Below are 229,408 nucleotides of genomic sequence, written 5' to 3' on the forward strand. Positions count from 1 at the left end.
TGCGCCCGGCACCGCCATGTACGTCGCGCGCAACACCAGCACCGCACACGACCTGCCGGTCGTACTGATCGACTCGTACGGTGCCGGCCGGCCCGAGCGGGAGTACCTCGACGCCACCACCATGATCTTCGAGCCGGGCGGCGGGAGCACCTCGCTGGCAGCCGCACCCACCGTGGCCACCCGGTCCGGGTTCCGGCTGCGTGGCCAGTCGTCGGCGATGTTCGCCAAGACGCCGTTCCGCCTCGAATTCTGGGACAACGCCGACGACGACGCCGACTACCCGGTGCTCGGCATGCCGGCCGACTCCGACTGGGTGCTGCGCGGGCCGTTCAGCGACAAGTCCCTGATCCGGGAGGCGTTCGTCTACGACCTCGGCCGGCAGCTGGGCCTACCCGCCCCCCGGTACGCCTTCGCGGAGTTCTACCTGAACACCGACGCCGGCCCGGTCGGTTCCGACGACTACATGGGTGTCTACATGATCGTCGAGACGATCAAGAACTCCAAGGACCGTCTCGACCTCAAGCAGCTCCGCGAGGACGACCGGACCCTGCCGCGGATCACCGGCGGCTACATCTGGAAGTTCGAGTGGATGGCCGCCGAGGAGCCGACCCTGCCCTGCACCGGGCCGGCGGCGAGCTGCTGGAACTACCTTGAGGTCGCCGACCCGTCACCGCTGCAACCCGAGCAACGAGACTGGTTGCGCAACCACATCCAGGAGTTCCACAACGTGCTGCGGGCGCCCAACTTCGCCGATCCGACGACCGGCTACCGGGCGTACATCGACGTGGATTCCTTCATCGACCAGCTCATCATCAACGAACTGAGCCGGGAGATGGACTCGTACATCCGCAGCGCCTACTTCTACAGGGACCGCGACACCAAGATCCTCGCCGGGCCGCTCTGGGACTACGACCTCAGTTTCGGGGTGGGTGGCTTCTTCCAGAACGACCAGACCGCCGGCTGGCAGTACCAGCAGGTCCGCCAGCCGCTGGCCAACGACTGGTACACGCAGTTGATGCGCGATCCGGCGTTCGTCAACGAGGTGCGGCTGCGCTGGCAGACACTGCGCCGGGGCCCGCTCTCCGACGCGTCGTTGCAGTCGCGGATCAACGCCCTCACCGGGCCGCTGACCAACGGGGCACAGCGCAACTTCCAGCGCTGGCCCAACCTCAGCACCCGAATGGTCGGGCCCTTCATCACGCCGACCGCGCCGACCTGGCAGGGGCAGGTCCAGTTCATGCGGGACTGGATGCTGCGCCGCGCCGCGTGGCTGGACTCGACCGCCGGCTGGGGCGGGTCCACGACTCCCCCGCCCACCACCCCGCCGCCGACCACGCCGCCACCCACCACGCCACCACCCACCACGCCGCCGCCGACGACCACGCCGCCCGGCGGAGGCGGCTGCACCGCGACGTACACGGTGACCAACCAGTGGTCCGGCGGTTTCCAGGGCGAGGTACGGGTCACCGCAGGCGGCGCGGCGATCAGTGGCTGGACCGTGACCTGGACGTACCCGGCCGGGCAGACGGTGACCCAGGCATGGAACGCGACAGTCACCAGCCAGGGATCGGCGGTGACCGCCCGCAACGTCAGCTACAACGGCAGTCTCGCCGCTGGCGCCAGCACCTCGTTCGGTTTCCTCGGCTCCACCACCGGCACACCGAGCACACCCACACCGACCTGCACGGCTAGCTGATCGGCGTAACCGCCCGGCACCGGTCCGTCCGACGGACCGGTGCCGGGCGTCCGGGTACCGGGACGAGGATCCGTCGGGTTCCGGGACAGCCGTCGACACCCGATTCCGCTACGCTGCCCTAATATTGTGTCGATCGATACAGAAATAAGGGGCAGGCATGACGGAACTCGCCGGCAAGGTCGCGCTGGTCACCGGGGGTAGTCGAGGCATCGGCGCGGCGATCGCCGCCCGCCTCGCCCGGGACGGCGCGGACGTGGCCATCACCTACCGCGCCGCGGCCGACCGGGCGCAGAAGGTGGTCGCCGAGGTGCAGGCGGTGGGCCGCCGAGCGGTGGCGATCGCGGCGGACAGCGCCGATCCCGACGCGGTCACCGCCGCGGTACGGCGTACGGCGACCGAGTTGGGGCGGCTGGACATTCTCGTCAACAACGCCGGCATTTTTCCGTACGGGCCGATCGAGCAGGTCAGTCTGGCGGAACTGGACCAGGCCCTCGCGGTGCACGTACGCGGAGTCTTCCTCGCCACCCAGGCGGCGATCCCGTACCTGGGACCGGGCGGAAGGATCATCAGCATCGGCAGCTGCTTCGCCGAGCGGGTGCCGTACGCCGGGGTCAGCCTCTACTCGATGACCAAGAGTGCCCTGCTCGGTCTGACCCGTGGGCTGGCCCGCGACCTCGGTCCTCGTGGGATCACCGCGACCGTGGTGCATCCCGGCTCGACGGACACCGAGATGAACCCGGCCGACGGCGAGGGCGCCGACCACGAACGCAGCTTCATCGCCCTCGGGCGGTACGCGGCCGCCGCCGACGTCGCGGCGACGGTCAGCCACCTCGCCGGTTCGGCCGGCCGCTACATCACCGGCACCGCCATCGCCGTCGACGGCGGCTTCGCCGCCTGAGGAGGGTACGCATGGCCTGGTTCGTGCTCGTCGTGGCCGGACTGCTCGAGGTCGTCTGGGCGACCGCGCTGAAACACACCGACGGATTCACCCGGCTCTGGCCGTCACTGCTGGCGGTCGCCAGCGCCGCGCTCAGCTTCTTCATGCTGGCCTGGGCGATGAAGGCGCTACCGGTCGGTGCCGCGTACGCGGTCTGGGTCGGCATCGGAGCGGTCGGTGTCGTGATCGCCGGGATAGTCACGATGCAGGAGGATGCCGGTCCGGCACGTCTGTTGTTCCTGGCCCTGATCGTGGTCGGGATCATCGGGCTGCGTCTGGTGGAACACTGACCGCTGAAGCGGGTGCAAGGGAGGACGCGACGCATGACGGCCAAGCGAGGTCGACCCCGCACGTTCGACCGCCAGGTCGCGCTGCGGCGTGCGATGGAGGTCTTCTGGCGTCGCGGTTACCAGGGTGCCTCGATGACCGACCTGACCGCCGCCATGGGCATCGGCTCGCCCAGCCTCTACGCCGCGTTCGGCAGCAAGGAAGCGCTGTTCCGGGAGGCCGTCGATCTCTACAACCTCACCGAGGGCGCCGGTCCCCGAGCGGCGCTCGACGGTGGGGACACCGCCCGCGCGGCAATCGAGGCGATGTTGCGTCACCACGCGTACGCCTATGTCGATCCGGCGAATCCGAGCGGATGCCTGGTCGTGCTCGCCGGCGCCGGCACCGTGCCCGAGTCGGACGCGGTCGGCCAGTTCCTCAGCGCGTGCCGGGAGCGTGACATCGCCGAGTTGCGGCGGCGGATCAGCCGCGGGGTGGACGAGGGTGATCTACCCGCGTCGATCGTGCCTGACTCGCTCGCCCGGTTCGTCGGCGCGGTCGTACAGGGCATGGCGGTCCAGGCACGCGACGGCGCCGCCGCCGAGGATCTCCTCGGCATCGTCGACTGCGCCATGGCCGCCTGGGACGGCCTGACCCGGCAGGTGTAGCGCCGGTACACCGCAGACCCCTGACCGCAGCACACCATCACTGCGCCGCCGCCGAACCGGATGCCGACCGGGACGGGCGGTGTGCCGCCGGTCACCGCCGAGCCGGTGGGCGCGCTGCCGGGGGGTGCGGCACGATCGGCGGCATGGTCTTCCCCGGGCTCGCGTACACCGCCGCACCGCACGACCGGGCCGCGAGCCTGCGCGCCGACCCGGCCCGGGTCGCCGACCTGCTCGGCCGCGACGACAGCGAGGTGCTGCCGCTGTGGCGCGACCGGCCACTGCTCACGGCCGACGGCAGGCCGGTGCGGCTCACCGGATCGTCCGCGCGCACGTTGCTGGCGAGGGCCGGGCAGACAGCGCTGCTCGGCCTCGACGGCACCACGGCGAGCTTCGCCGCCGACCTCAGCGAGGTCGAGGAGATCGAGGCGCTGCGCCTGGCTACCGCACACGCCAGCGCCGATCTGCGTGGACTGGCCACGACCCTGCCCGAGCCACTTGCCGCGACCCTGGCGTACGCGCGCGGCCTGCTCTACTGGAATCGGCACGCCAGACACTGCGGCACCTGCGGCGCTGCCACGGCCAGTGCCGAAGCCGGTCACCTGCGGGTCTGCCAGGGGCCCGACTGCGGCCGGCAACTGTTTCCCCGGATCGAACCCGCCGTCATCGTGCTGGTGGAAGGCCCCGGTCCGCAGCCACGCTGCCTGCTCGCCCGGCATCACGGTGCCGGCCCGGACGGCTTCTCGCTGCTCGCCGGCTTCGTCGAGATCGGCGAGAGCCTGGAGGGCGCGGTCCGCCGCGAGGTCGGCGAGGAGGCCGGGGTGACGGTCGGTGTGGTCACCTATCAGGGTTCCCAGGGCTGGCCCTTCCCCGCCGGCCTCATGGTCGGCTTCGTCGCCCAGGCTGTCGATGACACGATCGCCGTGGACGGACGGGAGCTGACGGAGGCCCGGTGGTTCACCCGCGCCGAGATCGTCGAGCGGGTCCGCAACGGTCCCGGCTCGGGGCCGGCCGACTCCATCGGCGGTCGGCTGCTGCGCTCCTGGGCCGGGTTCGACCGGCCGCCGCTTCCGCACGCCGAGGTCTGAGACCTGGGCAGCACGGTGTACCCGCGAATGGCGATCAGCGAGGACAGCAGGTTAGCCTGCCCTAACTCATCGAACGTGAGGCGGGGGCATGACACAGACCACGGGGCGACTGATCCGCCTGATGTTCTGGCGGCAGCGTCGCGACACCGCCCTGTGCGCCGCCTTCTGGTCACTGCACCAGCTGTGTGAGGCTCTGGTCCCGGTGGCCATCGGCCTGGTCATCGACCAGGCCGTCGGAACCGGATCGACCTCGGCGATGCTCTGGTCCGTGCTGGGCATCTTCGCACTGTTCACCGCCCTCACCATGGGCTGGCGGTCAGGCTTCTGGTTCCTGTCCCGGGCGGTCACCGAGGAGTCCCACGAGCTGCGGATGCGGGTGGTCCGGCGCGTGGTCGGTGGTCAGGGGATCCGGACCAGCCGCCAGAGCGGCGAGCTGCTCTCGATCGCCACCTCCGACACCCAGTCCGCCGCCGAGCTGCTCGAACTGGGCACCCGGGGGGTGAGCGCGCTGGTCGGGCTGACGGTGTCGACGGTCGTGCTGCTGCGGATCGACTGGTCGCTCGGGCTCGGCCTGGTCGTGGGCGTGCCGATCCTGGTGCTCGGGCTCAATGCGCTGGGCCCGGTCGTGGGACGCCGCACATCCGCGCAGCAGCAGGCGGTCGGTCGGGCCGCCGCCGTCGCGTCGGACCTGCTGCGCGGGCTGCGACCGCTGCGCGGGTTCGGTGGCGTCGACGAGGCCGTCCATCGCTACCGCACGGCCAGCCGGACGTCGCTGCGCGCCGGCATCGGCACGGTCAAGGCCGGTGCCACCTTCATCGGCGCGTCCACCTTCACCACCGGCCTGCTGATCACCGTCGTCGCCGCTCTGGCGGGCTGGTACGCCCTGGCGGGGCGGATCACCGTCGGCCAGCTCATCACGATCGTCGGGCTGGCCACCTTCCTCACCGATCCGGTGCTCAACCTCGCCGACTGCGTCTTCCGGCTGGCCACGGCGCGGGCCAGCGCGGCCCGCGTGGCCGAGGTGCTCGCCGCACCGGAGCGGATGCCGTCCGGGACGCTCCCGGCCCGGCCGGGAGCGTTGTGCCTCGACCGGGTGCACGCGCCGGGCCTGGACGGCGTCGACCTCGCCGTGGCCCCCGGAGAGCTGCTCGGCATCGTCACCGCGGAGACCGGCACCGCCGACGACCTCACCGACCTGCTCGCGGGGGCACGGTCGCCGGACCGGGGCGAGGTGCGGCTGGCCGGCACGCCGATGCGGGAGCTGGACCTCGCCTCGGTGCGCCGGACCGTGCTCGTCGAACCGCACGGGGTCGACCTGTTCGGCGCCACCCTGCGGGAGGTGCTCCAGACCGGCGACGACCGGGACGACGCCGCCCTGCGCACCGCGCTGGCCGCGGCCTCCGTCGGTGACCTGATCACCGACGACGCCGGATTCGACCGGGAACTCGTCGATCACGGCCTGAACCTCTCCGGCGGTCAGCGGCAGCGGCTCGCCCTCACCCGAGCGCTGTTGGCCGATCGACCGGTCACCGTCTTCCGGGACCCGACCACGGCGATCGACGCGGTCACCGAGCACGCCATCGCCGACGGCATCCGCGCGTACCGGAGCGGCGACGGCCGGGCGACCGTACTGGTCACCACCAGCGCGCCGCTGCTCGACCGGTGCGACCGGGTCGTGTTCCTCCGCGCCGGTCAGGTGGCGGCGGTCGGGCGGCACCGCGACCTGCTCGCCGACTCGTCGTACGCGGAGGTGGTGCTGCGATGACCTCCGGTGTCACGATCCTGCCGGTGGCCACCGGCCGGGTCACGCTCGCCGCCTTCTGGCGTGCCCTGCGGCGCTACCCGACGCTCGCCTGGACGTCGGTGGCGGCGGCCACGGCGGCAAGTGTCGCGGCCGTCGTCGTGCCGATCCTGCTCGGCCGGCTGGTCGACCTGGTGGTGGCCGGCGGCACCGTCGGCTCGCTGCTGCTCACCTCCTCGTTCATCCTCGGCGCGGGCCTGGCCGCCGCGGTCCTCACCGGCACCGCCAACTGGCTGGTCACCGAGTGGGGCATGCGGGCCTGCACCGATCTCCGCGAGGAGGTGCTGGACCGGGCGCTGCGGATGGACGCGACCCGGCTGGAGAGCGCCGGCTCCGGTGACGTGGCGTCCCGGGTCACCGAGGACGTGGAACGGGTGACCGACTCGGTGCGGCTGGCGGCCGGCATCTTCACCGCACTGGTCACCGTCGTCATCACCTTCGCCGGGTTCGCGACGCTCGACTGGCGCATCGCCGCCGCGTTCCTGGTCGTCTTCCCGGTGTACGTGCTGAGCCTGCGCCGTTTCGTGCCGCAGGCGAAACGGCTGTACGCCGCCGAGCGGGAAGCCGCGGCGGTGCGTACCCAGAGTCTGCTGACCACCTTCACCGGTGCCCGGACGGTGCACGCGTACGGCATGCAGGACCGCCAGAGCCGACGGGTCGAGCAGACCTCCCGGCACGCGGTGGTGGCGCGCCTGCGAGCGGTGCGCGGTTTCCTCTGGTTCGCGAACACGATGAACTACGCGGAGGCGCTCGGACTGACCGCCGTGCTGCTCACCGGCTTCCTGCTGGTGCGGGCGGGCGACAGCACGGTCGGCGACGTGACCGCCGCGGCGCTGCTGTTCCATCGCCTCTTCGGCCCGCTCGGCCTGTTGTTGATGTCGTTCAACGACGTCCAGTCGGCCGGCGCGGCGCTCGCCCGGCTCGTCGGCATCTCCGGGCTCGACGTACCCGCGAGCCGGCCGGCCGGACCGGTCTCGGGATGGCTGCCGACACGCGTCACCGCCAAGTCGGTGTGGCACCGCTACCCCGGCGGCCCCGCTGTGGTGCGGGACGTATCGATCGAGATCGCCCCGGGCGAGTCGTTGGCGATCGTCGGCGAGAGCGGAGCCGGCAAGACGACTCTCGCGGCCATCCTCGGTGGCGTCTTCCCCGCCGCCGAGGGTGAGGTGTGGCTGGGCGACCGTCGGATCGGCGAGTTGGATCCGGTCGAGCTACGCCGGACCGTCGGCGTGGTCACCCAGGAGGTTCACGTCTTCGCCGGCACCCTCGCCGACGACCTGCGGCTGGCCGCTCCGGACGCCGCCGACGAGGACCTGCACGCCGCGTTGCGACTGGTCGGCGCCGACGGCTGGGTCACCGCCCTGCCCGACGGGTTGGCGACCCGGGTCGGCGACGGCGAACACCCGCTCACCGCCGGCCAGGCGCAACAGCTGGCACTGGCCCGGATCGCCCTGCTCGACCCGCCGATCGTCGTCCTCGACGAGGCCAGCGCCGAGGCCGGCAGCGCGGGAGCCCGGCAGCTCGAACAGGCCAGCACCGCCCTGATCCGGGGCCGCACGGCGGTGGTCGTCGCCCATCGGCTCAGCCAGGCGCACGCCTGCGACCGGATCGCCGTGATGGCGCACGGCCGGATCGTCGAACTCGGCACTCCGGACGAGTTGGTCGCAGCCGGCGGCCGGTACGCCGAACTCTGGTCGGCCTGGCGGCACTGACCCGGCACCCGCACCCCGACGGCCGGGCCGCCGGGCCCACCCGGACGCACGCCCGGCGCGCGGCGGCCGGGGCCGGCTGGCCGATTCCGGCCGGTCCGGGCCGGCCGGATCGAGCCGGCCGGCGGCGGCGGTCAGTCGCGCAGCAGCGGCAGCACCCGCCGACCGATCAGGTCGATTCCGCGCTGCGGGGTCAGCCCGTGCGGGGTGCCGAACTCCACCCGGCTCGCCCCGGCGTCGAAGACCGCCGCGGCCTGCGCGGCCACCTGCTCGGGTGTACCGGAGAACGCGAACAGGTCGAGCAGGTCGTCGCCGATCAGCGCGCCGGCCAGGTCGTCCTCGCGGCGGGTGACGTGCCGCTGGATGCGGGCCAGCAGCTCCGGGTCGACCTCGACGGTGGGATCGAGGGCGGCGACCACCGCGAGGTACATGGCGACCTCGGTACGGGCCATCCGCCGAGCCAGCGCCCCGTCGGTGTCGACCACGGTGACCGCGCCGAGCACCACACCGGTGTCCCGACCCGAGGCCGCCTCGTCCAGCCACGCCCGCATCGTCTTGGCCATCGCCGGGTTCGCCGACCCGCCGACCTTCACCTCGTCGGCGAACGCGGCGGCGGACCGGGCGGTCTGCTGGCCCCAGGTGCCCACCAGCACCGGCACGTCCGGCCGGGCCGGGACGTACCGCAGCGCGGTACCCGGGGCCACGGTGAACTCCCGGCCGACGAATCCACCGTCGTCACCGGCGAGCAGCCGCCGGACGATCTGCACCGTCTCCGCGATGCGGCGCAGCGGCCGGGTCTGCGCCACTCCGACCTGCTGCAACCAGGTGCCCCGGGCCAGGCCGAGGTACGCGCGGCCGTGCGAGGCCAGGTCGAGGGCGGCCACCTGGCCGGCCACCTCCACCGGGTGCAGGGTGAACGGGTTGAGGCAGGCCGCGCCGAGCCGGATCCGGCGGGTGTGCCGGGCGGCCACCAGCAGCGGGAACAGCGGGGGCTGGTACATCAGGTCACCGAAGACGGACAGCACGTCGAAGCCGTGCCGTTCGGCCATCTCGGCCAGCACGGCGTACTCGTCGGCGGACTTGTCCGACTGGAGGCCGATGCCCACCAGGCGGGTCACGTCAGCTCCTCGGTGGGGATCTGCCGCCGGCCGGTGCGTTCGATACGCATGATGAGCCGTTCCTCCGGGTCGGGGCAGGCGACGTGGCTGTCCCGGGCCATCCAGTCCCCGTCGTCCAGGGCCCGCTGCTTGGCCGGCAGCAGCGGCAGACAGGCGGCGAGCGCGTACAGGCAGAAGTGCTGGCCCTCGGGGATGCGCAACCGGCACGACTCGGTCAGCTCCACGTGGTCGCCCGGCTTCATGCCGCACACCGAGCGTCCCTCGATGCGCTCCACCACGACCCGCAGGTCGTAGACGTCGGTGGTGGGCTGCTCGTCGCTCATCGCACGGCCTCCGCGTGGTGGTGCACGATCCGCCAGCCCGCGTCGTCGCGCCGCAGCACGTCGGTGACCCGGAAGCAGGTGTCCGGTCGGTCGTCGGCGTGCCGGGCCCGCAGCACGTACCGGACCAGACCGGTGCCGTCCCACGACTCGGCGTGCACCTGTTCCGGGGCGACCGTGACCGGTGCCGGTCCGGTGGCCTCGGCGGCTCGCCGGTCGCGCAGCGTGTCCAGTGCGGCCAGCCCGGTGAGCAGCCGATCGGCGTCGGATTCCCAGATCGTCAGGTCGGGGTGCAGGTGGGCGTCGAAGGCGGATCGATCCCCCAGTGATCGGTACATGTCGGTGATCGTGGCGGTGAGTTCGTCGATGCTCATCGGGGTCACTTCCGGTCGAGGGAGTCGGCAGCGGGTCGGAACGTCTCGGCGAGGCGGTCACGTAGCGGGTCCAGGCCCATCGGCCCGAGCGCCAGCGCGGTGTGGTGGAACCGTTTGCGGTCGAAGGCGGCGCCGGCGCGGCGTTCGGCGTCCTGGCGGGTCTGCTGCCACATCCGCGCGCCGACCTTGAACGCGAGCGCCTGCGCCGGCCAGCCGAGGTAGCGGTCGACCTCGAACCGGGCGGTCGCGGCGTCCAGCCCGGCGACCCGGGTGAGCAGGTCCACGGCCATCGGGTGGCTCCAGCGGGACGCGTCGGTGAACCCGTTGCCCGCCGGGATCGGCAGGTCGAGATGCAGGCCGAGGTCGATGACCACGCGGGCGGCCCGCCACATCTGCCCGTCCAGCATGCCGAGCCGTTCCGCCGGTCCGGCGTAGAGGCCGAGTTCGTCGGCGAGCCGCTCGGCGTAGTGCGCCCAGCCTTCGGCGTACCCGTGCACCTGGCAGAGTGTGCGCTGCCACGGGTGCAGGTCGGCGGTGGTGAGCGTGATCGCGTGCTGCAGGTGGTGGCCGGGCAGCCCCTCGTGGCAGAGCGTGCCGACGTGCCGCCACACCGGCACCGTCGACTCCCCCGGCGGCACCGACCACCAGATGCCGGCGGGGCGGGTCAGCCGCGCGTCGGGTGGGGTGTAGTACATGACCCCGGAGGTGGTCGGACTGATCCGGCACACCACCCGGCGGGTGGCGGCGGGGATGTCGAAGTGCGTCCCGTCGAGCAGGTCCGTCGTCAGCGCGGTCCGCCTGGTCAGCCACTCCTCAAGGGCGGGACCGACCGGCACCCGCCCGTCCGGGTCGGCGTCCAGCGCCGTCCGGGCGGCGGCCACGTCCGGATGGCCGCAGTCGGCCGCCGCCGCCCGCAGTTCGGCGGCGGTGCGGGACAGTTCCGCCCAGCCGTACGCGTACAACTCGTCCAGGTCGACGGTGGCGCCGAGGAAGGCGCGGGCGGTGACCTGGTAGAGGTCGCGGCCCACGCCGTCGACCTCGGTGGCGGCGGGGGCCAGGTCGGTACGCAGGAACGTGGCGAACTTCGCCGTGGCGGCGGTGGCCCGCCGGGCCCCCTCGGCCAGCCGCCCGGCCAGCGGCCCGCTCCGGTGACCGGCGACGAGATCGCCGAAGAAGTCGGCGTCGACCCAGGCGGCGCACTGATCGGCGACGGTCAGCACCTGCCGGCGGGCGACCAACTGGCCACGCCCGGCGGAGCGCCGCAGCGTGGCGGCGTACTGGTCGAGGGTGGTGGGCAGCCGGTGGAGGTGCTCGGCGACCACGGCCCAGTCGTCGACGGTGGTCCGGGGCAGGTTGTCGAAGACCTGCCGGGCCAGGTGCACCGGGGTGGCCAGCGGGGCGAGCAGCCGGGTGGTGAAGCCGGCCTCGTGCAGCGCCACCTCGCTGGCCAGCCGGTCGGCCAGGGCACCGGCGAGGGCACGTTCGGCCGGGACTGTCACCGTGGCGGCGGCCACCGCGGTCGCGGTCGCGCGGGCCAGCTCGGCGCGGGCGTCGAAGCCGTCCGGCGACAGGTCGGCCAGCCGCCACTGCGGCGTACGTCCGGCCGCCTCGGCGGCCTCCGGGTCGAGCGTGGCGAGGGCGCGCAGGTACCCGTCGGCGACCGCGGTGATGTCGGTCATCGGGGCACCCGGACGCGGTGGTGGTCGTCGCGGTAGACGACGCCGCCCTTGATGACCGCGTGCAGGGTGCGCAACGCGGAGACGGAACGGGTCGGGTCGTCGCGCAACACCAGCAGGTCGGCGTGCTTGCCGGCCTCGACGCTGCCGAGCGTGTCGGCCTGGTCGAGCCATTCGGCGGGCCGGATGGTGGCGGCCTTCAGCGCCTCGGCGACCGGCATCCCGGCGTCCACCATGAACTCCAGCTCACGCACGGTCGCGCTGGTCTCGTCGTAGCCGGCGTGCGGCGGCATGTCGCTGCCCAGGGCGATCGGCACCCCGTTGCGGATGGCGTGCTGGAGGCTCTCCCAGTGCCGGGGGCCGGCGGCCAGGGCCCGGTCCATCAACCAGCCCGGTACCCCGGAGTCGCGGAAGAACTGTTCACAGCGGCTCACCACGATGGTGGGCACGTACCAGACGCCTCGGTCGGCCATCAGGCGGGTGACCTCGTCGGTCAGCTCGTAGCCGTGTTCGACACAGTCCAGGCCGAGTTCGACGGCCCGGCGTACGGTGTCGGCCGGCCCGGCGTGCGCGGTGACCTTGCGCCCCCAGTCGTGGGCGACCCGGATGACGGCGGCCATCTCGTCGTCGAGCAGCTGCGGTGTGTCGATCGCCTCGAACTGACCGGCGATCCCGCCGGAGACACAGACTTTGATCAGGTCGGCGCCGGCCCGGATCTGGGCCCGGGTGAGCCGGCGGAAGCCGTCGGCACCGTCGGCCTCCAGGGCGTCGGCTTCCCAGCCGTGGCCGCCGGTGCAGCACAACGCGTGCCCGGCGGTGAAGATCCGGGGGCCGTCCACCGCGCCGGCCTCGATGCCCCGGCGCAGCGCGAAGTCGGCGTAGCGTCCCTCGCCGACCAGTCGGGCGGTGGTGACGCCGGCGTGCAGGGTACGCCGGGCCGAGTCGGCCATCAGCAGCACCAGTTCGGCCAGGTTGGACCGGTGCACCGTGTCGGCGAGATGGCCGGGCAGCCCGAGGGAGAGGTGCACGTGCATGTTGGTCAGGCCGGGCATCACCACGTCCCCGCCGAGGTCGACCACACGGGCGTCGCCGGCCTCGGCGAGCACGTCGTCGACGGCCCCCACCGCCTTGATCATCCCGTCGGCGCCGACCCAGACTCCCCGGTCGGGCTGGAGGTGGTCGGCGACGCCGTCGTAGAGGGCGAGGTTGACCAGGACCTGTTCGGTGGCGGTGTGCATGACGACGTCCTCAGTTCGCGGGCACGGTGGCCGGGGCCATCGTGGGGTCGTTGAGCCAGCAGGCGGCGCTGCGTCCGCCGAGGTCGAGGGTTGGTGGCTGGTCGCCGCAGGGAGCGAAGGCGTGCGGGCAGCGCGGCCGGAACCGGCAGCCGGTAGGGGCGTTGGCGGGGTCGGGCACCTCACCGGCCAGGGTGGCGGGCAGCCGTGGGGTGGGGCCGATGCGGGGCACCGCGTCGATCAGCGCCCGGGTGTAGGGGTGTCGCGGACTGCGCCACAGCTCGCGGGTGGGCGCGCTCTCCACGATGCGGCCCAGGTACATCACGGCGGTCACGTCGGCGATCTCGTGGACCAGGGCGAGGTCGTGGGAGATGAACAGCATGCCCATGTCGAGATCGCGGACCAGCCCGACGAGCAGGTTGACCACCTGGGCCTGGGAGGAGGCGTCGAGCGCGGTGACCGGTTCGTCGGCGATGATCATGCGGGGTTGCGGGGCGAGCGCCCGGGCGATGGCGAGGCGTTGCCGCTGACCGCCGGAGAACTGGTGCGGGTACCGCTCGGCGGCCGTGCTCGGCATGCCGACCCGGTCCAGCAACTCACGCACCCGGTTTCGGCGGGCCGTCGCGCCGGTCACCGTCGCCGGGACGCCGTCGAGCAGTTGCGCGCCGATGGTGCGCCGGGGATTCAGCGACGCGTACGGGTTCTGGAAGACCATCTGCAGGCCGATCTCGGTGGCCGGTCGGTGTCGCCAGCCCAGCGGGGTGACCGGCTGCCCGGCGAAGCGGACCACCCCGGCGCTCGGCGGGGTCAGTCCCACGGCGACCCGGGCCAGCGACGACTTGCCGCAGCCGGACTCACCGACCAGGCCGACGATCTGCCCGGCCGCCACGTCCAGGCTGACCCCGGCGACCGCGAGCACCCGGCCGCGTCCCCGCGAGCGGTACTCGACCTCGACGTCGCTGATGTCCAGCAGGCCGGTCATCGGGCGGTCACCTCCAGGTGCGGGCGGACCACGCAGGCCACCGACCGGTCGGCCGCCACCGGAGCCAGGGGCGGCGGTGCCGTGCCGCAGGTCGGCTCGGCGTGCCGGCAGCGGGGTTGGAACGGGCAGCCCGGCGGCGCCTCGCCCGGGGCCGGTGGGGCGCCGGGGATGGGCCGCAGCGTGCCGACGGCCTGGGTGCCGTGCGGCCGGGCGCCCAGCAGCGCCGCCGTGTACGGGTGGGTGGGTGCGGTGAGCAGCGCCCCGGTGGGGCCGGTCTCCACCACGCGACCGGCGTAGAAGACGTAGCCACGGGTGGTCAACGCGCTGAGCACCCCGAGGTCGTGGGTGATGAAGGCGACGGCCAGCCCGGTCTCGGCGCGCAGCCGGTCGAGCAGGGCGAGGATGCCGGCCTGCACGGTGACGTCGAGGGCGGTGGTCGGTTCGTCGGCGATCAGCAGTCGGGGCCGCGCGGCCAGGGCGATGGCGATGGCCGCCCGTTGCCGCATGCCGCCGGAGAACTGGTGCGGATAGGCGCGCAGGGCGCGCTCCGGGTCGGGGATCCTGACCTGATCGAGCAGTTCCACCGCCCGGCGGGTCGCGGACCGCCGGTCCATTCGCAGGTGTACCCGCATGTGTTCGGTGAGCTGACGGCCGACGGTGAGCATCGGGTGCAGGGCGGCGGACGGGTCCTGGAAGACCATGGCGATGCCCGCGCCCCGGATCCGCTGCCAGCCCCGGTTGTCCAGGCCGAGCAGGTCGGTGCCGGCGAACCGTGCCGTCCCGGTGACGGTGGCGCCGGCCGGGAGCAGGCCGAGCAGGGTCTGTGCGGTGAGGCTCTTGCCGCAGCCGCTCTCGCCGGCGATGCCGACGAGTTCACCCTCGTCGACGCTGAGCGACACGTCGTGCAGGATCGGCAGCGGCCCGCGCGGACCGGGCAGGGTCACCGCGAGGGAGTCGACGTCGAGCAGCGGCGCCATCTCAGCGTCCCTTCGCGTAGCGGGGGTCGAGCCGGTCGCGCAGCGCGTCGCCGAGCACGTTGAAGGCCATCACCACGGTGAGGATGGCCAGGCCCGGGAAGACGCTGACCCACCACATCGACAGGTCCTGGGAGCCGAGCGCGACCATCGAGCCCCACTCGGCGGCCGGTGGGCGCGGCCCGAGCCCCAGGAAGGAGAGCGCGGCGAGCAGCAGCACCGCGTTGCCGAGTTCCAGGGTGGCCAGCACGATCGCCGGACCGATGCTGTTGGGCAGCACGTCGCGGCGCAGTGCCCGGACCGGTCCGACACCGAGCAGTCGGGCGGCGTTGAGGTAGTCGTCGCCGCGCATGCTGAGTACGGCGCTGCGGATGACCCGGGCGTAGACCGGCCAGGAGACGATGACCAGCGCCAGCACCGCGTTGCGGGTGTTCGGGCCGAAGGCGGCGGTGACCGCCATGGCGAGGATGATCTGCGGGAAGGCGAAGACCAGGTCGGTCAGCCGCATCAACGCCTCGTCGGCGAGCCGGCCCAGATATCCGGCGACCAGCCCGAGCAGGCCGCCCACGAGCAGGGCCAGTGAGACGATGGCCAGCGCCAGCGGGATCGACAACCGGGCGCCGTACACGACCCGGCTGAAGATGTCCCGGCCGAGGGAGTCGGTGCCGAACCAGTGGGCCGCCGAGGGTGCCGCGTAGGTGTCCGCGCTCTGAGCGAGCGGGTCGTACGGGGCCACGAGCGGGGCGAGGATCGCCACCAGCAGCCAGCCGCCGAGGATGGTGAGCGCGACCACGGCGATCGGCTGTCGCCAGACCGGCCGGCCGGTCGAGCCGCCGCGTAGTCGACCGAGCCAGCGACGGCGGGTCAGCGCCCGGTCCACCTTCGGGTCGGGAGCCACCGGATCGGGTGCGATCATCGTCATGACAGGCGGATCCTCGGGTCGATGAGCCCGTACAGCAGGTCGACGGTGAGGTTGACGAGCGTGTAGACAAGCGCCACGAACAGGCTGACCCCGAGGATCGCGGGCAGGTCGAGGGCGGTGGCGCTGCGGTAGGCGTACTGACCGACGCCGGGCCAGCCGAAGATGCTCTCCACCAGCACCGTCCCGGACAGCAGTGAGGCGAAGGCCAGGCCGGACACGGTGACCACCGGGACCAGGCCGGCGCGCAGCAGGTGCCGGCGCAGCACCACCCGGGCCGGCAGGCCCTTGGCGTACGCGGCCCGGATGTAGTCCTGCTGGAGCACCTCCAGCATGGCGGAGCGGACGAAGCGGACCAGCAGCGCCACGGTCAGCGAGGTCAGCACCAGCACCGGCAGGGTCAGGTGCTGTGCCGCGTCCCAGGCCACGTCCCACTGACCGGCCAGCGCCGCATCCACGGTGTACATGCCGGTGACCGTCGGCGGCGGGCTGAAGCCGGTGGAGAGCCGTCCACCGCTGGGGGCCAGCCCGAGCTGGTAGAAGAAGACGTAGAGCACCACGAGCGAGAGCCAGAACGGTGGCGTGGAGAGCCCGAGCAGGGCGCCGACCCGGACGAACTGGTCGGTGAGCCGGCCGTTGCGGACCGCGGCGAGCATGCCGATCCCGGTGCCGATCAGCAGCGCCAGCACCATGGTGGGGATGGCCAGTTCCATCGTCGCCGGCACGTACCGGACCAGGTCGTCCAGGACCGCCCGGCCGGTCTGCTGGGAGATGCCCAGGTCGCCGCGGACCAGATTGCCCAGGTAGTGCAGGTACTGCTGCCACAGCGGCTGGTCCAGCCCCCACTTCTCGCGGAAGGCGGCCACCGTGGCCGGGTCGTTGAGCGCCTGGTCGGACAGGTTGGCGGTGACCGGGTCGCCGGGTACCACGTTGACCAGCCCGAACGTCACCACGGTAACGCCCAGCAGCAGTCCGGCGGTGATCGCCAGCCGCTTGGCCAGGAAGACCAGCAGCGGGTGGGCGCGGCGGGGCCGGGGCGCGGTCGTGGTGACCGCGCCCGGCTCCCCGTCGTGGACCGTCGTCATGGTGCTCCGACTACCGGAGACCGACCGCGGCCACGTCGACCTGCCAGCCGGCGGCGGAGTAGTCCGCGCCGGTCAGGTCGGCGGTCGCCACCACCGTGGAGGAGTTGCTGGCCAGCACGATGTACGGGGAGGACTGGTTCATCAGCCGCTGCCACTCCTGCATGGCGGTGGCCCGGGCCGCGAGGTCGAGGGTCTCGGTGACCTTCTCGCCGGCGGCCACGATCGCCGGGTCGGCCCGCTCGACGGTCCAGCCCGAGCGCAGCGCGGTGGCCTGACCGGGTGCCATGTTGTTGATCAGCGAGTCGGCGACCGGGTAGTTCAGGCTCTGCGGGGTGAAGCCCAGCGGCGACTTGCCGCTGCGCATCTCGTCGAGGAAGGTGGTCAGTGGCTGCGGGTTCAACTCCAGCGTGATGCCGGCCTCGGCGGCGTCGCCCTGCACCTTGGTCGCCACGGTGCCCAGGTCCACGCCCTTGTAGGTGATGGCCGGGTAGTTGAACTTCACTGTCGGGTCGGTCAGCCCGGCCTCGGCGAGCAGCGCCTTGGCCTTCGCCACGTCCCGGGTCGATGCCTCGCTCGCCGGCAGGGTGCCGGGGAAGGCCGGTGCGACCAGACCGGCGCCGGGCGCGGCACCCTCGCCGTACAGGGCGGCGATGCCCTGGTAGTCGATGGCGGCCCGCAGTGCCTGGTTGAACTTCGGGTTCGCGGTCACCGCCGACACCGCCGGATCGGCGTTGAGGAAGAGGAAGTAGACGGTGTCCTGCACGCCGGAGGTCTGCAGGCTCTCCGGCAGTCCGTCGAGCAGCTTGCCGGAGATGTCCAGCGAGATCTCGGCGGTCTCGGCCCGTTGCATGGTCAGCTTCTGGGTCTGCACGTCCATGTTGCGCAGCACCACCCGCTCGAACTGCGGCTTGTCGCCCCAGTAGTTCGGGTTGGCCTCCAGCACCACCTGCGACTCCGGCTCGTACGACTTGAGCACGTACGGGCCGCTGCCGATCGAGTTGGTGTCGAGGTACTGCTGGGCGGTGTCGCCCTGCGCGGCGTCCGCGCCGTCCTTGGCGCCGTTGTCCCGGGCGACCTCGGCGTTGAGCACACCGGTGGAGGGCATCGCCAGCACCACCGGCACGTTCGGGTTGGGCGTGGCCGAGGTGACCACGACGGTGCTGTCGTCGGTCTTGCTGACGCTCAACTCGCTCACGGTGACCGCCGGGCTGCCCTTGATGTTCTTCAGCCGGTTGAGGGAGAACACCACGTCGTCGGCGGTGAGCGGGCTGCCGTCGGCGAAGGTCACCCCGGAGCGCAGCTTGAAGGTGAAGGTCTTCGCGTCCGGGGACGCGTCGTACGACTCGGCCAGCGCCGGTACGGGTTTGCCGACATCGGAGCCCTCGAAGGTGAGCAGGGTGTCGTAGAGGGCGTGCACGGCGGTCAGACCGGTGGCCTCGTAGACGCGGCCGGGGTCGAGGGTCTTGAGCACGAACGACGTGTTGACGGTGAGGGTCTTGGCCTCGCCGCTGTTCGCGTTGCCACCGCTGCCGCCGGCCGTGCAGGCGGTGGTGGAGATGACGGCCAGCGTCGCCAGAGCGAGCGCTCCGGTGCGGAGCCGGCGGGGGGACACCGACATGCTGTTCCTACCTTCGTATGGCGCGGCCCGCTGCGCGGGATCCGCGGGGCATCGACGTCCGGCGGCACCCCCACCGGCCGGGCCCAGACGGCCGGTGACGGTGTTCCGGGTTCTCAGGGGTGCGTCGGGTTCTCGGGGTGCGTCGTCGCAGGGTTGGATGTAGGCCGGACTCGCATTCGTCCGGTTCGTGTCTGGACGCGGCTTGTCCATCAGTACCAAACAACGCCGGCCCTTGTTTGACCACCCTAAACAGGGCCGTGTAGCTTGGTCAAACATTTTTAGCCACACTGTTATCGGATCGAGGTTCACATGCTCGGTGACCGGCTCCGCGTCCTGCGCCAGCAGCACTCCCTCACGCTGCGGCAGCTCGCCACAGCCGCCGACGTGTCACCCGCCCTGCTGAGTCAGATCGAGAACGGGGCGACCGACCCGAGCCTGGCCACCCTGCGCAAGCTCGCGCAGGTGTTCGACACCTCGATCGCCGAACTGTTCTCCGAACCGGAGGCGCCGGCGGTGCACATCAGCCGGGCCGGCAGCCGCAGCCTGCTCACCGCTCCCCCGGGCCAGATCACCTACGAGCGCCTGACCCCGGGGCGCGGCGATCTGGAGGTGCTCCAGGCCCATCTCGCCCCGGGCGACGCCAGCTCGGCCGAGCCGTGGGCACACCCCTCGACCGAGTGCGCCATCGTCATCAGCGGCGAGGTCGTCGCCGACATCGGCGGCGAGGCGTACACCCTCACCGACGGTGAGGCCGTCACCTTCGACTCACGCCTGGCCCACCTCTACCGCAACGCCAGTGACCAGCCGGCCCACCTGATCATCGCGGTCACCCCGCCCAACCCCTGACCAGGACTCGGGGCAGCGCGGGCGGGGCCTGTTGCGGCGGCCGCACGGTCGCTACTGTCGTCCGCGTGGATCTGGACGACATCGCCACCCGGCTCGGCGTACCCGTCGGGGACATCGACCGCGTGCACCGGCTCGCCGGCGACCGCCCGTCGGCGCCGGTGCCCGCCCGAGCCGACGCACCCGCGCTGCTCGACCGGCTCGCGGTGCGACCGGACGACGCCGCCGAGATCCTGGCGGGCTGGCCCGACCCCGACTCCACCCAGTGGACCCCCGAGCTGCGCTGGCTGCTCGACCGCTCGATCGCCCTGGTACGCGCCGATCTCGGGGGCCACGAGTGGCTGCCGCCCGGTCCGGCGCTGCCCCGCGAGCGCGGCCCCGCCTGGCGGCACCTCTACGTCTACACGTACCTGGCCCTGGTCGAGGTGGCCCGGGAGTACCACCGTGACCACGGTGTCCCCGACACCGTCTCCTGGCTGACCCTCGCGGACCTGGGTCGTAACCTCGCGATCGACCGGCGGATGCAGGGCGAGGGCTGGTCGGTGATGCAGAGTTGGCTGACGCTGCACGCGCGCGGCAGCGTCTACGAACTCGGCCGGCTCCAGCACCATCGCGGCGGCACCGCCATCGAACTGCACATCCCCGACTCGGGGCCGCTGACCCCGGCGGCGGTCGAGGCGTCACTCGACGAGGCCCGCGCGTTCTTCCCACGCCACTTCCCCGACGAGCACTACACGGCCTTCGCCTGCGGCTCCTGGCTGCTCGACCCGCAGCTGCGCGAATACCTGCCAGCGGACTCCAACATCGTCCGCTTCCAGCGACGATTCGAGCTGGAGCCCTATCAGGAGCCGGACGGGCTCGACGCCGACGTCGAAGTGGTGCGGTTCGTGTTCCGTACCCTGACCACTCCGCTGGACCAGCTGCCGCGCGACACCGTGCTGCAACGCGCCGTCATCGACCACCTGACGGCCGGCCGCCACTGGCGGTGGTGCCGCGGCCGCTTCCCGATCCAGCCGGATCGCTGACGCGGCGGCAGTTCGACGCAGCACCTGCATGCGGTGCGTGCGACGATCCGGCGTCGGCTCCCGGCCGCCCGTGACCCGCACCGGGTCGCCGGGACCGGATCCGGACTGCGATGGCGCCGGCCACCAGAGCCAGACCAGCGACGTGCAGCGACCGGACAATCGTCGCGGCGAGGGCGCTGGCGCCGGGCAGCAGCGGTACGAGCGCCAGGCCGGCGGCGGACACCAGCGCGGCGACACTCCAGAACAGCGCCGGACGGCGAGGCGACGGTGCGACCCGACAGACGCCGACCTTCGCCGCTTCCCGCCGGCCGAGGCGCGCGGCGAGCACGACGGCGAGCAACGCACCGACGAGGGTGCTCGCCAGATCCGAGACGGTCCACCAGGCGACGTCCGTGACGCTCGACCACTGGAGACCGAACACCCACGGAAGCCAGCCGTCGGTGTGGGTGAGCCAGTCCCAGCCGAGGTGGCTCGCGGCACCGAGGAGCGCCGAGCTGATCGTGATCCACCAGCGGTACGGCCACCGGGTCAGGGAGCCGTGCCCACCCCAGCCGAACCAGGAATCGCCGGGCAGGTGAGCCAGGATGGCGTCGGCGCAGGACCGGAAGACCGCGGCGTACGCCAGCGCCACCGGCAGACACCACCAGAGCAGCGCCGGCCAGGAATGGGTGTCGGCGAAACTCCGGCCGGTCGGGCCGGTGGTCAGATAGACGACGTCCGGCGACATCGCGCCGGTGCTCAGCGTCACGCCGTCGAACCACCGGGGCCGCCACAGCTTCAGCGCCAGCACCGGCGCGAGGTGCGAAGGGAAGGTCAGCGGCACGTGCGGAGCATAGAACTCGTCGTCCTCGTCGGCGGCCCGGAACCGGATCGGCGGCCGGGTCCGGGCGCGGACAGGGGTGGGATCCGCGCCCGGACCCGGCCGTACCGGTCAGCCCACGGTGCAGGCCGCGCCGTTGAGGGTGAACGAACCCGGTTCGGCGGTGTTGCCGGTGTGGGTGGCCTGGAAGCCGATGCCGACCGACGCGTTCGGGGCGATGGTGCCGTTGTACGACACGTTGCGGGCGGTCACCTGCCCGGAGGTCGGTGAGTAGCTGGCGTTCCAGCCGCCGGTGATGGTCTGCCCGCCGGGCAGCGTGAAGACCAGCGACCAACCGTTGATGGTGGAGCTGCCGGTGTTGGTGATGGTGATCTGCTCGGCCAGCCCGGTGTTCCAGGCGTTGACGTCGGCGGTGACCCGGCACGCCCCGCCACCCGGCGGCGGCGTGGTCGGGCTCGGGGGCGGCGTGGTCGGGCTCGGCGGCGGCGTGGTGCCGCCGAACTGGGTGAAGAAGCGCCAGGTCTCGCCCGGCAGCCAGGTACGGGAGCCGCTGTCGCCGGGTGCGCCGTCCTGCGGGGCGGCGATGTGTCCCTCGTCGAACGCCGCCCAGACCACCGGGTAGCCGGACGCGCAGCCGGAGTACGTGGTGCTGCGGTGGGTGAGGCTGCCCTGCGACGGCTCCGGCGGGCTCTGCGCGGTGCAGCCGTTGTTACGGACGAACCGGTCCCGCAGCGACCGCCCGTTGGAGATGTTGAGAACGCTGTCGCGGATGCCGTGCGCCCCGAAGTAGGCGACCGGCTGGCTGCCGCCACTGCATCCACTCAGCTGCGCGCCGCCGTAGACGGCTACGGCGCGGAAGACGTTCGGCCGGGCGCAGGCGAGGGCGTAGCTCATGGCACCGCCGTAGCTGAACCCGAGCGCGAAGCGCTGCGTGGTCTCGACGCAGAGGTCACCCTCGATCTGCCGGAGCATGTCGTCGACGAAGGTGACGTCCTCGCCGCCGGAGTTGGCCCAGCCGCTGTTGAGGCCCTGTGGCGCGACGAAGATGGTGCTGTTGTTCGACAGGGGCAACAGGCCGTAGTAGGCCCAGGTGTCGCGCTGGACGGTCTGGCCGGTGGCGACGTCGGTCGCCGAGCCGTTGAGCCAGTGGAACCCGAACACCAGTCGGTACGGGTGGTTGTTGTTGTAGTTGTCCGGCACCCGCAGGATGTAGCTGCGGTTCTTGCCGCTGCTCTGGATGGTGTGCGTACCGCTGCGCAGGGTGGGTGCCTTGCCGCAGCCGGCGGTCGCGGCAAGGATGCCCGACTGCGCGGCCGGGACGCTGCCGGGGTTCGCGCTCAGCGCCGTGCCGGCGGCAGCCAGCACCATGAGCGCCGCGAGCGCGACCGGTCCGAAGATCGATTTACGCCTGGACATCGTGACTCCATTCCGCGCCCGCTGTGGACGCGCGGCGGTGCGGCGTAGCGCGGTGGTGGCTGCCGGGGACGGCCGGCGTACCGCGGGACACGCCTGGGTACGGTGCGACGCCGGTCCGGGTGGTCAGGCCGGGTGGGCGCACCCGGGCGGCGGTCGTTCGACGTGTGCCACGGCTCCCGCGACGTGCTGTCAGCCGTCCTGGACCGGCGGCGTGACCCGTCCCGCACGGGGCCCGCAGTGCCCGTCAGCCGGCGCAACGCGCCTCGGCTCGCCTGGTCAGCGACCGGGCGGGGGACGTCGGAGCGTGCCCTTCGCTCCTGCCTCCGCAAGGTATCCTGTGAGCGATAACATCGCAAGATGTAAATGTCTTGATCGCATCCCGGGTCAGTACGACATAGCATGTGATCGATGTTCGCCATCCCCCTGGCGGACACCGGCCACCGAAGGGAGACGCCCGTGCGTCGCTCCCCCCACCTGCTGGCACTACTCTGCGTCGGTCTGTCCGGCGCGCTGACGCTGAACACGGCTCCGGCGGTGGCGCGGCCGACACCCACCACACCCGGCATCGTGGTCGTCGACGGCATGACCCAACCGGTGTTCTCGCTCGCCGACGCGATCGAGGAACGGGTGTACGTTCAGACCGCTGTGGACACCGACCACGACGGCCGCCTCGACCGCGTGGCGATCGACATCTCCCGGCCCCGGGAGACCGCCACCGAGGGTTTCAAGGTGCCGGTCATCTTCGAGCACAGCCCGTACCGCAAGGGCGTCTGGTACGACGTACCGTACCCCAGCGTGCTGGTGGACGAGTTGCCGCAGAACGACGTCGGCCGCCGGTCCGGCCAACGGACGTCCGACGCGACGGTCCAGCGGGCGACGGCGAAGGCCAACCTGCCCGGCTCACTTGACGACTACTACGTGCCCCGGGGCTACGCGGTCGTGCTCGGACAGAGCGTCGGCACCGGCGATTCCGACGGCTGCCCGACAAGTGGTGACCAGGCCGAGACGCTCGGCACCCGGGCGGTGATCGACTGGCTGAACGGGCGGGCGAAGGGATTCGACGCGGCCGGCGCTCCGGTCGCCGCCGACTGGACCACCGGGGCCGTGGGCATGACCGGCGTCTCCTACAACGGCACCCTGCCCAACCAGGTCGCCGCCACCGGCGTCCCAGGGCTGCGGACCATCGTGCCGGTGGCCGCGATCAGCAGCTGGTACGACTACTACCGGGCCAACGGCCTGGTGGTGGCGCCCGGGACGTACCAGGGTGAGGACACCGACGTCCTGGCCGGGTTCACCGCCGGCCAGGCCCGGGCCGAGGGGCGCTGCGCTGACGAGATCGCCGAGCTGACCGCCCGACAGGACCGGGTCACCGGCGACTACTCGGCGTTCTGGCGGGACCGGGACCACCTCGACGCCCGGAAGGTACGGGCCAGCGTGCTCGTCGTTCACGGCCTCAACGACTGGAACGTGAAGACCGAGCACTTCGCCGGCTGGTGGGACGAGTTGACCCGCCACCACGTCCCACGCCGGATCTGGCTGCACCAGGGCGGGCACGGCGGCCCGGGCAACACGGCCTCGGTGACCCTGCCCGACGGCCGCACCTGGACCTGGAAGCAGACCGAGAACCGCTGGTTCGACCACTGGCTGTGGCAGGTGCCCAACGGGATCATGGACGAGCCGACCGCCGTGGTGCAACGCGAGGACCGTTCCTACGCGACGTACGCCAACTGGCCCGACCCGGCCAGCCGGGAGGTCGCGCTGCGGCTGGCCGCCACCGACGCCACCCCGGTCGGCACGCTCACCACCGCCCGGGCGTCGAAGCGCGCCGTCGAGCACCGCTTCGTCGACGAGGGTCGCACCATCCACCCGGACACCCTGGTCGCCGATCCGGGCACACCCAGTCCCCACCGGTTGGCCTATCTCTCCCCCACCCTGACCCGGGACGTCCGCGTATCCGGCCGTCCGGAGCTGCGGCTGCGGCTGGCGATCGACAACAAGCCGGACGCCAACCTCTCCGCGTACCTGGTCGACTACGGGCCCACCGGCTCCACCGCGGCACCGACTGTGGTGACCCGGGGCTGGATGGACCCACAGAACCGCCGCAGTGCGTCACGCACCGATCCGCTGCGCCAGGGCAGCCGGTACGACCTGCGGTGGACCCTGGAGCCGAAGGACCACGTCTTCCCGGCCGGTCACCGGATCGGTCTGGTGATCTTCTCCACCGACCAGGAGTACACCCTGCTGCCGTTGGGCGGCACGCGGCTGCGGGTCGCACCGCACCGCAGCGAGCTGCGCCTGCCGGTGGTCGGCGGGAGGTCGGCCCTCGGCTTCTGACCCCTGATGCGCGGGCCCGGGGTCAGCGCTTCCCCGGGTCGCGCCTCGTACTGGCGGCGGGAGGGTTGGCGCCACGGCCGGCACCGAAGCCGCGTTCGTAGCCGACGAGCACGACGAGGAAGGCGGCGAGCAGGCCGAGGGCGACCAGGCCGGGCAGGTACCGCCCGGCTGGCAGCAGCGCCAAGGCCACCGCGGGCGCGAGCAGCTGCGCCGGGGTCACCGATCGGACGCTGAGCCCACGGAACAGCACCTCGCCCGCGAGATACAGGGCGACCCCACCGTACATCGCGGCGGCCGAGGTCCAGGGCAGGCGCGACCCGGCAGCAGCCCAGGGCTCGTGATGCGCCAGGGGGGCGATGACCGCGTGGACCCCGAGCGCCAGGTAGATCGTCCCGGCGATCAACGCGAAATGGCCGCCGCTGTAGGCGTTGGCGGCGAGCCGGTCCCGTCGCGGCCCCTGCTCGGTCATCAGCGCCTCGCCCGCCGCCACCGAGTTCAGCATGTACAGCCGGAACAGGCTGACCGTGACGACGAGGGTGAGCACCGTGGCCAGCAGGGCCGGCCCGTTGATCATCTCGGAGCCGATACCGGTGCCGACCGAGATCAGCGTCTCGCCGAGCGCGATGATCACCACGAGGGCGTGCCGTTCGGTGAAGTGCTCCGAACTGCGCAACGGCCACCCGCTCAGCGTGGAGGCGATCAGTCCGCCGGCGAAGTCGACCACGACCGCCGCCGTCCAGAGCGGCAACTGCGCGTCACCGCCGAGCACGGCACCGAGGACGAGCGGGATCCAGGACAGCGCGGTGATCGCGGTATAGATGCGCAACGTGCGGTGCAGCCGCCGATCGCCCTCGGCCGCCCGGCGGTAGAGCGCCAAATGGACCACCCGCACCACGAGGTACGACAGCACCAGGATCAGGCGCGGGCCCGGACTCGGTTCCCAGACGTTCGGGATGACCACGGCGATGAGGAAGATGGGGCCCATGACGGCGGTGGTGCCGGCCCGGATCAGCCCGATGTCGGCGCGGGCCTGGTTGCCCAGCCAGGCGTAGATCAGCCAGGAGATCCAGAGCAGCAGCAGGACGACCAGGCCCTTGAGCAGAGTCAACGGCGAGGCGTGAGCAGCCATGTAGGCGGTGATCCGGGTGAGGGCGAAGACGAACACCAGATCGAAGAAGATCTCGTACCGCGTCGTCCGGTGCATCTCCTTGGTCGTCTCCACGCGCCCTCGGAGGAACCGCCCCATGGGCCCATCTTCATCGCTGCCGCCACCGCAGGCGCGACGATCGGCCAAGCTCGACCTACGGTGTGACCCGTTGCAGGTAGTGCTCGAGGGTGACCCGCCCGTCGGGGACGAACGGCCAGGCCGGGTCGGCGAGCCGGGCGACCAGCTCGGTCAGGTCGAGCCACCAGCCGTCGGCGACCTCGCTGGGCTGATGTACCACCGGGCCGCAACGGTCCCGCTCGTAGCGGGCCTCGAAGACGTACGCGAGGTAGTTGGTGCGCGCGTCGGCGTACCAGTAACGCAGGCAGGGCCGGATCTCGCAGTTCGTGACGCCGAGTTCCTCGGTGAGTTCCCGGGCCGCCGCCTCGGCCGGATCCTCGCCGGCCAGCACGACACCGCCGGCGAAGGCGTCGTGCATGCCCGGATAGACGTCCTTCGTGTCGGTACGGCGGTGGACGTAGACGCGGTCCCGTTCGTCGCGCAGCAACACCGCCGTCGCGGCGTGCGGCAGGTTCGCGGCCCGTACGGCGCTGCGTGGCGCGGTGCCGGTGACGGTCCCCGAGGTGTCACCCTCCAGGTAGAGCGCCACGAGTTCGTCCATCCGCCCACCGTAGCGCCGCCCGCCCGCCGAACGTCGACCTCTCACCGGGGCGGTAGACCGGCCAGCCACTGTTCGAGCGCCTCCGGGGAGTCGAGCAGCAGCACCGGCGGTCCGCTCGGGTCGCCGTGCCAGGCTCGCAGCCGTCGCCGTTCCCGACCGAACTCGGTGAGATGCCACATCAGGACCGAGTCGCTGGACAGCACGCTGCCCAGCGACTCACGGTTGCCGTTGCAGATCTCCTCCCCGGTCGACAGCCGGCGCAGCGTGCGCCGCAGCAACCAGCGGAAGGACAACCCACGCGGATAGTCCAGGCCGACGACCAGGTCCGCGCGGGCCAGCGGCACGTCCCGCCAACCGTGGTACGCCCCGTCGAGGATCCAGCGGTCCCGGCGGCAGATCGTCTCGATCCGGCTGCGTTGCCGCGCCACCGGCACCTCGACCCAGTTGGGTTCCCAGAGCAGGTCGTCGACCGGGTACCAGGGCAGCCCGAGCCGCTCGGACAGGCGCTGCGCGAGGGTGGACTTGCCGGAGCCGTGGACCCCGTAGACCAGGATGCGAGACAACCTCTTGCTCATCGCGCGGCAGCCTAACCGGCCGGTGCCAGCAACCCGCCGGAGGCGGCCGGGCGGCCGGTGACCGACCGCCCGGACCAGGTTCAGCGGTTGCCGACCAGGTCGCCGCAGTCGGTCTCGTCGGGCAGCAGCGGTCGCAGGGCCACCGTCCACCGCTTGCCGTCTGAGACCCACGGGGTGGCCGCGTTCGCCGCCGCCGCGGCGGTGAGCACCTGCTTCGCCTCGTCACCGGTCGCCGTGACACAACCCAGACCCAGGCCCTCGCCGAGTTCGGCACCCGGCAGCGCCGGCCCGGGCCAGGCCACCTCGGGCTGCTCGCCGGCTTCGGCGTTGGCGACCCACGGCTCGGCCACGGCGGCGACGGCAGTCGGCGCGTACGGCTGCGTGTCCGTCTGCGCGTCGCCGAGCGGACCGGACTCGACGCTCAGCGAGTCGGCGAACTCCCGCAGCGTCTCCCGCTTCGCCCGCTGCTCGGCGGTGAGCCCGGTCTGCGCCCCGCCCGACTCGGCCAGGGCGTACACCTCCAGTTCCTCGACCCCGTTGTCACCCAGCACCGTGAACCGGGTCGTGGGGGCGTCGGCGACCGGCGGGGTGCCGAGGTCCGCCGGGCCGCCCACCCCGGCGGCCCGGGCCGCCTTGAGCAGTTCCTCCACCTCGGTGGCGCTGATCGTGCCCACCTGGAGGTTGGGCAGCGCCGGGCCCGGATAGATCAACGGCACCGGCCCCTGGGTGATCACCCGGCCGTCACCGTAGACGCTCACCGTGGGCACGCGGGTGGCCAGCATGGCCGGGGTGACGAACCCCCCGGTGTGCTCCATCCGGAACACCACCGTGTCGGCGGAGTAGGACCGCTCGGGTGAGTCCGCCTCTCCCGACCCGGTGCCACCGGCCTGCTGGCCGCAGGCCGCGGAGGTCAGCAACAGCAGGGGGACGACCGCCAGTCGCCCGCTTCGACGAATGCTCATGCCGATCGGACGTCGGCGGGCACCGGCCGGTTCCGTGCGACCGGCACCGGCGCGGTCCGCCGCAGCCCTCGGGTGAACAGCAGCGTGGTGAGCAGCGACAACCCGGCCATCACGGCCACCGCGCGGTGGGTCGGCAGCAGGTCGGCGACCGTACCGGCCAGGGCCGCGAAGACCGCCTGACCGGCGAGCATCCCGTTCTGTTGCAGGCCGAGCACCTGGCCCCGGTTCTGCGGCGGGGAGCAGGCGATCAGCCGCTCCTGCAACGGCAACGAGACCGCGAAGCCGACCGAGGCGACCAGGGCGAGCAGCATCGCCACCGGCAGCTCCGGACGGATCAGGAATACCAGGTACGGCACGGGCAGCAGCAGCCGCAACGGCAGCACGCACCGCTGCCGCGCGGTGGCCGGCAGGAACCGCCCCACCAGCACGTCACCGGCGAGCATGCCGACGGCACCGGCGGCGAAGAGAAACCCGGCCCGGTCGCCCGCGTACGGCAGGAACAGCGCCTCGCAGCCGACCACCAGTCCGTTGGGCAGCCACAGGTTCAGGTACAACGATCGGCGTCCCGGGTCCGCCCAGAGTTCCCGGTTGATCCGCATCGTGCGGGTGGTCGAGGTCCGCGCGCCGGCCCGTGCCGGCCGCTCCCGCAATCCGAACCAGGTCACCGCCACGGCCAGGGCACGCAACGCGGCGGCGACCAGGAACACCTGGTACGGGCTCAGCCAGACCAGTAGCAGACCGCCCGCCCCGAAACCGGCGATCTGCATCACGCCGACGCTGACGTTCATCGTGGACCGACCCAGCACGTACGCGTCGGCCGGCAGGATGTCGTTGATCAACGCCCAGCGGGCACCGCCGGTGACCGACCCGACGTACGCCACGAGCAGGATCACCGCGAAGCGTACCGACAGCGGCAGACCGGGAACGGCCTGCAGCACCGCACCGGCCAGGCCGACCAGCGCGGCCAGGGTCAACGCCCGACGCGGCGGCAGGCTGTCGGCCGCGGAGAGCAGCGTCAGGCTGCCGAGCACGCTGGCCAGCGGCGCGCCGAACATGCTCAGTGCGGTGAGCAGCGCCGAACCGGTAACGGCGTAGGTCAGCGAACCGAGGGCCAGCGCCGACGTGGTGTGCGCCGCGATGCCGGCGCAGTTGGCCACGAACAGGTTGCGGAATTCGGTCACGGCGAACAGTTCCGAGTATGTCCTCACGCCGACGATCGTCGGGGCGTCGACGGCCGGCGGCGTAGAGTTACGGCTGGGGGCGAAACATGTCGCGGTGGCGGGTGCCGGTGGATCTGCTGGCGGGCAGTCGTTTCGTCATCTCGCCGATGACCGACACGGTGGCCGCGCTGAAGGCACTGCACCTCCCCCGCCACCCGTGGCAACGCTCCTGGCAGCGATCGCACCTGGCGGCGTACCAGCGGATGCTGGCGCGGCGGCCGGTGCTTCCGGCGCTGCTGGCGGCGGCGTTCGCGCCCCGGTGGATCGCTGACTTCCTCACCCTGCCGCCCGCGACGGCGACGCCGACCTTCGCCGAGGAACTGGCCGTCGTCGCCGCCCGTTCCGACGAGCGGATCCGCGCCGACCTGCGGGCGACCCGGCCGGGGCCACTGGCCGAGGTGCTGTGCCACGACGGGCTGACCGAGCAGGTGCGGTACCTGCTCGACTGGGTCTGGACCCACACGGTGCGCCCGGAGTGGCCCGAGCGGGAGCGCCGGCTGCGGGCCGACGTGGTGGCTCGTACCGCACGATTGAGCGCCCACGGATGGGCGGGTCTGTTCGCGGACCTCAACCCCGGGATGCGGTGGCTGGGCGACGGCTGGCTCCAGGTCAACGACCATCCCGCCGCGCCGCTGCCACTCGACCGGGCCGAACAACTGGTGTTCGTCCCGGCGCACTGCGCCAAGGGCTGGGTGGTGTGGGACCAGGACCGGTTCGGCATGGTCTACCCGGCCAGCGGCATCCTCGCCGAGGTGTCCCCGCCCACGCCGGACGGGTTGGACCGGCTCATCGGTCCGAACCGCGCCGCCATCCTGGTCCGGTTGGGCACACCGCTGAGCACCTCGCACCTGGCCGCGCTCACCGGGCTGTCCCTGGGCGCGGTCGGTGACCACCTGCGGGTGCTGCTCGACGCGGGCATGGTGACCAAGCGCCGCTCGGGGCGGGAGGTGCTCTACTGGCGGACCGCCCGTGGTGCCGCCCTGGCGGCCGATGATCCGGTGCCGGCGGATGTCCGGGTCGACGAGGACGTCAGGCCAGATTGATCGTGAACGCCGCGGTGTGCACCTTCCCGTCCACCTGGAAGTCGAAGAACGCCCGGTAACGGCCGGTGCTCGACGCGGTCAGCCAGAACTTCACCGCACCGTCGACCAGCTCCGGCTCCGGGTGGACGTGCAGGAACCCCAGGTCGCCCTCCCGGACCACGACCAGATGCCCGTACGCGCCGAGGTAACGCTCCATCCGCACCGGCCCGGTCGTCCCGGCGCGGTCGACGCGGAAGGTCAGCGGGACGGTCATCCCGATGGTGGGCGTGCCGGCCATGGACACCGCGTACGGCCCGGTGGTCGTCTGCGGCTGCGGCGGGGGCAGTCCGGCCGGCCGGTAACTGCCCGGCACCTCGTGGTCGACGCCGAGCACCAGCGGCAACCCCCGGCCGTCAGCGGTGGTGACGGTGAAGTCCGCGTAGATGCGGTAACCGCCGGGTCGGGTGAGCTCCAGTGGCACGCTCCAGGTGCCGTCCGCCGCCATCGTCGGATGCAGATGCTGGTATCCACCGAGGTCACGGCCGACCACGATCATGTGCAGCGGCTTGTCGTGCACCACCGCGAAGCGGGTCACCGGCTGCCCGTCGACCCCCACCACCCGGAACCGGTAGTCGGTCGTCGCGCCGGCCGGCTGGGAGCGCAGCACCGGCTTGAGTGTGTATCCGGCCGCGCTCACGGTCGTACCGGTGGCCTCGTCCTGGCCGTCACCCGGATGCGTGTGCGGGCCGGTTCCCGGCCCGTGCTGGTGCCCGTCGCCGGCCGACACCGCCTGCGCCGCGTCCCGGCTGCCACCACCCGCTGCCGCGCCCGCCGGTTGCGCCACGGAGGTGGGTTCGTCGGAGGTGTTGATCCGGCCGAGCGCGAAACCGGCCACCAACGTCAGCACGAGTCCACCGACAAGCAACGCGAGCCGGGTATCGCCCCGGTGCCACCAGCGGGTCGACGCGGAGCGATCCGCTGGCGTCCCGGGCGCGGCGAGGGCGGCGGCTTCCGCAGGTTCGGCGGGTGCCACCGGGGTGGTCACCGCCCGCTGGGCCGGGGCCGCCGCCGATACCGTGGCAGCCTTGCGGCCTCGCCGGGCGGCCGGGCCTGCCGCGGTGCCGCCGCGACCCGTGGCGGCTGCCGTGGTACGGCCTCCCTTGCCGCGTGTGGTGGGTCTGGCGCGAGGTCGGGTGGCACCGGACCGGCGCGCCGCCGTGCGACTCCGGTCGACGCGAGCCGGACGGCGCTGCCAGGCGAAGAAGCCGGCGACCGCGACCACGGCCACTACCAGTGCGGCCCAGCCCAGCGCGCCGATGCCGCCCGAGTCGTCGGAGGCGGGTGGCGCGGCGGCGACCGACGGGACCGGCGCCGTCGGCGCGACGGGGGTGGCATCGCCGGACGCCGGCTGCGATCCGGTGTCGCCGTGCTGCTCGGTGGCGGCGATCAGCGACGGATCCGGCTGGCCGGTGGGCGGTTGCCAGTCCGGCGGCGCGGCCGTCGGCTTACCGGTGTACCGGAAGGTGACCGTGCCGCGTACCGGGTCACCGTCGGAGGCCACCGACAGGTAGCTCACCGAGTACTGACCGGCGGCGGGCAGGTGCGCGAGGGCCACCACCGCGGGAAAACCGGTGGTGTACTCGCGCGGCTCGAACACCCCGTCGACCAGGAAGTACTCCCGCACCGGGCGGTCGAGTTCGCGGGGTTCGCCATGCGTCCAGCCGTTGTCGACCCGGGCACCGCCCGGCGCGGTGACGGTGAAGTACGCGTCCTCGCGGACCCGCTCGGTGAAGTAGAGCTGCACGGCCGTCACGGCCTCGTCGACGGTGGCGCCCTCGGCCGGGGTGGACGTCGCCAGGGTGCCGTGCGCCGAGGCTGGCGTGGCCGGTCCGAGGAGGACGACGCCGGCGGCGAGGACCAGTGCGAGCAGACCGGCGGCGACGCGGCCGTGAGCCCGAGGGAGATGACGCATCGAATCATCCTCGCGATGACGCCGCTTTCCGCAATAGGTCGTCATCTTTTTGTTCAGATGGGAAAAGTTCTGGCCGCGCTGGCCGATTGTTGGGTGACGGTCCACTTGTCGGTTCCCGGATCAGTCGGCGGCGAGCACGGACTCGCGGCCCTCGGCACGGGCCTGGTCCAGCATCCGGGCGAGCCGCCGGCGACGCCGCCGGGCGATGGCCAGCCAGCCCAGCAGCAGGATGCCGACAAGTACCCCGAAGACCAGCTGTGGCCATGGCACCGTCCACCCGGTGACCGTGACGGTGGTCGGCCGGACCTGGGCGTCGGCCGGGTCACCGGTGACGACCGCCGGGGTCACCTCGACGGTGGTGGAGTAACGACCCAGCCCCCAGACCCCGCCGACGTGAGCCTCGACCTGTCTGCTGTCGCCCGGTAGCAGTTCCGGCACGGCGGTGGACACGGTCCGGCCGGTCAGGCCGAACAGCTCGCCCACCCGCACGGTGCCGGCACCGGTCACCGCGACGTTGCCGCTGTTGCGCGCGGTGTACGTCAGGTGGACGCCGCCGGAGGCGAACGGATTCCACGACCCCTCGTGCCGGACGGTGAGATCCTCGACCGTGACCGCGGCGGTGACCGTGCCGCTGGCCCGCAGCATCACCCGGAACCCGACCCGGCTCTGCACCGCCACAGTGCCACCGGCGCTGGTCACCGTGGCCGCGACACCGGCCGGATGATCTCCCGGCGTCGCGTCCGGCGGCACGGTGATGGTGAACGGCACCACGGTCGTCTGTCTCGCTTCGACGGTCACCGTCTCGGGCAGCGTGATCCACGTTCCACCGTCCACCGACTCCTGGCCGGCGGTCAGCATGTTGAACCGCCCCTTGTCGGTCAGGTAACCGTCGGCGGCCTGCAACGCGAACACCACCGGCGCGTCGCCGAAATTGCGCACCGCCAGGTGCTCGGTCAGCACCGTACCCGGATCCAGTGTGTGCTCGATCCACCGACGGCCGTCCGGGCCCCGCGCGTCCGCCGGCTGCACCGCCCAGGTCACCGTCGCACCGGTCGGCTCCGCCGACGCGGCCACCGGTGCGGGCAGCATCATGGCCGCCATCGCGACCAGCACCGCTGCCCAGCGCGGCAGGAATCGGATCATCACAGTCCTTCGTGGTCGGGACGGGAATGACCCGGGGGCCGCCGAGCGACGACCCCCGGGAGGTGCGATGGCCCGGCCACCGCGGCGGCCCTCACTCGAACAGGGACAACGTCACCGTCGAGGTGTAGGAACCGGCCGCCACGTCCGCCGGAGTGCGCAGGAAGAGTTCCGCGTCCACGGAGTACGCGTCCCCGGTCACCGCGCCCGAGTCGAACGTCGAGACCAGCAGTTCCTGGTCGACCAGACCCACGTTGTTCCCCGGCTGGGTCGGCTCGTCCAGCACCGTGACGACCTCCTCGCCGGCGCTGACCAGGCCGGTGTCACCGCCGTCGAGCAACCGTGGCCGCCAGCCCAGATGCTCGGCACCGATCGGCGCCTGACCGGCGCTGCCGACGAAGTCGGTCGCGTTGCCCAGCACCGCCCACGCCGCGCCCTCGGGCAGCTCGTCGGCCGTACGCGTGTCGGTGACGGTCACCGTCGGCAGCCCGCCTACGAACTGGCGTACCAGCAGCGTCGACCCGTCCTCGGTCAACGCCACCGAGTCACCGGCGATCGACATCGCCAGCACTCCCGGCTCCTGGATCTCCTCGATGTCGACGGTGACCTCCACCTCGCCACTGTCACCCGGCTCGGCCTGTGCCGGCGACGGCAGCGCCGCCGACCCGACCAGGAGGACGCCCGCAGCCCCCGCCGCGACCAACCGCTTGCGATTCCATGTGCTCATCCGGTGCTCCGTTGTCGTTGGTGAATGGACGGCAGGTCAGGCGCCGCATTCCGCGGCGGGGTACTCGACGGTGCGTACGGTCGTGCCCTCGACACCCTCGGCGGTGACCCGAACGGTCGCCACTCCGGCGGAGACGGCCGGGGTGCGCGTATTGAACTGCTGGTATGCGTTGGCGCCGGGTGCCACGCCGGTCACCGACCGCTGCCCGTACGCCGTCTCCAGCACCACGTCCACCGGCGCGTCGTGGTCGTTGCGCGCCCGCACCGCCACGTACGCGTTACCACCCACGCACCGTGCCTGTGCGCTGACCGTCACCGGCACCTCGGCTCCGGCTCCGGTCTCGAAGTCCCAGGTGTCCAGTTCGAAGAGGTCGGCGCCCTGCGGTCCGGCGTAGGTGAAGTACACGTCGTGCACCCCTGCGACGCCGTCGAGTTCGGCGGTCAGCTCGGTCCACTCGCCGAGGGGCGCGTCGACCGGGAGGGTCGCGACCACCGGCGCGGTGACCCCGCCCAGGCGGATCTGGATCGAACCGCCGCTGGCCAGCGGCCGCACCTTCGCGGTCACGCTGCGGGCACCGTCGCCGAAGTCCACCGACGACAACGCCGTCCAGTCCCCGTTGTCGATGTCACGCACGACCAGGTTCGGTGCCGCGTCGCCGAACTGGGCGGACCCGCCGGCGACCTTGGTGGTCGCGATGCCCTTGCTCCAGCCGAAGGTCTCCGCCTCGAGAACCCGGTACGGGTCGAGGTCGCGGACCTGGTCGACACCGGCGTACGTGCCGACCACCTGCTGGATGGTGCCGTCCGGGTTGAAGGTCAACTCCTGGATGTGTGGGCTGCGGTACCCCTGGGTGGTGGTGCCGTTGATCCGCTTGTTCAACGTCGGGGCGTGGTACGTGAAGTAGTACCTGCCCTCGAACTCGAAGACCGACTGGTGGTTGTTGCCGCCGGTGCCGGCACCGAAGAACTGTGACTGGTTCGGGAAGAGCACGCCCGCGTAGGTCTCCTTCGGCCAGTCCATCGGGTCGTCGGAGATCAGGTAGCCGATCTGACCGCCGCCGGGGTAGCCGGGCAGCGGGGTCTGGTTGCCACCGAAGTCGTTGCCGCCGAAGTGCGACGAGTACGACAGGTAGTACCTGCCGTCGCGCTCGAACACCTGGGCCGCCTCGAAGGCCACCGGCGCGTCCACCACCGCCGCCGTGCCCTCGGTCGACACCATGTCGTCACCGAGCCTGATCACCCGCAGGTTCTTCGGATTGTTGAAACGCTCGGCCGGCGGCATGCTCGTCGACGCGGGGCCACCACCGAAGTACAGGTACGGCTCCCCGTCGACGTCCACGAACGGCGCCGGATCGAACTTCCAGGCCACGTCCTCGGCGCCGGGGGTACGGCCGTCGATCAGCGTGCTGGTGCGCTCGCTGCGCCACGGGCCGAGCGGCGAGTCACCGGTGATCACGTTGCTCGAACTGCCGTTGTTGGCGTAGTAGAGGAAGAACTTCTCCTCGCCGTCGACCACCTTCCTGGCCATGCCGGGGGCCCAGGAGTTGGCGGTGAAGGGCGCCACGCCGTTCGGGCCCGCGACCTGGATCTCGCCGTGGTCGGTCCAGTTCACCAGGTCCGCCGAGGAGATCACCGTGATCTGGTTGATGTCGCCGTAGTTGATGCCCGGCGAGACACCGGTGACCGGGTCGGGCGCGTAGCCCTGGGTGTCGTTGGTCAGGTACAGGTACACCCGGCCGTCGTGCACGAAGCCGAAGCCGTCGGCGCCGAACTTGTGCCCGATCAACGGGTTGTGCTCGCCCGGCAGCTTGCCGACGACCTCGATCGTCTTCGACGGGGCGGGCGGCGGCGCGGCGCCGACCACCGACACGCCGTCCAGCTTGAAGTCCATCAGGTGCACCTCGGGGTCCGAGGATGGCGTGCTCGTCCACGGCGTCTCGAAGAACAGCCGCGCCGTCGACACGTTCTGCCCGGCCGGGATGGTGAAGGTGCCGTCGAACTGCGCCCACTGTCCCTTCGTGGCGACGACGCTGACCAGGTTGGTGTAGGTCGCCCCGCCGTAGTGCATCGTCGCGAAGAACTGCTTCGTCGCCGGCCCGTTCGGGTTCTCGTACTTGATCCGGGCCGTCAGGGCGTAGGTCTGCCCGGCCTGCACCCGGCCGCTGAGGTCCTGCATCGGGCCGGACCCGGTGGTCGCCCGGTTGGTGACGAGCACGGCGCTCGACCCCGAATGGGCGTCCGCCGTGAGCGACAGGGTGGCACTGTCGGTCGCGTTGCCGTTGTTGACGAACCAGCCGGTGAGACCGTCCTCGAATCCGCCGTTGACCACGAGATCGGTGTCGTCCGCCTGGGCCGGCGACGTGGCGACGAGCCCGGTGGCCAGCATGAGCCCGACCGTGACGACAGCGGCGGCCCTGCGCAGGGCGGCCCTTCGCACGCGATGTGTCACTGACATCCTCCTTGATCACTGCGGTGGATCCGGGGGTTCGGGCGCGGCCGGCCTGTGCCGTCCAGCCGTGGTCGCCGTGGCGGGTCAGCAGTCGGCGGCCGGGTGGTTGGTGGTACGCACGGTGGCCACCGTCCGGCCGTCCACCGTTCCGATGACCTGGACGGTCACGGTGCCGGCGGGAACCGCCGAGTCACGGGCGTTGAACTGCTGGTACGCGTGGGCACCGGGGGCCACGTCCGGCACCGACCGGGTGCCGTACGCGGTCTCCAGCACGATGTCGACCGGCGCGTCATGGTCGTTGCGGGCCTGCACGGCCAGGTGCGCGCGGCCCGCGACACAGCGCGCCCGTACGTCGACGGTCACCGGCAGTTCGGCTCGCAGTACGCCGAGCCGGGCGAGCTGGTAGCTCAGCGCCCGCTCCGGTGCGTCGATCTGGTTCTGGGTGCCGAACCCGCCGTCCCGCGCCGCCTGGGCATCGGCCAGCCGGGCGAGCATCGTCGCCCAGGCGTCGGCCGGATGGTCGGCCTCGTCCAGCGCGGCGGCGTACGCCATGGCGGCGTCCAGCCGGCTGGTGTCCAGCGGCCGGCCCTGGGCCGTCAGCGTGTCGCTGAGCAGGAAGTGGTCGAAGTCGACGTGGCCGCCGGTCTGCTGGGTCGCGTAGTTGAACAGGCCGACCCGGTGCCCCATGAAGTGGGCGAGGCTGCCGTCGAGCGTCTGCGGGCCGACCCGGCTGCCCAGTTGGGACCACTGGCGCCCGTCGAGGCTGTAGTGGAAGGTGGTCCAGAGCTGGCCGGTCGGTGCGGCGAAGTCGAGGTCCGCCTTCAGGTGCACCTCGGTCGCCTCGCCCAGCGGCACGGTGCTGCCCGGCAGGAAGTTCTCCAGCGTCGTCTGGTCCAGGTCGACGGCGAACGGTTGGCCCCGGTTCACCACGCCGAGGGTGTTGACGCCGCCGGTCCGCCTGACCGCGACGTACGAGAAGCCGCGGTTGTAGGCGGCCAGGCCGGCGACGTCGCCGTCTGCCATCGCGGAGATGTCCATCTTGGTCTCCACCGACTGCCGTGGCCCGAACGTGCGCTGCGACAGGGTGTTGCGGGCCTCCTCGAACCAGGCGAGTTCGGCGCGGTTGGCGAGCTTGGTGTAGACGTAGTCGCCGGTGACCACCGTGCCGGCGGTCAGCCGCAGCCAGCCGGCGCGGTCGGTGAGCGACCAGTACCGGTTGTCCGGAGCGTGGTTCCACTGCCACGCCAGGTCCAGTCGCGACCCGTTCGGCGCGATCTCCGCCGCGCTTCCCGGCGGTACGGTCCACTGTTCGTCGAGGTAGGGCCGGTGTGGCGCGTCGTTGGCGAAGTCGTCGGAGACCACGATGCTCTGCTGCCGGGCGAACAACTCCTCGGCAGGGCTGAGCCGGATCGGTTTGGCGAAGGTGCCGTCGACCGCCACGAGCCCGTTGTCGCCGAAGGTCGGCCAGCCGTCGGACCAGGTCGCCGGGATGAGCGCCGGGATGCGGCCGATCGGGAACGTGTCCCGGAAGAACATGCCGTACCAGTCCGTCGTCCCACCGTCACGGGCGATGGGAACCAGGCTGCCCTGCGCGAATCCGTTCGAGTTGAGCACGCCGCGCGCCTCGTAGCTGTTCACCCCGCCGGCCGCGGTGTAGCGGCCGAGCAGTTCCCGGGAGCGGAACATGACCACCTGCCGCCCCTGACCCGAGGGCCAGGTGATGATCACCGCGTAGTACCAGCCGTCGATGTGGTAGAACTGCGCGCCTTCGAACAACCCGCCGATGAACGGCTGCCCGGCGTAGTCGGCCGCGGTGAAGATGTTGCGGTAGTCCGCGGTGATCGCGGTCAGGTCGGCGTTGAGCCGTACCGCGCTGGTGCCGCCGGAACCGTGGAAGATGTACGGCGTGCCGTCGACGTCGAAGAAGAGCGAGGGGTCGTGCAGGCCGCGACCCAGCGCCGTGCGCTGCCACGCGCCGTCGTCGATGTCGTCGGTGCGGTAGAGGTACGCGCCGCCGAGGTTGTTCGTGTTGAACACGACGTAGAAGACGCCGTCGTGGTAGCGCAGCGACGAGGCCCACTGGCCCTGCCCGTACGAGTTCTGCCCGTTGCGCAACGAGAACGCGTCGCCGACGCTCGCCCGGTTGAACACGTAGTTGACGATCTCCCAGTTCACCAGGTCGTACGACTTCATGATCGGCGCGCCCGGGCTGAGGTGCATCGTCGTGCTGATCATGTAGTAGACGTCGCGGCCCTCGGCGCTCTCGGCGGCCGGCACCCGTGCCACGCTGATGTCCGGCACGTCGGCGCGCAGCAACGGCACCCGGTACGTGCCGTCCCCTCGGTCGGTGGAGGTGTACGACGACGGAGGCGACCACTCGTCGGCGGCCTGAGCCGCGCCGCCCGGGGAGATGGCGGCGGCACAGAGGAGCACACCGGCCGTCACGAGGGGGATCCGTCGTGGTGGGCGTGGGGCAGGAGAGCCGGCAGACACCTGCATGGCGGGGCTCCAGACGCGAGCGTTACGGAGCCTCCATGCTGTTAGCGTTAACATAGATCGTCAAGACCCTGACCGAGATCGATCCGAAATAGTCGCGAAACAGCGCCCGGGTGCCGGTGACCCGATGCGACGATGCGGCGTCCAGACGGGACCGGCCCGTCCTCCCCTCCACGCGCGAACCGGGAAGCCGACCGAGTGGGCGGCCCGCGGTCAGCAGCGGCAGCTGCGGCATCACTCAGGCACCCTGCGGCCGCAGATTCTAGACCACTTCCGCTTCTGACCTCGCAACTGCATGGCGTAAGGTGCCTCCCGTGACGATGTTTCGCATGGGCGAGGCGGCCGAGCTGCTGGGGGTCAGCGCGGACACCGTGCGCCGCTGGGTGGACGCCGGCCGCCTCGCCGCCGGGCGCGACGAGCAGGGACATCGAGTGATCGACGGCGTCGCGCTGGCCGCCTTCGTGCGGACGCAGGCCGGCGACCCGGACGACCGGGCCGACGAGTCCTCGGCCCGCAACCGGCTCCGGGGCATCGTCACCGCCGTGCGCAAGGACGCCGTGATGGCCCAGGTGGACATCCAGGCCGGCCCGTTCCGGGTGGTGTCGCTGATGAGCCGCGAGGCCGTCGACGACCTGGGACTGTCGGTCGGTTCGGTGACGATCGCGGTGATCAAGTCGACCACTGTCGTCGTGGAGCGACCGCCGACCGGCGCGGGCCGGAGCAACGGCTCGTGACCACCCGACGCCTAGCCCTGTTCGCCGCCTTGCTGACGGTCGCGCTCACCGGCTGCGGCGGTGGCGAGACCACCGACGCGCGGCCGCCGGGTGGTGCCGTGACCGGCGACGTCACGGTGCTTGCCGCCGCGTCGCTCACCGAGTCGTTCACCCGGATCGGCGAGGACTTCGAGGCGGCGAATCCCGGCGTCCGGGTGACCTTCAGCTTCGCCGGCAGCTCCGCCCTCGCGAACCAGATCAACCAGGGTGCCCCGGCGGACGTCTTCGCCTCCGCCTCCCCCGCGAACATGACGACCGTCATCGACGCCGGCAACGGTGACGGCAATCCGCGTGTCTTCGTCCGCAACCAGCTCGTGATCGCGGTACCGGACGGCAACCCGGGCGGGGTGAACGGCCTGGCCGACCTGGCCCAGCCGGGCGTCAAGGTCGCGCTCTGCGCCGAACAGGTCCCCTGTGGCGCGGCGGCAGCGAGGGCCCTGGACGCCGCCGGGACGAAACTCACCCCGGTCACGCTGGAACAGGACGTCAAGGCGGCCCTGTCCAAGGTACGGCTGGGCGAGGTCGACACGGCACTGGTGTACCGCTCCGACGTACGGGCCGCCGACGACGACGTGGACGGCATCGAGTTCCCCGAGTCGGCCGGAGCGGTCAACGACTATCCGATCGTCGTGCTGAGGAACGCCCCGAACCAGCCGGCCGCCCGGGCGTTCGTCGAGCATGTGCTCTCCGGCCCGGGTCAGGCCGTCCTCGCCGCCGCCGGATTCCAGGCTCCGTAGCCGATGCCCCAGCCTGACAAGGTGGCCGTCGCACCCGCCCGGTCCGCGCCATCTCCACGGTCCAGGCGCACCGGTCAGGTACCCGTCGCGTTGCTGCTGCCCGCCGCCATCGGCCTGCTCTTCCTGTTACTTCCGCTGGCAGGCCTGCTGATCCGTACGCCGTGGAGCACCCTCCCCCAGCGTTTGACCGAGCCGGGAGTACTCACCGCACTACGGCTGTCCGTGCAGGCCGCCACCCTGGCCACGCTGCTCTGCCTCGTCCTCGGGGTGCCCCTGGCCTGGCTGCTCGCCCGCGTCGACTTCCCGGGCCGCCGCCTCGTGCGGGCCCTGGTCACCGTGCCGCTGGTGCTTCCGCCGGTGGTCGGTGGCGTGGCTCTGCTGCTCGTCTTCGGGCGGCGGGGCATCCTCGGCGGCTGGCTGGACAGCACCTTCGGGGTGACCCTGCCGTTCACCACCGCCGGTGTCGTGCTCGCCGAGGCTTTCGTCGCGATGCCGTTCCTGGTGATCGCCGTCGAGGGCGCGCTACGCGGCGCGGACGTCCGGTACGAGGAGGCGGCGGCGACCCTCGGCGCGGGCCGGTGGACCACCTTCACCCATGTCACGCTCCCGTTGGTCGCCCCGGGCATCGCCGCCGGAGCGGTGCTGTGCTGGGCCCGGGCGCTCGGCGAGTTCGGCGCCACCATCACCTTCGCCGGCAACTTCCCCGGCCGTACGCAGACCATGCCGCTCGCGGTGTACCTCGCCCTCGAAACCGACCTGGAGGCGGCGATCGTGCTCAGTCTCGTCCTGCTCACCGTCTCGGTGGTGATCCTGGCCAGCCTCCGCGACCGCTGGCTCGGCAGCTCGTGACCGCCGATCCGAACTCCCCCGACGTCGAGCCGATCCCGCCGGGCGCGCCATCACCCGGCCGTGCGGTGCTCGACGCCCACCTCGTCGTGGACCGTGGCACCTTCCGACTCGACCTGCCGCTGACCATCCGCCCCGGCGAGGTCGTCGCTCTGCTCGGGCCGAACGGCGCCGGCAAGACGACCGCGCTGCGGGCCCTCGCCGGTCTGCTTCCGCTCACCGACGGGCACCTCAGCCTCGCCGGTCGCCACCTCGATCATCCCGGCCGGCGGATCTGGACCCCGACCGAGCAGCGACCGATCGGCGTCGTCTTTCAGGACTACCTGCTCTTTCCGCACCTGACCGCACTGGACAACGTCGCGTTCGGGCCACGTCGACAGGGCCTCGACCGGCAGCGGGCCCGGCAGCGGGCAGCGGACTGGCTGGTCCGGGTCGGGCTCGCCGACCACGCCCGGCGCAAGCCTCGACAGCTCTCCGGCGGACAGGCCCAACGGGTGGCCCTGGCTCGCGCCCTCGCCGTGGACCCGGCGCTGCTCCTGCTCGACGAGCCGCTGGCCGCCCTCGACGCCCGCACCCGCCTCGACACCCGCGCCCGGCTGCAACACCACCTCGCCGGCCACGCCGGTGCCACGCTGCTGGTCACCCACGACCCGATCGACGCCGTCGTCCTCGCCGACCGGCTGGTCATCATCGAACACGGGCAGGTGGTGCAGGAGGGCGACGTCGCGACAGTCACCGCCCAGCCGCGCACCGACTACGTGGCCCGTCTGGTCGGTCTCAACCTCTACCGAGGGCACGCGGACGGGCACCTCGTCCTGATCACCGACGGGTTCACGCTCGTCACCAACGACCGGCAGCACGGAGACGTCTTCGTCGCTTTCGCACCGTCGGCCGTGGCGCTGCATCCGCACCGCCCCGAGGGCAGCCCCCGCAACACCTGGCCGGCCACCGTCGCCGGCGTGCAACGCCACGGCGACAACCTGCGGGTGCAGCTCGACGGCCGGGTCACCGTGGCCGCCGACATCACCCCGGCCGCCGCCGCCCACCTTCGACTGACGCCCGGGCAGACGCTCTGGGTAGCCGTCAAGGCGGCCGAGACCCGGGTCTATCCGGCCGCTGCGGCGGCCACCAATGCCGGGGTCGGATGAGACCTAACGGCCGCGTCCGTCGCGGGACACCGGCCACACCGTTGATCACCGTCGCCGTGGCGGTGCGTCACGGGAAGTCGTCCGGGCTGGTGTTGGGTAGCGTCGCCAGCAGTTGACCGGCGAGGCCACGTACCGTGGGGTCGGGCTGACCGGCCAGCCGGACGAGCAACGGCCGGGTGCGGGTGTCCTCGCCGTAGTGTCGGGCCAGCGCGAGCAGCGCGGTGCGGCGGATCTCCCAGTCCTCGTCGTCGACCAGCCGCATCAGCAGTTCCCGCACCCCCGTCCGGTCGGCCAGGTTGGCCGCGAGCTGCGCCGCGGCGCAGCGGCGCACCTCCAGCGCCGGATCGTCGCGCACCAGCCCCACCAGCAGCAACCGGACCTCCGGGTCGTTGCCGAAGTGCTCGCCGAGCGCGGCCGCGATCCGGGCCCGGATCGCCGGATCCCGGTCGGCCAGCCGGCGCATCAGCCGCAACGTCACCGCCATGGCGGTCTCGCCGCGCGCGATCAGGCAGCACACCGCCGCGTCGAAGGCCGCAGGGTCGGTGTCGGACTCGATGCACTCCAGCAGCACGTCGGTCACCACGCCCGGATCGCCGTACGCGCTGAGGGTCTCCACGGCGGCGAGTCGGATGCCGGCGTAGCTGTCCCGCCGAGCCCGCCGCGACAGCGTCTCCACCAGTCCGTCGGTGCCGCCGTGCCGGGCCAGCGCCTGCGCGGCGGCGCGCAGCACGTTCGGATCGGGATCCCGCCGGACCTGCTCGGCGAGGCATTCCACCACCGCCGGGTCGAGCGGATCACCGAGGCGAGCCAGGCTGCGGGTGACGCGAAGCCGGACGATCGGATCGCGTTCCTCGGCGGCACGGCCGATCAGCAGGTCCCGCGTGGCGGGCCCGAGCAGCGGTCGGCCGGTGAGCAGGTCGACGGCGGCGAGGCGAACACCGGCGGTGGGATCCTGACGGGCCCGTTCCAGCAGCAGCTCGCCGGTGCGGTGATCCGGGTACGCCTCGGCCAGTGCCCGGACCGCGGCCAGCCGCACCGTCGCGTCGTCGTCGGTGCGCGCCGCCCGCGCGGCCACCTCCCACCCGCTGTCGGCCACCCGGTACCGGTCGGCCAACGCCACCACCGCAGCCGCCCGCACCGAGGCGTCCTCGTCCTGCTCGATCCGGTCCACCAGTCGGTCCCGGCACCGCCCGTCCGGGTCGTTGACCAGCACCAGCCGCTGTACGGCGACCGCACGGACCCGCGCGGAGGCATCCGAGCCGGCCAGTTTGAGCAGCAGCTCGGTGCCCTCCGTGCCGCCCCGCCCCGGCAGCAGCTCGCACACCAGGCAGCGCCGCACCCCCTCGTGCGGATCACCGGTGATCCGGGACAGGGCCCGCCCGCGGGCCGTCTCGCTCTGCTCGGCGACGCTGAGCAGGCAGCGCAACGCGGACTGCACCACGCCGGGATCGCTGTCGGTGGCCAGCAGCCGGTGCAGCGTCTCGGTGACGTCGGGCAGGTGAAGGCAGCGTGCGGCGAGCACCGCCACGGCGGCCCGTCGCACGCCGGTGTCCCGGTCCTCGGTCGCCCGCGTCAGCAGCAGCCGCCGAACGTCGTCGGTCAGCTCGGCCCGTCCGCCGAGGGACTGCACGGCGATAGCCCGGACCGCCGCGTCGGGAGAGGCGGCGAGGTCGCGCAGCACCACGAGCAGATCGCCGCCCGCGCCGAAGTTGGCGACCAGGGCGCGTACGGCCGCCTGGCGCACCGCGGTCGAGCCTTTCGCCTGGGTTTGTGCGAGCAGCAGCTCCTGGCAGTGCCGGCGGCTGCGGGTGGTGCTGTCCAGCCTCCCGGCGGCCTCGGCCAGCCCGGCGACCAGCGCGATGCGCGCCTGCCGCTGGCGGGCCTGCCCGAGTTCCCGGACCAGCACCTCCTCCAGTTGCTCGTCGGCCGTGGACAGCACCGCCGCCGACCGGGTCGCGAAGGTCGATCCGGAGAGCCAGCTGGTACGCACCCCGCGGCGGCGATACCAGTGCAGGAAGACGGCCCGGCCGGGCCACTGTGGTCCGAGCGCCCGGATCGACGGGAGCAGCTCCTGCTCGGTCACCTCGACGACGTTCGGGTCGTCGGCGGAGATGCCGTGCTCGACAAGGAGGACGACCTGGCGTAGCACCGCCTCGCCGGCACCGGCCAGCCCGGCCGGCTGCGGTGCCTCCGCCACGCACTGCGCGGCCAGCACCAGGTTCCACGGTGGACCGGCCAGATTCAGCGGCGGCCACGGCCGGTTGACCTGGGTGGCCAGCAGGGTCACCAGATCGTTGGCGACCTCGGCGGGCAGCGCCCCGGCGACCAGCCGCAGCACCTCCCGCCAGGACGGATCTGCCCAGTTCTCGCGGAACAGCGCACGCAACTGGTCGATCCCCCAGGTGTCCGGGTCGTGATCGAACCTGTCCACGATCTCCTCGGCGCAGAAGTATTCCAGAAACGTGCGATGCACGAACCCGAACAGGCGCAGTCCGTACCGTTCCAGGATGAAGCTGCGCTGGCGCAATTTGTCGATCATCGAGTACGCCATGGCGTGCGCGCGTTCGTTCTCGAAACCGTAGAACTCCACCAGGTGGTCGCGGAAGATCCGCGACAGTTCGTCCGCCTCGATGTAATTTCCGGCCGGTCCCGACTCCCGGCACTGCATCCAGAAGGCGAGGTGGCGCAGCAGCCGCAGCTTCGCCTGCGGATCCAGCGGCGGCACGTCGCCGTGGCTTTCCCGCAGTTGCTTGGTCACGTCCCATTCGGAGATGAGCACGTCCGTGACGTGCGCGTAGAGCCGGCGACGGTTGCGGGGCAGGGGACGGTCCCGGCCGACGATCGCCATCAGCATCAGCAGCAGCGGATTGCCGGCAATCTCGTGCATCGCCCGGGACCGCCGCACCACGTCGAGGATCTGCCGTCGCTGGCGGTCCGCCTCGACCGACGGGGTCGGCATCACGTACCGGTACCAGTTGCCGAGGAACCGCGCGATCCGCTCGTCGTCGAGATCCTCCAGGGTGAAGTGGTCGAACCCGGCGTTGGCGAAGGTGTGCCGCAGATAGCCGGCCGCCCGCGAGGTGACCACCGTACGCACCCCGGGGTACTCGTTGGCGAAGGTGGCGATCTGCGCGGCCATCTCCTCCCGTTGCGCCGGATCGAACACCTCGTCGAGCCCGTCGAAGAGGAACAGCGCCTGACCACCCTGCCGCAGGTACGCCTCCAGCACGTCGCGGTCGATGCCGGCCAACCCCTGCTGGTGCCGGTGTCCGACGTAGTCCAACAGGCCGTCGCACCGGCCGTCACCACGATGCGCCGCGTACGACCGCAGCTCGACCAGGACGGGAAGGTAGCGGTCGAGCGCCGCCAGCCGGGGTTCCTCGCAGACCCCGGCCAGCGCGAGGGCGAGGTAACGCGCCGCCGCCGACTTGCCGGAGCCGGGATCGCCGAGCAGCACGATGGCCCGCCGGGCCGGATCGCAGACCACGTCGAACAGCGGCGACGCCTCCTTGGCCGCGTACTCCTCCCAGAGCCGCTCCACGTCCCTGGGATCCACCACACCGGGCAGCGCGCCGGGGTCACCGTCCGGGCCGGCGCCCGCCCAGCGCCACCAGGCCAGCGGCATCTCCGGCCGGGCGTCCTCGTGCACCCGTGGTTCGACGAACACGTTCGACAGGCCGACGGTGAGGTAGCCGATGGTGGGTCGGGGTGACACGGCGTCCAGCGGCACCGCCTGGTACCGCAGCCGAAGCTGTTTGTGGTACTGGCTGCGGACCGCCTCCGGCAGGTGGGTGTCGGGGTCGCCGGGCTCACGCGCCGGTGACCGGCCGCTGCGCATGTCGGCAAGCGCCACGGTGACCTTCGCCGACAGGTCGTCCACGCTGGAAAAGAAGGCGCACAGGTGGCGTTCCTTCAATTCGTTGCGCAACGCCACGATCTGCTGCCGATTGCGATCGATCATGTCAGGCGGCCACGGCATGTCCTCGGCGAGCAGAAAGATCAGACACGGTTTGCCGGCCGCTAGTGCCTCGCGGTATTCGAGTTCGGTGATCGAGGACTCCTGGCCCGGTGGGCGGTATCCGTAGCGCCAGGCGAAGAGTCCGACGTAGAGATCACATCGGCGGACGTCGGTCAGACAGCGTTCCAGAGGCGGGCGCACGTCGGCCCCGTACGCCTCCATTGCGACGTCTTCGATCTCCAGACGACGCGCCACCGCGTGCACGGCCGCGCGGTATTCCAACAGGTCCTTCTGGGTGGCCGAAATGTAGACCTTCATCGACGGCAAACTCCAGGGGTGGCTGGCGACCGCATTCTTCAAAATATCAGTCGTCGTCACATCCATCGGACCCGTGAGGCCCGCCGCCCGGGCACATATCGGCTTTCCCGCCACGGATGGGCCTATGATGGCCGCGGGACGGATTCGGTCCGGTCACCGGCCGCTGGCCCATGCCCGCCGGTGTCCCCCGTGGTGCCGATGCGGAGGAACCATGCTCACGGTGGGCGAGGTGCACACCAGCCTGCTACAGCACAGCACGGCGCTGGCGCAGGACCAGAGCGCCGAGGTGCTCAGCCTGGTGGAGGGCGAGGCCGTGCTGACCTCCCGGCGACCGTCGCTGTACGCGGTGTCGCCCGACGTGCGTACCGGTGTGGACTGCTGGCTGCCGAGCGCGAAGAACCGCCAACTGCGCGGGGTGGGCGCGGTGGTCACCCGGGCGGTCATCACCGGCGGTCGGATCGTGCAGGCCTCCTCCATCATCCAGGTGGTGGCCGGCGAGCGCCGCCGACCGTGGTCGCACTACCTGGCCAACTCGGGTGTGCTGGAGACGGTCGGCAAGCTGGACGCGGACGATCTGACGAACGGTTTCCTGCACGGCAACGCCGCCGACGTGCTGAACCTGGACGCGATCACCGGCCGGGTGCTGGACAGTGTGCAGATGTCCGACCTGTTGGACCGGCGTCCGCCGCTGCGCGCGGCACGCACCCGGCTGCGGTGGACCGCGCAGGTGCACCAGCAGCCGGGTGCCGACGCCACGGCCGATGTCGCGGTCGACTCGCCGACGCTGCGCACCGTGCGACTCACGGTGAGCCCCCAGGACGTGCCGGCGGCGGTCGCCGGCCTCTGCGAGGATCTCGCCCTGCACGACTGGCTGCTCACCATGCTGTCCGCCCTGGTGGAGGCCGCGGTGACCCGGGCCGGCTCGACGCAGGAGCACATCGAACGGCTACGGCCGGTGCTGGAGCACCTGCTGCACCTGTGGCTGCCCGGTGCCCGGGTCGACCCACGGCTGCGGCCGATCTGGGACCGCCTGGAGCAGGTACCGGGGTTCAGCCGGCAGTGGCAGTCCTCGGTCAACTGGATCCGCGATCAGATCACCGTCGGCAACATGGCCATCCTGCGAGACCTGGCCGGCCGGGCGGCGGTCAGCCAGCCGTGCGGGTCCGCCACGGTCGCCGAACCGTTCTCGACCGCCAACCGTGGCCCGGCGGACCGCAGGATCGGGCGCGGTGCACAGGCGCCGCGCGGCTGATCACTCCCCGATGAACACGTAGCTCAGCCGGTCGACCAGTTCGTCGGGCAGTTCCAGACCCTCGCTGCCGGCCCGCTTGGCGACCTGCCGGGCGACCGCGGGTGGCACCGCCACCTGCCCGAGGATGGTCCGTACGGCCAACTCGACCGGCAGGTACCGGGTGTCCATCAGGGTCACCGTGCGGTACCCGCAGAAGGGTGTGGCGTCCGGGTTCAGCTGGACGATCGCGGGTAGGCGGTCCCAGTCGGTCGGCAGCGGCTCGTCGGGCGGGAGCTGGTACGGCTGGGTGATCGTCTGCCCCCGGTGCCGCAGCACGCCCAGCCGGGTCATCTGCCAGACCGAGGCGAGCAGCGCGCAGGCCCACACCCGGCGGTCCGGCTCGTCGGACCACAGTTCGATGTCGACGAAGATGGAGTGCGGCGCGTCGCCGGACTGCAACGGCGGGGACCACGGCAGCGGCAGCGTCATCGCGGGCGCGTCGGCGTGCCCCGGCGACCGCTTGCCGTTGGACAGCCAGCCCGACTCACTCAGTGGTGGGCGGCTGCCCGTGGTGTGCCGTGGCGGCTCCACGACGAGCGTGTCCACCACCAGCCGGGCCAGTTCGACGTCGTCGTACCGGGCGAAGCTGGATTCGCGGGCCACGTAGTCGAGCACCAGCCCGTGCTCCGCCGCGGCCTGCTGCACCTGCGGGATCACCTCGCGCGGTGTGGCGAACCGGTGGAAGTAGTCGTCGACCAGGAAACACGTGCTGATCCGGGGTTGCCGGTGGGGGCGCAGCCCTCGGCGGCCCAGCGCCGGGATCGCCTGCGCCCAGTCCGCGATCCGGGCGAACTTGCGCCGTAGGTCCCGGCATCCGTCGCCGAAGTCCTCGGCGTACACGTGCCCCAACTCGACCGACAGGTGTGAGTACGGCACACTCTCCGTACGACGCACCGCGGCTGCCTCCTGAAACCTGACATCCACGCTCATCACACGGTCTCCCATGCGGTCTCGTCGAAGAGCTTCTCGGTCAGCTCCACGAAGGCGTCCACGGTCCTGGCATTGGCGATCTTGGTCTGCACGTCGTTGTCCGAGATCAGCTGCTCGCGCCACTGCAGCAGCGGGTCCAACGGCACCGCGCCGAGCAGCGTGGTGCGGCCGGTGCCCTTCCTGCGGGCCAGTTCGCCCAGTTCCGCGTCGCACCGGCGCAGGAACGCCTGCTGCGCCAGGTCGAGGTGTCCCACCTCCGGCCCGCGCGAGTCGATCACCGCGGTGCGCACGAACCGCAGTGACTCCCGTAGCCGGTCCGGCTCATGGCCGTACTCCTTACCCATGGCCAGGATCCCGCCGGCCTCGAACGCGAGATCCGCCGCCGCCATCACGTGCTGCGGCGTCCAGCGGTGGAAGACCAGCCACCGCACGGTCACCTTGCGCAGAGTCCGGTTGGCGGTGGCCGCCAGCGCGATCTGGCTGGCGTACGAGCGACCGGCGCTCAGATCCACAAGGGTCAGGTCGAACTCCTCCTCCAGCCGGAGGAAGAGTTCGGCGCAGCGCCGGCCGATGTCGGCGGTGAAGCCGAACTCACTGCCGTTACGCTGCCCGGGCAGCAGCACCAGCGAGCCCGATCCGGTCGGTCGTTGGCGCAGGCTGACCCGCTCCGAGGTGCCCCACACGTCCAACTGCTCCGGGGACGGGATCTCGCCGCGCAGGTACCGGTGCAGACCACCGCCGTTCGGGCCGGCACCCTCGATGCCGTTGGTGGCCTGGGGGATCTGGAACGTGATGCCGGCCGTCGGCGAGCCGAAGTCGTAGTCCAGGTAACAGGTGGAACGGCCGGAGAGCGCGCTGCGGTAGGCGATGTTCGCCGCGGTCACCGAGCGTCCGGTGCCACCCTTGTGCGACGTGACGAAGACCAGCATTCAGATCCCCTCGCTGGCCTTCTGTTGGCCGGTGGTGATGTCGTTGAGCTGGAGCAGCAGGGTGCTGGCCAGCGCGGCGGACGTGCCCGGCTGGTCGTCCACGAGCGACTGCGCGCGGCGCAGGGTCGCCCGGATGCTGCGCATCACGCGCTGCATCGCCTCACCGGCGAACGTGCCGCTCATCAGCTCACGGTCGAACACGTACTCGGCCTCGTCGATGAGATCCTGGGCGTACGTGGCGAGGCTGCCGGCTCGGGGGAACGGCCGCTCCCAGAGCAGCTGACCGGCATTGACCAGAGCCTGCACGACCCGCTCGGTCAGGTACCAGGAGGGTGCCTCGGGCAACGGAGCCAACTCGGGGAACGCGCCTCCGGCGTGATCCCACAGCCCCCGGTGCCGACCCTCGGGGATGCGCCGCAGCAGAAGGTGCTCCCAGACCTCGTCCGCGAGTTCGAGCAGCTCGCTGCGGCGCCGGGCACTGTTGAGCAGGCCGGCGACGGTGGTGGCCCGCTGCAGCAGCACCGTGGAGAACTCGTTGACGTTCCATGTCATGATCGGCTTCGAGGTGGCGTCGTTGAGGGTCACCTGCTTGCCCGGGGCGTGCACGACCAACGCGGGCTCGTTCGGCGAGGCGCGCCGGGTGATCCGGCCCCGCTGCGCCAGTTCCACGAGCACGTTCCCGATCCGCCCGAACTCCTCGTCACCGCCCCGGCCGCTGGCCACCAGTCCCTTCACCGCCAGCGACGTGGCCTGCAGGGTGTAGTAGTCGGTCCGGTCACCGTCGGTGGTACGCCAGGGAATGTCCTCGATCGGCCACCGGCGCCGGTTGCCGAAGGTCGCCACCGTCGCCCAGTAGCGGCGGGTCAACTCCCAGCGCAGCTGGAGAATCCGGAACAGCCGCTGCTGCTCCTCGTTGAGCAGGCCGAGCAGGCGGGTACGTTCGGAGTTGAGATCGTCGATGGCGTCCACCGCGATGACGGTGAAGTAGAGATAGGGGGCGTTCTCCGCCGAGCCCTCGCGCTGCACGCCGATCGGCTCGGTCGTCTCCACCTCGTCGGCGCCGGCGATCGTTCCCCACGACCAGCCGCACTCGAAGAGCATCTCGCTGTTGTCCAGGTCCTCGGTCACCTGACCGGACCCGACCACGACGTTGCGCAGGCTCGCCATGGTGTCCCGCAACTGCGCCCGCAGCGCGGCCACGACCTCACGGCGCGGCAACTCGTCCTGGTTGACCATGTCGCAGAGCCGGACGCCGAACTCGTCGGTCGCGGCGAAGACCGAGGTGCTGAAGCTGCGGAGCAGACCGACCATGGCCGCGGTGAGCCGGAGGCTGGCCATCTCCTCCAGCTTGTCCAACTGGGCACGCAGGTCGGCCCGCTGGGTGGAGGGCCGGTAGATCTTGACGAAACCGATGGTCGCCAGGGTGAGCGTGACGGACACCGCGAACGAGTCGACCACGTCCATGGAGCGCTGCTCGTCGGTGAGGTCCGGACCGCCCTGGACCGGGTTCAGGTAGCTGCCGCCACCGAAGGTCGGCGCACCACTGTCGTCGGTGTAACGGACGAAGTACTCGGTCATGATCTTGACCAGGCGGCGGGGAATCTCTATCGCGCCGCCGATCGCGCCGAGGGCCTCGATGACCTCCTCGTCGATCCGGTCCGGATCGTCGAGTGACAGCACCGGGATCTTGGTCGCTGGCAGCAGCATGGTCAGCAGCTGTTCGGCGTCGCTGATGGAATTGGATCCGCTCCGACCGCCCCAATCCCATTCGCCGTTGCGGAGACAGCTGCGCACCGTGGCCCGCCAGATGTCGAGAATCTCCTGGCGCGGCTGCATCCGCATGGTCCACCACCGTCTGCTGTAGTCGTCGAAACGGAGCTGCTGATTCTGCCTGGCCCACGATGATCCACGATGACGTGCACCCATCATCGTATCCCTGCCGCAGCGTGACCTGAATGACCGCGCGTACCGATCTCCCGGAGCAGTCAGTCGACACAGGAGCGCAGGTGGGCCCGGGTTCGAGAATCCGGAGCGGGCAATGGGGCGAGGTCAGCCGCGGCTGCGTCCGGTCACCAGCAGCATGCCCAGATATCCGTCCCGCAGCGCGGGCCTGGGACGCACCTCATGCATGTCCACGTCGTACGCACCGGCCGCGATGCTCGCCACCACTTCCGTGCGGTGCAGCTGCACGGCCGGGAACCAGTGCTGCCCGACGCGGTAGCCGTTCGAGCCCAGCATGAACGCGGCGGCGAACGGCGACCCGGGACGCAGGGCGGCCAGGAACCGGCCGATCGCGTGTTCAGCCTCGGCCCGGTCGGCGGAGATCGAGCAGGCCACGAAGAACATGGTGCCCGCGCCCCAGGCCCGTCTGGGCAGGTCGAAGACGCTCAGCTGCGACACCCGCCCCACCCGGGCCAGATGGCCACGGGGGTCGGGCAGCGCCGCGTACGCCGAGTGCTCCGCACACACCTGCCAGTACGCGTCCCAGCACTCGTCATAGCCGTTGATCTGGTTACGCAACCAGCGCACATTCGCCGTGGAATATTCGCAGAGTTCGACGCTGCGCGCGAATGGCAGAAGCGACAGTGCCGGGTAGAGGTTCGCGCCCGATCCGACGTCGACGCAGTGTGTGCCGGCAATCTTCGCGCCGCCGAAGAAGTCTCTTATCCGACAGAGGATTTCGCGATCATCGTCGCGCAGGACGGAGTAGTTGTGCTGGACGTAGGCACCCGGGTCGAAGCCGTCCCACTCGACCTCGGAATTGACCGTTCCCGGGGGCTCGACTCGTGGTGGCGAGGTCGACGGCCCACTACAACCTGCACCAACCGCCGGAATCAATGCCATGGAGGCGCCTCCATTGAAGTCGGCAGATCACTTGGTCCCTGCCCCGACGCGCGCAGCCCGTTGCCCATTATGCATCGGACGCGATACCGATTCGCAAGTGTCGAGGTGACGTGAATCGATCACCGAGTCAGGACCGTGACAACGATTGATCGCTACCGACCACAACGGATCCGGCGGTCAGCCCGGACCACGACCAGATGCCGGACGCGACCGCCCGACGTCGCGGCGGTCAGCCGCCGGCACCCTCGGCCGAACCGTCCGGACCGAGCGCACCCTCCACCTCACCGACATCGAGGTGGACGTGCTGGTGGCCCTGTCCGGCGTCGATGTTGACCTGGTCGAGCTGGGTCGCGGCAACCGACCACGTGGTGACCGCGAGGGTCGCCTGCCGGGCGGCCAGTTGCATCCGTTCCGCCCGCCCCGTGGTCGGACCGGCCAGCGCGAGAGCGACCGAGTCGACCGCTACGGCCGCCTGGTCGACGGCGCTGCGTAGCCCACCACGGGCGACGTTCGTGGCGGTCATGCCCGACGGTGGGTCGGCGAACTGGGCGATCAGCCGCTGCATGGTCTGCTGCCACTTGTCGACCTGGGCCCGCTCGGGCGTGCGCCCCGCCTCGGCGTCCTGCCGGACGGCGCGGATGATCGGCGCGAGTTCCTCGCCCGTCCGGTGAGCCAGCTCGGTGAGCTCGACGATCTGCTGCGCGTCCCGCTCGGCGTCGGCCTGGCGCATCTTCGCCACGCTCGCCTCCGTCGGGTCCGGCCTGCCGACAGCGTGCCCGACCAGCCCGCCGGCCGGGGCTGCCACCAGGACCGCCGCCGCGGCGGCCGCGACCATCCACGTCCTCGTCCGTTGCCGCTTCTCAGGCGGGGCGACCAGGTAGGACGGCCTTCCGGTTCGACGGGACATGACACCCCTCGCATCGACGGCTGTTTGCCTGGGAGCGTAGCCCTTACCCCGAGCGACGTCGATAGTTTCAGTACCGTCGACCGAACTTTCGCCGGGTCAGCCGAAAGCTGTGCAGGGCTAGGCCGGGGCACCCAGCCGAGCGAGCGCGGCACGGGCGCGGGCCTGTTCCTCGGGCCGGTCGATCTCCGTGGCCAGGGCCAGCGCCTCGGCGTGCCGCGCGACCGCCTCGTCCCGTGCGCCGTGCCCGGTCAGCGCCCGCCCCAGCCCGTTGAGCACGCACGCCTCGCCGTACCGTTCCCCGATGTCGCGAAAGAGGGCGAGGGCCGGTTCGTAACACGCCACGGCCTCCGCGAACCTGCCGAGCGCGACGTAGGCGTCACCGAGGTTGTTCAGCGCGGTCGCCTCGCCGCCGAGATGCCGCAGCTCACGGAAGATCGCCAGGGCACGGGTGTTCTGGTCGACCGCGGCACCGGGGCGGCCCAGCCGTTCGTGGACGGCAGCCAGGTTGGTCAGGGTGTTGGCCTCGCCGACCCGGTCGCCGATCTGGACGAAACGGTCCAGCGCCAACTCGTGGTATCCGGCGGCGCGCTCCCAGTATCCGGCCGCGCTGTGCACCACACCGAGGTTGCCCAGCACCCGGGCCTCGCCACGACCGTCACCGGCCGCGCGGAACAGCGGCAGCGCGCGTTCCAGTTGCCCGATACCCTCCGGATAGCGGCCCAACTGCCAGCACACCACACCCAGATTGGTCAGCGCGGTGGCCTCGGCGACGGTGTCCCCCAGCAGTCGCGCCGCGTGCTCGGCCTCGGTGTGCACGGTGATCGCGTCCGCCGGGTACCCGCCGTTGTCGAGGTAGACGTACAGGGTGCCGGCGAGCCACACGGCGTGCTGCGGCCAGCCGTTGCGGGCCGCGTGCACGCACACCGCCACCAGCGTCGCGCGTTCCGCGTCCAGCCAGCGGAGGGCGGTCCTGGGCCTGTCGAGCATCGGCACGGCCGGGGGTGGTTGGGGCAGTGCCGGTCGGCGGTGCCGCTCGGCCGGGTAGAGCGCCTCCATCGCCGCCGACGCGCTGTAGAGGTAGTGATCGAGCAGGCGGGTCAGGGCGGCCCGGCGATCCGCCGGCCGGTCCTCCTCCCGGCCGCGTTCGGCCGCGTAGGCGCGGACCAGGTCGTGTAACGCGTAGCGCCCGACGACGGGCTGCTGGACCAGGTGCTCGGCGGCGAGATGACGCAGGTCGGCCGCGGCGGTGGCCGGGTCGACGTCCAGCAGGGCGGCGGCACCGTGCTCGTCCAGATCCGCGCCGGGATGCGCGGCCATCCGCCGCAGCAGCGTCTGCCGCCGCTCCGGCAGATGCTGGTACGACAGGTGCAGCGCCACCTCCACCCCGCTGTCGAGCCGGCGGTGGCGGTGCCGCTCGTCCAGCCGGTCGGCGTGGTCGGTGACGGTCCATTCGGGTCGCGCGGCCATCTGTCCGACGACCACGCTCAGTGCCAACGGCAGGTACCCGCAGCGCAGTGCGACCCGCTGGTGCGCCGACGGATCACTGCCCACCGCCACGTCGGGGTGCGACCGGACGAGCAGCCGCTCCGCCTCCTGCGGTGTGAACAGGTCGAGGTCGAGCTGTACCGCCTCGGCCAGGTCGGCGAGCCGACGCCGCGAGGTGACCAGGGCGAGCGTGCCGGCCGACCGGGGCAGCAGCGGCCGCACCTGCTCGGTACCGGCCGCGTTGTCGAGCACGACGAGCGCACGTCGGCCCGCGAGCCGCTCGCTGAACGCGGCCGCACGCTCCGCCAGGCCGTACGGGATCTCGTGGCCGGACATGCCCAGCAGGCGCAGGAAGCCGTCGAGCACCGCGCCGGGCTCGGCCGGTGGCTGCTCCGGGTCGGGGTGGTAGCCCCGCAGGTCGACGACAAGCGTCGTGTCGAAGTGACCCTCGTCGACGAGCATCCGGCCGGCGTGCACCGCGAGGTGGGTCTTGCCGACCCCGGCCATCCCGGCGAGCACGCAGACCTCCGCGCCTCGCCCGGTCCCGCCGGTGGCGGTCGGGCCCGCCGCCGCGGCCAGCACGGCCAACTCCCGCAGCCGGGTCAGCTCCGCCTGCCGGCCCGTGAAGGCCCCCGCATCGTCGGGCAGCCGGTCGAGCACCCGCACCTGGGCGGCCGCGGTCGTCTCGGCGAGACTGACCCGCAGTGCCTGCCGCCAGTGCGCGAGGTAGCCCGTCTCGTCGTGCAACGCCCGCACGACGGCGAGCACCAGGTCGGCGTTGATCCGCCGCCGCCCGGTCTTGAAGCAGTCCACCACGGTGCCCCGGCGGGCCATCTCGTCGGCCGGACGACCGTCGGCCCGCCACCGCTCGTTGACCCGCCGGGTGATCGTCTCGTACGAGGGATCACCGGCCCAGAGCTTGAGTGCGCGCAGCTGACCGATCAGCTCGTCGAGGCTGTGGGCCGAGCCCGGGTCTGGTGGCCCGTCGGACACGGCAGCCTTCATGACACCCACGAGTTGCGACGATAACAATCGATGTCGCGATATCCCGTACGGATTCGTTTGGACTTCGCCGGCCGGCGAGCGGGTCGTGTTGGGATCGGCCGGGGTGAGGGCCGCCACGGGGTACGGGGGCGTGGCGGCCAGCAATCGTCCGGCCACCACCGTCGGTGTCGGGCCGACCTGCCGGAACGTCAGGCGAAACGGCCCGGGTCACCGGCGCCCACCCGGACGATCTCGGGTTCGCCGTCGGAGAAGTCCACCACCGTGGTCGGTTCGGTGCCGCAGTCGCCGGCGTCGATGACCGCGTCGACGGCGTGGTCGAGCCGCTCCTTGATCTCCCAGCCCTGGGTCATCGGCTCCTCGTCGCCGGGCAGCAGCAGGGTGCTCGACAGCAGCGGCTCGCCGAGCGCGTCGAGCAGTGCGCGGGTGACCGGATGCGCGGGGATGCGCACCCCGACCGTCTTCTTGCGGGGGTGCCACAGCCGCCGGGGCACCTCCTTCGTGGCGGGCAGGATGAAGGTGTAGCGGCCGGGGGTGGCCGCCTTGACCGCCCGGAACACCGCGTTGTCCAGCTGCACGAACTGCCCGAGCTGGGCGAAGTCCCGGCACACGAGCGTGAAGTGGTGTCCGCTGTCGAGGTGACGGATCTCCCGGATCCGGTCCATGCCGTCCTTGTTGCCCAGCCGGCAGCCCAGGGCGAAGCAGGAGTCCGTGGGGTACGCGATCAAACCGTCACCCCGGATGATCTCGACCACCTGGCCGATGGTGCGCGGTTGCGGGTTGTCCGGGTGCACGTCGAAGTACCTCGCCATGGGCCGAAGCTTAGGCCGCCCGCGTCCGCTGTCGCGTTGCCGACAGTGGCACACCCGGACAGACGTCGACGTCCATCGTTGTCACTATGGTCGTACGCGTACCCGGCGGCGGCTACGGGGATCACCTCCGGCCCCACCCGACGCCGACCCCGGTCCGGGTCACCGTGCTCGCGTTCGCACTGCTGTCGCTGCTGTTCGCTCTCGCGACGGCGCACCGGTCGCTCGCCACGACCGGCTCCCTCGGCGCGGTCGCCTTCTTCGCCGTGATGGCCACCGCGTGCGGGCTGGTCGCGATCAGCCTGGCGGCCCGCCGCCGCTGGGCGCCCTACCCCGCGTACGCCCTGGCGGGTCTGCTGGCCGCCGCCTCGCTGGGCCTCCTCGGCGCGATCACGATCGTCGGCCTGGGCCTGCTGGCCTGGGTGGTCCTGGCCCTCAACACCCGATCCGCGCGGGACTGGTTCGGCCGGCCCGGTCGGCTGCGCTGACCGTCCGGTCCGGCTGTCCCGCCGCGACCGCCGTGGCCGGTCCAACGGTCCTAAACGGATTGACAGGCGTGCCGGGCCTCGACAGGCTGGGCGAGCAGGACGTAGTCAGCCGGAGTGGCACACGGGGAGAGGCCATGAGGCGTCCACGCGTCAAACCTGAGCACGCGCCCTACCGGATCGCCGACGGCCGGATCCGGATCGGCGGACCGACGTACGGCATCGCCGCCGAGGTGGCGGATCCCAGCGGTGCCGTCTGGTGCCTGCTGGAGAACATGGACGGCAGCCGCAGCGCGGCGGAGATCGTGCGTCGGGTGCGGACGGCACATCCCGACCATCCGGTGACCGACATCCGCGCCGCCCTGCGACTCTTCATCGACTCCGGCTACGTCGAGGAGGCTGACGCACCCGATCCACCCGAGCTCAGTGAGCGCGATCGGCAACGGTTCGACCGCAGTCGGGCGTACTTCCGCTGGATGGACCTCGTCCCCCGGGACAGCACCTGGGAGCCGCAGGTCGCCCTGAGCCGCGCGGCCGTCACCGTGATCGGGCTCGGTGGCACCGGCGGGACCGCGGCCATGGCGCTGGCCGCGAGTGGGGTCGGGCGGATCCGCTGCGTCGACCCGGACGTGGTCGAACTGTCGAACCTGAACCGCCAACTGCTCTACGCCGAGCAGGACATCGGTCGGGCCAAGGTCGACGTGGCGGTGGAACGGCTTCGGCAGCTGAACTCGACGGTCGATGTCACCGGGCTCCGGCAGCGCGTCACCGGCACCGAGCAGGTGGCGGCCCTCGCCGCGGAATGCGACGTCCTGCTGCTCGCCGCCGACCAGCCACCGGCGCTGCGGCGCTGGACCAACCGCGCCTGCCTGGCCACCGGCACCCCCTGGGTGGACGCCGGCTACCACGGCCCGCTGGTGCAGGTCGGGCGGTACGTGCCGGGCACCGGACCGTGCTGGGAGTGCGTCCGGTGGGCCGACGCCGAGCAGCGTCGCGCGATAGGCGTCCGAGCCGCCGACACGGTACGGCGCAACGCGGCGGTCGCGAACGCGGTCGCCGCACCAACGGCGGGAATCTCGGGTCACCTGGCGGCACACCACGCCATGGCGTTGATCACCGGCGTACCGGCGTTGCCGGCCGGGCGGGTCGACGCGGTCAATCTTCTGGCCCCCGACGCGACCTTCGTCCGCGACGACCCACGCCGACCGGACTGCGCCGCCTGCGGGACGCCGGCATGACCGGCCCCGGGGTGAGCGGACGCGTCACGCCCGGGGCAGGCACGTCCACGCCGCAGGCGTCCGACACGATGCCGATCGCCGACCGCAGTCGGGTCCGGCTGCACCGGCTCCACCTGCGTCCGGAGGGCGGTTCGTGGGTGGTCGGCCGGATCGACACCGGGTCGTTCGTCCGACTACCGCCGATCGGGCACCGGGCCATCACGCTGCTGCCGCACACCACTGTCGGCGGCGTGCGAACCACGCTGCGGGAGGAGAGCGGCGACGACGTGGACGTCGCCGAATTCGTCGCCGACCTGGCCGACCTCGGTTTCGTCGCGGAGATCGACGGTCGACCGCTGCCGACGGCGGCGGCGCCCAGGCCGATGCTGCCCTGGCTGCGTCCACGGCACGTCCGCTGGCTGCTGCATCCGGTGGTCCCGCTGATCGCCGTCGCCGTGGTACTCGCCGCCGCGGTGGCGATCGGCGGCGACCCCGTGCTGGCACCACGCCACCAGGACCTGCTCTGGAGTGCCAGCGGCGGGCTGATCCTGCTCGGCAATTTCGGGATCGTCTGGACGCTGATCGGTCTGCACGAGCTGGCACACCTGGTCACCGCCCGCGCGGCCGGGGCACCCGGTCGAATCAGCCTCGGTACCCGTTTGCAGTTCCTGGTCGCGCAGACCGATGTCAGCGGCGTGTGGGCGGCACCCCGCCGCGACCGCCTGGCCGTCTACCTCGCCGGTATCGCGACGAATCTGGTGATCTACGCCGGAACGGTGCTGCTGCGGGCCACCGGTGTCGCGGGCCCGGCCGACGGCCTGCTCGCGGCGGTGGGCCTGCTCTCGCTCGGTCTCGTTCCGGTGCAGTTCCTGGTGTTCATGCGCACCGACATCTACTTCGTGCTGCAGGACGTGACCGGCTGCGCCAACCTGTACGCCGACGGTTCGGCCTACGTGCGACACCTGGCGCGGTGGCCGGCGCGCCGGTTCTGGCCGGCAGCCGGCCCGGGCGAGGACCCGAGCCGGCGACTCACGGCCCGGGAGCGCCTGGCCGTGCGGGCGTACGCCGTCGTGCTGGTCGCCGGGACGGTCGCCTGCCTGGCGGTGGCGGCTCTGGTCACCCTTCCGGTGACGGTCACCGTACTGACCTCGGCCGTCGGCACCATGCTGGCCGGCGGCTCGGCCGGCGACCTGTTCGACGCGGGCGCGGTAGCCGCCATCAGCGTCGTCTTTGTCGTCCTGTGGACCCGCGCCTGGTGGCATCGACACGGGCACCGGGTCCGACGGGGGATCAGCCGCCCACGGCGGCGAACCGGAAGGAGGTGAACCGCATGAAGAAGACGGACGGCCGCAAGGCCGACAAGCCGCAGGCCGGCAAGCTCGACAAGATCGAAATCCGCAAGCTCGACAAGATCGAGACGACCGCGCTGAGCAGCAACCCGTCCGGCTGATGCCGACGGACCGCCGGCTCGACGCGATCCCGGTCGCGCCGAGCCGGCGGCACCCGGCAGAGGTGACGGTGTCGAGACAGAGAGGTGGGGCCGTGCGGGATCTGCTCGATCAGGCGACCGGGAGGCGGCTGGCGCGGGAGGCGTACCTGACGGACTTCTGGGAGCGGTTCTGGGCCGTCGACGGCGCGCACATCTGGAAGCTGGAACGACGGCAGCACTTCCGGGAGCCGGGCTACGGGGTGTGGGAGGCGTTCGCCCGGGGCGACTGGCCGGAGTCGATGCGGCTGCTCCAGGCTGACCGGCAGCAGATAGCCGCCGAGCACCGACGGATGGCCCGGCACGCGATCAGGCTGCACTGGGTCCGGGTGGTGGAGCCGCCGCTGAGCGAGTACGTGCGCTGGAACCTGCACGTGCTGCGGATCAGGGCGGAATGCGGCACCGACGCCCGGATCGTCGGGCCACCACAGGTCGCGCCGCTGGAAGGCGGCGAGCCGCTACCGGAACTCGTCACGGTGGCCGACGAGACGCTCTACGAGGTGCGGTACGACGCCGACGGCGTACTCGTCGGCGCGGACCGCTACACCGACGCGGGCCTGGTCCGGGCGTGCCGGCAGGTGCTCACCGACCTGCATCGGGCGGGCGAGCCGCTGGCCGACTACTTCCCCCGCGAGCTGGGCTGACCGACGAGTCGGCGGCCGACGCCTTGACGCCGGAGTTTAAGTCAGCAATAGTTGAGTCTATGGAGGTTGAGCTTTCTTCGTTGGTTGCCCGGGCGCGTACCCATGCCGCGCTCGGCGAGCCGGCACGCCTGGCGATCGTGGACGCGCTCGCCCTCGGTGACGCCTCGCCCGGCGAGATCGCCAACCGGCTCGACATGCCGACCAACCTGATCGCCCATCACGTCAAGGTCCTCACCCAGGCCAGCTTGGTGGTGAAGGTCCGCTCCGAGGGCGACCGGCGGCGCACCTACCTCCAGCTGCGTCCCGAGACCCTCGCCGCCCTCGCCACCCCGCGACTGACCGGGTTCGACCGGGTGGTCTTCGTCTGCACCCACAACTCGGCCCGCTCGCAGCTGGCCGCCGCGCTGTGGCGGCACCGCACCCGCGGCGCCGCCGCCTCGGCCGGCACGCAACCGGCGGCCCGGGTCCACCCCCGCGCGGTCGCCGTGGCCCACCGCCACCAACTCGACCTCGATCCCACCGGCACCGCCCACGTCGCCGACGTCGTACGAGACGACGACCTCGTCATCGCCGTCTGCGACAACGCCCACGAGGGACTGACCGACCAGCTACGCCCCCGGTTGCACTGGTCGGTTCCCGACCCGGTCCGGGTGGACACCGACGAGGCGTTCGAGTCCGCCTACGCCGACCTCGCCGACCGGGTCGCCCGGCTCGCGCCCGCCGTCCTACCCGGAGACCCACGATGACCAGCCTCGCCCGCAGCTCCCGCCCCGACCTCTCGGTCGATCAGCACTTGGCCCTGCGCACGGCCGCAACCCGCCTCGCCGCGGAGTTCCACGGCACGTACGGCCCGGAGACGATCGAGCGTTTCCTGCACAGCAGCTACGACCAGTTCGCCGTCGACGGTCGGATCCCCCACTACCTGCCCCTACTCGCCGAACGCTTCGCCCGCCAGCGGCTACAGGCACTGGCCCGCGTCGAGGGCCACCACCGGGACGGCCGGCCCGTCGTCCTGTTTCTGTGCACCCACAATGCGGGTCGCTCGCAGATGGCGCTCGGGTTCCTCACCCACCTGGCCGGCGATCGGGCCGTGGCCTGGTCCGGTGGCAGCGAGCCGGGCACCGAGATCAATCCCGCCGCGGTGGCGGCCATGACCGAACGCGGTATCGACATCTCCGACGAGTTTCCCAAGCCCTGGACCGACGAGGTGGTCCGCGCCGCCGATGTGGTGGTCACCATGGGCTGCGGCGACGCCTGCCCGGTCTTCCCCGGGACTCGCTACGAGAACTGGGACCTCGCCGACCCTGCCGGCCTCGACGTCGACGACGTCCGGCCGATCCGCGACGAGATCGAGCGGCGGGTACGGCGTCTCCTCGACGAGTTGAACGTCCCCACCCGATAACCATCGAGGAGAAGCACAACAAGATGACCATCGCACTCTGGCGGCGGCTGCTGGCCGAGTTCGCCGGCACCGCCCTGCTGGTCACCGCCGTGGTCGGCTCCGGCATCATGGCCACCGACCTGTCCCCGGACGACGTCGGGCTGCAACTGCTGCAGAACTCGATCGCCACGGCCTTCGCCCTCGGCGTACTGATCCTGATGTTCGGGCCGGTCTCCGGCGCGCACTTCAATCCGGTCGTCTCCGCCGCCGACTGGCTGCTCGGCCGCCGATCGGGCACCGGCCTCTCCCCCCGGGAACTCGCCGGCTACGTCGCCGCGCAGGTGACCGGGGCCGTCGCGGGGTCGGTGCTGGCCAACCTGATGTTCGCCCTGAGCGCGGTCAGTTTCTCCGGCCGGCAACGCGGCGGCAACCTGTGGCTCGGCGAGGTCGTCGCCACCGCCGGCCTGGTCCTGCTGATCTTCGCGCTGGCCCGGTCCGGCCGCGCCGTCGTGGCGCCGGCCGCCGTGGGCGCCTACATCGGGGCGGCCTACTGGTTCACCTCGTCCACCTCGTTCGCCAACCCGGCGGTCACGGTCGGCCGCGCGTTCACCGACACCTTCGCCGGCATCGCTCCCGGTTCCGTGCCGGGCTTCGTGGTGGCACAGGTCGTCGGTCTCGCCGTCGGTGTCGGCCTGCTGGCGGCCCTCTACCCCGACGCCGGTGCCGCCGCCGACCAGGTGGTCGTGCCGGCCGACGACCAGGCGACCGTGAGTCGACGCTCATGACCTGCCCGCACGACCGACCGCCAACCAGGAATCCCGTACCGCAGAAAGGCACCCCGTGACCGACAAGCCCAGCGTCCTGTTCGTCTGCGTACACAACGCCGGCCGTTCCCAGATGGCCGCCGGCTGGCTGCGTCACCTCGGCCGCGACGCCGTCGAGGTCCGCTCCGCCGGCTCCGCTCCCGCCGCGACCATCAACCCGGCCGCCGTCGAGGCCATGCGCGAGGTGGGCATCGACATCACCGACCAGACCCCCAAGCTCCTCGAGTACGCCACCGCCGAGTCCTCCGACGTGATCGTCACCATGGGCTGCGGCGACGCCTGCCCTGTCTTCCCCGGCAAGCGCTACGAGGACTGGAAACTCGACGACCCGGCCGGCAAGGGCGTGGCGGCGGTCCGCCCGATCCGCGACGAGATCCGTACCCGGGTCGAGGCGCTCCTGGCCGATTTGCGCAGGGCCGGCTGAGGCCTGCCGCGCGCCCGGACGGGCGCGGTCGGCAATATGCACCGTGAGTGCAAAATCCCACTGGGTTTTCGTTGACGAGCCCGACCTCGATGCCGGAATACTGCTTCCAGTCCCGAGATCGGAGGCAACGATGACGGCGGATCCATCCGGCGACCTTCCTACCGCTTTTCTCGCCGACGGACCTGACGAACCGGTGGTCATGCTCAACCTGCTGCGGTTCGCCGACGGCGGCCGCGCGCGGTACCAGCAGTACGCGAAGGCTTTCACCACGACCGTCGCGCCGCACTACGGTGTCGAGGTCGTCTACGCCGGCGACGGTGACGACGCCCTCGTCGCCGCAGCGGGTCAGCAGTGGGACGCGGTCCTGCTGGTGCGCTATCCAACCCGCCGGGCGTTCAGTCGGATGATCGCCGACCCCGCGTACCAGCGGATCGCCCACCTGCGGCGGGAGGCGTTGCGCGATGCCGTGCTGCAACCCACCCGCCCCTGGGGACGGACGCCACGAGACGACTCCAGACAGCCGTGACGGGCGCGCTCGCCGCGCCACGATACGGAGACTTGCCCGATCGCCGACTGGCTGGTTAGGTATGCCTAACCAAAGTTCGGGGAGGGTTCCATGTCATCGCCCGCTGTGGCCGAGGCGATCGGCGGCCGGGACAGTGCTGTCGTCGTCACCGACCAGGTCGACGTCGAGGCGCTCGCCGAGGTCTACCACCGCGTGCACGCCGCCGACCTGCACCTGGTCGACCACACCGTCCCGACGGTGGCGGAACGCCTGCGGTGGACCGCCGAGGCCCCCGGTTTCTCGGCGGCGCTCGGGTACGTCGACGGCCGGCTCGTGGGCACGGTCATGGGTTGCCCGCTGCCACCGGAGACCCTCTGGTGGCGTGACCTGACCTCGACCAGGGATCCCGACCTCGCGGTGGAGTGGCCGGGCCGCACGTTCGCGGTGTGCGAGGCGTTCGTCCTGCCCGAGTACCGCCGTCACCGCCTCGGCTTCCGGATGACGGTCGAACTGCTGTCCCGACGGCGCGAGGAGCGCGTGTCGCTCGCCGTCGCCGAGACCAACACCCGGGTGTGGCACGCCCTGCAACGCAGCGGATTCGACCACGTCGGCGATCTCGTGCCGTTTCCCGGCTGGCGCTCGCACCGGATGCTGGTGCGGGACCTGCCGCTGGCCAGCCGGCCCTGAGCCGACGCCCACCCCCGTCCACCGGCTCGCCGTCATCCGAACGTATCCACAGTGGAGAACGTGTGAAACGCAACTGGGAAGCCCTCGTCCTCAAGGCCTTCGGTGGCCGGAACTTCCAGCTGACCGTCCTGGAGAACGAATCCGTCGGCGACCGCTACCAGCGGCTGCTCGTCGACGGGGGTGACCTGCTGCGCGCCTGCGGCGTACACCCCACCATGTGGATCCGGCTGTGGTTCGACAACGCGGGCCGCCCCCACCAGCGGGCGTACACCCTCGTCGATCCGGACCCGGACAGCGGGCGCTTCCACCTGGTGTTCGCCCTGCACGACGGCTGCGCCGCGCGTTGGGCCACGACGGCTCGGCCCGGAGACACCATCGAGGCGACCGTGCAGGGCAGTTCCTTCACGCTCCCCGATCCGGCGCCCGGCCGGCTGTACCTGGTCGGCGACGCGGCGTCCCTGCCGGCGGTCAACAGCCTGCTCGACGCCGCCGGGCCGGTGTCGGCGCGGATCTGGCTCGAGTACGCCCACGACGGCGAACGAGACCTGCCGCTGCGTACCCGGCCGCACGACGAGGTGGTGTGGGTGCCGCGCCGCGACGAGGGCCAGCACCTGGTGGACACCGTCACCACCGCCCTGACCGACGCCCAGCAGGACGGCCTGTACTGGGTGGCCTGCGAGGCGGCCAGCACCCGCGGCATCGTCAGGCACCTGCGGCGCGGGCTGGGCGTCGGCAAGGAGCAGGTGGCGGCGCTGGCCTACTGGCGCGCCCGGTGACGGCTGGGCACCGCGCCGGCTCGTGATGCTGTACCTGACCGCACTCAACCCGACCGACTCCGTGCTGGACGGCCTGCTGCCGGCGGCCGACGCGCTCGGCGTGCCGGTGACCGTGCTGACCGACCGACCCGACGACTGGCCCGAGACGGTGCCGAAGCAGGGCTGCCCGGTGCGGGACCCGCAGGCCGTCACGGAGGTGGTCCGGGCCGGACCGGCCGCGGTGGGCCTGTTCTCCAACAGCGATCACCTGCAGGCCGCGACGGCGCTCGCCGCCCACCGCCTCGGCCTGCCCGGCAAGGAGCCCGAGTCGGCGCGGCGCTGCAAGGACAAGGCCGCCACCCGGCAGGCCGTCGCCGACGCCGGACTCGACGTCGTCCACGCCCGCCTCCTCGAACCAGGGCGGCCGCCGACGTTCGACCTGTTTCCCGCCGTGGTCAAGCCCCGCGACGGCGTCGCCAGTGAGGACGCCTACCTGGTCACCGACGCCGACGAGCTGGCCCGGCGGGTGAGCGAGATCCGCCGTCGCCGACCGGACGCGCCACTTGTGGTGGAGGAGTACCTGCCCGGCGACGTCCGCACCCACGACACCCTCGGTGACACCGCGACGCTGGCCGTGCTCGGCGGCTGGCGTACCACGCTCGGCCCGCCACCCACCTTCACCGAGCTGTGCCTGGAATGGGCGCCGGCAGCCCCGGCGACGGCCGAGCGGCTGCGGGCCCAACTCGACGTGCTCGGCGTCCGGTTCGGCCCCTGCCACACCGAGTTCGTCGTGCACCGGGAACGACCTCGGCTCATCGAGGTCAACGACCGGCTGATCGGTGACCGGATGGATCTCGTCCTGGCCGAACTGCTCGACGTGCCGCTGTTCGAGTACGTCATCCGGCTGCACCTCGGCGAGTCCGTGGCCGACCTCGGTCTGCCCGACCCGGCCACGATCGAACAGACCGCCCGGGTCGAGTACGTCTGCGCCGACCGCGGCGGCACTCTCGTCGCCGCCCCCGGGCCCGTCGACGCGGTACGCGACGGGGTCCGACTCGGCTGCCGCCCGCTGCGGGCGATCGGCACCACCGCCGAGCGCACCGGCACCAACCGCGACTACCTGGCCGTCGTGCACGCCATCGGGCCGGACCCGCACGCCGTGAGCCGCGCGCTCGTCGAGTTCCGCGCCGGACTCGACTGGGTGATCGCGACGTGACCGATCCGGTGGAGCAGCAGCTGTTCCGCCGGGTGCTGGACGCCCTGCTGCGCGAGGACCATCTGGGCCTGAGCAGCGGTGGCGGTCCGGACGGCCCCGGCTGGTGGCAGGCACCGCACCGGGCCGGCCGGTTACGCCTTCCGGTTCGTCCCGACGGCTTCCAGCACACCGTCCGCGTCGCCCGCGCCGAGCTGAACGTGCACCCGCCCGGCCGGACGCCACGTCGGGTGGACACGCTGGCGGGCCTGTTGGCGCTGCTCGCACCGGGCGACGACGCCGACGCCGAGCAGGGGTGGCGCGCCTTCGTCGACGAGTGCCGGCAGGACCTGCTCGCCCGCCGGCTGGCCGAGGCGACCCGAGACGACACGTACGCCCGGATCGCCGCCGCCCGCGTCGACCCGCCCACCGGGTTCGGCGGTGCCCTGCTCGACGACGTGCTCGCCGCCCACGCCGGCCATGCCGTCTACCCCACCGACCGGTGCCGCCACGGTCTGGACGCCACCGAGCTGCTCCGGTACGCGCCGGAACACGCGCCCACGTTCGCGCTGCGTTGGCTGCCCGTACCGACCCGGGCTCTGCGGCTGCACGGCCGGCTGCCCGGCTGGTGGCCGACGACCGGCCGGGCCGGGCAGGTGCTGCTGCCGGTGCATCCGCTCACCGCCGACCGGTCGGCGCTGCCCGTGTTCGACGGACCGGACATCACCGTGCGGCCCACCCTGTCGATGCGGACCGTCGCCCTGGCCAGCGACCCGACGACGCACCTGAAGCTGCCGCTGCCGACCGCGAGCCTGGGTGCCCGCAACCGCCGTACCCTCGCACCCGACTCGCTGTCCGACGGCGCGGCGGTGGCCGCGTTGCTCGACCGCATCGCCGCGGAGCAGCCGCGCTTCGCCGACCGGATCACGCACGCCGACGAGAGCGTCTTCGGTCACCGTGACGGCGACGAGCTGCTGTCGTTTCTGCTGCGCCGGCTGCCCACCGGGTTGGAGCGGGCGACCGTGGTGCCGGTCGCCGCGCTCGCCGCGGCGGATCCCACCGCCGGCACGGTCGCCCAGCGGATCGGCGGGGACGACCCGGGTCGGCTCCTCGGGTCCTATCTGGATCTCCTGCTCGACTGGCATGTCTGCCTGTGGTTACGGTACGGAGTGGCGTTGGAAGCACATCCGCAGAACATCCATCTGGTCCTGCCGGCCACCGGTCCGGTTCGGCTGCTGTACAAGGACAACGACGGTGCCCGGCTGGACCCCCGGCACGCCGGCTCGGTCCGGCTGCGCGACAAGCGGATGTGGATTCGTCAGCCGGCGGAGTTGGCCGACGTGTTCGTCACGATCACCCTGCACCTGGCGGCGGCGGCACCGCTGCTCGCCCTGGCGGAACAGGGCGTCACGGTGCCCTCCCCCGCCGAGGCGCTCGCACCACGGCTGCGCGCCGCCCGCGACCGGTGGGGCGACACACCCGCCCGGCGCGAGCTGGTCGACCGGGTCCTGACCGCCGACCGGCTGCCGGTCAAGGCGATGCTCACCGCCGGCACGCTGCTGCCCAAGCACCGGATCGGCTGCACCGACGTGAACAAGTTCTACCGTCGGACCGGACCCAACTACCTGCGGAGCGGCTCGTGACCCCGCAGACCGCCGAGGCCGCCGCCCGGCCGGCCGAGCGCGCCGCCGACCTGGCCGCCGCGCACACCCTGCTCGCCTGCTACCTGCGCGAGGTGGCCGCGCCCGACGGGACGGCCGAGACCGTCGCTGGGCTTCTGCGGATCCGCCTGCCGCACCTCGGTCTGCTGCTGTCCTGCCGGCTGACCCGGGTCTCCCCCGTGCTGGCGCACCGCTACGTCGGCCCGGTCCGCTGCCGGCCGGTGGCGGCACCGGTCGACCGCCGTCACCCGGCCGTGCCGGACCTGTCGACCGCCGGCACGCCGGTCGACGGCCCGTCGGCACCCGGCGCCCTCGTCGACGACGTACCCGCCGTCGACGCACCGGTCGACGTCGGGCGACTCGCCCGGCTGCTCGCCGCCGAGCTGGCCGCCCGTACCGGGCTGACCAACGACGAGTTCGTCGAGCAGGTGCTCGGTAGTCGCGACGCGCTGGCCACGCTGTTGCGCGAGCGCCCGTCCCGCGACCCCACCCCGACGGGCGACCCGGTGGTGGACGGCTACGTCGACTCCGAACACTCCCTCGTGCACGGGCATCCCCACCATCCCAGTCCGAAGTGGCGCAGCGGCGATCCGGCGGGTTGGCGTCGCCACGCCCCGGAACTGCGCAGCACCTTCCGGCTCAGCTGGCTCGCGGTGCCCACCGACCTGGTGGCCGGCGACGGGCCGGTCGACGAGCTGATCGCACCGCTGGAGCCACCGGACGCACCACCCGGACACCACCTGTTGCCGGTGCATCCGTGGCAGCTGGACCTGATGCCGCCGACCGACCCGAGGGTGCGCGAGCTGGGCCCGGCCGGCGTACCGGTTCGGCCGACCGCGAGCGTCCGTACGCTCTACGCACCCTCGGTGGACCTGTTCCTCAAGACCAGCCTGCACGTACGCATCACCAACTGCCTGCGCAAGAACGCCCGGTACGAGTTGACCGGAGCGGTGGCGTTGACCCGGTTCCTGGACAGCGTGCCGCTACCCGCGCGGGTCGGGTTGCTGCGGGAACCCGGCTACCGGACCGTCGACCTGCCGGGGGCCGACGAGGCGTACGGCACGATCCTGCGGACCGGGGTGCGCGAGCATCTGCGGCCGGACGAACGGGTGGTGTTGGCGGCCGCGCTGGCCGCCACGCCGCTTGCCGTGCCGGACCCGTTCGACTGGTGGCGGGCCTACGTCGACCTGCTGGTACCCGGCGTGCTGCGACTGTGGCTCCGTCACGGGGTGGTCCACGAGGCGCACCTGCAGAACGTGCTGGTGGTCCTGGACCGCGACGGCCGCCCGGTCCGCCTGATCCTGCGTGACCTGGAGGGATTGAAGCTGGATCTGGGCCGGTTGCCGGCCTGGCCCGACCAGGTTCCCCGGCAGTCCGCCTACACTCCCGCGCAGGCGGTCCAGCGCATCGTCTATTGCCTGTTCGTCAACCATCTCGCCGGCCTGGCCGGTGCGCTCGCCGACGGTCACCCCGGCATCGAGCCCCGGCTGTGGCGGGCGGTCAGGGAAGCCGTCGAGGCGACGTACGCGCAGCTGGGTGAGCCGGCCGAGCTGCTTGCGCTGCTCGACGGCGCTCCGCTGGCCGCCAAGGCGAACCTGCTGGTCCGTTGGCACCGGGCCGCCGACCAGCAGGCACCCTACGTCGCGGTGCCCAACCCGCTCGGCGGTGCCGGGTGACCCGACCGACGTACGTCTACGATCTCGCCGCCCTGGCCACGCACGCCGCCGCCGTCCGGGCGGCGCTGCCCGAACGGGTCGAGCTGCTCTACGCGGTCAAGGCCAATCCCGATCCGGGGATGCTGCGCACCCTCGCGGCCACTGTCGACGGTTTCGAGGCGGCCAGTCGCGGCGAGCTGCGTCACCTCGCGGCGGTGCTGCCCGACCGGCGGGTGGCCGCCTTCGCCGGTCCGGGTAAGACCGACGCGGATCTCTCGGCGGCGCTGGCCGCCGACGTGCACCGGGTACACGTGGAGTCCGCCGCCGAACTGCACCGGCTGGCGACCCTGGCCCGGGCCGCCGGGCGTACCGTCGACGTGCTGCTGCGGGTGAACCTGCCGGTGGCGACACCGGGCGCGGTCCTGGTGATGGGCGGACAGGCGAGCCCGTTCGGGATGGACCCACCGGAGGCGGTCCGGCTCGCCGCCGACCCGCCGGAGGGCGTCCGGGTCCGGGGGGTGCACGCCCACCTGGCCAGCGGACTCGACGCGGCGACCGCCGCCGTGGTGGCGCGCGAGGTGACCGACTGGGCGGTGCGGCAGGTGGGCGCGCAGGAGGTGAACGTCGGCGGCGGCATGGCCGTCGACTACCGCCACCCGCAGCACCGCTTCGACTGGTCCGGCTACGGCCGGCTGCTCGGCGAGGTGGCGGACACCTACCCGGGCGTGCGGCTGCGGATCGAGCCAGGCCGCGCCGTCGCGGTCTACTGCGGGTCGTACGTGACCGAGGTGATCGACGTGAAGCGGTCCCAGGGTCAGTGGTTCGTGATCGTGGCCGGCGGCACCCATCACCTGCGGACCCCGGCGGCCAAGGGACACTCGCAGCCCTTCGTCGTGGTGTCCCGGGGCGGTGCCGGGCCACGGACCGACGGTGGCCCGGTCACCGTCGTCGGCCAGCTCTGCACGCCCAAGGACGTACTGGCCCGCGACGCCGTCAGCGGCCCGGTCGCGGTCGGCGACGTGCTGGTGTTCGCGATGGCCGGCGCCTACGCGTGGAACATCAGCCACCGCGACTTCCTCCTGCACGACCCGCCCCACTTCACCACCGGAGACCCGCTCGACGTGGCCCGGAACTGGGACCGCCGACCGACAGATCCGGTCAGTGACCGCTGTTGATCACCGTGATCCGGTGACGCGCTCAGCTCGACAGGCCGACGCCGGACATGACGACCCGGACCAGCTCGCGACGGATTCGCAGCTCTCGGGGTGACCGGGTGGTGACCGACGACTCGTCCGCTTCCCGCTGCCCTGATCTTGCTGATAGCTTCTTGCCATAAGTTTGCAAGAGCTAAGGGAGTGCAGATGGGTGCGGTGACCGCCACCGCCCAGCCCGGGAGCCGGCCGGACCTGCTCGGCGTGGCGGCGCAACGCCGCCGGACCGGGATCTGGCTGGTCGCGCTGACGGTCGCGCTGGTCCTCACCGGCGTGGCCGCGGTCGGCTCCGGCGCGATCGGCATCCCCCCGGCCACGGTGGCGCGGATCATCGGGCATCACCTCGTCGGCCTGCCCGGCGAGGTGACCTGGACCGCGCCGCAGGAAGCCATCGTCTGGCAGGTCCGGCTGCCCCGGGTGCTGCTCGGCATGCTTGTCGGTGCCGGGCTGGCCGCCTGCGGGGTGGCGTTGCAGGCCATGGTGCGCAACGTGCTGGCCGACCCGTACCTGCTGGGCATCAACTCCGGCGCCTCCAGCGGCGCCGCCGCCGCGATCCTGTTCGGCGCCGGCGCCGGCTTCGGGCAGTACGCCCTGTCCAGCAGCGCCTTCCTCGGCGCGCTCGGCGCGTCGCTGCTGGTCTTCCTGATCGCCCGCAGCGGCGGACGGGTGACCTCGATCCGGCTGCTGCTGTCCGGCGTCGCCGTCGGCTACGCCCTCTACGCCACCACCAGCTTCCTGATCTTCGCCTCGGGGTCCGCCGAGGGGGCCCGATCGGTGATGTTCTGGCTGCTCGGCTCCCTCGGACTGGCCCGGTGGAACGCCCTGCTCCTGGTCGCCGCCGTCGTGCTGGGCGGCATGATCGGATACCTGACCGTCGGTCAGCTCGGCCCGTCCGGTGTCCGGGTTGTAGCGGCTGCATCACGAGGGCCTGGGTAGGCAGTGGTACGGCCCCTCGTGGCGGATGCCGCGCTCCCGGTCGTACTCGGTGACCATGTGTACCCAGCGCTACTGCAGGTCGGTGGTCCAGGCCGTCGGATCCTGCGGGGTGTCGACAAGCAGGGGTTCGGGGGCCGGGGTGACCTCGGGTACGCCGGCCTTGGCGGGCGACGCCTCGACGTGCTGGCCATCGGCGACGAGACCGCCCAGACGCTCGGCGTGTCACCCGACCGGTTCCGGCTGCGGCTGCTCGTGCTCGTGTCGCTCAGTGTCGGCGTGCTGGTCTCGGCCGCCGGCAGCATCGGCTTCGTCGGCCTCGTCGTGCCGCACCTCGCCCGCCGCATCGTCGGCGCCCCGCACGTGCGCGTGGTGCCCGTCGCCGCGCTGCTCGGCGCCATCCTGCTGGTCTGGGCCGACGTGCTCGCCCGGGTGCTGCTGGCCCCCCAGGAGATCCCGATCGGCATCATCACCGCCCTGCTCGGCGCCCCCTTCCTGCTGGTCCTGATCCGTCGTCTGCACGCCACCGGCGCCTGAGCGCCCGATGAGCCGAGGAGCACCGATGAAGGCAACCCGTCTCGCCGTCACCACGGCCACGACCGTTCTCGCGCTGCTGGTCGCCGCCTGCGGCGGTTCCGCCGACGAGCCGGCCACAGCCGCCCCGGGATACCCGGTCACCGTCACCAACTGCGGCGTGGAGGTGACCTTCGACGCCGCGCCGGAGCGGGTCGTGCTGCTCAAGAGCGCAGCCGTGCCGTACCTGCACGCCCTGGGCGTGATGGACCGGGTCACCGCCCGGGCCGGGCAGTACCCCAGCGAGTACTACGACGCCGGGACCCTCGCCGAACTGGACCGCATCCCGCTGCTGACCGACAAGACCGACACCAGCGGGCACCTGCAGATCTCCAAGGAGGTGGTGATCAGCCAGGAGCCCGACCTGGTGCTCGGTGAGGTCGACAACCTGTCCCGCGACACCCTCTCGGCGGTGGACATCCCGCTGCTGGAGGAGCCGGCCATGTGCCCGGACAACACCGCCACCCCCAGCTTCGACGACATCTACCGCCAGCTGGAGACCTACGGCCGGGTGTTCGGCCGCGAAACGGAGGCGGCCACGGCGGTCGACGCGCTCCAGCAACGGATGGCGAAGATCCAGGCCGAAGCTTCGACGGCGTCCGGCCGTACCGCCGCCGTGCTGTATCCGACGGTCGGCGGCGGCACCACGTACGCGTACGGCACCGCCAGCATGGCCCACCCGCAACTTGAGGCGGCCGGCTTCCGCAACGTCTTCGGTGACACGCCGGAGCGGGTCTTCGAGGTCACCGTCGAGGAACTGCTCGGCCGCAACCCCGACGTGCTGATCCTGCTCTACAGCGACGGCGACCCCGCCGCGGTCGAGCAGGGCCTGACCGGCCTGCCCGGTGCCGAGAAGCTCAACGCGGTACGCGACGGCAACGTGCTGACCCAGCTGTTCAACTTCACCGAGCCGCCGACCCCGCTGTCGATCGACGGTCTGGAGCGCATCGTGCAACGGTTCGGGGCCGACTCGTGATCCAGGCGACCCGGGTGTCCTGGCGCTACGGCGCGAACCCGGTGATCGACGGGGTGAGCGTGACCGCGCGACCCGGACGTGTCCTCGGGCTGATCGGCCCGAACGGCAGCGGCAAGACCACGCTGCTGCGGCTGCTCTACGGCGCGCTGCGCGGCGGCACCGGACGGGTCGCCGTGGACGGTGACGACCTGGACGCGCTGCCGCCGCGGGAGGCCGCGCGCCGGCTGGCCGTGGTGGTGCAGGAGGCCGGCGGCGAGACCGCCCTCACCGTGGCCGAGCTGGTGCTGCTGGGCCGTAACCCGCACCTGACCACCTTCCAGCGCACCGGCCGGACGGACCACGAGATCGCGGCGCAGTGCCTGACCCGGGTCGGTGCCACCCACCTGGGATCCCGGGCGTTCGCCAGCCTCTCCGGCGGCGAACGCCAGCGGGTGCTCATCGCCCGGGCGCTGGCCCAGCAGGCCACCCACCTGCTGCTCGACGAGCCCACGAACCACCTCGACATCCGCTACCAGCACGAGATCCTGCGACTGGTACGCGACCTCGGCACCTGCGCCGTCGTCGTGCTGCACGACCTGAACCTCGCCGCCCGCTACTGCGACGACCTGGTGCTGCTCGGCCAGGGTGGGGTCGCCGCCGCCGGCACCACCGAGCAGGTCCTCGACCCTGCCGTTCTCGAACCCGTCTACGGCATCGGCATCCAGCGCCTCGACGTCGCCGGCACCATCCACCTGCTGTTCCACCCGACCGACCAGCCCGCCGTCGAAAGGACCGCCAGCCGGGTCTGAGACCGGCCGGCGGCCCGGCTCGGCGGTGATCGACAGGATCAGCGCCGAGCCGGACCCGGTCAGTGGATGGGACCGCCGTCAGAAGTCGTCGTCGAAGGCGACCGTGCCGGTGACCCCGACCTGGTAGGCCGACACCCGCCGTTCGAAGAAGTTGGACAGCTCCTGCACGTCCTGCAACTCCATGAAGGCGAACGGGTTCTTCGACCCGTACAGCGGTTCGATCTCCAACTGTGCCAGCCGGCGGTCGGCGACGTGCTGGAGATATTCGCGCATGTCGGCCAGGGACAGCCCGGACACGCCCTGTTCGAGCAGGTCGGCGGCGAACTGCACCTCGCACTCGACGGCCTCGGCGAGCATGTCGCGGACCTGCTGGCGCATCTCGTCGTCGAACAGGTCCGGCTCCTCGGCGCGTACGGTGTCGACCACGTCGAAGGCGAAGGCCATGTGCATCGACTCGTCCCGGAACACCCAGTTGGTGCCGGAGGCCAGACCGTGCAGCAGACCCCGGGACCGCAGGAAGTACACGTAGGCGAAGGCACCGTAGAAGAACAGTCCCTCGATGCAGGCGGCGAAGCAGATCAGGTTCAGCAGAAACGCCCGCCGGTCCGCGCGGGTCCTCAGCTCCCGCAGCTCGAAGATCGAGTCGATCCACTTGAAGCAGAACTCGGCCTTGCGGGCGATCGACGGGATGTTCTCCACCGCCGCGAACGCCGCGAACCGCTCCCGCTCGTCCGGCACGTAGGTGTCCAGCAGGTTCAGGTAGAACTGGACGTGCACCGCCTCCTCGAACAGTTGCCGCGACAGGTAGAGCCGACCCTCCGGCGAGTTGACGTGCTGGTACAGGTTGAGCACGAGGTTGTTGGCGACGATGGTGTCGCCGGTGGCGAAGAAGGCGACCAGCCGGGACACGAGGTGCTGCTCCGCCGGGGAGAGCTTGGCCAGGTCGGCGAGGTCGGAGTGCAGGTCCACCTCCTCGACGGTCCAGGTGTTCTTGATGGCGTCCTTGAAGCGGTCGAAGAACTGCGGGTACCGCATCGGCCGCAGAGTCAGGTCCATGCCGGGGTCGAGCAGCATCTGCCGCTGGCCGGTGTCGGGTTCGGAAACGGTGGTCACTGGCACGCCTCGCAGCTCTCGGGGTTCTCCAGGGAGCAGGCCAACGCCTCGGCGTCGCTGACCGCGACGACCGGCTTGATCGCCGGGGTGACGGTGACGGTGGCCTGCTGGATCCGGGTCGCGGGACGCGACCGCAGGTAGTAGGTGGTCTTCAGCCCGGCCTTCCAGGCGTACAGGTACATCGAGGAGAGCTTGCCGATGGTCGGCGCGCTCAGGAACAGGTTCAGCGACTGCGACTGGTCGATGAACGGAGCCCGGGCGGCGGCCAGGTCGATCAGCGCCCGCTGCGGCAGCTCCCACGCGGTCCGGAACAGCTCCCGCACCTCCGCCGGCAGCTCGGCGATGCCCTGCACCGACCCTTCGGCCCGCTTGATCTGCTCCCGGATCGGCGCCGTCCACAGCCCGCGCGCCTTCAGCTCCCGGACCAGGTAGGTGTTGATCTGGAGGAACTCGCCGGACATCGTCTCCCGCTTGAACAGGTTGGACACCTGCGGCTCGATGCACTCGTAACACCCGGCGATCGAGGCGATCGTGGCGGTCGGCGCGATCGCCACCAGCAGCGAGTTCCGCAGCCCGTGGCGGCCGATCCGCTCCCGCAGCGCGGTCCACCGCTGCGCCTGCGTCACCTCCGCGCCCCACAGGTCCGGATGCAACTCACCCTTCGCGGCACGGGTTTCGGCGTACGCCGGATGCGGGCCGAACCGCTCGGCCAGACCCGCCGACGTCTCCAGCGCGGTCAGGAAGATCTCCTCCTGCACCCGGGTCGACAGTTCCCGCGCCGACGCCGAGTCGAACGGCAGCCGCAGGGTGAACAACGCGTCCTGCAGACCCATCAGCCCGAGCCCGACCGGACGCCAACGCGGGTTCGACACCGCCGTCTGCTCGGCCGGGTAGTAGTTGATGTCGATCACCCGGTCGAGGAACACCACCGCCGTGCGTACCGTGGCGCGCAGCCTCTCCCAGTCGACGCCGTCGGCGGTGACGTGCGCGCCCAGGTTCACCGACCCGAGGTTGCACACCGCCGTCTCGGTGTCGTTGTTGACCTCCAGGATCTCGGTGCACAGGTTCGACAGGTGGATCGTGTTGCCGGGCGCACCGGTCTGATTGGACAGCCGGTTCGCGGCGTCCTTGAACGTCATCCACCCGTTGCCGGTCTGCGCGAGCGTACGCATCATCCGCCCGTACAGGTCGCGGGCCTTGACGGTCCGGACGGCCTTCTTCTCCGCCGCCCGGTACGCCTCGTCGAACGCCTCGCCGAACAGGTCCGGCAGCTCCGGCGCGTCCGACGGGTCGACGAGCGACCAGTCACCGTCCGCCTCGACCCGCCGCATGAACTCGTCGGGGATCCAGTTGGCCAGGTTCAGGTTGTGGGTACGCCGGGACTCCTCCCCGGTGTTGTCCCGCAACTCCAGGAACTCCTCGATGTCCGGGTGCCACGGCTCCAGGTACACGCAGGCCGCGCCCTTGCGCCGGCCACCCTGGTTGACCGCCGCCACCCCGGCGTCGAGCGTCTTCAGGAACGGCACGATGCCGTTGGAGCGGCCGTTGGTGCCCCGGATCAACGCGCCCCGACCGCGCACCCGCGACCAGGAGATGCCGATCCCGCCGGAGAACTTCGACAGCTTCGCCACCTGGTGGTAGCGCTCGTAGATCGAGTCGAGTTCGTCGCGCGGCGAGTCGACCAGGAAACACGACGACATCTGGGTGTGCCGGGTGCCCGAGTTGAACAGCGTCGGTGAACTCGGCAGGTAGGCCAGGCTCGACATCAGCCGGTAGAACCCGATCGCCTCGCCCGGCGTCTGCGACAGCCCGCAGGCCACCCGCAGCAGCCAGTACTGCGGCGTCTCCACCACCAGGCGGGTCTGCGGATGCCGCAGCAGGTAGCGGTCCGCGACGGTGCGCAGCCCGAAGTACTCGAACCGCAGGTCACCGTCCGGATCCACCGCGTCGTCCAGCTTGCGCGCGTTACGGGCCACGAATGCGGCGGTGGCGTCCCCGATCAGCCCCAGGCCGTGGGCGTACCGGATGGACTGGCTGAAGCTGGCCACCTGCTGCCCACGGACCTCCTTGTCCACGTACGCGGCCAGCAACCGCGCCGCCAGCTTCGAGTACTGCGGTTCCTCACCGATCAGCTCGGCGGCCGTCTGGATGGACAGCTTGTCCAGCTCGGCGGTGGTGGCACCGTCGTACAGCCCGCTGATGGTCTTGGTGGCCACCCGCAGCGGATCCACCTCGTCGAGGTCGGCCACCCACCGCTCCACCGCCCGGACGATCTTGTTCACGTCCACCGGTTCCGTGGCGCCGTCGCGTTTGCGGACCTGCATCACCTGCCGGCGCTGCTCCGACACAGCTGGGCCGGAGGCCGCCATCTCCCGCACGACCGTCACGTCTCTCTCCTCGCGCCGTCTACCGAGGGCCTCGGACACGCGGGAGGACGCCACGGAATCCGCGCAGGCGGCGCGGCCCGTTCATGGCGTCGGCCGTCCCACGCGGCCTGCGGCCGCCGCCCACGAGTGCGGGCGGCGTGCTGGCAGGTCTTCGGACTCGTGGGCGTGCTCGCGCGCTCCTACTGGCCGTCGCTTCCCAGGCCGGAGCCCAGTGCTTCGTGACGGCTGTCGTTCCCACTCACCGCTGCGGGGCAGCCCCGGATTTCCACCGGGTTCCCTCTTGCCTCGGCCGCCCCGGATGGGCGCCCGAACCAGCTACGGGTGACACCATATATGGGCGACCCACCAACGCAAGACACCAGATGGTGTGTCGGCGTGTCCGTGCAACGGATGTCCCTCCGGATCCGCGCTCGGGCGTCCCGGAAGGTTTGACGTGATCTGCCATGCTGGCCGCGTGAAACCCAACCTGGAGCGGATCCCAGGACAGCAGGACCGACTCGCGGAGCAGATCCTCGCCCGCGCGCCGCGACGCATCGAGCAGAATTTCGTACGCTCCCTCGAACCCACCACCGCGCTCGCCCTCGGCCGCTACGGTGCCCGCCTCGCCACCCTGGCGTTGCGGCAGAACTCGGTCGACCTGCTACGTCGCTCGGTGCTGGCGACCGGACTCGCCGGATGCTTGGCGTCCGATGACGACCGGGACATCATGGTGGCGCTGGCGGTGCCGTGGATCGTGGCACAGCAGCTCGGAGCATCCCCGGCCGAGGTGTTCGCCACGGTCAGCGCAACTCTTCCGGAGGGGCCGGCAGCCCGCCTGGTCCAAGCCTTCGGTGCCTGTACCAACATCACCTTGGAAGCCTTCGGCTGGGAGCTGGTGACGACCGCCGACGGCCCGGACTTCCGTCCGGTTCCCTGATCACGCTCGCCGCAGTGCCGGACATGAGTTGACGGCACCCCGCGTACGAAACTGCCTCCGGCTGGGCCCTCGACGCTACGACGTCCCGCAGGAGCACCGCGTCCAGGCGGTGAACCGGGTGGTCAGCTCACCCGCATCTGCGGCCGGCAAGTCGTCCAGCGCGGCCGTGAGCAGCGCGCCCACGTACATCGACAGCCCGACGCGATCCCGGCCGTACGCCTCACCGAGCCGTACCCGCGCCGGAGCGCACGGCCACACCGGTTCGCCGTCGCAGGTGCCGCACGTCCACTGCGGCCGGCGCGGTAGGTGCTGGTCGCCAAGGCGGCAGGGCAGGGCGTCGACAGCGCGACCGATCCGGATCGCTTCAGCGGCCATAGCGTCGCGGTAGCGCACGGGTCGCCCGGTCATGCCGGCCACCGCGCGTTACGCCGCGCCTGATCGAGCAGGCGTCGCCGGGCCGCGTCCTGCTCGATTTCCTGCCACCGTTGCCCGGTGCCGGCCGGCGGCACGGACCACCGCCGCCGCAGCCACCACCGAAACCTGCGCCACACGCCCACCGCCGCCACCTCCGCCAGGTCGTAAAGGGGGTGGCGGCGCTGCACGGGGGAACACCACCGCCACCCGCAAACATCGTGCGATGACGGCGTGTGCCCAGGTCAGAGGCTCGGTGTCCGCTACGGGTTGACGGACAGGCCCAAGTCGCGGACAGCGGCGTCAACCTGCCCGGCCAGGCGTCGGGAGGCCGTTGACACCGCGATGGACCGTGCCCGCTCCAGCACCCGCTGCGCCGAGCCACTGTCCCCGGCCCGGCCGTGGGCGATGGCCAGGTGCACGAGGTGCCGACCGTGCCAGTCGGCGCTCTCGGCCGTCTCGTCCACCCCCGCCGTGCCGGCGGTCAACAGTTCGACGGCTCGGTCGTTGGCCCGCGCGTCCCGGTCGCCCAAGTACCGCCACACGATGCCCTGCTGTACCGCGTAGAAGGCCGGGGTGTACCAGTACCCCCACGCGGGCAGTGGCGTCTCTGCCGCCTCGGTGGCCAGGTCGGCGGCTTGCGTGAGCATCTGCCGCACGTCGGTCGGGCACGCCCCAGCCATGGCCAGCCCACGCGCCTCCTGGCCGGCGGAGTACGCGCGCAACGCCGTGTTGGCTCGCGGATCAATCCGGGCGGCCCGGGACAGCCCGATCATCTCTGGCAGGTCGCCGCGACCCTCCGCCCGGTGGCCCTGGAAGGACAGTACGGTCGCCGTCAGGTCGGCGTTGCTGGCCTCTGTGGACCATTGCAGACTGCGGTCCAGCCATACACGGGCGGTCCGGTCGTCACCGTTGGCGATACCGAGCCAACCGGCGAACTGCGCCCACTGCGCAGCCATGTCGACCACCGCCGGCCGCACTTGGTGGCCAGCCTCGCGCAGCAGCGACCCGATCGTGTCGAGTTGGACGCGCACGGGCGGTAGGACGGCTGCGGCGCCGATGGAGTCCTCCAGCCGCCGGTATCCGGCGAGCACGTCGCCCAGGATGCGAACCCCGGCCAGATCTACACGGCCCGGATGCGCGGCGACGTAGGCAGCCCGCCGGCCGCCATCGGGAACGTCAACGACCATCGCGGCGAGCGCACCACCGGCGGCCAGCGCGTCATCGAGGCGGACGGCGACGTCGACGGCTGGCCGGGTCTGCCCTGTCTCCAGCTGATGAATGACGCTCTTGCCATGGCTCACCGCTGCGGCCAACTGACGCAGCGACAGGCCACGTTCTCGGCGTAACCGGGCCAGCTCAGCCGGGAATCGCGGGTCAACGATGGTGTGTGCGCTTGGTGGCATGGCGTTGCTCCTGGGCAGCGGACCAAGGCCGGCCACCGGCGGGCCGCCACAGTCGACGGTACTCAGCAACGGCATGCCGAGACAGCGGTCGACACGCGAGCCCGTCTTGCCGCGGACAAGCTTGTCCAACTCCGCTCGCCCTTCGTCCTAGTCCTGAGTAGTACGGCCCGATGCTTTCCTACGCTTCTCTGGCGCTTGACGATCCACACGAGCATCTTTCGTCCACTGCCGGTCGGACGTTCGTCTATGCTCGCTCGTATTTCCTGCAACTGCCGAGCGGTGGAGAGGGAGAGCCATGTCGGACTGGACGGACTGGCTGGAACGGGGGTCCTGGTTTGCGGCGATAACAGGTACGCTAGTTGCTGTCATCGTGGCCGTGCAAGCATCGAACACCTCCTCTCGGATGAAGGCGACGCTGGAAATGGCGAGGCCCTTTGTCCGCGCGTTGGCGCTCTCCCTGGACAAGCCAGAAATACTGGCCGCATACGAATCCGAGTGTACGACCGCCAAAGACATCCTGCACAGGAAGACGCGCCGCAGGCTCGGTGTGGCAGGCGTGCTACTTGGCTTCCCAGCATTGTCGGTCATCGCTGCCCTACTTCTTCCTGAGATTCCTAATCGCACCGAAATGCGGTTCTCCATCGGCGACGCGGCACAGCAGGAATGCACGACCACGGGTCTCAACTTCGCAATGCACACTACATGCATTAATCGCTGGTTCCTCGACTCGTCGAGACAGACAATTCAGGCACAGGCCACCCTCTCGGGTCCGGCACGCCAGAGGGATCTGAGCATCGCCGTTGACGGCTGCTCGGACCGCGCGCAGGTTCGGTGGGAGCTTCTCGCTGATGGCGAAGCTCTCGGCAATGGCATGGCTGGTTCTGGGGGCCAGGAACTACGCGTGCCTAAGGGCAAGTCATCGCTCACCATCCGAGCCGAGCGTATCGATGATAATTCGTGCTCCGCAGAACTCGTCGTCGAGGCCGTCCAGTGGCCCTAGTACTCCAGTGGTCGGACCAGGACAGGCGATGACGTCGCCGACGCGCCGGGTGGTTCGATGATCAGGGCGTGGAACAGGCGTCGGAGATCGTTGACGGTGATCGGGACCAGGCCGACTGGCGTGGTGGTGCTGGCCGCTGCGGCACCGTGACCGCCGTCATTCCGTGTCACCGGCAAAGCGCAAAGCGGCACCTGCGGTGATCACTTGGCGTTGAAGTAGCTGGCCTCGGGGTGGTGGACGACGATGGCGTCGGTGGCCTGCTCCGGCATCAGCTGGAACTCCTCCGACAGCTGCACGCCGATCCGCTCGGCGCCGAGCAGCTCCACGATCTTCGCCCGGTCCTCCAGGTCGGGGCAGGCCGGGTAGCCGAACGCGTACCGGCAGCCCCGGTAGTCGGTGCGCAGCAGGCCGGCCAGGTCGGCCGGGTCGTCGTCGGCGACGGTACGGCCGTCGGGCAGCTTCAGCTCGGCCCGGACCCGCTTGTGCCAGTACTCGGCGAGGGCCTCGGTGAGCTGCACCGACAGGCCGTGGACCTCCAGGTAGTCGCGGTACTCGTTGCGGGCGAACAGCTTGGCCGCGTACTCGCTGACCGGCTGGCCGACGGTGACCAGCTGCAACGCGACCACGTCCAGGTCCTCGCCGCGCGGGCGGAAGAAGTCGGCCAGGCACAGCCGCCGCTCCTGCCGCTGCCGGGGGAAGGTGAACCGGGCCCGCTCGGCGTGCCCGTTCTCGTCCAGGACGACCAGGTCGTTGCCCTCGGAGTAGGCCGGGAAGTAGCCGTACACCACGGCCGCCTCCAGCACCTGGTCGGCGATCAGCCGGTCCAGCCAGTAGCGCAGCCTCGGCCGGCCCTCGGTTTCCACCAGCTCCTCGTACGACGGGCCCTTGCCGCCGCGCGCACCGCGCAGCCCCCACTGGCCCATGAAGGTGGCCCGTTCGTCCAGCAGCGCCGCGTAGTCGGCAAGCGGCACCCCCTTGACCACCCGGGTGCCGTGGAACGGTGCGACCGGCACCGGCACGTCGACCGCGACGTCGGAGCGTACCGAGGTGTCGTGCAGTTCCGGCAGCGACTCGGCGACCACTGCGCGCTGCCGTTCCCGGCGGGCCCGCCGGGCCGCCAGGGCCGCCTCCCGCTCGGCGTCGACCACGGGGGCGCCGCCGCGCTTGGCGGCCATCACCCGGTCCATCAGGGACAGCCCCTCGAAGGCGTCGCGGGCGTAGTGCACCTGGCCGGGGAACATCGACCGCAGGTCGTCCTCGACGTACGCCCGGGTCAGCGCCGCACCACCGAGCAGGACCGGCCAGCGCTCCGCGACCCCGCGTGACGCCATCTCGACCAGGTTCTCCTTCATGATGACGGTGCTCTTGACCAGCAGCCCCGACATGCCGATGGCGTCGGCGCGGTGCTGCTCGGCGGCGTCGAGGATGGCGGAGATCGGCTGCTTGATGCCGATGTTCACCACCTCGTAGCCGTTGTTGGACAGGATGATGTCGACCAGGTTCTTGCCGATGTCGTGCACGTCGCCCTTGACGGTGGCGAGCACGATGCGACCCTTGCCGCCGTCGTCGGCCTTCTCCATGTGCGGTTCGAGGTACGCCACCGCGGTCTTCATCACCTCGGCGGACTGCAACACGAACGGCAGCTGCATCTGACCGGAGCCGAACAGCTCACCGACGACCTTCATGCCGTCCAGCAGGATGTCGTTGATGATGAGCAGCGGGGCGGTGCCGGCCGCCATCGCCGCGTCGAGATCGGCTTCCAGGCCGTTGCGTTCGCCGTCGATGATCCGGCGCTTGAGCCGCTCGTTGAGCGGCAGGGCCGCCAACTCCTCGGCCCGGGTGGCACGTGCCGAGGCGGCGTCCACGCCCTCGAAGACCTCGATGAACCGCTGCACCGGGTCGTAGCCCTCGCGACGCCGGTCGTAGATCAGGTCGAGGGCGATCTCACGCTGCTCGTCGGGGATCTTCGACATCGGCAGGATCTTGCTGGCGTGCACGATCGCCGAGGTGAGCCCGGCCTGCACGCACTCGTGCAGGAAGACCGAGTTGAGCACCTGCCGGGCCGCCGGGTTCAGTCCGAACGAGACGTTCGAGATGCCCAGGGTGAAGTTCACCCCGGGCCAGCGGCGGGCGATCTCCCGGATCGCCTCGATCGTCTCGATGCCGTCGCGGCGGGTCTCCTCCTGACCGGTGGCGATCGGGAAGGTCAGCGCGTCGATGAGGATGTCCGAGCGGTGCAACCCCCACCGGCCGGTGAGGTCCTCGATCAGCCGCTCGGCCACCCGTACCTTCCACTCCGCCGTGCGGGCCTGGCCCTCCTCGTCGATGAGCAGCGCGACCACGGCGGCACCGTGCTCGGCGACCACCGGCATCACCCGCGCGTACCGGGAGTCAGGGCCGTCGCCGTCCTCGAAGTTGACCGAGTTGACCACGCACCGGCCGCCGAGCATCTCCAGGCCGGCCTCGATCACCGCCGGCTCGGTCGAGTCCAGCATGATCGGCAGCGTGGAGGCGGTGGCGAACCGGCCGGCCAGCTCACGCATGTCGGTGGTGCCGTCCCGGCCGACGTAGTCGACGCAGAGGTCCAGCAGGTGCGAACCGTCGCGGGCCTGACCTCGGGCGATCTCCACACAGGACTGCCAGTCGGCGGCGAGCATCGCCTCCCGGAACGCCTTGGAGCCGTTGGCGTTGGTCCGCTCCCCCACCATCAGCACGCTGGCGTCCTGCGCGAACGGCACGTGGTGGTAGATCGAGGAGACACCCGGATCGGTACGCGGCTCACGGGCCACCGGCCGGGTCCCGCCCAGCCGTTCGGCGAGCAGCCTGATGTGCTCCGGGGTGGTGCCGCAACAACCGCCGATCAGGGAGACGCCGTACTCGGTGACGAAACGTTCCATGGCGTCGGCCAACTCCACCGGAGTCAGCGGGTAGGCCGCGCCGTCGGCGGTGAGCTGCGGCAGGCCCGCGTTCGGCATCACCGACAGCGGCACCCGGGCGTGCTGCGAGAGATAACGCAGGTGCTCGCTCATCTCCGCCGGACCGGTGGCGCAGTTGAGCCCGATGAGATCGACGCCGAGCGGCTCGATCGCGGTCAGCGCGGCACCGATCTCGCTGCCGAGCAGCATGGTGCCGGTGGTCTCCACGGTGACGTGACAGATCAGCGGGACCTTGCGGCCCAACTCCGCCATCGCCCGGTGCGAGCCGACCACGGCGGCCTTCACCTGAAGCAGGTCCTGGCAGGTCTCGATGATCAGCGCGTCCGCGCCGCCCTCGATCAACCCGGCGGCGTTCTCCTGGTAGGCGTCGCGCAGCGTGGCGTAGGCGGCGTGACCGAGGGTGGGCAGCTTGGTGCCAGGGCCGATCGAGCCGAGGACGAACCGGGGCCGCTCGGACGAGCTGTAGGCGTCGGCTGCCTCGCGGGCGATCCGGGCACCGGCCTCGGACAGCTCCCGGATCCGGTGCTGGATGTCGTACTCGCCGAGGTTGGCCAGGTTCGCGCCGAAGGTGTTCGTCTCCACGCAGTCCGCGCCCGCCGCCAGGTACGCCTCGTGCACGCCACGGACTACGTCCGGCCGGGTGACGTTGAGGATCTCGTTGCACCCCTCCAGACCGTCGAAGTCGTCCAGGGTGAGGTCCGCAGCCTGCAGCATCGTGCCCATCGCCCCGTCGGTGACGAGGATCCGGTCGGTCAACGCGTCGAGCAACGAAGTACGCACCACCTCAGGTTAGTGCGGTCGGGCGGGCCCGCACCCCCGCGTACCATCCGATCCCACATTGTGTCATCGGGATCACGTTGCCCGTTTTCGCCGGCAATGCCCAACATCATGGCCTGCGCGCAGCCCGGCGGCGGCGCCGACGCCCGGCCCATCCGGCGCGGCCGACGGGCCGGGTCCGGGCCCGGCACGTAGGCTGACTGACGTGAAGGACTACAGCGACACCGCCACGCACCGTGGGCGGACGACCGGGACCGCGTCCCGGACCGCCGGTGACGAGCAGGAGGTGACGGCGTGACCGAGTTCGACGGGCTGCCGGTGCTGCGGTCCCCGGTCGCCATCTGCGCCTTCGAGGGGTGGAACGACGCGGCGGACGCGTCCACCGCGGCGGTCGAGCACCTGGAGCAGGTGTGGGAGGCCCGGCCCGTCACCGAACTGGACCCGGAGGACTTCTACGACTTCCAGGTCAGCCGGCCCACCATCGCCATGTCCGACGGTGCCACCCGCCGGGTCGAGTGGCCGACCACCCGGTTCACGGTCGCCAGCCCGGCCGGCACCGAGCGGGACGTGGTGCTGATCCGCGGGATCGAGCCGAGCATGCGGTGGCGGACCTTCTGCGAGCAGGTGCTGGAGATCTGCCACAGCCTGGAGGTCGAGCGGGTGGTGCTGCTCGGTGCCCTGCTGGCCGACGTGCCGTACACCAGGCCGCTGCCGATCAGCGGCAGCGCCTCCGACGCCGACGCCGCGCGCCGCTACCAGCTCACCCCGACCCGCTACGACGGGCCGACCGGGATCGTCGGCGTGCTGCACGATGCCTGCACCCGCGCCGAGGTCGACGCCGTCTCGTTCTGGGTCCACGTGCCGCACTACGCCAACAACCCGCCCTGCCCGAAGGCCACCCTCGCCCTGCTGCACCGGGTCGAGGAGGTGCTCGACCTGCCGGTGCCCATGGCCGACCTGGCCGAGGAGGCCGCCGAGTGGGAGCAGCGGGTACGCAGCGCCGCCGAGCAGGACGCCGAGTTGGGCGAGTACGTCCGCGAGTTGGAGGAACGCGTCGGCGACGCGGGCATCACCCCGTTGACCGGGGACGAGATCGCCCAGGAGTTCGAGAAGTACCTGCGCCGCCGGGGCGGATCCGCCGGCCCCACCGCCGGTTCCTGGTAACCCTCCCCACTGCTGCCGCTGGCCCGCCCCGGACACCTCGACTGTCCGGGGCGGGCCTTTGTCCGCAGCTGGTCCACGCCGTGTCGGGGTGGCGGCGGTCACCTCGCGTAGGGCATCCTAGGAACCTAGCTGAAATGAGGAGGCGGGGATGCAGATCAACCCGGGGGCGGCCGAGTTCCCGCACCGGCAGATCGCGGCGCAGCTCAAGAGCCAGATCCGACGTGGCGACTGGGCACCGGGCGAGCGGCTGCCATCCATCCCGGCCATCGCCGAGATGTTCGGCGTCGCCAAGCAGACCGTGCAACGCGCCGTCGACCAGCTGCGGGTCGAGGGCGTCCTGATCACCAAACCCGGTTCCGGTACGTACGTCCGGGGCACCCGGCGGCGACTCAACCGGCTCTCCCGGGGCCGCTACGGCGGCTTCCGCGGCTACCACACCGACCTGGCCGCCCGCTATCGCCAGCAGCTCGTCTCCGTCGGCCGCTCCCCCGCGCCGCCTGAGGTGGCCGACGCGTTCGGCGTACCCGACGGCACCGAACTGCTCTGCCGCCGCCACCTCGTCCGCACCGAGGACTCACCGGTCGAGGTGGGCGCCTCCTGGTTCCTGCCCGCCGACACCGCCGGCACCTCGCTGGAGCGGGCCGAGGCGTTCGGCCGTCCGCTCTACCAGGAGGCCGAGGAGGCCACCGGTCGGCGGTACGCGACCGCCACCGACACCATCACCGCCCGCCAGCCCAGCCGCGAGGAGTCGGAGACCCTCCAGATCCGGCCGGACACCCCGGTGCTGCACCTGCTGCACGTGGCGTACGACCCGCACCGCCGCCCCATCGAGGTCGCCCAGGCCACCTGGCCCGGCCCGGTCACCACCCTCACCGAGGAGTACCAGATCCCCGCCCCCACCGCCGAGCCGGACCCCGACCCCGGCCTCGTCCTCGGCTGACTGACTCCCACCACCCCACGTCCGCCACCTATGGGAACCTCGCCCTGAACGGGGGAACAGGAAGCAGCAACATCAGCGATGTTGTCCCCTCACGGGCACCCGAGACAGCAGTATCGGCGATGTTGTCCCCTCGGGCGGGAGGGGCACGGCGCGGGAGGGGCACGGCGCGGGAGGGGGCACGACGCGGGAGGCCGCGATGTCGGGGACGTTGCCGGCTCGGGTCAGAGGCGGATGCCGAGCAGGGCGTCGACGGTGTCGGCGAACAGGCGCGGCGCGGCCGGGTCGTCGTCGGTGCCGGCGAGGGTCCGCTCGGCCCACTCGTCGGCCAGCCGCAGGGCACCGCGCGTGTCGAGGTCGTCGGTGAGTCGTTCGCGTACGCCGGCCAGGAACGCGGCCCCGGACGGCCCGGCGGTCGCGGCGGCGGCCCGCCGCCAGCGGCCAAGCCGCTCCTGGGCGGCGGTGAGCAGATCGTCGGTCCACGACCGGTCGGCGCGGTAGTGCCCGGAGAGCAGGGCCAGCCGGACCGCCATCGGATCCACCCGGTCGGCGCGCAGCCGGGAGACGAAGACCAGGTTGCCTCGGGACTTGGACATCTTCTCGCCGTCCAGCCCGATCATGCCGGCATGCACGTAGTGACCGGCGAAGGGTGCCGCGCCGGTCAGCCGCTCGGCGTGCGCGGCGGAGCACTCGTGGTGCGGGAAGAGCAGGTCGTTGCCGCCACCCTGCACGTCGATGGTGGAGCCGAGCAGGCCGAGGGCGATCACCGCGCACTCGATGTGCCAGCCTGGTCGGCCCGGGCCGAGGTCGCCACCCGGCCAGGACGGCTCGTCGTCGCGGGCACCGCGCCACAGCAGCGGGTCCAGCGGGTCACGCTTGCCGGCGCGGTCGGGGTCGCCGCCCCGCTCGGGGAAGATCTCCAGCATCTCCGCGCGGGAGAGGTTCGACTCGTAGCCGAAGCTCGGCGCGGCCGAGATGTCGAAGTAGACGTCGCCGGTGCCGTCGTCGAGACGGTACGCGGCACCGTCCTTGACCAGCACCAGCACCTTCTCGGCGATGTCCGGGATCGACTCCACCGCGCCGACGTAGTGGGCGGGTGGGATGATCCGCAACGCCTCCATGTCCTCCCGGAACAGCGCCGTCTCCCGCATCGCCAGGACCTTCCAGTCCTCCCGGTCGCGTTCGGCCCGCTCCAGCAACGGGTCGTCGATGTCGGTGACGTTCTGCACGTAGCGGACCTCGTGGCCGGCGTCGCGCCACATCCGCTGCACAAGGTCGAAGGTGATCATGGTGGCAGCGTGACCGAGATGGGTGGCGTCGTACGGGGTGATACCGCAGACGTACATGGTGGCGGTGCCGTCCGGGTCGCTCGGCTGCACGCTCGCGCGCGCCGAGTCGAACAACCGCAACGGCTCGCTCCGGCCCGGCAGCCGCGGCACCTCGTGCCCCACCCAAGACTCCATGCCCGTCAGCCTAACCAGCCGTCGGGCGACGTCATGCCGCCCCGAGAGTGATCAACGCGACAGCTCAGATCGGCGGCCAGGGCACCGCCGGCCAGTCCTGGGAGGGCTGCGGAAAGCGGCCGCTGCGGCACAGCCGGTCGATCCGGGCAGCCAGCTCGGCGATCTCACCGAGGGTGAGGTGCTCGGCCAGTTCCTCGCCGAGCGGGCCGGCGACCTGACGGGACAGCCGACCGAGCATGTCGACCGCGTCATCCGGCAGCGAGCGGCCGGCCCAACCCCAGAGCACCGTCCGCAGCTTCTCCTCCACGTGGAAGCTCACCCCGTGGTCGACCCCGTGGATCCGGTCGTCCGGGCCGACCAGGACGTGGCCGCCCTTACGGTCCGCATTGTTGATCACCGCGTCGAGCACCGCGAGCCGGGCCAGTCGTGGATCGTCGGCGTGCGCGAGGGCGTACGCGGTGCCGTCGTCGTCGCGGGCGGCCGCGATCGGGAACCAGCGGGGTGGTACCGAGTCGGCCGGCACGAATCCCACGAGCGGTTCGGCGTCGGCCGGTTCGTCGATCCACAGCTGGCAGGATCCGGTCCCGAACGGCCCGTCCCGCAGCACCGTCGGCGGCACCAGATCCCAACCCGTGGCCGCGGAGACCAGGTAGGCGGCCACCTCCCGGCCAGCCAGGGTGCCGTCCGGGAAGTCCCACAGCGGTCGCTCACCACGCACCGGCTTGTACACGCACCGGGCCGACATCCCGTCCAGGGTCAGCACGCCGCGCAGCGTGGTGTTGGACGCGTCGACCAGTCGCCCCTCCACGGTCAGCTCACCGTCACGCAGCAGGCGCAGCGCGGCACCCCCGTCCTGTCGGTGAACCACGCCGGAGGAGGTCACCGGTGGTAGCCGTTGTTCCGGGGGCAGAGATGGCCGGCCGGGTCCAGGGGCTGGCCGCACAGCGGGCAGGGCGGCCGGCCGGCGTTGACCACGCGCCGGGCCCGCTCGATGAACGCGCGGGTCGCCTCGGGAGTCAGCCGGACCCGGAGCCGGTCGAGATCCTCGTCGGGCTCGACATCGTCGGGCTCGTCCTCCGCCTCCGCCTCGCCAAGCTCGATCTCGGTCTCCGCCTCGCCGACCGCGATCGCCTCGATCACCACGGTCGCGGTGTCCGCGTCGAAGGCCAGGCCCAACGTGCCGACCCGGAACTCCTCGTCGACCGGTGTCTCCAGCGGGTCGTTGTCACCGACCGGGACGGTAGCCTCGGGCAGTTCCACACCGAACCGACGCTGGGCCTCGGTGAGCAGCTCCTCCAGCTTCTCGGCGAGCAGGGAGACCTGGACCTTCTCCAGCGCGACGCTGACCAGCCGGCCACCGCCGCGCGCCTGGAGGAAGAACGTACGCTCCCCCGGCGGCCCGACGGTCCCGGCGACGAACCGCTCCGGCGGCTCGAAGGCGTGCACCTGGTGGGTCATACCCACGACCCTATCCGGCGGCCCCACGCAGCGCGCACCCCACCGACCCGAATCGCGACGCACCCGAGCGTGCCGGCGTGCGGCGCCGGGCGACTCATCGGGACGCCCCCGCGCCACCGCCGACCGCGGCGTCCGAGTCCGTCGGCCGGCGGGCCCGCCGGCGTCGCTTGCCGGGCGGCGGCACCAGACCGGCCAGGTCACCGCCGACGTCGTTGAGGCGTACCAGGAAAGGTCGCAGGGGGGTGTAGCGGATCGCGGTCACCGACGCCGGGTCCACCACGATCCGCTGAAAAAGATCCAGGTGTACGCCGAGCGCGTCGGCCACGATGGCCTTGATCACATCACCGTGGCTGCACGCCAGCCAGACCGCCTCGGGGCCGTGCTCGGCGGTCAGTCGGGCGTCCCAGGCGCGTACCGCCGCGACCGCGCGGGTGGCCATCTGCGCCATCGCCTCGCCCTCGGGGAAGACCACAGCGCTGGGATGCTGCTGCACCATCGGCCAGAGCGGCTCCTTGGCCAGCTTCTTCAGCGGCTGGCCCTCCCAGCTGCCGTACCCGCACTCGATCAGACCGTCGTCCACCACCGGCGACGCCTCGGGCAGCGCCAGCTCCAGGGTCTGCCGGCAGCGGATCAGCGGGCTGGTCACCACGGCCGTCAGCGGCACCTGCCGCAACCGTCCGCCCACCGCGGTGGCCTGGGCGCGGCCGGTCTCGTCCAGCTCGACGGGCTGCCGACCGGCGAGGCCGCCGTCGGCGTTCGCGGTGGTGCGTCCGTGCCGCAGGAGCAGAAGAGTCGCCACCCGCACCACCCTAGGCCCTCACCCCACACCGCTCAGGTCGGTACGGAACTCCCAGACAGGACACCTGGCAGCCAGTTCCGCCACCGGCCCCGCCCCCAGCCAGGTTGGGAAACTGGGGCTGAGCTGACCGGATGGGTGCGGTGTCCGTTTCCGGGGTCGGTGGCGGGCGACCGGGCGGAATCATCGGCCGATGGCTGGCGTTGTAACCGGTGGCTGACCAAGCAGCACCCACCCCACCCCCGTACGTGGGCGGCAGGATGCGGGAATGACCCGCCCCCGCCGGTCGTTGCACATGGTCCCGGCACGCGATCCACCCCCGCCCGGCGCACCTCCGGGACGCACGCCCCGGCTTTCCCCTGAAACGCCCGGCACGACGACCGGGTCGACGTCCCCGCTGTCTTCTGGCGCTCGACCGCGCCCCGGCCCCACCCGTCATCCCCCTGTCCGACGGGCGAGGCCCACCCCCGACGCGAAGGAGCCCCTGATGAACACCACGCTGCGCAAGAGCATCCTCGGCATCGCCGGCCTCACCGCCGCCGCCGGACTCGCCGCCGGCCCGCTGAACCACAGCACCACCACCGGCAACGAGCTCACCCCGACCACCCCCATCGCAGCCGTGCAGGCCGACAAGCCGGACATGGGCAAGCTGCTGCCGCACGGCACCCCGTCCAACCAGTCGCACGTCGAGCTGAACGACGAGCAGATCGACAACGTCAAGGCGATCATCGCCGCGACGAAGAAGGCCGGCATGGACGAGCGTGCCGCCGTGGTGTCGATCGCGACCGCGCTGCAGGAGTCGAAGCTGGAAAACCTGGGTCACCTGGGTGACCGCAACGACCACGACTCGCAGGGCCTGTTCCAGCAGCGCCCCTCCTCCGGCTGGGGCACGGTGGAGCAGATCACCGACCCCGAGTACTCGACCCTGGCCTTCCTCAAGGGCCTCAAGCAGGTCGACGGCTGGCAGGACATGCCCCTGACCCAGGCCGCCCAGACCGTGCAGGTCTCGGCGTACCCCGACCACTACGCCCAGTGGGAACAGCAGGCCGCCGACCTCGTCGCCCAGCACTGGACCAGCTGACAACCGACCAGGCGACAACCGAAGACATTCCTCCACAAGGGGGAGCAGAAAGCCGCTGGCCGGCACCCGAACCCGGGTGCCGGCCAGCGGCGTATCCGCACACCGAAGCAACCGACCACAGACAGCAGCCCCATCGCAGCAGACCCACCCCGGGCTGGCCTCCGCTCGGGCGAGGGCCGACCAGGTCAGGCTGGGGGCGACCGTGCCCGGCGCAGGGATCAAGCCTGACCGCCCGAAGCCGGGCACGGTCGCCCCCAGCCCCACCGCAACCACCGAAAGCCGGACACGGTCAGCCCCACCGCAACCACCCGGACACCACAGAACTCAGGCTCAGGTGGCGCTGATGGTTCCGGTCAGCAGCAGGGCCAGGACGAGCGTGCCGATCGCGACCCGGTAGAGCACGAAGATGTAGAGGGTGTGGTGCGCGACGTAGCGCAGCAGCCACGCGATGGCCGCGTAGCCGACACCGAACGCGATGAGCGTGGCGACGACCATCTGCGCGACGCTGGGCACCGAGGTGCCGGGCGCCGCCGGTTCGAAGACGTCACCCAGGCTGAATATCCCGGACATCACCACCGCCGGGATGGCCAGCAGGAACGAGTAGCGGGCCGCCGTCTCCCGGGTCAGGCTCAGGAAGAGACCGAAGGTGAGCGTCGCGCCCGAGCGCGACACACCGGGGATGAGCGCCAGCGCCTGGGCGAAGCCCATCACCACGCCGTCCCGCATCCGGAAGTCCCGCAGCGTACGGGTCTGCCGGCCCCAGTACTCGGCGAAGGCGAGCACAAAGGCGAAGACGATCAGGGTGGTGGCCACCACCCACAGGTTGCGGGCGGTTTCCCGGATCTGGTCCTTGAACAGGAAGCCGAAGAAGCCGATCGGGATCGAACCGATGATCACGTACCAGCCCATGCGGTAGTCAAGGCTGGAACGGACGGATTTGTCCCAGATGCCGACTACCCAGGTTCGGCCGATACGCCAGATGTCCTTGGCGAAGTACAGCAGGACCGCCGCCTCGGTGCCCAGCTGGGTGACCGCGGTGAAGGACGCTCCGGCGTCCTGCTCGAAGAAGATCGCCGAGGTGATCCGCAGGTGACCGGACGAGCTGACCGGAAGGAACTCGGTCAGGCCCTGGACGATGCCCAGGACGATGGCTTCGATCCAGGTCACTCCCCGACTCCCGAGAGGTCCAGCGCCTCGGCGACGGTCCGCAGGGTCTGCACACCGGTGTCACGGTCGGCGGCGAAGAGCGTCACCGACAGGGTGGTGACCCCCGCCTCGGCGTACTCCCGCATCCGCTCGGCGATGCGCTCCTTCGGTCCGAGCAGTGAGGTCCGGTCGATGAACTCCATCGGTACGGCGGCCGCGGCGTCGCGCTGCCGCTTGGCCAGGTAGAGCTCCTGCACCTCGCGGGCGGCGTCACCGTAGCCCATCCGGGTGGCCAACTGGTTGTAGAAGTTCTGCTGGCGGCTGCCCATGCCTCCGACGTACAGCGCCGCGTACCAGCGGACCAGCTCGGCGCAGGAGTCCAGGTCGTCGCCGACCACCACCGGCACGGAGGGCACCACGTCGAAGCCGGCCAGCTCCTTGCCGGCCTTGGCCCGACCGGCCCGCACCGCCGCCAGCTGCTCCTGGGCGAACTCGGGGGCGTAGAAGACCGCCAGCCAGCCATCGGCGATCTCGCCGGCCAGTTCCAGGTTCTTCGGGCCCACCGCGGCCAGGTAGATCGGAATGTGCTCGCGCGGCGGGTGGAAGCCCAGCCGCAGGGCCTTGCCGGGGCCGTCGGGCAGCGGCAGCGTGTAGAACTCGCCGTCGTAGGCGACCTCCTTGCGGCCCACCGCCAGCTTCACGATGTCCACGTACTCGCGGGTGCGGGCCAGCGGCTTGCCGAACCGGACGCCGTGCCAGCCCTCGGAGACCTGCGGACCGGACACCCCCAGGCCGAGCCGGAACCGCCCCCCGGAGAGCGAGTCGATCGTGGCGGCGGTCATCGCGGTCATCGCGGGCGTCCGGGCGGGGATCTGCATCACCGCGCTGCCGATGTCGATCCGCTCGGTCTGTCCGGCCATCCAGGCCAGCATGCTCGGCGAATCGGAGCCGTAGGCCTCGGCGGCCCACACCACCGAGTAGCCGAGCCGGTCCGCCTCCTGAGCCAGGGCCAGGTGGTCGGCCGGCGTGCTCCACGCTGTCTGGTATCCGAGGCTTAGCCCGAGTCGCACAGAGTCCTCCCCCATCCGCAGTCGCATCAGGTTACGCGGTGCGGGTGGCCGGGACGATCACCGGCTCACCCCGATCCGCGGGCAGACTCGACGGGAGCGAGGATATCCGTCCGGCCCTGGTTCGAAATAAGGTTCACCCATGCAGCAGCGACCGCTCGGCCGCAGCGGGCTGGCGGTTTCCCGGCTCGCGCTCGGCACCATGACCTGGGGCCGGGACACCGACGCCGACGACGCGGCCGCGCAGTTGAAGAGTTACCTCGACGCCGGCGGCAACCTGATCGACACCGCCGACGTGTACGGCGACGGCGATGCCGAGTCGGTGATCGGCTCGCTGCTGGGCAGCCTGGTGCCTCGCGAGGAGTTGCTGATCGCGACGAAGGCGGGGCTTCGGCCGGGCGGAGCCCGGCGCCGGGACGGCTCCCGTGGGCACCTGCTGCGTACGCTTGACGCCTCGCTGCGCCGGCTCGGCACCGATCACGTCGACCTGTTCCAGGTGCACGGCTACGATCCGCAGACCCCGCTGGAGGAGACCCTCGCGGCCCTTGATCACGCGGTGGCCAGTGGCCGGGTGCGCTATGTCGGCGTGTCGAACTTCTCCGGCTGGCAGACGGCCCGGGCGGCGGCCTGGCAGGCGGCCTGGCCGGGCCGGGCGCCGGTGGTCGCCGCCCAGGTGGAGTACTCCCTGTTGGAGCGGGGGGTGGAGCGGGAGGTGCTGCCCGCCTGCGAGGCGCTCGGGTTGGGGGTGCTGCCCTGGTCCCCGCTCGGTCGGGGGGTGCTGACCGGCAAGTACCGACACGGCCGACCGGCGGACTCCCGGGCGGTGTCGCCGCATTTCGAGCGTTTCGTCGCCACCTATCTGGAGCCGCGCTGCTCCAGCATCGTGGAGGCGGTGGCCACCGCCGCGAGCGGCCTCGGCGTCTCCCCGCTGGAGGTGGCGCTGGCCTGGATCCGGGATCGGCCGGGGGTGACCGCGCCGATCCTCGGCGCGCGTACCTCGGGGCAGTTGCTCGGTGCGCTTCAGGTGGAACGGATGACCCTGCCCGACGAGATCACCACGGCGCTGGACGACGTCTCGGCGCTGGAGGTCGGCTATCCGGAGCGCGACGGTTGAGCATCACTCGCCGAAGGGTGGCGCTGCGGGGGTCCGGCTGGGCAGCATAGGCCACATGGACTACGAATACGCGCCGCTGCGGTTGCCGCCGAACGTCGACCGGTTGACCGCCGCGGCGCAGCTGGCGATCCAGGCGGAGTTCTCCGGTTGGGAACTGGCCCGGGTGCGGCTGTTCCGTGACGGTACGCGGCAGGTGGTGCTGCGTCGCCGGCGGGTCAACCAGCCGCAGCCGGGCCTGTCGTACTGACCGTCGGCGGCGCGGCGGTAACCGGGCCGACCGTTGCGGCCGGCCCGGTGACCGATGGGCGCCTACGGCTGTCAGTGCACGTGGTCGTGCTCGTCGTCGAGTTCCAGGAAGGGGTGCTCGTCGAGGCGGCCGACCAGGCGATCGTCGGCGCCCGGCTGGAACGGGCCCACCGGGTCGTCGTCGGCGAACGACTCCAGGTCGACCGGGGTGCCGACCTCGCTGACCATCACCACACCGTCGAGCGGCTCCAGCTCCGGCACGTCGAGCGCGCCCAGCGAACCGTCGCCGCTCTGCAGCAGCTCCAGCACCGCCTCACCGACGCCCTCCACCGGCGGGACCTCCTCGTCACCGGGTACGCCCTCCCGGCGGGCCGCCTCGGCGACCCGGATCAACGCGGAGACGCTCGGCACCCGGTAGTCGCGGCGCTGGCGTACCGAGATCACCTGCGGGTGCGGGTCGGTCGACTCGACGCCCTCACCACCGGCGAAACGCTGATCGGCCTCGTCCGGGTCGATGGACTCGACGTCCCACGGGGTGACCTCGCCGAAGGCGTCCATGAGTTGCTCGTCGTAGGCGAACGACGCGTTGTTCAGCGCGACGTACGCCTGCCAGACGTCGTCGTCGTCGATCCGGCCCTGCGCGGCCCGGACGGCGGCCAGGTGGTGGCGGGCCGCTTCGATCACGCGCTCGAGGGCGGCGTCCAGCTCACCGTGCTGGTCGGTCATGTGAGGCGTCCCCTTCACGAAGAATCCAGGATGTCGCGTCCATCCGGACGCGGGTTAACAGGTGCGCAGGAACCGGTCGAGAACCCGCACGCCGAACTGTAGTCCGTCCACCGGCACCCGCTCGTCGATGCCGTGGAACAGCGCCGAGAAGTTCAGGTCGGCCGGCAACCGCAGCGGCGCGAAGCCGAAACACCTGATGCCCAGCTGCGCGAAGGCCTTGGCGTCGGTGCCGCCGGAGAGCATGTACGGCACCGGCCGGGCGCCCGGATCCTCGGCTTGCAGTGCGGCGGCCATGGCCGCGACCAGGTCGCCGTCGAAGGTGGTCTCCAGCGCCGGCTGCCGTTGGACGTACTCGATGGCGATGTCCGGGCCGACCAGCTCGCGCAACTGCCGCTCCAGCAGCTCCGACTGGCCGGGCAGGCTGCGGCAGTCGATGGTGGCGCTGGCCCGGCCGGGGATGACGTTGTCCTTGTAGCCGGCGGCGAGCCGGGTCGGGTTCGCCGTGTTGCGGATGGTGGCGCCGATGATGTTGGCGATCGGGCCGAGCTTGGCGATGGCGGCCTCCGGGTCGTCCGGGTCCAGCTCCACGCCGAGGACCTCGGAGATCTCCGCCAGGAAGGCGCGCACGGTGTCGGTGACCACCACCGGGAAGCGGTGCCGGCCGATCCGGGCGACCGCCTCGGCCAGCGCGGTGACCGCGTTGTCGTCGTGCAGCATCGAGCCGTGCCCGGGCCGGCCCTTGGCGTGCAGCCGCAGCCAGTCGATGCCCTTCTGGGCGGTCTCGATCAGGTAGAGCCGCCGCGACGGGTCCACCGTGTAGGAGAAGCCACCGACCTCACCGATGCCCTCGGTGCAGCCGTCGAAGAGGTCGCGGTGCCGGGTGGTCAGGAAGTGCGCGCCGTACTCGCTGCCCGCCTCCTCGTCCGCGGTGTACGCGAGCACGATGTCCCGGGGCGGACGCACCCCCGTACGCTGCCAGTGCCGCACCACCGCGAGGACCATCGCGTCGAAGTCCTTCATGTCGATGGCGCCGCGACCCCACAGGTAGCCGTCGCGCAGCTCGCCCGAGAACGGGTGCACCGACCACTCGTCGGCGTCCGCCGGTACGACGTCCAGGTGCCCGTGCACGAGCAACGCACCGCGACCGGGATCGGTGCCGGGTATCCGGGCGACCACGTTGGCCCGGCCGGGTGCGGACTCGTGGACGATCGGGGTGATACCGACCTCGGCGAGCTTCTCGGCGACGTACTCGGCCGCGCCGCGTTCGCCGACGCTCGTGTCGTTGTCGCCGGTGTTCGTGGTGTCGATGCGCAGCAGGTCCCGGCACAGCTCGACGACCTCGTCGGTCGGCGCGGGGAGGGCGGCGTGGGCGTCGCTCGTCATCGTGCCTTCATATCAGCCCAGGGTTTCGGTTCGGGCGACCGCGGGTACTGCCGCGCCTGCCCGATGCCCCCTCGTCGCTCCGCCCGCCCGCCCAGGAGGCGACCATGTCCGTCCACCTGCCGCCGCTGCCGCCCACCCCCGGGGAGGAGTACCAGCCCCCGGGACGCAGCATCGCCGACCTCGTCGCCGAGGAGCACCGGCAGCTGCTGGAGTTGGCCCGGCGGCTGATCGAGCCCGGGCCGGACCCGGAGCACGGCCGCGACGTCCTGGTCGCCACCGTGTCGCGGCATCTGTCCGGGGAGGAGCAGTATCTGCTGCCCGCCGTCCGGCACGCGGTCGAGGGGGCGGACCCTCTCGTCGATGAGGTGTTGGCCGGCGACGTCGAGCTGCTGCGGACCCTGCAGGGGCTGACCGACGACGCCCTGCCCGAGGTGGCCGCGCGGGTCGAGGCGCACGCCCGGGCGGTCGACCCGTTGATGCAGCGGCTCTGCGCCGCCGCCACCGAGGAGGAGCTGATCCGACTCGGCAACCGGTTGGAGATCGCCGAGGAGGCGGCACCGACCCGCCCGCATCCGGCGGTGCCGCACAGCCCGCCGTGGAACCGGATCGTCGAGCCGGCGGTCGGGGTGGTCGACAAGGTTCGGGACGTCCTCGCCGGCCGGCACACCCAGTTGGGTGAGCTCACCGAGCCGCCACCTCGGTGAGAGACCCACGACACGTTCACGGTCGTTGATCCGTCCAGGCACTACCGCCAGCTGCGCCGTGGCCCTACCGTCACGCTATGAACCTGGAGTTGCGCCACCTGCGGGTGGTCTGCGCCATAGCGGAGACCGGGAGCGTGACCAAGGCGGCCTCGACGCTCGGCCTGGCCCAGCCGGCGCTGACCGCCCAGCTCCAGCGGATCGAACGTACCCTCGGCGGGCCGCTGTTCGAACGGGACCGGCGCGGCGCGCGGCCCACCGCCCTCGGCGAGCTGGTTCTGGCCCGGGCCCGGGTGCTGCTGCCGGCGATGAAGGGTCTGCAGGACGAGGCGGCCCGGTTGGCCGGCGCCGGCGACGCACCCCGCCGGTACCGGTTCGGCGGGGTGAACAGCCCGATCCTGGGTCGGCTGGTGCACCGGCTGGCCGCCGAGCAGCCGCAGGCGCAGATCAGCACGCACGCCTCCTGGTCGGTCGACGAGCTGGCCCAGTTGGTCGCCGGTGGCCGGTTGGACTACGCGCTGACCGGGGTGTGCGGCGACTCGACACCGTCGGCGGACTACGGGTTGAGCTGGCGGGAGGTCGCCGTCGACCCGGTCATGGTGCTGCTGCCGGAGACGCATCCGCTGGCCGAGCGCGACGAGGTGGACCTGGCCGACCTGCGGCACGAGCAGTGGGTGGCCGCGCCGGGGGACGGCTGCTTCGGCGACTGCTTCGCCGCCGCCTGCGCCCGCGCCGGGTTCACCCCACGCAAGGTGTACGAGGCCGACGTGCGCAGCTGCATCGACCTGGTGGACGCCGGTGAGGCGGTGGCGCTGTGCCAGGCCACCTTCCGGCCGGTGGCCGGTCTGGTGACCCGTCGGCTGGTCGACACGCCGCTGCGCTGGCGGCTGATGCTGGGCTGGCATCCGGAGTCCGCCGCCGCCCGCACCGCCGACCTGGTGCTGGAGACCGCCCTGGTCGCGTACACCGATGCCCTCGCGCCGCATCCGGCGTACCTGGCCTGGCTGCTGCGCAACCCGGCGTTCGGTGTCCGGCGACCCGCGCCGGTGGTGACGGCACACCGGGTGCGAACCGGCTGAGCGCGGGTAAGGGGCGGGTATGACCGACCTCTATCCCGCCGCCGACGAGCGCGAACTGCTCCGTCGAGCCGCCGCCGCGCACACCGCCGCCGTCCGGGAGTGCGAAGCCTTCCTCCGCCGGTTGCCGGAGGTGCCGGACCCGGCCGACCTGGCCGAGTACGCCAATCTGCTCACCCGCGAGGAGCAGACCCGCGCCGACCGGCAGGCCGCCGCCGACGCCGCCGGGCTGGCCATCGCCAGCCTCGAAGCCGAGTAGCCCGGCCGGACGTGCCGGTATCCCCGGCGCGGTGCGGCAGCGCCGGGGACGACCCGGGGGGGTCAGCGTTCGACGAGCACGTCGTGACCCAGGTCGAGCAGGCTGTGTCGCCATTCGTCGTCGGCGTTGCCCCGGCCGGGCTTGGCGGCGGTCAGCGAGCGGATCCGCTCGACCGCGTCGCGCATCACCTCGATGTCCTCCGGGGTCAGGTCGACCTTGCGCTTACGCAGCACGGCAAGGATCTGCCGGCCCGGCTCCGGCAGGTTCAGGTCCGGGTCGGGGCCGAACGCGGCCTCACCGGAGCCGCGGGTCAACAGCCACTGTCGCAGTTGCTCGGACGGCACGTTGACCTCGGCGTGGAAGTCCTCCCAGAGCACTTCCACCTCCGGGTCGAGTCGCTGTTCGCGTACCATCAGCCCTCCTCTGCCGGCGGCGACCCGGACTCCTCCGGGTGCCCCTCGTCGGTCTGCCCGCCCAGCCCCTCCGGCGGCACCTGCACCCGGGCGGGGTTGGCCGTCGGCGGTGCCAGGATCGCCTCGGTCCGCTCGTCCTCGCGGGCCTCGTCCGGTTCGGTCATCGGTGCCCTTCCGGTCAGCGGGGATGCGAGGTCGTCGCCCTGGCCTGTCCCCGACCGGCCGCCACGTCGAAGGCCAGCCGGTCGTCCCGGGCGTCGACGGTGACCCGCTGTCCGGGTGAGATCTGTTGTTCCAGCAGCATCCGGGACAGGTGGTTGTCGACCTCCCGCTGGATCACCCGGCGCAGCGGCCGGGCACCGAACTCCGGCTGGTAGCCGTGCTCGGCGAGCCAGTCGATGCCGGCGGTGGTGAAGTCCACCTCGATGTCCTGCGCGTGCAGCCGGCGACGGGTCTCCTCCAGCAGCAGCTCGGTGATCTGGCGCAGCTGCTCGGCCTCCAGCCGACGGAAGATGATCACCTCGTCGATCCGGTTGAGGAACTCGGGGCGGAAGTTCTCCTGCAACCGGCGCATCAGCCGCTCCCGCAGCTCGTCGCTCTCCTGGGCGCTGCCCGGCTCGCCGGCACCGAAGCCGACCGCCCGCTGCGCGCCGGTGATCAACTCGGAGCCGATGTTGCTCGTCATGATGAGTACGGTGTTCTTGAAGTTGACGGTGCGGCCCTGGCTGTCGGTCAGTCGCCCGTCGTCGAGCACCTGCAACAACACGTTGAACACGTCCTGGTGGGCCTTCTCGATCTCGTCGAGCAGCACCACCGCGTACGGACGCCGACGGACCGCCTCGGTGAGCTGGCCGGCCTCCTCGTACCCGACGTAGCCGGGCGGCGCACCGACCAGCCGGCTGACCGTGTGCCGTTCCTGGAACTCGCTCATGTCCACCCGGACCATCCGGTCCGCCTCACCGAACAACGCCTCGGCCAACGCCCGCGCCAGTTCGGTCTTGCCGACGCCGGTGGGGCCGAGGAACAGGAAGCTGCCCATCGGCCGGTTCGGGTCGGCCAGGCCGGTACGCGAGCGACGGACCGCCTCGGCCACCGCGGTGACCGCGTCGTCCTGCCCGACGACCTTCTCGTGCAGTTGGCCCTCCAGCCGCAGCAGCCGGTCGCGTTCCTCCTCGGTGAGCTGGCTGGCCGGGATGCCGGTGGCCCGGGACACCACCTCGGCGATCTCCTCCGGCCCCACCTCCGGCACCTGGCTGCCACTGCCGTCGTCGCCCCGGGCCCGGTTCACCTGGCTCTCCAGCTCGGCGACCCGGTCGCGCAGCGCGGAGGCGCGCTCGTACTGTTCGTCGGCGACCGCCTGCTCCTTGTCCCGCCGAATTTCCTCAAGCTGCTGTTCCAGGTCGCGCACGTCGGCGTCGGGGGTCCGGGTACGCAGCCGGACCCGGGCGCCGGCCTGGTCGATCAGGTCGATCGCCTTGTCCGGCAGGAAGCGGTCGGTGAGGTAGCGGTCGGACAGTTCGGCGGCGGTGACCAACGCCTCGTCGGTGAACCGCACCTGGTGGTGTGCCTCGTAGCGGTCCCGCAGCCCACGCAGGATGGCCACGGTGTCCTCGACGGTGGGTTCGGGCACGAAGACCGGCTGGAAACGCCGGGCCAGCGCGGCGTCCTTCTCGATGCTGCGCCGGTACTCGTCGAGGGTGGTCGCGCCGATCACCCGTAGTTCGCCGCGCGCCAGCGCCGGCTTGAGCATGTTGGAGGCGTCCATGCCGCCCTCGCTGCCCGCGCCGCCCGCCCCGACCAGGGTGTGGATCTCGTCCAGGAAGATGATCAGCTCCTCCCGGTGGGCCCGGATCTCGTCGATCACCTTCTTGAGCCGTTCCTCGAAGTCGCCCCGGTACCGGGTGCCGGCGACCAGGCCGGCCAGGTCGAGCTGGATGACCCGCTTGCCGAGCAGCGTCTGCGGCACGTCGCCGTCGCAGATCTTCTCCGCCAGACCCTCCACGATCGCGGTCTTGCCGACGCCGGCCTCGCCGATCAGCACCGGGTTGTTCTTGGTACGCCGGGACAGGATCTCCACCGCCTGCTCGATCTCGTCGGCGCGCCCGATCACCGGGTCGATCTGGTCGTTGCGGGCCAGGTCGGTGAGGTCCTGGCCGTACTGGTCGAGCGTCGGCGTGCCCCGGTCCGGCCGCGGCCCGTTCGCCGGTCCCCGCTCGGCGTTCGCGGCCTGCAACGACTCCGGCTGGATCCGGCCGGCGGCGAGCATCCGGCCGGCCGGCGACTCGGGGTTCAACGGCAGGGCCATCAGGATGTGCTCGGGCCCGATGTAGTTCGCGCCCATCGCGCGGGACAACTGGTGCGCGTCGAGCAGCGCCCGCTTGGCCGCCGGGGTCAACGACAGGTTCGGCGGCACCTCGCCGTGCGGGGCGCCGTCACCGCGTCCACCCAGCGCGTTGACCAGGGTGTCCGGGTCCGCGCCGGCCCGCCGGACCAGGTCACGCAGCGGCTCCCGCTGCAAGGCCGCCCAGAGCAGGTGGTCGGTGTCGAGGTCGTTGCTCTGCTTCTGCGCGGCCCGGCGTGCCGCGTCGGCGAGCATCTCCCGCGCGTCCGCGGTCATCAGTCGGGTGATGTCGACCCGGTGCGCCGGGCGTCGCCCGCCCTCGCCCCGACCGAAGTAGCGCGCCAGGAACTCGTCCCACGGGTCGGAGCCGAAGTCACCGGGTCCAATCATGTCTGTCCTCCGCGGTCGGGCGCGAGACGGTCGGCACGGGCTACCCCGGCACCGGCCGGACAAACGCCACGAAGGGCCACCAGCCGGTGCGGCCACCGGATGGCAGGCTGGGCGGATGGAACCGACACCGCTGCTGATCGTGGACGCGGCAAACGTGGTGGGCTCGCGCCCGAACGGCTGGTGGCGCGACCGGGCCGGCGCCACCGCCCGACTACGGGACACCCTGGTCCCGTTGGGTGGCCGGGGTCTGCCGCCGGACCTGCCGCCACCGGTCGAGGTGGTGCTGGTGGTGGAGGGCGCGGCCCGGGACGTGCCCGGCGTCGAGGGGGTGCGCGTGGTGTCCGCCGCCGGCTCCGGCGACGACGCCGTGGTCGATCTGGTGGCCCGGGCCGGGCAGCGACGACGGGTGGTCGTGACGGCCGACCGCGAGCTGCGGGAGCGGGTCACCGGGTACGGCGCGGAGGTACGCGGGCCACGGTGGCTGACCGACGGTGGCGGTCGGTGAGCGTCCGCCCACCGGTCCCACGAATCGGACCCGGGGCGTCTGTGGTCGACAACCGGTCAGCGGGGCAGGAACACTGACAGGGCACGTGCTTCGTCCCCTACCGGCATAGGCTCTAATGGAGTCCTCCCCGCCCCCAGGAGGTTCCGCGTGGCGAGCGTCGCCGAGCTCAAGGCAGCCATCGATGTCGCACTTCAGCAGATCGGTGACGGCCAGAGTGCCGTGCAGGCCGCCGGCGAGAAACTGGCCGAGGCGCAGCAGACCCTCGCCGGGGCGCTGGAGGGCAGCGGCCACACCACGGTCGAGGCGGCGCAGGCGTCGCTGACCCAGGCCAGCCAGGAGCTGGAGGAGTGCCTCGCCGCGACACTCGTCGCGGTCGAGCAGGCCCAGCAGTACGTCTCGACGCTGTAGGGGCGGGCGTGTCCATCGTCGAGGAGGTCGGCGCGCAGGTCCGCGCCGCCGCCGAGGAGTTGCCGCTGGGCCTGCTCGGGCAGGCGCTGGAGAAGTTCGGCCTGGCCAGTGAGCGGCTGCGCTGGGTGCGTCAGGAGTCGGCCAACCCGATGGGGGTACCGGAGCTGTCCGCCGCCACCGAGCACGCGGAGACCGCCGGCTACGCGTTGCGGCTGGCCCAGGAGCAGCTGACCGCGTACCTGGCCGCGATCGGGCTGGCCCCCGACGGCGCGCCACCGGCCCCGGGGCAGCCCGAACGGCGACCGGTGCACGACGCGCCCGGGGCGGCCGAACCGGTGCTCGCCGCACCGGAGCCGGCCGGCGAGGTGCGGCTGCGTCGCTGGTGGTCGGTGCGGGTGGCCGAGCTGACCGGCGGGCGGGAGGGCTCGGCGGAGCAACCTGACGAACGCATCGCCGACTCCCGGGAGCTGCTGCACCGGGTGGTACGCGGGGTCCGGGCCGGTGATCGCGACCGACTGCACCGCGATCTACGCGGCGCGCATGCCGACGTCGGCCTGGGCCTGGCCGCCGTGGCCCCGCCGCTGCTGCGCGACCTCGCCAGCGAACTGCTCGGGCATCCGCCGCGCGGCGACGACCTCGCCCGGTTGCACCGCGAACTGGACGGTCGGGTCCGCGACCTGCTTCCCGGCCTGCCGGCCCCGGTGCTGGACACCCTGCTCAGCCGGGTGTGCCGGATGCCTCCGCCGCGCCGGGGCGAGGGCGAGCAGCCGCACGCCGCCGACCCGGCGGTCACCGCCGGCGTGCTCACCGGCGTCCTGCTCGACCGCCTCGGCCGCGACCTGCCGGCCGAGGGCGCGGGTGGGGTACGGACCGACAACGGCGGGGCGTCCGGCGGCCGTCCGGTCGGACGGGTCGGCGAGCCGGATCCCGGCAGGCGGGCGCAGCCTGGTCGGCCATCCCGGCCGACCGGTTCCGGGGACCGCCGGGACGGACCGTGGTCAGGGGCACCGTCACGGCCCACCTCCAGCGACGGATCCGGCGGCCGGCCGAGGCGCGGGATCGATGGCTGACCGGCGCAACCAGCTGGTCACCCGCGTCCGGGAACTGCTCGCCGAGGCACTCGGCGCGTCCCGGGAACGGTCGGCCACGGCACAGGTCACGCTCGCCGCCGCCCGCGAGCGGGCGGTGCGGGTGCGGCGAGCCGCCGCCGGCGTGCCGGAGCGCGTCGGCGCCGAACGCGACCGCCGCCTGGCCGAGATCGACTCCCGGCACGGGGCCCGGTTGGCGGTGCTGGCCCGGGAGGCGGCCGAGGCCGCCGCCCGGGAGGCGCCCGGCGCGGGCTCGGCGGACTGGCCGGACTGGCGTCCCACCCCGGCCGGTCGGGCCGAACCGCCGGGAGCGACCCGGATCGGCACCGTCCGGCTGGCCGGCACCGAACCGGTGCCGGCGCTGGTGCCGCTGCTCGACGCCGGGCACGTGCGGCTGGACGGGGACGCCGACGGCTGTGCGGCCGTGGTCGCCGCGCTGCTGCTGCGCAGCCTGGGCCGGGCGGCACCCGGCAGTGTCCGGCTGGTCGGCTACGACCCGGACCGGCTCGGCGGCGGGTTGGCCGGATTCGCCCCGCTGGGTCCGGCCGGGTTGCTCACCTTCGTCGGCCCGGGTGGTCTGGGCCGGCTCCTGGACGACCTGGTGGAACAGATCCGCCGGATCAACGAGACCGTCCTGGCCGGCGAGCACGCGTCGCTGCGCGACCTGGCCGCCGCGACGGGACGACGCCCGGAACCGTGGCGGGTCGCGGTGCTGCTCGGCGGCGACGAACTGTCCCGGCACGAGCGCGGCCAACTCGACCGGGTGGTACGCGCCGGTGTGGCCTGCGGCGTACACCTGATCGTGCGGGGTGTGCCGGTGCCCGACGGCCCGGCGGTCACCCGGGTGACGGTGACCGCCGACGGCGCCCGGATCGACAGCCTGGCGGTGCGGCTCGACCCGCCCCCACCGGCCGCCCTGGTCACCGAGACCTGCCGGGACATCGCCTCCGTGGTCAGTGCCGGCCCGGCGCCCACCCCGTTCACCGACCTGCTGCCGCCGGCAGACCAGATGTGGCGGGAGGACTCGGCGAGCGGGCTGACCGCGCCGATCGGTGAGGGACCGCAGGGCCGCCCGGTGCTGCTCACCCTCGGCGACTACCCGCCGCACGCGTTGATCGGCGGGCCCTCGGGCACCGGCAAGACCAACCTGATCTTCGCCTGGATCGGGGCCCTCGCGGCCCGCTACTCCCCCACCGAGCTGGAGTTCTACCTGCTCGACTTCAAGGAGGGGGTGTCCTTCGCCCGGTTCGCCAAGGGCCGGCGGGACCCGAGCTGGCTGCCGCACATGCGGCTGGTCGGCATCAACGTCAACACCGACCGGGAGTTCGGCCTGGCGCTGCTGCGGTTCCTCGCCGAGGAGTTGCGCCGCCGGGCGGACGCCGCCAAGAAGCACGAGGTCACCAAGCTGGCGGAGCTGCGCGCGGTGGACCCGACCGGGCACTGGCCGCGCATCGTCGCGGTGGTCGACGAGTTCCAGATGCTGCTGGCCGGCCGGGACGCGGTCGCCCGGGATGCGGCCGACCTGCTGGAGGACCTGGCCCGTCGGGGTCGCTCCCAGGGCATCCACCTGGTGCTGGCCTCGCAGGACGTACGCGGCATCGAGGCGTTGTGGGGTCGACCCGCGCTGGTGGCCCAGTTCACCCTGCGCATCGCGTTGCCGAAGGCGCTGCGCATCCTCGCCGAACGCAACGACGCTGCCCAGTCGCTGCCGAAGTTCCACGCGGTGGTGAACGCCGAGTCGGGTCTGACCGAGGGCAACCAGGTGGCCCGGATCCCCTCGGCCAGCGACTGGGAGACGTGGAGCGACCTGCAACACCGGCTGTGGCGGATGCGTCCGGCCGACGCTTCGCCCGCCCGCCTCTTCGACGGCGACGCCGTGCCCCGGCTGGCCGACGCGCCGGACTTCCGGGCGCTGCGGGCGCCGGAGGTCGGTACCCCCCGAGGTCCGGTCGCGCTGCTCGGCGAGATCATCGACGTGCAGGCCCGCTCGGCGGTGCTGCGCCTGCCCCGGGCACCGGGCCGCAACCTGGCCGTCCTGGGTACCCGGGTCGACGAGGCGTGCGCGGTGCTGGACGCCGCAGCCCGCTCGCTGGCCCGGCAGCACCGCCCCGGCAGCGCCCGCTTCTCGATCGCCTGCCTGGATCCGGACGCCGACCCGGCGGCCCGGGCCCTCTACGAGGATCTCGCCGACGACGCCGCCTGGTACGACGAGGAGACCGTGGCCGAACTGATGGCCGAGACCGCCGAGACGCTGGGTGCGCCCGGTGCCACCGGTGCGCCGCACTATCTGCTGCTGTTCGCCGTCGACGCGGCGGCCGGGACGCTGGCCGCACGCACCGGGCGGGCCACCGGGCTGGAGAACCTGCGCCGGATCCTGCACGACGGCCCCGAGCGGCGTACCCACGTGCTGGCCTGGTGGCGCGGGGTGGCCCGGATGCGCGCCGACCTGGGCGGCACCGGCGCGCGGACCGATCAGATCGGCGCCTGGGTGGCCCTCGACACCCACGGCGGTGAGCTGGGACCGTCGTTGTACCCGGGCAGTGGTGGCCCGGACTGGTATCCCCGCCCGTGGCGTGGGCTCTTCTTCGACCGGGCGGTGCACCGGACCGGGCAGACCATCATCCCCTACGGACCGGCCCGATGAACGAACCGGTCACCAGCCAGACGTACGCGGCCCAGTTGCGCCGGCTCGCCGAGCTGACCGCCCGGGTGCGGAAGCAGCGCGAGGAGGCGCGGACCTGGTACGAGCAGCAGTGCGCGGCGGCGGACCGGGCGGTGGCCGAGTCCGCCGACGAGGTGAGCCGCGCCGAGCGGGAGCTGGCGGCCGCGCGCGAGGTGCAGGAGCGGGTGGACGCCGAGGTGGCGGTGCTGTGGCAGGAGCTGAACACCCGGCTCGGCGGCGGTGGGCGACGGGCCGGGGCACCACCGGCGCCCGCGCCGGAGGCCACCGGCGACCCGGTCGCCCTGCTCGACGGGGTACGCGACCTGTTGCGCCGTACCCGTCAACCCGGTGAGCTGCCGGGCAACGTCAACCCGATGCTGGCGCTGTGCGGCGTCGGCGGCGCGCTGCTGGCGTACGCGCTGGGCGCCGTCGTCCGTGCCCTGGGTATCCGGGACGACGGTGACCTGGCCGTCGGTCTGCCGGTGCTGGCCCTGGTGGTGACGCTGCTCGGTCCGGTGCTGGGCCTGATCCCGGCGCGTCTGATCGCCGACCGCCGCCACGCCGTGCTCAGCCCCCGCCCCGTCCTCATCGTCGTCGTCGCCGGCCTCGCCACCACCCTGCTCCTGCTGACCCTCCCCCTCCCCTGACCGCCCCGGCGCCGTCAGGCGGGGGTGAGGGCGGCTTCGCGGAGAAGACGGCGGGTGAGGGTGAGGCGGTCGGCGTCGGTGTCCAGGCCAGGGAGGTCGCCGACGCGGATCGGCGGGCCGGCGAGCAGGGCACGGACGGCGGGCCCGCACTGCGCGGGCAGGGTGACCGTACGGTCGAACAGGCGCAGCGCCACCCGGTCGCCCTCGGTGACCAGCTGCCAGCGCAGGCCCGCCCGGGCGGTGACCCGACTGTCGGCGGTCAGCGCGGTGATCGCGGCGGCCTGGGCCAGCGGCCGGATCGGTGCCGGGCGCGACGCCGGCCAGGCTCGCTGCCGCAGCCGGGCGGCCACGTCGGCCGGGTCGGCCCGCAGCAGCCACTCCCGCAGCGCCTCGACCGTCTCGGTCAGCTCCGGTTCGATGGCGTCCGGGTCGGCCACGTCGGTGCCGAACGGCAGGGTCGCCCGCAGTCGCTGATCCTCGGCGGCCAGCGCGAGCAACTCCTCGACGAGCGCGTACCGGGTCAACGCCCGGACGCCGACGGTCAGGTGCAGCGAGCTGGACTCCTGCGCCTGGGCGCTGTGCAGCCACCCCCGGGGCAGGTAGAGCGCGTCACCCGGCTCCAGGACCACGTCCAGCGCGGCCGCTCCCTGTGCGGTCGCGGCGACCTCGTCGGCGCGACCGCCCCACGGCTGCCGCTCCAGCGGGTCGGGCAGCACCGGCGGGTGGATCCGCCAGTGCTTGCGGCCGTCGACCTGGAGCACGAAGACGTCGTGGGTGTCGTAGTGGGTGGCGAAACCCTGACTGTCCGGTGGGGTCAGGTACGCGTTGACCTGCAACGGCTGCCGCACCGCCAGGCTCAGGTCCCGGGTGAAGTCGATCAACGCGGGCCAGGTGCGGTGCAGACCCTGCAGGACCAGCGTGGCGCCGTCGGCGTACAGCTGGAGGATCTTCTCGTCGAGGACCTGGTCGTCGATCTCGGCGCCGGCGCCGCCGCCGCCGGTGTACCGCGCCGCCGGCAGCACCTGGCCGTCCTTGGCCACCCGCAGGAACGGGGTACGCAGACCCCGCCGGCTGAGTAGTTCGTCGGCGTCGGCCGGGCTGAGCAGGTCGGTGAAGCCGTCCGGGTTGGGCAGTTCGACGGCGCGGGACAGCAGCGGGGTACGCCCCCAGTGTGCGGCGGCGAACTTGGCCGCCTCCACGCTGACGCAGCGGGCCAACGCGGCCGCGGCCGAGGTCCGCTCGGCCGGCTCGCCGAGGTCGGACGAGACGGCGGCCGGAGACGGAGCCGCCGGGCGGCCGTGGCCGCCCGGCGGATCGAGATGCGTCATGGCGATCCGTTACCGGGCCGCGCCGTCGGCGCCGCCGTCCTGCTGACCCGGGGTCGCACCACCGTCGGCCGGACCCTCGGCACTACCGTCCGCGCCGCCGTCGTGCTGGCCCGGAGTGGCACCGCCGTCGGCCGGACCCTCGGCACTACCGTCCGCGCCACCGTCGTGCTGGCCCGGAGTGGCACCGCCGTCGGCCGGGCCTTCCGCCCCGCCGCCGCTGGTCGTCTGCATGTCGTCGTCGTTGAGTGGCATAGTGCTCCCTCGGATTGACCCGCCCCCGCCGCCATTGGTCGGGTGCGTCCTGCCGCGGGTGGTACCCCGCTCCCGATCTTCTCTAACCCCACCTCCTCCCACCGTAATCGTCCGAACCATCCGGCATGACCGGTTCGCCGTCGCGGGCGGGCCGGCGGCTCGGGTGGCAGGATTGGTCGAACACTGCGACGGAGGTGCCGATGACCGAACCACTGGAGCCGGTGACCGAGGACTGGCAGCGGGCCCTGGCGATCGTGGCCCATCCGGACGACCTGGAGTTCGGTGCCGCCGCCGCCATCGCCCGCTGGACCGGGCAGGGCAAACACGTCGTCTACTGCCTGGTCACCAGCGGCGAGGCGGGCATCGACGGGATGCCGCCGCCGCGTGCCCGGGAGGTACGCGAGCAGGAGCAGCGGGAGTCGGCGGCCCTGGTGGGCGTGGACACGGTCGAGTTCCTGGGCCTGCCCGACGGGGTGCTGGAGTACGGCGTGCCGCTGCGCCGGGAACTGGCCGCCGTGGTCCGTCGGCACCGCCCGGAGATCGTCATCACCAACAACTTCCGGGCCACCTGGGACGGGGCGGACGTACTCAACCAGGCCGACCACATCGCGGTGGGCCGGGCCACTCTGGACGCGGTCCGCGACGCCGGCAACCGTTGGATCTTCCCCGAGCAGCTGGCCGACGGCCTCGAACCGTGGGGTCGAGTACGGCAGGTGTGGGCGGCCTCGTCGCCGCGTTCCGGGCACGGTGTGGACACCACCGACACGTTCGACCGGGGGGTCGCGTCGCTGCTGGCCCACGAGGCGTACCTGACCGGGCTGGGCGACGGCAGTTTCGACGCCGAGGAGTTCCTGGAGGGCGGCGCGCGGCCGGTCGGTGCCCGGCTGGGCGTGCGCTACGGCACCTCGTTCGAGGTGTTCCACTTCGACCTCTGGTAGGGCCGATCGTGATCCTGGTCGGCACCTCCGGCTGGCAGTACCGCGACTGGCGGGACCGCTTCTATCCCGGCGGGCTACCCCAGCGGGCCTGGCTGGAGCACTATGCCGACCGGTTCGCCACGGTCGAGGTGAACAACGCGTTCTACCGGCTGCCGGAGCGGGAGACCTTCGCCGCCTGGCGCGCGCGTACCCCCGGCGACTTCTGCGTGGCGGTCAAGATGAGTCGTTACCTGACCCACATCAAGCGGTTGCGGGATCCCGCCGAGCCGGTGGCCCGGTTCCTGGGCCGGGCCACGGCGCTGGGCGACCGGCTCGGCCCGGTGCTGCTGCAACTGCCACCGACCCTGCGCGCCGACCCACCGGCGCTCGACGCCACACTGCGGCTGTTTCCGTCGTCGGTGCGGGTGGCGGTGGAACCACGGCACGTCTCCTGGTGGACCGACGCCACCCGGACGGTGCTGGAACGGCACGACGCCGCGCTGGTGTGGGCCGACCGGCACGGCCGGCCGATCGCCCCCCGCTGGCGGACCGCGGGATTCGGGTATCTGCGCCTGCACGAGGGCCGGGCTCGCCCCTGGCCACACTATGGACGCACCGCACTGGCCTCGTGGGTGCGCCGGCTGACCGAGACGTTCGGCGACGACGAGACGGCGTACGTCTACTTCAACAACGACCCCGGCGGCGCGGCCGTCGCGAACGCGACCACCTTCGCCGGGCTGGCCGCACGTGCCGGTCGCCGGGTCAGCCGGGTGCCCGAGCCGCCGGCCCGGTGATCCGGACGCGCCGAACCCGCCCCACGACGGGGCGGGTCGCCACGGGCGCGGGTCAGGGCATGATCCGGGCGAGGTCGGTGGGCATGGTCGCCTTGACGTCCTCCCACTCACCCTGCGTGATGTGCCGGCGCAGCGTGTCCAGCACCACCTGGACCACCCGCTGCGGGCCGCCCGCCACGTCGTACGGGAAGCCCTGGCGGACCTCGTAGAGGAAGTCGTCCCGGTTGAGCTTGATCGGCACGTTCTGCGGCTGCCAGCCGTCGAAGTAGATCCCCCGCACCACGACCGGCAGTTGGGCGGAGAACTCCACGCTCTCCTGCACCGGCATCCGGTCGCGCAGCAGGTGCAGCACGGTACGCAACGCGGCGTACGACTGGTTGCGCTGCTCCTTCGGCCACCCGTACGCCTGCTCGATGTCCTTGAGGATCAGATTGGTCTTGTCCATCGAGGATTCGATCGCGGACTGGAACTGCTCAGCCATCTGTCCACCCCCGTAGGTCGGTCTCCCACCGTCGGTCGTCCTGACGTCGCGGCGGACCCACCGGGCCGCGGCGGTACCGGATGGGACTGCTCCATCCGACCCGCGACGTCCGACGGGTGTGCCCGGCCGCTCCGACGACGTGCAGCACCGCGTCTCGTCGTCGGTGCGCTGCCACCCGAACCGTCATCGCCAACCACCTCCGTGGTGTCGCTTCCGCACGGACCATCGCCCGAGCGCCGCGCCGCTGCCACCATGCTGCGCACGGACCAGGTGAGTCGCCGTCACCCCACCCGGGTGAGAACCGGCCCGGGGGCGGTCAGCCGGACTCGGTGAGCAGTGCCTGCAGTTGCTGGGCGTTGGTCTGGGCGTAGTCGCGATAGCAGTTGTTCATCAGCACGTGGGTCTGTTCGGTCTCGCCGGCCAACTCACGGAGCCTGGGTGCCCAGTCCTTGAGTTCCCGCGCCGAGTAGCGGTAGCCGAACTTCTCGTGGATGTCCTTGCTGGTCCACTTGTCGCTGTGCCCGTGGAAGCGCACCACCGCGAGGTCCGAGGTGGCGGCCAGCACCGGCGGGATCGACGAGCGGTGCCCCTGCGGCATGTCCACGCTGACGTACGCGAGCCGGTGCTCGCGCAGGAAGTCGAGGGTCTCGGTGGCGTTGTCGCCGTCGAACCAGGAGGCGTGCCGGAACTCGAAGACCGGGCGCAGCGGCGCACACCGCCGGGCCACCTCCAGCAGGTACTGCTTGTTGTCGCGTCGGATGGTGAACCAGGGCGGGAACTGGAACAGCAGCGCGCCGAGCTTGCCCGCCTCGACCAGCGGGTCGAGGGCGCTGAGGAACCGGGTCCACACCTCCTCGTACGCCTGCGGCGGCAGGTCGTCCGGGTAGAGGTTGCGCTTGTCGGTCTCCGGCCGCAGCTCCTTGTAGATCGCGCTGACCTTGGTGGGGTGGCCGGTGAGCAGGCTGAACGCCTTCACGTTGAAGGTGAAGCCGGCCGGGGTGCGTTCGGCCCACAGCCGGGCGGTGCGCTCGGCCGGCGGTGAGTAGTAGGTGGCGTCCACCTCGACCACCGGGAACTGGCGCGCGTAGTAGGCCAGCCGTTTCTCCGGCGTGTCGGCCGTCCGGGGGTACCAGCCGGAGTCCAGCAGGGTCCGGTCGGTCCAGGACGCGGTGCCCACCTTGATCTCACCCATGGGTGGAGTCCACCGTGTCCCGGACCGGCCGGCAACCGTCTCGGGTCAGGCCGCCCGACGCTCGCGCGTCTGCTTGCAGGTGACGCAGGTGGTGGCCGACGGGAAGATCTCCAGCCGCTCCACCGGGATCGGCGCGGTGCAGCCCTCGCAGAAGCCGTAGGTGCCCTCGGCCAGCCGGGCGAGGGCGTGTTCGTACTGGGCGCGACGGTCCAGGATGGTCCGCAGCAGCGACTGCGCGGTGTCCCGCTCGGCCGTCTTGGTGCCGCTGTCGGCCTGGTCGTCGCCGGCCGTGTCGCCGACCTCGACCAGCCTCAGCACCTGGCTCTGCTGCACCGCCTGCTGGTACTCCTCGGTCAGCTCGTCGTGGCGGGCCTGCAGGGAGAGCCGGATCTGGTCGGTCTCCGCCTGCGATCGGCCGGTGCCGACCGTGTCGTGGACGAGCATCGCTGCCTGCCTTTCCTGGGCCGTACGGTCACCGCGGGCGGGTCGGTCCACACCCGGTCATCCCACCCAGGTCTTCGCACCCGGGCGCTGTGAGCCCCGCGTTTACCCTCGTCGTCGACGGCTCAAACCGGCCCGTCGCCGGATTCCACGAACGCCGGACGACGTGGGTCGTCGACCCGGACCACCACGTCGGCGAAGCTGGCCGGGGCAACCTCGGCGGTGTACCGGTCGAACGCGGGCAGGGTCCAGGCCAGCGTGGAGTCGGTGCGCCGGCGTAGCGCGGCGGGCGACATCTCCAGGTGTACGACCATGTCGAACGCCAGCCCACCGCCGAGCAGGAACGCCCCGCTGACCAGCACCACCCCGCCGGCTGGCAGGTCGACGTAGGCGGCCCGGCTGGCCCGGTCCGTTCGGGCGTCCCACAGCGAGGGCAGCACCCTTCCGGGCCCGTCCGGTCCCGCCGGGTCCAGCACCTCGCGCCGCAGGCCGGCCTCATCCACCCAGCCCTCGTAGTACGAATCCGGGTTGGTCCGACCCCGTTCCAGACGCAGCGACGCGGGACGCAGGAAATCGTCGGTCCGCACGTGCAGCACCGGGTGACCGAGAGCGCGCAGTGGATCGACCAGGGCGTCGGCCAGGTGGTCGGGGCGGGCGGCGGGTGCGCCGTCCACCGCGACCCGCAGCCGGCCGGTCGACACCGCGCCGGCCAGCCGCTCGGCCAGTTCGCCGACCAGCAGCGGTGGTGAGATGGGACGCACCCGCATCCGACCATGGTGCCCGCTGGTCGACGCCGCCGCCGCACCCCCCCGCGCTCCGGGCCGGGCGGTGACCACACCTCGCGTCCGACCGGACTCGTCCGAGCGGCCGGCGGCGCGCCGGCGACGGGCGTCAGCCGGTGCGGTCGAGGGTGACCCGAGCGTCGTCGGCCAGCCGGTAGCCGACGCCGTAGACGGTGGTGACCAGCGGAACGTCCACGCCGACCTTGCCGCGGAGCCGGCGCACGTGTACGTCGACCGTGCGTACGCCGGCGTGCTCGTAACCCCAGACGGCGTTGAGCAGCTGGAGTCGGGTGAAGACCCGACGGGGATTCGCGACCAGGTGCAGCAGCAGGTCGAACTCCAGCCTGGTCAACGGCAACGGCTCGCCGTCGCGCAGCACCGACCGGGAGGAGGCCAGGATGTGCAGGGCGGGAATGGCCGGAGCGAGCTGCCGGGACGGCGTACGGCCCGCCGGCACGGTCTCGGCGCGACGTTCCGGCACCACCGGACCGACGGTGGTGATGGTTCCCTCGCCCCGCTCCAGCATCTCCCGTGCCGCGTCGAGCAACGCACGCGCGGCCGGCGTCAGCGACTCCTCACACGCCAGGGGGATGGACAGGGTGACCGTCAGCACCGGAGCGGCGGTGTTGACGGGACGGCGCTGGCCGCCGGGAGGTCGACCGGGCACCGCGGGTTGGGACGTATGCCATCCGGCGCGCGACGAAGCGGGGCTGACCGACATGGTCCTCCTTGGCTGGTCCGGGTGTTCCCCACGGCCCCGGGACGCCGCTCTATCGATGCTTCCCGGCGCCCATGCGAGGGTCAAGGGGCGGCTGCGTTGCATGAATGTGACAATTGACCGACACATCGGAGCCGTCCGCTCGCTCTGCGTACGAGGCCAGATGATTACAGCAGAGTCGCCAAGTTGACCTGATACGGGGGGTGGTCCATGCCGTTCGCGGCCTTCGGGGCGGGATGTCCGTACCCGCTCCGACGTCGACTGTTCGCGCTCCCATGCCGTTGACCGTCACGCGGACGGGACAGCCGTCGGGGAGACGAGGTCGGTCACGATCACTGGTCGCCGGTGGGCGCGAGCGGTGCGCCGGCGCCGACTAACCTGGACCGGTGAGCGACGAACTCGACGCCGAGACCCTGGAATTCGCGCACCGGATGTTCGACCTGGCACGCGACGGCGCGACCACCGAACTGGTCGGGTACGTCGACGCGGGGCTGCCGGTCAACCTGACCAACCAGAAGGGTGACAGCCTGCTGATCCTGGCGGCCTACCACGCCCGCCCGGAGACGGTACGCGCGCTGCTCGACCGGGGCGCCGACCACTCCCGAGCCAACGACCGGGGACAGACGGCGCTGGCCGCGGCGGTGTTCCGCAGCAACGCCGAGGCGGTACGCGCACTACTCGACGCGGGCGCCGACCCCGACGGCGGCAATCCGTCGGCGGTGGCCACCGCGGAGTTCTTCGACCTGCCGGAGATGCTCGCGATGCTCCGCTCCGGCTAGCCGCCTACGCTCTTGCCTCGATGAGGAAGCGACGGGCGTGGGCCACGAACGGACCCTCGACCCGGATCCGGTCGTGCAGGCGCCGCAGCGCCGGTAGGTGCGCCGCCACCGTGAAGCCGGGCACCGTCCAGACCACCTTACGCAGGAACCAGACCACCGCACCGATGTCGTGGAAGACCGTCCGCAGCGTCGCCTCGCGCAGGTCGACCACGGTCAGGCCGGCCGCCCGAGCGGCGGCCACCGCGTGCTCGGGATGGCGGTGCTCCGGCGGTGGCAACGGACCGAGGATCGCCTCGCTGAGTTCGCGTACGGTCCCGGGGCCGATCTGCTGGGACAGGAACGTGCCGCCCGGGCGCAGCACCCGCGCCACCTCGGGCCAGTCGGTGCGCACCGGATGCCGGCTGACCACCAGGTCGAAGGCGGCGGCCCGGAACGGCAGGGGCGCGTCGCCGGCCACCGCCACCACGCTCGCCCCGAGTGGCGCCAGGTTGGCCCGCGCCACCGGCACGTTCGGCGGCCATGCCTCGGTCGCGACCAGCAGCGGGGGCGGGTGCGGCACCTCGGCCAGCACCTCTCCCCCGCCGGTGTCGATGTCCAGCGCCGCGCGGACCTTCGCCATCCGCGCCGCGACCAGCCGCGCGTAACCCCATGGTGGACGCTCCTCGGTGGCCCGCCCGGCGAGCCAGTCGAACGCCCACCCCTCGACCGGGGCGGCGGCTCCCTCGGCGATCAGATCCTCGAAACTCGTCTCCTGCGACACGGGTGTCAGCGTGTCCGGCCAGGACCGCTCCGGCAACGCGTTATCCGACGCCGCCCGCCGAGCGCCGGCCACCGGCGCAGCACCCGGGTACCGGGCCGGGCTCTACGGGCGCGGGCGTACGACCTCGACGGTGGGGGCGTCCAGGCCACGTACGACCTCGACGCTTGCCGCCTCGGGTCGGGTGGTGTCGAAGTGGCGCATCAGCCGTGCGCCGAGGTGTACGCCCACCCCACCGACGGCGAGGCCGAGCACCTCGACGACCAGCAGCGCCGGGGTGGCGCCACGGTTCGTCGCCTCGGCCCGCATCAGGCAGGAGAGCAGGAACAGCCCGGCCATGCCGGCGTTGACCACGTTGAAGCTGATCGCCGTGTGGCGGGTGCGGTCCGGCGGCACGTCCCACAGGTCGACCATCCCGGCCATCGCGGTCAACGCCGCCGTCACCAGGGCGGCCACCGCCGTCCAGTAGCCGACCTCGCCGAGGAAGACCGGGCCACCGACCACGTCGGCGAGGTCGAAGATGACGGCACAGACGAAGAGCCCGTACGGAAATGTCACAAGCATCGGTTGGATGGAGTGTCCCTGCACCCGCAGCCGGCTCTGCATCCTGGTCCCCCTGGATAGGCTCACCTCGTCAGCCCAGGGTGCTACCCGGACGCCACCCGGGTGAAACGACACGCCCCGATCAGTTGTCCCGGGGCCGGGAGACGGTGCTGACGAGCCGCTCCGCCACCTCCCGCAGCGGTATCGACAGCGACGTCGCCGCGCCACGCAGGACGTCCAGGGCGTCCGGCGCCGGGCAGCCGCGCTGGGTCATGATGACGCCGACAGCCTGGCCGATGACGCCGTCGTTGAGCAGGGCGAGGTCCTGCTGCACCGTCAGCGCGGCGCGCCGCTCCCGGTCGCGTACGGCCGCCAGCAGCAGGCCGGCGTGTTCGGCGAGCAGCATCGCGGTCAGCTGGTGGCCGGGGGTCAGCGCGTCGGGTTCGGCGGCGTACAGGTTCACCGCACCGATCACCTGGTCGTCGATGTCGACAGGGGCCGAGATGACCCCGCATACGCCCAGTTCGCGGGCCGGGGGGGTCCAGTCCGGCCAACGCGGTTCGCCGTCCAGTTCCGCCGCGCCGACCATCTCCCGGCGGCGGATCGCGTCCATCGCCGGGGTGTCCGGGCCGTACCGCAGGTCGTCCAGCCCGCACAGGCGGGCGTCGGAGGCGGCCACGCCGGCCGGCTCGCCGGCCCGCAGGGCGGTGAATCCGCACCAGGCGACGCCGGCGAGGGCGTCCCGGGTGATCCGGACCAGTGCGGTCAGCGCCGCGTCGAAGTCGTCCACGGCGATCAGACCGGCGGTCAGCTCCCGCAGCAGGGCGGCCGTCTCCAGCACGCCGAGCGTCTCCGTCAGCGGGGTACGCGTCTCCAGGTTCACCGGCCCGCGGCTCCCGTACGCCCGGTCAGCCTCGTCACCCGTCTCCTCCTCGGCGGGGCTCCCACGCTGGAGCCGCCTTCGACATCACGATCCGCCCTACTACCCCCGCCGACAACGGTCGAAACGGCGCAAAACGGGGCCCCTCCCAGGGTACGGGTGCGTCCGGGAGGGGCGTGCCGGACCGGACAGGTCAGCGGGAACCGGCCCCGCTGAGCCGCCGCCCGACCGAGGCGATCAACCGGTCCAGCTCGGAGCCGAACGGGTTGTCGTGCACCAGGTAGGTCCAGGTGGCGCTGGGGCGGACCAGCTCCGCCGCGTCGGGCTCCCAGTCCTCGTCGAACTCGGTCTCGGCGAAGGTCGCGAGGGTCCGCGCCTCGATCGCCGGTACCAGTTCGGTGAACGCCGGCACTGCGGCCCGGTGGAACTCGTCGAGCGGGTCGAGCCGGCCCAGGGCGCGCAGGTGCACGCCCTCGCGGACCTCCGACAGCTCGGCCAGGTGCGACGCCCACAGCCGGTCGAGGTGGTAGAGGGCGATCGACCGGGCCACCTGGGCCAGCAGGTCCTCGTCCATCTCGCCGGCCTTCTCCGGCATCTTGTCCAACAGCATCAGGGCCGCGACGTCGCTGGTGAGCAGCCGCTCCCGCCGCTCGGCGAGGGCCTTGCGCTGCTGCTCGATGACCACGCTGTACCGCCAGGTGTTGCGGTGGATCTCGTGGTTGACCCCCTCCGCCACCCGCTGGGCGTGCTCGACGGCGTAGTCCACCTGCGCGTCGGTGACCAGACCGTCGGCGTTCATCCGGGGCGACGGCGGCACGGTGTCGCCGGCGTGCCGGACGACCAGGTCGTCCTCCAGGCTGACGAAGAAGACCGACCCGCCCGGGTCGCCCTGGCGACCGGCCCGACCACGCAGTTGGTCGTCGACGCGGCGGCTGTCGTGCCGGCCACTGCCGATCACGTAGAGGCCGCCCAGCTCGGCCACCCGCTCCCGGTCGGCCTGGTCGCTGCCGCCGAGGCGGATGTCGACGCCCCGGCCGGCCATCTGGGTGGAGACGGTGACCGCGCCGTACGCGCCGGCCTCGGCGATGATCGCCGCCTCCTCGTCGTCGTTCTTCGCGTTGAGCACCACGCAGGGCACCCCGGCGGCGTTGAGCCCGGCCGCCAACTGCTCGGACTCCTTGACGTCCAGCGTGCCGACCAGCACCGGGCGCCCGTCGGCGTGGCAGCGCCGGATCTCGTCGATCAGCGCCTCCTCCTTCTCCGCCCGGGTGGCGTAGATGCGGTCCGGCTCGTCGACCCGCACGCACGGGGTGTTCGGCGGGATCACCGCCACCTCCAGGCCGAAGAACTCCCGCAACTGGTCACCGACGAGCACCGCGGTGGCGGTCATGCCGCAGACCACCGGGTAGAGCCCGACGTACGCCTGCACGGCGATGGTGCCCAACACCTCGCCCTCGGCCGAGGCGTCCAGCCCTTCCTTGGCCTCGACCGCCGCCTGGAGCCCGTCGGGCCACCGGCGGCGCTGGGCGACCCGACCCCGCATCTCGTCGATCAGCTCGACCGTGCCGTCGCGGACGATGTAGTCCACGTCCCGGTGCAGCAGGGCGTGCGCGTGCAGCGCCACGTTTACCGCGGACAGCTGCTCGACGTTCTCCTCGTCGTACAGGTCGATGCCGAGCTTGGCCTCGACGGCGGCCAGGCCGGCGGAGGTGAAGGCGACACTGCGGCCGTCCTCGGCCACCGTGAAGTGCCGGCCCTTGCGCAGGCCGCGCACGAGCGCGGCGGCGGCGTGCACCGGGTCCTGCTCGCCGGGCACCGAGCCGGCCAGGACCATCGGCACCCGGGCCTCGTCGATCAGGATCGAGTCGGCCTCGTCGACGATCGCGGTGCGCAGCGGGCGCTGCACCCGGTCCTCGATGTCGGTGACGAGCTGGTCGCGGAGGAAGTCGAAACCGGCCTCGCTGACCGAGACGTAGGTGACGTCGCAGGCGTACGCGGCGCGGCGCTCGACCGGGGTGGACGCCTCGTTGACCCAGCCGACGGTGAGGCCGAGCAGGGTGTAGATCGGCTCCATCCACCGGGCGTCGCGGCGGGCCAGGTAGTCGTTGACGGTGAGCACGTGCACCGGCCCGTTGCCGAGCCGGACGTGCCCGTACGCGGCGATCGCCGCGGTGAGCGTCTTGCCCTCACCGGTGGCCATCTCGGCAACCTTGCCGGAGAGCAGCGACATCGCACCGAGCAGCTGCACATCGTACGGGCGCTGGTCGATGCCCCGGCGGGCCGCCTCGCGACCGAGGGCGCAGATCTCCTCGTAGCTCGACGCCGCGCCGGCCGCCTCGGTGAGCTCGGCATCGTCGAACGCCGAGATCTCCTCCTCGCGGGCCTCGATGACCGGCAGCAGCTTCTCCAGCGGGGCCAGATCGACCGTGGTCCCCGGGCGCTGGAGGAACCGACGAAACCTGGTCTTCAACCGTTGCGACACACCCATGAGCCGCAACGGTACGCGACCGGACCGATCTTGAACGTCCCGCCCGCCCTCCCGAATTCGCGCGATCTTGCACTTTCTGTCTCGACATAGGTGAGATCCCGGACATAAAGCCGGCCGGAAGTGCGAGATCGCGGAAACCGGGATGGCCGACGAGGCGCAATCAAAGGTTCATCGGCCGGGAACGTGGACGGAGCACGCTTGTGATCAAGCTGGGAGACCGATCCGGTTAGCGTGCGGGGTGCTGGGAAATCCATCTCCCGGTCTTCCCGCCGACGAGGGGGTGCCTGTGCGCAACAACGAATCTCTGGTCTCGCCGGTGGTGGAGGCCTGGGCCACCTATCGGACCACCTCGGCAGCCGACTGGCCGACCCGGCGACTCCTTCAGGCGAAGGGAGACAGCCGGGTCAGCGTGGTGCTGCCGGCACGCAACGAGGAAGCCACCGTCGGGGCGATCGTGGCGACCATCCGCGAACACCTGATGGACCGGGTGTCGCTGGTCGACGAGCTGATCGTGGTCGACTCGCGGTCCACCGACCGCACCGCGGCGGTGGCCCGCGCCGCCGGGGCCGAGGTGGTCAGCCAGGACGCGATGACCCACGGGCTGCCCCGGCTGACCGGCAAGGGCGACGCGCTCTGGGCCGGCCTGGCCGCGGCGGAGGGCGACGTGGTGGCCTTCGTCGACGCCGATCTGCGCGAGTTCCGGCCGCACTTCGTCACCGGGCTGCTCGGCCCGCTGCTGACCGACCCGTCGGTCGCCTTCGTCAAGGGCTTCTACCACCGGCCCCTGGTGAGCACCGGCGGAGTGGAGGCCGACGGCGGTGGCCGGGTGACGGAGCTGATGGCCCGGCCGATGCTGAATCTGTTCTGGCCGGAACTGTCCGGATTCGTGCAGCCCCTCGCCGGCGAGTACGCCGGCCGGCGGGAGGTGCTGGCCCGGGTGCCGTTCGTCTCCGGCTACGGCGTCGAGACCGCCATGCTCATCGACCTGCTCGAACTCGTCGGGTTGGACGCGCTGGCCCAGGTGGACCTCGGTGAGCGCAAGCACCGGCACCAGGACACCGCCGCGCTGGGCCGGATGTCCGCCCAGATCATGCTCACCGCCTGGTCCCGGTTGCAGCAGCGGGGCTGGGCGAACCCGGAGATGCTGCCCACCGCCCTGCTGACCCAGTTCCGCCGGGGTGGCTCGGACGCGCTGCCGAACCTGGACCGGGAGATCGTGGTCAACGACGTCGCCGTGGCGGAACGACCACCACTCGCGCAGGTGCGGCACCAACTGCCGCGACGGCAGGTCGCCGCGGCCTGAGGTGTCCGGCCTCACCGTGGCGTTTCACCCGGTGGAGGGCCGGGTACCTGCCAGTCTCTGCGACATCGCCGAGACGAGGGTGGAGATGGTGAGCCGGATCACCTGCCAGGTGCACGACGGAGCACATGTCACCGTCGTACGGCTTGCCGGCACCCTCGACATGATCTCGATGCGCGAGGTGTACGCGCACCTGGAGAGGTGTCTGGCCCGGCAGCCCGACGCGCTGGTGGTCGACCTGGCCGAGTTGGCCGTGCACGACCAGTTGGCGGTGTCCGTCTTCGCCGCCGCGGCGCGTCACGCCGCGGACTGGCCGGCGGTGCCGCTGGTGCTCTGCGCGCCACACCCCGAGGCGGCCGCCCTGCTGGCCGGGTCGACGGCCTGCCGGGTGGTGCCGATGCGGGACGACTGCGACGAGGCGAGCCGGTTCGCGGGCGCGGCCGCCGTGGACCGGCTGCGGCTGCGCCTGGACCCGGTGGCGGCGGCCTGCCGGCGGGCCCGGGAACTGGTGGCCGACGCGTGCGCCCGGTGGAACCTGCCCGATGCGGTCGGTCCGGCCTCGGTGGTGCTCAGCGAGCTGGTCGGCAACGTGGTCCGCCACGCGGGTACCCCGATGCAGGTCACGGTGACCCTGCGGCGCCCCTGGCTGCACCTGGCAGTGGTCGACGGCAGCAGCGCGGCGGCCCGGCCCGGCCCGGCCGGCCAGCGCGACGAGGGCGGTCGCGGGCTGCTGCTGGTACGCGAACTGGCCGACCGTTGGGGAAGTGCCCCGGCCGGCGACGGAAAGGCCGTCTGGGCCACACTACCGGCGAATTGACCGAAATTACCGCTCTCGCCTGGTTACATGGTCGGCGGGCTGGGTAGCCACGCCCGTCCTTATCCGTCGTCAACGCAGGTGAGCGCTCATGCCCAAGCGGGTAACCACCGAACCCGGACAGGACCGGGGTCCGGCGATCCTCGCCCCGGCCCGTTTCGGCGGCTATCCCGGACCGCTGCGCAGGCCGCTCCCGGGTGGGAAACTGGTCAGGTTCCTGGCCACCACCGACCACAAGCAGATCGGCCTGCTGTACCTGCTGACCTCGTTCGGCTTCTTCGTGCTGGCCGGGATCGAGGCCATGGTGATCCGGGCCGAGTTGGCCCGGCCGGGTCTGCAGTTTCTCGCCCCGGAGCAGTACAACCAGCTGTTCACCTCGCACGGGGCGGTGATGCTGCTGCTGTTCGCCACCCCGGCGGCGTTCGGCTTCGCCAACTACATCGTGCCGATCCAGATCGGCGCCCCGGACGTGTCGTTCCCCCGGCTCAACGCGCTGGCCTACTGGCTCTACCTGTTCGGCGGGCTGATGGTGGTCGGCGGTTTCCTCACCCCCGGCGGCTCGGCGGACTTCGGCTGGACCGCGTACACGCCGCTGAGCACCGTCGAGCACTCCCCCGGGGTCGGCGCGAACATGTGGGTGATCGGCCTGGTGGTGTCCGGTCTGGGCACCATCCTCGGCGCGGTCAACCTGATCACGACGATCCTGACCCTGCGCGCGCCGGGCATGACCATGTTCCGGATGCCGGTCTTCACCTGGAACATGCTGTTCACCAGCGTGCTGGTGATCCTGGTCTTCCCGCTGCTGGCCGCCGCGCTGCTGGCGCTGAGCGCCGACCGACTGCTCGACGCGCAGGTCTACAACCCTGACACCGGTGGGCCGATGCTGTGGCAGCATCTGTTCTGGTTCTTCGGCCACCCCGAGGTCTACATCATCGCGCTGCCGTTCTTCGGGATCATCACCGAGATCATCCCGGTGTTCTCCCGCAAGCCGATCTTCGGTTACACCGGGCTGGTGCTGGCCACCATCGCCATCACGGTGCTGTCCATGGCGGTGTGGGCGCACCACATGTTCGCCACCGGTCAGGTGCTGCTGCCGTTCTTCAGCATCCTGAGTTACCTGATCGCGGTGCCGACCGGGGTGAAGTTCTTCAACTGGATCGGCACCATGTGGAAGGGTCAGCTGACCTTCGAGACGCCGATGCTGTTCGCCATCGGCTTCCTGGTCACCTTCCTGCTCGGCGGGCTCACCGGCGTACTGCTGGCCAGCCCGCCGGTGGACTTCCACGTCACGGACACGTACTTCGTCGTCGCCCACTTCCACTACGTGGTCTTCGGCACCGTGGTCTTCGCGCTCTTCGGCGGCTTCTACTTCTGGTGGCCGAAAATGACCGGTCGCCTGCTCGACGAGCGGCTCGGCAAGCTGCACTTCTGGACCATGTTCATCGGTTTCCACGGCACCTTCCTGGTGCACCACTGGCTCGGCAACGAGGGCATGCCCCGCAGGTACGCCGACTATCTGCCCAGCGACGGGTTCACCACGCTGAACACGATCTCCAGCATCTTCGCCTTCGTGCTGGGCGCGTCCACCCTGTTCTTCATGTGGAACGCCTGGAAGTCCTGGCGCTACGGCGCCGAGGTGACCGTGGACGACCCCTGGGGCTTCGGCAACTCCCTGGAGTGGGCCACCACCTGCCCGCCGCCGCTGCGCAACTTCGACCGGATGCCCCGGATCCGCTCCGAGCGTCCCGCGTTCGACGCCAAGTACGGCGAACTCGTCTCCGACCTGGGCCGCGACCTTCCACAACGGACCACGAAACCCCCGCAGGACTTCCGCGAGGAACTGCACATGGAGAAGCACGTGTCCGAGTCGCCGGCCGCCGAGGGCGCGCACGGCGCACGCGAGGCGGAGGCGTACCAGCCCGCGCCGCAGTCCGGTGCCCGGCCGGTCGACGTGCCGGAGCCGGAGCAGGTACGCCGGCCGAGTTTCGAGGAGACCGACGAGCCGGAGGAGAACCCGCTGGGCGCGCAGCGCGACCCGCAACCCAACGACCGGTGGCGGCATCCGCGTGGGCCCGGTGACACCCCGGAGAACTGACCGGTCGGCTGGTACCACTCGGGGCGGCACCTACCGGTGCCGCCCCGACGACGTTCCTCCGACCGGTCAGCGGCCGCGTACCGGAGCCACGGCGCGCGTCTGGTTGGCCGCCTCGGACTCGCCCGGACCGTTCTGCCACGGCGGCGGCGCGTCGGCAAGCATCGCCTGGCGCAGCCAGGTCAGCGCCCTCGACAACAGCCGGGAGACGTGCATCTGGGAGATGCCGAAGCGGGCGGCGATCTCGGCCTGGGTCTGATTGCCGTAGAACCGCATGGCCAGGATCCGCCGCTCCCGCCAGGGCAGCCGGTGCAACAGGCCGCTGACGGTCACCCGGTCGTCCACCGACTCCAACGCGATGTCCGACTCGCCGACCAGGTCGCCGAACTCCGCGGAGCTCTCCCCGCCGACCGGCGCGTTGAGCGACGCCGGGCTGTAGCCGGCCGCCGACTCCAGCGCGGCGAGGATCTCCTCCTCCGGCGTCTCCAGGCGTTTGGACAGTTCGGCCACCGTGGGTGCCCGGGACAGCTCACTGGTCAGCGCCGCCGTCGCCTGTCCGACCTCCAGGATCAGGTCGCGCAGCCGGCGCGGCACGTGCACGCCCCAGGTGCGGTCCCGGAAATGCCGCTTGATCTCACCCACGATGGTGATCGCCGCGTACGCGGTGAAGGAACCACGTTCCGGGTCGTACCGGTCGACGGCGTTGACCAGCCCCAGGCGGGCCACCTGTTCCAGATCCTCCAACGGCTCCCCACGCCCCCGGTAGCGGCGGGCCAACCGACCCGCGAACGGCAACGCGAAGCGGACCAGGTCGTCGCGGGCCTCCTGGCGACGCTCCGGCGGTAGCCCCTCGATCCGTGCCGCGTACGCCAACGCCGCGGCGTCGAGGTCCTCAAGCCCCCGATCGGTGGTTGGTGGTGTGGTTGTGGTGGTCTGTCCGAACATCCGCGCCTCCCTCGGGAAGGACCCCGCCCGGATTCGCCGACACCGGGCACGCGCGTAGGCACGCACGGGCCTGTGACTGGGTTACGTGACTGGGATGCCAGCGGGCGACGGCGCCGCGCCACGCGAGGTGATCAGCCTGTCGCAGCCGGCGGTGTTCCCGCTCCGTAGGTACTCAATCACGGGATCGCGGGTTCGCGAGGATGTTTCGTCAGCCCGGTCTCAACAGATCAGCAGGCCGTGGTGGCTGCCGCCGTCGCGCAGCGCGGCCAGGGCCTCGCCGGTGGCCAGCGGCGCCGGACTGGGCAGATCGTACGGCTGGGCGCGGAGCACCTCGGTGGCTCTGCGGGTGGGCACCGAGGTGACCGGGTAGCCGCGCGCCGCGGTGCGGTCGAGGGCGCGCCGCCGCCGACCGAAGCCGGCGACCGCCAGCCACTGCGGCAGGCCGGCCAGCGCCGGTGAGCGTACGCCGGGCGGCTCCGGCAGCACGTCGACCGAGGTGAACGACTCGCTGCCGGCCAACCACCACTCCACCTGCTCGACGCTGCGCCGGGTGGCGTTCTCGCACCAGTACGGCACCAGCCCGGCCCGGAGCACCTGCCAGGGGTCGAGCAGCCGCCCGCACTCCACCACCAGGCGGTCACCGGTCTTGCCGGCGGCCCGCAGCCAGCGCCGGTACAGGTCGGCCGTGGCGGCGCTGAGCGCGGCGGGCGTGGGCACCAGGATCTGGTGCAGCGGATGACCGTGCCGGGAGGTCCAGTCCCGTACGCCCCGGTCGAAACCGGACTCCACGCCGTGCTCGGCGGCGGCCGGCGGGGCGGAGATCTCCGGAGGTTCCCAGCGTTCGCTGTCACCGCCGGCCGAGCGCAGCACCTGCCGCAGCGCGTGGCTGTCGGGATGGAAATCCACCGGGTTCAGGCCGCTGGCCGGGCAGCCGAGCTGGAAGCTGTGTCCGTCGGCGGCGTCGACCACCGGCCAGGTTCGGGTGTCGCGCAGCATCAGCACGGGGGCGCCGGGGGCCAGCCGGTCGGCCAGGAAGCTGCGGTACGCCGCCGGCAGCGCCCGCCAGCGGCCGGTCAACGCCACGGTCGCCCCGGCCAGCGCACCCCGGCTGGCCGGGCAGTGCACCTGCCGCACGTGCAGGTCAGGGTTGCCGGCGAGCACCCGGCCGGCGAGCGCCGCCCCGTGGTCCAGGGCGGCACGCGGCCGGTCCACCGCGCCCTGCGGCCAGTGCGCGATCATCTCGAAGCCGGCGGGCAGCCAGGGCATGCCCAGCGCCGCCGCAAGATGCGCGACACCGCCGTGCGGCGAGCCCAGCAGCGCCCCCGGATACCGGCGTCGCGGGTACTGGTCGACGAACCATCGGGCGATCCGCCCCGCGTCGACCTCGGCGGCCTGCCCGGCGGTGAGGGCGGTCCGGCCGGCGGAACGGATCGCCGCCGCCCGCCGCACCGGGTCGGGTGTGCCGGCGAACCGGGACACCGGTCCGGCGTGTCCGAGGTCGGCGCAGTCGCTGCCGCTCAGGGCGCGGGCGATGGCCGCGACCAGGATCCGGGCGGTGCTGCCGGCCGCGACGACGCGGTCACCGGCCATGCCGGCACCGGCCGCCGTCAGTCCCGGGCGCACCTTGCGCACCGGACCCACCTTCCCTCGATCGCTCACCACGCGGCCCGGCTTCCCGCCACGATGCGGCTTAAACAGGGCATCTCCCCACCGGACGGCATCAATCAGCGGATCTTGCCTCTTCCCGCCGAGAGCGACCAGCCCGCCATCGCCGGTGCACCGTCGCCGTCCAGCACCATCGGGGATGGTGCTGTGTCGCCGTCGCCTGGGGCAGCAGAATCCCCGATGTTGTCGAGTCCCTGCCGGTTCCACGAGCTGCTGGTCAGGGCGGTCGTCACGATCTCCAGCACGCACGGGCGGTCGGCGTTCAGCGCCTCGTCCCAGGCCGCGCCGACCAGCTCCGGCCGGTCGACGCGCACCCCGTGCAGGCCGAGCAACCGGGCCCAGCCGGCGTACGGAACGTCGTCGGTGACCGGCCGGGCCGGGTCCAGGCACCGGGGGTGACCGGACCGGGTGTTGTGCACCAGCACCACCAGACGCGGGTCGGGCCACGCCGGTCGCCGCCGCGCGATGGTGACCAGCTCGGACAGCCCGTGCGAGCGCATCCCGTCGTCGGTGACCAGAGCGATCACCGGCCGGTCGGGCGCGGCCACTTTCGCCGCGAGGGCGTACGGCAGCGCGCCCCCGGGCAGCCCGGCCGGGCCGATGACGACCTCGGTCGGCGAACCCGCCGGGTTGGCGAACCCGAGCGTCGGCCCGGTGCCGTCGACGGTCACCACGCTGTTCGGGGGCAGCCGACCGGACAGTTCGTCGAGCACCAGCCGGACGTCGATGCCGGGGCCCGGCGCCGCGACCCGCATCGCACCGTGCGGCGTCGAGTGCGGCACGACCAGGCCCACCGGACCGCGGGCGCGCGTCGCGGCGCGCAGCGCCTCGTCCACCAGCTCCGGCGCCCGCGCCGGCTCGGCGACGTACCAGAGGCGGTGACACACCTCGGCGAGCTGTCGGTGGACGACCCGGGCGGCCTCGGACGCGGCGAAAACGGTCTCGGCGCGGACGGAGTCGGCGCGGACGGAGTCGGCGCGGACCGGCTCGGCGCGGACCGGCTCGGCGCGGACCGGCTCGGCGCGGACGGCATCGGCGCGGACGGCATCGGCGCGGACCGGCTCGGCGACGACGGCGAGCACCGGCAGGCCGGCGCCCCGGGCGGCGTCGAGGCCCGCGAGCAGGCCCGCGGCGGCCACCCCGCCGGCCGCGAGGCAGACGCCCGGACCGCCCGTGAAGCGGGCGTGCCCGGCTGCCATGACCGCGGCGCACTCCGCGTTGCGGACGGGTACGAACTCCGGGTCGTCCCCGGTGGCGTCGAGCGCCTCGACAAGTGCCGCGACCGCCTCCTGCGGGTGGCCGAAGACTCGCGGAATCCGCCAGGCCAGCAGCCGGTCGACCACCGCGTCAGCGACGCCCGGGTCAGGCACCGCCCCGTCCCGGGGTGACCGGGTCGACGTAGCGCAGCACCGCGCCGACCCCGTCCACCAGCTCCGGCGCCTCGTCGGGGCCGAGCACGGTCAGTTCGGCGTCGGTGCCCACCAGGGCACGCACCAGCGCCGCGTCGGCCCGGACCCGCTCCGGTTCGGCGACCGCGGTCAGCTGACCCGGCTCGGTGGCGATGTCGGTGGCCGCCGGGCCGATCCAGAGCTGGCCGTCGGCCGAGGGGTCGTCGACGATCAGCATCGTGTCGACCTGGTTGCGCTGCAACGCGGCCACCACGGCGTCGAGCCCGGCGCCGACGTCCTCCTGCGTGCCGAAGCGGTCCAGGGCCGCGTGCACCCGCTGGTCGGCCACCTCGGCGATGGTCTGCACGGTCAGGTCGTCGAGCAGGGTCTGGTCGGCACCGCCGGCCCGGGAACCGGCGTCGGTGCGTACCACCAGGTCCTGCCAGCGGTCCGGCATCTGGGCGGCGATCATCCCGGTGGCACGGACGTCGCCGGCCACCACCACCACCTCGGCACCGACCCGCTCGGCCAGTTCGACGGTCGCGGCGGTGACGTCACCGGCGTTGTGATGCCATGCCTCCATCGCGGCCCGCTGGTAGCGCGACTGGGACCAGCCGCCGGGCTTGACCCGACGCAGCTGGTAGCTCTCCCGGCCGGTCACGTGTGCCCGGCGCGGCACTCCGCCGGCGCTCACCGACATCGCGTCGGCACCGGTGCGGTCGGCGAGCACCCGCACCCACGCCACCTGCTCACCGCGCTGAGCCAGCAGCGGCATCACGTGCGGCAGCGGGGCGTACGCGGCCAGATCCCGCCGCGGCGGGGCGGACAGGTACTCGGAGAGCACCACCTGTCCCTGGGTACCGAACACGGCCAACCCGTAGTCGCCGGGCATCGGATCGTGTCCCCGGATCACCCGGTCGATCGCGGCGATCGTCGGCTCGTCCGCCCCCTGTTCGGCCAGTTGCCGTTGCAGACCACGCCAACGCAGATCGAGTGCCGCGTGCGCGTCCTCGGTGTCCAGGGAGGCGTCCAGGTAGACCGAGCACCACGGGCCCGGACGCTGGTACAGCGGGCGCAGGAAGGACAGCTGCATGCTCGACCCCTTTCCAGCTCGACCCACCGCTTACCCGCGTCGCCGCGCTTGTCACCTGCCGGCAACCGCGTGACCGGTTTTCATTCACGTCATTCAACCCCGAGGATCGATACGATCTGTAGGCGTAGCCGGACTCTGGGTGGTGGAATGGACGCGACATCGTACTCCCGGCGCAGTCTGCACCCCACCGGGCGGATCCTCACCGCGCAGATCGTGCGCCTGATGGACGGCTATCCCCGGGAGGTGCGGGTGGGGCAGCCGGTGCTGGTGGTGGTGCTCGCCGCGGCCGGCGTGGCGGGTCTGCTGGCCAGGCTGGTGCGAGCCCTGCTCTCGGCCGGTTCCGGCACGGGCCGGCGCAGTTTCAAGGAGCTGAAGAAGGGCCCTGAGTACCTGGTCACTCCGGTCCGCCTCCGCGACGGTGACGGGCGGCTCTACGAGGTGGAGTTGCACGGACATCTGCCGCAGAGTGCGCTGCATCCGGCCGACCACGTGCAGCTGACCCTGCGCGACCAGGGCGATCCCGACCTGGCACCGAAGATCGAACGGATCGTCAACCTCACCACGGGGCAGTTGCTCCGGCCGCGCACGGCCACCATGTGGTCGCACCTGGGCCCCCCGCTGCTGCTTCAGGCGATGCTGGGGGTGCTGGTCCTCGCCACGGTGGCCGCCTGCACGGCGGTGAGGTGAGGCGGCCGTCCGGCTGACGCCGCCGACGCACGTCGACCGGCTGCCCTGGCCGCCCGGCGTCAGCCGACCGGAGCCGGCTCCCGGGCCGGCGCGACGGGGCCGAGCATCCCCCGCCGCCGCGCCCAACGCTCGAAGACGACGGTGGCGAACGGCGGCACCGCGCAGGCCAGCGCCACGAACGTGACCAGCAGGCTCCACCGGCGCACCCGGGCCACCGCCAGCACCAGCACTCCGTACGCGACGAAGAGCGCGCCGTGGATCGGGCCGAAGACCTGCACCCCCAGCTCGTTGCCGGGCGGGCCGTACTTGACCACCATCCCGGCCAGCAGACCGGCCCAGGAGATCGCCTCGGCGATCGCCGCCACCACGAACAGTCGGGTCACCTTGTCACGCACGCCCGCCATGGTACGGACCTTCTCGACCGGTCCCGGCTTCCGTAGGTGGCATGGACGTGCGACGTTTGGGGTACCAGCGGTGACAAGGTGGTGACCTATGGGCGAGGAAGTCGGCGTACAGACCTTCAGCCGCCAGGATCGGGCTCGCTACCGGGACAAGGTGCGCCGCTGTCTCGACGTCTTCGCCGAGATGCTGCGCGAGTCCCGGTTCGACGTCGAGCGGCCGATGACCGGGTTGGAGATCGAGCTGAACCTGGTCGACGCCGACTCGATGCCGGCGATGCGCAACGCCGACGTGTTGCGGGCGGTGGCCGACCCGAGCTTCCAGACCGAGCTCGGCCAGTTCAACGTCGAGATCAACGTCGCACCACGGCGGCTGGCCGGCACCGGCACCGCCGAGTTCGAGGAACACGTACGCGCCGCCCTGAACGCGGCCGACCAGCGGGCCCGCACGGTCGACGCCCAACTGGTGATGATCGGCATCCTGCCGACCGTACTGCCGGAGCACCTGACCGCCGCCACCCTGTCGGCCAATCCCCGTTACGCGCTGCTCAACGAGCAGATCTTCGCGGCCCGGGGAGAGGATCTGCGGATCGCCATCAACGGGGTGGAACGGCTGGCGGTCACCGCCGACACGATCACGCCCGAGGCGGCGTGCACCAGCACCCAGTTCCACCTCCAGGTCGGCCCCGCCCAGTTCGCCGACTACTGGAACGCCGCCCAGGCCATCGCCGGGATCCAGGTGGCGCTCGGCGCGAACTCACCGCTGTTCTTCGGCCGCGAACTGTGGCGGGAGACCCGCATCCCCCTGTTCCAGCAGGCCACCGACACCCGCCCCGAGGAGATCAAGACCCAGGGCGTACGCCCCCGCGTCTGGTTCGGTGAACGCTGGATCACCTCCGTGTTCGACCTGTTCGAGGAGAACGTGCGCTTCTTCCCGGCGCTGCTGCCGGTCTGCGAACCGGAGGACCCGTCGGAGACGCTCGCCGCCGGAGGGGTACCGACCCTGGCCGAGTTGCGGCTGCACAACGGCACCATCTACCGGTGGAACCGGCCGGTCTACGACGTGCTGCGGGGTCGCCCGCACCTGCGGGTGGAGAACCGGGTCCTGCCGGCCGGACCGACCGTGCTGGACACCATCGCCAACGGGGCGTTCTACTTCGGACTCGTCCGCGCGCTCGCCGAGGCCGACCGGCCGCTGTGGTCCCAGATGTCGTTCAGCGCCGCCGAGGAGAACTTCAACACCTGCGCCCGGCACGGCATCGACGCCCACGTCTTCTGGCCCGGCCTGGGCTACCTGCCGGTCGCCGAGCTGGTGCTGCGCCGCCTGCTGCCGCTGGCCCACCACGGTCTGGACCGCTGGGGTGTCGAGCCGGACGAGCGGGACCGGCTGCTCGGCATCATCGAGCAACGCTGTCTGACCGGCCGCAACGGCGCCACCTGGCAGGTGGCCACACTGCACCGGCTGGAGTCGACCGATCAGCTGGACCGCCCGGACGCCCTGCGCCAGGTGGTCCGGCACTACGTGGAGCTGATGCACAGCAACCGCCCGGTCCACGAGTGGCCGATCCCCTGACCACCTCCCGACACAACGCGTGACGACTCCGTCACGGCGGCTACCGTGAGTGGGTTTCGTCCGCCGGGTGGAGAGGATCCCGCCGATGCCGCGGTCACCACGTCACGCCGTCCCACTCACCGTCGCCCTGCTCGTCGTCAGCCTGCCGCTGCCCGCCACGGCGAGTCCCGGGCTCGCCCGGTCCGCCGCCGCCCCGCGCGCCACCGTCGCCGCGCCGTCCACGCCCACGTTCGCCACCGCGTCCCACCGGCATGAAGCCGGTCGGACCACCGTCGACACCACTGCGGGCGAGGTGCGGACCACGTTGCGCGACCGGGCAACCGGCGCTGCCGTACGAGGGTGCCTGTCGCTGGTCCCCGTCGATCGCGACCGGCTCACCGTCGTGTTTCAGGGCGAGGTGCAGGAGGGCCGGCACGGCGGCTGCACCAGCGTCGACGGTGGCGACGTGCTCGCCAGCAACGTGCCACCCGGCCGCTACCACCTGCTGGCCCGTCCCTATGACACCGATCAGCACGGTCTGCAGTGGGTTGGTCGGCACGGCGGCACCGGCCAGCGGGAGCACGGCGTGACCATCAAGGTGCGTCCGGGCCGGACGGTCACCGCCCCGACGGTCCATTTCGATCCGCCGGGCGCCGTCACCGGTCGGGTCACCCGCGCGGCGGACGGCACTCCGGTCTCCGCCGGACACGTCATGTCCCTGCCGGTGGTTCCGGATCCCAAGAACAGCGACTACGGCGCCATCACCGATGACGACGGCCGGTACACGCTCACCGGTCTCGGACCGTACCGCTGGCCGTTGTACTACACCGGGTACCTACTGGCCAGTCAGTGGTCCGGCGGGGTGGCCGACCGCAGGAAGGCCGACACCGTACGGGTCCGGTCCGGCACGACAGTCACCAGCAACCAGGAACTCGTCGCGGGCACCGTGGTCAGCGGCACCATCGCCGTCGACGAGATGCCGAACTACTCCCAGGTGATCGCCTTCCACGCGCGTACCGGCGACGTGACGGGGGTGGTCGACGTCGGTGCCGACTACACGCTGCGGCTGCTGCCGGGGCAGCGGGTGCTGCTGCGGTGCGACTGCGCCCACGTGCCCAGCCGCTGGTACCCCAACGCGGAGCAGGTGTCCGAGGCGCAGCCAGTGCGGATCGGTCACACCCCGGTCACCGCCAACTTCGACCTGACCGGGCCCGCCACGGACCCGGCCCCCTGACGGTCGCCCGGTTCCGGCCAGCGAGCCCCCCGTCGGCACGGCCGGAACCGGGCACACCCGGACCCGAGCCAGCGGCCGCAACCGGCCACCAGGACGACCGTCATGGTCACCTGGTGGCCGGTCCCCGCCCAGGGGGCGACTCAGCTCAGCGCGTCGAGGGTCAGTTCGGCGGCCCGGGCGAGCAGGGCGTCGTCGCGCTCGGCGTCGGGCTCGGCCCGATCGGAGAGCACGGCCAGCACGATCGGTGCCCGCTCCGGCGGCCAGATGACCGCGATGTCGTTGCGGGTGCCGTGGTCGGCCGAGCCGGTCTTGTCACCCACCGCCCAGCCCTCGGGCACGCCGGCCCGGATGGTCTTGTCACCGGTGGTGTTGCCCTTGAGCCAGTCCACGAGCACGGCCCGGTCGGCCGGGGAGAGAGCCTCGTCGACCGCGTACGCCCGCAGCGTGGTGGCCAGGGCCCGGGGCGTACTGGTGTCGCGACGCTCGCCCGGGACGTACGCGTTGAGCTCGGTCTCCCAGCGCACCGGCTCGGTCACCTCGTCGCCGACCTCGCGCAGCGCCTGCCTGAAGCCGGAGGGGCCGCCGAGCTGCTTGAGCAGCAGGTTCCCGGCGGTGTTGTCGCTGTAGCGCACCGCCGCGTCGGCGATCGCCCGCAGCGACAGGCCGGTGTCGACGTGCCGCTCGGTGATCGGCGAATAGGTGACCAGGTCGTCACGGGAGTAGCTGACCGCCCGGTCCAGCTCCTCGTCCGAGGTCGCGGCGAGCACCGCGCCGGCGGCGAGGGCCTTGAAGGTCGAGGCGTACGCGAAGCGCTCCTCCGCCCGGTGCGCCACCGTGCTGCCGCTGCCGGTGTCGATCGCGTACACCCCGAGCCGGGCGTCGAACTCGCGCTCGAGCGGGGCGAAGTCGACGGTGACCGGCGCGGCGGACGCCGTCGTGGTCGACGCCGCCGGCGTCGGTGTCGGCGCGGACGGGGTGCCGGCGGAGCAGCCGGCGAGCAGGCCGAGTGTCAGGGCGAGCGCGACGGCACGGGTACGGCGGTCGGTACTGGTCACGGCTGGTTCCTTCCCTCGATCAACCGGTCAACCGGACGTCGTCCGGGCGGCCGGCACCCAGGTTCGCAGCGCCGCCCTCATGCTGTCGAAGACACCAGGGACGGCACCGATGCCGAATCGGCATAGAATGCCGGGGTGGATCTGGTGGCGGCCTGCCGGGCGTTCGTGTCGGTCGGCACCCACGGCAGCTTCACCATCGGCGCCTCGGTGGCCCGCATCCCGCAGTCGGTGGCGAGCCGACGGGTGGCCGCGCTGGAGCGTCACCTCGGCGGGCGCCTGTTCGACCGCACCTCGCGCAGCGTCACGCTCACTCCGTTCGGGCGGGACATGCTCGCCTCGGCCCGGCGGATCGTGGACCTGGCGGAGGCCATGGAACACGACGCCGAGCGGGCCCGGCTGCGCCCGTTCCGGCTGGCCGTGCCGGCGATCTGCGCGCCCCGGTCGCTGGCTCGGCTGGTCGTCGAGGCTCGCCGGCACGACCTGCACCTGGAGCTGCACCGGGGCGAGCCGGCGGAGCGGGCCCGGCTGCGACAGCGCCACGAGGTGCGGGCCGCGCTGGTCTGCGTACCGGCGGACGAGGCCGCGTGGCGGGTGCCGCTGGGTCTCGCGGGCGGCACCGACCCGGGTGTGGAGCTGGTCCGGCTGGAGACGTTGCGTCCGTCACGGGCGGACCGCCGGGGGCGTCGGCGTCGGGTCTGGATCGCGCCGGAGGACGACGTGCCGCACGTGCGCGACCCGCTGACCCGGCTACGCGACGCCGTCGGGTTGCAGCCGACCCAGGTGGCGGTCGCGGCGTCCGTGGTCGATGCCGCCGCCGAGGCGCTCGCCGGCAGCGACCTGGTGCTCTGCTCCCCCTTCGAGGCGGACGAACTCGGGCTGCACTGGCGGCCCCTCGGCGAGCCGCGGCCGGTCCGCGGCTACCAGGTGACGGCCGGTCTCCGGGAGGACGCCGAGCGGCTGCGTGGCGCGTTGGGTGCCGCCGTGGGCCGCTGTCTGGGCGTACCGGAGGCGGCATGACGGTCGGTCGACTGCTCCGCACCGCCCGGCAGACGCTGCGCGACGCCGGCCTGCGCGGCTGCCTGCTGGTCCGCGACCTCGACACCGGCGACGAGCTGGGCCTCGACGTCGACGTGGCGCTGCCCGTCGCGTCGCTGGTGAAGGTGCCGCTGGCGGTGGCCACGGTGGACCGGATCGAACGCGGTGAACTCGACGGTGCCACCGGAGTCACCGTGGCGCCCGGCCGGGTCCGCACCCCCGGACCGACCGGGTTGAGCCGGTTCCGGCACCCGGCCACCGTGGCGATCGACGACCTGCTCTACCTCAGCGTGGCGATCAGCGACGAGGGCGCCTCGGACGCGCTGTTCGCGCTCACCCCGCCCCCGATGGTCGCCGACACGCTGCGCCGGTTCGGCATCGATGGGATCAGCGTCCGGCACCGCACCCGCGACCTCACCGACACCCCGGCCGAGCGGCTCGCCCCGGAGGTGCACCTGGCGCACGCCCTCGCCGCGTCGGCGACCACCGCCGGTCAGGGCCATCCGATCGCCCAGTTGGACGTGGCCCGGGCCAACGCCGGCTCGGCCCGGGCCTTCGTCGACCTGCTGCACGCGCTGTGGCGCCCGTCGCGGATCCCGCCGGGGGTGGCGGCCCGGGTACGCGAGCTGATGGGTGACAACCTGCTGCGGCAGCGGCTCGCCCCGGACTTCAGCTCCGACGCCTCCCGCTGGTCGTCGAAGACCGGCACGCTGCTGAATCTGCGGCACGAGGTCGGCGTGGTGGAGCACGCCGACGGGCAGGCGTACGCGGTGGCCGCGCTGAGCGAGTCGGCGGTGCCGGCGGCCGTGCAGCCGCAGGCCGAGGCGGCGCTGGCGCAGGTGGCACGGGAGCTGCACGACGCCCTGCGCGCCGCCCGACGCTGACCCCGACGACGGGTCTCGACCACCCGGCCGCACGACCCGGCATGTAAAGATTTCTCGACATGGTGTCTAGAAAGCCTTACTCTCGTGATGTCACGAATTTTTTACATCGAGGAGTCGTCATGACCCATCAGGAGAAGCGGGCCTGGATCATGCTGGTGGTCAGCGTGGTCGGCTACGCCGTCTACGTGGCCGTGGTCCTGAGCCGGGTCGACGACGGGCGGCTGACCGCGACACCGTACGCCGGCGTCCTGCTCTGGACGGTCGGCGGCGCCATCGTCGCCAGCATGCTCCTCGAGATCGGACTCGGCGTGGTGAATCCGCGCGCCTCACGGGTCAGCGACGTGCGCGACCGGGAGATCGGGCGGTTGGGCGACCACGTCGGGCAGGCGTTCGTGGTGATCGGCGCGGTGTCGGCGATGCTCATGGCGATGGCGCAGTGGCACTGGTTCTGGATCGCCAACGTGGTCTACCTCTGCTTCGTGCTGTCCGCGTTGGTCGGCTCGCTGGCAAAGGTGATCGTCTACCGCCGGGGCGTGCCGCAGTGGTGAAACCGACCCGCGTCACCAACAACATCCGGGCGCTGCGGTTCGCCCGCGACGAGATGACCCAGGCAGCGCTGGCCGAGCGGATCGGCGTGACCCGGCAGACCGTCATCGCCATCGAGCAGGGCCGCTACTCCCCCTCGTTGGAAATGGCCTTCCGGATCGCCCACGTGCTCGGCGTACGGCTCGACGAGGTGTTCCAGTACCCCGAGGAGGCATCGTGAAGGCGATCGTGCACGACCACTACGGCCCGCCGTCCACAGTTCATCTCCGCGACCTCGACCGTCCCGGCGTCGGCGACCACGAGGTGCTGGTGCGGGTCCACGCCGCCGGTGTCGACCCGGGAGTGTTGATCTTCTTGGCGGGGCGCCCCTACCTGGTCCGACTCGCCGCCGGGCTGCGCCGGCCCCGGATACCGGTCCTCGGTCGGGACGTGGCCGGCGTGGTGGCCGAGGTCGGCGCCCGGGTGACCCGCTTCCGGCCCGGCGACGAGGTGTACGGCACCACGCTGCGCGGGTCGTACGCCGAGTTCACCGCCACCCACGAGCGGCGGCTGGCCGGCAAGCCGGCGAACCTGACCTTCGCGCAGGCCGCCGCCGTGCCCGTCTCCGGGATGACCGCCCTGCGCGCGGTCCGCGACACCGGCCAGGTGCGACCGGGTCACCGGGTGCTGGTCATCGGCGCCTCCGGCGGCGTCGGTTCCCAGGCCGTGCAGATCGCCAAGGCGTACGGTGCGACGGTCACCGGCGTCTGCCACCCGACGAAGACCGACTTCGTCCGCTCCCTCGGTGCCGACGACGTGCTCGACTACACCCACGAGGAGATAGACCGGGACGGCCCGGTGTACGACGTGGTCATCGACACCGGCGGCGACCGTCCGCTGTCGCTGCTGCGCCGCGCGCTCACCCCACGCGGGACGCTGGCCCTGGTCGGCGGCGACTGGACCCGGGGGGCGCTGCTCGGCGGCTACGGCCGACAGATGTTCGGCGCGCCGCTGCTGTCCACGGTGGTCGGTCACCGGCTGCGCGCCGTCAGCGCCCGGGACCGCGTCGAGGACCTCGACGAGCTGCGCGACCTCGCCGAGTCCGGCGCGCTCACCCCACGGGTCGAGCGTAGCTATCCGCTCGCGGAGACCGCCGAAGCGCTGCACCACCTCGCCGACCGGCATCCGGCCGGCAAGGTGGTGGTCACCGTCTCCGGACCGCAGACATGAACGGCCACCGCCGCTGGGCCGGAGCGCTACCGAAAGAGCGTGGCGCGCCCGGCCCGGCTGCCCACCAGGCGATTCCGGATGTCCAGGTCGTTTACCGCGTCCGTGGCACCCAGCCCGTGGGCGGTCAGGTCGACGGCCTGCCCGGCCCACCACAGGACGGGTCGTCGGACACCGGCGGCGGTGTCGGCGCCGCCCAGGACCACCCCCAGGTCGTTCACGGCGATCGCCCGACTCGTCGCACCGCCCAGAGTGCCCAGGTCGGTCAGCACCCCGGCACGCCAGCGGAAGGCCCGGCCACCGGCCACGCCGACCACGTGGCCGAGGTTGTTGATCGCCGTCGCCTGGTCGCCGACGCGGGTGACGACGCCGTCCCGCAACCGGCCTCCCACACAGGTGCACGGGTAGTCGTACGGCGGGACGTTGAAGGTGCCCACCACGTCGCCCCGGTTGTTGAACCCGGTGGTCAGCTCGTAGAAGTCCTGCCGACCCAGGTCGGTGATCGCACCGTCCCGCCACACCACACGGTGCGGGATGTCGGTGGCCGGGTTACTCAGGCCGAGCACCTCTCCCCGGTCGTTGACGGCGACCGCCTCGCTGTAGTCGCCGCCGAGGGTACCCAGGTCGATCATCTGGCCATTTCGCCAGAGCACGGCCCGGGTGATCAGCTCAGGGCCGGTCGAGGTGCCGACCACCTCGCCGCGCTCGTTGACGTCGACCGCGGTGGACTCCAGGTGCCCGGGCAACACACCGAGGTCGGTCATCACCCCGTTGCGCCAGACGAACGCGTGCCGGGCGCCGTCGGCCGTCAAACTCCAGCCGACGACCGTGCCCCGGTCGTTCGTCGCGGTGGCGGCGCTGGCGGCACCGCCCAGGGTTCCCAGGTCGACGGCACGGTAGGCCAGAGCAGCCGAGGCTGCGGTGGCGGGCAGGACGGTCAGCGCGGACACGACGAGCACGGACGCGGACACGACGGCGGCCAGGCGGGTGGGATACCTCAACGGGTCCTCCTCGGGAACGATGACGGATCGACGCCCGCACCCGGTGTGCTGTGCGCGACCGGTCGACCACGCACAGTAGATCGGACTACCGGGAAGGTCACCTCGGTCGATCAGTCACCGATCGATGGCCGGGTGCCGCCCGCGACCGGGCGAGTGGCGGAAAACTGGGTGCAGAAGCCGGCCGGCTCGTCAGAACGTGTAGCGGGGCACGGCCAACCACCAGTAACCCGTCCAGGCGGCCGCCGCGACGCCGATGGCGGCGGCGATCCCGAGCCAGCGGCCAACCCGCGCGGGCCGGCCCGTACTCGCGGTTCCCGTCACGCCAGTCACCGTATTGACGGTCTCCCGGTACGTCGCGTCCGGTCGCTCGTCGACCTGCCAAGGACCGGCGGGTCAGTCGACCCCGAACTCCATCGCGGCCCGGTCGAGCGCCTCGTCCTCCGCCGACGGGACCCCCCGGGAGGCGATGGCCTCCGCGCCACCTTCCGGCATCGCGCCGATCAGCCCGGTCGAGGCCGCCTGGGCCGCACCGACCACCCGCTGCGGAGCGCCGCCGACCATGCCCAGGTGCGCGTACTGCTCCAGCTTGGCCCGCGAGTCGGCGATGTCGAGGTTGCGCATGGTGAGCTGGCCGATGCGGTCGGCCGGGCCGAAGGCGGAGTCCGTCGTACGCTCCATCGACAGCTTGTCCGGGTGGTAGCTGAAGGCCGGGCCGGTGGTGTCCAGGATCGAGTAGTCCTCACCCCGACGCAGCCGCAGCGTCACCTCGCCGGTGACGGCCGTGCCCACCCAGCGCTGCAGCGACTCACGCAGCATCAGCGCCTGCGGGTCCAACCACCGGCCCTCGTACATCAGCCGACCCAGCCGACGGCCCTCGTTGTGGTAGTTGGCCAGGGTGTCCTCGTTGTGGATGGCGTTGACCAGCCGCTCGTACGCGGCGTGCAGCAGCGCCATGCCGGGGGCCTCGTAGATGCCGCGGCTCTTGGCCTCGATGATCCGGTTCTCGATCTGGTCGGACATGCCGAGTCCGTGCCGGCCGCCGATGGCGTTGGCCTCCAGCACCAGGTCGACCGCGCTGCCGAACTCCTTGCCGTTGATGGTCACCGGCCGGCCCTGGTCGAAGCCGATCGTCACGTCCTCGGTGGGTATCTCCACCGACGGATCCCAGAACCGGACGCCCATGATCGGGTTGACCGTCTCGATGCCGGTGTCGAGGTGTTCGAGCGTCTTCGCCTCGTGCGTGGCACCCCAGATGTTGGCGTCGGTGGAGTACGCCTTCTCGGTGCTGTCCCGGTACGGCAGGTCCCGGGCCAGCAGCCACTCCGACATCTCCTTGCGGCCGCCCAGGTCGCTGACGAAGTCGGTGTCCAGCCACGGCTTGTAGATGCGCAGCTGCGGGTTGGCCAGCAGGCCGTAGCGGTAGAACCGCTCGATGTCGTTGCCCTTGAAGGTCGAGCCGTCGCCCCAGATCTGCACGTCGTCGGAGATCATCGCCCGCACCAGCAGCGTGCCGGTGACCGCGCGCCCCAGCGGCGTGGTGTTGAAGTAGGCCCGCCCGCCCGAGCGGATGTGGAAGGCGCCGCAGGTCAGCGCGGCAAGGCCCTCCTCCACCAGGGCCGCGCGGCAGTCGACGAGCCGGGCGACCTCGGCGCCGTAGCTGAGTGCCCGGTCGGGCACCGAGGCGATGTCGGGTTCGTCGTACTGGCCGATGTCGGCGGTGTAGGCGCACGGGATGGCGCCCTTGTCGCGCATCCACGCGACCGCGACGGAGGTGTCGAGGCCGCCGGAGAAGGCGATGCCGACACGTTCACCACTGGGCAGGGAGGTCAGGACCTTGGACACAAGGAAAAGTATGCACCATTGCGTATGGTCATGCAAACGGTCGGTTGGTGTTTCCGGCCGGCCTGTCACAGCACCTCACCGCCCGGTGTCTGGACGGGCAGGACCGACAGGCGAGGAGGAGACATGGCCCGCATTCCCGCGGCGGAACTCACCGGCGTACACGGCGCACTGCTCAAGCGGATCATCAGGAAGAAGTTCGGCGCGGTGCCCGACGCGCTCGGAGTCATGGGGCACAACCGGCGGGTGTTGCGCACCAGCATGGGCATGGGACGGGCAGCCACCCGGTGGAACGCCTGCGACCAGGATCTCAAGTCGTACGCCCACATGGCGGCCGTCTCCCTGATCGGCTGCTCCTTCTGCCTCGACCTGGGCTACTTCCAGGCGCACAACGAAGGGCTCGACCTGACCAAGGCCCGCGAGGTGCCCCGGTGGCGCGAATCGGAGGTCTTCACCGCGCTGGAACGCGACGTCCTGGCGTACGCGGAGGCGATGTCGCAGACCCCACCCACGGTCAGCGACGACCTTTCCGCCCGACTGCTCAACCAACTCGGGGCCCCGGCGCTGGTCGAACTCACCGCGTTCGTCGCCGCCGCGAACCTGGCCGCGCGGATGAACGTCGCGCTCGGCATCGAGGCGCAGGGCTTGGCGGCGGCATGTGGCCTACCGCCCCTGGCCCAGCCGAGCCACGCAACCTCGCTGACATGATCGGCGCCCGCCTGCTGAGCCGGTCATGGCGGGGCGGACGGGTCACACGGCCGGACGGGCGGTTGAGGCGAGGTGAATATCAGTGGCCGACGCCCGCGATCGGGCAGCAGGCTGCCGACATGGACGTCGACCCGTTGCTGGCACGGGCCCGGCAGGTGTGGACCGGGCTGGCCGGCTCACCGATCAGCTTTCCCGCCCGGCAGGTCGCGGTGGCGGCCTCGGCGAACTCGTCGATGTGCCCGCCGGGCTGGGTCGGCGTCGTCGCCCTGGGTGACGCCGCGATCTGTACGGTACCGACGGATGACCTGGTGGGCCTGGTGACGCGCGCCTGCCGCACACTCCCGGTCGATGCGCTGACCGACCCCGATCGACTGTCCGCCGTGCTGCCAGTCGCAGAGGTGCTGGGTCCGGCCGCCCTGGCCTACCGCGACGACCACAGCTACCGACCGCACCGGCTGCAGGCCACGGAGCAGCTACCCGTCCACCACCCTGATCTTGTCGACTTCCTGGCGTCGGTCCCGGCCGAGGACGCGGCGGAGTGCGGGCTGGTCGAGATCACCTCTGCCGCGTACGTCCTCCGGGCCGGAACGGCCATCGTCGCGGCGGCCGGCTACCGGCACTGGCCGGGACGGGTGGCTCACCTGAGCGTGCTGACCGCGCCGTGCCGGCGTGGGCGCGGCTTCGCCCGCACCGTCGCCGCTGCGGCAACGGCGGACGGCCTGGCGAAGGGGTTGTTGCCCCAGTGGCGGGCTCGACCGGCAGCCTCCCGTCGGGTGGCGCGGGCGCTCGGTTTCCGCGAACTCGGCGCCCAGCTCAGCGTCCGCGTCGACGGCCGCGACGCAAGGTGACGTGTCCACCGCCGGGCGCACCCCACCCGCCTCGGGACTTCCGCCCCTTAGCAACCGACAGCCACCGCCCTACCGTCGACGCGAGGGACGCGACGCCGGGAAGGACCCACCATGGACCAGGTCAGCGACCGACGGCTCCACCGGTTCAAGCGGTGGATGTACCGCAGCGGCAGACCGAACTGGTTGGCGCGGTCGATGAACCGCGTCTCGGCGTGGCAGTTCTCGGCGGGCTTTCTCGCCCCCGGCAACTGGGTCACCCTGGAGGTGGCCGGTCGGCGTAGCGGCCGGACGGTGTCGTTCCCCGTGGTCGCCGTCGACCACGACGGCCGGCGGTACCTGGTGTCGATGCTCGGCGAGCGGGCGAACTGGGTACGGAACGTACGGGCCGCCGCCGGGCGGGCGGTGCTGCGACACGGCCACCGCCGACCGGTGCTGCTGGTGGAGGAGCCGGTCGAGCGGCGGGCACCGATCCTGCGCCACTATCTGGAGAAGGCTCCGGGCGCGAGACCGCACCTGCCGGTCCACCGGGGGGCGCCGCTCGCGGAGTTCGCGCGAATCGCCGCCGAATACCCGGTGTTCCGGATACTGCCCCGAGCGGAAAAGTGACCAGGCACGGCGAGAATTCTGGGCATCACGCCAGGCCAACCGGAACTTGTTCCAAAAACTTCGAGCCGCAAGGGGTTCCGGGGCTGACAGGACATCGACCGGAACCGTATGCTGCGATGGCGAGGCCGAAAGAACGTCGCGTTTCCCGGCAGGGGCCGCGTCGGCAAATGCGTGCGCACACGAAAGGAGGCATGGCCCGCGCAGGTAAAGAATCGGCACATCGCGCGAACGGGGGATTTTGTGAATAGGTTCCGACAGATCGTGGCCGTGTTCGGCCTTCCGACGGTCATGTTCGTCGCCGCACCACCTGTGGCGGCCCAGGCCGCCGTCGGGGAGTGTCCAAGCGGACGGCGGTGCGTGGGGGACGGCGTGAACGGCACCGGCGCCCGGTAAGTCTGGGCTGGCCGAGACGTACGACTGGTACGGCGGCTAGACGTCTGCTCCCGGGCAGAAACTAACCCGCTCGCTTGGCTCGAGACACGACGAGCGGCGTTGACCATCTGGACGAGACCAGTTTCGGAAACGTCGGCGCTGGACCCATCATGAGCCCGGGTCCCTACCACTCGGCGAGTCCTTCCCGGCACCTCTACGGCAGCCGAGACCACTTCGGCTGACCATCGCCGGGAGAAGTTCCGGAACGTCACAGTAATCGGCGACAGTGACGACTGTCGGCTGCACCATGCCCAGCGAGACGGGCATTACCACTGCAACAGATGGTGCTGATTTTTGCGTGCACCCATCCATTGCGGGTCATTTTTCGACAAGCCTCTGGTCACTCGACGAGGGGCACAATCCATGGGAATCAAATGAATAGAACAAGAATTGGTCGTCGCTTGCTTGTGGTCGCGATCGCGGTCGGGGTCGCCGGCGGGTCGGCTCTCGTCGCGCCGGCCGCCCACGCCGCCCCGACGAGGGCCGGCATCGTCAGCATCGCGACGCGCGAACTGAACAACTCCAGCCGCAACCACGAGATCGGGAACAACTGCAGCTACTACGGCGGCGTGATGTTCGGCTGGCCGTCCTGCGGAGGCCGGGCCGGTTGGGGCGGTGGGGGTGACTGGTACGCCTGGTGTGCCGCGTTCGCGAAGTACGTGTGGCGGGAAGCCGGCGTCACCTCCGGCATGTCGCAGATCGACGGCTACGCCCGGTCCTTCAAGACGTACGGGCAGAACCAGGGCACCTGGCATTCCCGCGGCAGCAGCTACGTCCCGAAGCCCGGTGACGCGGTCACCTTCGACTGGGGCAACAACGGCGACATCGACCACGTGGGCATCGTGACGTCGTTGTCAGGAACCACCCTCCGCACGATCGAGGGCAACACCAGTGATCGGGTCGCTCGGCACACCTACTACAACTACAAGAACAATTCCCAGATCGAGGGTTTCACCACGGCCGTCGGAGTCACCCAGGAAACCCCTCCAGTCGAGCCCGAGCCCTGGGTCGCCGACGTGACGGGTGACGGCTTCCACGACCTGGTGGGGCGGACGACCGACGGGACGCTGATGCTGTACTCGAACAACTTCGTCCGCGACGACGGGGATCCGTACAGCACCTCGGCCTCCCGTGAGATCGGCAGCGGCTGGGGCAACTTCAACACGGTCGTGCACGCCGACGTCACCGGGGACGGTTTCGCCGACCTCGTGGCCCGCAAGCCGGACGGCACCCTCTGGCTGTACTCCAACAACTTCGTCCGCGACGACGGCGACCCCTACAGCACCTCAGCCTCCCGCCAGATCGGCAGCGGCTGGAACAACTTCAACACGATCATCGGCGCCGACGTCACCGGAGACGGCTTCGCCGACCTCGTGGCCCGCAAGCCGGACGGCACCCTCTGGCTGTACTCCAACAACTTCGTCCGCGACGACGGCGACCCCTACAGCACCTCAGCCTCCCGCCAGATCGGCAGCGGCTGGAACAACTTCAACACGATCATCGGCGCCGACGTCACCGGAGACGGCTTCGCCGACCTCGTGGCCCGCAAGCCGGACGGCACCCTCTGGCTGTACTCCAACAACTTCGTCCGCGACGACGGCGACCCCTACAGCACCTCAGCCTCCCGCCAGATCGGCAGCGGCTGGAACAACTTCAACACGATCATCGGCGCCGACGTCACCGGAGACGGCTTCGCCGACCTCGTGGCCCGCACCACCACCGGCACGCTTCTGCTCTACTCGAACAACTTCGTCCGGGACGATGGCATCCCGTACAGCCAGTACCGGCAGATCGGCAGCGGCTGGAACAACTTCAACATCCTCATCTGATCGGCGGACACCGTCACGGCGCGCCCGGCCCTCGGCCGGGCGCGCTGTGCCGTGCCGTGCTGCCGACGCGGTAGGCCATCCCCGCACGGTCCAGCGTGCCGTTGACATGCGATCGTGGCCCGATGCCGCAACCGATTCTGCGTACCGATCGTCTGCTGCTGGTTCCGCTCGCCGACCGGCACCTCGATTTGGAGGTCGAGCTGGACTCCGACCCCGAAGTGCTGCGCTACCTCTACGGCCGGGCCCGCACCAGGGACGAGGTGATCGGATCGCACGCGAACCGGATGGCACTGGCCGACAAGGTGGACGGCCTGGGCTACTGGATGGCGTTCGGCACCGACGGCGGGGCGCGCGGTTCGACGCCGCCGCCGGCCGAGGACGACGGCGAGTTTGTCGGGCTGATGATGCTGCCGCCGGCACACGGCCCCGACCAGCCGGACGACCCGACGGTCAGCGATCTCGGCTACCGCCTGCCGCGCCGGCACTGGGGCAAGGGTCTGGCCAGCGAGGCCAGCCGGGAACTGCTGCGGCACGCCTTCGACACGGTCGGCCAGCGTCGGGTCATCGCGCAGACCATGACCGTGAACACCGGATCCCGCCGGGTGATGGAGGCGGTCGGCCTGCGCTACATCCGCACCTTCTTCCCGTCCTGGGACGATCCGCTGCCCGGGACGGAACAGGGCGAGGTCGAATACGCCATCACCCGCGAGGAGTGGCGGGCCACCCGTCCCGGGTGAGCTGCCCGACCGGGGACCGTGCGGCGAGGAACCAGGGGGTGACCCGCCCGGACTGGCCGGGGGTAGAGTTGCCGGCTGCTGGCGCGCGGTGCTCGCCACCGGGCGGACCGCTTGACGGAGAGGACACGCCATGGAAGGCATCGACCCGGAGGTGCCGCCGAGCGGCCCGGGCTGCGCCGACTGCATGGCGGCCGACCCGCCGGGCTGGTGGTTCCATCTCCGGCGGTGCGGCCAGTGCGGTCACGTCGGATGCTGTGACTCCTCGCCCAGCCAGCACGCCAGCGCCCACCACGCCGCGACCGGGCACCGGTTCGTCCGCAGCTTCGAGCCCGGCGAGGAGTGGTTCTGGGACTACGACGAGCAGGTGCTGTACGAGCAGGGTCCGTCGCTGGTGGCACCGGCGCACCGTCCCCCGGAGCAGGGCGCACCGGCCCCGGCCGACCGGGTGCCGGCCGACTGGAAGCGCCACCTGCACCGCTAGACCCTGTCCTCGGAGCATCGGCGTACCCTCGCCTGAACTCGACGAGGTCATGCGGTTCCGGCACCCGGAACTCCGGAGTCACCCCGCTCCGTCAGGTGCGACAAGTGCATGATCAGCATCGAGCGGTGGGGCGGAGTGGGCGGCGTCGCGCAGGGCGGCGACCGCCGTCCGGGCCGCCGGGGTGTGCTCGACGGCGTCGTCCACCACCACGTGGATCGACCGGGTCGGCGTCGGGCGGAGCAGCCGCACACAGGTCACGCCCTCGGGCAGGTGTGCCGCGCCGAGCGCGGGGAGCACCGTGAGGCCGATGCCGGCGGCGACGAAGGCCAACGCGGTCCGGTAGTCGTGCGCCTCGACCCGGAAGGCCGGGCGGAAACCGGCGGCGGTGCAGGCTTCGAGCAGGTTGGCGCGGCACCAGCCCCGGGCGAAGTCGTTGTCGACCCAGCGCTCGTCGGCGAGGTCGACCAGGTCGGCCTCCGTCCGGCCGGCGAGGCGGTGCCCGACCGGCACCACCGCGACGTACGGATCGTCGAGGAGGTGATGGGCGGTGAAGCCCGGCCCGGGGTCGAAGCCGCCACCCGCCACGACCACCTGCACGTCGGCGCGCTCCTCCCGGCTGTCCGGGATGTGTTCGCGCAGTTGCAGGTCGAGCCGTACGCCGGGGAAGCCGGTGAGGACGGACCGCACCACGTGTGGCATCCACGCCGCGCCCACCGACGCGAAGTACGCGATGGACAGTGTGCCGGTGCGGCCGGTGCGCAGATCCGCGATGAGCGACTCGGCCGCGCCGACCCGGGCGAGCACCCGGTCGGCCTCGGCGGCGAGAGCGTGCCCGGCGGCCGTGGGCCGCAACCCCCGCCCTGCCTTGGCGAGGAGGGTGAGACCCGTCTCGCGTTGCAGTGCGGTGAGGTGCTGACTGACGGCGGAGGGGGTGTAGCCGAGGTTGGTGGCGGCGGCCTGGACGGACCCGGACGCCACGACGGAACGGAAGACCCGGAGGCGGTGAACGTCAAGCACCGCCCAACGATAAAGCGCGACTTAATCGTTGTGAAGGAACAGTCGCTGGTGCTGAATCGTCGGGCGGCCGAGAATCACCCCATGAGCAGCCCGTCGATGACCGAGCCCGCCGCCCCGATCCGAGCCGTGCCCGCGTACACCTGGCCGGAGGACCGGCCCCGGTCCTGGCCGATCGTCGCCGCGGCCGGGACCACGGTCGTGCTCTGGGCCTCGGCGTTCGTGGGCATCCGGTTCGCCGGGCACGACTACTCCCCCGGCGCGATGGCCCTGGGCCGCATGGTGGCGGCGTCGGCCGCGCTGAGCGTGTTCGTCGCGGTCACCGCCGGCCGCCGGCGCGCCCGCACGCCGCACGTGGGGACCCGCCCGGGCACCCTGCCCCGGGGTGGGGTGCTGGGACTCGTCGCACTGTGGGGCGTGGCCTGGTTCGGCGGGTACAACGTGGCGCTCAACGCCGCCGAACGGCTGGTCGACGCCGGGACGGCGGCCCTGCTCGTGGCGGTCGCGCCCATCCTGGTCGCGGTGGCCGCGGTCCTCGTCCTGGGCGAGCGGCTCACCCGCCGGCTCGGTGTCGGGGTGGCGGTCGCCTTCGTTGGCGTGGCCCTGATCGCGGCCAGTGGCTTCACCGGGCACGCCGACCAGGTCGGCGTCGCGCTGGCGGTGCTCTCCGCCCTGCTGTACGCCTTCGCCGTACTGCTGCAGAAGCGCCTCCTGGCGCGGATGGCCGCGCCGACGATGACCTGGCTCGGCGCGCTGGCCGGGACGGCGGCCCTGCTGCCGTTCGCCCCCACGCTGCTGGCGGAACTCGCGGCAGCCCCGCCACCGGCCACCGTCGGCGTGCTGTTCCTGGGCGTGTTCCCGACCGCGATCGGGTTCCTCACCTGGGGTTACGTGCTGTCTCGCTGGACGGCGGGGCGCACCACCGCCGCCACGTACCTGGTCCCGCCGGTCACCGTCCTGCTGTCCTGGACGCTGCTGGGCGAGGTGCCGGCACCGCTGGCCCTGCTGGGCGGCGCGCTCTGCCTGACCGGCGTGGTCTTCGCGACGCGCCGCTGACGGGGTCGGACATCCGCCGACGCGAGTCGGCGACTCGCGTCGTGTGCGGGCAACCAGCGGTCGGGCGGTGCACGCCGGCTGGGCCGGCGTGCACCGCTTCGACGGGAACTTCGCTGCTCAGCTACAGGTGGCGCCGTTGAGGGTGAAGCCGGTGGGTGGGGCGTCGTTGCCGCTGTGCGTGGCCTGGAAGCCGATGGTGACGGAGGCTCCTGGCGGTATGGCGGGGTTGTAGCTGACGTTCGTCGCGGTCACCTGACCGCTGGTCGGTGAGTACGTGGCACCCCAGCCGGAGGTGATCGTCTGCCCGGCGGCGAGGGTGAATCTCAGCGACCAGCCGTTGACGGCGCTCGTACCGGTGTTGGTGATGGTGATGTTGTCCACCAGACCGTTGTTCCACGCGTTGACCGCGTTGGTCACCCGACACGTCCCCGTGGGTCCGGTGGTCGGCGTCGGGGTGGGCGTCGGGGTCGGGGTCGGGGTCGGGCTGACCGTTGGCGTCGGCGTCGCAGTGGCCGTCGGCGTCGGCGAGGCGGACCCCTCGGTCAGGACGATCGTGGAGATGCTCCGGGCGGGCACGTTCACGGTCGCCTGGCCCCCACTGACGTTCACCGCCTGCGACTGGGCGCCCGAGGTCCGCGAGGTGACGGTGTACTCGGCCGCCGAGATGTTCTGCGGCACCTGGACGACCGCGTCGTTGACCGCGTTGTTCGACCGGTTGAGCAGCACCAGCACGACCTTGCCCCGGCCACGGTAGGCGGTGACCTCCAGCCCGGAAGCCCGCGAACTCTTCGACACGCCCACCCGGCGGTCACCGGGACGGACGTACTTCGCGTACTGGGAGAACGCCTGGCCGCGCTTGAGGACCGCGCCCTTGGTGGTGCCGTACTGCGCGTCGCCGTCACCGATGAAGGAGTAGAAGCGGCGGCCGTACCACCAGATGTAGGCGCTCCAGTTCGCCTCCATCGACCGGTGCACGGTCCGCATGATGTCGTCGAGGGTCTCGTTCCAGACGGCCGTGTTGCCGGGGTCTCCCCAGATGTTCGCGCCGTTTCCGTCGGCGGCGTGCAGATTCCACTCGGTCATCCACTGGTTCTTGCCGTACTGCGCGGCCAGCGGGTAGGGCGACAGGTTCCCGCTGTTCTCGGCGTCGTACAGGTGGCCGCCGACGTAACCGATGTTGTTGCGCGCGGTGGCGTCCTGCAAGGTGGGGTCGGAGTACTGGCGCGCGAACCGCAGGGACTCGCCGACCATGAGCTGGGTGTCCCTGACCCGGGCACCGTGGTCGCGGACGAAGTTGCGCATCTCGGTGCCGGTCCAGTCCATCGAGTCGTAGTCGGGGTGCCAGTCCGGCTCGTTCTGGATCGAGGTCACGTCGACGGTGACCCCCCGGCCCTTCATGAACTGCACGTAACTATTGAGGTGCTCGGCATAGTCGTCGTAGTAGTCGGTCCTCAGCTTGCCGCCGTTGACCCTGCTGTTGTTCGTCTTGAAGTGGGCCGGCGCCGTCCACGGCGAGGCGAGGATCTTCACGTCGGATCCGTAGGACTTCGCCGTTTGCAGGCTGGCCGCGTACAGACCCCATTCGCTCGTCACGGGCGACACCACGGTCCGTACGATCGACAGACCGAGCTGTCCCGGCCCCGTACCGACGAGGGTCTGGGTTTCGCTCGTCGTCCACGGGTCACCGGAACCACCGAAGATCGGCGTCGCGGCGCCGAACCCGTCGATCGTCTGATAGCTCGACGAGGTGTTGACGGTGATGTCGGGTGTCGCGGCCAGCGAGGGTGGCGCGATCAGGATCCCCGCCACGGTGACCAGCGAGGTCGTCGCGGCGAGCACGGCGACCGCGACGGCTCCCCGGCGGCGGGACGGTGGGACGGTGTCAGGATGGGCAAGCCTCATCGGGCTTCCTCTCTACCGCCGCTGCGATGCAGGTGGCGGCGTTTCGGCGCAGCTGGCAGGGGTCAGCCCGAGCGGGCAGCCGACCGGCCGCCTGCCGTCGCCCCCAGCTACAAGTCGATCAGGTACATCGGATGCCCGGCCGTTGCCCTCGGCTCAGGTCATCAATCGCTGCCACTCCCACGCGACGCATCGACAGCCATCTTGCCAGTGCGTCCCGACGCACTGCAATCGTTTGCCGCCCGCGCCCTGTCAATGAACCGTGACCCTTTGTGAACCGACCTGACAACGGAGTTGTAGCACCTGCATCGCACTGTCGTGTCCCGTGCCCGATGCCGACTGTGGCAGTGCAGGTGTTCCGAGCGCGGCGTGTCGAACAGTTCCGCTGCCACAGTCACGGAAGTGGTGGAGGCCGGCTCGGGAAGGCGAGGGCCGGCCTCCACCACACGATCTGGTGGTCCGGTCACGAGCAGCGGCGAGGAAGGGGCCGGTCGTAGACTGCCCCGGTCGCGCTGCGGCACGGCGCGCCGGCTCGGGGAGGAGTCCATGGTGAGTGATTCGCACGAGCCGGGCGGCGCATCAGGTGCCTCCGGCGCCGAGGATCCTCCGGCCAGCGTGCGCAGTCGCCGGGTCCTCATCCTCGGGATGGTGATCGTGGTCGCGGTGGTGGCGGGTCTGACCGTCTGGGCCACCCGACGGGCACCGGAGACGGGCGACACCTCCGGCGGCCTGACCGCCTCAGCACCCGTCGAATTCGACCTCGGCCGGCAGTTGCTCCGCCTCGGCGATCTGCCCGGCCCCGTCCGCACCGCCAGCTACACCATCAGGCCCGACCTGCACAAACTTGAGATCTCCGGCGCACTGACTGACGCCTCGCCCAGCAGGGGGGACCACCTCTCGTCGGACTTCGCCTGGCAGGTGGAGATCCTGATGGCAACACGGGGCGCGGACGTCCACAACTTCGTGCCCTACGACGAAGACTCGGGCAGTGCCGTCATTCCCAGAGAGCGCGTCGAACCGGTGCACGGTCGTCCCGCCGTCCAGGCCCTGTCAGACCAAAATCGGGTGCTGGCCTGGGAGTACGCGCCCGACGCGTGGATCCGGATGATGCTGAGCACGGCGAGCACTCCCGAGCGTCGCGACGAGATGGCCCGTCAGGTGGCCGAGGGCGTTCGCTGGGAGACCCCGCCACGAGCCCTGCCGTTCCAGGTGGACGGCCTGCCCGACGGCGCCGTGCGGAAAAGTACGTACCTGCGTTGGGAAGCGGACGGACCTGTCGTCGCCTCCGCCGACTACCTGGTGGCGCCGGTTAAGGACGACCACGATTACCCGGGGCCTGTCATCGAGCTCGGTATCGACACGGATAGCTTCGGCAGCGCCGCAAACAGCGACGACGTCACCGTGTCGGGCCGGCCGGCCACCGCACGGGAATCGCGGAGCGGCGGCACCGTTGGGATCTACCGGGTGGCGCAGCTTCCCGGTGGGTGCGCCGAGTGTGTCGCGAAGCTGGTCATCACCCCGGCCGCTACCGCCGCGGTCGGGGATCGGGACGACGCCCTGAAGCTGGCCGCCTCGATCCGGCTGGTGAAGGGCCACGAGGATCCCACCCGGTGGCGCTTCTGGTAGCCGGCGGCCACCGGATCCCGGCTCAGAGCGCCGCTATCGCTGCCGTCTCGGCCGGTAGCTCGATGCGGTCGCGTTGCACCGTGACGCCGTCCCCGGTGGCCAGCAGGACGCCGGGACCGGTTCGGTGAAGCGAGGTATCCGCGGCATAAAGGTGTCTCCTGCCCGGCGTGTCGACCACCTCGACTGCCACAGATCAGAAGGTCAGCCCGACCGGAAGCGTTCAGCGGGTGAGGCCAACCCGTGTGGCCAGGCGGACTACTCCGGCGGGTGCGGGGTGGCACTGGGCCAGCTCAGCGAATGAGTGCCGGAGTGGAATGATGGGACCATCGATCGAGGGCGGTGCCGAGCCGGTCGCGAGGAGTGTCGAGTCGATGAATCTTGACCCGTTGTGGGCCGACCTGACGACGGAACTGTTGACCGTCCTCGCCTCGTACCGATCCCGGGTTACGGAGTTGGACAGGCAGGAGAAGGCCGACCACACCCTGCTCACGGAGGCCGACCTCGCGGTCGAAGACATGATCATAAGCAAGATCCGCGCGGTGGACCCCGAGGCTCGCGTGCTGGCGGAGGAGTCGGGCAGCGGTGCCTGGCGGCCCGGTCACGACGAGGAACCCGAGCGGATCTGGGTGATCGACCCTATCGATGGCACCGCCGAATTCGTCAATCCGCTCAGCACCGAGTTCTGCTCGGTCGTCTGTTTGCTGGAGCGACGGGAGCCGGTTGCCGCGCTCATCGTCGCGCCTGAGCTGGGAGACGACGGCAAGCCGATTGTGGTGGTCGCCTCCCGGGCCAACCAGACGATCACCGTCAACGGCAGCATGGCGGCGTACAACAGCGAATCCGTCCGTGTCGCATCCCTGACCCGCAGCGCCCGATCGGAAGCCCCACCGCATGAGACTGCCATGGCCGAGGCCGGCTACGCCCTGAAGACGCGCACCACGTCACAGACGCTGGACATGCTGCGTACCGCCCTGAACCTCACCGATCTCACGACGGACGCACCGCGTTTCGACCTCTTCTACCGCCCTCGCCAGAAGGTCTGGGACGGCCTCGCAGGCTTGTGCCTCGGTGAGATCGTCGGTCTAATGTCCACAGATGTGAATGGGAGCCGTCATCTGCCGGTGCCCATGGAAACGCTCGCCCAGCCAGAGCCGACTTTCGCCAGCACCGTGATGGGTCGCCCGGAGGCCGTCAAGTGGTTCGTGGAGCTAGCCCGGGACTCCCCCACCGGAACACCGAAGTCCTCGTAGACGTCACGTCGATCATCAGCGCGGAGGATTTCGTCGTTGCGCAGAACCGCGCGACTCGGCCCGACGACCCGTTCGCCCGCCAAGCGTTTGTCGAACTGATCCAATCGCTGATCTTCATGGAACGGGTGTGGGTGGCCCACCCGGTACTCGCCCACCCCAGGGCCGTCGACTTCGGGGCCAGGCCCTATCTCCTCCGGGCGCTGGCCGGCGCGGGGCTGCTGCATCCTCTGCAACTGACCGATGACGAAACCGGTCGGGTACGCGAGGCCGAGGACACGGCGCTGCACGAGTTGCAGAGCTGGCGCGGCAACCAGGTCCTCGGTCAGTTCATCGGGCAGGCTGTCACCTGCGACGATGCCCTGCCCGACTCACGGAACTCGCTGTCGAAGCGCATCCACGGCTGGTGCGCCTTCCAGGCTGCCAATGTACGGGTAGCCGGTCATCACACGGATCGAATCACCACCTCCGACGGGGTCGAGGACGACCCTTTCGGCACCTGGGCACGAGCGGCCTCGATCGTGCTACGTGGGCCGTTGCGACTGATGGCACCGCCTGGCGAGGAGGTCTACGTCGCGGCGACATTGGCGCGCGGGCTGAAGTATCAAGCGCGCGCGGACGCCACTAGCCTGTCCTATCAGGCCCATCCCGTCCGGCGCGACTTCCTGCTGACCTTCGACCTCTCCACCGAGGGTGCGACGGAAACGGTGGTCCTCGACGTCATCAAGGCCATCCGGGGGATCCACGAGTCCCTCGTGACGGCCGCAGACGACAGCGACACGCACCGCGTACAACTTCTCGAACTCGAACTTCCGCTGTTGGGCGGCCGTCTCTGGCAGGCGGGCGAGACCGGCCGGATCGGTGAACGCGAATGGGTCGACCTGATCGTCGCCCGGATCGCCGACTACCGGGAGAAGGCAGCCGACCTGCGGGCCGCCGTCGCCCGCTGCGTCACCGACGAGGACTACCTCCGCCTCGCGCGCGACATCAACGGGGCGAAACGTCAACTTTTGGAACGACTCGGCCTGCGCCGGGTGGCGCTCTCGCCGGTCGAACAGGAGCTGGTCAACGGGGTGGCGTCGGTGACCGAGTCGGTGCCCGGCGTACCCAAGGTCGCCGGAATGTGGATCGGCGCACGAGCGCTCGGCAAACAGGTCTCCGCCACCGGCACTCCGGTGCAACGCTTCCTCTACAAGGAGTTCTACCGCGCCTGGAAACGCGCCGGCCGCTGATCCGCCGCGCGCTGCCGGGCCGGTCAGCGGGTGAGGCCGACGAGGGTGGCCAGGCGGGCGACGCCGGCCGGTGCCGGGTGACGGTGGGCAAGATCGGCGATGACGGTACGCGCCAGCGGCCGGCAGCGGATCTCGGCCGGCGCGATGGCGTCGGCGTCGACCAGCGCGCGGGCCGCACCCCGCAGGTCACCGATTTGGAGGTACGCCCGCGCCACGTCCACCAGATACGCGCCCCGATGCTCGGCCGGCAACCGCCGCCATCCGTCCCGCCGCATGACCACCGAGTGGCCGTGCACCGCCGCCCCCGCGTCCCCCAACTCGATCGTCGCCACCACCCGCGCCAACTCGACGGCCGCCGGCCCGAACCCAGTCCGCTGAGTGTCTTCACGAACCTTGGCGGCGAGCCCGGCCGCACATCCAGTCAACTCGGCGGCACGTCGGGCTTCGCCGCACCCTGCGGCAGCCAGCGCACCCTCAAGCAGCAACGTTCCTTGTACGGCGGCATGGTGTTGCCCGAGGTGGCTCGCGGCGGCATCCGTCATGGCCAGCGCCAGGCGGTGCCGGCCCAGCGCCCGTAACGCCTGCCCCACCGACACCGCCGCCGCCGCGGACAGCAGCGCATCACCGCCCGCCGCACCCATCGCCCGGTCCGCGGCCAGCCAGCCGAGGTCGGCCTCACCGAGCTTAACCAGCACCGACGCGGTGATCCGGTACGCCGGCACCAGCAGTTCCCGGGCCGGCGACGCATGCGCAGCGTCCAGCAGCCCGGGCAACGCCCGCACCAGCGGCGCGTAGTGCGCATGCTGGAAACTCAACCAGGCATGCTCGACCTGCCGACGCACCTCGACAGGCGAGACAGGATCGCCGAGCGCCCGGTCGTAGCGGGCCAGCGCCGCCCGGATCCCGTCCACCCCGTCCGGCGTACCGGCATCCTGCTGCCGCGGCGGGCGACGCTGACCGAGCAGCACCATCGGATCCACCCGCAACACGTCGCCGATCTGCTGGATCGTCGGGTACCGGTCCAGTCGCCGGGCACCCCGTTCCACCTTGTCCACCCAGCTTTTCGACTTACCCAACCGGTCGGCGAGCATCTGCTGGGTCATCCCACGCCGGACCCGCCAACGCGCCACCCGCCGACCGATCGGCAGCTCACCGCTGCTCACGCCGCCACCGCCGGTCCGGCACCGCCCACGTGGTCTCCTCAACCGGTACGCGCTCCGCCTCAGCCTGCTCCAGCAGCCGCCGCCTCGCCGCGTCCCGCTCAGCGGCCTCTACCTGCTCGCCCCGGCTCACCGCCGACTCGTCGCGTGCCCCAGACATGTCGTGTCCTTTCCAGCAGTGCGGACATGGCCGAACTCGAATCACGGTCCGGATGTGGCACTCTCAGTAATCACGACGCTACGATCACGACGGCGGTCGTAGGACTCACCAGCAGTACGGATGCGCAGGCCACGCTCCGCGCGAGAGAGGCAGTCGGCGGGACAAACATCGACCACTGGTCAACGTGGGGGTATAGGTGTCGGTTCACGGTCGATCGTCCAGGCCGCACGGCTACGTGACCGGGTACTTGCTGAAGCTCATCCGCGAGTCCATCCCGTTGACGCAGGAACAAGTCGCCGCCGAGTTGGGGGTCGACCGCGCAACGGTGCAGAGCTGGGAATCCGGGCGACGGTCCTTCACGGCCGTGCCTTTCGGGCAGGCGCTCACAATCCGTCAAAAGCTTGGCAGGCTCGGAGCCAGTGTCCGATTGCTTTCCGCCGTCGACGACGCCGCCGAGGCAGACTCCATCGTCGCCAACATCCTTGAACAGCAGATGGAGCGAGCCGAGCTGAGTCAACAAGCGCTTGGCTGGTCGGTGCTCACCCACCAGCTGAGTGATCTGATCGTCTGGGCGGTCACCGGCCGACGACCGAGCTTCGTGAGAGACCTCCCATCACCTCACCCGCGCCGAGGTCCGGTCGCCGACGGACCGATCCTCCCCGCCGATCAGCGTCACGCCTTCTTCCAGCAACTTCACGTGCTGGCCGAACGTGCTGCCGCTGGTCGGCACGACCTGCTACACCGGCAAGCCTGCTTTCTCGCCGGCACCGATCCCACGAAGGAGTCCGCCTCCTGGCTCGCGCAGCACAACTCCCGGACGGCACGCCGGATGACCAGCCTCCACACCTGGTCACCGACGTGGGCTGACGCCCGATCAGTGGTCACCTCGCTGGCCAACCAAGGCAACCCAGAACCACTCCGCGACTTCATCGCACGCGCCCACCCGGACGATGCCTGCCAGCACGCGGCGCTGAACTACTCGGCCTACTGGGTCGGCGAACTTCCCTACCGCCAGCGAAACGACTCCTTCACGCCCGCCGCTCGCACCGACTGGCGCGGGTCACGCCTCCTCCGCCACCTGGTGGCGCGCCTCAGAGCCGGACACCCGTTCGTGGACCTCAACATTCACAACACGTGGGCTCTGCTCGCCGCCCGGCGAGGACTCTCCTACGACGACCCTGCCACCAGCCGAGCGTTGGTCGACCGCAGCACCGCCCTACTCGATCACCACAGCATCTCTGCACAGTCCAGGCAGGAACTAACGTCTATCGTCTACAGCCTGCGAGCGGACGGAATCACGGGCACAAGGACGGGCACATGAGCGACGACCACGAGGCCGCCGGGGCGATGCGCTTCATTTTCGAGGCAGGTGTGCTCAAACGCGCCGCCCGCACCGGCTGGTGGTTCGCCGGGGTCAAGCACCCTGAGTCGATCGCCGAGCACTCGTTCCGCACTGCGATCATCGGCATGATCCTCGCCTCGATGGAGGGCGCCGATCCGGCTCGGGTCTCCATGCTCTGCACCCTGCACGACACCCAGGAAACCCGGATCACCGACATCCCGCACATCGCCAAGCGTTACCTCACCGCCGTGCCCAACACCACCGTCACCGCCGACCAGGTCGCCGCCTGCCCACCCGTCGTCGCCGACGTCATCAACGCTGCCGTCGCCGAGTACGAAGCAGGCGAAACCCTCGAATCCATCGTCGCCCGCGACGCCGACAAACTCGAATGCCTCGTCCAAGCCGTCGAGTACCGGCATCAGGGCATCGACAACGTTCAGCGCTGGATCGACAGCTCCCGCGCCGCCCTCAAGACCGCATCCGCCCACCGTCTCGCCGACGCCGCCCTCACCGGACAACCCCTCGCCTGGCTTCAAAGCCGCCCGTAAGCCCCCTGAAAGGTTCACAACTCACCCCATCCCGCGCGAACGTCGGCGCCGGAATGCGGCAGAGCGTCTTAATCACCCTCGCCCCCGATTAGCTGTTTTCAGCCCGCGATTATCGCTCAAGCAGCACCTCCTACTGCTTCTTTCACGCGGTGCAAGTACTTGAAGTCTGCCACTTTTCTTGAGTCATTACCGGCGCGCCGGATTCGACCCGTCGCCATATTCACCACGAGCGAGGAGAGGACTCCCATAGGAACAGCGAGTGCCGGCTCGGCGATCGCCCCAATGCCGGCAGCCCCGATGGCGACCGTCACCGCAAGCGGCCGAGCAACAAGGTTCAACTTCCGACCTTGGGCAGCAGCACGCACATCGGTCAACGCTTCGCTGAGTTCTTTTTCGACCAGACTGAAGGCGTCCTGCGGATGGCGGCCAGCCTGCTTCAGCCTGTGAAGCATCTCATCGATTGCGAACATCAGTCGCTGACGCTCGTCATCATATTCTTCGCGAAAACGGACGAGATCGTTGATTCGAATGTCACTGCTCGGAACCGGCAGCAGCGACCCTACATCGACGTGCCAACAGGCAGTCACGTCATAGTCCGACAGCGGCTCCGTACCGAGGCGGTGAGCAACCTCATGGTCCGTGTACGGGCGCAACCCTTCCGGCCCGATACAACCGGAACGATCATTGTGCTCGGCTGCGATTCGTCCGGCGACAAGGCTCACCACGACGTTGAGCAAGGCGGGCGCGGCCACAAGCCGGGAGGGGCTGTCCGGGTGAGGATACACCAACTGCCGTTGCAGCAGTTCATCGACGACGCTGCCATGCAGCTTTTCGACGTGGAGCGTACTGAATTCGCCGCTCGGCGGTGCCGTTGGCGGCAGCAGGTCGTCGGTCGGAATCCTTCTCAGCACACGTTCGAGTTCCCCTTCGATCTCGTGGAGCGCATAGGGGTCGAATGCACGATTGGCTTCGAGTGGTCGATAGAGGCCCGCATCCTGAACCTCTCGCATCCACGCGCTCAGCCTGGCTTCCCATCCCGGAGCCACGACCGTCGCAAGATTATCCCAGTAAAGGATCGCCCGCTGCAAAACCGACCGGGGCGCATTCGCGAAAGGATAGTAGAGCATCCCGGCCATATCGACCTCCAGAACACCGGCTAATCCCAAGCTAACCGACGCAAGCCAACTAGCTTTCGCTAGAAGGTCAAGTCGACTGTCGCGATGGTGACAGCAACGATTGATGTCCAGCATCACCGGTTCGGGTCCACTGGATCACAATGCGACGATGGCTGCTGTCTCTGCTGGCAACTCGATGCGGTCGCGTTGCACGGTGACACCGCTCCCGGTTGCCAGCAGAACCCGCCTCGCCACCCCCGGCAGGGTCACCCGCTGGGGCTTGCCGGCCAGGTTCGCCGCGACCAGGCAGCCACCCCGGCGCATCACCAGGAACTGGTCGCCGTGGCGTACCTCCATCGCGAACAGGTGTGGATCCGACAGTTCCGGGCGGGACTTGCGCAGCGCGATCAGGCGGCGGTGGAAGTCGTACATCTCGCGGTGTTCGGGTTTGTCCAGCTCAGCCCAGTCGAGCCGGGACCGGAGGAAGGTCTGCGGGTCCTGCGGGTCCGGCACGTCGCCGGGCGGCCAGCCGTGGGCGGCGAACTCCGCGCGGCGGCCGGAGACGACCGCGGTGGCCAGTTCCGGCTCCGGATGCGAGGTGAAGTACTGCCAGGGTGTCGAGGCGGCCCACTCCTCCCCCATGAACAGCATCGGGGTGAACGGCGCGGTCATCAGCAGGGTCGCACCCACCCGTAGCAACGCCGGGGAGAGCGAGGCCGAGAGGCGATCACCGACGGCCCGGTTGCCGATCTGGTCGTGGTTCTGCAGGTACGCGACGAAACGGTGGCCGGGCGTGCGCTGGTCGACCGGGCGGCCGTGTTGGCGGCTGCGGAAGGTGGACCAGGTGCCGGTGTGGAAGAAGCCGCCGGTGAGCACCTCCACCAGGCATTCCATGGTGCCGAAGTCGCCGTAGTAGCCCTGCCGTTCGCCGGTGAGCAGGGTGTGCAGGGCGTGGTGGGCGTCGTCGTTCCACTGGGCGTGCAGGCCGTGGCCGCCGGCTTCGCGGGGGGTGATGAGCCGGGGATCGTTGAGGTCGGACTCGGCGATCAGGGACAGCGGGCGGCCCAGGTGGGTCGAGAGGCTCTCGACCTCGACGGCGATCTCTTCGAGCAGGTGCACGGCGCGGGTGTCGGGCATGGCGTGCACGGCGTCCAGGCGCAGCCCGTCGACGTGGTAGTCGCGCAGCCACATCAGCACGCTGTCGATGATGAAGCGGCGCACCCCGTCGGAGTGCGGGCCGTCCAGGTTCACCGCGTTGCCCCAGGGGGTGTTGCGCTCGGCGAGGTACGGCGCGAACTTCGGCGCGTAGGCCCCGGAGGGCCCGAAATGGTTGTAGACGACATCGAGGATCACCCCCAGACCGCGAGCGTGGGCAGCGTCGACGAACCGTTTCAGGCCGTCCGGTCCGCCGTAGGGTTCGTGCGGCGCGTACCAGCAGACGCCGTCGTAGCCCCAGTTGTGTTCCCCGTTGAACGCGTTCACCGGCAGCAGCTCGACCAGGTCGACACCCAGGTCGACCAGGTGGTCGAGTTTGCCGATCGCCGCGTCGAAGGTGCCCTCCGGGGTGAAGGTGCCGACGTGCAGCTCGTACAGGATGCTGCCGGGCAGCTGCCGGCCGGTCCAGGAACCGTCGGTCCAGCCGAACGCGCCGTGGTCGTAGGTCCGGCTGGGCCCGTGCACGCCGGACGGCTGCCAGGCCGACCGGGGGTCGGGCAGCGGCTGGTCGTCGTCGTCGAGCAGGAACGCGTAGTCGGTGCCGGCGTCGGGCACCTCGACGCGCCACCAGCCGCCCCGGCCGGCCCGCATCTCGTGGTCGGCGACACCGGGCAGGTGCAGCCGTACCCGGGTCGCCTCGGGTGCCCAGACGGTGAACTCGGTCATGACGCAGCCTCCCGGGTCAGGTGGTGGGCACCAGCAGCGCGACGGGATAGGTGGTCAACAGGTCCACGAGACGGACCTGAGAGCCACTGTAGACCCGACCGGTGAACAGGCACGACATCTCTTTAACGGGTAGTGACAGGGTGGTGTCCCGCCAGCCGCCGGCCGCCGCCAGCCGCAGCGGCAGCCGGGTGGCCACGGCGACCGCGCCGCCCCGGTCGAAGGCCACGGCGTGCCGGGCCGCCGGCCCGTGCACGATGAGCGGCTGGTAGTCGCCGAACAGCTCCGGGTGGTCGCGACGCGCCCGCAGGGTCCGCGACACCACGAGCAGCTTCGCCGCGCCGGTCTCGTCCACCGCCGGCTGCCAGCCGGCGTCGAGCCGGGCCAGCAGTTCCCGGCGTACGGCGAAGTCGACCGGGCGTCGGTTGTCCGGGTCGACCAGGGAGTTGTCCCACAGCTCGGTGCCCTGGTAGGTGTCGGGTACCCCGGGCATGGCCAGTTGCACGAGCTTCTGCCCCAGCGAGTTCGACCAGCCGGGCGGGGTGATCTCGGCGGCGAAGGCGGCCAGCCTCTCGGTGACGGCCGGGTCGTCGTACATGGCGTCGACCAGGGCGTGCATGGCCCGCTCGAAGGCCGGGTCGGGGTCCGTCCAACTGGTCGAGGCCGCCGCCTCCCGGGCGGCCTTCTCCGCGTACGCGTGCAGGCGCTCGCGTTCGATGGGCCAGGCACCGACGGCGGTCTGCCACAGCAGGTGGGCCAGGGCGGCGTCGGGCAGCGGCACCGCTGCCATCCAGCCGGTGACCGCGTCGGCCCAGCGCTGGGGCAGCTCGGCGAGGACGGCGAGGCGGGCGCGGACGTCCTCGCCGCGTTTGGTGTCGTGGGTGGACAGGGTGGTCATGCTCGCCGGCCAGCGCTCGTGGCGGGCGGCGGCGAAGCGGTGGAACCGGCCGGGCAGGGTGCCGAAGTGGGTGGGGCTGCCGCCGACCTCGTTCAGCGCGATGAACCGGCTCCACCGGTAGTACGCGGTGTCCTCGACGCCCTTGGCCATCACCGCGCCGGTGAACTGCGGGAAGCGGCGGGCCAGTTCGTCGTCGGGGTCGCGGAGCCGGCGGGTGATCGCGTCCAGCGCGCCGGTCAGGTCGGGGCGGCGGCGGCCGGCCTCGGCGCGGGCGTTGGCCAGGTGCCGGGCCCCGTCGGGCGGGTAGCCCCGGTAGACGGCGAAGGCGGCGGCGAGTTCGGCGAGGGCGGCGCGGGCGACGTCGGGGTCGACGTCGGGGGCGAGCGCGGCCAGCCGGGTCAGTTCGGCGGCCAGCAGTCGGGTGGCGGCACCGAGTTTCGTGTCGTGGGTCAGGTCGGCCCAGGAGGTGGCCCGGCCGGCGAGGCGGGTGTCCAGGGCGGTGAAGTCGGCCTCGGCGTCGCCGTCGACGAAGAGCCCGCCGACGGCGCCCAGCGCGTCGTAGCCGGTGGTGCCGTCGACCGGCCAGCCGGGCAGCTCCTCGCCGTACTCCAGGATCTTCTCCACGATCAGCCAGGCGTCGGGGGCGGCTTCCCGCAGCCGGGCCAGGTAGCCGGCGGGGTCGCGCAGCCCGTCGGGGTGGTCGACCCGGATGCCGTCGACCTCGCCGGCCGCCGTCCAGGCCAGGATCAGCTCGTGGGTGGCGGCAAACACGTCCGGGTCCTCCACCCGCAGCCCGGCCAGGCTGGAGACGGCGAAGAACCGGCGGTAGGTCAGTTCGGCGTCGCCGCGTCGCCAGGACACCAGCTCGTAGTGCTGCCGGTCGTGCACCTCGCGGGCGGTGCCGTCGCCGGTGCCGTCGGCGACCGGGAAGCGGTGCTCGTGGTAGCGCAGCTCCCCGTCGGCGAGCTTGAGGTCGTCGAGCGCGTCGGGGGTGTCGGCGAGCACCGGCAGCAGCAGCCGCCCCCGCTGCCAGTCGACGTCGAACCAGCCGGCGTACGCCGACTCGCGGCCCCGGCGCAGCAGGTCCCACCAGGCCGGGTTGGCTGCCGGCACGGCCACTCCGGCGTGGTTGGGCACGATGTCCACGACCAGACCGAGACCGGCGTCGCGCAGCGCCCGCAGCAGCCGCTGCCGGCCGGCCTCGCCGCCGAGTTCCGGGTTGACCTGCCGGTGGTCGACGACGTCGTAGCCGTGCGCGCTGCCCGGGGCGGCGGCCAGTAGCGGCGCGCTGTAGAGGTGGGTGACGCCGAGGTCGGCGAGGTAGCCGGCGAGGTCGGCGGTGGCGTCCAGGTCGAAGCCGGGGCGCACCTGCACCCGGTAGGTGGCGGTGACGGGCTTCGCGGGCATGTCAGGCCACCCTCTCCAGCACCAGCAGGGAGCGGTCCGGTACGCAGAGCGTGCCGCCGGCCTCCACGGTGGTCCTCTTGTCCTGGTCCGGTTCGGCGGTGCTGATCACCAGTTCCCAACGCTGGCCGAACTCGACCGGCGGGAGGGTGAAGTCCAGCGGCGCGTCGTGGGCGTTGAAGCAGAGCCAGAACGAGGCGTCGTGGTGGCGTTGGCCGTACTGGCCGCGTTCCCGGATGCCCTCGCCGTTGACGAAGAGCGCCACCGAGCGACCGAAGTCGTTGCCCCAGTCCTCGCCGGTCATCTCCCGCCCGTCGGGGGTGTACCAGGCCAGGTCGGGCAGCGGCTCGTCGACCTCGCGGCCGTGCACCCGCAGGCCGGTGAAGAAGCGGCGACGCTGGAACACCTGGTGCTGGCGGCGGAACTCGACGAGCCGGCGGGTGAAGTCGAGCAACTCGGTGTCGGCGTCGTCCCAGTCGATCCAGGCCAGTTCGCTGTCCTGGCAGTAGGCGTTGTTGTTGCCCCGCTGGGTGCGGCCCAGTTCGTCGCCGTGACCGATCATCGGTACGCCCTGCGACAGCAGCAGGGTGGCGATGAAGTTGCGGCGCTGCCGGGCGCGCAGGCCGAGCACCCCGGGGTCGTCGGTGTCGCCCTCGACGCCGCAGTTCCAGGAGCGGTTGTGGCTCTCGCCGTCGCGGTTGTCCTCGCCGTTGGCCTCGTTGTGCTTGTCGTTGTACGACACCAGGTCGTTGAGGGTGAACCCGTCGTGGCAGGTGACGAAGTTGATGCTGTGGAAGGGGCGGCGGCCATCGTCCTGGTAGAGGTCGGCGGAGCCGGAGATGCGGGAGGCGAACTCGGCGAGGGTGGCCGGTTCACCACGCCAGAAGTCGCGGACGGTGTCCCGGTACTTGCCGTTCCACTCGGTCCACTGGGGCGGGAAGTTGCCGACCTGGTAGCCGCCGGGGCCGACGTCCCACGGCTCGGCGATCAGCTTCACCCGGCTGACCACCGGGTCCTGCTGCACCACCTCGAAGAAGGTGGAGAGTCGGTCCACCTCGTAGAACTCGCGGGCCAGGGTGGCGGCCAGGTCGAAGCGGAAGCCGTCGACGTGCATCTCGGTCACCCAGTACCGCAACGAATCCATGATCAGTTGCAGGGAGTGGGGGCTGCGGACGTTGAGGCTGTTGCCGGTGCCGGTGTAGTCGACGTAGTAACGTCGGTCTTCCTCGGACAGCCGGTAGTAGCTGGGGTTGTCGACCCCCTTGAAGCTCAACGTGGGGCCCAGGTGGTTGCCCTCGGCGGTGTGGTTGTAGACCACGTCGAGGATCACCTCGATACCGGCGGCGTGCAACGCCTTGACCATGCCCCGGAACTCCTGCACCTGCTGGCCCAGGTGCCCCAGGGCCGAGTACGCGTGGTGCGGGGCGAAGAAGCCGATGGTGTTGTAGCCCCAGTAGTTGCGCAGCCCGAGGTCGGTCAGGCGGTGGTCGTTGACGAACTGGTGCACCGGCATCAGTTCGATGGCGGTGATCCCGAGCCGGGTCAGGTGTTCGATCATCGGGGGCGAGGCGATGCCGGCGTACGTGCCGCGCAGCTCCTCGGGGATGCCGGGCAGCCGCATGGTCAGCCCGCGGACGTGGGCCTCGTAGATGACCGAGTGGTGGTACGGGATACGCGGTGGCGCGTCGTTGCCCCAGTCGAAGTAGGGGTTCACCACCACCGACTTCGGCATGTACGGCGCCGAGTCGTCGGTGTTGATCCGCTCGGGGTCGCCGTGGACGTAGTCGTAGACCGCCGGATCCCACCGCACGTCACCGTCGATGGCCTTGGCGTACGGATCGATGAGCAGCTTGGCCGGGTTGCAACGCAGCCCGTTGGCCGGGTCGTACGGGCCGTGCACCCGGTAGCCGTAGCGCTGGCCCGGCCCTACCCCCGGGATGTACGCGTGCCAGACGTACGCGTCGACCTCCCGCAGCTCGACCCGGCGCTCGTGGCCCACGTCCCACTCGTCGAAGAGGCAGAGTTCGATCTTCTCCGCCACCTCGGAGAAGATCGCGAAGTTGGTGCCCATCCCGTCGTAGGTCGCCCCGAGGGGGTATCGCTCGCCCGGCCAGACCTGCATCTCGCTCCTTCGGCCCACATGTCATGAGCGCGCCCGCACCATGAGCGCACCCGCCGGAGCCACCGGTGATGCGCGCGGCCGTAATGCCCCGCACGGTCCACCGCCAATCCATCCGATCGGGTGAATGCCCGGTGTCCGCGCGACCGAGTGCAGATGAACCCTGCGGTGTCGTCGGTCACTGAGGCCCTCTTCGAGATGCGGGATCGGCCGTCATGACGTTTCCTTGTTCGCGGGCGCGTCGTCCGCGCGCCTACCAGATCCTCGCACCGCCGGCGCGCTCACGCGTGTCCGAAACCCAACCCTGCCCGCTCGCCGCCACCGACGTCGGCGCGTTCCTTCCTGCACGGACGGAGACTGATGTGACCACCCTGCGGGTCGGCGGACGGACCGCCACCGCTCCGGACCGCGTCCACCGCCCCACGCTCACCTCGCGTCCCCAGGTCCCGGCGTCGTCCGGTCCCACCGTCGGGTCGCAGCCCCGCCGCATCCTGATGCTGTCGTGGGAGTACCCGCCGGTGCTCGTCGGCGGGCTGGGTCGACACGTGCACGCCCTGTCGGTGGCCCTGGCCGCCGCCGGTCACCAGGTCACCGTCGTCACCCGCCACACCGACGGCGCCCCGCTGGAGGAGTACGTCGACGGGGTGCGCGTCGTGCGCGCCGCCGAGGACCCGGTGACGTTCCCACTGGCCACCAGCTCGCTGCTGGCCTGGACGATGGCGTTCAACCACACCCTGACCCGGGCCGCGCTGCGCGCCGCCGCCACCGGCGGCTACGACGTGATCCACGCCCACGACTGGCTCGTCGCGCACACCGCGATGACCCTGCGCGACCACCTCGACCTGCCGCTGGTCACCACCATCCACGCCACCGAGGCGGGCCGGCACCAGGGTTGGCTGCCCGAGGAGATGAACCGCACCATCCACGGGGTGGAGCACTGGCTGGGCGGCGAGTCGAACCGGGTCATCGTCTGCTCCGGCTACATGCGCGACGAGGTGACCGGCCTGTTCGGCGTGCCGAACGGGCGGGTCGACGTGGTGCCCAACGGGGTCGAGCCGCACCGCTGGCGGGTCTCCGCCGCCGCCGTGGCGGCGGCGCGGGCCCGGTTCGCCGGGGACGGTCCGCTGGTCACGTTCGCCGGCCGCCTGGTGTACGAGAAGGGCGTGCAGCACCTCATCGCCGGGCTGCCCCGGCTGCGGGAGCGGCACCCGGGGCTGCGCGCGGTGATCGTCGGCGACGGACCGTACCGGAGTGAGCTGGAGGCCGACGTGCATCGGCTCGGCCTCGCCGGCACGGTCAGCCTGCCCGGCTTCCTCGGCGGCACCGACCTGCCCGCGGTGATGGCCGCCTCGGACTGCTTCGCCGTGCCCAGCATCTACGAGCCGTTCGGCATGGTCGCGCTGGAGGGTGCCGCCGCCGGCGCGCCGCTGGCGGTCGCCGAGACCGGCGGGCTGGCCGAGATCGTCGAGCCGGGCGTCACCGGGGTCACCTTCCGGCCGCACGACCCGGACGCGCTCACCGACGCGGTGCACACCCTGCTGTCCGACGCCGAACGCGCCCGGACGCTGGCCCGCCGGGCCCGGGCCATGGTGCACGACCGGTACGGCTGGGCGGCCATCGCCAGCCGTACCGCCTCGACGTACGCCTCGGCGATCGTCCAGGCACCGGCGTTCACCGCCGACCGCGCGGCACGGCAGATGGCGCACGGGCGGGCCCTGCCGGCGATCCCGGACGGCAACCTGCTCGCCGCCGCCGGCCTGCGCTGACCCCTTCTACCACTCGCGCTTGCGTGCGCCCCGACCCGGACCTCGACCGGGTCGGGGCGCTGACCCACCGGCGATCGGGTGGCGGCTATCGGGGCCCGAGGCCGGTCCTGCCGTCGAGCAGCTCGCGCGCCGCGTCGAGATGACCCGCGTGACGTGCGGTTTCCTCGATCATGTGCAGGACGACGCGCCGCAGGTCGGTGATCTCCTCTCCGAGCGGACCGGGGTGCCGCTCGCGTACCGGCGCGGACAGCGGCGTGCCGGCGAGGACGGCGTCGGACCGCTCGCACTGGGCCCGGTAGAACTCCAGCACCACCGAGCGCGGTCGGGGCGTGGTCAGCGGCACGTGGTCGTCGTCGGGCCAGGTCAGCGGCTCGGCCGAGCCGAACATGATTTCCTGGAACCAGTGCCGCTCGGCGTAGCCGAGATGCTCCACCAGACCCAGCGGCGTCCACCCGGAGGGCAGCACGGCGGTGGTCAGGGCCGTCGCGTCGAGCCCGTCGATGATCGCGAGGACGCTCACCCGCTGCGCCTTCAGGAACATCGACAGCGCGTTCTTCTCCTCGTCACCCATGCCGTGCATCCCTCTCTTGTCATCCGGTAGCAATCCCGACCGACAGCACTCGCTCACGACCGCCGTCGGCAAACCCCTAGTCGAGCAGCCAGTGGTGCAGTTGCATGCCGTACGGGGTCAGCGAGAGGACGGCTGTCGCGCACCACAGGGCGGTGCCGATGGCGAGCCAGCGGAACGTGGGCCGATCGCCGATCAGCCTGGTGCGGACGAGGGACACCAGCCCGAGGAGCAGAGCCATCGCGGCGAGCGGATGAACGAACATCGCCACCACGCGGCTGAGTTCGAAGGCCCAGAGCAGTGGATTCCACGCCGAGTCGGGGCCGACCGGCGGGAGGGAGTCCTTCGGATCACCCAACCGCTCCACCCCCGGGCTCAGCAGCGCCGGCAGGTCGTCGACGCGCAGGGCGGCCGTGAGCAGCACACCGAAACTGCCGATCAGCACGGTGGCCAGCATCAACAGTTGGGCCGCCAGTACCACGCGCTCACCGAGCGAGACCGGTCGGACCCGCAGCTGCTGACTCATGGGCGGCACCGTACCGCCCATCCGGTTGGTGCGGCAGCCCCGGAGAAGACGGGGCCGCCGGCCGGCAGGGCGACTGGCAGCATGGTGGACATGACGGGGATGGACGGTGGCGAAGTCGACCAGGCGGTGGCCGAGATGGTGCGGGCGCTCACGCCGCACGTGTCGCGGGACTGGCGGGAGCACCGGGCGGGCACCCTGGAGTGGAGTTGCTGGACGACAGCGGCCCACGTCGCGCACGACCTGCTGGCGTACGCGGGTCAGGTCGCGGCCCGGCCGGACGAGGCCTACCTGCCGTTCGACCTGGTCGTCCGGGACGACGCCGCGCCGCGCGATGTTCTCGCCGTGGTCACCGCCTGCGGGCGGCTGTTGGGCGACGCGGTCGGCGCTGCGGATCCGGCCGCCCGTGGCTGGCACTGGGGGGCGACCGACCCGGGTGGCTTCGCCGCACTCGGGGTCAACGAGACGCTCGTGCACACCTGGGACATCGCCCAGGGGCTCGGCATCGACTGGCGGCCACCGGCGGAGCTGTGCGCGGCGGTGCTCGCCCGGCTCTTTCCGCAGGCCCCGGCCGGGGATCCGGTCGATGTGCTGCTGTGGTGCACCGGCCGGGCCGAGCTGGCCGGCCATCCCCGGGTGACGTCCTGGGTGCTGAAGGCCGCCGTCGGCTGACCCGCCCGGCGGGCACACCGCCGGGCGGCACGTGGGACCGCACCCGCCGGGTGCCACCAGACCTGTTCGGGTAGTTCAGTCTGCCGTTACGATCTTGTGTCCACACTGGTCGGCACGGCTGCGCATCCGACACACTCGCAGGCATCCAGCAGCGGTGCGGTCCGAGGAGGGCGCGGGTGCGGGTGCTCCTGGTGGAAGACGACCTGCGCGTCTCGGCGGGGCTCGCGTCGGCGCTGCGGCGGCGGGGGCACGACGTGGTCCAGGCGGTGACGGCCGCCGAGGCGGTCGAGGCCGATCCGGTCGACCTGGTGCTGCTCGACATGAGCCTGCCCGACCGGGACGGTCTGGAGGTGTGTCGGTGGATCCGCCAGCACGACGAGGGGGTCGCGATCATCGCGGTGACCGCCCGGGCGGAGGAGCACGACCGGGTGGCCGGGCTGCGGGCCGGCGCCGACGACTACGTGGTCAAGCCGTTCTCGATGGTCGAGTTGCAGGCGCGCATCGAGGCGGTGATGCGGCGCACCGCCCGTACCGTCCGGCCGGCGACCACGTTGCGGGTCGGCGTGCTGCGCATCGACGTGGACGCCCGGCGGGTACGGGTCGGTGATCGCGAGGTCGGCCTGTCCCGTAAGGAGTTCGACCTGCTGGTGGCCCTGGCCCGGCAGGCGGGCACGGTGGTGCCCCGGGACCGGTTGCAGCTCGACGTCTGGCAGACCACCTGGGCCACCCGGCACAACCTGGACGTCCACGTCGCCGCGCTGCGCGGCAAGCTGGACGATCCGGGTCTGGTGGAGACGGTTCGTGGCGTCGGCTACCGGCTGCGCGCCACCTGACTGGCCGACCGGTCGCCGGCAACCTCAGAGCATCCTCAAGAATCCCAGCTCGCGACCCCGTGGCCGGGTGGGGGCGGGTGTGCTGTGCGTACCCAGCCATCCCTCCTGTTTGGAGATCCCCTTGAGATACAGACGGACAACGGCCGGTGTCTTCTCCGCGCTCCTCGCCGTCACCCTCGCGGCGACCGCGCAACCCGCCCGGGCTACGACGGCCGCCGAGCCGAACCAGGTGCAGGGCCTGACCGTGGTGCCGGGCGACGGGTACGCGACCCTGGCCTGGACCCCGGTCGACGAGGCCACCGACTACCAGATCGAGCGCACCCCGGTCGCCGAGGACGGTACCGCCACCGGAGCGCCGGTGATCGTCGGCGTCTGGCGGCCCAACCGGCAGATCAACAACTCGGAGCCGACCTTCGCCGACGCCGGCTTCGCCCCCGGCAACCGGTTGCAGTGGCGGGTCCGCGCCCGCCTCGACGGCACCGCGCAGCCGTACTCGGCCCCGGTCAGCGACATCACCCGGGGGCACTGGGGTGACCCGGACGTGCCCGGCCAGGGCCTGCGTACCCAGTGGGAGACCACGCTGGGCGCGCAGTACACGGACGACGTCGACGAGTACGCCTACACCTCGGCGATCGACGAGCTGAGCGACCGGGTGCGGGTGGTCGAGATCGGCCGCACCGTGCAGGACCGGCCGATCAACATGTTCGTCATCGGTCACCCCACCCCACCGGCCACCCCGGAGGCGGTGGCCGCGACGAACCCCCTGGTGGTCAACTGCAACGTGCACGGCAACGAGCCCGGTGACCGCGAAGCATGCCTGATCATGGCGCGGCAGTTGGCGTTCACCGACGACCCGACCACGCTCGGCCTGCTGTCGAGGACCACCATGCTGATCGTCCCGACGATCAACGGCGACGGTCGGGCGGCCAACAGCCGGGGCAACTCCACCGGGCAGGACCTCAACCGGGACTACTCGCTGATCCGCCAGCCGGAGACCCAGGCGTTCGTCGAGATGGTCCGCGACTACCGGCCGATCGCCAGCTACGACGGTCACGAGTACGGCAACTCCAACACCGGTGACCTGCCGATGCTGCCGCCCCGGCACCAGAACGTCGCGCAGGGGATCTTCGACCAGTCGCAGCACATGATCGAGGGACACATGTACACCCAGGGCGCCCAGGATGGCTGGTGGGCCTGCCCGTACGGGTGCACCGGGGCCAACGTCGGTCTGGGCGAGGAGACCATCCTGCGCAACACCCTCGGGCTGAAGAACGTGGTCAACTCCCTGCTGGAGCTGCGCAGTTCGGGCGGGCCGACGCGGCCGGACGAGGGCAACACCGCCAACAACCGCCGGCGCAAGACGTACTCGGCACTGTGGACGTTCCACCAGTTCCTCGCGTATCACGGGGCGAACGTCGGTGCCATCACCGCCGCCCGCGCCGAGGCGATCAGGTTCCAGTCGGCGAACACTGGCCGGATCGTCTTCCGGGGCTCACGCCCGATCGAGGCGTACCCGGCGCCGCACCCGGGTGACACACCGCCGCCGCTGGACGCACCGAGTGCGGACCAGATCCTGGCGCAGCCGCCGTGCGCGTACAAGCTCACCGAGGAGCAGTACCACGGTGCGCGTACCGATGGTCCGGCGGGCCGGCGGACCACGGTGGCCGAGCGGCTCGCCGCGCACGGTTGGCGGGTGGTCAAGGTGGCTGGCGGGTACCTCGTACCGCTGTCCCAGCCGGAGCGGGGGCTGGTGCCGTTGCTGCTCGACGAGCAGGCCGCCGAGGGCCTGGTGGCCGGAGAGCGGATCGCGCCCACGCTCACCGGCACCCACAACGGCCCGCTGACGGTCACCGGCGTGGCCTGCCTCGCCGACGCCACCGTCCGGGGTCCGGTCCGGGTCCGGCCCGGCGCCACCCTGATCGTCAACGGTGGCTCGATCAACGGTCCGGTGGACGCCGGCGGCGCGGCCGGTTTCGTGCTGACCGCCAGCACCGTCAACGGCCCGGTGAACGTCACCGGCACGACCGGTCCGGTCCTGCTGGTCGGCAATCGGATCAGCGGCCCGGTCAACGTGGTCAACAGCGCGGGCGTCGCCCCGCTGCTGGCCGGCAACACTGTCAACGGTCCCCTGGGCTGCACCGGCAACACCGCCGCCCCGGTGAACATCGAGGTCGCCAACGCGGTCAGCGGCCCACGGTTCAACCAGTGCGCGCGGCTGTGATCCGTCGAGCCTGACCCCTGTCGTACCGGCGGGCCGGACCCGCGCCCGGCCCGCCGGTACGTCCCGACGCAGGAGTGGAGACACCATGACCGACACCGACTCCGCGACCGCGAGGCCGGCATTGCGCCGGACCCTGCCGATCGCCGGTGCCGCCCTCGCCGCCGTGCTGCTCGTCGTGGTCGGTGGCACCGCCGACGGCGGCACCGGCGCGGCCGAAGCCGGGCCGACCGGAACCACCGTGACCGGGCCGCTGTGCGATCTGCTGCCCGCCGGCGCCGAACCGGGCAACCCCGCCTCGCTCGCCGACCAGCCCGCCGGCGAGGCGCTGCGGTGGATTCCCGTGCTCACCACCTTCGAGGCGGCGGTACGCGCCACCGGCCTCGCCGAGGAGTTGACGCGGGAGGTGACCATCCTGGCTCCCACCGACGACGCGTTCGCCGGCAAGTTCTCCCGGACCAATCTCGACGAGCTGCTGCTGCGCGACACCGACGAGCTGCGCGGGTTGCTGCGCGATCATCTGGTCGCCGGGGCGCTGCCGGTGGCCGGGCTGGTCGCCGCCGGCACGGTGACCACGGTCGCCGGCACCCGCCTCACCGTCACCGGTGTCGGGCCGGGCGCCCGCCTCGGCGACCAGGCCGAAACGGTGTGCGCCGACTACCGGGCCGGTGCCGCCCGCATCCACGTCATCAACGAGGTGCTCGGCGACCTGCCCACCACCGCCGGTCAGGACGACGACGGTCATCCGGCGCACTGAACACCGCACGACGACGGCCGCCGTACCCGTGATCCGGGTGCGGCGGCCGTCGTTGTGCGACTGGGTCGGGTTGCTCGCGGTCAGCGCTGCTCGACGGGGAGGTAGTTCCGCTCGGCGGAACCGGTGTAGACCTGCCGCGGACGGCCGATCTTGGTCTCCGGGTCGTTGATCATCTCGCGCCACTGGGCGATCCAGCCCGGCAGCCGACCCAGGGCGAACAGCACGGTGAACATCTTCGTCGGGAAGCCCATGGCCTTGTAGATCAGGCCGGTGTAGAAGTCGACGTTCGGGTAGAGCTTGCGCGAGACGAAGAAGTCGTCCGCGAGGGCGATCTCCTCCAGCTGCATCGCGATGTCCAGCAGCGGATCCGGCTTGGCCATCCGGCCGAGCACGTCCTGCGCCGCCTGCTTCACGATCGCGGCCCGCGGGTCGTAGTTCTTGTAGACCCGGTGGCCGAAGCCCATCAGCTTGACGCCGTCCTGGCGGTCCTTCACCTTGCGGACGAACGACTGCACGTCGCCGCCGTCGGCCTGGATGCGCTCCAGCATCTCCAGCACCGCCTGGTTGGCGCCGCCGTGCAGCGGGCCGAACAGCGCGTTGACGCCGGCCGAGACCGAGGCGAACAGGTTGGCGTTGCTGGAGCCCACCAGCCGCACCGTCGAGGTGGAGCAGTTCTGCTCGTGGTCGGCGTGCAGCACGAAGAGCATGTCCAGCACCCGGGCGATCACCGGGTCCACCTCGTACGGCTCCGCCGGCACACCGAACGTCATCCGCAGGAAGTTCTCCACGTAACCCAGGGAGTTCTCCGGATACAGCAGCGGCTGCCCGATCGCCTTCTTGTACGCGTACGAGGCGATGGTGGGCACCTTCGCCATCAGCCGGACCGTGGACATCTCCACGTGCTCGGCGTCGAACGGGTCGAGGCTGTCCTGGTAGAAGGTGGAGATGGCGCTGACGGCCGAGGAGAGCACCGCCATCGGGTGGGCCTCCCGGGGGAAGCCGTCGAAGAAGCGCCGCATCTCCTCGTGCAGCAGGGAGTGCCGACGGATCCGCTCGGTGAACTCGGTCAGTTCCTGGGTGGTCGGCAACTCGCCGTAGATCAGCAGGTAGGAGACCTCCAGGAAGGAGCTCTTCTCGGCCAGCTGTTCGATCGGATAGCCCCGGTAACGCAGGATGCCCGCGTCACCGTCGATGTAGGTGATCGCGGACGAACAGGCGGCGGTGTTGACGAACCCCGGGTCGTACGTCGTCAGCCCGGTTTCCTTCAGCAGCTTGCCCACACCGATCCCGCCGGGGCCCTCGACCGCGGAATGTACCGGCATCGACAGCTGCCCGCCGGGGTGATCGAGCTTGACTTCCGTCATGTGGTTCCTCGCTTCGCCGGCAGATCTACGTTGAATTGCCTTCGCTTCTACCGTAATTGCGGTTGCGGCAACACCGCCCCTCGTGGTTCGGCGGTGAGGCATGCGTCACCCGATTCCCGACCGAAGCGCTGGGAAACCCGGACGACGGGGACGGAAAGCCACGAAAGGCACACGTAATGTGCAACCAGGCGACGTGATCGGGACCGAAACGGCACGTACCGGCCGCGCCGTCCGGCCGGTCAGGAGATCGACAGCTGACGCAACCGACCGTCGGGGCCGACCAGGTAGAGATCGAGCCGGTTGGCGCCGGCCCGGAAGAGACGGTCGTCGGCGAGCAGGGCCGCGAAGCGTCGGCCGCCCGGATCCGGGGCGACCACCGGCACCACCGTCGCGACCGTACCGTTGACGGCCACCGCCAGTTCGGTGCCGTCGGTGACCTCGTCGCCGACGGTCCCCCAGATCATGCCGGGCAGCACACCCTCGTCGGGATCGACGGCGCGGAAGGCGCCCAGCCCGCCGACCCGGGCGCTGCCGGCGGCCGGAGCCGCACCCACGGCGGTGCCGACCAGCCGGTGCGGGGGTGCCGGTGGCGGCGCGACCGGCACCCCGCCGCTGATCGGCATCGGTTGCGACGGCCGGTCGTAGAAGACCTTGCCCGCGTCGGTGCGGGGCGCCTGCAGGGCGGACCGACCGTCGACCCGCCAGGGCAGCCTGATGGCGGCCTCCTCGGCGACCGTCGGCAGCAGGTCGACGTGTTGCCAGTTGCGGTCGTCGACCCGCCCACCGCGCTGGCCGGGTGTCTTGACGAACAGCGGCACCCAGGCCACCTCGTCGGCGGCGGCCCGGATCGCGTCCTCGCCGCGCCCCTGCACCCCCTTGGTGAAGCTGACCCCGTGGTCGGCGGTGACCACCACCAGCGCCTCGTCCCACAGGCCGCTGGCGCGCAGCGTACGCATCGTCTCGCCGATCAGCCGGTCGGTGTAGCCGAGCTGGGCGAGATGCCGGGCGCGGGCCAGGTCCACCCAGCCGTCACCCTCGTTGGGGAAGTCCTCCGGGGCCTCGTACCGCGCGCCGGACGGCAGGAACGCCCACGGCGAGTGGGGCATCAACAGGTGCAGGAAGTGCAGCGTCGGTCGCGCCGACGGGGTCAGTCCGTTGAGAAAGCTGGTGAACCGGGCCGGCTGGTTGACGTTGAGGCTGTCCCAGCGGAACTTCGGGTCGGTCGGCACCGGCTCGGCGGCGTCGATACCGGCCTCCTCCGCGGTGCGCTCGCGGTAGGAGTCCTCCGGGTCGATCCGACTGTCGTGCGGCGCGGTCAGCTGACGCAGCAGCCCTGCCGTCTCCCGCACCAGCACACCGACCCCCTGCTCCGGCGTGACCGGCTGCTCGCAGCGGCTCGGTGGGCAGAGCCGGGTGATGCTCTCCTCCGCGCGGATGTCGTAGAGCCCGCCGAAGGCGGTGAAGAGGTTGTCCGGGTAGTGCGAGTAGTGCGGGGCGAACGGCTCCGCCGGGTAGCGGCCGGTCAGCATCGCCGGCAGCGCGTACGGTGTCCATCCGCTGACTCCGGTCGCGTTGCGATACCAGGTCGAGGCGGCGGCCAGCTCGGCGAAGTGCGGGAACCGGGCCGCGTCGACGCCACCGGCGGCGTCGAGCAGGGAGACCAGCGGAAGCTCGTCGAGGATCAGCATGACCACCGGCGGGTGCCGGTTGCCGGTCGCCGTGCCCGCCACGCCGCCGTCGCCGAGCGGCAGCACCACCGGCCCGGTCGGCGAGGCGAACAGGAACAGCCCGACGAAGATCGGCGGTCCGACGGCCGCCAGTCGCAGCGCCCGGCCGAGGGCCGTCCAGCGCCGGTGGGCGACGGCCGCGCCGGCACCGACCGTCGCCGCCACCAGCAGCAGCGGTACGCCCCGCAGCGGCGTGGTGTGCCGGCCCACCTGCACCGCCAGCGCGGCGACCAGCAGCCCGAGCAGCAGGCTGTGCGTCACTGCGCGCGCCGCGGCTCCGGCCAGACCGGCGAGCAGACCCACCAGCCCGAGCGCCACCGTCGGCACCACCGCGACCAGGGCCACCAGCAGCAGGATCTCACCCCGGTCGGCGCGGTGGAACAGGAAGAAGTCCGGGCTGCGGCCGAGGATGTCCAGCAGCGGTTGGGTGACCACCAATCCGACCAGTGCGGTGACCTCCAGCAGCCGCCGGCCCTCGGCCCGCCAGCCGGCCCGGCCCCGCCACCCTCGCCGGCGGTTGACCGGCGCTCCGATCGGTCCGGCGTGGACGGGTCCTCGTGGCGCCGGATCGTCACCGCTCGCGGTGTCCGGACGTGCGGCACCGGGGTCGGGTGCGCCGGCACCGGGGTCGGGTAGGCCGGCACCGGGGTCGGGTAGGCCGGCACCGGTGGTGGGGCGGTCGGTCACGGAAGCGCCACCCGGTACAGGGTGCGGGTGCCCGAGGGCAACTCCAGGCGGTCCTCGACGGTGCCGTGTTCGGCGAGCAGCGTCTCGAAGGCGTCCCGCCGGTAGTCGGGGAAGATGCCGTCCGGCTTGTTGGCCAGCAGCCGGGCGGCCATCGGGTCGTCCGGGTGGACGAACTCGACCACCAGCCGGCCGCCGGGTGCGGCGAGGCCGGCGAGGCAGGTCAGCACCTCCGGCAGCGGCACGTTTCGCCCGATCGCCAGGTGGTGCACCAGGGCCAGGGCGAGCACCGTGTCCGCGTTGGCCCGGGCGGCGAACGAGGCCCGCTCGATCCCGCGCCAGCCACCGCCGGGGGACGGGTCGGCCAGATCCATCACCAGCGGCAGCACGTGCCGTTCGCCCTCGCCCCGCAGCATGCGGTACAGCCGGTCGACCACCGCCGGGTCCTGCTCGACGGCGACCACGTAGTCGGCGTGCCGGGCGGCGAGCCGGGCGTACCGTCCGTCGTTGGCGCCCAGGTCGAGCACGAGCCGGCGCCGACCGGCGGCGCTCAGCGCGGCGACGACGAAACGCTCCTTGCCCGCCCGGTCGTCGCCGGTGTAGCCGCAGGTGTGCTGGTAGTCGACCCAGTGGGTGGCCGCCGGCTGATGGTCCAGGCGGCGGACGAGCTTCTCCAACCCCCGCACGGTGGCCACGGCCAGCTCACGGGTGTACCCGGCGTCGCGCAACTGGGCACGTACGTCGGCGGTGCTGGTGGCGGCGCTGCGGCGCTGCACCGAGCCGTGCAGGTGGACGTGGGTGAGCACCCCGGGCAGCAGCCGACGGACGCCCCGGAACAGTGGTCCCATCTGCTCCGGCTCGATGCCGTCGACCTGGGCCCGCAGCCACGGCTGGAAGGCCAGCCCCAGGTGGGCGCCGAGCATCAGCGGGTAGAGCAGCGTCTGACAGAACTGTCGGTAGCCGGCCCAGGGTTCACCGTCGCGCAGCGGGGTGAACGACCCCACGTCGATGAAGACCGGCTCGGTGCCGCGCCACTGGAGGTTGTACGCCGAGCCGTCCTTGGTGGTGAAGCCCGCCGGCAGGGCGGCCCGGAGGATCTCCAGGTGCAGCAGCGCGGCGTCGCGCAGCATCGCGAAGGACCATTCGTACGGGTGCGAGACGAACGGGACGCGCTCGTGCCGCAGCACCGTCACCCAGCCCGGCGACTTCGGAGCGGTCGGCAGCTCCCGCAACGGCGACTCCGCCGGCAGCTCCTCGGTGCCGCAGACCTTGCCGGCGGTGAGCAACGGCGGAAAGAAGCTGCTGGCGACGAGGGCACGCCAGTCGGCGGCGGCGGTCCGGTCGAGCGCGCGCAGCACGTCGTCGCCGGCGTGGAAGATCCGGTTGGCCGGGTCGCGGAAGGATCCCGGCTCCGGTCGAGGGTCGACGTCGAGCGGGGCCGGTCGCGGCGGCCGGCCCAGGTCTGGCATCACCATCGGGTCGGGTCAGCTCTGGTCGGTGGGCTGGCGGCGGAACCGGCTGACGAGCCTGCGCCAGTAGAGCTTGGCCGCCACCGCGATCCCGGCGATCCCGCCGACCACCGCCTGCACGATGAGGCTGCCGGATCCCGCGTCCAGGTAGGCCAGGTGGTTCACCGACCGCTCCTTCCCTCTGCCGTCACAACCGACACCACCGCCCTAAGCTCACATTGAGGATTCAGACGGCCTGGCCGGACCTATGCCACCGTACGCCGCTCATCGCCCCCAGTCGGGCACAACCGCCCACTTCCCCCACCTCATTTCCCACCCCCCCCCGCACCCCACCCCGCTTCATCCTGTTGATCATGAGGTTGGCGGCAAGTTTGATCTTGAAAAGTGCCGCTAACCTCATGATCAACACGGGCTGGGTGGGTGGGTGGGGCGGGGTGGGTGGGTGTTAGGGGTGGTGGTGCATGGCTAGGCGGAGGAGGGTGAAGCGCAGGGCTGTGGCGGCGAGGTTTGCCGCAAGCAGGACCGCCAGTTCCACCGCCCGGTCCGGGGTGGCGGCCGCGTGCAGGATGGCCAGTGACCCGCTGGTGAGCGCGAGGCCGAGCGCGAACGCCAGCAGTCCCTGCACATGGTGCCGGGTGACGTGCCGGCGTCCGGCTATGCCGAAGGTGAGCCGCCGGTTGGCGGCGGTGTTGGCCACTGCGGTGAGCAGCAACGCCAGCAGGTTCGCCGGCTGGGCGCCGAGCGCACCCCGGGTCAGCGTGAACAGCAGCAGGTACGCGCAGGTGCTGACCACCCCCACGGCGGCGAACCGGACCAGTTGCCTGGGCAGCCCGGCAGGCGCCTGCTCCGGCGGTGTCGCCAGCGGAGCCCGACCGAGCTGCGCTCTCAGCTCGGCCAGGGGCAGCGCGCCGGTCAGCAGCGCCCGACCGAGGCGACCGATGCCGCGCAGATCGGCCACGGCGGTGGCCACCACGTCCACCCGGCTGTCCGGGTCGTCGATCCAGTCGACCGGCACCTCGTGGATGCGTAGCCCGGCCCGCTGCGCCAGCACCAGCAGCTCAGTGTCGAAGAACCAACCGGTGTCCTGCACCAGTGGCAGCAGCTCGCGGGCCACGTCCGCCCGGATGGCCTTGAACCCGCACTGGGCGTCGGAGAACCGGACGGCCAGGGTGCCGCGCAGCAGCAGGTTGTACGTCCGGGAGATGATCTCCCGCCGAGCACCGCGCACCACCCGGGCGGTACGCGCCAGCCGGGTACCGATGGCCACGTCGGAGTGACCCGAGATCAGTGGCGCGACCAGCGGCAGCAGCGCCGCCAGATCGGTGGAGAGGTCGACATCCATGTACGCCAGCACCGGCGCGTCCGACGCCGACCAGGCCGCCCGCAGGGCCCGCCCACGGCCCTTGGCGGACAGGTGCCGTACCCGAACCTCGGGCAGCTCGACGGTGAGGGCCTCGGCGACGGCCAAGGTGCCGTCGATGCTGGCGTTGTCGGCGATGGTGATCCGAAACGGGTACGGGAAGTGCTCGGCCAGGTGGGCGTGCAGTCGCCGGACGCCGGGGCCGAGGTCGACCTCTTCGTTGTAGACCGGGACGACGACGTCCAGTACCGGGTTCGCGGCGTCGGGCCGGGCCTGTACGGCGGCGCGGGAACCGATCGAGGTGATCATCGCGGTCACCCCCGCCTTCCGCTGCTCAGGTCGTAGAGGGCGATCCCGTCGACGGTCTGCGTCGGGAAGTTCGCCGCGACCCAGGCGGCGATCTCCGAGGAGGCGGAGCTGCCGCCGTTGGTGCCCCGGAAGCCACCCCCGCCGAGAAACCAGTGGATCCTGCCGTCGGCCACGTACCGCTGGAACTGCTCGAGGGTGGGCGACGGGTCGCTGCCGTTGAAGCCGCCCACCGCCATCACCGGCCGGCCGGTGGCCAGCTGGTAGCCGGAGGCGTTGTTGGAGCCGACGGTGGCCGCGATCCAGGTGTAGTCGTCGCCGTCGCGTTCCAGCAGCTCCCGCAGTTCCGCGCTCGGCTCCCGCGAGTCGAGCAGGCCACCGGGGCCGCCACGGTTCGCTCCGGTCCGCCCGGCCGTCTGCGGCCCACCGGGGACCTGGCCACCGGAGACCACACCGCCGGGGGTCCGGCCACCGCCGGTCGAGCCGGTGGTCGGCGGCCCGTCGGGCTGGCCGGTGCCGTCGGCAGCGCCCGGTGGGCCGAAGCCGGACCGGCCGTCGCCGGGCCGACCGGTGCCGTCGAAGCGGCCGGCGTCAGGGCCATCGGCGAAACGTCCGCCCCCGCCCGGCCCGAAACCGCCGCGCGCCTGCGGACCGGCGGTCGGGATGGCGCCGGTGTGCGGGGTCGCCGCGGTCTGCATCGCGTACGCGGCCGGTCCGGCCAGCGCCACCACCGCGCTGACCAGCAACGCCGGGACGACCGCGCGGCGGACCAGCCGGTGGGCCAGCAGCAGCGTCGACACCGCGACCAGCCCGCCGACCAGGACGGCGGTACGGAGCCACGGGTACCAGTCGGAGGTACGGCCCAGCAGCGTCGCCGACCACACCGCGGTGACGGCGACGGTGCCGGCGAGAACCAGGGTGGAGGCGACCCGGCGTCCCCTCGACGCGACGGTGCGGGCCTGCCAGAGCAGGGTCGTGCCGATGCCGACCAACGCGGCGACCGCCGGTGCCAGCGCCACCGTGTAGTACTCGTGGAAGATGCCGGACATGTAGCTGAAGATCCCGCCGGTGACCAGCAGCCAGCCGCCCCAGAGCAGCAGCCCGGCCCGCGCCCGGTCGGTACGCGCCGCCCGGCCGGCCAGCACCAGCCCGGCCACCAGCAGGATCAGTGCGGCCGGCAGCAGCCAGGAGATCTGCCCACCGACCTGCCCGCCGAACATTCGCAGCGGGCCGGCCTGCCCGGAGAACGGGCCGCCACCGCCCGGCCCGCCGCCACCGCCGACGCTGCCCACCTCGGTGCCGGTGATCCGGCCGAGCCCGTTGTAGCCGAGGGTCAGCTCCAACACGCTGTTGGACTGCGACCCGCCGATGTAGGGGCGGTGCGCGGCGGGCACCAGTTCGACCACCGCCACCCACCAACCGGCGGCCACCACCACAGCCAGCCCGGCGAGCAGCACCTGCCGGAGCCGGCGGCCCGGCGTGGTCGGGGCGGCGATCAGATACACCGCCGCGAGGACCGGCAGCACCAGGAACGCCTGGAGCATCTTGGTCAGGAAGCCGAAGCCGACCAGGACGCCGGCCAGCACCAACCACCGGGTGCTCGCCGTCTCCAGGGCGCGGACCGTGGCGTACGCGGCGGCGACCAGCAGCAGCACCAGCAACGCGTCCGGATTGTTGAACCGGAACATCAGCGTGGCCACCGGCGTCACGGCGAGCACCCCGCCGGCGATCAGGCCGGCGATCGGCCCGTACCAACGGTGCACTGCGGCGTACAGCAGGCCGACCGTGGCCACCCCGCAGAGCGCCTGCGGCGCCAGCAGCGCCCAGGTGTTCAGCCCGAACAGGCGTACCGAGAGCGCCATCAGCCACAGCGAGGCGGGTGTCTTGTCGACGGTGATCGAGTTGCCCGCGTCCGACGAGCCGTAGAAGAAGGCCGTCCAGTCCTGCGAGCCAGCCTGCGCCGCGGCGGCGTAGTAGGAGTTGGCCCAGCCGGAGGCGCCCAGGCCCCACAGGTAGAGCAGCCCGGTGGCCAGGAGCAAGGCGGCCAGGGCCGGCCGTAGCCAGGCGGTCGAGGGCCTCGACGGGTCGGGTGAAGCGGTGGGTGCCCCGGACGGGTGCGACGGGTTGCCTGTGCTGTCCATGCCGGCCAGCCTCGGCCGGGGAGCTGTCGTGCCGCCGTGCCTCGCCTATGCGTCGGCTGTGGAGTTGGGCAGCCGGACGGTGAAGACGGTACGGCCCGGCCGGGAGTCCAGGGCGACGGTGCCGTGGTGCGCCTCCACCACGGCGGCGACGATGGCCAGGCCGAGGCCGGTGCTGCCGTGGGCGCGGGACCGGGAGCTGTCGCCGCGGGCGAAGCGTTCAAACACCTCGGGCCGCAGCTCGGGCGGTACGCCGGGGCCGTCGTCGGTGACGCTGAGTTCGGCGGCGTCGCCGGACTGGCGCAGGCTGGTGGTGACTGTGCTGCCGGGCGGGGTGTGCACCCGGGCGTTGGCCAGCAGGTTCGCCAGCACCTGGTGCAGCCGGGCGGGGTCGCCGGGCACCCGGATGACCGTCTCGGGCAGGTCGAGCTGCCAGCGGTGCTCGGGGCCGGCCACGTGCGCGTCGCTGACGGCATCCACGACCAGCGCGGTGAGGTCGACCGGTTCGACCGCGAGAGGTCGACCGGAGTCCAGCCGGGCCAGCAGCAGCAGGTCGTCGACGAGGCTGGTCATCCGGGTGCTCTCCGACTCGACCCGGCGCAGCGCGTGGGCCACGTCGGTCGGCACCTCGGCACGGCCCCGGCGGGCCACCTCGGCGTAGCCACGGATCGCCGCGAGGGGGGTACGCAGTTCGTGACTGGCGTCGGCGACGAACTGGCGTACCCGGGTCTCGCTGGCCTGCCGGGCGGCGAGGGCGGCGGCGACGTGGCCGAGCATCCGGTTGAGCGCGGCGCCGACCTGACCGACCTCGGTACGCGGATCGGTGTCGGCGGCCGGCACCCGGTCGGAGAGCGCCACCTCGCCCCGGTCGAGCGGTAGCTCACTGACCCGGGCGGCGGTGGCGGCGACCCGGCGCAGCGGACGCAGCGTGGCCCGGACGATCAGCGCCCCGGCGGTGCCGGCGACCAGCAGGCCGACCACGGTGACCCCGGCCTGCGCGGCGACCAGCGCCCAGACGGTCTCCCGCACGCCGGCCAGCGGCACGCCCAGCACCCGCACGGTCCCGGTGGCCGACCGCCGGGCCACCACCCGGTAGCCGCCCCGCTCGCCCAGGCCGACGCTGTGTGCCCGGCCGTCGGTGGGCACCTCGGCCAGCGCCCGCACCTGGTCGACCGGTACCGACTGCTCCTGTCGACCGACAAGCGTCCACGCCTCGGTGACCCGGCCGTCGACGACCTGGGCGCTGATCGTGCCGGGCGGGAAGCCGCGCGGCACCCGCACATCGCCCCACGGGCCGGTGCCGGGGCCGGGCTCCCACGCGGCGGTGGGCCGCCCTCCGGGCGTGAAGCGCAACTGCTCGTCCACCCGGGAGATCAGGAACTGTCGCAGCGCCACGGTGGTGAGACCACCGATGGCCAGGCTGACCACGGCGAGCAGCGCCACCAGGGTCAGCACCAGGCGGGTCCGCAGCGACCAGCCGGCCAGCCACCGGCGCACCCCGGTCACTCCGCCGGCTTGAGCAGGTACCCGGCCCCGCGCAGTGTGTGGATCATCGGCCGGCGGCCGGCGTCGATCTTCTTCCGCAGGTACGAGATGTACAGCTCGACGACGTTGGCCTGGCCACCGAAGTCGTAGTTCCACACCCGGTCGAGGATCTGTGCCTTGCTCAGCACCCGGCGGGGGTTGCGCATCAGGTACCGCAGCAGCTCGAACTCGGTGGCGGTGAGGGTGATCAGTTGCCCGTCCCGGCGTACCTCGTGGCTGTCCTCGTCGAGGGTCAGGTCGCCCACGGTGAGCACCGCCTCCGCACGGGTGGCCACCGCGAAGCCGGAGCGACGCAGCAGCGCGCGCAGCCGGGCGATGACCTCCTCGAGGCTGAACGGCTTGGTCACGTAGTCGTCGCCGCCGACGGTCAGCCCGGCGACGCGCTCCTCGACCGCGTCCCGGGCGGTGAGAAAGAGCACCGGCACGCTGTCGTTGTCCGCCCGCAGCCTGCGCAGCACCTGGAGACCGTCCAGGTCGGGCAGCATCACGTCGAGCACCACCGCGTCGGGTCGGAACTGCCGGGCGGCGCGTAGCGCCGCCATGCCGTCGGCCGCCGTACGCACCTGCCAGCCCTCGTAGCGCAGCGCCATCGACAGCAGGTCGGTCAGGGTCGGCTCGTCGTCGACGACCAGCACCCGGACCGGCTCACCGTCCGGTCGACGCAGCTCCACCCGGTCCAGTCCGGCCTCGCCCCCGATCCTCATGGATGCCATGGTGCTGCCGCGCACTTGGTGGCGCTTGGGTGGCTGCTGTGTGCCAGCTGTGCGGTCCGGCCGGGGCGCGGTCGGTGTCGGGTCACTCGGTCACGCCGACCGGGTCGGTTCGGACGAAACGCATGGACCAGGTTCCCGAGCCGTCGGGGCGTTGCCGCACGTAGAGATGGTCCGCCGCCGGCGTGGGCGCCTCCTGGGGGCGGCGCAGCACCCACAGTCGTGGCGGGGCGCCGTCCGGGCCGGCCGGCAACGACCGGACCAGGTCGTGGGCCGGACCGCCGACGAAACGTACGGTCACTTCACTCATCACGTTCCGCCTCCAGCCCGCCCGGCGCGTCGGGCGTCCCGGCTCGCACGCTAACGCACCAGCCGCCGTCCGAGGCGGGTTTGCCCTGATCGGGCCCGGGGTACCGTGCGCAGGCCACGGTTTCGCACGCCGTGGCGGAGCGGCACGAGGGGTAGGAGGCGGTCGATGCGCACGCTGGACGGGCGGTACCGGCTCGACCAGCGCATCGGCATCGGCGGGATGTCGGAGGTGTGGCGGGCGTACGACACCGTGCTGGACCGGCAGGTCGCGGTGAAGCTGGTCTCGCCGGGTCAGCCGGACGGGGCGGCCTCGGTGGAGCGGATCCGCTCCGAAGCGCGGTCGGCGGCCCGCCTGGTGCACCCCAACGTGGCGAGCGTGCACGATTTCGGCACCTGCGACACCGGGACGGGGCACCAGCTGCCGTACATCGTGATGGAGCTGGCCGAGGGACAGACCCTCGCCGCGCACCTGCGCACCGGCCCGTTGGACTGGCGGATCGCGGTGCGCGTCTGCGCGGAGGTCGGCGCCGCGCTGGCCGCCGCGCACGCCCACGGCATCGTGCACCGCGACATCAAGCCGGCCAACGTGATGCTCACCCCGTCGGGGGTGAAGGTGCTGGACTTCGGCATCGCCACCCCGGCCGGCGCCGCCGACACCACGCCCGACGGTGTCGTGGTCGGTACGCCGGCGTACCTGGCGCCGGAGCAGCTGCACCGGGCTCCGGCGACCCCGGCGGCCGACATCTACGCCCTCGGCGTCCTTCTTCACTACTGCCTGGCGGGACGCCTGCCGTACCCGGCGGACAGCGTCAGCCAACTGCTCGGACCGCAGCGGCCCCGGGTCCCGCGGCCCCTGCCGGAGCTGCCCGGACTGCCCGCCGAGGTCGCCGACCTGCGCCGACGCTGCCTCGCCGACGACCCGACCCGGCGGCCGAGCAGCCTGGTGGCCGCGCTGCTGCTGGCCGAGGCGGTCGACGCCCGGGTGTACGTGCCGATGCACGAACCGCTGATGCCACGGCAGCGGCCGGCGGCGGTGAGCCCGTGGACGGAGCGGGCGGCCGCCGAGGTCACCGAGGCCGCCGCCGTCGCCCAGTGGAGCCGGCACGGCGGGTGACTTCCCGGTTTCACGCGACCGGGCCCGGGTAGCCGGGCGGGGAGTGACGGGAGGAACGCGATGCCGAGTTCCTGGCTGAACGAGGTTGCCGCCGCGACCGCCGAGGGCGGTCACATCCACACCGACGACGAGGCGCTGTCGACCGCCCTCGCCTCGCCGCTGGCGCCGCACTGCACCGGGTTGACCCCGTCGCAGCTGCTCGCCGCGGCGTTCGCGTCCTGCCTGCACCACGCGGCGGTGGAGGCGGCCGGCGGGATCACCGACGAGGCGCACACCGTGCAGGTACGCGCGGAGGCGAAGCTGGGGCGCGACGACGACGGCCGCTACCGGGCCGACGTGCACGCCTCCATCTCGTCGGTCGGGCTGAGTCGACAACAGCTCACCGAACTGGTCGAGCACGCCGACCGGCTCTGGCCGTTCTCCAGCGAGGACGGCGGCCGGCACCGGCTCACGGTCAGTCCGGCGGAGAACGGCCGACACTGATCCGCGTGGTGAACCGGCCGGCCCGGCGCGGCGGGCACGGTGGCTTCCGCGGTGGTCCGGGTCAACAGCACGGGCCGCATGGTCCGACCGCCCTACCCACCGCCCCGATTGGATCGACCTCAGCCTCATCCGTTCGGCGGATGCGGCGAAGCAGTTCGATAGACGCCAGCAAGATCCCGTTTCCGCCCTGTTTTGTACGTTGATTCCCGACATTTACTCCGGGACGGACAGGCGTATCTGATCCGCTTTGTCGAACGGTGCGGAGAATCATCGGGCGGATAGCCGCGAATTGTGACGCATGCCACCAACTGGGCCGATGGCAGTCGGCCGTCGACTTTCTAGCCTCGGCGGGTGCATCCCGACGACAACTTCGACCAGCAGCAGACCCCCGGGCGACCGGCGAGCCTCTCGGCCGACGAGACATCACCCGAAAGGTTGATGGGGCGGCATCGCGCCGTACCCGCACCACGCCGGGGCGTCCGCGCGGTACTCGCCTCCACCCCGGTCCGGGTGGCTCTGGCCACCGGCGTCACCTGCTGCCTCGGTGCCACCGCCGTCGTGGCCGCCCGGCACGACGACGAGGCACCGCCGCCCCGGGTGACCGAGGCGCTCACCGACCGCGCTCTCGCGGCTCAGGAGAAGGCCGCCTCCCGCTCCCTGGACCGCAGCCCCACCCCCGCACCCACCAGCGCCAGCCCCTCCCCCACCGCCAAGCCGTCGCCCACCGCGAAGCCCAAGCCCAAGAAGAAGACCCCCACCAAACCACCGCGTCCCCGGCCCGTCGCCGGGCTGAGCCAGGCACAGATGGACAACGCCAAGGCGATCGTGGACGTCGGCGTCAAGATGAAGATCCCGCGTCAGGGGTTGGTGATCGCGGTCGCCACCGCCATGCAGGAGAGCACCCTGCTCAACTACGCCAGTGGTGTGCTTCCCGAGTCGCAGAACTACCCGCACCAGGCCGTCGGCTGGGACCACGACTCCGTCGGGCTGTTCCAGCAACGCCCCAGCAGCGGTTGGGGCAGCGTCCGGGACCTGATGCGGCCGGCGTACGCGGCGCGCGTGTTCTACGAGGCGCTGCTGCAGGTGCCCGGATGGCAGCAGATGAGCCTGACCCTGGCCGCCCAGGCGGTGCAGATCTCCGCCTTCCCCTACGCCTACGCCCAGCACGAGGAGCGGGCCGCGACCGTGGTGGCGGCCCTGACCTGAGCCGGACCCGGCCGTCGGGTCCGGCTCGCCGGCGACGGCGGGTCAGACCCGCTTGGGCAACACGACCACCCGGCCGAAGAACTCGTCGATCCGGTGCACCACGTCGTTGAAGTCGTCGAGGTCGATCGGCTTGGTGACGTAGGCGTTGGCCTGGAGGGTGTAACTGCTGATGATGTCGGTGTCCGCGTTCGAGGTGGTCAGCACGACGATCGGGATGGTCCGCAGGTCCGCGTCGTTCTTCACCTCGCCCAGCACCTGACGCCCGTCCTTGCGGGGCATGTTGAGGTCGAGCAGGATCACGTCCGGACGTTGGGCGTCGCCGTGCCGGCCTTCGCGACGGAGAAACTCCATCGCCTCCTCGCCGTCGCCGACCACGTCGATCACCTTCTCGACGTCCGAGGTGGCCAGGGCCTCCTCGATCATGAGCACGTCGCCCGGGTCGTCGTCCACCACCAGGATGCGAACCGGAGCGAGGGTTCGTGCGCCCATCTCTACCTGCCTCAGGTCGGCCAGGACGGAACCTACCGGCTCCGTGCTGGCGGAAATGTAGCCCATCATCGGACGATCGACGACCGCCGGGTTCCGCGACGTCACAGCCGTACCCGAGCAGCCTGTCCGAGACGGTCCGGGTGCGCACCCGTCCCTCGGGGAGACGGGTGTTTGCTGCCCGGCAAGTATAGGGAGGCCTCGAAAGGCCCGACGGCACCTCCGGTCAGGCGGCTTGCCGATCAACCGCCGGCAGTACCGCGCGTCCCCGCTGGAGATGGTCCACCGCTCGGGGAGAATCGTGCAGCCGCCGGCCGTAGTGCGCCAGCGACGCATCCACCGTCACGGCCGGCACGCCGCGACTGTTCAGAATGGTCACCAGCCACCCGACGAACTCGGTGAACAGCGAGCTGTCGTCGACGTAGAGGGCGGCGCCCAGGAAGTCCAGGATGTATCCGAGGTCGCTGACCGTCGAGTCCAACTGGGCCGGGGTCTGGTCGCGGGTGGCCGGGAACCGCTGGGCCAGCTCGGCCAGGGCGCTGTCGATCAACTCGCCGCGTCGGTTGACCAGGGTGGCGTACTCGTCGTCGGCCAGGTGCGCCAGGTCGGCCGGCGGCACGGCGCGTAGGGCCCGCTCGTCACGGAGCAGGTCGGCGGCGGCGGGCGCGTCGGCGGCCCAGGCCACCCCGAGTCGCCGCGCCCACCGGCCGTCCACGCCGAAGCCCCGACCGCCGACCAGCACCGGCACGTCCGCGCGCCGGCACGCCTCGATCATCCGGTGTGCGTGGGGTAGCCGCATCGGCAGCGCGGAGGCCAGCGCCACGGCGTACGCGTCGTACCGGTGCAGGTACGACACCAGGTGCGCGGCGGGAACACTCGCCCCCAGGAAGGTGACCTGCCAGCCACGCAGCCGTAGCACCTCGGCCACCAGCCGGGCCGGCAGCGCGTGCCACTCACCGTCCATGCAGGCCACCACGATCCGGGCGCGCGTCGGGCGCACGTCGGCGTACGCGGCGACGGCCGCCACCACCCGCTCGCTCACGTGTGTCGCCGCGTGCTCCTGGGCCACGCTCCACTCGTTGCGCGCCCACCGTTCCCCCACCTCGGCCTGCGCCGGCGCGACCAGGTCCAGCAGGACCCGGTCCGCGGCCACACCCGCGTCGAGCAACCCGCGCGCCACCTCGACGGCGGCGTGCTCGTCGGCCTCGGCGAGACAGTGCAGGTAGTCCGGATAGACGGCCTCAGGTGAGGTGTCCCGGGTCGCGGCGGTCACCGGTCCGTCGCCTCCGGGGCCGGTTCGGTCACGGCCGGCACGGCGTGCAGGTGCCGCTGCGGGCGGCCACCGACGCCGGTGGCGCGCAACGCCAGCACCGCGATGTCGTCGTGGTCACGCTGGGCCAGCCACTCGCACGTCACCTGCTCGATCCGCTCCGCCAGCGCGGGCGCCGGCATTCGGTGGCACCCACCGAGCGCCTGCACCAGACGATCGGTGCCGAGCAGTTCCTCACCTCGCCGACCGCCCCGCGCCTCGGTGACTCCGTCGCTGTAGAGCAGGCACGTCTCACCGGGAGCGAGCCGCGTGGTGACCTGACCGATCCGCGGATCCGGCACCACACCGATCAGCATGCCGTTCAACGGCAACTGCTCCACCTCGCCGGAGGCGCGCAGCACCAGCGGCGGCAGGTGTCCGCCGCCGGCGAGCGTCAGCCCGAGGCCACCGTCGCGGTGTGGACGGACCACCCCCAGCACCATGGTGGCGAACCGGCCCTGTCCGTGGGCCAGGGTCGTCTCAAGCAGTGCGTCGTTGAGCAGCCGCAGCAGCCGGGCCGGTTGCTGCTCGACCCGGTGCAGCGCGTGCAGACACTGACGCAGCTGCCCGGTGAAGACCGCCGCCTCGACCCCCTTGCCGGAGACATCGCCGAGGAAGAACACCGAGCCACCGTCGGGCAGCCGGTGCGAACCGTAGAAGTCGCCGCCGATGCGCAGGCCGGCCTGGGCCGGACGGTACGCCGTACCCCACTGCACACCCGGTGCCGGTGCCGGCTCGACGGGCAGCAGGCTGGCCTGCAACATGTCGGCCACCTCCGCCTGTTCGCGGTAGAGCAGCGCGGTGGTCAACGCCGCACCGGCCCGAGCGGCGAAGGCGCGAACCAGGTCGAGGTCGTTCTCCCCGTACCGGCCGCCCGCACCCCGCGCGACGAGCAGCACCCCGGCGGGCGCGTCCCGGCCCGGCAACGGCACCAGGCGGGCGGCCACCTCGGCGGCGGAGACACCGGGCAACCAGCCCGCGTCGATGGCCTGCTCGACCAGCCAGTCGACGGTGTGCGGCGACGTGCCGCGCAGACTCTCCACGATCGCCGGAGGCAGCTCCGTCGCGGCGAGCACCCCGCGATCGACAGTTGGTGTCTCGTCGGCGTCCTGGCGGGCGCGCCACCATCGGGCCCGTCCGGATCGGGGCGCGAGCACAAGTACCGCGACGTCGGCCAGGGTCGGCACGGCGAGTCGGACGACCGCGGCAGCGGCCCGGTCCGGGTGCAGCGGATTGCCCAGCTTGTCGCCGACCGTGGTGAGGAAGGCCGATCTGGTCCGCTCGGCCGCCAGTTCCTCGGTCCGCTTCTCGTGGTCGCTGACATCCTCGACGTACCAGCAGCTACGCCCGGCGGACAACGGGACCTGACGTACCCGCAGCCGTCGGCCGTGCCGGCGCAGGTGCGGATCGCCCGAGGTCAGCTGCTCGAGCGCCGCCAGCGTACCGCCGACGACCACCTCGGGCAGCAAGCGCCGGGCGGTCGGGCTGACGTGCCGCACGGTCCCGTCCGGACCGCACACCACCACACCCTCGTGGAGATGTTCGGCGATCTCCGGCCAGTCGGCGGCGAGCTGATTCCGTGACGGCTCCAGGGCGGGTAGCCCGGCGGCCGGCGCGGCGTTGATCGAACGCCAGGCGGTAACCCGGGCGACGCTCGGCGTGGCAGACCGTCCGTCGCCGGGGTCGAGGTCCCTGACGTCGGCACCTGTCACCAGCTTGAGCCTCGCTCCTTGTCGGTTCCGCAGCCGCTTCGAGCGGCGTGCATGGTCGCGTCCTGACGCCCAGCCTACGCGGCTCTGCCGGTGCCGCCACCCGGGCGAGCGTCGCGGCGCGTACCGGCGGGCCGTCCGAGAGGCGGGCCCGCTCACGGGTTGTTACGATCCGAGCGCCCCTGCCCGCCCGTCACCGCGGAAGGCGTGATCGTTGCTGTCCCACGGTCGCAGACCCCCGACGCCGCCGCTGAGCATGTCCGTCGACCGGTCCGTTGCGCTCGCACCGGTGATCCGGGTCGTCGGTGATCTCGCCTACACCACCGCCGCGCCGCTGCGGGCCGAGATCGACCGGACGATGGGCACCGACCCCACCACCCTGGTACTCGACTTCGGTGGCCTGCAGTTCATCGACAGCACCGGGCTCAGCGTCATCGTCCACGCCTGGCGCGAGGCGCAGCAGCGGAGCGTCCGACTGCGGTTACGGGCGGTCCCCCGATTTCTCGAAACCATCCTCGACATGACGGGGGTCACCGGCCTGCTGTCCCGCGAGCCCGCCAGCACCGAACCGGACGGCCAGACCCCGGTCACCGCTTAGCGGATGACGGAGAACCTGGCCCCCGCGACTTGCGCTTGACCGACGTACTGGGAGCATGGAGTCATGGCGGCACAGCTGTTGGTCATCGAGGTCGACCGGCAGGACACGGGGCATGCCGAGTTGCGGCTGACCGGTGACCTCGACTTCGACAGCGCGCCCGAACTCGTCGACGCCGTGGCCGCCCTGCGCCGCGACGGCTACCAACACCTGGTCATCGACCTCACCGGTGTGGGCATGTGCGACTCGTCGGGGTTGAGCGCGTTCGTGATCGCCCACTGGGGCGGCTCCGTCCCCCTGCGGCTGATCGGCGTCAACGCCTCGCTGCGCCAGTTGCTGGTCCGCACCGGCCTCACCGAACTGCTGGAGCTTCCCCCGGCCGTCGAGGACCGGGACACGCGGGCGGTCGGCTGACCGCCCGGGCCACCGAAGGGGTGGCCCCCGACCCTGGGACCAGGGGTCGGGGGCCGGAGGATGGCTCAGGGAGCCGGGACCGGATACGGGCCGCTGCGGTGGGGCCGGGTGGTCGGCTCCGCGTCCTCCGGTAGGCCCGAATCAGGCGTTTGGAACAGGTAACGGACGAACTCCGCACCATTTTCGTCGTCCCGATCGCCGGGCCACTGGCCGGCGCAGTCGACGCCGATCACCTCGCGACCGCCGCCGTCGGCCTCTTCCAACAACGCCCACAGGCTCACCGGGTAGCAGCGGGTGTGCTCGGGTGCCAGCCGCCACCGGGCGTACCAACCGGGTCGGGCGGGGACGATCTCGACTATCCGCTTCATCACGACCTTCCCTTCCGCCGTGCCTCGGAAGATCTCCGGTCCACCGCGATCGTCGGCCCCGTCCGGGTGACCGGCCCTCACCCCGGCCGGATGAAGCCTCGCCGTCGTGGTCGAACCCTCCCCCTGCCGGCACCGACCTGATCGTTTCGCCCGGCGACCGCCGGGAAGGCCATCGACGAAGCCCGGCACCACCAGCGGAAGCGAGGTGTGCACCATGCGTAAGCAGATGGAGGGCGACAACCAGCGCCGGAGGGCACTGGCCCGCCAGGCGCGGGAACAGGGCATGCGGGCCGCCGACACCGGTGCCAGCCTGAGCGCGTCCAAACAACTGACCCACCTCGACCAGCACGAGCGGGCCGGCCCGCCGCCAGCCGGCAGCCGCCACAAACCAGACGCCACGCGCGGCGGACCCGCTCCCCCACCGGCCGGTTCCCCGCAGACCCCCCGGCCCCGTCCGGAGCCGGGCGGGCCGGCGCCCGGGGTCACCACGGTGGGTTACCGCGAGCTGGTCGAGGACGTCGTGCGCCGCTCCGGCGTCGACTTCCGTACCGCCAAGGTGGGGGTCGAGTCGACGGTGCTGGTCCTGGCCTGGGCCCTGGAGGCCGGCGAACGCCGACGGCTGCTGGAGGCGGTGCCCGCCTCGCTGCACGACGTGGTGCCGGTGGACGGCATCGAGCGACGCCAGGATCTGGCCGGCTTCCTGTCCGAGGTGGGTCGGATCAGCGGTCGACCTCCGGAACAGGCGCGCTATCAGGCCGAGGCGACCCTCGCCGCGCTCGCCGCGCACGACGGTGATCTGATCGAATCACTGCACGTACCGGACGAGCTGCGGCAGTTGCTGGAGCCGCCGGCCGTCGGCGGCGGCGTGGTCGGTCCGGTCAGCGCGCTGCCGCCGTTGTCCGCGGCCGAACTGCGCGCGGCCCTGGCCGACCTGCCGTACTGGTCGGGTGACGGGACCGCGCTGTCCCGGACCCTGGAGCTGCCGCCGGCCAACCTGGACCGGGTGCTGGACCGACTCGACCTGCTCCGCCAGCAGACCGGCCGCGGGCCGCGGATCGGCCGCGCCGACCCGACGACCGCCGTGCTGACCGTCACCTCGGGCAACGCCGGGGCGGTGACCGCGATGGACATCGACCTGGCGCACGCGGTCGACGACGCCATCGACGAGGCTGGGGCCGGCATGGCCGCCGGCTGAGCAGCCGAGATGCCAGCCGTGCGGTCGTGGATACCCCACGACCGCACGGCACTCCGGTCGGGCCGGTGGTCAGTGCACCCGCGCCGGCATCTCGGGCGACGAGCTCTCCAGTGGTACGGCGGTGGCGGAGATCAGTCCGAGCTGCGCCGCCGAGCGCGGCAGCGCGGCGTCGAGGAACCAGTCCGCGCTCACCCTGGCCCGGTTGCCGGGCATCGCGAGCAGGTGGTAACCGCGGGTGACCGCCTTGGCGGGCAGGCCGGACAGCGGCACCTTCAACGGGTTCGCGGCAGCCTGCTTGCCGCCCAGGTCGACCACCCAGCCGAGGTCGTGGTGCTTGTACGGTCGACGGCGTCCCTGCCCGTACGAGGCGGCGATGTTGTGCGCAGCCAGCTTGCCCTGTCGCTGCGCGTGCTGGGCGGTCATCGTGCAGATCTCGCCGGGCCGGGTCAGGTCGGGCACCGCGGCGGCGTCGCCGCAGGCGTAGACCTCGGGGAATCCGGGGACGTTCAGGTACTCGTCGACGACCAGCCGCCCCTTCTCGGTCCGCAGGCCCAGTTCGGCCACGAACGGGTCGGGGCGTACGCCGACGCACCAGACCAGTGAGCAGGTGGGCACGTACTCGCCGTCGGTGAGCTTGACCCCGTCGGAGGTGGCGACCGCCACCGAGGTGCCCATCCGCACGTCGACCCCGCGGCGTCGCAGCACCTTGTCGGCGGTGACCGACATCCGTCGGTCCAGCTCGGGCAGCACGCGTGGGGCGACGTCCAGCAGCAGCCACCTCGGCCGGATCTTCAGCCGAGGGTGCTGGGCGGCCAGTTCGTCGGTGAACAGGATGCCGTGCGCGGCCACCTCGGTACCGGTGTATCCGGCACCCACCACCACGAACGTGGCGCGGGCCTGCTGCTCGGCCGGATCCTCGGCCTGCTCGGCGAGTTCGATCTGCCGGACCACGTGGTCGTGCAGGTAGAGCGCCTCGGGCAGGCCGCGGAAGCCGTGTGCGTACTCGGTCACGCCGGGAATCGGCAGCAGCTTGTTCACGCTGCCGACGGCCAGCACCAACCGGTCGTACGCCAGCCGGTTGCGGTCACCCTCCGGCTGGGTGAAGCCGACCCACCGGTTCTGCAGGTCGACGCTGTCCGCCTCACCGATGACCACCCGCACGCCGTCCAGCGTGCCGGACAGCGGCACCGCGATCCGGCCCGGCTCCACCACCCCTGCCGCCACCTCCGGCAGCAGCGGCAGGTACAGGAAGTAGTCGGTCGAGTTCAACAGGACGATCTCGGCTCGACCGCGGGCCAACCTGGTCAACATCTTCGCCGCGTGGTACCCGGCGAACCCGGCCCCCACGATCACTACACGAGGCTTCGTCATTCCGGCCCGGTTCCCGTGATCCGCGTCGGCAAACGTCCAACCGCCCTGTCGGCGGGTCTAGCGGGTGCGTTCTGGCGGCAACGGGAACTGGAGGAAGGTGGCGCCGCGCAGGTCGAGCCAGGCACGGTCAGGGGCACGGACCAGCCGCAACATCACTTCGACGCAGGTCGGGCAGCGCCCCACCAGGCCGGGCGCGTGCGAGTAGACCCGCAGCCCGGCCACCGGGCCGGGGGTGCCGCAGTTGGCGCACCGGGCGGTGGCGGTGCTCAGGTCGACCGCGAACACCTCCCCCAACGGACCATCGAGCATGTTGCCGTCCACGTAGGGCAGCGCGGTCATCCGCGGCCTCCTCTCAACCGGTCGGGCCGAAACGTTCGGTGCGTACCCGTCGCGCCGGATGCCCCAGCCCGACGATCAGATCGGAGACGGCCTCCACGAAACCGGTGGGTCCGCACACGTACACCAGCGGCTCCAGCTCCGGCGGCCAGCCGTTGTCGTTGACATCGGCGAGGCCGAGCCGGTGCGGCTCGCCGCGCCATCCCTCGGGCGCCTGCCGGGTGTAGACGTGGGCCACGTCGAGACCGGCGTCGTCACGTACCCGGCGTCGCAGTTCCTCGGTGTAGAACGCGTCGTCGGGGGTGCGCACCGAGTAGATCAGCCGGAACGGGACCCGGCTTCCGGCCGCCCGCCGGGCTCTGATCATGGCCATCAACGGCACCACCCCCGATCCGCCGGCGACCAGCAGCACCGGTTCGGTCTGCTGTGGCCGCCACACGAACCAGCCGCCGATCGGGCCACGTACCTCGACCGGGTCGCCCTCGCGGTAGCCGTCGACCAGAAACGGCGACACCTCGCCGTCGGTCACCCGCTGGACGCACACCTCGATCCGGTCGCCGTCGGCGGGCGCGGCGAGCGAGTACGACCGGGCGGCCTGGTATCCGTCCGGCGCGGTGAGCCGGATGTCGACGTGCTGGCCGGGCAGGTGGGCCGGCCAGCCCGGCACCTCCAGCACCAGGGTTCTCGCTGTCGGTGTCTCGGCCCGGTCCGCCACCAACCGGGCTGCCCGCCAGCTCATCCGCCCGGTCAATCGCCCTGGTACCGCTGCTCACGCCACGGGTCGCCGTAGTCGTGGTAGCCGGCGGTCTCCCAGAAACCGGGGGTGTCCTCGACGGTGAGACGGATGCCGCGCGCCCACTTGGCCGACTTCCAGAAGTAGAGGTGCGGTACCAGCAGCCGCGCCGGCCCGCCGTGCTCGGCCGGCAGGTCGTCGCCGTCGTAGCTGTGCACGAGCCAGGCCTGCCCGTCACGCAGGTCCTCCAGCGGGAGGTTCGTGGTGTATCCGCCGTAGGAGTGGGCCAGGGCGTAGTCGGCGGCGGTTTCCACGCCGTCGAGCAGCGTGTCCAACGAGACTCCCCGCCAGGTGGTGCCGAGCTTTGACCACCGGGTGACACAGTGGATGTCGACGGTCGGCGTCTCCTGCGGCAGCGCCATCATCTCGGCCCAGCTCCACCGATGCTCCGTACCGGTCTCGGTGCTGATCACGAACTCCCACTGCTCGCGCGGGACCCGAGGCGTCGGGCCGGCGGAGAGCACGGGAAAGTCCGGCGTCAGGTACTGGCCGGGTGGCAGATCCGCGGCGTCGGCGCGCGGCCGACCCTGGAAGCCCGGTGTGACGATACCCACCGCTCAGTCCTACCACGGCGCACACCGCCACGGGCGGGTTCGACCGGCCCGGGCGCACCGGGCCGGGAACTCTCACTTCCGCTCGGTGACGACCTCCTTGGATCCCGGCACCACGTTGCGGGTGGCCCGCAGGCTTGTGATCGTGACCACGGTCAGCACGCCGAGGATGACCAGCAGCGAGACCACGGTGGGGATCTCCGGGACGCCCTCCCAGATGCCGTGCGCCCAGTGCAGGCCGAGCTTGATGCCGATGAAGGCCAGGATGATCGCCAGACCGTAGGTGAGGTGGACCAGCCGGCTCAGCGCCGCGTGCAGCACGAAGTACAGCGCCCGCAGGCCCAACAGGGCGAAGGCGTTAGTGGCGAAGACGAGGTACGGGTCCTCGGTGATGCCGTACACCGCCGGCACCGAGTCGACGGCGAAGACCACGTCGGTGGCGAGCACCGCCACCACCACCAGCGCGAGCGGGGTGAGCGCCCGGCGTCCGTCGACCCGCACGGTCATCTTGGTGCCGTGGTACTCGTGGACCACCGGCATGAACCGGCGCAGCAGTCGCACCGAGCGCATGGTGCCGATGTCCACTGACTGCTCGTGCCCGGTGAACGCGTCGCGGAGCAGCTTGGCGGCGGTGAACAGCAGGATCAACGCGAAGATCAGGAAGGCGAAGTCCAGGGTCTGCAGGGCCGCGGCGCCGAGGGCGATGAAGATGCCGCGCAGCACCAGCGCTCCGGTGATGCCGAACAGCAGCACCCGTTGGGCGAGCTCGGTGGGCACCGCGAAGGCGGCCAGCAGCAGCATGAAGACGAAGAGATTGTCGACCGACAGTGACTTCTCGACCAGGTAACCGGTGAGGTACTCGAAGCCCCGTTCGGAGCCGTACCGGTGCCAGACCCAGGCGCCGAAGGCCAGGGGCAGGGCTATGTAGAAGGCGCTCCAGCCGAGTGCCTCCTTGAGCGACACCTCGTGCGGGCGCCTGGTCACCAGGAAGTCGAGCACCAGCAGGGCGAGCACGCCAAGGATCGTGATCGCCCACAGCGAGGGCGTGCCTACCGAATCCAGACCGGCCGCGACAGACAAATCGGACATGGGGCCTCCTCGAACACCGTGTCATGTTCGAGGTCTCCTTCACCCACGTTTCGTGGGCAACCACCCGAGGCGCGCTCCGGGCGCGCCGTACTGACCGGCATGGTTCGTGGGAAGTACTCCCCTCGTGCTGCCAAGGTTAGGGCAGCCGAATTCCGCCCGCCACGCGGGGCGCTGCCCGCCGCAGTGGCTCCGCTCACGACGAGCGGCCCGCCGGTGGCGATCCGAGCGCCTATCGTGACCCGGTGAGCGAAGACCTGGCGACCGGCCCGCTGGCCGGCGTACGCGTGGTGGAACTGGCCGGGATCGGCCCCGGGCCGTTCGCCGCCATGATGCTGGCCGACCTGGGCGCCGACGTGATCCGGGTCGACCGGGTCGCCGAGGTGGACGCCTCGGCCTTCGGCACCCCGCACCCCGATCTGCTCAACCGGGGACGCCGCTCGATCGGAGTCGACCTGAAGTCCGCCGACGGACGCGAGGTGGTACTGGCCCTGGTCGGCGCCGCGGACGCCCTCATCGAGGGGTTCCGGCCCGGGGTCACCGAGCGGCTCGGCGTCGGCCCGGCCGACTGCCAGGCGGTCAACCCGGCCCTCGTCTACGGCCGGATGACCGGATGGGGTCAGGACGGCCCGAACGCCCCGTACGCCGGACACGACATCGACTACCTGGCGCTGACCGGCGCGCTGCACGGCATCGGGCGGGCCGGCGAGCCTCCGGTGCCGCCGATGAACCTGCTCGGCGACTTCGGCGGCGGCGGCATGATGCTCGCGCTCGGTGTCGTCTCCGCGCTGTACGCGGTCCGCGGCGGCGGCACCGGCCAGGTGGTGGACGCGGCCGTCGTGGACGGCGTCGCGGTGCTCAGCACCCAGATCCACGCGCTGCACCAGCTCGGCATGTGGCGCACCCCGCGCGGGGTCAACCTGCTCGACGGCGGTGCGCCCTTCTACGACACCTACGAATGCGCCGACGGGCGGTACCTCGCCGTCGGCGCACTGGAGCCACGCTTCTACGACGAACTGGTCCGGCGCACCGGTTTCCCACTCCCGCCGGACGAGCCGATCGACCGGACCGACCCGGCGAACTGGCCGGCGTTGCGGGCCGCCTGGGCGCGCCTGTTCCGCACCCGTACCCGGGACGAGTGGGCGGCGCTGCTCACCGCCTCCGACGCCTGCGCCGCGCCGGTACTGGACTGGCAGGAGGCGTCGGAGCACCCGCACCTGGCCGCCCGCAGGACGTTCGTGCTCCGCGACGGGGTCGTCCAGCCGGCGCCGGCGCCCCGGTTCTCCGCCACCCCGACCGCGATCCGTCGGCCGCCGCCCTGGCCGGGTGAGCACACCGACGAGGTGCTCACCGAGGCCGGCTTCGACCGGAACCGGGTCGCCCAGCTACGCGCCAGCGGAGCGGTCGGCTGACATCGGCACCGACCGGAACGCGACGACGGCTCAACGACGGCGCAGCGTCGCGCCGGGGGCCAGGGCGGGTTCGACCATGTCGCGGTAGTCGCGGGGCAGCTGGACCACCAGTTCGTCGAACTCTCCGCCGGTCACCGCCTCCCGCAGCGTCGTGAAGACGGCCCGGACCGCGTCCCGGGCGGCCGGCTCGGCCACCCCGGCACGCACGGCCACCCGGGCGACGAACTCGGCGGCACCGAACCGTTGCGCCGCCTCGATGTCCGGTGTCGGGCGCATCGGCAGCCGCAGCGGGGCCGGTAGCTGAACGGCCAGGTCCAGCACCTCGCCACCGGTCAGCCGCTCGGCCAGCGTTTCCAGCGTCGCCCGGATCAGCTCCGCCGCCCGCGACGACGAGGCGGCGGTGCGCTGGGCGACCTGGTCGACGAACGTGTCGTAGTTCATCGCGTACCCCCTCCGGCCGGCGCTTACCCACCCGACCGGTACGGAAACGGCGACCGCATTTTCGTCGGACCAGGCGCGTGAGCTGCCCCGCGTCGGGTATCCGCGCCCGGTCGTGGCCGGATCGAGGCCCGGGAGGAGTCGACACCATGGCGAGCTACGCCGACGTCCTGCAGTACCTGTCCAGCCTGGACTACCCCGCCGGGAAGGACGAGGTGCTGCGCGAGGCCGAGCGGGAAGGGGCGCCGCCGGAGGTACTGCGGGCCCTGCGGGCGCTGCCTCCGGTGGATTACGCCAACGGCAACCAGGTGGCCCGGTCGGCCGGCATCGACGCGGCGCCCGAGATCACCGACGCGCAGCGCGGCGCCCAGGGGCGCGACAAACGGCACCAGCGGGTGTCACAGCATCTGCGCGGCATCTAGGGGGCTGCCCGCCGGTAACGGCGGCTCACACCGGGCCCGTGGACAGGGGGGCGCCCCGGCCGCGAACCGCAGCCGGGGGCGCCCCTGCGTAACCGCCTGCCCTGGCGACGGTGTGCGCCCGAACCGGGTCGCGGCCACCAGGCGGCCGACAGCCACCCGAACCGGGTGGCTGCGTGCTACTGCGACGAGTTTACCGCACGCCATCAGCCGAACGGACAGTGGGTGCCGACAAAGGGGCTCATCCTGTCAGCTCGGCGTATCGCCCCTCCAGATCGACCCGGGCCAGCGCGCCGACCAGCCAGGCGAGCCGCTCCGACTCGCGGCCGCCGGCCAGCCCGGCGAGATCCTCAGCCGAGCGCCCCAGTCCGAGCCGTCGGGCCGCCGTCAGGGCCCGCCGGTCGGCGACCGGCGCGACCTCGCCCCACAACGCCTGCACCTCGCGCAGGAACAGGTCGGCGACCCGGTCGTCGACCCCCGGCAGGGCGGTCAGCAGCGCCCGCTCCCGGGCCGGGTCACGGCGCGCCGCCGACCGCAACCGCCGCAGGTCACCCCGGTAGCGCCCGACGACCGCACGGGCCAACTCGCCCAGCAGGTCGGCCAGCGCCTCGACGTCACCGCGCTGGCCGCTGTCGCGCAGCGTCCTGACCCGATCGGAGCGGGATGAACCGGACAACCGGGCCGCGCTGTCCCAGCCCGCGTCGGGCAGCGCGTGCGCACCGTCGACGGCCCGCCGGAAATCCCCCCGGCGGGCCAGCAGCACCGACAGGCAGAGCAGCTGGAACAGGCTGGACGGGTTGTTGGTGACCCGGAAGCCGTACTGCTCGGCGAAGCCCCGGCCACTGCCGGCGAGCCGGCGCGCCAACCGCTTCCTGTCCTCGATCGTGGCAACCGTGGTGGGCATGGGCGGCTGTTACCCGCGCCCAGGGTGAGTAGGCCGGGTTTCGCCGGACCGCACCTGGCTGCCGGGTCCCAGACCTCAGCGGCGGTCCAGCGTCAGTACGCATACCCCGGAATCGAGCGCCGTGGCATCAACGGGGACGAACAGGGTGGGCTGGAACGGCCCGGCGAACATCGGGATGCCTGACCCGATCACGGACGGGTGCTGCTTGATGATGAGCCGGTCGATCTCGGGCAGCAGACTGTGGGCCAACGTCCCGCCACCGACCAGCCAGATATCCAGCGCACTGCCGTCCTGTTTGAGGCTGCGGACCCGGTCGAGGGCGTCGGTGCGGACCATCTCGACGGCGGTGCCCTCGGTCACCGGCAGGGTCGTCGAGAACACCAGGTGGCGCAGGTGCGGGTAGACGTCGTCCAGCCCGGCGTCCAGGCCGAGCTGATAGGACGCCCGGCCCTCGAGCACGGTGTCGAAGACCTTCGCCGGCCCCTCGACGCCCAGTGCGGCACGGGCGGGCGCGGGCAACGTCTCCGGAAAATTCGTCACCATGTAGTCGATCAGGTCGGCTGGCACCGGGAAGTAGCTCTGCCCGCTCGGGTCACCGCCGTCCGGGCCGGCGATGAAGCCGTCGAGGGTGCTCGCGACGTAGTAGGTGAGCCGGCGCATGGGCCCTCCAGTACAGAATTCTCGACTGTCGAATCGGTGGTCGTCGGCTGGTCCGGTCGGCCTGGGGTCACTCGGCGCCCACCAGCCTCGCGAGGGTGCCTTCCAGCTCGGCGCGGCCGCGTTGCTGTCCCTCGGTCGCGGTGAGTTCGGCGAGGAGCAGTCCGTCGATGAGCGCGAGCGCGGCGTCAGCCACCTCCCGTGGGCTCGTCACGCCCCGCTCGCGGAGTCGCTGCTCGACGGCACCACGCACCCGGTGCGTGCCGGCCGCCAGGAACCCACGCAGCTCGGGGCGTCGTACGGATTCGAGTGCCAGTTCGTAGCGGGCGAGGAGCCGCTCCCGGTCGGCACCGAGCAGCCGGTCGAGCACGCGCGCGAGGTCTGCGGCGAGCGTACCGGCCGTGGCGGGGGCGATGGCCGCCTCGTCCAGCTCGGCCAGCCGATCGACGGCCGCCCGGAGCAGGTCCGCCCGGGTACGGAAGTAGTAGGAGGTCGAGCCCATCGGAAGCCCCGCCTGCCGGTCCACGGCCCGGTGGGTGAGTCCACGTCCACCTGCCCTGGCCAGCGTGGTGATCGCCGCATCCGCGATCACGGTCCGACGCTCGGTCACCATGGGCTTCCCCTCCTGTTGCTCTACAGGTGTAGAGTAGCAGGCCTCGACATCTGTAGAGGAGGAGCCCGTGTCGAACGACTACCTGGTGCACGTCCTCGTGCTCGGCCTGGCCACCACCGCCGCGTTGGTCCCACCCGCTCGACCACGGCTGCTGGCGCGGGCCGCCTTCCTGGCCGGGATGGTCGTGAACGAGGTGCCGCACCTGGTCCTGGCGCTGCTCGCGGCCTCGACGGCCGCGGCGATCTGGAGCGGAGACCTGCGCACCGACGTGCTGTCGGGCGTCCTGCTGGCGGGCGCGGTGGCGACCGCGGTGATGCTGATCCTGTTGACCCGCCGGGCCGCCCGTTCGAGGTCCGTCGCCGAGGCCGCACTGCGAGCGGCCGGCATGGACCGCGCACCGGCTCGGCGAAGCTGGTGGCGGACCGCCCTCACCCCGCTTCCGATCCGACCCCGTTCCGTGCGGCGCCTGCGCAACCTGCGCTACGGCGACCACCGGCGTCAGCGCCTCGACGTCCTGCGCCGCCGGGACCGACCCACGGGTGGCCCGGTTCTGGTCTACTTCCACGGCGGCGGCTACTTCTCGGGCAGCAAGAACTGGGAGGCTCGAGGCCTGCTGCATCACCTCGCCGCACGCGGCTGGGTGTGCGTGAGCGCGACGTACCGGCTGCGCCCCGGGGCGGGTTTCGAGGAGCACCTCGCCGACGCCGAGGCCGCGATGGCCTGGGCGCGTACGCACGCCGGAGAGCACGGCGCGGACGCCACGACGGTCGTGCTGGCGGGTAGCTCCGCAGGGGCCCATCTGACCTCTCTCTACGCGCTGCGCGCGAAGCCCGAAGAACGGCCTGCCGCGGCGGTCTGCCTCTACGGCTACTACGGCCGTTACTACGGCCGCGGCGCCGACGAGGCGGTCACGTCGACCCCGTTCGCGCTGCCGGCATCCGAGGCACCGCCTTTTCTGATCGCGCACGGAAGCCTGGACAACTACACCTCCGCCGGCACGGCGCGTGCCCTGGCGGAGAAGCTGCGGGCCGAGTCGTCGCAGCCGGTGGTCCACCTCGAACTGCCCGGCGGCCAGCACGCGTTCGACATCGTCTCCTCCTGGCGGCTGACCGCTGTCCTGGACACCCTGGACGCGCTGCTGGCCGTCATCGGCGTGGCAGCGGGAGGGACCTCGACCGGCCGATCAGCGGGTGCCGTCCCGTCGCCACCGGGGGTGCGCCGGGCGGAGGCGTTTGCCCGGCCCAGCGATCGTCACCTGGAGGCGTCGTGAAGGTGCTGATCGCCGGCGGCGGTGTCGCCGGGCTGACACTCGCGGCGCTGCTGCGTCCCCGGGGCCACCAGATCACCGTGGTCGATCCCGGTCACGGCGGCGACGACGGCTTCGCGCTCGCCCTGTGGCCGCACGGGACCCGGGTGCTGCACGCGGTCGGCGTCCACGACCGGCTGGTCGAGCGAGGGCTTCCGATGCGGCGCTACACGGCGCGGTCGGGGTCCGGGGCCCTGCTCACCACCTCCGGGCCGCCTCCCCGCATCGCCCGCCACGGATACCTGGGCATCCTGCCCCGCGGCGACCTCGTCGCGATGCTGGCCACGGTCTGCGATCAGGTGGAGCACCGAACGGGTCGCGTCGTGGCTCTGGAGCAGCGCCGCACCGGCGTCGATGCTCGTCTCGACGACGGAACCACCATCGGGGCCGACCTGTTGGTGGGTGCCGACGGCATCGGATCCGCGGTGCGCACCGCGCTCCTCGGGCCCCAGCCCCGGCACGACACGGGATGGACCTGCGCGACCTGGTGGATCGAGTCGGCAGACCACCCGGGCACCGCCGGTGAGACGCTGGAGTTCTGGGGAGCCGGCAGCTTCGTCGGCTGCTACCCGTGCCAGGGTCGGGTGTGCCTGATCGTCGGCGGCCCCTCGGACACCGTGCGGGGCCCGCAGGCCAGGGCATGGCTGCACCGGACCCTCACCGGAGCGGGCCTGCCCGCCGACCGGCTGCTGCCCGGCGCGGATCACGAGCGTCGGCTGTGGCCCATGACCGACGTGCGCTCCACCGGGTGGGTGCGCGGCCGGGTGGCGCTGGTCGGGGACGCCGCCGCGGCCTTTCTGCCGACCGCCGGAATGGGTGCCTCGATGGCACTGGAGTCGGCGGCGGCACTGGCCGACGAGCTCAGCCGGTGCGACGCCGGCCACGTGCCCACCGCGCTGCGCCTCTACGAGCGGCGGCGGAAGCGGCGGGTCGAGCGAGCACAGCGGCAGTCACGGCAGTTCGCCCGGGCGCTCTTCACCTCGTCCAGCACGCTCGCGGGCCTCCGCAACGGGCTCGTCGCCCGGATGTCCGTCGAAAGGCTGCTCGCACCCCTGGTTCGCGACCTCGAGCACCCCGCCTGAGCTGTCACCGCACTAGCCGTGGAAGCCGCCGGAACGGTCGCGGGCCTTGAGCCGGACGGTGGGCAGCGCCGGTGCGGGCAGCGGCGGGTCCGGGTCGTCGGCGACGACCCCGAACCGCCGGCCGGCCATCCAGTCCTCGCGAGCGGCGACGATCTCGTCGTGGTCCCGACCGACGAAGTTCCACCACATCACCAGCGGCTCCTCGAACGGTGTGCCACCGAGCAGCATCAACCGGCTGCCCGGCTCACCACGCAGGCTCAGCGAGTCCCGTCCCGAGCCGAGCCAGAGCAGCGCACCGGGGCTCAGCGGCAGGCCGTCGACCTCGCCGGCACCGTCGAGGACCAGCAGCGCGTACTCGAAGTCACGCCGCAGCGGCAGTCCGGCGGGCGCCGGCCCGGCCAGTTCCAGTTGCGCGCCGAGCAGCGGGGTGTGCACCCGCGCCGGTGAGCGTTCCCCAGCGAGTTCCCCGACCAGCAGGGTGACGTCGAGGTCCCCGTCGCGCCACCGGGGCAGCTCGGCGTGGTGGGCGAAGTCGGGAGCGCCGGCCCGGGCCCCGTCCGGCAGCGCCACCCACAACTGCACCCCGTGCATCAGGGGCGGATGCCGCACCGGTGAGCGTTCGGAGTGGGCGATGCCGTGACCCGAGGTCATCACGTTCAGTTGACCGGGACGGATCGGCTGCTGGTTACCGAGGCTGTCGCGGTGCAGGATCTCGCCGTCGAGCAGCCAGGTCACGGTCTGCAGGCCGGTGTGCGGGTGCGGCGGCACCTCCATGCCGGGCCGCTCGGCCACGTCGTCGGGTCCGAAATGGTCGACGAAGCACCAGGCCCCGACCAGCCGGCGGGTGCGCTGCGGCAGGAGCCGGCGCACCGTGGTGTAGCGGCCCAGCGGCACGTCGTGGCCGGGCAGCAACACGCTGCCGGGATCGACCGTCGCCACGCCGGGTGGTCGGGTCTGCGCTGGCATCGCTTCGGCACGCTCCACGACTCGACTCTACGCCCGACCCGGTCGCCCGCCCGCTCGTCGGCGAGCGGGCGCACCCGGGAGAGCAGGCTCAGCCGCCGCGTACGGTCACCACGTTGGCACCGGCCACCAGGTCCAGGAAGATCCGTCCGGCGGCCCGGTCCCAGCCCGCCGAGCCGAGCACCGTACCCGGGGCGACGCCGTCGCGGCGCTCGCCGTACACCTCGACGGCTCCGGCACCGGAGCCGGCCCGGACGCGTACCGGCACGCCGTCGGTGACCGTGACGTCGAGCTGGTTGACCCCACCGGTGACCCGCACCACGAGCGGTCCGTCGACGCTGGGCAGTCGAAGGTCGGTCCGGGTCGCACCACCCACCAGCTCCAGTCCGGACAGCCGGGCGGCACGCAGGTCCACTCGTCGCTCGGCGGCCCCGCCGGTGAGCCGCAGGTGCCAGGACACCCGGGCGTTGAGCAGCACCTCGACCGTGCCCGGCTGCTCGCCGACCCGCTCCATCCGCAGTGCCATCCGATCGCCCACCAGTTCCGGACGGGCCCGCGCGCCGGACCCGGCGGGGCTGACCACGCGGTACAGCTCCTCCCCCAACTCGATGACCCGCAGGTCGACGCGGTCCAGCCCGTCGACCAGCTCGAAGCTGGCCCGCCGTCGATCGTGCAACGGTGCGGTCCGCACCTGCTCGGGGCTTTCCCGCGCGGCCCGGGCGGCACCGCCCAGTCCGCTGGCGTCGTCCGGCGCGGCGGTCGCGCCGGCCACCGGGTTCGTTCCACCGGAGAAGACCAGGCCGAGCCGGTGCGGGTCGGAGAGGATCGCCACGACCGCGACCGCTCCCAGACCCACCACCAGTACCGCGGCGGCGACCAGCAGCCGGGCAGCCGGCGACCAGCTCGGCCGATTCGGTGGTGCCGTTTGGACGTCGGCGGGCGTCGGCGGTGACACCTCGACCTGCGACACCGGGGTTGACCCGGCTGGTGTTCGATCCTGTCCGTTCCGCACCGATCCGGCCATCGGTCTCCCCTTTCACGGTCCCCTACCGAGGGGTACGCGCCAGGAGGCGGGACGGATCAGTCGACCGGGCGTCGAACCCGGGCCCGAGCTGGCGACGAACCGCAGTGCACCGGCCGGTGGTGACGGACCGTATCCGAGGGCGCGCGGTGCCACCGAGGCCCGGGCCGGGGCGGAATCGACGGGTTCCGCCGGGTCGCCGAGGCGGTGCTGGCGCACAGCCTGGTGAGGGCGCAACGGTACCGGTGCCCGTCGGAGGGAGCGGCGGGCACCGGTACCTTGGTCTCCAGGCCCTGCCCGGAATGGTGGGTCAGCTCGCGCCACCCGCACCGAAGCGGTTGCGCCGCCGCCAGGCCAGCGTGCCGAGCAGCAGAACGGCACCGGCGGCGACGAGCCCGCCGCCGACCTTCATCGGCGTGTCCAGGCTGCTGCCGGTGACCGGCAGGTGCGGCTTCTTCTTGGGCAGCACCCGCAGTTGGGTCGAGGCGGTACGGCCGGATTCGCGGCCGGTCGCGGTGAAGGTGAGCAGACCGGTCACCGAGGGCGTGTACCGCCGGGTGAAGACCCCGTCGGAGTTGGTCCGGGCGGTGAAGCTCAACGGCGCGCTGGCCTGGAAGGCCACCGGTGCCATGGCGACGGTGCTGCCGTCGCTGCGCCGTGCCGTACCCGCGGCCGGCGCGGCCAGCGGCGACACCGAGACGACGATGTCCACCGTCTCGTTCGGCCCGAAGTTGCGGCCGGTGAGGATGACGGTCTCACCGATGAAGATGGTGGGTCGACTCACCGTCAGCGACGCCAGCACCGGCGGATACGGCGGTGGCTGGGGCGGATCGGTGACTGTCGGCGACGGCTGCGGCTGCGGTTGCGCCGCCCCCGCCGCAGCCGGCACGGCCACCACGGCCAGACCGACCGTGAGCGCCATGATGATGCGGGATAGCCGCATGGTTCGTTCCCTCCTACTGAGAACAGCTTGGTGCGGTAACAACATGGGTGGTCCATGGGGTGGCGGTCGGGGTCAGCCACAGCTCGGCCGTACCGTGGTCCGTCTTGCCGGTCAGCAGCGAGACCTCCAACGTGCGGGTCCCGCCCGGTCCGACCTCGACGTTCACGGTGGCGACCTGCCGCCGCCGCTCGGTGCCGTTGCCCACCGAGGTCTCGGCACCGTCGAGTCGGGTGTCGAGCACCGCCCCGCCGGTGGGGCCGTACACCGACACCAGGGTCCGGACGGTGTACGGATCCCCGGCCTGACCGAGACCGAGAACCGACTCGCTGAGCCCCGAGGCCGGTGCGGTGGACCGGAGCGTCACCCGGAGGCTCAACTCGCGGCGGCCATCGGCGTGGCAGTCGCCGACCCTCAGGTCGGCGGTCTGCCGCAGGTAGTAGCCGAGCTTCGCGCCGCTGCCGTCGTTGAGGAACACGCCGACAGTCGGCACGCTGTCCTGTTCCGGAAGCGCCCCGGCCATCCGGCTGTCGCCGAGTGTCCGTTGTTCCTCCGGTCGGGCACTCCAGAACAGTATCCGACGTTCTTGTACAGAGCGGTCGAATGCGGACAACAACCCATTCGGATGGATGTTACGGGCGAAAAGCGTGTCGAACACCGTGGCCGCCGCCCCGGCAAAGAAGCCGTCCTGCTCTCCCGGGCTCATCCGCTGGTAGGTGTCGCTGAGCAGGGTCCGGACCGCGTTCTCCGCGCTCAACGCCACCCCGCCCGGCACCCGCACCGGCCCGGTGGCCTTGAGCAGGTACGACAGCACCACCGGGTCGACGGCGAGGACGCCGTCCACCTTCTCCCCGGTGTGCCGCCGGTACATCTCCCGGTACAGCGCGGCGGCGGTCGGAAAGTGCGGACTGAGGTTGACGTCCGCCGGGTAGATGCCGGGTAGCTCACCCCAGAGGGCACGCACCTCCGCCGGGATCTTCAGCGGCTCGGCGAACCGGCCGAGGCTCGAGCTGCTGCCCTGGGCACCCATCTTGACCCGGCCCTTGTTCGCCTCGATCACCGCGTACGCGCCGAACATGCCGCCGGTCGCGCGCAGCTCCGCGGAGTTCTGCGACACCAGCAGGTAACGTCGTGGCCCGTCCACGCCGAGCAGCGGCGGCAACAGGCGGCTCGCCCGGTCCGCCGCCGAGGTCATCGCGGCCAACCGGTCGATCTCGCCGCGCAGCTCCGCCAGGGCGCGCCGGACCTGCCCGACCAGCCGGTCGTCGGAGACCTCGGCCAGTTCCGTGCGGGTCCGCTGCACCTCGGCGTGCACCGCGACCAGATCGTCGGTGACGGCACGCAGGCCGGTCAGGTCCAGCCGACCCTCCTGCGGCACCAGCCCGCCGAGGTCGACGCGCAGCAGCGCCGGGAACGCCTGGCGCGCCAGGTCGTCGATGGCGACGGCGATCTGCCGAACCGCGGTGAGGTTCGCCCCGGCGACCGGGGCCTGCCGGCCGAGCCACCATCCGGGATCCGCGGTGGCCCGCCGCGCCGCCCCGGACTGCTCCTGCAGGGCGGCGAGGGTCCGCTGGGCGCGGGCGGTGTCGCCACCGACCAGATGGGCGCTCAGCTCACCGGCCAGACCGGCGGCGTTGACCAGGTGGGCGCGGGCCTGCCAGCCCCGGAAGCCGACCCAGCCGGCGAGGCCCAGCAGCAGCGAGCCGACCACCAACGTGGTCAGCAGGACGCGACGCAGTCGGGCGCGCCGACGACGGCGGGACCGACCACGCCGCCGACGAGGGCTCTCGCTCTGCGTCACGTCATACCCCTTCTCGAAACGGACAGAAGACCACATTGTTCCTAGCACCTAACGGAGATTCGGGTGCGTTAATGACGGAATCAGGCGTTACGAGAGATCCGCTCGGCTCTCGTGTCGTGCCCGGTGTCGCCGGCCGCCGCCTCGCGCAGCAGCTCCTCGATCCGGTCGACGCCCGACGGCAGCGACATCTCCCGCAGGTATGCCTCCCGACCACGCCGCCCCATCTCGACCCGCGCCGGCGCGGGGATCTGCGCCGCCAGCCAGAACCGGTCCGCCAGGCTGGCCCAGTCCTCCGGCGGGCAGGACAGCCCCGCCCGAGCCCGTTCGACGAGGGCCGCGGTGTCGCCGCCGGCCGAGACGACCACCGGTGCCCCGCACGACAGCACCGCCTGGAGCTTGGCCGGCACGCTGCCGCGCAACTCCGGCAGATCACGCACCATCACCAGCTGGTAGTCGGCGGCGGCGTACAGCTCCGGCATGTCCAACGGGGAGCGCCGGTCCACGAACCGGACGTTGTCGGCCCGCAGTTCGGCGGCGAGGCCGCGGACCCGCCGCTCCTCGGCACCCGAGCCCACCAGGACCAGGTCCACGGTGTCGCCCAGGGCAGCCGCCGCCCGTACCGCCGTGTCCAGCCCCTGCCGCGCGCCGATGGTGCCGGCGTGCATCACGACGCACCGCTCGTCCCGGCGGACCAGCCGTCGGGCGGCCGGACTGGCCGGCACCGGACGGAAGACCCGCTCGTCGGTCCAGTTGAGCACCACCCGGACCCGCGCCGGGTCGATCCCGTCCGCCAGCACCGCGTCCCGCAGCGAGGGGGAGGTCACCGCGACCCGGCGGGCGGCCCGGTAGGTCCGGAGCGTGGCCCCCCGGACCCGCGCCGCCCACCTGCCGTCGTCGACGGAGTCGGGGAGCTGTTCGGCCCAGACGTCCGGCACGTGCAGCACCAGCGGCACCGGGCCGAGCAGGCGGAGCAGCGCCGCCGAGGCGAACGCGGCGGCCGGCGGCTGATGCACGTACAGCACGTCCACTCCGGCCAGGAAGCGCCGGCCGACGAGCGCCGCGCTGCCGGCGAAGGTGAGCCAGGAGGCCATCCGGCCCCGTACCGTGACGTCGCCGGTGCTGTACCGGGGCACCCGCCGCACGGTCAGCCCCCGGCTGCGGGTCTCGTGGTGCCAGCGCTGCCGCCAGCCCGGGTAGACGTGCCCGCCCGGATAGTCGGGGAAGCCGGTCAGCACCCGTACCTCGTGTCCCCGCGCGGCCAGTTCCTCGGCGAGGCTGCCGGGAATGAACGCCGGCTCCGGTGGGAAGTGGTACGTCACGATCCCGATTCGCACCGGGACACCCCCGTCTCCGCGTACCGGTTCGGCGCGCCGCCCGGGACCGGGGACGCGACGACTGCGTACGATCTCGGCAACCCCTCATCGGGTGGACGCCGCCGGCGACCGCCCGTCGTCGCGGCGCCACCGCCCGCGACCGCGTCGTCCAGGGGGTTCCACATGCTCAGCGGGGTGCTGTTCGTCTGCCACGCCAACCTGTGCCGGTCACCGATGGCCGAGTTCGCCGCGCGTCGCCTGCTCGCCGGGCAACCGGTGACGGTGGCCAGCGCCGGCACCGACGCCGTCGAGGGCCTGGCCATGCACCCGTACGCGGCGGCGATCGCCGCCGAGACCGGTGACGACCCGACGTCGTTCCGCAGCCGACGGCTGCTGCCGGAACACCTCACCGGGGCGGTGCTGGTGCTGACCGCCACCCGGCGCCAGCGCTCGATCTGCACCGCGCTGGCACCGGCCGCGCTGCATCGGACGTTCACGCTGCGCCAGTTCGGCCGGCTCGCCGCGGCGGCCGAGCCGGCGGGGACCGAGCAGGACGATCCGGTCCGGGCCGCGGTGGCCGCCGCGGCCCTGGCCCGGGGGCGGTTGCAACCCGCCCCCGCGGACGCCGACGACCTGCGGGACCCGGTGGGCGGCACCCCGGAGGACTTCCGCCGCTGCGCGGAGGAGATCGACCGGGCGCTGCGGCCACTGGCGACGCTCATCGGGACAGCCGGGTGAGTTCCTGCGTGTGGTCGCTCACCTCGCCGGCGTGGGCCCGCTCGGCATGCCGGCCGGCCCTGCTCCGGTCGGTCGGCACCGACTGACCACCACTCGCGGCGGCCACCACCCGGTACGCCTCGTACTGGTACGCCTCGGCCTTGGGCACCCGGGCCATGTTCAGCACGCAGCCGAGCAGCCGCACCGACACCGAGTGCAGGGCCCGGGCGGCCGCGGCGACCTGGGCGCGCGAGGTGCGTCCCTGCTGGGTGACCAGCAGTGCGCCGTCGGCCTGCACCGCGACCACCACACCGTCGGTGACCGCGAGCAGCGGCGCGGTGTCGATGATGACGATGTCGGCGGACTCCCGAAGGGCGAGCAGCAGGTCCGACATGGCCTTGGAGCCGAGCAGTTCGCTCGGGTTGGGTGGCGCGGAGCCGCTGGGCAGCACGAGCAGCGACTTGTCCCCCCAGCGCTGGACCACGTCGCCCACCTGCACGTCGCCGACGAGCACGTCGGTGAGCCCCACGCCCCGGTCGATGCCCAGGTAGTCGCCGACCTTCGGTCGGCGCAGGTCGGCGTCGACGAGCAGGACCCGCCAACCCGCCTCGGCCAGGGCGATCGCCAGGTTGCACGACAGGGTGGTCTTGCCCTCGCCCTGCAGGGCACTGGTGACGGCGATGACCCGGGCCGGCTCGTGCACGTCGACGAAGCGCAGGTTCGTGCGCAGCTTGCGGATGGCCTCGGCGCGCGCCGAGGTGGCGGCCTCGCCGACGATCAGCGGGGCCGACCGGGCGCTGGTGTCGATCGGGATCTCACCGAGCAGCGGACTGCCGGTCACCCGCTGCAGCCCGGCCGCGTCGCGCAGCCGGACGTCGGCCATGCCGCGCAGGAGCGCCAGGCCGATGCCGCCCAGCAGGCCGAGCAGGGCGCCGATCGCGGTGTTGCGCACCGGCTGCGGCGACACCGGCGTGGGGGTCACCCGCGGTCCACTCACCACTTCGATCTTGATCGGCCCGGGGCTGCCGTCCGGTCGCGTCTCGACCTTCTGCACGAGTTCGACGAACTTCGCCGAGAGCGCCTCGGTCACCCGCAACGCCCGGGTCTGGTCGGTGTCGGTCACCGACGCCCGCAGCAGCACGGTACCGGTCTCGGTGGAGGTGCTGACCCGGCGCTGAATCTCCTCGGCGGTCAACCCGAGCTGGCTGTCGGAGACCGCGGCCTGCGCCAACCGGTCACTGGTCAGCAGCTCCGCGTACGACTTCACCCGCTGCTGGAGGAAGAGCCCGCCCTGGTAGGCGTCGGTGACGCCCTGGCTCGGCGTGGTGACGAAGAAGGTGACCGAAGCGACGTAACGAGGCTGGGCCCGCACGGTGACCAGCGCGGTCACGCCCAGCGCCACCATGAGGGTGACCAGGACGATCCACCAGTGCCGGCGCACCAGGCGTAGTTGGCGGTACAGGTCCATCAGGCGGGCCTCCGTACCGGGCCGGTAACGCCAAAGAACTTCACGAAAACCCCCAAGGTCGACTCAATCTCGTGAAACCATTAAAGCGGCTCATGCGGCTTATGTCCGGAGTTAGGTATTTTCTGAATAGCCGATCTCGTCCGCAGTGACCAACCGGACCGACGGTCCGTCGGAATCGCTCCGATCCGGAAAAAATGCGATGTCGTCGCCGAGCGCTCCGGGCGGCTCGGCTGCGTCCTGTGGGAAGAGTCGCGTCGGCTCCGCTCGCGACGGCCGTCGGCTCTGGATAGGGTCTTGCACGGGTGTGCCGGGAAGCCTGGTCGGCGATGGTGCCGTGCTGCCCTCCGACGGACGAGGTGGACCCCACGTATGACCGACCAGAACCCGCGCCCTGAGCGCCGCGGCGTGAGCCGCCTGTTCGCCCGTACCTCCTGGCCGGAGGCGCGCTTCCTGGCCGACGTGCTGCGCACCGAGACAGTCGGTGGCGCCCTGCTCCTCTTCGGTGCCGTGATCGCCCTGGTCTGGGCGAACTCACCATGGAGTGACGCCTACGCGGCGCTGGGGCGGTGGGTGCCCTGGTCGGGCGGCGAGGCGCTGCACCTCGACCTCGACCTCGCCACCTGGGCCGCCGACGGCCTGCTGGCCATCTTCTTCTTCGTGGTCGGGCTGGAGCTCAAGCGCGAGTTCGTCGCCGGTGAATTGCGTGATCCGCGGCGGGCTGCGCTGCCGGTGGTGGCGGCGGTCGGCGGAATGGTCGTGCCGGCGCTGATCTTCGTGGCCGTCAACGTCGCCGGTGGTGGTGACGGACTGCGCGGTTGGGCGATCCCCACCGCCACCGACATCGCGTTCGCGCTGGCGGTGCTGGCCGTGATCGGGGCCTACCTCCCGCAGGGGCTGCGGGCCTTCCTGCTCACCCTGGCCGTGGTCGACGATCTGCTGGCCATCACCATCATCGCGGTCTTCTACACCGACGACTTCAGCGTGCTCCCGCTGCTCGGCGCGCTGGTGCCGATCGCCCTGTTCGGCCTGCTGGTGCAGCGCCGCCGCACCTGGTGGTGGGCGCTCATCCCGCTCGCCGTGGTGGCCTGGACCCTGGTGCACTCCTCCGGCGTGCACGCCACCGTGGCCGGCGTACTGCTGGGCTTCACCGTGCCGGTGCTCGCCGGCAAGGGCGGCGACGCACGTCGCCCGATGCCCGGTCTCGCCGAGCACCTGGAGCACGTGTGGCGACCGGTCTCGGCCGGCTTCGCGGTGCCGGTCTTCGCGTTCTTCGCCGCCGGCGTCTCGCTGCGCGGCGCGGACCTCGCCGCGGTGGTCACCGACCCGATCGTCCTCGGCATCGTCCTCGGCCTGGTCGTCGGCAAGTGCGTCGGCATCCTCGGCTCCACCTTCCTGCTGGCCCGGTTCACCCGGGCCAGCCTGGACGAGGACATCAGCTGGTCGGACCTGCTCGGCGTGTCGTTCCTGGCCGGTATCGGCTTCACCGTGTCGCTGCTCATCGGCGAGCTGGCCTTCGGCTCCGCCGGCACCGAGGGCGACAACGTCAAGGCTGCGGTGCTGGCCGGCTCGTTGATCTCGGCGCTGCTGGCCACCGTGGTGCTACGGCGGCGCAACAAGGTGTACCGGGCCATCGCCCTCAAGGAGCAGGTCGACCAGGACCAGGACGGCGTGCCGGACGTCTACCAGAAACCGGCCGGCTGACGGCGCCCGCTCACTCACCTGGGAAACGCCCGGTCGACCCGCTCGGCCGGGCGTTTCCCGTCTCGCGACCGCCGGCGGAAATCCGCGGTCAGCGCGGTACGCACCAGCAGGCGCAGCGCCACGATCGCCACCAGCACGGCGATCTCCGTCCAGGACTGCTCCCCGGCCAGCCGCAGCAGGCCGGCGGCGAGCAGCATGTCGAGCAGCACCCCCAGGGCCGTCGCGCGGGAGCCGGTGGTCAGCAGCGCCACGGTCGCGCCGAGCACGCCGAAGGCCGTGATGAGCGCGGACAGCAGCGATCTCATCGGTCGTCGACCTGCCGCTGCTCGTGTTCGATCTCCCGGTCCAGCACGTAGTTCAACACCGTCCGGATGGCGGCGATGGCGGCCAGTTGGCCGATCTGCGCGAAGGTCGGCGACAACGCGGTACGCAGGATGTCCGCCGCCAACTGGAACTCCAGGCCGAGGGTCAGGAACCGCCCCAGGGACAGCCGGATCCGGGTGAACACGGCGGCGTCGCGGTGGCGCAGCCCGTCGACCACGAACCGCAGCGCGGCCAGGGCCGCACCGACGACGATGACGAACGCGCCCACCAACTCGACCCCGGTCACCAGCAGCTGGTGGCCCCGTTGGAGGATGACCTCGACGTCCACCCCGGCGCCTTACCCGGCCTGGATCCGGGTAGTCGACGCCCGGGGCGCACGAGTGAACCCGGTCAGCGCGGTCGCGGCGCGGGTGTCGACGGCGTTCAGCGCAGCTGGATCACCGCGTCGACGATGAGCCAGACACCACTGACGGCGAAGAGCGTGGCGGCGCCGTACCTGATGGTTCGTTCCGGCAGTTTCCGGCCGAGCAGCCGGCCGGCGACGATCGCCAACGCGTCGGCCGCGACCATGCCGACGGTCGAGCCGATCCAGGTGCCGAACCAGCCGTACTGGGTGGCCAGCGTGATGGTGGCGAGCATCGTCTTGTCACCCAGTTCGGCGAGGAAGAACGCGACGCCGACGGTGAGCACGGCCGACCTGCCGCCGCGGGCGGCGCGACGCTCGTCGTCGGCGGTGAGCCGGTCGCCCCGCAGCGTCCACGCGCCGAAGCCGAGGAAGGCCAGACCCGCCAGCAGCGAGATCCAGCCGGTCGGCAGGGTCGCGCCGAGGCCGTGGCCGATCGCCACCGAGGCGAGGTGCACCAGGGTGGTGGCGACGGTGATGCCGATCAGCACCGGCAACGTGCGGTACCTCGTGGCGAAGGCCAGCGCCATGAGCTGGGACTTGTCTCCCAGTTCGGCCACGAAGATGACACCGAAGCTGATCACCAGCGCGGCGAGGAACCCGTCCATGATGTCCTTCCCGGATCAGGCCGGGAGAAGGTGTGGGGACGCCCTCGACCCGGCCGCAACAGCCTGGGTCGAAGGTCTCGCCCGCCTCGCCGAACGAGGCCGGGTGGCCGGGCGCGTGACGCGCCAGTATGTCGACCACGACGTTATGGGCTACTCCCCTTCGCTGCGCCCAGCCTAGCCGATCGTCCGGCGGCGGATCATCCGGGTCGGCCGACGACCGCTCACACGGCGCGGGCCAGGGTCACCCCGAACAGGCCGTCCGGGTCGGTCCAGAACCGCTCGGTCCGGAGACCCGCGGCAGCCAGTTCGCCCGAGATGCCTTCCGGGCGGAACTTCGCCGACACCTCGGTCCGCAGGTCCTCACCGGCGGCGAAGTCGACGTCCAGGTCGAGCACCGTCACCCGCATCGACCGTCGCGCCCGCAGCCGCATCTCGATCCACTCCTGCTCCGGGTTCCAGAGCGCGACATGAGCGAACCCCGCCGGGTCGAAGTCGGCGTCGAGTTCCCGGTTGAGCACCCGCAGCACGTTGCGGTTGAACTCGGCGGTCACCCCGGCCGCGTCGTCGTACGCGGGCACGATCACCGCCGGGTCCTTGACCAGGTCGGTGCCGACCAGCAGCCAGTCGCCCGCCTCCAGCGCGGCGCGCATCGCGGCGACGAAATCGGCCCGTTCGACAGGCAGCAGGTTGCCGATCGTGCCACCGAGGAAGATGACCAGCCGCCGCCCGCCGGTCGGCAGTCGATCCAGGTGGCGGGTGAAGTCCCCGACGATGCCGCGCACCCGCAGCCCCGGGTAGTCGGCGGCGAGGGCGGCCGTGGAGCCGGCCAGCGCGCTGACCGAGACGTCCAGTGGCACGAAGGTGCCGAGACCGCCGCGCCGGGTGAAGGCGTCCAGCAGCAGGCGAGTCTTCTCCGAGGAACCGGAACCCAGCTCGATGAGGGTCTTCGCGCCGGTCAGTTCGGCGATCTCCACCGCCCGCTCGGCCAGCACGGCCCGCTCGGCCCGGGTCGGGTAGTACTCGGGCAGTCGGGTGATCTCGTCGAAGAGTTCGCTGCCCCGGGCGTCGTAGAACCACTTCGGCGGCAGCCACTTGGCCGCCGCGGTCAACCCGATGCGGACGTCCCGTCGCAGGCTACGGCTGAGGTCCCGGTCGTCGAGGTGGATCTCGAGCGGCTCAGCGCCCATCTGCTGTCCCCTTCCGTCGTGTCTGACAGGTGCGTGCAATCCCGCGCACGCCCGGTGGTGCCTCGTCGGCCCGCCTCACCACGCGGCCAGTGCCTGCTGGCGTAGCTCGGTCGCGGTGGCCTGCACGAGCTGCCCGTCGGGCACCTCGCGCCACCCCGGTTCGTCGTCGTGCGGCTCGGAGACCAGCAGCACCGACGCGGGTGTGGCCCGCAACGACAGGGCGTGCCCGGCCGCGCTGGCGACCACCGTGTGCCCGTCGGTGAGCAGCACGTTGAGCCGTGAGCCGGGTGCCGCCGCGGCCACCGAGGTGACCGTCTCGGCGACCGCCCGGGCCGGCGCGACACCGGCGCGCAACCGGTCACGGACCAGCGCCCACAGCAGCGCCGAGTCGGTCGTCGCGTCCAGGGTGAGCAGGTCCCGCACGGGCAGCTCGGCGGCGAGCGGAACCATCGAGTCGGGCCAGCCGCGCACCACCCCGTTGTGGCTGAACAGCCACCGCCCCTCGGTGAAGGGCGCGGCGGCGGTGTCGACGATCGCCATGCCGACCGTGGCCGAGCGGACGGCGGCCAGCACCGCGCCGGCGGAGGTGACCGCCGCCAGCTCGGCGATGGTCGGGTCGCTCCAGATCGGCTGTGCCCGGCGGTACCGCACCGGCGCGGCGCCGTCCGGGTACCACCCGATGCCGAAGCCGTCGGCGTTGATCGTCCCGCCGCCGCGCATGTCGCGTGGGGCCCAGGACTGGCGCAGCAATGAGTGCGGCGGGTCGAACAGCAGTTCCCGCAGGGTCACCGGCGGCCCCAGATAGGCCAGGTGTCGGCACATCAGACGACCGGCTTTCCGACCCTCACCGGTGTGCCTCGTCGGGCCGAGCGTCGCGAGCGCACCGGAAGCCGCTGAAGATCTGCCGCCGGATGGGATAGTCCCAGTTGCGGAACGTGCCGCGGCAGGCCGCCCGGTCGGTGCCGAACGAACCGCCCCGCAGCACCTGGTAGTCGTCGCCGAAGAAGACCTCGGAGTACTCCCGGTAGGGGAAGGCCGCGAAGCCCGGGTAGCCCCGGAAGGGGGTGGCGGTCCATTCCCACACGTCACCGATGAGCTGATGCACGCCCAGCGGCGAGACGCCTGCCGGATAGGCGCCCACCGGTGCCGGCGACAGGTGCCGTTGGCCCAGGTTGGCGTGCGCGGAGGTGGGGTCGTCGTCGCCCCACGGATAGCGTCGGGACCGGCCGGTCGCCGGATCCCACCGGGCGGCCTTCTCCCACTCCGCCTCGGTGGGCAGCCGCTTGCCCGCCCAGGTGGCGTACGCCTGCGCCTCGTGAAAGCAGACGTGCACCACCGGCTCGTCGTCGCGGACCCGGTCCCAACGGCCGAAGCGCAGGTAGGACCAGCCGTCGCCGTCCCGCCGCCAGTGCATCGGCGCGACCAACCCGGCCTGCCGGCGATGCCGCCAGCCCGCCTCGGTCCACCAGCGCGGGTCGTCGTATCCCCCGTCGGCGATGAAGGCGCGGTACGCACCGTTGGTCACCGGTGCGGCGTCGATGACGTACGCGGGCAGCTCCACCCGGTGGGCCGGCCGCTCGTTGTCCAGGGCCCAGGGGTCCGTGTCGGTGCCCATCACGAAGGGACCGGCGGGCACCAGCACCTCGGCGGGCACCCGTACGGTCGGCTCGGGTGGCGGCGGCGCGTGCAGCGCCACCGGGCCGGACCGCAACTGGTGGGTGGCGAGCATGGTCTCGTCGTGCTGCTGCTCGTGCTGCACGATCATGCCGAAGGCGAACCCGTCGGCGACCAGCCGAGAACTGTCGAAGGTGACGCGGTCCAGCAGGTCGTAGACCTTCTCCCGAACCGTGGCCACGTACGCCCGGGCCTCCGCCGGGGGCAGCAGCGGCAACGACGGGCGGTCCCGACGCGGTTGCTTGAACGCGTCGTACAGGTCGTCGATGTCGCACCGGACGGCCTCCCGCCCGCCGACGTCGCGCACCAGCCACAGCTCCTCCTGGTTGCCCACGTGCGCCAGGTCCCAGACCAGCGGGGACATCAGCGGTGAGTGCTGGCGCATCAGATCGGCGTCGTCCACCGCCTCGGTCAGCAGGGCGGTCCGGGCACGGGTACGGGCGAGTTCCGCCGCGATCCGGTCGCGCAACCCCTCGGTGTCGCGGTCGGTGCTGGTGTCGGTCACGGCTGACTCCTCTCCGCGGCGGCACACCGCCGTCGTAGTCCGTGGTCGATCTCCCGGTGCAGGGCCGGCGGCAGCTCCAGCCTCGGAAGCGCGCTCCGGGCCAGGTCGAGCAGCCCGGTGGCGGCGCGGGCCAGGGTCGCGTCCCGCAGGCCGTACCGCGCGGCGCGGTGCCAGCCGTCGGCGGCGGGCGCGGTCACCGCCATCGCCGCGTCGATCGTGTCGGGGCCGCTGAGCAACGCGCTGAACACCGCCAACGGCAGGACCCAGCCCCGCCCCGGTTGCGCGTCGAGGTATCGGATCTCCAGGTAGCCCCGGGGACGCACCGGCGGGAAGAGCGTGCTGACGTGGTACTCCAGGTCGTCGACGCGGGGCGGCCGGTGCAGCGCCCCGTCGATCCAGTCGGCGAACGTCACATCCGGCGGTGCGGTCCAGTCCGGACCGTCACCCCGCACGCAGAGCAGCGGCGCGGCCAGCACGTAGGCCGTCCAGGCGGCCACCGGATCCCGGTCGGCCCGGGCGGGCGTCCAGACCGGGGCGGTGCGGGCGGGGTCGATGCGCCACCACGCGCCCATCCGGGCCGACGCCCAGCCGGTGTCCCGGCCGGCATTGGCGAAGGTGGCGAGCAGGGGTGGGCCGGCCGCGTGTACCAGTTGCCACCGGGCCAGCAGGTGCTCGGGCTGCCCGACGTCGAGGCAGATCTGCAGGCCGGCCGTGCTGTACATCATCGTCCGCCCGTCCGGGCCGCGACGGTCGAAGACCTGGCGCATCGCCCGGTAGCGGGGGGTGTCGATCACCGGCCGGGGAGGTCGGTACGGATCGATGCCGGACCGGCCGAGGGCAAGGCCGGCGGCGTCCAACAGTCTGGTTGCCTGCGCCACGTCGGACTGGGTGGCGTCGATCAACGCGGTGACGCGGGCTCGCGGTGGGGTGGAGATCTCCAGTTGTCCGCCCGGCTCGACGGTCATCGCGCCGCCCTGGAGCAGGCGCAGGGCCGGGCTGGTCGGGTCCAGCGTGGTGGGGGCGTAAGGCCCCAGCGCCGCGCGCAGCCGCGCGGCGTCGACCGGGCGGGCCGGATCGACGGCGTCGTGGACCGTCCATTCCAGCTCGACCCCGGTGAGGGTGGGTGGACCGGTTTTGAAGCAGATCCGGGCGAGGTGCCGGGCAGCAGCGGCGCGGTCCCGCAGCACCGGGATCCGGTCCACCTCCGGTGACATCACCATGCGTGGCTCCTTCCCGATCGATCCGCCGCCACGGTAGCCCACCCCGGTGACATCAAATCCGGGTGAACCTGAACGGCACGGTGCCGGCACATCAGCTCCGGACGCCTGGCATGTCGCCTTCGGTGGCAGGTTGACGAGGCGATTCACCCGGGTCCGGTCTCGGCAGCTCCGCCACCATCTGTGTAGCAGGGGCCAACCGTCCGTCGAACGGATTTCACGATTCGGTCAAATTCGGCTCGCGCGGAAGAGGTTTCGTCTTCGCGCGGACCGCCGGACCGCCCCACCGCCGGACCGCCCGACCGAGGTGTCCGGTGGGACTCAGTCGGCGGCGCTTCCGGTCGGCGCCGGGTCGTCCCGCAGGCCGTGGCAGTACTCCTCGACGTGTTCCGCGCCGCCGGCCGCGACCACCAGCTCCTCGAAGGCCGGCGTACGCAGCGCCTTCTCCCGCTGCCGTTCCGACTTGGCCAGATAGGCCCGACAGAGGCCCGCACGGTCCGTGGTGTTGTCCGAGTTTCCGGGGCCGACGTTCCCGCTGGCCCCCGGGCTCGGCGTCGCCGAGGCGCCCGGTGGCCGCACCGACGTGCTCGGCGACAGCGCAGGTGGGGAGGTCGGGGCTGCGGTGGCCGCACCGGTGGGCACGGCCTCCCCGGGAGGGGTCGCGTCGATGGTGGGTGCCGGCGCGGCGGGGCTGGTGACAACCGGCGGCAGGGCCGGACCGGAGCCGTCCAGGCCGGCCGCTGCCAGGGCGACGCCCGCAGTGGCGGTGACCGCCAGCCCGGCGACCCAGGCCACCACGCCGACAGTGAACCGGCGCCGTCGTCGCCGGGGCGTCGACCCCGCCGTCCCAGGTTGGCGGGCGGCGCGGAACGCCGCGACGGCAGCCTCCTCGCCGGCCAGTTCCCGCTCCCGCGCCGGACCGGCAGCGGCCCGCAACAGGTCGGCGAGCGGGCCGGTCGGAGCCGGCGCCGTCCGCGTGGGTCGGGCGTGCGGTGCGGCGTCCAGTAGCCGCTCGTGGTCGCCGCGTCGCGACCGGCTCAGCATCACTCGCAGTCCGCGCATGTCAGCCGTCCACCGGTTCGGTCTGCGGCGGCAGGCCGGCTCGTCGCTGGGCCCGGATGTCGGCCCCGGTCGGGACGTCGTCGGGTGCGGTGCTCGCAGCTCGCTGGTCCAGCAGCACGGCCAGCCGGCGCAGGCCACGGTGGGCGGCGGTACGCACCGCGCCGGCCCGACGGCCGAGCACCCGCCCGGCGGTCTCGGCATCGAGCCCGATCACGGCGCGCAGCAGGACCGCCTCGGCCTCCCGGGGCGGCAGGCTGGCGATCATCGCGAGCGCGGCCTCGGTGCCGAGACTCTCGCCCGCCCGTTCGGCGGTGTCCGCATCCCCGGCCAACTCGCTGAGTTCCTGCACGGGCACTGACAAGGCGGGGCGGCGACGCTGCCGGCGCAGGTGGTCCATGGCCCGGTTCCTGGCGATGGTGACGGCCCAGGCACGAAACTCGCCGCCGGTGAAGGTGGGCAGGTCGCGGGCCACCTGCAGCCAGGTCTCCGACGCGACGTCCTCGGCGTCCGCACCGACCAGGGCGGTCAGGTAGCGCAGCAGCCCGGGCTGAAGGTTGCGGTAGAGGTGACGGAAGGCGTCCTCGTCACCGGCGCGGGCGGCCGTCACCAACGGGTCCAGTTCACCGGTCACGGTCGCACCGCCGACCCACCGGCCACTCTCGGGAGGCCCACCGAGTGGCGGCGCGCGTCGACTCGGCCCACTCCGCGTCCCGGACCTCGCTCCGCACCCCACCCCCGTTGACCTGAACGAACCGGGCTCGTGCGGCCCGGTAGCGGATTCTCGCCGACAACGTCGAGGACCACAACCTGACCACGCGCCAGTCGCAGCCGACCGGGGTCGCGCTGACGTTCGAAGCGCCGATGCCGCCGGACAGGGTATGCCGGGCACACCCGCAGTGAGAATTGTCTACCTGCGCAACCGCGGTTCGCCGTAACGCGGCGAGGGTCCGAAACGCTACGGACAGTCGCACCGGACCCACACCGACGACAATGTGGCGCCCTGTGCCGCCCTGGTCACCCTGGGACGTCCTTGGTCCGCGGTCGTCGGCTCCGCCGATTCGGACACCGGGCCGACCATCGGCACGGCCCGACCCGCCGACGCGCCGTTCGGGCCCGCTGTGGGTACGGTAATGCCGTGTTGTCTTCGGAGGTCGTACTCAGCGGTCGGTACCGCTTGGACGAGCGTGTCGCCACGGGCGGCATGGGCGACGTCTGGCGGGCGACCGACCTGATCCTCGGACGGCAGGTCGCGGTCAAGGTACTGCTGCCCTCGCTCGTCTCCGACCCCGATTTCATCGCCCGGTTCCGCGCCGAGGCGCGGATCATGGCGGCGCTGCGGCACCCGGGAATCGTGCAGGTCTACGACTGTGGTGAGGACGATCTGCCCGACGGCGGCCGGGCCGACTACCTGGTCATGGAGTTCGTCACCGGTCAGCCGCTGTCCAAGCGGATCGAGGCCGAGGGCCGCCTGGACGTCGGCCTGACCATGTCGGTGGTGGCACAGGCGGCCCAGGCGTTGCACGCCGCGCACGTCGGCGGGATCGTGCACCGCGACGTCAAACCGAGCAACCTGCTGATCCAGGAGGACGGCACGGTCGTCCTGGTCGACTTCGGCGTGGCCCGTTCGACGAACGTCACCAGCATCACCAGCACGAACGCCGTGCCGGGCACCGCGCTGTACATGGCTCCCGAGCAGGCCGCCGGGCGGCCGGTCTCGGGTGCGACGGACCTGTACGCGCTCGGTGCCGTCGCCTACTGCTGCCTGACCGGCAGTCCGCCGTTCACCGGCGACAACCCGCTCCAGGTCGCCGTCCGGCATCTCGACGACCCACCACCGGAACTGCCCCACGACATCCCGGAAGCGGTGCGGGTACTTGTCGATCGGGCCCTGGCCAAGGATCCGGTCGACCGGTTCAGCAGTGCGGCGGCGATGGCGGAGGCGGCACGGGCAGCCGTCTCCGAGGGCTCCCTGCCCACCACGGTGGTCCCGGCGGCCACGGCACTGCGCGACGCCGGGCCGGAGACGCGCACCGGACTGCCGGTGATCGACGCACCGCCGCCGGGCCGTCGGCGTCGCGGCAAGCTGGTGGGCGCGCTGACCGCCGTGCTGGTCGGGATGACGGCGCTCGGCGCGGCGCTCGGCGCCACCCAGGAGGCGAACACCCCGGCGGTCAAGCTGCCGACCACCGCACCGACGGTGGAGTCCACCGACGAGGAAGCGGCGCCACCGAGCCCGCAGGAGAGCGCACCGGCGCAGGCGCCGTCGCTGCGTCCGGCCGGTTCGACCACCCAGCCGACCGAGTCTCCGTCGCCCGAGCCGTCCTCGCCGCAGCCCAGCGAGTCGAGCGGACCCGCGTCGCCGGAGCCGACCGCGTCCAGCCCCGATCCGGAGCCGACGGATACGCCCAGCAGCCCGGCGTCGTCGACACCCACCACGCCGTCCACGCCCACCACGCCGCCGGACGGTGAGCCGCCGGGCACCGGCGAGGGCGAGAGCGGCTGACCTCACCGGCCCCAAATCGCCGAAACGGACGTACGGCACCACACTGCGCTCTAGGCTCCTCACCAGCAGTTATCTCCTACTGTTCGGGAGTTCGGGTGAGCGTGGAGAAGTTGGTCGTCGTCGGCCAGGGTTACGTCGGTCTGCCGTTGGCGATGCAGGCCGTCGAGGCCGGTCTGGACGTGGTCGGTCTCGACGTCGACGCCGACCGGATCAAGCGCCTCGCCTCGGGCGAGTCGTTCGTGTCGGACATTCCCGCCGACCGGCTCGGCCGTGCGCTGGCCAGCGGTCGGTACCGCCCGAGCACCGAGTACGCCGATGCCAAGGACTTCGACATCTGCGTCATCACCGTGCCCACTCCGCTTCGTGACGGCACCCCCGACCTGAGCTTCGTGGAGCAGGCCGGTACGGGGATCGGACCGTACCTGCGGCCCGGCTGCACGGTGGTCCTGGAATCGACCACCTACCCCGGCACCACCGAGGAGTTGCTGCGCCCGCTGTTGGAGGCGGCCAGCGGGCTGCGCAGCCCCGGGGACTTCCACCTCGGGTACAGCCCCGAGCGGATCGACCCGGGCAACCCGACCTGGCGGCTGGCCAACACCCCGAAGGTGGTTTCCGGGGTGGACGCCGCCGCGCTGACCCGGATCGACTCGTTCTACCGGCGCCTCGTGGAGCGGACGGTGCCGGTGGACTCGACCCGGGTCGCCGAGCTGACCAAACTCATCGAGAACACCTTCCGGCAGGTCAACATAGCCCTGGTCAACGAGCTGACGATGCTCTCGCACCAGTTGGACATCGACGTGTGGCAGGCCATCGAGGCGGCCGAGACGAAGCCGTTCGGATTCATGCCGTTCCGGCCCGGTCCCGGCGTCGGCGGGCACTGCCTGCCGATCGACCCCTGCTACCTCTCCTGGCAGGTCAAGCGCCGCCTCGGCCGGCAGTTCCGGTTCATCGAGCTGGCCAACGACGTCAACCACGAGATGCCCGAACACGTGGCGCAGCGGGTGATGGCCGGGCTGAACCGCTCCGGCCGGGCGGTCAAGGACGCCCGGCTGCTGCTGCTCGGGCTGGCGTACAAGCGCAACACCGGTGACATGCGCGACTCGCCGGCCGTCGAGGTCGCCCGCCGGCTGCGGGAACTCGGCGCCGAGGTCCGGGCGGTCGAGCCGTACGCCGAGGCGCACCACCTGCCCGCCGGGGTGCTGACGGTGAGCCTGACCGAACGCGAGCTGCGCGAGGCCGACGGTGTCGTGGTGGTCACCGACCACGACGTGTTCGACTACGACCTCGTGGTCCGGCACGCCCGATACGTCTTCGACACCCGCAACCGCTGCGTCGGCCCCACCGTGGAACGCCTCTGATCAGCGGTCCGCGAGTGCCTCGACGACGGGCAGCGCCAGGGCCCGGCGGGCCGGCAGCACCGACGCGACAAGCGCCGCCAACACCGCGATCCCGAGGATGCCGCCGAGCTGTCCCCACGGCACGACGAGGGTAAACTCGCCGGCGATCCGGGACAGCATGGCCATCGCCGAGGCGGCGACCCCGGTGCCGAGGGCGACGCCGAGCACCGCGCCGACAAGCGCGGTGAGCACCGCCTCGACGGCCAGCATGCCCCGCATCCGCCCACGGGTCAGACCGACCGCCCGCAGCACCGCGTTCTCCCGGGTGCGTTCCACCACCGACAGGCTCAGCGTGTTCGCCACCCCGACCAACGCGATCACCACCGCCAGGCCGAGCAGTGCCACCACGAACGCCAGCAGCATGTCCACCGTGCCGGTGAGCATCCGTTTGTACGCCGCCTGGTCCATCAGGTTGACCGTCGGGTAGTCGACCAGGACCGCCTCGATCGCGGCCCGCGCCGCAGTGGCGGACACCCCCGCCGCCGGGTCGACCTCCGCCAGGTAGCCCCGCTCGTCGGGGAAGAGCCGGGTGAAGTCGGCGTCGTCCAGTTCGACGACGTGACCCTCCGGTACCCGCCCGTTGTCGGCCTCGGACCCGATGCCGACAACCACCGCCGCCACCTCGAACGAGCGTCCGTACAGGGTCACCGTCTCCCCCGCCGACCAACCGCGCCGCCCGGCCAGCTCCCGATGCACCAGCAGCCGACCCGGTCCGAACCGGTCGAGCTGCCCGGTGAGCACCCGGTCGACCCGGTGACCGACCAGCGCCGGGGCGGCGGCACGGAACTCGACGTCGGCGACCACGTGCGTACGCGACTCGTGCACCGTGCCCAGCTCCGGACGGTCGGCCAGCGCGTCGACGACCCCGGCGGGCAGCTCCACCCCGATCCCGGTCACCACGAAGTCCACTCCCACCTCGGCGTCGACACTGCGCTCGATGGCCGCCTTGGTGCTCTGCGCGCCCACCACGAAGGAGGAGACCAGGCCGATCCCGATCACCAGCGCGGTGGCGGTCGCGGCGAGCCGTCGCGGATTGCGGACCGCGTTGGCCACGGCGAGGGAGCTGGTCCTGCCGAAGATCCTGCGGGCCGGGACGCCGAACAGCCGCACCAACGCCGGCACCAGCACCGGACCGAACAGGACCAGGCCGAGGAAGCTGAGCATCCCGCCCAGAGCCACCAGCACGACCTGCCCCGCCGAGGCCGCGCCGACCAGTGCCGCCACCCCACAGGCGAGGACGATCGCGCCGAGCGCCAGGCGTACCCGGCCGGCGGGGCGGGCGACCTGGACGGCGGCGTCGGTCAACGCGGCCACCGGGGCGATCCGGGTGCCCTGCCAGGCCGGTACGAGTGCCGCGCCGACCGTCAGGGCCGTTCCGGCGGCGAGGCAGCCCAGCACGGTGCCGACGGTGAGGGTCGGCTCGCCGTGCAACGGGGTGTCCAGCCGCGCCATCAACAGGTGGAGGCCGGCCGCCAGCCCGGCGCCGAGCCCCACGCCGAGGGTCGAGGCGGCGAGCCCGACCGCGACCGACTCCAGCAGCGTGGCCCGGAACACCTGCTCCCGGGTGGCACCGACCAGGCGCAGCAGTGCGGTCCGCCGAGTGCGCTGGGCGAGCACGATCGTGAACGTGTTGGCGATGACGAAGGCGGCGACCACCACGGCCACCCCGGCGAAGGTGAGCAGCACCATGTTGAACTGGCGCAGGTCGCGAACCTCCTCGGTCACGGCGGCGTCGAGGATCTCCTGTCGGGTGCGTACGGTGGTGTCCGCGCCGACCGCCTCGGCTATCCGCTCGGCGAGCAACCGATCGGTCGTACCCGACTCGGCCGCCACCATGATCCGGTCGTAGCCGCCGCGGTCGCTCGCGGCCAGGGCGTCGGCACCCACCAGACCGATGTACGGACCACCGACGTCACGCGCAGTACCCGCCACGTCGACCGTGCCCACCAGGGTGTACGGGCGGGCCGCGCCGCTTGCGCCGCCGACGCGTACCGGCGCGCCGAGGTCGAACCCCTGCGCCGTGACGGTCCGCTGGTCGAGCACCACCTCGCCGGTGCGGGCGGGCAGGCGGCCGGCCACCACGTCGTACGACTGAAGGGCGGGATCGGTGGGGATCGCGGCGAGGACCCCGTAGCCGAGCACCGGACGGCCGTCGGAGCCGACCAGCCCGCCGGTGCCGGTCAGCTCGCCCTCGGCGGCGCGTACCCCGTCGACCGCGCGCACCCGCTCAACCAGGGACGCGTCGATCACCTCGTCCCGGTAGACACCGACGTCGGTGTGTCGGTCGAAGGTGCCGGCCCGGTCGTACGCGCCGGCCCGCATCCCGTCCACGAAGATCAACGTGCCGGCGATGAAGGCCACCCCGAGGACGACGGCGAGGGTGGACAGCAGCATGCGCGCCGCCTCGGCGCGCAACGATCGCAGGGTCAGCCGGATCATGTCAGCGCCCCTCGACCGGGGCCGCGCCGTCGGTGTCCAGACGACCGAGCACGTCGAGGACTCGCTCGGCGGTCGGCTCGGCCAGTTCCCGGACGAGCCGACCGTCGGCGAGGAAGACCACCCGATCGGCGTGGGCGGCGGCGACCGGGTCGTGGGTCACCATCACCACGGTCTGCCCGAGGGTGTCGACCGCCTCGCGCAGCAGCCGCAGCACCTCGGCCCCGGCACGGGAGTCCAGGTTGCCCGTCGGCTCGTCGGCGAAGATCACGCACGGTTTGGTGATCAGTGCCCGGGCCACCGCGACGCGCTGCTGCTGGCCACCGGAGAGTTCGGCCGGACGGTGCCGCAGCCGGTCGGTCAGCCCCACCGCCGCGACCACCTGCCGCAGCCAGGCCGGGTCCGGCCGCCGTCCGGCGATGTCCAACGGCAAGGTGATGTTCTCCTCCGCGCGCAGCGCCGGCAGCAGGTTGAACTTCTGGAACACGAAGCCGATCCGGTCGCGGCGCAGCAGGGTCAGCCGGCGGTCGTCGAGGCGGCCCAACTCGGTGTCGCCCACGCGTACCGTTCCGGCGGTGGGGCGGTCCAGGCCGGCCAGGCAGTGCATCAGGGTCGACTTGCCGGAGCCGGAGGCGCCCATGATGGCCGTGAAGCGGCCGGCGACGAAGTCGACGTCGAGGTCGTCGAGGGCGACGACGGCAGCCTGGCCGGTGCCGTACTGCTTGCGCAGGCTCCGGGCGGTGACGGCGACACCGGCGGTGACGTGGATGGGTGGTGCTATCGACACGTGCTGCTCCGTGGGACGGTGGATGTCGGACGTCCCTGACGCTATGGAGACCACCGGCCTGTCGAGATCAACCCGGACGCTCGACCTCGGTACGCCTCAGGTCGTCGGGCACCGGGCACACCCGTACGCCTCAGGTCGTACGCGGGCCCTCAGCGCCCGGGGTGACCAGGCCGCTCTCGTACGCCAGCACCACCGCCTGCACCCGGTCGCGGAGCTGGAGCTTGGCCAGGATCCGGCCGACGTGGGTCTTCACCGTCGCCTCGGCGACGTGTAGCCGGGCGGCGATCTCCGCGTTGGCCAGACCCTGCGCGACCAGCAGCAGGATCTCCCGTTCCCGGTCGGTGAGCTGGGCCAGCCGGGGGTCCTCGGTGGGCCCGCTGCCGAGCTGTCCGGCGAACCGGTCGAGCAGCCGGCGGGTGATCGACGGGGCGACCACCGAGTCGCCGCCGGCGACGACCCGGATCGCGGTGAGCAGTTCC

General features: G+C 72.0%; 214 protein-coding genes, 1 pseudogene and 1 riboswitch (2 of these 216 only partly in view). Of the genes and pseudogenes, 96 read left to right on the forward strand and 119 right to left on the reverse strand.

Translation table 11 applies throughout. The features are described from left to right. The 8 genes and pseudogenes from O3597_RS12420 to O3597_RS12455 form a co-directional block, all read left to right on the forward strand. Positions 1-4 (forward strand): annotated as a pseudogene (locus tag O3597_RS12420) (chitobiase/beta-hexosaminidase C-terminal domain-containing protein); its annotated part reaches 338 nt to the left of the window's first position; the annotation flags it as partial. Between the two features lie 117 nt (positions 5-121). Then, on the forward strand, positions 122-1,696 hold the full coding sequence (locus O3597_RS12425) for a CotH kinase family protein (protein WP_281604522.1): 1,575 nt from the start codon (positions 122-124) through the stop codon (positions 1,694-1,696). A gap of 157 nt (positions 1,697-1,853) precedes the next feature. Then, positions 1,854-2,594, forward strand: a complete 741-nt coding sequence (locus O3597_RS12430) for an SDR family oxidoreductase (protein WP_281604244.1) — start codon at positions 1,854-1,856, stop codon at positions 2,592-2,594. Between the two features lie 11 nt (positions 2,595-2,605). Then, the gene (gene sugE / locus O3597_RS12435) at positions 2,606-2,923 is read left to right on the forward strand and encodes a quaternary ammonium compound efflux SMR transporter SugE (RefSeq protein WP_164447170.1); all 318 of its coding nucleotides are present in this window, start codon (positions 2,606-2,608) and stop codon (positions 2,921-2,923) included. 33 nt (positions 2,924-2,956) lie between these two features. Beyond that, the gene (locus O3597_RS12440; protein ID WP_164447171.1) at positions 2,957-3,568 is read left to right on the forward strand and encodes a TetR/AcrR family transcriptional regulator; all 612 of its coding nucleotides are present in this window, start codon (positions 2,957-2,959) and stop codon (positions 3,566-3,568) included. A 143-nt stretch (positions 3,569-3,711) separates the two neighbouring features. Next, positions 3,712-4,653 carry an NAD(+) diphosphatase gene (nudC, locus tag O3597_RS12445; protein ID WP_281604245.1) on the forward strand — a complete coding sequence of 314 codons (942 nt, stop codon included), beginning with the start codon at positions 3,712-3,714 and terminating at the stop codon, positions 4,651-4,653. 88 nt (positions 4,654-4,741) lie between these two features. Next, positions 4,742-6,418 carry an ABC transporter ATP-binding protein gene (locus tag O3597_RS12450; protein WP_281604246.1) on the forward strand — a complete coding sequence of 559 codons (1,677 nt, stop codon included), beginning with the start codon at positions 4,742-4,744 and terminating at the stop codon, positions 6,416-6,418. Further along, positions 6,415-8,166 carry an ABC transporter ATP-binding protein gene (locus O3597_RS12455; protein WP_281604247.1) on the forward strand — a complete coding sequence of 584 codons (1,752 nt, stop codon included), beginning with the start codon at positions 6,415-6,417 and terminating at the stop codon, positions 8,164-8,166. The genes O3597_RS12450 and O3597_RS12455 overlap by 4 nt, the downstream gene beginning before the upstream one ends. A 131-nt stretch (positions 8,167-8,297) precedes the next feature. Here the strand turns inward: O3597_RS12455 and O3597_RS12460 are convergent, their stop codons facing one another. The 10 genes from O3597_RS12460 to O3597_RS12505 are packed head-to-tail and all read right to left on the reverse strand — an operon-like array spanning position 8,298 to position 18,464. Beyond that, positions 8,298-9,281, reverse strand: a complete 984-nt coding sequence (locus O3597_RS12460; RefSeq protein WP_281604248.1) for an LLM class flavin-dependent oxidoreductase — start codon at positions 9,279-9,281, stop codon at positions 8,298-8,300. Continuing rightward, positions 9,278-9,604 (reverse strand): TIGR04076 family protein, encoded by a 327-nt coding sequence (locus tag O3597_RS12465; protein ID WP_164447174.1) that lies wholly within the window; start codon positions 9,602-9,604, stop codon positions 9,278-9,280. The genes O3597_RS12460 and O3597_RS12465 overlap by 4 nt, the downstream gene beginning before the upstream one ends. Beyond that, positions 9,601-9,975, reverse strand: a complete 375-nt coding sequence (locus tag O3597_RS12470; protein ID WP_164447175.1) for a nuclear transport factor 2 family protein — start codon at positions 9,973-9,975, stop codon at positions 9,601-9,603. Before O3597_RS12470 ends, O3597_RS12465 begins: the two co-directional genes overlap by 4 nt. A 5-nt stretch (positions 9,976-9,980) precedes the next feature. Then, the gene (locus tag O3597_RS12475) at positions 9,981-11,654 is read right to left on the reverse strand and encodes a DUF885 domain-containing protein (RefSeq protein WP_281604249.1); all 1,674 of its coding nucleotides are present in this window, start codon (positions 11,652-11,654) and stop codon (positions 9,981-9,983) included. Beyond that, positions 11,651-12,889 (reverse strand): amidohydrolase family protein, encoded by a 1,239-nt coding sequence (locus O3597_RS12480; RefSeq protein WP_281604250.1) that lies wholly within the window; start codon positions 12,887-12,889, stop codon positions 11,651-11,653. Before O3597_RS12480 ends, O3597_RS12475 begins: the two co-directional genes overlap by 4 nt. Before the next feature lie 10 nt (positions 12,890-12,899). Next, positions 12,900-13,868, reverse strand: a complete 969-nt coding sequence (locus O3597_RS12485; RefSeq protein ID WP_281604251.1) for an ABC transporter ATP-binding protein — start codon at positions 13,866-13,868, stop codon at positions 12,900-12,902. Further along, positions 13,865-14,845 carry an ABC transporter ATP-binding protein gene (locus O3597_RS12490; protein ID WP_269741234.1) on the reverse strand — a complete coding sequence of 327 codons (981 nt, stop codon included), beginning with the start codon at positions 14,843-14,845 and terminating at the stop codon, positions 13,865-13,867. The genes O3597_RS12485 and O3597_RS12490 overlap by 4 nt, the downstream gene beginning before the upstream one ends. 1 nt (position 14,846) lies before the next feature. Next, positions 14,847-15,764, reverse strand: a complete 918-nt coding sequence (locus tag O3597_RS12495) for an ABC transporter permease (RefSeq protein ID WP_164447180.1) — start codon at positions 15,762-15,764, stop codon at positions 14,847-14,849. After that, positions 15,761-16,846 (reverse strand): ABC transporter permease, encoded by a 1,086-nt coding sequence (locus tag O3597_RS12500; RefSeq protein WP_164447181.1) that lies wholly within the window; start codon positions 16,844-16,846, stop codon positions 15,761-15,763. Before O3597_RS12500 ends, O3597_RS12495 begins: the two co-directional genes overlap by 4 nt. A 10-nt stretch (positions 16,847-16,856) precedes the next feature. After that, positions 16,857-18,464: an ABC transporter substrate-binding protein gene (locus O3597_RS12505; RefSeq protein WP_164447182.1), complete on the reverse strand. Its 1,608-nt coding sequence runs from the start codon at positions 18,462-18,464 to the stop codon at positions 16,857-16,859. A gap of 309 nt (positions 18,465-18,773) precedes the next feature. On the opposite strand from O3597_RS12505, the gene O3597_RS12510 reads away from it, so the two are divergent. Then, positions 18,774-19,310 (forward strand): cupin domain-containing protein, encoded by a 537-nt coding sequence (locus O3597_RS12510; protein WP_164447183.1) that lies wholly within the window; start codon positions 18,774-18,776, stop codon positions 19,308-19,310. A gap of 65 nt (positions 19,311-19,375) precedes the next feature. Beyond that, a complete protein-coding gene (locus O3597_RS12515; protein ID WP_164447184.1) occupies positions 19,376-20,332 on the forward strand; it encodes an acyltransferase domain-containing protein in 957 nt (318 codons plus the stop codon). On the opposite strand, the gene O3597_RS12520 is transcribed toward O3597_RS12515, so the two are convergent. After that, positions 20,259-21,155: a DUF4184 family protein gene (locus O3597_RS12520; protein ID WP_281604252.1), complete on the reverse strand. Its 897-nt coding sequence runs from the start codon at positions 21,153-21,155 to the stop codon at positions 20,259-20,261. The two genes, O3597_RS12515 and O3597_RS12520, sit on opposite strands and share 74 nt — an antisense overlap. A 108-nt stretch (positions 21,156-21,263) precedes the next feature. After that, positions 21,264-22,568, reverse strand: coding sequence for a cellulose binding domain-containing protein (locus tag O3597_RS12525; RefSeq protein ID WP_281604253.1), 1,305 nt, complete (start codon positions 22,566-22,568; stop codon positions 21,264-21,266). Positions 22,569-22,976: 408 nt separating this feature from the next. On the opposite strand from O3597_RS12525, the gene O3597_RS12530 reads away from it, so the two are divergent. Continuing rightward, complete coding sequence (locus O3597_RS12530) at positions 22,977-24,902, forward strand: Xaa-Pro dipeptidyl-peptidase (protein WP_281604254.1); 1,926 nt, start codon at positions 22,977-22,979, stop codon at positions 24,900-24,902. A 22-nt stretch (positions 24,903-24,924) separates the two neighbouring features. On the opposite strand, the gene O3597_RS12535 is transcribed toward O3597_RS12530, so the two are convergent. The 5 genes from O3597_RS12535 to O3597_RS12555 all read right to left on the reverse strand — a co-directional run bounded on the left by O3597_RS12535 (position 24,925) and on the right by O3597_RS12555 (position 29,473). After that, positions 24,925-26,148, reverse strand: coding sequence for a low temperature requirement protein A (locus O3597_RS12535; protein ID WP_281604255.1), 1,224 nt, complete (start codon positions 26,146-26,148; stop codon positions 24,925-24,927). 55 nt (positions 26,149-26,203) lie between these two features. After that, positions 26,204-26,728 (reverse strand): NUDIX domain-containing protein, encoded by a 525-nt coding sequence (locus O3597_RS12540; protein WP_281604256.1) that lies wholly within the window; start codon positions 26,726-26,728, stop codon positions 26,204-26,206. A gap of 41 nt (positions 26,729-26,769) precedes the next feature. Further along, complete coding sequence (locus O3597_RS12545; RefSeq protein ID WP_164447190.1) at positions 26,770-27,303, reverse strand: AAA family ATPase; 534 nt, start codon at positions 27,301-27,303, stop codon at positions 26,770-26,772. Positions 27,304-27,383: 80 nt separating this feature from the next. After that, a complete protein-coding gene (locus tag O3597_RS12550) occupies positions 27,384-28,265 on the reverse strand; it encodes a hypothetical protein (RefSeq protein ID WP_164447191.1) in 882 nt (293 codons plus the stop codon). Continuing rightward, the gene (locus O3597_RS12555) at positions 28,262-29,473 is read right to left on the reverse strand and encodes an MFS transporter (RefSeq protein ID WP_164447192.1); all 1,212 of its coding nucleotides are present in this window, start codon (positions 29,471-29,473) and stop codon (positions 28,262-28,264) included. Before O3597_RS12555 ends, O3597_RS12550 begins: the two co-directional genes overlap by 4 nt. A gap of 59 nt (positions 29,474-29,532) precedes the next feature. On the opposite strand from O3597_RS12555, the gene O3597_RS12560 reads away from it, so the two are divergent. Then, positions 29,533-30,528, forward strand: coding sequence for a helix-turn-helix domain-containing protein (locus O3597_RS12560; RefSeq protein WP_281604257.1), 996 nt, complete (start codon positions 29,533-29,535; stop codon positions 30,526-30,528). Here O3597_RS12560 and O3597_RS12565 read toward each other — a convergent pair. From O3597_RS12565 to O3597_RS12585, 5 genes are all read right to left on the reverse strand, one after another. Next, positions 30,515-32,479 (reverse strand): copper resistance CopC family protein, encoded by a 1,965-nt coding sequence (locus tag O3597_RS12565; protein WP_281604258.1) that lies wholly within the window; start codon positions 32,477-32,479, stop codon positions 30,515-30,517. The two genes, O3597_RS12560 and O3597_RS12565, sit on opposite strands and share 14 nt — an antisense overlap. A gap of 120 nt (positions 32,480-32,599) precedes the next feature. Then, positions 32,600-33,622 (reverse strand): hypothetical protein, encoded by a 1,023-nt coding sequence (locus O3597_RS12570; RefSeq protein WP_281604259.1) that lies wholly within the window; start codon positions 33,620-33,622, stop codon positions 32,600-32,602. Positions 33,623-33,713: 91 nt separating this feature from the next. Beyond that, positions 33,714-34,346, reverse strand: a complete 633-nt coding sequence (locus tag O3597_RS12575; RefSeq protein WP_281604260.1) for a hypothetical protein — start codon at positions 34,344-34,346, stop codon at positions 33,714-33,716. Positions 34,347-34,382: 36 nt separating this feature from the next. Next, the gene (locus O3597_RS12580) at positions 34,383-36,794 is read right to left on the reverse strand and encodes a family 43 glycosylhydrolase (RefSeq protein WP_281604261.1); all 2,412 of its coding nucleotides are present in this window, start codon (positions 36,792-36,794) and stop codon (positions 34,383-34,385) included. A gap of 84 nt (positions 36,795-36,878) precedes the next feature. Then, positions 36,879-39,239: a glycoside hydrolase 43 family protein gene (locus O3597_RS12585; protein ID WP_281604262.1), complete on the reverse strand. Its 2,361-nt coding sequence runs from the start codon at positions 39,237-39,239 to the stop codon at positions 36,879-36,881. 365 nt (positions 39,240-39,604) lie between these two features. Between O3597_RS12585 and O3597_RS12590 the strand changes: the two genes are divergently transcribed. The 4 genes from O3597_RS12590 to O3597_RS12605 all read left to right on the forward strand — a co-directional run bounded on the left by O3597_RS12590 (position 39,605) and on the right by O3597_RS12605 (position 42,794). Beyond that, the gene (locus tag O3597_RS12590) at positions 39,605-40,024 is read left to right on the forward strand and encodes a TOBE domain-containing protein (RefSeq protein WP_281604263.1); all 420 of its coding nucleotides are present in this window, start codon (positions 39,605-39,607) and stop codon (positions 40,022-40,024) included. Further along, on the forward strand, positions 40,021-40,800 hold the full coding sequence (gene modA / locus O3597_RS12595) for a molybdate ABC transporter substrate-binding protein (RefSeq protein ID WP_281604264.1): 780 nt from the start codon (positions 40,021-40,023) through the stop codon (positions 40,798-40,800). The genes O3597_RS12590 and modA overlap by 4 nt, the downstream gene beginning before the upstream one ends. 3 nt (positions 40,801-40,803) lie before the next feature. Beyond that, a complete protein-coding gene (locus tag O3597_RS12600; protein ID WP_164447201.1) occupies positions 40,804-41,649 on the forward strand; it encodes an ABC transporter permease in 846 nt (281 codons plus the stop codon). A gap of 65 nt (positions 41,650-41,714) precedes the next feature. Beyond that, positions 41,715-42,794 (forward strand): ABC transporter ATP-binding protein, encoded by a 1,080-nt coding sequence (locus O3597_RS12605; protein WP_281604523.1) that lies wholly within the window; start codon positions 41,715-41,717, stop codon positions 42,792-42,794. A gap of 67 nt (positions 42,795-42,861) precedes the next feature. Here O3597_RS12605 and O3597_RS12610 read toward each other — a convergent pair whose 3' ends face one another. Continuing rightward, positions 42,862-47,070: a HEAT repeat domain-containing protein gene (locus O3597_RS12610; protein ID WP_164447202.1), complete on the reverse strand. Its 4,209-nt coding sequence runs from the start codon at positions 47,068-47,070 to the stop codon at positions 42,862-42,864. A gap of 211 nt (positions 47,071-47,281) precedes the next feature. Here O3597_RS12610 and O3597_RS12615 point away from each other — a divergent pair, with 211 nt between their 5' ends. After that, positions 47,282-48,322 carry an SCO2521 family protein gene (locus O3597_RS12615; RefSeq protein ID WP_164447203.1) on the forward strand — a complete coding sequence of 347 codons (1,041 nt, stop codon included), beginning with the start codon at positions 47,282-47,284 and terminating at the stop codon, positions 48,320-48,322. On the opposite strand, the gene O3597_RS12620 is transcribed toward O3597_RS12615, so the two are convergent. The 7 genes from O3597_RS12620 to O3597_RS12650 form a co-directional block, all read right to left on the reverse strand. Further along, positions 48,323-49,291 (reverse strand): SCO2522 family protein, encoded by a 969-nt coding sequence (locus O3597_RS12620; RefSeq protein ID WP_166458400.1) that lies wholly within the window; start codon positions 49,289-49,291, stop codon positions 48,323-48,325. After that, positions 49,291-50,220 (reverse strand): SCO2523 family variant P-loop protein, encoded by a 930-nt coding sequence (locus tag O3597_RS12625; protein ID WP_164447204.1) that lies wholly within the window; start codon positions 50,218-50,220, stop codon positions 49,291-49,293. Before O3597_RS12625 ends, O3597_RS12620 begins: the two co-directional genes overlap by 1 nt. Further along, on the reverse strand, positions 50,221-52,062 hold the full coding sequence (locus O3597_RS12630; protein WP_164447205.1) for an SCO2524 family protein: 1,842 nt from the start codon (positions 52,060-52,062) through the stop codon (positions 50,221-50,223). Positions 52,063-52,269: 207 nt separating this feature from the next. Beyond that, positions 52,270-53,064: an SCO2525 family SAM-dependent methyltransferase gene (locus tag O3597_RS12635; protein ID WP_281604265.1), complete on the reverse strand. Its 795-nt coding sequence runs from the start codon at positions 53,062-53,064 to the stop codon at positions 52,270-52,272. Positions 53,065-53,293: 229 nt separating this feature from the next. After that, on the reverse strand, positions 53,294-53,899 hold the full coding sequence (locus O3597_RS12640) for a hypothetical protein (RefSeq protein WP_281604266.1): 606 nt from the start codon (positions 53,897-53,899) through the stop codon (positions 53,294-53,296). 189 nt (positions 53,900-54,088) lie between these two features. Beyond that, positions 54,089-56,461, reverse strand: coding sequence for a tetratricopeptide repeat protein (locus O3597_RS12645; protein ID WP_281604524.1), 2,373 nt, complete (start codon positions 56,459-56,461; stop codon positions 54,089-54,091). A gap of 188 nt (positions 56,462-56,649) precedes the next feature. Next, positions 56,650-57,270 carry an L-threonylcarbamoyladenylate synthase gene (locus O3597_RS12650; RefSeq protein ID WP_281604267.1) on the reverse strand — a complete coding sequence of 207 codons (621 nt, stop codon included), beginning with the start codon at positions 57,268-57,270 and terminating at the stop codon, positions 56,650-56,652. An 86-nt stretch (positions 57,271-57,356) separates the two neighbouring features. On the opposite strand from O3597_RS12650, the gene O3597_RS12655 reads away from it, so the two are divergent. The 19 genes from O3597_RS12655 to O3597_RS12745 all read left to right on the forward strand — a co-directional run bounded on the left by O3597_RS12655 (position 57,357) and on the right by O3597_RS12745 (position 74,664). Beyond that, positions 57,357-57,755, forward strand: a complete 399-nt coding sequence (locus O3597_RS12655) for a hypothetical protein (RefSeq protein ID WP_164447210.1) — start codon at positions 57,357-57,359, stop codon at positions 57,753-57,755. A 134-nt stretch (positions 57,756-57,889) separates the two neighbouring features. Beyond that, positions 57,890-58,990, forward strand: coding sequence for a ThiF family adenylyltransferase (locus O3597_RS12660; RefSeq protein WP_281604268.1), 1,101 nt, complete (start codon positions 57,890-57,892; stop codon positions 58,988-58,990). A gap of 68 nt (positions 58,991-59,058) precedes the next feature. Continuing rightward, positions 59,059-60,294, forward strand: a complete 1,236-nt coding sequence (locus O3597_RS12665) for a hypothetical protein (protein WP_164447212.1) — start codon at positions 59,059-59,061, stop codon at positions 60,292-60,294. 217 nt (positions 60,295-60,511) lie between these two features. Next, entirely contained in the window at positions 60,512-61,099 is a 588-nt protein-coding gene (locus O3597_RS12670; protein ID WP_281604269.1) for a DUF6879 family protein, read from the forward strand. Positions 61,100-61,158: 59 nt separating this feature from the next. After that, positions 61,159-61,845 carry a helix-turn-helix domain-containing protein gene (locus tag O3597_RS12675; protein ID WP_164447214.1) on the forward strand — a complete coding sequence of 229 codons (687 nt, stop codon included), beginning with the start codon at positions 61,159-61,161 and terminating at the stop codon, positions 61,843-61,845. After that, the gene (locus tag O3597_RS12680) at positions 61,842-62,501 is read left to right on the forward strand and encodes an arsenate reductase ArsC (protein ID WP_348650348.1); all 660 of its coding nucleotides are present in this window, start codon (positions 61,842-61,844) and stop codon (positions 62,499-62,501) included. Before O3597_RS12675 ends, O3597_RS12680 begins: the two co-directional genes overlap by 4 nt. Positions 62,502-62,524: 23 nt before the next feature. Next, on the forward strand, positions 62,525-63,265 hold the full coding sequence (locus O3597_RS12685) for an MIP/aquaporin family protein (protein WP_281604270.1): 741 nt from the start codon (positions 62,525-62,527) through the stop codon (positions 63,263-63,265). Between the two features lie 55 nt (positions 63,266-63,320). Further along, complete coding sequence (locus O3597_RS12690) at positions 63,321-63,728, forward strand: arsenate reductase ArsC (protein WP_164447217.1); 408 nt, start codon at positions 63,321-63,323, stop codon at positions 63,726-63,728. A gap of 130 nt (positions 63,729-63,858) precedes the next feature. Further along, positions 63,859-64,254: a DUF1330 domain-containing protein gene (locus tag O3597_RS12695; RefSeq protein WP_281604271.1), complete on the forward strand. Its 396-nt coding sequence runs from the start codon at positions 63,859-63,861 to the stop codon at positions 64,252-64,254. A 90-nt stretch (positions 64,255-64,344) separates the two neighbouring features. After that, entirely contained in the window at positions 64,345-64,920 is a 576-nt protein-coding gene (locus tag O3597_RS12700) for a GNAT family N-acetyltransferase (protein ID WP_164447219.1), read from the forward strand. Between the two features lie 62 nt (positions 64,921-64,982). Next, positions 64,983-65,696 carry a siderophore-interacting protein gene (locus O3597_RS12705; protein ID WP_281580935.1) on the forward strand — a complete coding sequence of 238 codons (714 nt, stop codon included), beginning with the start codon at positions 64,983-64,985 and terminating at the stop codon, positions 65,694-65,696. A gap of 25 nt (positions 65,697-65,721) precedes the next feature. Further along, on the forward strand, positions 65,722-66,891 hold the full coding sequence (locus tag O3597_RS12710; protein WP_281604526.1) for a siderophore biosynthesis protein: 1,170 nt from the start codon (positions 65,722-65,724) through the stop codon (positions 66,889-66,891). Next, positions 66,888-68,510: an IucA/IucC family siderophore biosynthesis protein gene (locus O3597_RS12715; protein ID WP_164447222.1), complete on the forward strand. Its 1,623-nt coding sequence runs from the start codon at positions 66,888-66,890 to the stop codon at positions 68,508-68,510. The genes O3597_RS12710 and O3597_RS12715 overlap by 4 nt, the downstream gene beginning before the upstream one ends. Next, positions 68,507-70,204 (forward strand): IucA/IucC family protein, encoded by a 1,698-nt coding sequence (locus tag O3597_RS12720; RefSeq protein WP_281604272.1) that lies wholly within the window; start codon positions 68,507-68,509, stop codon positions 70,202-70,204. Before O3597_RS12715 ends, O3597_RS12720 begins: the two co-directional genes overlap by 4 nt. After that, on the forward strand, positions 70,201-71,358 hold the full coding sequence (locus tag O3597_RS12725) for an alanine racemase (RefSeq protein ID WP_281604273.1): 1,158 nt from the start codon (positions 70,201-70,203) through the stop codon (positions 71,356-71,358). The genes O3597_RS12720 and O3597_RS12725 overlap by 4 nt, the downstream gene beginning before the upstream one ends. Positions 71,359-71,544: 186 nt before the next feature. Further along, positions 71,545-72,330, forward strand: coding sequence for an iron ABC transporter permease (locus O3597_RS12730; protein WP_281604274.1), 786 nt, complete (start codon positions 71,545-71,547; stop codon positions 72,328-72,330). Between the two features lie 57 nt (positions 72,331-72,387). Next, the gene (locus O3597_RS12735) at positions 72,388-72,864 is read left to right on the forward strand and encodes an iron chelate uptake ABC transporter family permease subunit (protein WP_281604275.1); all 477 of its coding nucleotides are present in this window, start codon (positions 72,388-72,390) and stop codon (positions 72,862-72,864) included. Positions 72,865-72,889: 25 nt separating this feature from the next. Continuing rightward, positions 72,890-73,876 carry an ABC transporter substrate-binding protein gene (locus tag O3597_RS12740; protein WP_281604276.1) on the forward strand — a complete coding sequence of 329 codons (987 nt, stop codon included), beginning with the start codon at positions 72,890-72,892 and terminating at the stop codon, positions 73,874-73,876. After that, positions 73,873-74,664 carry an ABC transporter ATP-binding protein gene (locus O3597_RS12745; protein ID WP_281604277.1) on the forward strand — a complete coding sequence of 264 codons (792 nt, stop codon included), beginning with the start codon at positions 73,873-73,875 and terminating at the stop codon, positions 74,662-74,664. Before O3597_RS12740 ends, O3597_RS12745 begins: the two co-directional genes overlap by 4 nt. A 78-nt stretch (positions 74,665-74,742) precedes the next feature. On the opposite strand, the gene O3597_RS12750 is transcribed toward O3597_RS12745, so the two are convergent. Together O3597_RS12750 and O3597_RS12755 are read right to left on the reverse strand one after the other, a co-directional pair. Further along, a complete protein-coding gene (locus O3597_RS12750; RefSeq protein ID WP_281604527.1) occupies positions 74,743-75,738 on the reverse strand; it encodes a ribonucleotide-diphosphate reductase subunit beta in 996 nt (331 codons plus the stop codon). A 35-nt stretch (positions 75,739-75,773) separates the two neighbouring features. After that, positions 75,774-78,146 (reverse strand): ribonucleoside-diphosphate reductase subunit alpha, encoded by a 2,373-nt coding sequence (locus O3597_RS12755; protein WP_281604528.1) that lies wholly within the window; start codon positions 78,144-78,146, stop codon positions 75,774-75,776. A gap of 142 nt (positions 78,147-78,288) precedes the next feature. Then, positions 78,289-78,495: riboswitch (cobalamin riboswitch) on the reverse strand. Between the two features lie 123 nt (positions 78,496-78,618). Here O3597_RS12755 and O3597_RS12760 point away from each other — a divergent pair. Continuing rightward, on the forward strand, positions 78,619-79,080 hold the full coding sequence (locus O3597_RS12760; RefSeq protein WP_281604278.1) for a hypothetical protein: 462 nt from the start codon (positions 78,619-78,621) through the stop codon (positions 79,078-79,080). A 75-nt stretch (positions 79,081-79,155) separates the two neighbouring features. On the opposite strand, the gene O3597_RS12765 is transcribed toward O3597_RS12760, so the two are convergent. The 3 genes from O3597_RS12765 to O3597_RS12775 all read right to left on the reverse strand — a co-directional run bounded on the left by O3597_RS12765 (position 79,156) and on the right by O3597_RS12775 (position 80,897). Continuing rightward, positions 79,156-79,488 carry a hypothetical protein gene (locus O3597_RS12765; RefSeq protein ID WP_281604279.1) on the reverse strand — a complete coding sequence of 111 codons (333 nt, stop codon included), beginning with the start codon at positions 79,486-79,488 and terminating at the stop codon, positions 79,156-79,158. After that, a complete protein-coding gene (locus O3597_RS12770; protein ID WP_281604280.1) occupies positions 79,485-79,682 on the reverse strand; it encodes a hypothetical protein in 198 nt (65 codons plus the stop codon). The genes O3597_RS12765 and O3597_RS12770 overlap by 4 nt, the downstream gene beginning before the upstream one ends. 72 nt (positions 79,683-79,754) lie before the next feature. After that, positions 79,755-80,897 (reverse strand): helix-turn-helix transcriptional regulator, encoded by a 1,143-nt coding sequence (locus tag O3597_RS12775; protein WP_281604281.1) that lies wholly within the window; start codon positions 80,895-80,897, stop codon positions 79,755-79,757. Between the two features lie 295 nt (positions 80,898-81,192). Between O3597_RS12775 and O3597_RS12780 the strand changes: the two genes are divergently transcribed. Continuing rightward, on the forward strand, positions 81,193-81,897 hold the full coding sequence (locus O3597_RS12780) for a hypothetical protein (RefSeq protein ID WP_281604282.1): 705 nt from the start codon (positions 81,193-81,195) through the stop codon (positions 81,895-81,897). Here the strand turns inward: O3597_RS12780 and O3597_RS12785 are convergent. Beyond that, the gene (locus O3597_RS12785; RefSeq protein WP_164446804.1) at positions 81,894-82,067 is read right to left on the reverse strand and encodes a hypothetical protein; all 174 of its coding nucleotides are present in this window, start codon (positions 82,065-82,067) and stop codon (positions 81,894-81,896) included. The two genes, O3597_RS12780 and O3597_RS12785, sit on opposite strands and share 4 nt — an antisense overlap. A 30-nt stretch (positions 82,068-82,097) precedes the next feature. Further along, positions 82,098-85,613: a methionine synthase gene (metH, locus tag O3597_RS12790; protein ID WP_281604283.1), complete on the reverse strand. Its 3,516-nt coding sequence runs from the start codon at positions 85,611-85,613 to the stop codon at positions 82,098-82,100. Between the two features lie 291 nt (positions 85,614-85,904). Between metH and O3597_RS12795 the strand changes: the two genes are divergently transcribed. After that, positions 85,905-86,774, forward strand: a complete 870-nt coding sequence (locus tag O3597_RS12795; RefSeq protein WP_093402074.1) for a PAC2 family protein — start codon at positions 85,905-85,907, stop codon at positions 86,772-86,774. 148 nt (positions 86,775-86,922) lie between these two features. Continuing rightward, positions 86,923-87,714, forward strand: coding sequence for a GntR family transcriptional regulator (locus O3597_RS12800; RefSeq protein ID WP_164447230.1), 792 nt, complete (start codon positions 86,923-86,925; stop codon positions 87,712-87,714). A gap of 221 nt (positions 87,715-87,935) precedes the next feature. On the opposite strand, the gene mshC is transcribed toward O3597_RS12800, so the two are convergent. From mshC to O3597_RS12820, 4 genes are all read right to left on the reverse strand, one after another. After that, on the reverse strand, positions 87,936-89,174 hold the full coding sequence (gene mshC / locus O3597_RS12805; RefSeq protein ID WP_281604284.1) for a cysteine--1-D-myo-inosityl 2-amino-2-deoxy-alpha-D-glucopyranoside ligase: 1,239 nt from the start codon (positions 89,172-89,174) through the stop codon (positions 87,936-87,938). A gap of 64 nt (positions 89,175-89,238) precedes the next feature. After that, positions 89,239-90,057: an SCO1664 family protein gene (locus O3597_RS12810; RefSeq protein ID WP_281604285.1), complete on the reverse strand. Its 819-nt coding sequence runs from the start codon at positions 90,055-90,057 to the stop codon at positions 89,239-89,241. Next, positions 90,054-90,632, reverse strand: coding sequence for a DUF3090 domain-containing protein (locus O3597_RS12815; protein ID WP_164447233.1), 579 nt, complete (start codon positions 90,630-90,632; stop codon positions 90,054-90,056). The genes O3597_RS12810 and O3597_RS12815 overlap by 4 nt, the downstream gene beginning before the upstream one ends. Positions 90,633-90,726: 94 nt before the next feature. After that, positions 90,727-91,440, reverse strand: coding sequence for a histidine phosphatase family protein (locus O3597_RS12820; protein ID WP_164447234.1), 714 nt, complete (start codon positions 91,438-91,440; stop codon positions 90,727-90,729). A gap of 475 nt (positions 91,441-91,915) precedes the next feature. Here O3597_RS12820 and O3597_RS12825 point away from each other — a divergent pair, with 475 nt between their 5' ends. Further along, a complete protein-coding gene (locus O3597_RS12825) occupies positions 91,916-92,509 on the forward strand; it encodes a hypothetical protein (RefSeq protein ID WP_281604286.1) in 594 nt (197 codons plus the stop codon). A 330-nt stretch (positions 92,510-92,839) separates the two neighbouring features. Here O3597_RS12825 and O3597_RS12830 read toward each other — a convergent pair whose 3' ends face one another. Together O3597_RS12830 and O3597_RS12835 are read right to left on the reverse strand one after the other, a co-directional pair. Next, positions 92,840-93,676 carry an undecaprenyl-diphosphate phosphatase gene (locus O3597_RS12830; RefSeq protein ID WP_281604287.1) on the reverse strand — a complete coding sequence of 279 codons (837 nt, stop codon included), beginning with the start codon at positions 93,674-93,676 and terminating at the stop codon, positions 92,840-92,842. Next, a complete protein-coding gene (locus O3597_RS12835; protein ID WP_164447237.1) occupies positions 93,673-94,725 on the reverse strand; it encodes an LLM class F420-dependent oxidoreductase in 1,053 nt (350 codons plus the stop codon). Before O3597_RS12835 ends, O3597_RS12830 begins: the two co-directional genes overlap by 4 nt. Positions 94,726-94,864: 139 nt before the next feature. Here O3597_RS12835 and O3597_RS12840 point away from each other — a divergent pair, with 139 nt between their 5' ends. Next, entirely contained in the window at positions 94,865-95,836 is a 972-nt protein-coding gene (locus O3597_RS12840) for an aldo/keto reductase (RefSeq protein WP_164447238.1), read from the forward strand. A 55-nt stretch (positions 95,837-95,891) separates the two neighbouring features. Further along, positions 95,892-96,083 (forward strand): DUF5703 family protein, encoded by a 192-nt coding sequence (locus O3597_RS12845; protein ID WP_053655860.1) that lies wholly within the window; start codon positions 95,892-95,894, stop codon positions 96,081-96,083. Positions 96,084-96,154: 71 nt separating this feature from the next. Here the strand turns inward: O3597_RS12845 and O3597_RS12850 are convergent, their stop codons facing one another. Both O3597_RS12850 and O3597_RS12855 read right to left on the reverse strand, forming a co-directional pair. Then, the gene (locus O3597_RS12850; RefSeq protein WP_164447239.1) at positions 96,155-96,808 is read right to left on the reverse strand and encodes a hypothetical protein; all 654 of its coding nucleotides are present in this window, start codon (positions 96,806-96,808) and stop codon (positions 96,155-96,157) included. Between the two features lie 54 nt (positions 96,809-96,862). Then, on the reverse strand, positions 96,863-98,191 hold the full coding sequence (locus O3597_RS12855) for a M20/M25/M40 family metallo-hydrolase (RefSeq protein ID WP_281604288.1): 1,329 nt from the start codon (positions 98,189-98,191) through the stop codon (positions 96,863-96,865). Positions 98,192-98,295: 104 nt separating this feature from the next. On the opposite strand from O3597_RS12855, the gene O3597_RS12860 reads away from it, so the two are divergent. The 3 genes from O3597_RS12860 (at position 98,296) to O3597_RS12870 (ending at position 100,227) form a co-directional block, all read left to right on the forward strand. Beyond that, positions 98,296-98,895 carry a hemerythrin domain-containing protein gene (locus O3597_RS12860; protein ID WP_164447241.1) on the forward strand — a complete coding sequence of 200 codons (600 nt, stop codon included), beginning with the start codon at positions 98,296-98,298 and terminating at the stop codon, positions 98,893-98,895. A 77-nt stretch (positions 98,896-98,972) separates the two neighbouring features. Beyond that, on the forward strand, positions 98,973-99,971 hold the full coding sequence (locus O3597_RS12865; protein WP_164447242.1) for a LysR family transcriptional regulator: 999 nt from the start codon (positions 98,973-98,975) through the stop codon (positions 99,969-99,971). A gap of 19 nt (positions 99,972-99,990) precedes the next feature. Then, positions 99,991-100,227, forward strand: coding sequence for a hypothetical protein (locus tag O3597_RS12870; RefSeq protein ID WP_164447243.1), 237 nt, complete (start codon positions 99,991-99,993; stop codon positions 100,225-100,227). A gap of 62 nt (positions 100,228-100,289) precedes the next feature. Here O3597_RS12870 and O3597_RS12875 read toward each other — a convergent pair whose 3' ends face one another. Genes O3597_RS12875 through O3597_RS12885 form a run of 3 tightly spaced genes read right to left on the reverse strand, consistent with a single transcriptional unit; the run spans position 100,290 to position 103,371 of the window. Further along, positions 100,290-100,640: a DUF3140 domain-containing protein gene (locus O3597_RS12875; RefSeq protein WP_281604289.1), complete on the reverse strand. Its 351-nt coding sequence runs from the start codon at positions 100,638-100,640 to the stop codon at positions 100,290-100,292. Beyond that, complete coding sequence (locus O3597_RS12880) at positions 100,640-100,804, reverse strand: hypothetical protein (RefSeq protein ID WP_166458402.1); 165 nt, start codon at positions 100,802-100,804, stop codon at positions 100,640-100,642. The genes O3597_RS12875 and O3597_RS12880 overlap by 1 nt, the downstream gene beginning before the upstream one ends. A 14-nt stretch (positions 100,805-100,818) precedes the next feature. Next, on the reverse strand, positions 100,819-103,371 hold the full coding sequence (locus O3597_RS12885) for an ATP-dependent Clp protease ATP-binding subunit (protein ID WP_281604290.1): 2,553 nt from the start codon (positions 103,369-103,371) through the stop codon (positions 100,819-100,821). Between the two features lie 115 nt (positions 103,372-103,486). Between O3597_RS12885 and O3597_RS12890 the strand changes: the two genes are divergently transcribed. From O3597_RS12890 to O3597_RS12910, 5 genes are all read left to right on the forward strand, one after another. Further along, on the forward strand, positions 103,487-103,876 hold the full coding sequence (locus O3597_RS12890) for a hypothetical protein (protein WP_164447246.1): 390 nt from the start codon (positions 103,487-103,489) through the stop codon (positions 103,874-103,876). A gap of 147 nt (positions 103,877-104,023) precedes the next feature. Further along, on the forward strand, positions 104,024-104,284 hold the full coding sequence (locus O3597_RS12895; RefSeq protein ID WP_092379879.1) for a hypothetical protein: 261 nt from the start codon (positions 104,024-104,026) through the stop codon (positions 104,282-104,284). Between the two features lie 8 nt (positions 104,285-104,292). Continuing rightward, positions 104,293-105,354 (forward strand): hypothetical protein, encoded by a 1,062-nt coding sequence (locus O3597_RS12900; RefSeq protein WP_281604291.1) that lies wholly within the window; start codon positions 104,293-104,295, stop codon positions 105,352-105,354. Continuing rightward, positions 105,347-108,016: an FtsK/SpoIIIE domain-containing protein gene (locus tag O3597_RS12905; protein ID WP_281604292.1), complete on the forward strand. Its 2,670-nt coding sequence runs from the start codon at positions 105,347-105,349 to the stop codon at positions 108,014-108,016. The genes O3597_RS12900 and O3597_RS12905 overlap by 8 nt, the downstream gene beginning before the upstream one ends. Continuing rightward, entirely contained in the window at positions 108,013-108,681 is a 669-nt protein-coding gene (locus tag O3597_RS12910; protein WP_281604293.1) for a hypothetical protein, read from the forward strand. The genes O3597_RS12905 and O3597_RS12910 overlap by 4 nt, the downstream gene beginning before the upstream one ends. Before the next feature lie 14 nt (positions 108,682-108,695). Here O3597_RS12910 and O3597_RS12915 read toward each other — a convergent pair whose 3' ends face one another. After that, positions 108,696-110,009: a cupin domain-containing protein gene (locus tag O3597_RS12915; RefSeq protein ID WP_281604294.1), complete on the reverse strand. Its 1,314-nt coding sequence runs from the start codon at positions 110,007-110,009 to the stop codon at positions 108,696-108,698. 9 nt (positions 110,010-110,018) lie between these two features. Then, a complete protein-coding gene (locus O3597_RS12920; RefSeq protein WP_093402782.1) occupies positions 110,019-110,261 on the reverse strand; it encodes a hypothetical protein in 243 nt (80 codons plus the stop codon). 200 nt (positions 110,262-110,461) lie between these two features. Here O3597_RS12920 and O3597_RS12925 point away from each other — a divergent pair, with 200 nt between their 5' ends. Continuing rightward, positions 110,462-111,199 (forward strand): PIG-L deacetylase family protein, encoded by a 738-nt coding sequence (locus O3597_RS12925; protein ID WP_166458403.1) that lies wholly within the window; start codon positions 110,462-110,464, stop codon positions 111,197-111,199. 8 nt (positions 111,200-111,207) lie between these two features. Beyond that, the gene (locus O3597_RS12930) at positions 111,208-111,972 is read left to right on the forward strand and encodes a DUF72 domain-containing protein (RefSeq protein ID WP_281604295.1); all 765 of its coding nucleotides are present in this window, start codon (positions 111,208-111,210) and stop codon (positions 111,970-111,972) included. Between the two features lie 52 nt (positions 111,973-112,024). On the opposite strand, the gene O3597_RS12935 is transcribed toward O3597_RS12930, so the two are convergent. The 5 genes from O3597_RS12935 to O3597_RS12955 form a co-directional block, all read right to left on the reverse strand. After that, positions 112,025-112,453, reverse strand: a complete 429-nt coding sequence (locus O3597_RS12935) for a DUF2267 domain-containing protein (RefSeq protein ID WP_164447248.1) — start codon at positions 112,451-112,453, stop codon at positions 112,025-112,027. Between the two features lie 316 nt (positions 112,454-112,769). Then, positions 112,770-113,645 carry a DUF72 domain-containing protein gene (locus O3597_RS12940; RefSeq protein ID WP_164447249.1) on the reverse strand — a complete coding sequence of 292 codons (876 nt, stop codon included), beginning with the start codon at positions 113,643-113,645 and terminating at the stop codon, positions 112,770-112,772. 45 nt (positions 113,646-113,690) lie between these two features. After that, positions 113,691-114,089, reverse strand: a complete 399-nt coding sequence (locus tag O3597_RS12945) for a TraR/DksA C4-type zinc finger protein (protein ID WP_093402778.1) — start codon at positions 114,087-114,089, stop codon at positions 113,691-113,693. Positions 114,090-114,211: 122 nt separating this feature from the next. Further along, a complete protein-coding gene (locus tag O3597_RS12950; RefSeq protein WP_164447250.1) occupies positions 114,212-114,853 on the reverse strand; it encodes a uridine kinase in 642 nt (213 codons plus the stop codon). 124 nt (positions 114,854-114,977) lie between these two features. Further along, positions 114,978-115,589, reverse strand: coding sequence for a winged helix-turn-helix domain-containing protein (locus tag O3597_RS12955; RefSeq protein ID WP_164447251.1), 612 nt, complete (start codon positions 115,587-115,589; stop codon positions 114,978-114,980). Between the two features lie 383 nt (positions 115,590-115,972). On the opposite strand from O3597_RS12955, the gene O3597_RS12960 reads away from it, so the two are divergent. After that, positions 115,973-116,365 carry an ankyrin repeat domain-containing protein gene (locus tag O3597_RS12960; protein ID WP_164447252.1) on the forward strand — a complete coding sequence of 131 codons (393 nt, stop codon included), beginning with the start codon at positions 115,973-115,975 and terminating at the stop codon, positions 116,363-116,365. A 4-nt stretch (positions 116,366-116,369) separates the two neighbouring features. Here the strand turns inward: O3597_RS12960 and O3597_RS12965 are convergent, their stop codons facing one another. From O3597_RS12965 to secA2, 4 genes are all read right to left on the reverse strand, one after another. Next, positions 116,370-117,125 (reverse strand): class I SAM-dependent methyltransferase, encoded by a 756-nt coding sequence (locus O3597_RS12965; RefSeq protein ID WP_281604296.1) that lies wholly within the window; start codon positions 117,123-117,125, stop codon positions 116,370-116,372. A gap of 102 nt (positions 117,126-117,227) precedes the next feature. Further along, positions 117,228-117,728 (reverse strand): DUF2231 domain-containing protein, encoded by a 501-nt coding sequence (locus O3597_RS12970; RefSeq protein WP_164447253.1) that lies wholly within the window; start codon positions 117,726-117,728, stop codon positions 117,228-117,230. A gap of 79 nt (positions 117,729-117,807) precedes the next feature. Continuing rightward, positions 117,808-118,548, reverse strand: a complete 741-nt coding sequence (locus tag O3597_RS12975; protein ID WP_281604297.1) for a GAF and ANTAR domain-containing protein — start codon at positions 118,546-118,548, stop codon at positions 117,808-117,810. 190 nt (positions 118,549-118,738) lie between these two features. Further along, positions 118,739-121,033 carry an accessory Sec system translocase SecA2 gene (gene secA2 / locus O3597_RS12980; RefSeq protein ID WP_164447254.1) on the reverse strand — a complete coding sequence of 765 codons (2,295 nt, stop codon included), beginning with the start codon at positions 121,031-121,033 and terminating at the stop codon, positions 118,739-118,741. Positions 121,034-121,352: 319 nt separating this feature from the next. On the opposite strand from secA2, the gene O3597_RS12985 reads away from it, so the two are divergent. The 3 genes from O3597_RS12985 (at position 121,353) to ctaD (ending at position 125,242) form a co-directional block, all read left to right on the forward strand. Then, positions 121,353-122,336: a glucosyl-3-phosphoglycerate synthase gene (locus tag O3597_RS12985; RefSeq protein ID WP_281604529.1), complete on the forward strand. Its 984-nt coding sequence runs from the start codon at positions 121,353-121,355 to the stop codon at positions 122,334-122,336. Between the two features lie 16 nt (positions 122,337-122,352). After that, on the forward strand, positions 122,353-123,150 hold the full coding sequence (locus O3597_RS12990; RefSeq protein ID WP_281604298.1) for an ATP-binding protein: 798 nt from the start codon (positions 122,353-122,355) through the stop codon (positions 123,148-123,150). Positions 123,151-123,238: 88 nt separating this feature from the next. Then, positions 123,239-125,242 carry a cytochrome c oxidase subunit I gene (gene ctaD, locus O3597_RS12995; protein ID WP_164447256.1) on the forward strand — a complete coding sequence of 668 codons (2,004 nt, stop codon included), beginning with the start codon at positions 123,239-123,241 and terminating at the stop codon, positions 125,240-125,242. A gap of 66 nt (positions 125,243-125,308) precedes the next feature. Here the strand turns inward: ctaD and O3597_RS13000 are convergent, their stop codons facing one another. From O3597_RS13000 to O3597_RS13015, 4 genes are all read right to left on the reverse strand, one after another. Next, complete coding sequence (locus O3597_RS13000) at positions 125,309-126,184, reverse strand: SigB/SigF/SigG family RNA polymerase sigma factor (protein ID WP_164447257.1); 876 nt, start codon at positions 126,182-126,184, stop codon at positions 125,309-125,311. Between the two features lie 219 nt (positions 126,185-126,403). After that, entirely contained in the window at positions 126,404-127,774 is a 1,371-nt protein-coding gene (locus tag O3597_RS13005) for a hypothetical protein (protein WP_281604530.1), read from the reverse strand. A 134-nt stretch (positions 127,775-127,908) separates the two neighbouring features. Then, positions 127,909-129,219, reverse strand: a complete 1,311-nt coding sequence (locus tag O3597_RS13010) for a thiamine pyrophosphate-binding protein (protein ID WP_281604299.1) — start codon at positions 129,217-129,219, stop codon at positions 127,909-127,911. Continuing rightward, positions 129,212-130,330 (reverse strand): Vms1/Ankzf1 family peptidyl-tRNA hydrolase, encoded by a 1,119-nt coding sequence (locus O3597_RS13015; protein ID WP_164447258.1) that lies wholly within the window; start codon positions 130,328-130,330, stop codon positions 129,212-129,214. The genes O3597_RS13010 and O3597_RS13015 overlap by 8 nt, the downstream gene beginning before the upstream one ends. A gap of 147 nt (positions 130,331-130,477) precedes the next feature. Between O3597_RS13015 and O3597_RS13020 the strand changes: the two genes are divergently transcribed. Continuing rightward, complete coding sequence (locus tag O3597_RS13020; RefSeq protein WP_281604300.1) at positions 130,478-131,017, forward strand: hypothetical protein; 540 nt, start codon at positions 130,478-130,480, stop codon at positions 131,015-131,017. A gap of 59 nt (positions 131,018-131,076) precedes the next feature. Here the strand turns inward: O3597_RS13020 and O3597_RS13025 are convergent, their stop codons facing one another. Beyond that, complete coding sequence (locus O3597_RS13025) at positions 131,077-131,421, reverse strand: DUF3817 domain-containing protein (protein ID WP_281604301.1); 345 nt, start codon at positions 131,419-131,421, stop codon at positions 131,077-131,079. Positions 131,422-131,509: 88 nt separating this feature from the next. Here O3597_RS13025 and O3597_RS13030 point away from each other — a divergent pair, with 88 nt between their 5' ends. Both O3597_RS13030 and O3597_RS13035 read left to right on the forward strand, forming a co-directional pair. Beyond that, the gene (locus O3597_RS13030; RefSeq protein WP_164447260.1) at positions 131,510-132,988 is read left to right on the forward strand and encodes a glutamate--cysteine ligase; all 1,479 of its coding nucleotides are present in this window, start codon (positions 131,510-131,512) and stop codon (positions 132,986-132,988) included. 85 nt (positions 132,989-133,073) lie between these two features. Continuing rightward, complete coding sequence (locus O3597_RS13035; protein WP_281604302.1) at positions 133,074-134,201, forward strand: carboxypeptidase-like regulatory domain-containing protein; 1,128 nt, start codon at positions 133,074-133,076, stop codon at positions 134,199-134,201. 140 nt (positions 134,202-134,341) lie between these two features. Here the strand turns inward: O3597_RS13035 and bla are convergent, their stop codons facing one another. Continuing rightward, positions 134,342-135,256: a class A beta-lactamase gene (bla, locus tag O3597_RS13040; RefSeq protein WP_281604303.1), complete on the reverse strand. Its 915-nt coding sequence runs from the start codon at positions 135,254-135,256 to the stop codon at positions 134,342-134,344. A 135-nt stretch (positions 135,257-135,391) separates the two neighbouring features. Between bla and O3597_RS13045 the strand changes: the two genes are divergently transcribed. The 5 genes from O3597_RS13045 (at position 135,392) to O3597_RS13065 (ending at position 138,930) form a co-directional block, all read left to right on the forward strand. Continuing rightward, a complete protein-coding gene (locus tag O3597_RS13045; RefSeq protein ID WP_281604304.1) occupies positions 135,392-136,273 on the forward strand; it encodes a LysR family transcriptional regulator in 882 nt (293 codons plus the stop codon). Further along, a complete protein-coding gene (locus O3597_RS13050; protein ID WP_164447263.1) occupies positions 136,270-137,175 on the forward strand; it encodes a serine hydrolase in 906 nt (301 codons plus the stop codon). Before O3597_RS13045 ends, O3597_RS13050 begins: the two co-directional genes overlap by 4 nt. Before the next feature lie 119 nt (positions 137,176-137,294). Further along, complete coding sequence (locus O3597_RS13055; RefSeq protein WP_281604305.1) at positions 137,295-137,723, forward strand: hypothetical protein; 429 nt, start codon at positions 137,295-137,297, stop codon at positions 137,721-137,723. Then, positions 137,717-137,941 (forward strand): helix-turn-helix transcriptional regulator, encoded by a 225-nt coding sequence (locus O3597_RS13060; RefSeq protein WP_281604306.1) that lies wholly within the window; start codon positions 137,717-137,719, stop codon positions 137,939-137,941. The genes O3597_RS13055 and O3597_RS13060 overlap by 7 nt, the downstream gene beginning before the upstream one ends. Beyond that, positions 137,938-138,930, forward strand: coding sequence for an NAD(P)-dependent alcohol dehydrogenase (locus O3597_RS13065; protein ID WP_281604307.1), 993 nt, complete (start codon positions 137,938-137,940; stop codon positions 138,928-138,930). Before O3597_RS13060 ends, O3597_RS13065 begins: the two co-directional genes overlap by 4 nt. Before the next feature lie 26 nt (positions 138,931-138,956). On the opposite strand, the gene O3597_RS13070 is transcribed toward O3597_RS13065, so the two are convergent. From O3597_RS13070 to argG, 3 genes are all read right to left on the reverse strand, one after another. Then, positions 138,957-139,928, reverse strand: coding sequence for a hypothetical protein (locus O3597_RS13070; protein ID WP_281604308.1), 972 nt, complete (start codon positions 139,926-139,928; stop codon positions 138,957-138,959). A 189-nt stretch (positions 139,929-140,117) separates the two neighbouring features. Continuing rightward, complete coding sequence (locus O3597_RS13075; protein WP_281604309.1) at positions 140,118-140,249, reverse strand: hypothetical protein; 132 nt, start codon at positions 140,247-140,249, stop codon at positions 140,118-140,120. A 72-nt stretch (positions 140,250-140,321) separates the two neighbouring features. Further along, positions 140,322-141,770: an argininosuccinate synthase gene (gene argG, locus O3597_RS13080; protein WP_164447268.1), complete on the reverse strand. Its 1,449-nt coding sequence runs from the start codon at positions 141,768-141,770 to the stop codon at positions 140,322-140,324. A 123-nt stretch (positions 141,771-141,893) separates the two neighbouring features. Here argG and O3597_RS13085 point away from each other — a divergent pair, with 123 nt between their 5' ends. The 6 genes from O3597_RS13085 to O3597_RS13110 all read left to right on the forward strand — a co-directional run bounded on the left by O3597_RS13085 (position 141,894) and on the right by O3597_RS13110 (position 147,408). Then, complete coding sequence (locus O3597_RS13085; protein WP_281604310.1) at positions 141,894-142,475, forward strand: carboxymuconolactone decarboxylase family protein; 582 nt, start codon at positions 141,894-141,896, stop codon at positions 142,473-142,475. Positions 142,476-142,594: 119 nt separating this feature from the next. After that, complete coding sequence (locus O3597_RS13090) at positions 142,595-143,323, forward strand: GNAT family N-acetyltransferase (RefSeq protein WP_281604311.1); 729 nt, start codon at positions 142,595-142,597, stop codon at positions 143,321-143,323. A gap of 111 nt (positions 143,324-143,434) precedes the next feature. Further along, complete coding sequence (locus O3597_RS13095) at positions 143,435-143,929, forward strand: nitroreductase/quinone reductase family protein (protein WP_281604312.1); 495 nt, start codon at positions 143,435-143,437, stop codon at positions 143,927-143,929. Positions 143,930-144,768: 839 nt separating this feature from the next. After that, positions 144,769-146,190, forward strand: coding sequence for a tachylectin-related carbohydrate-binding protein (locus tag O3597_RS13100; RefSeq protein WP_281604531.1), 1,422 nt, complete (start codon positions 144,769-144,771; stop codon positions 146,188-146,190). A 122-nt stretch (positions 146,191-146,312) separates the two neighbouring features. Beyond that, positions 146,313-146,927 carry a GNAT family N-acetyltransferase gene (locus O3597_RS13105; RefSeq protein ID WP_164447270.1) on the forward strand — a complete coding sequence of 205 codons (615 nt, stop codon included), beginning with the start codon at positions 146,313-146,315 and terminating at the stop codon, positions 146,925-146,927. Between the two features lie 130 nt (positions 146,928-147,057). Continuing rightward, complete coding sequence (locus O3597_RS13110; RefSeq protein WP_164447271.1) at positions 147,058-147,408, forward strand: UBP-type zinc finger domain-containing protein; 351 nt, start codon at positions 147,058-147,060, stop codon at positions 147,406-147,408. A gap of 78 nt (positions 147,409-147,486) precedes the next feature. On the opposite strand, the gene O3597_RS13115 is transcribed toward O3597_RS13110, so the two are convergent. Beyond that, positions 147,487-148,425, reverse strand: coding sequence for a LysR family transcriptional regulator (locus O3597_RS13115; protein WP_164447272.1), 939 nt, complete (start codon positions 148,423-148,425; stop codon positions 147,487-147,489). An 81-nt stretch (positions 148,426-148,506) separates the two neighbouring features. Between O3597_RS13115 and O3597_RS13120 the strand changes: the two genes are divergently transcribed. Continuing rightward, on the forward strand, positions 148,507-149,478 hold the full coding sequence (locus O3597_RS13120) for a DMT family transporter (RefSeq protein ID WP_281604313.1): 972 nt from the start codon (positions 148,507-148,509) through the stop codon (positions 149,476-149,478). Between the two features lie 117 nt (positions 149,479-149,595). On the opposite strand, the gene O3597_RS13125 is transcribed toward O3597_RS13120, so the two are convergent. Continuing rightward, positions 149,596-151,380, reverse strand: a complete 1,785-nt coding sequence (locus O3597_RS13125; protein ID WP_281604314.1) for a cellulose binding domain-containing protein — start codon at positions 151,378-151,380, stop codon at positions 149,596-149,598. 546 nt (positions 151,381-151,926) lie between these two features. Here O3597_RS13125 and O3597_RS13130 point away from each other — a divergent pair. After that, the gene (locus O3597_RS13130) at positions 151,927-153,003 is read left to right on the forward strand and encodes a hypothetical protein (protein ID WP_281604315.1); all 1,077 of its coding nucleotides are present in this window, start codon (positions 151,927-151,929) and stop codon (positions 153,001-153,003) included. 22 nt (positions 153,004-153,025) lie between these two features. Here the strand turns inward: O3597_RS13130 and O3597_RS13135 are convergent, their stop codons facing one another. Further along, positions 153,026-153,193 (reverse strand): hypothetical protein, encoded by a 168-nt coding sequence (locus O3597_RS13135; RefSeq protein WP_281604316.1) that lies wholly within the window; start codon positions 153,191-153,193, stop codon positions 153,026-153,028. A 181-nt stretch (positions 153,194-153,374) separates the two neighbouring features. On the opposite strand from O3597_RS13135, the gene O3597_RS13140 reads away from it, so the two are divergent. Continuing rightward, positions 153,375-154,253 (forward strand): inositol monophosphatase family protein, encoded by an 879-nt coding sequence (locus O3597_RS13140; RefSeq protein ID WP_281604317.1) that lies wholly within the window; start codon positions 153,375-153,377, stop codon positions 154,251-154,253. Positions 154,254-154,369: 116 nt separating this feature from the next. Next, positions 154,370-155,482 (forward strand): hypothetical protein, encoded by a 1,113-nt coding sequence (locus O3597_RS13145; protein WP_281604318.1) that lies wholly within the window; start codon positions 154,370-154,372, stop codon positions 155,480-155,482. 23 nt (positions 155,483-155,505) lie between these two features. Here O3597_RS13145 and O3597_RS13150 read toward each other — a convergent pair whose 3' ends face one another. Together O3597_RS13150 and O3597_RS13155 are read right to left on the reverse strand one after the other, a co-directional pair. After that, positions 155,506-156,645 carry a helix-turn-helix transcriptional regulator gene (locus O3597_RS13150; protein WP_281604319.1) on the reverse strand — a complete coding sequence of 380 codons (1,140 nt, stop codon included), beginning with the start codon at positions 156,643-156,645 and terminating at the stop codon, positions 155,506-155,508. Then, on the reverse strand, positions 156,632-156,802 hold the full coding sequence (locus O3597_RS13155; protein ID WP_281604320.1) for a hypothetical protein: 171 nt from the start codon (positions 156,800-156,802) through the stop codon (positions 156,632-156,634). The genes O3597_RS13150 and O3597_RS13155 overlap by 14 nt, the downstream gene beginning before the upstream one ends. A gap of 196 nt (positions 156,803-156,998) precedes the next feature. Between O3597_RS13155 and O3597_RS13160 the strand changes: the two genes are divergently transcribed. After that, on the forward strand, positions 156,999-158,123 hold the full coding sequence (locus O3597_RS13160; protein WP_281604321.1) for a helix-turn-helix transcriptional regulator: 1,125 nt from the start codon (positions 156,999-157,001) through the stop codon (positions 158,121-158,123). Beyond that, positions 158,120-158,692 (forward strand): HD domain-containing protein, encoded by a 573-nt coding sequence (locus O3597_RS13165; protein WP_281604322.1) that lies wholly within the window; start codon positions 158,120-158,122, stop codon positions 158,690-158,692. The genes O3597_RS13160 and O3597_RS13165 overlap by 4 nt, the downstream gene beginning before the upstream one ends. 116 nt (positions 158,693-158,808) lie before the next feature. Here the strand turns inward: O3597_RS13165 and O3597_RS13170 are convergent, their stop codons facing one another. The 4 genes from O3597_RS13170 to glgX are packed head-to-tail and all read right to left on the reverse strand — an operon-like array spanning position 158,809 to position 166,109. After that, a complete protein-coding gene (locus O3597_RS13170) occupies positions 158,809-159,942 on the reverse strand; it encodes a DUF6236 family protein (RefSeq protein WP_281604532.1) in 1,134 nt (377 codons plus the stop codon). 21 nt (positions 159,943-159,963) lie between these two features. After that, positions 159,964-161,688, reverse strand: coding sequence for a malto-oligosyltrehalose trehalohydrolase (treZ, locus tag O3597_RS13175; RefSeq protein WP_281604323.1), 1,725 nt, complete (start codon positions 161,686-161,688; stop codon positions 159,964-159,966). 16 nt (positions 161,689-161,704) lie between these two features. Continuing rightward, a complete protein-coding gene (treY, locus tag O3597_RS13180) occupies positions 161,705-163,990 on the reverse strand; it encodes a malto-oligosyltrehalose synthase (RefSeq protein WP_281604324.1) in 2,286 nt (761 codons plus the stop codon). Between the two features lies 1 nt (position 163,991). Continuing rightward, positions 163,992-166,109, reverse strand: coding sequence for a glycogen debranching protein GlgX (gene glgX / locus O3597_RS13185; protein WP_164447278.1), 2,118 nt, complete (start codon positions 166,107-166,109; stop codon positions 163,992-163,994). A gap of 359 nt (positions 166,110-166,468) precedes the next feature. On the opposite strand from glgX, the gene O3597_RS13190 reads away from it, so the two are divergent. Further along, complete coding sequence (locus O3597_RS13190) at positions 166,469-167,872, forward strand: glycosyltransferase family 4 protein (protein ID WP_281604325.1); 1,404 nt, start codon at positions 166,469-166,471, stop codon at positions 167,870-167,872. Positions 167,873-167,957: 85 nt separating this feature from the next. Here O3597_RS13190 and O3597_RS13195 read toward each other — a convergent pair whose 3' ends face one another. Further along, positions 167,958-168,443, reverse strand: a complete 486-nt coding sequence (locus O3597_RS13195) for a DinB family protein (RefSeq protein WP_281604326.1) — start codon at positions 168,441-168,443, stop codon at positions 167,958-167,960. Positions 168,444-168,519: 76 nt separating this feature from the next. After that, positions 168,520-168,966 (reverse strand): hypothetical protein, encoded by a 447-nt coding sequence (locus O3597_RS13200; RefSeq protein WP_281604327.1) that lies wholly within the window; start codon positions 168,964-168,966, stop codon positions 168,520-168,522. A gap of 99 nt (positions 168,967-169,065) precedes the next feature. Here O3597_RS13200 and O3597_RS13205 point away from each other — a divergent pair, with 99 nt between their 5' ends. From O3597_RS13205 to O3597_RS13220, 4 genes are all read left to right on the forward strand, one after another. Next, positions 169,066-169,635, forward strand: coding sequence for a hypothetical protein (locus tag O3597_RS13205; protein WP_164447409.1), 570 nt, complete (start codon positions 169,066-169,068; stop codon positions 169,633-169,635). A gap of 176 nt (positions 169,636-169,811) precedes the next feature. Further along, positions 169,812-170,468 (forward strand): response regulator transcription factor, encoded by a 657-nt coding sequence (locus tag O3597_RS13210; protein WP_281604328.1) that lies wholly within the window; start codon positions 169,812-169,814, stop codon positions 170,466-170,468. Between the two features lie 121 nt (positions 170,469-170,589). After that, positions 170,590-172,689, forward strand: coding sequence for a M14 family zinc carboxypeptidase (locus tag O3597_RS13215; RefSeq protein ID WP_281604329.1), 2,100 nt, complete (start codon positions 170,590-170,592; stop codon positions 172,687-172,689). Positions 172,690-172,774: 85 nt separating this feature from the next. Then, on the forward strand, positions 172,775-173,443 hold the full coding sequence (locus tag O3597_RS13220; protein ID WP_164447284.1) for a fasciclin domain-containing protein: 669 nt from the start codon (positions 172,775-172,777) through the stop codon (positions 173,441-173,443). A gap of 80 nt (positions 173,444-173,523) precedes the next feature. On the opposite strand, the gene O3597_RS13225 is transcribed toward O3597_RS13220, so the two are convergent. The 9 genes from O3597_RS13225 to O3597_RS13265 form a co-directional block, all read right to left on the reverse strand. Then, complete coding sequence (locus tag O3597_RS13225; RefSeq protein WP_164447285.1) at positions 173,524-174,807, reverse strand: citrate synthase; 1,284 nt, start codon at positions 174,805-174,807, stop codon at positions 173,524-173,526. A gap of 239 nt (positions 174,808-175,046) precedes the next feature. Next, positions 175,047-177,068, reverse strand: a complete 2,022-nt coding sequence (locus O3597_RS13230) for a sulfatase-like hydrolase/transferase (RefSeq protein WP_281604533.1) — start codon at positions 177,066-177,068, stop codon at positions 175,047-175,049. 149 nt (positions 177,069-177,217) lie between these two features. Beyond that, the gene (locus O3597_RS13235) at positions 177,218-178,687 is read right to left on the reverse strand and encodes a class I SAM-dependent methyltransferase (protein WP_281604534.1); all 1,470 of its coding nucleotides are present in this window, start codon (positions 178,685-178,687) and stop codon (positions 177,218-177,220) included. A 15-nt stretch (positions 178,688-178,702) separates the two neighbouring features. After that, complete coding sequence (locus tag O3597_RS13240) at positions 178,703-178,852, reverse strand: hypothetical protein (protein WP_216592457.1); 150 nt, start codon at positions 178,850-178,852, stop codon at positions 178,703-178,705. A gap of 280 nt (positions 178,853-179,132) precedes the next feature. Beyond that, complete coding sequence (locus tag O3597_RS13245; protein ID WP_281604330.1) at positions 179,133-180,356, reverse strand: dolichyl-phosphate beta-glucosyltransferase; 1,224 nt, start codon at positions 180,354-180,356, stop codon at positions 179,133-179,135. A 5-nt stretch (positions 180,357-180,361) separates the two neighbouring features. After that, on the reverse strand, positions 180,362-182,494 hold the full coding sequence (locus tag O3597_RS13250; protein ID WP_281604331.1) for a glycosyltransferase family 39 protein: 2,133 nt from the start codon (positions 182,492-182,494) through the stop codon (positions 180,362-180,364). Positions 182,495-182,539: 45 nt separating this feature from the next. Further along, entirely contained in the window at positions 182,540-183,976 is a 1,437-nt protein-coding gene (locus tag O3597_RS13255) for a HAMP domain-containing sensor histidine kinase (protein ID WP_281604535.1), read from the reverse strand. 17 nt (positions 183,977-183,993) lie between these two features. Then, complete coding sequence (locus O3597_RS13260) at positions 183,994-184,740, reverse strand: response regulator transcription factor (protein ID WP_164447286.1); 747 nt, start codon at positions 184,738-184,740, stop codon at positions 183,994-183,996. A gap of 91 nt (positions 184,741-184,831) precedes the next feature. Further along, positions 184,832-185,056: a hypothetical protein gene (locus O3597_RS13265; protein WP_093402733.1), complete on the reverse strand. Its 225-nt coding sequence runs from the start codon at positions 185,054-185,056 to the stop codon at positions 184,832-184,834. A gap of 165 nt (positions 185,057-185,221) precedes the next feature. Here O3597_RS13265 and O3597_RS13270 point away from each other — a divergent pair, with 165 nt between their 5' ends. The 3 genes from O3597_RS13270 to O3597_RS13280 all read left to right on the forward strand — a co-directional run bounded on the left by O3597_RS13270 (position 185,222) and on the right by O3597_RS13280 (position 187,858). Beyond that, positions 185,222-186,169, forward strand: coding sequence for a serine/threonine-protein kinase (locus tag O3597_RS13270; RefSeq protein WP_281604332.1), 948 nt, complete (start codon positions 185,222-185,224; stop codon positions 186,167-186,169). A 60-nt stretch (positions 186,170-186,229) separates the two neighbouring features. Next, positions 186,230-186,652 (forward strand): OsmC family protein, encoded by a 423-nt coding sequence (locus tag O3597_RS13275; RefSeq protein WP_164447287.1) that lies wholly within the window; start codon positions 186,230-186,232, stop codon positions 186,650-186,652. Positions 186,653-187,003: 351 nt separating this feature from the next. Continuing rightward, complete coding sequence (locus O3597_RS13280; RefSeq protein ID WP_164447288.1) at positions 187,004-187,858, forward strand: hypothetical protein; 855 nt, start codon at positions 187,004-187,006, stop codon at positions 187,856-187,858. A 42-nt stretch (positions 187,859-187,900) separates the two neighbouring features. On the opposite strand, the gene O3597_RS13285 is transcribed toward O3597_RS13280, so the two are convergent. The 3 genes from O3597_RS13285 to O3597_RS13295 all read right to left on the reverse strand — a co-directional run bounded on the left by O3597_RS13285 (position 187,901) and on the right by O3597_RS13295 (position 191,365). After that, a complete protein-coding gene (locus O3597_RS13285) occupies positions 187,901-188,347 on the reverse strand; it encodes a response regulator (protein WP_164447289.1) in 447 nt (148 codons plus the stop codon). A 223-nt stretch (positions 188,348-188,570) separates the two neighbouring features. Beyond that, a complete protein-coding gene (locus O3597_RS13290) occupies positions 188,571-189,617 on the reverse strand; it encodes a cobalamin B12-binding domain-containing protein (protein ID WP_281604333.1) in 1,047 nt (348 codons plus the stop codon). Further along, on the reverse strand, positions 189,614-191,365 hold the full coding sequence (locus tag O3597_RS13295; RefSeq protein ID WP_281604334.1) for a SpoIIE family protein phosphatase: 1,752 nt from the start codon (positions 191,363-191,365) through the stop codon (positions 189,614-189,616). The genes O3597_RS13290 and O3597_RS13295 overlap by 4 nt, the downstream gene beginning before the upstream one ends. Before the next feature lie 286 nt (positions 191,366-191,651). Between O3597_RS13295 and O3597_RS13300 the strand changes: the two genes are divergently transcribed. Both O3597_RS13300 and O3597_RS13305 read left to right on the forward strand, forming a co-directional pair. Beyond that, positions 191,652-191,960 carry an STAS domain-containing protein gene (locus O3597_RS13300; RefSeq protein WP_281604335.1) on the forward strand — a complete coding sequence of 103 codons (309 nt, stop codon included), beginning with the start codon at positions 191,652-191,654 and terminating at the stop codon, positions 191,958-191,960. 63 nt (positions 191,961-192,023) lie between these two features. Beyond that, positions 192,024-192,371 (forward strand): STAS domain-containing protein, encoded by a 348-nt coding sequence (locus O3597_RS13305; protein ID WP_281604336.1) that lies wholly within the window; start codon positions 192,024-192,026, stop codon positions 192,369-192,371. Between the two features lie 65 nt (positions 192,372-192,436). Here the strand turns inward: O3597_RS13305 and O3597_RS13310 are convergent, their stop codons facing one another. Further along, entirely contained in the window at positions 192,437-192,739 is a 303-nt protein-coding gene (locus O3597_RS13310) for a hypothetical protein (RefSeq protein WP_281604337.1), read from the reverse strand. 214 nt (positions 192,740-192,953) lie between these two features. Between O3597_RS13310 and O3597_RS13315 the strand changes: the two genes are divergently transcribed. Continuing rightward, a complete protein-coding gene (locus O3597_RS13315) occupies positions 192,954-193,934 on the forward strand; it encodes a DUF2267 domain-containing protein (RefSeq protein ID WP_164447294.1) in 981 nt (326 codons plus the stop codon). A 69-nt stretch (positions 193,935-194,003) separates the two neighbouring features. Here the strand turns inward: O3597_RS13315 and O3597_RS13320 are convergent, their stop codons facing one another. The 5 genes from O3597_RS13320 to O3597_RS13340 all read right to left on the reverse strand — a co-directional run bounded on the left by O3597_RS13320 (position 194,004) and on the right by O3597_RS13340 (position 198,074). Then, positions 194,004-195,305, reverse strand: coding sequence for an NAD(P)/FAD-dependent oxidoreductase (locus O3597_RS13320; RefSeq protein WP_281604338.1), 1,302 nt, complete (start codon positions 195,303-195,305; stop codon positions 194,004-194,006). Between the two features lie 57 nt (positions 195,306-195,362). After that, positions 195,363-195,644 (reverse strand): DUF6510 family protein, encoded by a 282-nt coding sequence (locus O3597_RS13325; RefSeq protein ID WP_164447296.1) that lies wholly within the window; start codon positions 195,642-195,644, stop codon positions 195,363-195,365. A gap of 13 nt (positions 195,645-195,657) precedes the next feature. Further along, positions 195,658-196,380, reverse strand: a complete 723-nt coding sequence (locus O3597_RS13330; protein ID WP_281604339.1) for a ferredoxin reductase — start codon at positions 196,378-196,380, stop codon at positions 195,658-195,660. Between the two features lie 8 nt (positions 196,381-196,388). Continuing rightward, on the reverse strand, positions 196,389-196,988 hold the full coding sequence (locus tag O3597_RS13335) for a sulfite oxidase-like oxidoreductase (RefSeq protein ID WP_164447298.1): 600 nt from the start codon (positions 196,986-196,988) through the stop codon (positions 196,389-196,391). A gap of 72 nt (positions 196,989-197,060) precedes the next feature. Next, a complete protein-coding gene (locus O3597_RS13340) occupies positions 197,061-198,074 on the reverse strand; it encodes a TerC/Alx family metal homeostasis membrane protein (RefSeq protein ID WP_164447299.1) in 1,014 nt (337 codons plus the stop codon). A gap of 242 nt (positions 198,075-198,316) precedes the next feature. Between O3597_RS13340 and O3597_RS13345 the strand changes: the two genes are divergently transcribed. Further along, positions 198,317-199,483 carry a CaiB/BaiF CoA-transferase family protein gene (locus tag O3597_RS13345; RefSeq protein ID WP_164447300.1) on the forward strand — a complete coding sequence of 389 codons (1,167 nt, stop codon included), beginning with the start codon at positions 198,317-198,319 and terminating at the stop codon, positions 199,481-199,483. A gap of 30 nt (positions 199,484-199,513) precedes the next feature. On the opposite strand, the gene O3597_RS13350 is transcribed toward O3597_RS13345, so the two are convergent. Next, positions 199,514-199,924, reverse strand: a complete 411-nt coding sequence (locus tag O3597_RS13350) for a DUF2267 domain-containing protein (RefSeq protein ID WP_281604340.1) — start codon at positions 199,922-199,924, stop codon at positions 199,514-199,516. 146 nt (positions 199,925-200,070) lie between these two features. Between O3597_RS13350 and O3597_RS13355 the strand changes: the two genes are divergently transcribed. Further along, on the forward strand, positions 200,071-200,343 hold the full coding sequence (locus O3597_RS13355; RefSeq protein ID WP_164447302.1) for a DUF2795 domain-containing protein: 273 nt from the start codon (positions 200,071-200,073) through the stop codon (positions 200,341-200,343). Between the two features lie 238 nt (positions 200,344-200,581). On the opposite strand, the gene O3597_RS13360 is transcribed toward O3597_RS13355, so the two are convergent. The 3 genes from O3597_RS13360 to O3597_RS13370 all read right to left on the reverse strand — a co-directional run bounded on the left by O3597_RS13360 (position 200,582) and on the right by O3597_RS13370 (position 202,514). Beyond that, on the reverse strand, positions 200,582-201,244 hold the full coding sequence (locus tag O3597_RS13360) for a hypothetical protein (protein WP_281604341.1): 663 nt from the start codon (positions 201,242-201,244) through the stop codon (positions 200,582-200,584). 75 nt (positions 201,245-201,319) lie between these two features. Continuing rightward, on the reverse strand, positions 201,320-201,904 hold the full coding sequence (locus tag O3597_RS13365; RefSeq protein WP_164447303.1) for a dihydrofolate reductase family protein: 585 nt from the start codon (positions 201,902-201,904) through the stop codon (positions 201,320-201,322). A gap of 67 nt (positions 201,905-201,971) precedes the next feature. Next, entirely contained in the window at positions 201,972-202,514 is a 543-nt protein-coding gene (locus O3597_RS13370; RefSeq protein ID WP_164447304.1) for a TetR/AcrR family transcriptional regulator, read from the reverse strand. 67 nt (positions 202,515-202,581) lie between these two features. Here O3597_RS13370 and O3597_RS13375 point away from each other — a divergent pair, with 67 nt between their 5' ends. Together O3597_RS13375 and O3597_RS13380 are read left to right on the forward strand one after the other, a co-directional pair. Continuing rightward, positions 202,582-203,784: an alpha/beta hydrolase gene (locus tag O3597_RS13375; protein ID WP_281604342.1), complete on the forward strand. Its 1,203-nt coding sequence runs from the start codon at positions 202,582-202,584 to the stop codon at positions 203,782-203,784. Then, positions 203,781-204,902, forward strand: a complete 1,122-nt coding sequence (locus O3597_RS13380) for an NAD(P)/FAD-dependent oxidoreductase (RefSeq protein WP_281604343.1) — start codon at positions 203,781-203,783, stop codon at positions 204,900-204,902. The genes O3597_RS13375 and O3597_RS13380 overlap by 4 nt, the downstream gene beginning before the upstream one ends. Before the next feature lie 12 nt (positions 204,903-204,914). On the opposite strand, the gene O3597_RS13385 is transcribed toward O3597_RS13380, so the two are convergent. The 5 genes from O3597_RS13385 to O3597_RS13405 form a co-directional block, all read right to left on the reverse strand. Continuing rightward, positions 204,915-205,886, reverse strand: coding sequence for a pirin family protein (locus tag O3597_RS13385; RefSeq protein ID WP_164447306.1), 972 nt, complete (start codon positions 205,884-205,886; stop codon positions 204,915-204,917). A 70-nt stretch (positions 205,887-205,956) separates the two neighbouring features. Further along, positions 205,957-206,835 carry a hypothetical protein gene (locus O3597_RS13390; RefSeq protein ID WP_281604344.1) on the reverse strand — a complete coding sequence of 293 codons (879 nt, stop codon included), beginning with the start codon at positions 206,833-206,835 and terminating at the stop codon, positions 205,957-205,959. A 361-nt stretch (positions 206,836-207,196) separates the two neighbouring features. Next, entirely contained in the window at positions 207,197-207,829 is a 633-nt protein-coding gene (locus O3597_RS13395; protein WP_281604345.1) for a hypothetical protein, read from the reverse strand. A 13-nt stretch (positions 207,830-207,842) separates the two neighbouring features. Next, entirely contained in the window at positions 207,843-209,627 is a 1,785-nt protein-coding gene (locus O3597_RS13400) for a DUF4012 domain-containing protein (RefSeq protein ID WP_281604346.1), read from the reverse strand. An 80-nt stretch (positions 209,628-209,707) separates the two neighbouring features. After that, the gene (locus tag O3597_RS13405) at positions 209,708-210,961 is read right to left on the reverse strand and encodes a glycosyltransferase family 4 protein (protein WP_281604347.1); all 1,254 of its coding nucleotides are present in this window, start codon (positions 210,959-210,961) and stop codon (positions 209,708-209,710) included. A 162-nt stretch (positions 210,962-211,123) separates the two neighbouring features. Here O3597_RS13405 and O3597_RS13410 point away from each other — a divergent pair, with 162 nt between their 5' ends. Next, positions 211,124-211,678 carry a low molecular weight phosphatase family protein gene (locus tag O3597_RS13410; protein WP_281604348.1) on the forward strand — a complete coding sequence of 185 codons (555 nt, stop codon included), beginning with the start codon at positions 211,124-211,126 and terminating at the stop codon, positions 211,676-211,678. Here O3597_RS13410 and O3597_RS13415 read toward each other — a convergent pair. Continuing rightward, positions 211,659-213,125, reverse strand: a complete 1,467-nt coding sequence (locus O3597_RS13415; protein WP_164447308.1) for a polysaccharide biosynthesis tyrosine autokinase — start codon at positions 213,123-213,125, stop codon at positions 211,659-211,661. The two genes, O3597_RS13410 and O3597_RS13415, sit on opposite strands and share 20 nt — an antisense overlap. A 369-nt stretch (positions 213,126-213,494) precedes the next feature. Between O3597_RS13415 and nhaA the strand changes: the two genes are divergently transcribed. After that, a complete protein-coding gene (gene nhaA / locus O3597_RS13420) occupies positions 213,495-214,826 on the forward strand; it encodes a Na+/H+ antiporter NhaA (protein ID WP_281604349.1) in 1,332 nt (443 codons plus the stop codon). A 14-nt stretch (positions 214,827-214,840) separates the two neighbouring features. Here nhaA and O3597_RS13425 read toward each other — a convergent pair whose 3' ends face one another. The 9 genes from O3597_RS13425 to O3597_RS13465 form a co-directional block, all read right to left on the reverse strand. Next, positions 214,841-215,131, reverse strand: coding sequence for a DUF1622 domain-containing protein (locus O3597_RS13425; RefSeq protein WP_164447310.1), 291 nt, complete (start codon positions 215,129-215,131; stop codon positions 214,841-214,843). Further along, the gene (locus O3597_RS13430; protein ID WP_164447311.1) at positions 215,128-215,478 is read right to left on the reverse strand and encodes a DUF1622 domain-containing protein; all 351 of its coding nucleotides are present in this window, start codon (positions 215,476-215,478) and stop codon (positions 215,128-215,130) included. Before O3597_RS13430 ends, O3597_RS13425 begins: the two co-directional genes overlap by 4 nt. Before the next feature lie 95 nt (positions 215,479-215,573). Further along, positions 215,574-216,161, reverse strand: coding sequence for a TMEM165/GDT1 family protein (locus O3597_RS13435; RefSeq protein WP_281604350.1), 588 nt, complete (start codon positions 216,159-216,161; stop codon positions 215,574-215,576). Positions 216,162-216,382: 221 nt separating this feature from the next. After that, positions 216,383-217,348, reverse strand: a complete 966-nt coding sequence (gene egtD / locus O3597_RS13440) for an L-histidine N(alpha)-methyltransferase (protein ID WP_281604351.1) — start codon at positions 217,346-217,348, stop codon at positions 216,383-216,385. A 75-nt stretch (positions 217,349-217,423) separates the two neighbouring features. After that, positions 217,424-218,170 carry an ergothioneine biosynthesis protein EgtC gene (gene egtC / locus O3597_RS13445; RefSeq protein WP_164447314.1) on the reverse strand — a complete coding sequence of 249 codons (747 nt, stop codon included), beginning with the start codon at positions 218,168-218,170 and terminating at the stop codon, positions 217,424-217,426. A gap of 22 nt (positions 218,171-218,192) precedes the next feature. Continuing rightward, positions 218,193-219,527: an ergothioneine biosynthesis protein EgtB gene (egtB, locus tag O3597_RS13450; RefSeq protein WP_164447315.1), complete on the reverse strand. Its 1,335-nt coding sequence runs from the start codon at positions 219,525-219,527 to the stop codon at positions 218,193-218,195. Continuing rightward, positions 219,524-220,747 carry a glutamate-cysteine ligase family protein gene (locus tag O3597_RS13455; RefSeq protein ID WP_281604352.1) on the reverse strand — a complete coding sequence of 408 codons (1,224 nt, stop codon included), beginning with the start codon at positions 220,745-220,747 and terminating at the stop codon, positions 219,524-219,526. The genes egtB and O3597_RS13455 overlap by 4 nt, the downstream gene beginning before the upstream one ends. Positions 220,748-221,065: 318 nt before the next feature. After that, entirely contained in the window at positions 221,066-221,806 is a 741-nt protein-coding gene (locus O3597_RS13460) for a hypothetical protein (protein ID WP_210935930.1), read from the reverse strand. A 1-nt stretch (position 221,807) separates the two neighbouring features. Further along, entirely contained in the window at positions 221,808-222,437 is a 630-nt protein-coding gene (locus tag O3597_RS13465; protein ID WP_281604353.1) for an RNA polymerase sigma factor, read from the reverse strand. 504 nt (positions 222,438-222,941) lie between these two features. Here O3597_RS13465 and O3597_RS13470 point away from each other — a divergent pair. Together O3597_RS13470 and O3597_RS13475 are read left to right on the forward strand one after the other, a co-directional pair. Then, positions 222,942-224,309 (forward strand): serine/threonine-protein kinase, encoded by a 1,368-nt coding sequence (locus O3597_RS13470; RefSeq protein ID WP_281604354.1) that lies wholly within the window; start codon positions 222,942-222,944, stop codon positions 224,307-224,309. Positions 224,310-224,404: 95 nt separating this feature from the next. Continuing rightward, the gene (locus O3597_RS13475; RefSeq protein WP_281604355.1) at positions 224,405-225,667 is read left to right on the forward strand and encodes a nucleotide sugar dehydrogenase; all 1,263 of its coding nucleotides are present in this window, start codon (positions 224,405-224,407) and stop codon (positions 225,665-225,667) included. On the opposite strand, the gene O3597_RS13480 is transcribed toward O3597_RS13475, so the two are convergent. From O3597_RS13480 to O3597_RS13490, 3 genes are all read right to left on the reverse strand, one after another. Then, a complete protein-coding gene (locus O3597_RS13480) occupies positions 225,668-228,145 on the reverse strand; it encodes an ABC transporter permease (RefSeq protein WP_281604356.1) in 2,478 nt (825 codons plus the stop codon). It lies immediately after the preceding gene. A gap of 1 nt (position 228,146) precedes the next feature. After that, a complete protein-coding gene (locus O3597_RS13485) occupies positions 228,147-228,929 on the reverse strand; it encodes an ABC transporter ATP-binding protein (protein ID WP_281604357.1) in 783 nt (260 codons plus the stop codon). 130 nt (positions 228,930-229,059) lie between these two features. Further along, positions 229,060-229,408 carry the 3' portion of a response regulator transcription factor gene (locus O3597_RS13490; protein WP_281604358.1) on the reverse strand. It continues 335 nt past the right edge of the window, so the window shows 349 of its 684 coding nt (coding positions 336-684); its start codon lies off the right edge, out of view — the gene reads right to left on this strand; its stop codon occupies positions 229,060-229,062.

Source organism: Verrucosispora sp. WMMA2044 (assembly GCF_027497155.1).
In the GTDB taxonomy this organism is placed as follows: domain Bacteria; phylum Actinomycetota; class Actinomycetes; order Mycobacteriales; family Micromonosporaceae; genus Micromonospora; species Micromonospora palythoicola.

Bases quoted from the DNA above. Each gene is read 5' to 3' on its own strand.
- O3597_RS13195 (WP_281604326.1), bottom strand. From the start codon at position 168,443: ATGGGTGACGAGGAGAAGAACGCGCTGTCGATGTTCCTGAAGGCGCAG.
- O3597_RS12730 (WP_281604274.1), top strand. From the start codon at position 71,545: ATGGGTGCGGTGACCGCCACCGCCCAGCCCGGGAGCCGGCCGGACCTG.
- O3597_RS12610 (WP_164447202.1), bottom strand. From the start codon at position 47,070: ATGAAGGTCTACATTTCGGCCACCCAGAAGGACCTGTTGGAATACCGC.
- O3597_RS12565 (WP_281604258.1), bottom strand. From the start codon at position 32,479: ATGCGTCATCTCCCTCGGGCTCACGGCCGCGTCGCCGCCGGTCTGCTC.
- O3597_RS12905 (WP_281604292.1), top strand. From the start codon at position 105,347: ATGGCTGACCGGCGCAACCAGCTGGTCACCCGCGTCCGGGAACTGCTC.
- O3597_RS13460 (WP_210935930.1), bottom strand. From the start codon at position 221,806: ATGCGCGGACTGCGAGTGATGCTGAGCCGGTCGCGACGCGGCGACCAC.
- O3597_RS12665 (WP_164447212.1), top strand. From the start codon at position 59,059: ATGCCGATCGCCGACCGCAGTCGGGTCCGGCTGCACCGGCTCCACCTG.
- O3597_RS13260 (WP_164447286.1), bottom strand. From the start codon at position 184,740: ATGAGGATCGGGGGCGAGGCCGGACTGGACCGGGTGGAGCTGCGTCGA.
- O3597_RS12505 (WP_164447182.1), bottom strand. From the start codon at position 18,464: ATGTCGGTGTCCCCCCGCCGGCTCCGCACCGGAGCGCTCGCTCTGGCG.
- O3597_RS13320 (WP_281604338.1), bottom strand. From the start codon at position 195,305: ATGACGAAGCCTCGTGTAGTGATCGTGGGGGCCGGGTTCGCCGGGTAC.
- O3597_RS13365 (WP_164447303.1), bottom strand. From the start codon at position 201,904: ATGCGCCGGCTCACCTACTACGTCGCGAGCACCCTCGACGGCTTCATC.
- O3597_RS12640 (WP_281604266.1), bottom strand. From the start codon at position 53,899: ATGGTCGCGGCCGCCGCGGCGGCGGTCCTGGTGGCAGCCCCGGCCGGC.
- O3597_RS12825 (WP_281604286.1), top strand. From the start codon at position 91,916: ATGAACACCACGCTGCGCAAGAGCATCCTCGGCATCGCCGGCCTCACC.
- O3597_RS13095 (WP_281604312.1), top strand. From the start codon at position 143,435: ATGGACCAGGTCAGCGACCGACGGCTCCACCGGTTCAAGCGGTGGATG.
- glgX (WP_164447278.1), bottom strand. From the start codon at position 166,109: ATGCAGGTCTGGCCGGGCGAGCGATACCCCCTCGGGGCGACCTACGAC.
- secA2 (WP_164447254.1), bottom strand. From the start codon at position 121,033: ATGGGTGTGTCGCAACGGTTGAAGACCAGGTTTCGTCGGTTCCTCCAG.
- O3597_RS13410 (WP_281604348.1), top strand. From the start codon at position 211,124: ATGCTCAGCGGGGTGCTGTTCGTCTGCCACGCCAACCTGTGCCGGTCA.
- O3597_RS13310 (WP_281604337.1), bottom strand. From the start codon at position 192,739: ATGAAGCGGATAGTCGAGATCGTCCCCGCCCGACCCGGTTGGTACGCC.
- O3597_RS12455 (WP_281604247.1), top strand. From the start codon at position 6,415: ATGACCTCCGGTGTCACGATCCTGCCGGTGGCCACCGGCCGGGTCACG.
- O3597_RS12680 (WP_348650348.1), top strand. From the start codon at position 61,842: ATGACCAGCCTCGCCCGCAGCTCCCGCCCCGACCTCTCGGTCGATCAG.
- O3597_RS12845 (WP_053655860.1), top strand. From the start codon at position 95,892: ATGGACTACGAATACGCGCCGCTGCGGTTGCCGCCGAACGTCGACCGG.
- O3597_RS13170 (WP_281604532.1), bottom strand. From the start codon at position 159,942: ATGCTGGACATCAATCGTTGCTGTCACCATCGCGACAGTCGACTTGAC.
- O3597_RS12535 (WP_281604255.1), bottom strand. From the start codon at position 26,148: ATGGGGCGGTTCCTCCGAGGGCGCGTGGAGACGACCAAGGAGATGCAC.
- O3597_RS12560 (WP_281604257.1), top strand. From the start codon at position 29,533: ATGTCGCGGTGGCGGGTGCCGGTGGATCTGCTGGCGGGCAGTCGTTTC.
- O3597_RS12545 (WP_164447190.1), bottom strand. From the start codon at position 27,303: ATGAGCAAGAGGTTGTCTCGCATCCTGGTCTACGGGGTCCACGGCTCC.
- egtC (WP_164447314.1), bottom strand. From the start codon at position 218,170: ATGTGCCGACACCTGGCCTATCTGGGGCCGCCGGTGACCCTGCGGGAA.
- O3597_RS13330 (WP_281604339.1), bottom strand. From the start codon at position 196,380: ATGAGCTGGCGGGCAGCCCGGTTGGTGGCGGACCGGGCCGAGACACCG.
- O3597_RS12780 (WP_281604282.1), top strand. From the start codon at position 81,193: ATGTCGGACTGGACGGACTGGCTGGAACGGGGGTCCTGGTTTGCGGCG.
- treZ (WP_281604323.1), bottom strand. From the start codon at position 161,688: ATGACCGAGTTCACCGTCTGGGCACCCGAGGCGACCCGGGTACGGCTG.
- O3597_RS12530 (WP_281604254.1), top strand. From the start codon at position 22,977: ATGTTCGCCATCCCCCTGGCGGACACCGGCCACCGAAGGGAGACGCCC.
- O3597_RS12470 (WP_164447175.1), bottom strand. From the start codon at position 9,975: ATGAGCATCGACGAACTCACCGCCACGATCACCGACATGTACCGATCA.
- O3597_RS13050 (WP_164447263.1), top strand. From the start codon at position 136,270: ATGACGGTCGGTCGACTGCTCCGCACCGCCCGGCAGACGCTGCGCGAC.
- O3597_RS12625 (WP_164447204.1), bottom strand. From the start codon at position 50,220: ATGCTGGTCTTCGTCACGTCGCACAAGGGTGGCACCGGACGCTCGGTG.
- O3597_RS13265 (WP_093402733.1), bottom strand. From the start codon at position 185,056: ATGAGTGAAGTGACCGTACGTTTCGTCGGCGGTCCGGCCCACGACCTG.
- O3597_RS12940 (WP_164447249.1), bottom strand. From the start codon at position 113,645: ATGGGTGAGATCAAGGTGGGCACCGCGTCCTGGACCGACCGGACCCTG.
- O3597_RS13000 (WP_164447257.1), bottom strand. From the start codon at position 126,184: ATGTTCGGACAGACCACCACAACCACACCACCAACCACCGATCGGGGG.
- O3597_RS12550 (WP_164447191.1), bottom strand. From the start codon at position 28,265: ATGAGCATTCGTCGAAGCGGGCGACTGGCGGTCGTCCCCCTGCTGTTG.
- O3597_RS12570 (WP_281604259.1), bottom strand. From the start codon at position 33,622: ATGATCCGATTCCTGCCGCGCTGGGCAGCGGTGCTGGTCGCGATGGCG.
- O3597_RS13435 (WP_281604350.1), bottom strand. From the start codon at position 216,161: ATGGACGGGTTCCTCGCCGCGCTGGTGATCAGCTTCGGTGTCATCTTC.
- O3597_RS13315 (WP_164447294.1), top strand. From the start codon at position 192,954: ATGCGTAAGCAGATGGAGGGCGACAACCAGCGCCGGAGGGCACTGGCC.
- O3597_RS12500 (WP_164447181.1), bottom strand. From the start codon at position 16,846: ATGACGACGGTCCACGACGGGGAGCCGGGCGCGGTCACCACGACCGCG.
- O3597_RS12950 (WP_164447250.1), bottom strand. From the start codon at position 114,853: ATGCGGGTGCGTCCCATCTCACCACCGCTGCTGGTCGGCGAACTGGCC.
- O3597_RS13025 (WP_281604301.1), bottom strand. From the start codon at position 131,421: ATGGCGGGCGTGCGTGACAAGGTGACCCGACTGTTCGTGGTGGCGGCG.
- O3597_RS12955 (WP_164447251.1), bottom strand. From the start codon at position 115,589: ATGTCGGTCAGCCCCGCTTCGTCGCGCGCCGGATGGCATACGTCCCAA.
- O3597_RS12465 (WP_164447174.1), bottom strand. From the start codon at position 9,604: ATGAGCGACGAGCAGCCCACCACCGACGTCTACGACCTGCGGGTCGTG.
- O3597_RS13055 (WP_281604305.1), top strand. From the start codon at position 137,295: ATGACCCATCAGGAGAAGCGGGCCTGGATCATGCTGGTGGTCAGCGTG.
- O3597_RS12870 (WP_164447243.1), top strand. From the start codon at position 99,991: ATGACCGACCTCTATCCCGCCGCCGACGAGCGCGAACTGCTCCGTCGA.
- O3597_RS12750 (WP_281604527.1), bottom strand. From the start codon at position 75,738: ATGCTGCTCGACCCCGGCATGGACCTGACTCTGCGGCCGATGCGGTAC.
- mshC (WP_281604284.1), bottom strand. From the start codon at position 89,174: ATGGAGTCTTGGGTGGGGCACGAGGTGCCGCGGCTGCCGGGCCGGAGC.
- O3597_RS12880 (WP_166458402.1), bottom strand. From the start codon at position 100,804: ATGACCGAACCGGACGAGGCCCGCGAGGACGAGCGGACCGAGGCGATC.
- O3597_RS12525 (WP_281604253.1), bottom strand. From the start codon at position 22,568: ATGTCCAGGCGTAAATCGATCTTCGGACCGGTCGCGCTCGCGGCGCTC.
- O3597_RS12600 (WP_164447201.1), top strand. From the start codon at position 40,804: ATGCCCCAGCCTGACAAGGTGGCCGTCGCACCCGCCCGGTCCGCGCCA.
- egtD (WP_281604351.1), bottom strand. From the start codon at position 217,348: ATGGGCGCTGAGCCGCTCGAGATCCACCTCGACGACCGGGACCTCAGC.
- O3597_RS12765 (WP_281604279.1), bottom strand. From the start codon at position 79,488: ATGACCGGGCGACCCGTGCGCTACCGCGACGCTATGGCCGCTGAAGCG.
- O3597_RS13285 (WP_164447289.1), bottom strand. From the start codon at position 188,347: ATGGGCGCACGAACCCTCGCTCCGGTTCGCATCCTGGTGGTGGACGAC.
- O3597_RS12685 (WP_281604270.1), top strand. From the start codon at position 62,525: ATGACCATCGCACTCTGGCGGCGGCTGCTGGCCGAGTTCGCCGGCACC.
- O3597_RS13270 (WP_281604332.1), top strand. From the start codon at position 185,222: ATGCGCACGCTGGACGGGCGGTACCGGCTCGACCAGCGCATCGGCATC.
- treY (WP_281604324.1), bottom strand. From the start codon at position 163,990: ATGCCCGCGAAGCCCGTCACCGCCACCTACCGGGTGCAGGTGCGCCCC.
- O3597_RS12800 (WP_164447230.1), top strand. From the start codon at position 86,923: ATGCAGATCAACCCGGGGGCGGCCGAGTTCCCGCACCGGCAGATCGCG.
- O3597_RS13030 (WP_164447260.1), top strand. From the start codon at position 131,510: ATGGGCGAGGAAGTCGGCGTACAGACCTTCAGCCGCCAGGATCGGGCT.
- O3597_RS12645 (WP_281604524.1), bottom strand. From the start codon at position 56,461: ATGAAGGCTGCCGTGTCCGACGGGCCACCAGACCCGGGCTCGGCCCAC.
- O3597_RS13125 (WP_281604314.1), bottom strand. From the start codon at position 151,380: ATGAGGCTTGCCCATCCTGACACCGTCCCACCGTCCCGCCGCCGGGGA.
- O3597_RS13120 (WP_281604313.1), top strand. From the start codon at position 148,507: ATGAGCAGCCCGTCGATGACCGAGCCCGCCGCCCCGATCCGAGCCGTG.
- O3597_RS12710 (WP_281604526.1), top strand. From the start codon at position 65,722: ATGCTGTACCTGACCGCACTCAACCCGACCGACTCCGTGCTGGACGGC.
- O3597_RS13145 (WP_281604318.1), top strand. From the start codon at position 154,370: ATGGAACGGGTGTGGGTGGCCCACCCGGTACTCGCCCACCCCAGGGCC.
- O3597_RS13020 (WP_281604300.1), top strand. From the start codon at position 130,478: ATGGACGCGACATCGTACTCCCGGCGCAGTCTGCACCCCACCGGGCGG.
- ctaD (WP_164447256.1), top strand. From the start codon at position 123,239: ATGCCCAAGCGGGTAACCACCGAACCCGGACAGGACCGGGGTCCGGCG.
- O3597_RS12495 (WP_164447180.1), bottom strand. From the start codon at position 15,764: ATGACGATGATCGCACCCGATCCGGTGGCTCCCGACCCGAAGGTGGAC.
- O3597_RS12860 (WP_164447241.1), top strand. From the start codon at position 98,296: ATGTCCGTCCACCTGCCGCCGCTGCCGCCCACCCCCGGGGAGGAGTAC.
- O3597_RS13325 (WP_164447296.1), bottom strand. From the start codon at position 195,644: ATGACCGCGCTGCCCTACGTGGACGGCAACATGCTCGATGGTCCGTTG.
- O3597_RS12650 (WP_281604267.1), bottom strand. From the start codon at position 57,270: ATGGCGAGGTACTTCGACGTGCACCCGGACAACCCGCAACCGCGCACC.
- O3597_RS12450 (WP_281604246.1), top strand. From the start codon at position 4,742: ATGACACAGACCACGGGGCGACTGATCCGCCTGATGTTCTGGCGGCAG.
- O3597_RS13110 (WP_164447271.1), top strand. From the start codon at position 147,058: ATGGAAGGCATCGACCCGGAGGTGCCGCCGAGCGGCCCGGGCTGCGCC.
- O3597_RS12920 (WP_093402782.1), bottom strand. From the start codon at position 110,261: ATGCCACTCAACGACGACGACATGCAGACGACCAGCGGCGGCGGGGCG.
- O3597_RS12910 (WP_281604293.1), top strand. From the start codon at position 108,013: ATGAACGAACCGGTCACCAGCCAGACGTACGCGGCCCAGTTGCGCCGG.
- nhaA (WP_281604349.1), top strand. From the start codon at position 213,495: ATGACCGACCAGAACCCGCGCCCTGAGCGCCGCGGCGTGAGCCGCCTG.
- O3597_RS13480 (WP_281604356.1), bottom strand. From the start codon at position 228,145: ATGATCCGGCTGACCCTGCGATCGTTGCGCGCCGAGGCGGCGCGCATG.
- O3597_RS13220 (WP_164447284.1), top strand. From the start codon at position 172,775: ATGACCGACACCGACTCCGCGACCGCGAGGCCGGCATTGCGCCGGACC.
- O3597_RS12935 (WP_164447248.1), bottom strand. From the start codon at position 112,453: ATGGCTGAGCAGTTCCAGTCCGCGATCGAATCCTCGATGGACAAGACC.
- O3597_RS12970 (WP_164447253.1), bottom strand. From the start codon at position 117,728: ATGCAGAGCCGGCTGCGGGTGCAGGGACACTCCATCCAACCGATGCTT.
- O3597_RS13340 (WP_164447299.1), bottom strand. From the start codon at position 198,074: ATGTCCGATTTGTCTGTCGCGGCCGGTCTGGATTCGGTAGGCACGCCC.
- O3597_RS13205 (WP_164447409.1), top strand. From the start codon at position 169,066: ATGGACGGTGGCGAAGTCGACCAGGCGGTGGCCGAGATGGTGCGGGCG.
- O3597_RS12510 (WP_164447183.1), top strand. From the start codon at position 18,774: ATGCTCGGTGACCGGCTCCGCGTCCTGCGCCAGCAGCACTCCCTCACG.
- O3597_RS13395 (WP_281604345.1), bottom strand. From the start codon at position 207,829: ATGCGGCTATCCCGCATCATCATGGCGCTCACGGTCGGTCTGGCCGTG.
- sugE (WP_164447170.1), top strand. From the start codon at position 2,606: ATGGCCTGGTTCGTGCTCGTCGTGGCCGGACTGCTCGAGGTCGTCTGG.
- O3597_RS12890 (WP_164447246.1), top strand. From the start codon at position 103,487: ATGGAACCGACACCGCTGCTGATCGTGGACGCGGCAAACGTGGTGGGC.
- O3597_RS13225 (WP_164447285.1), bottom strand. From the start codon at position 174,807: ATGACGGAAGTCAAGCTCGATCACCCCGGCGGGCAGCTGTCGATGCCG.
- O3597_RS13415 (WP_164447308.1), bottom strand. From the start codon at position 213,125: ATGGACCTGTACCGCCAACTACGCCTGGTGCGCCGGCACTGGTGGATC.
- O3597_RS12700 (WP_164447219.1), top strand. From the start codon at position 64,345: ATGTCATCGCCCGCTGTGGCCGAGGCGATCGGCGGCCGGGACAGTGCT.
- O3597_RS13140 (WP_281604317.1), top strand. From the start codon at position 153,375: ATGAATCTTGACCCGTTGTGGGCCGACCTGACGACGGAACTGTTGACC.
- O3597_RS13155 (WP_281604320.1), bottom strand. From the start codon at position 156,802: ATGTCTGGGGCACGCGACGAGTCGGCGGTGAGCCGGGGCGAGCAGGTA.
- O3597_RS12850 (WP_164447239.1), bottom strand. From the start codon at position 96,808: ATGACCGACCAGCACGGTGAGCTGGACGCCGCCCTCGAGCGCGTGATC.
- O3597_RS12620 (WP_166458400.1), bottom strand. From the start codon at position 49,291: ATGAGCGTGGATGTCAGGTTTCAGGAGGCAGCCGCGGTGCGTCGTACG.
- O3597_RS12815 (WP_164447233.1), bottom strand. From the start codon at position 90,632: ATGACCCACCAGGTGCACGCCTTCGAGCCGCCGGAGCGGTTCGTCGCC.
- O3597_RS12885 (WP_281604290.1), bottom strand. From the start codon at position 103,371: ATGATTGGACCCGGTGACTTCGGCTCCGACCCGTGGGACGAGTTCCTG.
- O3597_RS12855 (WP_281604288.1), bottom strand. From the start codon at position 98,191: ATGACGAGCGACGCCCACGCCGCCCTCCCCGCGCCGACCGACGAGGTC.
- O3597_RS12425 (WP_281604522.1), top strand. From the start codon at position 122: ATGATCTTCGAGCCGGGCGGCGGGAGCACCTCGCTGGCAGCCGCACCC.
- O3597_RS13005 (WP_281604530.1), bottom strand. From the start codon at position 127,774: ATGGCCGGTGACCGCGTCGTCGCGGCCGGCAGCACCGCCCGGATCCTG.
- O3597_RS13105 (WP_164447270.1), top strand. From the start codon at position 146,313: ATGCCGCAACCGATTCTGCGTACCGATCGTCTGCTGCTGGTTCCGCTC.
- O3597_RS12485 (WP_281604251.1), bottom strand. From the start codon at position 13,868: ATGACCGGCCTGCTGGACATCAGCGACGTCGAGGTCGAGTACCGCTCG.
- O3597_RS13455 (WP_281604352.1), bottom strand. From the start codon at position 220,747: ATGGTGATGTCACCGGAGGTGGACCGGATCCCGGTGCTGCGGGACCGC.
- O3597_RS12540 (WP_281604256.1), bottom strand. From the start codon at position 26,728: ATGGACGAACTCGTGGCGCTCTACCTGGAGGGTGACACCTCGGGGACC.
- O3597_RS12440 (WP_164447171.1), top strand. From the start codon at position 2,957: ATGACGGCCAAGCGAGGTCGACCCCGCACGTTCGACCGCCAGGTCGCG.
- O3597_RS13360 (WP_281604341.1), bottom strand. From the start codon at position 201,244: ATGCCCACCACGGTTGCCACGATCGAGGACAGGAAGCGGTTGGCGCGC.
- O3597_RS13165 (WP_281604322.1), top strand. From the start codon at position 158,120: ATGAGCGACGACCACGAGGCCGCCGGGGCGATGCGCTTCATTTTCGAG.
- O3597_RS12490 (WP_269741234.1), bottom strand. From the start codon at position 14,845: ATGGCGCCGCTGCTCGACGTCGACTCCCTCGCGGTGACCCTGCCCGGT.
- nudC (WP_281604245.1), top strand. From the start codon at position 3,712: ATGGTCTTCCCCGGGCTCGCGTACACCGCCGCACCGCACGACCGGGCC.
- O3597_RS12695 (WP_281604271.1), top strand. From the start codon at position 63,859: ATGACGGCGGATCCATCCGGCGACCTTCCTACCGCTTTTCTCGCCGAC.
- O3597_RS12875 (WP_281604289.1), bottom strand. From the start codon at position 100,640: ATGGTACGCGAACAGCGACTCGACCCGGAGGTGGAAGTGCTCTGGGAG.
- O3597_RS12475 (WP_281604249.1), bottom strand. From the start codon at position 11,654: ATGACCGACATCACCGCGGTCGCCGACGGGTACCTGCGCGCCCTCGCC.
- O3597_RS12660 (WP_281604268.1), top strand. From the start codon at position 57,890: ATGAGGCGTCCACGCGTCAAACCTGAGCACGCGCCCTACCGGATCGCC.
- O3597_RS12575 (WP_281604260.1), bottom strand. From the start codon at position 34,346: ATGAGCACATGGAATCGCAAGCGGTTGGTCGCGGCGGGGGCTGCGGGC.
- O3597_RS13275 (WP_164447287.1), top strand. From the start codon at position 186,230: ATGCCGAGTTCCTGGCTGAACGAGGTTGCCGCCGCGACCGCCGAGGGC.
- O3597_RS13090 (WP_281604311.1), top strand. From the start codon at position 142,595: ATGGACGTCGACCCGTTGCTGGCACGGGCCCGGCAGGTGTGGACCGGG.
- O3597_RS12635 (WP_281604265.1), bottom strand. From the start codon at position 53,064: ATGGCATTGATTCCGGCGGTTGGTGCAGGTTGTAGTGGGCCGTCGACC.
- O3597_RS13200 (WP_281604327.1), bottom strand. From the start codon at position 168,966: ATGAGTCAGCAGCTGCGGGTCCGACCGGTCTCGCTCGGTGAGCGCGTG.
- O3597_RS12775 (WP_281604281.1), bottom strand. From the start codon at position 80,897: ATGCCACCAAGCGCACACACCATCGTTGACCCGCGATTCCCGGCTGAG.
- O3597_RS12655 (WP_164447210.1), top strand. From the start codon at position 57,357: ATGGTCGTACGCGTACCCGGCGGCGGCTACGGGGATCACCTCCGGCCC.
- O3597_RS12755 (WP_281604528.1), bottom strand. From the start codon at position 78,146: ATGGCGGCCTCCGGCCCAGCTGTGTCGGAGCAGCGCCGGCAGGTGATG.
- O3597_RS12630 (WP_164447205.1), bottom strand. From the start codon at position 52,062: ATGCGGATGCAGCCGCGCCAGGAGATTCTCGACATCTGGCGGGCCACG.
- O3597_RS13305 (WP_281604336.1), top strand. From the start codon at position 192,024: ATGGCGGCACAGCTGTTGGTCATCGAGGTCGACCGGCAGGACACGGGG.
- O3597_RS13425 (WP_164447310.1), bottom strand. From the start codon at position 215,131: ATGAGATCGCTGCTGTCCGCGCTCATCACGGCCTTCGGCGTGCTCGGC.
- O3597_RS12925 (WP_166458403.1), top strand. From the start codon at position 110,462: ATGACCGAACCACTGGAGCCGGTGACCGAGGACTGGCAGCGGGCCCTG.
- O3597_RS12430 (WP_281604244.1), top strand. From the start codon at position 1,854: ATGACGGAACTCGCCGGCAAGGTCGCGCTGGTCACCGGGGGTAGTCGA.
- O3597_RS13245 (WP_281604330.1), bottom strand. From the start codon at position 180,356: ATGATCACCTCGATCGGTTCCCGCGCCGCCGTACAGGCCCGGCCCGAC.
- O3597_RS13085 (WP_281604310.1), top strand. From the start codon at position 141,894: ATGGCCCGCATTCCCGCGGCGGAACTCACCGGCGTACACGGCGCACTG.
- O3597_RS12740 (WP_281604276.1), top strand. From the start codon at position 72,890: ATGAAGGCAACCCGTCTCGCCGTCACCACGGCCACGACCGTTCTCGCG.
- O3597_RS13035 (WP_281604302.1), top strand. From the start codon at position 133,074: ATGCCGCGGTCACCACGTCACGCCGTCCCACTCACCGTCGCCCTGCTC.
- O3597_RS12945 (WP_093402778.1), bottom strand. From the start codon at position 114,089: ATGCTCGTCCACGACACGGTCGGCACCGGCCGATCGCAGGCGGAGACC.
- O3597_RS13370 (WP_164447304.1), bottom strand. From the start codon at position 202,514: ATGGTGACCGAGCGTCGGACCGTGATCGCGGATGCGGCGATCACCACG.
- O3597_RS13015 (WP_164447258.1), bottom strand. From the start codon at position 130,330: ATGCAGCTGTCCTTCCTGCGCCCGCTGTACCAGCGTCCGGGCCCGTGG.
- O3597_RS12615 (WP_164447203.1), top strand. From the start codon at position 47,282: ATGCTCACGGTGGGCGAGGTGCACACCAGCCTGCTACAGCACAGCACG.
- O3597_RS12915 (WP_281604294.1), bottom strand. From the start codon at position 110,009: ATGACGCATCTCGATCCGCCGGGCGGCCACGGCCGCCCGGCGGCTCCG.
- O3597_RS13350 (WP_281604340.1), bottom strand. From the start codon at position 199,924: ATGAACTACGACACGTTCGTCGACCAGGTCGCCCAGCGCACCGCCGCC.
- O3597_RS12480 (WP_281604250.1), bottom strand. From the start codon at position 12,889: ATGCACACCGCCACCGAACAGGTCCTGGTCAACCTCGCCCTCTACGAC.
- O3597_RS12865 (WP_164447242.1), top strand. From the start codon at position 98,973: ATGAACCTGGAGTTGCGCCACCTGCGGGTGGTCTGCGCCATAGCGGAG.
- O3597_RS13235 (WP_281604534.1), bottom strand. From the start codon at position 178,687: ATGCCAGACCTGGGCCGGCCGCCGCGACCGGCCCCGCTCGACGTCGAC.
- O3597_RS12675 (WP_164447214.1), top strand. From the start codon at position 61,159: ATGGAGGTTGAGCTTTCTTCGTTGGTTGCCCGGGCGCGTACCCATGCC.
- O3597_RS12840 (WP_164447238.1), top strand. From the start codon at position 94,865: ATGCAGCAGCGACCGCTCGGCCGCAGCGGGCTGGCGGTTTCCCGGCTC.
- O3597_RS13250 (WP_281604331.1), bottom strand. From the start codon at position 182,494: ATGGACAGCACAGGCAACCCGTCGCACCCGTCCGGGGCACCCACCGCT.
- O3597_RS13355 (WP_164447302.1), top strand. From the start codon at position 200,071: ATGGCGAGCTACGCCGACGTCCTGCAGTACCTGTCCAGCCTGGACTAC.